The following is a 225,184-nucleotide window of genomic DNA, read 5'->3' as shown; positions in this document are numbered from 1 at the left end:
GGCCGCCACGGCTGTATTCCGTCTTGAGGACGATCATCGGGTCCTTGCCGTGCATGATGACGTTGCCGGCGCGGAGTTCTTGAGCGATTTTCATAGGGATTCCAACGGTTGGGCGCGGAATGGTGCGTGGGATCGAATCCGGCCCGGTTTTCCGCAAAGCCTCGAATTTTATCGCTTTTCCAGTGCGAAACGGACCAGCTGGCTGCACAGGTCGGCCTGGGCCAGCAGGCGTTCGCGCGCCGCCCGGGCGCAGCCGTGCCAGTCGGCCAGGGTGCCGGCATCCGGCCAGACGGCCGCCTGCGGGCCGATGCCGTTCCACGCCAGGTGGAAGGCGCGCAGCGAGGGCGGTGCCTGCAGCCAGTCCAGAAACGCCTCCAGCTTGGCGTGGTGCGCGCCGTCGTGCTGGGGGTAGATGTGCCAGACAAAGGGGCGGCCGGCCCAGAGGGCGCGGGCCAGCGAATCCTCGCCACGCACGAAGTTGAGGTCGCAAGCCCAGAGCAGGTGGTCGAAATCGCGCTGGCTCAGCAGGGGCAGGGCGTGCAGCCGGCAGCCCCGGCCGGGCGGGGGTGTTTGCTGCACGGCCTGCCAGGCCCGCCCCGGTGTGACCAGCCAGTCGCTGGGCGCCGCGTCCTGCCCCGCCTGCCGCAGCACGGCGGGCAGGGCGGCGGGTTCGTAACAGAACAGGCTGACCCGGCGGGCCGCGGGGCGCACCGGCAGCCGCAGATCGGCCAGCCAGGCCTCGGCGTCGAACGCGGCCTGGCGCGCCAGCAGATCGGGTTCGCGCAGCAGGCCGCCCGTGCGCGCGGTGAAGCCCGGATAGAAGAACCATTTGCCGAGCCCGCGCGCCGGCCCGCTCATGACCGGCGAGGGCAGGCGGTGCGAGCGCTCCACGTAGGGCTCGGCGCTGAGGTACTCCAGGTTGATCCACACCGGCGCGCGCGCGCCGGTGGCCACGCGGGCGGCCAGGGCCTTGATGCACTCGGCCGGCGGTTCGCAGCCGAAGGCCTCGATCCACACGTCGGCCGGCGGCTGCGGGTCGGCCTGGCCGGCGGGCAGGGGCGAGGTCCAGGTCCGCACCTCGATGTTCGGCACGCCGCCTTGCTGCGCGCCGGGCGCCATCCAGGTCAGGGCCTGCGGGTCGTCCAGCCACAGGCGCACCTGTTCGCCCCGGCGGGCCAGCTCGGCCGAGAGCCGCCAGCAGACGCCCACGTCGCCGAAGTTGTCGATCACCCTGCAGAAAATGTCCCAGCGCATGGGCGCCATTGTCGGGGCTTGGCGGCGCCCGCTGGCCGGGCTACAGTTTGCGGGCGCTGCAGGCCGGGCCCGCTGGGTCGCTGAAGGCGCGGAGACCCGCACCATGGCCTTGCGACGCTTCACCCCCTGGCTGGCCGCACTGCCCCTGGTGCTCCTGTCTCCCCTGCTGGCCGCGCAGGACCTCATCGCCGACATGAGCGCCGGCCCTCCCACCGGCCGCTATGCCTTCGCCAGCAGCACCCCGCGCAGCCTGCCGGACCTGCTCAAGGGGCCGGGGCAGGGCGAGCCGGCGCAGCCGGTGGGGCACTGGTTCCTGCCCGCCGGCACGGAACGCGGGCCCGCCGTGATCCTGATCCACGGCTCGGGCGGCCTCTACGACGCCATGCTCGACTTCTGGCCCAGGCAGTTCAACGCCGCGGGCATCGCCGTGCTGGCGGTGGATTCCTTCGGGCCTCGGGGCGTCAAGAGCACGGCGGAGGACCAGTCGCAAGTGCCCTTCGCCGCCGACACCGCCGACGCCTTCGCCGCGCTCAAACTCGTGGCCAGCCACCCGCGCGTGGACCCGGCGCGCATCGCCATCATGGGGTTCTCACGCGGGGGCATCACCACCTGGCGCACGGCGGTCGAGCGCATCGCGGCGGCGCAGAAGCTGCCCGACAACCTGCGTTTCGCCGCCCACGTGCCGATGTATTCGGGCGGCTGCGTGGGCGCGTTCCGCCTGATGGTCAAGCCCGGCGTGTTCACCACCAAGGCGCCCATGCTGTGGGTGCACGGCGATGCGGACGACTACACGACCATCGGCGCCTGCCGCGACTACGCGGATCGCATCGGCAAGGCCGGCACGCCGGTGGAGTTCGTCACCCTCGAAGGCGCGATGCACAAGTTCGACCAGGACGACACGCGCCGCCTCAACGTGCGCGGCGCGCAGCGCACGCTGGAAACCTGCCCGCTGGAGCTCGACATCGACACGCTGGCCACCTACGACCGCAACACCGGCCAGCGCGTGAGCGGCGAGGCCTTGCAGGCGCTCACGCGGCAGTCGTGCAGCGCCATTGGCGCCCACGTGCAGGGCGACCGCGCCGCGCGCGACAAGGCCGCGCAGGCCATCCTGGCCTTCTTCCGCAAGACGCTCGGCTCGCGCTGAGGCCCGCACGCCGGCGGGGCTGGCGGGGACGGGCCACAATACGCGCCCATGTCCGACACGCATTCCGAACAACTGCTCAGCGAGGTGGCCGCACTGCCGGGCCTGCCCGGCGTGTACCGCTACTTCGACGCCCAGGGGCAGCTGCTCTACGTGGGCAAGGCGCGCAACCTCAAGAAGCGCGTGTCGAGCTATTTCCAGAAGAACCACGACGGCACGCGCATCGGCCACATGGTCGGCAAGATCGTGCGCATGGAGACCACCGTGGTGCGCTCCGAGGCCGAGGCGCTGCTGCTGGAAAACAACCTCATCAAGACGTTGAACCCCAAGTTCAACATCCTGTTCCGCGACGACAAGAGCTACCCCTACCTCAAGATCACCGGCACGCGCGAGGTGTTCAAGCCCTCGGCCCGCCTGCCCTCGCCCTCGCTCGCGTTTCCGCGCATGGCGTACTACCGGGGCGTGGTCGACCGCCGCCACAGCTACTACGGCCCGTACCCCAGCGCCTGGGCGGTGAAGGAATCCATCACCCTGCTGCAGAAGGTGTTCCGCCTGCGCACCTGCGAGGACACGGTGTTCGCCAACCGCACGCGGCCCTGCCTGCTGTACCAGATCAAGCGCTGCAGCGGCCCCTGCGTGGATCTGATCGACCACGAGGCCTATGCGCAGGACGTGCGCGACGCCGAGCGCTTCCTGCGCGGCGAGACCCAGGCCGTGCTCGACACGCTGGAGCAGCGCATGCTCGCGCACGCCGAGAAGCTGGAGTTCGAACAGGCCGCCGAGATCCGCAACCAGATGAGCGCGCTCTCGCGCGTGCTGCACCAGCAGGCCATGGACACCGTGTCGGACAAGGACGTGGACGTGCTCGCGGTGAAGGTGCACGGCGGGCGGGCCTGCGTGAACCTCGCGATGATCCGCGGCGGCCGCCACCTGGGCGACCGGCCGTATTTCCCCGCCCACGTGGACGACGCCACCGCCATCGACAACGCGCTGGCCGAGGAGGGCGGTGAAGCCCCCAAGCCGGCGGACCCCGCCGAGCGCGTGGCCGTGCAGGTGCTGGAGGCCTTCATCGCGCAGCACTACCTGGGCGTTGGCGATGCCGCACACGCTGGTGACCAGCCACGCGGTGGGCAAGCCGCTGCTGGACGCGCTGACCGAGCAGATCGGCGCCAAGGTGAACGCCGTGCACCACCCGCGCGAGCACCGCCGCATCTGGCTGGAGATGGCGCAGAAGAACGCCGACATCGCGCTCGCGCGCCTGCTGGCCGAAGAAGGCAGCCAGCAGGCCCGCACGCGCGCGCTGGCCGATGCGCTGAACCTGCCCGACGACCAGCTCGACACGCTGCGCATCGAATGCTTCGACATCTCGCACACCGCGGGTGAATCCACCCAGGCGTCCTGCGTGGTGTTCGAAGGCCACAAGATGCAGAACAGCCAGTACCGCCGCTACAAGATCGAGGGCATCACCCCGGGCGACGACTACGCCGCCATGCGCCAGGTGCTGCTGCGCCGCTACGGCCGCATCGCCGAGGCCCTGCGGGCGGAAGAGGGCGCGCCCGCCCTCCCGCCCACCGAGGCCGCGGTGGCCGCCGACGCGCCGGACGAGGCGCTGGCCACCGAGCCCACGGTCGAGTCCGTGGCCGGCCCGCGCATGCCCGACCTGGTGCTGGTCGACGGCGGCAAGGGCCAGGTCAGCATGGCGCGCGAGGTCTTCGAGCAGCTCGGCCTGGACCTGTCGCTCATCGTCGGCGTGGAAAAGGGCGAGGGCCGCAAGGTCGGCCTGGAGGAACTGGTGTTCGTCGACGGCCGCGAGAAGGTCTACCTCGGCCACGACTCCGCCGCGCTCATGCTGGTGGCGCAGATCCGCGACGAGGCCCACCGCTTCGCCATCACCGGCATGCGCGCCCAGCGTGCCAAGGTGCGCACCGGCGGCAGCAGGCTGGAGGACATTCCCGGCGTCGGCCCCAAGAAGCGCGCGCGCCTGCTGCAGCGCTTCGGCGGGGTGCGCGGCGTGGCCTCGGCCAGCGTGGAAGACCTGAGCACGGTGGAAGGCATCTCCCCCGAGCTGGCGGACGCGATCTACCGCGCCTTGCACTGAAGAGCCCGCCTGCTGCGGTTTCCGGGTTGCCAACGCATAATCGGCCCATGTTCTTCAACCTCCCCACCCTGCTCACCTGGGCCCGCATCGTCGCCATCCCGCTGATCGTGGGGGTTTCTATCTGGAGAACCTCAGCCCGGCCCAGCAGAACCTGATCGCCACGGTGCTGTTCATCGTGTTCGCGCTGACCGACTGGGCCGACGGTTACCTGGCCCGCAAACTCAACCAGACCTCGGCCTTCGGCGCCTTCCTCGACCCGGTGGCCGACAAGTTCCTGGTGTGCGCCAGCCTGCTGGTGCTGGTGCACCTGGACCGCGCCGACGTGTTCGTGGCCCTCATCATCATCGGCCGCGAGATCGCCATTTCGTCGCTGCGCGAGTGGATGGCCATCATCGGCGCGACCAAGAGCGTGGCCGTGCACATGATCGGCAAGGTCAAGACCACCGTGCAGATGGTGGCGATTCCCTTCCTGCTGTTCCACGGCACGCTGTTCGGCATGATCGACACGCAGCTGTGGGGCACCTGGCTGATCTGGATATCCGCTGTGCTGACCATCTGGTCCATGGTGTATTACCTGCAGAAGGCCATCCCCGAGATCCGCGCCAAGTCGCGCTGAGGCGCCGCCATGAATTCTCCGGCGCAAGACAACGCATGGCTGCGCGCCATGCCCTGGGTGTTCGTGCTGATCTGGAGCACGGGCTTCATCGTGGCGCGCTACGGCATGCCGCACGCGCCGCCGATGAAGTTCCTCGCCGTGCGTTACGCGCTGTCCATCGCGTGTTTCCTGCCCTGGATCTTCCTGGCCGGTGTGAAGTGGCCGAGCAACCGCACCCAGTGGTTCCACCTCGCGGTCACCGGTGTGCTCATGCACGCGGGCTACCTCGGCGGCGTGTGGGCGGCGGTCAAGGCCGGCATGGGCTCGGGCCTGTCCTCGCTCATCGTCGGCCTGCAGCCGGTGCTCACCGCCATCTGGCTCTCGGGCACCGGCTCCAAGGTGTCCAAACGCCAGTGGCTGGGCCTGGTGCTGGGCTTCGCCGGCCTGGTGCTGGTGGTCTCGCGCAAGTTCGGCGCGGGCGGGCCGGGCGATCAGGCCAACTGGCTCAACCTCTCGTTCGCCGTGATGGCCCTGATCGCCATCACCGTGGGCACGCTGTACCAGAAGCGCTTCGTGGCCGCCTGCGATGTGCGCACCGCCAACGCGGTGCAGCTGCTCGCGGCGCTGCTGGTGACCCTGCCGCTCACGCTGCTGGAAGCCGAGCTGATGGACTGGAACGGCGAACTCATCGGCGCCATGGCCTGGTCGGTGCTGGGCCTCACGCTGGGCGGCAGCTCGCTGCTCTACCTGCTGATCCAGCGCGGCGCGGCGGCCTCGGTCACCAGCCTGATGTACCTGGTGCCGCCGTGCACCGCGCTCATCGCCTGGCTGCTGTTCGCCGAACCCATCACGGCAGTCACCCTGGCCGGCACCGCGCTCACCGCTTTTGGCGTGGCGCTGGTGGTGCGCTCTTCGTCGCGCTGAGGCGTTTTTTCCAGGGCTCCTTGCGGAAGCTCTCCACCAGAAAGTCCACCAGCAGGCGGATGCGGCGCGGCGTCTGCGGCCGGTACGGCGCCAGCCAGTGGATGTCGGCGTCGGGCATGGCGTAACTGGGCAGCACGCGCACCAGCTCACCGCTGGCGATCTGCGGCGCGATGTCCCACAGGCTGCGCAACATGAGGCCGTGGCCCGCCAGGCACCAGTCGCGCACCAGCTCACCCGAGTTGCTCGACAGCGGGCCGCTCACCGGCACGTGCTGCACCTGTGCGTCCGACGCGCGCTGCAGGCGCCAGTGGTCGAAGCGCTGGCCCGGTCCGCCGCCGTTCTCGCGCACCACCAGGCAGGCGTGTTGTTGCAGTTCTTGCAGGCTGCGGGGCGCACCGTGGCGCTCGAGGTAGGCGGGCGAGGCCACCAGCACGCGCTGGTTGGCCGCCAGGCGGCGCGACACCCATTCAGCCGCGCGCTCGGTGGGGGCGTTCCACAGCCAGATGGCGCCGTCGAAGCCTTCCACTGCGAGATCGGGCAACTGCTCGGTCAGCTGCAGCTGCACCTGAATGCCGGCATGGCGCGCCTGGAACTCGGCCAGCGCGGGCCCGAGCCAGAGTCGGCCGAAGCCGAAGGTGGCCGCGAGCCGGATCGGGCCGGCGGGCTCGGCCTGGCGCTCGCGCAACTCGGCCTCCACCTCGTCGAAGGCGCGCAGCAGCTGCACCGCGCGCTCGCACAGCGTGTCGCCTTCGGCGGTGGGGCTCACGCGCCGCGTGGTGCGCTGGAACAGCCGCAGGCCCAGGCGGGCTTCGAGAGCGGCCAGGCGCTTGGTGACCACCGAAGGCGCCACGCGCAGCGCGCGCGCGGCCATCACCAGGCTGCCATGCTGGCGGACGGCGAGCACGAGTTCCAGATCGGGGCGGTCCAATTGTTTCCTTTTGGGAATGAATCAATTGCCGGATTATTGCCGCAATGCGGGCTATGCTGGCGCCCATGTTGAACGGATTCCTCCCCCACACCGTGCACCGCGATGGCGTCGCCGTGCACAGCCGCATCGGCGGGGAAGGGCCGCCCTTGCTGCTGTTGCACGGCCACCCGCAGAGCATGGCCATGTGGCACCGCGTGGCGCCCACCCTGGCCCGGCACTTCACCTTGGTGCTGATGGACCTGCGCGGCTACGGCGATTCCGCGCGGCCCGCCGCCGACGCGGGGCACCTCGCCCACAGCAAGCGCGAGATGGCGTTCGACGCCATCGCCGCCATGGCGCACCACGGTTTCGAGCGCTTCGACGTGCTGGCGCACGACCGGGGCGCGCGCGTGGCGCACCGCCTGGCCGCCGACCACCCCGAGGCGGTGCGGCGCCTGCTGCTGCTGGACATCGCGCCCACCCTGGCCATGTACGAGCAGACCGGCGAAGCCTTCGCGCGTGCCTACTGGCACTGGTTCTTCCTGATCCAGCCGCCGCCGCTGCCCGAGGCTCTCATCAGCGCCGACCCGGCGCGCTATGTGCGCAGCGTCATGGGCAGCCGCCACGCGGGCCTGGCGCCGTTCGACCCGGCCGCGCTGGCCGAGTACGAGCGCTGCGCCGCGCTGCCCGGCACCGCCGAGGCGGTCTGCGAGGACTACCGCGCCAGCGCCACCATCGACCTCGATCACGACCGCGCCGATGTGGCGGCCCGCCGCCGGCTCCTGCAGCCGCTGCGCGTGCTGTGGGGCGAACACGGCACGGTGGCGCGCTGTTTCGATGTGCTGGCGCTGTGGCGCGAGCGCGCGGCCAAGGTCTCGGGCCACGCCCTGCCGTGTGCGCAGCTACATCGCGGAAGAGGCGCCCGAGCGCCTTATCGCCGAAGCCCTGTCCTTTTTTCAATCCCCTTTCGAGGAGCAACCATGAGCAAACACCGCATCGCCGTCATCGCCGGGGACGGCATCGGCACCGAAGTCATGCCCGAAGGCATCCGCGTGCTGGAGGCCGCGGCCTCGAAGTTCGGCATCGACCTGCAGTTCGACCACTTCGATTTTTCCAGCTGCGACTATTACGAGCGCCACGGCAAGATGCTGCCCGACAACTGGAAGGACCAGATCGGCGGCCACGACGCGATCTACTTTGGTGCGGTGGGCTGGCCCGACAAGGTGCCCGACCACGTGTCGCTCTGGGGCTCGCTGCTGATGTTCCGCCGCGAGTTCGACCAGTACGTCAACATCCGTCCGGCAAGACTCATGCCCGGCGTCACCGCGCCCGTGGTGCGGCGCGACGGCAGCCCGCGCGCGCCCGGCGAGATCGACATGGTGATCGTGCGCGAGAACACCGAAGGTGAATATTCCAGCATCGGCGGGCGCATGTTCCCCGGCACCGAGCGCGAGATCGTGGTACAGGAAACCGTGATGTCGCGCATCGGCGTGGACCGCGTGCTGCGCCACGCCTTCGAGGTCGCGCGCTCGCGCCCCAAGAAGCACCTGACCAGCGCCACCAAGTCCAACGGCATCGCCATCACCATGCCCTACTGGGACGAGCGCGTGGTCGAGATCGCCAAGGAATACCCGGACGTGAAGGTCGACAAGTTCCACATCGACATCCTCACCGCGCACTTCGTGCAACGCCCGGACTTCTTCGACGTGGTGGTCGGCAGCAACCTGTTCGGTGACATCCTGAGCGACCTCGGGCCGGCCTGCACCGGCACCATCGGCATCGCGCCCAGCGCCAACCTCAACCCCACGCGCCAGCATCCCTCGCTGTTCGAGCCGGTGCACGGCTCGGCGCCCGACATCGCGGGCAAGGGGATCGCGAACCCGATTGGTCAGATTTGGTGCGGTGCAATGATGCTCGACTTCCTGGGCCATCGTGGTGCACACGACGCGATCATGCAGGCCATCGAGGCCGTGCTGCAGCCCGGCAGCGGTGCCCCGCGCACCGCCGACCTGGGGGGCCAGGCCGGCACGCGCGACGTGGGCCAGGCCATTGCCGGGGTGCTTGCGGCCTCGTGAAGGATGGGTGGAGTTGCGACAGATTGTTGCGCGCGACATCCGGTGGATGAAAGCGTCTAGAATCTCGCCCTCTTGCGCCGACAGGCACCGGGCCCAGGCTCCTCAGTATTGACAGGGGTTGTGCCCAGTGGGTCTAATCACCCAGCGTTTGCCACGGTGTTGGCATCGTCCTGCGGTCTAGAGCGATTGGGGTTTTTTGCCCGCGGCCCGCGCCGTCTTCGGAAAAAACCTGTCCTTACGGAACATTCATTTCACCTTCAAGAGGGGCTATTTGTGAACAAAACAGAACTCGTCGAACACATTGCCAAGCACGCCGACATCTCCAAGGCGGCTGCAACGCGTGCACTGGATTCCACCATCACCGCGATCCGCACCACGCTCAAGAAGGGTGGCACTGTGTCGCTCGTCGGTTTTGGCTCTTTCGCCGTGACCAAACGCCCCGCTCGCAAGGGCCGCAACCCCCGCACCGGCGCTGAGATTAAAATCAAGGCCGCCAAAGTGCCGAAGTTCCGCCCGGGCAAGGCACTCAAGGATGCGCTGAACTGAAGCGCTCACCGGATTTCCGGTGGGGTGCTTAGCTCAGTCGGTAGAGCGGCGCCCTTACAAGGCGTAGGTCGGCGGTTCGACCCCGTCAGCACCCACCACCATCGAAAAGGCGAACCAGGGTTCGCCTTTTTTGTTGTCGGAAACGGCAGCACCACGTAGCAGGATTCAAGGCATGTTCGATTCCATCCGCAATCACAAGAAGTACCTCATGGGCTTCCTGATGATCCTGATCATTCCCTCGTTCGTGCTGTTCGGCATCGAAGGCTACACACGCTTCAACGAGAGCGGCGCACCAGTGGCCGTCGTCGATGGAAAAGACATCACCAAGGCCGAGTGGGACCAGGCGCACCAGCAGGAGTCTCAGCGCCTGCGCGAAGCGATGCCCTCGCTCGACTCGCGCCTGCTCGACAGCGATGGCGCGCGCTACGCGACGCTGGAGCGCCTGGTGCGCCAGCGCCTGCTGGCCGCCGCCGCGACCAAGCTCAACCTGTACACCAGCGACGCGCGCCTGGCGCGCGACCTGCAGCAGAACGAAGCCATCGCCGCGCTGCGCAAGCCCGATGGCGCGCTCGACGTGGAGGCCTACCGCCAGCTCGTTGCCCGCCAGGGCTTGACGCCCGAGATGTTCGAAGCGCGCGTGCGCGCCGACCTCTCGCAGCGCCAGGTGTCGCAAGGCATCCTCGGTTCGAGCTTCGCGCCCACCGCGCTGGCCAACGTCTCGCTCAACGCCTTCTTCGAACGCCGTGAAGTGCGCGTGGCGCGCTTCGCCGCCAGCGACTTCGCTTCGCAGGTCAAGCCGACCGATGCCGACATCGAAGCCTTCTACAGCGCGAACCAGGCATCGTTCCAGGCGCCCGAGCAGGCCGAGATCGAATACCTCGTGCTCGACGCGGCGGCGCTGCAGAACAGCGTGACCTTCAACGAAGCCGACGTGAAGACTTATTACGAACAGAACGCCTCGCGCCTCTCCGGCGCCGAGGAGCGCCGCGCGCGCCACATCCTGCTGACCGTGCCGGCCGGCGCGCCCGCCGCCGACAAGGACGCCGTGCGCAAGCGCGCCGAAGAACTGCTCGCGCAGGTGCGCGCCAAGCCCGCGAGCTTCGCCGACGTCGCCAAGGCCCAGTCGCAAGACCCGGGCTCGGCCGCCAAGGGCGGTGACCTCGACTACTTCGGCCGTGGTGCCATGGTCAAGCCTTTCGAGGACGCGGTGTTCTCGCTGGCCAAGGGCGCGATCTCCGATGTGGTGGAAACCGACTTCGGTTTCCACATCATCCAGCTCACCGACATCAAGGCGCCGCCGGTGCGCAGCTTCGAATCCATGCGCCCCGAGATCGAGGCCGAGTTGAGGAAGCAACAGGCCCAGAAGCAGTACGCCGAAGCCGCCGACACCTTCAGCAACCTCGTCTACGAACAGGCCGATTCCCTGCAACCCGCGGCCGATCGCCTGAAGCTGCAGGTCCGCAAGGCCACGGTGCAACGCCAGCCGCAACCCGGTGCCACCGGCGCGCTGGCCAGCGAGCGCCTGCTCGGCGCGCTGTTCGACACCGAGTCGATCGACAAGAAGCGCAACACCGAAGCGATCGACACGGGTTCGGGCCAACTGGTCTCGGCGCGCGTCGTGAAGCACTCGCCCGCCCACACCCAGCCCCTGGCGGAGGTGCGCGAGCAGGTGCGTGCGCGCCTGGTTGCTCAGCGCACGGCCGAACTGGCGCGCGCCGAAGGCGAGAAGCAGCTGCAGGCCTGGAAGGCGGGCGGCGATGCCAAGGGCCTGGGCAATGCCGTGGTGGTCTCTCGCGAGAACCCGCAAGGCCTCGCGCAGCAAGTGCTGACCGCCGCCCTGAGCGTGGACCCGAAGACCTTGCCCGCCTGGACGGGCGTGAACCTGGCCGACCAGGGCTACGCCATCGTGAAGGTGGAGAAGGTGCTGCCGCGCGACGTGCGCGAGGCGCAAGCCCTGGCCCAGGAAGTGCAGCAATACAACCAGTGGTGGGCCTCGGCCGAAAACGAAGCCTACGTCGAAGGCCTCAAGGAACGCTTCAAGGCCCGCATCCTGGTGCCCGAGCCGGCCACCACGCCGGCACCGGCCCGATGAGAGGGCTTCGGTTCGGGCTATAATGCTTAGCTTGCGGTGGCTGTAGCTCAGTTGGTAGAGTCCAGGATTGTGATTCCTGTTGTCGTGGGTTCGAGTCCCATCAGCCACCCCAGATGATTTCCCCAAAAAGCCCGGCTCCTGCCGGGCTTTTTTGTTGGTGGGTTGGATCGCGCCCTCCACGCTGCGCCATCGCAATCTGACCAAGCGCTTACCCGAGTCGCAGGTCTGAGGTCGGGATTTGTACCCATCCTCAGAGATGGGCAGGCATGCAAAGATGGATGGACGGAGACATTCACTCACCCTGTAACAGGAGGGGCGATGATCAAGGTCATGAGCAAGGGTCACCGGAGCGTGCCCGTTATCTGCTGCGACGTTTGCGGGAGCTGGATCGACGACGCCGACGCGGGTGCTGTGGTCTTTCGCAAGATGACCGGTGACGATGACACCTCCGAGGTGCTGCACGCCCACAAGGGGCGCTGCCACGTGGTCGCGGAGGAGCGGTTCGGAGGACAGGTCAAGACCGGGTGGCATGAGCTGCGCCAGCACCTCCAGCTCCTGACATTCAACACGGGCGTGCCGCCTGCCGCGCTTCAAAAGATGGATGGCGACAGAGAGTTGTAGCGCCGCGCGGCTGCGGTGGCCCGATCAGGGCATTGCAATGGGGCAGGGGAATTTCACGGCTTGTCCTTCTTCATCAGGCCCAGATCGCGCAGCACCGCGAGGCGGCACACGCTGGCCATGGAGCGCTGTTCCCTGTCGGCCCTTTCTTTCACGCGTTCGAGTTCGTCTGGGAGCAAGCGCAGTGCGATGGGGCGCTCGCTGATCGCGCCGTTGGGTGCTCGTTTGCGTCGTGCGGGCAAGGTGGTTTTGACCATGTTTCACCAGAGCGTGACCACATCACTCAGTTAGCATTGAGTAACGGGAAAATACACATCAACCGAATTTTATAACGGAATTCTGTCAGTAAAACTTTATGGTAACAGATATCCGTTCGTCTATCGGCGCCCGACTGCGTGAAGAGCGGGAGAGGCTTGATCTGAGCCAAGTGCAAATGGCAGCGCTTGCCGAGTTCAAGCTGCGGACCTATCAAGATTGGGAGCGCGGCATTGCCGCAGTGAGTTCCGAATTTCTGGCGCTTGCCGCACCGCACGGTCTGGATGTGTTCTATGTCCTCACGGGCGAGCGCATGTCGTCGAAGCTGACCCTCGACCCCATCCAGAGCGCCGTGCTGGGCAGCCTGGCGCAGTGCTCCCCGCAGCGGCAGATGGAAGCGGTCCAGCACATGGCGCTGCTGGCCGCGGGCATGTCGCCCCAGACACCCGCAGGCAGGGGATCCCCTTTGCCTTCGGTGAACAAGCCTGCCGTGAAAAAGCCCGTCCGCGGCGTGGGCGTGGCGAAGGCGCGCAAGGGCAAGTAGCGCACGAGGCGGCCGCCGCCCACCTCACTCCTTGTAGGAAGGGTCGGTTCGGTCGAGCAGGCGCAGCAAGGCTTGCCAATCACGTCCCTGGATGTAGGACGGTGAGCCATCGAATTGCGCGATGGCGTGTCGGCACACGTCTTCAGCGGGGTAGATGAGTTTCTGGGTGCCCGAGGTGGCGGCGATCTGAATCTGGCAGGCGCGCTCCAGGTAGAACATCAGCTCGAACGCCTCCGGCACGGTGCGCCCCATGGTGAGCAGCCCGTGGTTGCGCAGGATCAGGACGTTTCTGTCGCCCACGTCGGCAATCAATCGCTGCTGCTCGTCGTTGTTCAGCGCGATGCCTTCGAAGTCGTGATAACAGAGCTGCCCGTACACGCGCATGGCGTGTTGCGAGATGGGCAGCAGGCCATCCTGCTGTGCCGCCACCGCCACGCCGGCTGCGGTGTGCGTGTGCAGGACACAACCCACATCCGGGCGCGCGCTGTGGATGGCGCCGTGAATGACGAAGGCCGCCGGGTTCACGTCCAGCTGCACGTCCTCGGCCAGGTTGCCGTGCACATCCACCTTGACCAGGTTGGAGGCGGACACCTCTTCGTAGAGCAGGCCGAAGGGGTTGATGAGGTAGTGCTCGTGCGACCCTGGAACCCGCGCGGAGATGTGGTTGTAGATCCAGTCGGTCATGCGGAAATGGGCGATGAGCCGGTAGCAGGCGGCCAGCTCCACCCGGGCAGCCCATTCCTCGGGCGAGACCTGTTCGCGCAGTTGTTTCCGTTCCTTCAGCAAGACGGCGAGTTCGTCGTTGTTCAGCATGTCAATCTTTCATCGTGGGAGCGAGCGGTGCGCAGGAGCGCCGCACTTCGCGGGCCCTGGTGTCACTCGGCGGAGATGCCCTTTTGCTGAATCAGCTTGGGCCAGTAGTCCGCATCCTGTTTCCATTGCAGTGCCATGGCGGCGGTGTCGGTGGGCGTCGGAATCAAGCCGAGCTCCAGCAGGCGGCTGTTGACCGACGGATGGGCCACCGCCTTCTGCAGCTCCGCGCTGAGTTTGGCGATCACGTCCTTGGGCGTGGCGGCGGGAACGACGATGCCTTGCCAGGGCAGCATTTCAATGTCGGCGTAGCCCAGTTCGATGAGCGACGGCACGCTGGGCAGCGAGGCGAGGCGGGCCTTGCCGAAGGTGGCGAGGGGCTTGATCTTGCCGGCCTTGATCATGGGCATGGCCGCGACGGTGTCCACCACGATCAGCGGGATCTGGCCGCCCAGCAGGTCCTGAAGGGCGGGCGCGGCGCCACGGTAGGGGGTGTGGACCACGTCGAGCTTGTTGCGGTCCTTGAGCATTTCCATGGCGAGGTGGTGAGGCCCGCCCACGCCGGGCGATCCGTAGCTGAGCTTGCCGGGGTTGCGCTTGATCTCTTCGATGAGCTGGCGCGCATCGGTGAGGTTGGACATGGCGTTGACGGCCAGCAACAACGGGAAGCGCCCCAGCAGGGCCACGGGAGCAAAGTCCTTGGACGGTTGGTAGCTGAGTTTTTTGAACAAGGCCGTGTTGTAGACCAGGGTGCCACCATCGACGCTCATCATGGTGTAGCCATCGCCTGCGGCCTTCGCGGTGGCATCGGCGGCAATGACCGTGGCGCCACCCGGGCGGTTTTCGATCAGCACCGGCTGCTCCATCTGGATCGCCAGTTGCGCGCCGACCGTGCGGGCCAAGGCGTCGGTTCCGCCGCCCGCCGCATAGCCCACCACCCATTTGATGGGCTTGGTGGGGTAGGGGTCCGCGGCCAGGGCGGTGATCGCCAGCGACGCGACGAGGGCCGCGCCGAGTTGTCTGAAGAGGGGCATGTGTGTCTCCTGGTGGGGCAACGTTGTGGTGTGGCGCAGTCTAGGGACGCCCCATCGCGCCGGACATGCCATGTGGGCCCTGAGGCATACCGAATCGGAATGCTCAAGAACCGGAGCAGACTAAGATCCGATCCCCTTCCTCCAAGGCCGCGGCCATGCCCTCCATGCTGTTGAATCTGCGCGAGCTTCATGCGTTTCAGGCGGTGATCGATGCGGGCTCCCTGAGCAAGGCGGCGGAGAGCCTGCACATCACGCAGCCGGCGCTCAGCCGGATCATTCGGCGGCTGGAGGAACAATTGGGCGTGGCCTTGTTCGAGCGGCACCAGTACGGCGTGGCGCTGACGGACTTCGGCCGGCGGCTGGAGCCTCATGCGAGGCTGATGCTGTCCGAGTCTTCCCGGGCCGTGCAGGAAGTCGATGCCCTGCGCGATCAGCCCGGGGGCGTCGTGCGTTTTGGCGCGGTGGTCAGCGCGCTCGCGAGCTTCGTGCCGGGCGTGGTGGAACGCTTGCTGGCCCGGATGCCGGGTCTGCAGGTGGTCTTGGTCGAAGGGCTCTCGGAAGACCTGCTGCAGCAGCTCGCCCGTGGCGAGATCGACCTGGCCTTGGCGTTTGCCGTGTCCACCTCCGATGACATCACCACCGTTTCCCAGAGCGAATGGCAGGAGGGTTGCCACGTGGTCACCGGGGCCACCCACCGTTTGTGCGGGCGCCAGGATCTGCGCTTGCAGGATTTGCTGGGTGAGGCCTGGGCCCTGGCCCCACGGGGAACGCAGCCGCGTGACGAGTTGAAGCAGATGTACCTGGACCACCACCTGCCGCCGCCGCAGGCCACCGTGGAGTCCCGGTCCATGGCGGCGTTGCGCCAGTTGGTGGCCGGGGGCTCGTTCCTGGGCTGGATGCCACGCCAGCTCGTGACCTCGTTGTCCGGGCCGGGAGAGGGTGCGATCCGCATCCTGCCTCTGCAGGACGTTCGCTCCGTGCGCCGATTTGCGCTCTATCGGCGCCGCGAGGGCACGCTGTCGCCGGCCACGCTGGCGCTTCGCGACGAACTGCTGGCCTACATCCGCACGCTGTAGGCGCCGGCGCACGCCGTTAAGCCAAAATGGCCGGCGAACGGCAAAGCCTGAACCTCAACCACCGGCGTTGAGCCCCATGGTCGCCGAGGGAGAACACAGTGGCGATCCGCGTCAACGCGCCTTATCAGGCGGTCTACATCCATGAGCCGCTGGGGCATGAGGTCCCGGCGCTCAACACACCATGGTCGGTCGCCGGTCTGTTCCGGTTCGAAGCCGACGTCAACCTCAATACCCTGATCGTCGCGCTGTACGGCACCACGAACGCGGCTTCGTGGGTCGGGCTTTACATGAATTCCGACGGCATCACCTGCCAGCTCGAGGGCTACAACGGCGGGTCGCCCACGGTCAGCTCCAGCTACACGCTGGAGGTGGGCCGGGAATACCGCCTGGCCATCGACTACAACGGCGCGGGCACCGTGCGCATGTTGCTCGATGGCGCGGAGGTGCTCTCCATGGCGTTCGTGCCCAATGCGGGCACGGCCGGCGAGCGCTCGCTGCAATGGGGCGGCTATGGCGAGCTGGCGGGCTACACCGACTGCACGATCGCGCGCTGGCGCATGTGGACGGCCGTGCTGACCGAGGCGGAGCACCGCCGCGAGTACCGCTCGACGGTGCCGTTTCGCACGCGCAACCTGATCCACAACTGGCCGATGGATGCCGGCAGCGGGCGGTTCGACGACACGATGCCCGGCGAGCCTCCCCTGGCGGACAATCCCGCCGACCCGTGCGGCGATGGCAGCGATTTCACCTACCTGCCCAGCATTCTCGGTGTGCCTCAGGTCGTGGACCTGGGCACCTCGGCCACGCCCGGCGCGCGCACCGTCAACGTGCCGCAGTGGGCGGAATTCGTGGACGTGCACATCGTGGGCAGCGATGACACGGCTGTGCCTTATACCGATCTGGCCTCCATCGCTTCGGACTTCGCGGCAGCCTTCAGCCACACGGGCAACGGCGCCATCGCCACGGCGGCGGGTGGCTGGGTGTGCACGGCACCGGTGGCGAACTGGGCCGCCGGCCGCAGTGTCACCATCGCGTTCACGCAAGCGAATTCACTGGCTGGCGCACACGCCTTCGTCTGCTTCATCCAGGACACCACGGGTGTCACCGCGCGTGGCTATGGCCAGGCGACGGGCGATGGCACCACGCCGGGCGTGGCGCAGCGCGTCCGGCGTGTCGGGCGGCCTGGCCCTCGCGCTGGACACCCGGCTGAACGCGTCGTCCGGTGCCTTTCCCGGCAACCAGTCGGGCTGGGATTCGGTGCTCACCGGAGAGTCCTCCGGGACCTTCGGCTACTGGGCGAGCTCCCGCCTTCGGTCCAAGCCCATCACGGTCACGGGCACCGAGACCGCCACGACGCAGAACACGTACGCCGGGCCGATCACCCTGGCGACCTGGGCCCCGGCGAGCCTCGCCACGGTTGCGCCAACGGTCGCTTTCCCGGTGGCTGCGGACGTGACCGCCAGCGGCAACAACACCGCGAGCAGCAGCTGGGCGGTCAGCCATCCGGCTGCCGCGGCTGGCGACCTGCTGACCTTCCATCTGGCCTGGGACGACAGCACGGACACCACGTCGGTGAGCGCGCCCACCGGCCCGAACGGTGAAGTCGCCACGTCCATCGCGGGCCCGATCGCATCGAGTGGCACGGAGGTGCGGGCGCAGGCCTGGCGGTACATCGCCACGGGCGCCTGGAGTGCCGGCACGCGCACGTTCACGCCGAGTGCCAGCGAGCAGTGGACCGCCGCCGTCCTCAAGGTGCGCGCGGGCGAGTTCGACGCATCGACACCGGTCGGCGCCACCGCCACGCGCGCGAGCGCGGGGGGCGCTGAAAACCACGGTGCTGTCGCCCGCCTTCAGCGCGGGCTCGACCGATGGGGGCGGGCGCTTGGTGTGCTGGGGCGCCGTGGACGATGACCCGGTGATCGCGAACGCCAGCGCCTGGTCCACGTTGAACAGCGTGGATCGCGGCGCGGTATCCGGCACGCTCGCGGCGCGCAACCTGGAGGCCACCGACAGCGAGGCCTTCACGGCGGGCGGTTGGCGCATTGCCGGCGACAGCTGGGCCACCCTGGCCTATGTGATTCGCAAGCCCTAGGGCTCGGGGGCCGGGCGCGCGACGATTCACGGGTCGCGCATGGCGTCCTTGATGCTGCGGGCCGCCTGGGCCACCAAGGGCCCGACGCGTTTTTCCAGCAGGGTCTTGCTCAATTGCTGCGAAGGGCCCGCGCAGGAAAGCACGAAGATTTCCGAGCCCGTCACGATGGGCACCGCCGCCGCGCTCAACACGCCGCCGCGCACGCGGCGGGACACGACGAACCCCAGCCGCCTGTACTCCGCATGGACGCGCTCCACGTCCGCGCGGTAGCTGGTCCAGTCCACCGAGGCCATGCGCTGGAGGTTTTTCAGGATGGCGGTGCGTTCGTTGGCCGCGGCGGCCACCAGGTAGGCCAGCCCGAGGGAGGTGGTCTCCATCGCCAGCAGGTCGCCCACGGCCTTGTTGATGGTGATGGTGCTGACGGGCGGGCGGACCACCTCCAGCAGCAGCATGTGGGCGTGTTCGCGCGCTGCGCCAGCAGCACGGTGACGTCCAGCGTCTGGGCCAGTTGCCGCATGAGCGGGGCGGCGATGCGTTGGATGCCATGCTTTTGCATGGTGATGGAGCCGAAGTTCAGCGTGCGGCCGCCCACCCGGTATTTGCGGACCTGGTCGTCGAACCGCAGGTAGCCCAGCTTCTCCAGGGTGCCGGTGAAGCGCGACACGGTCGCTTTGGGCATGCCGGTGATCTCCACCAGTTCCTGGTTGCCCAGCACGTCCGACTGCTCGAAGGCGGACAGGATGGACAAGCCCTTGGCCAGCGAGGCGACGAACCCCCGGTCGTTCGGGTGGGGAATGGAGGACATGCGCGGTCGGTGTGCGTGGGGGAGCCAAAGCGGAGGTCGCCAGCCATGGTATCGAAACACTCGCCATCGGCCACGGAACCCTCTTCAGTTCCGGCATGCGGAACTGAAGCGCATATCGGTCGCCCGAATGCGGGCCGCTTCTTAGAGTTGCACCGCATGAACACCTACCGATTTCCTGACTACGAAGTGGCCGGCGATGCCGACACCACGGTTTTCCTGCTCCACGGTGCGTACGGCAGCCGAGCCTACTTCCGCCCGCTCATCGACACCCTGGTCCGGGCCGGCTACCGGGTGGTGGCCTGGGACGCGCCGGGCTACGGCCTGAGCCCCTTGCCGCAAGGAGGCTTGTCGATCGAAGGCCTGGCCGAAGCCGCCGCGCGCCTGATCGAACGCGAAGGCAGCCGGCGCAATGTGGTGGTGGGCCACAGCATGGGCGGCATCGTGGCGCCACTGGCCTCGCTGCTCTCCCTGGGCCGGGTGCACGGCGTGGTGATCTCGGCCACCGTCGCCACCTTCTCGCGCAAGTCGGCGCAGGACAAGGCGACCTTCGCCGAAGAGCGCATCGGCCCCATCCGGCGCGGCCTGCCGTTCAAGGAAGCGGCCTTGCCGGTCATTCGCGGCATGTTGGCGCCGACCTCGTCGGGGCCCCTGGTGGACCTGGTGGTGGACGTGGCCTCCGGCATGCGGGCGGAGACGTTCTGCGCCGCCATCGAAGCCATCGTGGGCTACGACGGCGAGGACAACCTGAAGGCGGTGAGCGTGCCGACGCTGTTGATCGCGGGCGCGCAGGACAAGGTGGGGCGGCCAGAGGGCATGCAGTCGCTCACCGCGCTGATTCCCGATTCGCGCTTCGTCTGCATCGACGGCGCCGCGCACTACGCCTTCGCGGAGCAGGCGCCGGCGTTCAACGCCGCGCTGCTGGGCTTCCTGTCCGAGCTGCCCGCCTTGCGCGCCTGAGACCCACAGAAAGAGGAGCATCGACATGAGCAGCACCGTCGTCAACACCGTTCACAGCACCCTCAAGCCCACCGACAACCCGTTTCTGAACGGCGCCTTCCGGCCCAATTTCAACGAGCATGTCGCGCACGTGGGCAGCCTGAAGGTCATCGGGGAGATTCCCAGGGACCTGGACGGCCTCTACATCCGCAACACGCACAACCAGGTGCACGAGCCCATGGGGATCTACCACCCCTTCGATGGCGACGGCATGCTGCACGCCGTGCATTTCCAGAACGGCCAGGCGTCCTACCGCAGCCGCTTCGTGCGCACCACGGGCTTCCTGGCGGAGCAGGCGGCCCAGGCGTCGCTGTGGACCGGCATTCTCGAACCCGACAAGGGCGCGCGGCGCGGCTGGGGCGCGATGGGGTCGATGAAGGACAACGCGGGCACCGACATCATCTGCCACGCGGGCAGGCTGCTGGCCACGATGTCGCAGGGCAGCGAGCCCTGGCGCCTGGACCCGATCTCGCTGGACACGCAGGGGCCTGACGCCAGCTGGGCCCGGCACGTCATGCCGCACGGCATCGGATCGCACTACAAGGTGGACCCGGAGACCGGGGAGATGATGTTCTTCAACTACCCGGAGGTCTGGCCCTACATGCACTACGGCGTGGTGGACCGCCACAACCAGCTGGTGCACTACGTGCCGGTGGAGCTGCCCGGCGCGCGCTGGCCGCACGACCTGGGCATCACGAAGAACTACACCATCCTGCACGACACGCCGCAGTTCTTCGATCCGGCGCTGTTGAAGAAGGGGGTGAGAAAGCTGGCGTTCCACCCGGAGGTGCCGGCGCGCTTCGGGGTGATCCCGCGCCGGGGCAGTGGGGCCGACGTGAAGTGGTTCGAGGCCACGTCCTGCCACATCCTGCACCTGTCCAACTGCTATGAGGACGGCGACGAGATCGTCATGGACGGCTGCATCATGCCCAGGCCCGTGATGCACCCTGTGGGCAAGACCGAAGGCGGTGATGTGTATGCGCGCATGAAGGCGCGCCTGGACAAGCACAACAACCCGACCATGATGCACCGCTGGCGCTTCAACCTGCGCACGGGGCAGACGACGGAGCAGTACCTGGACGACGAGATCACCGAGTTCCCGGTGGTGAGCAACGACTACGTGGGCCGTCCGTACCGCTACAGCTACAACATCCTCTACCAGCCGGGCGAGTGGCTGTTCTGCGGCTTGAAGAAGTTCGACCTGCAGACCGGCGCCACGCAGCGTTTCGAGTACGGGCCCGGCCGTTATGGCAGCGAGCCCCAGATGGCGCGCCGCCTGGGCGCGACGGGCGAAGACGACGGCTACCTGCTGGTCTACGTCACCGACATGGTGCAGGACCGCTCCGAGGCCCTGGTGTTCGACGCGACCGACATCGCCCGAGGGCCCCTGGCCACGGTGATCCTGCCCGAGCGGATTTCGGTGGGTGTGCATGCCTGCTGGGTCGAAGGCGATCGCATCCACGGCGAGCACCGCGACAGCCGCATGCTGCCCTGAGGAAAAAAGCCATGGACATCGTCTTCATCCCCGGTCTGAACAACACCGGCGACGTCTTTCGCGACGTGAGCGCCGCATTGCCGACCCACCTGCGCAGCCATTGCCCGGACCTGCCACCGCTGGAGCACATCGAGGCCCTGGCCGATGCGGTGCTGGCCGAGGTACCGGAGCGCTTCTATCTGGCCGGGTATTCCTTCGGCGGCTATGTGGCCCTGGGCGTGCTCGAAAAAGCGCGCGAGCGGGTGCGGGGCCTGTGCCTCATGGGGTCGAGCGCCCGCGCCGACTCCGACGCGCAGAAGCTCAAACGGCAGCAGGCGATCCAGTCGCTCGACGCCGCGACCTACGTGGACACCGCTTCGTCGTCGGTGGCCCCGTTCCATCCGGACAACCGCCAGCGGCCCGACCTCGTGGCCCGTCGCCGTGAGCTGGCATCGGCCTACGGCGCCCAGCGCTACCTGGCCCATGTGCGCGCCACCCTGCAGCGCCAGGACCGCTCGCACCTGCTGGATGGGTCCGTGCCCATGCTGTGGCTCGCGGGTTCGCACGATGCGGTCGTGCCCGTCCAGCAGCAGGCCGAAGAGGCCGCCCAGGCCCGGCACTGCCGGTACGTGGAGATCCCGGGCGCGGGGCACCTTCTGCCATTGGAGCAACCGCAGGCGGTGGCCGATGCCCTGTCCCACTGGATCGTGCGCACCCCATGAGCCACAACACCACACCACTGGCCATGGACGGCATCCGCGTGCTGGACCTGACCCAGGGCATCGCGGGCCCCTACGCCACCATGCTGATGGCGGCGCACGGGGCCGAGGTGATCAAGGTCGAGCCGCCGGGCGGGGACTGGATCCGAAACGCGCGCAACCAGATCCGGGGGCACGCGCCGGCCGCGATCGCCGTCAACGTGGGCAAACACAGCATCCAGCTCGATCTCAAGAACCCGGGCGAACTCGCCCTCGCGCAGCGCATCGCGCAGACCTGCGATGTGGTGGTCGAGAGCTACCGGCCCGGCGTGGTCGAGCGCCTGGGACTCGGTGCCGAACAGCTGTGCCAGGACCGGCCCACGCTGGTCTATTGCTCGGTCACCGGTTTCGGTCGCGACAGCGAGCTCCGGGACCGGCCGGTCATCGACCACGTCGCGCAGGCCTACTCGGGCTGGATGCACGTCAACGCGGACGAGAGCGGCATGCCGCAACGCACGCGCAACGTGGTGCTGGCGGACCAGATCACAGGGCTGTACGCCTACCAGGCCATCGCCAGTGCTGTGCTTCGCCGCTTCCGTTTTGGCACGGGGCAGCAACTGGAGGTGACGCTCGCGGGCGCCATGGCCGCGTTCCTGGCGCCGCGCATCATCTCGAGCGCGCTCAGCGACGGCAAGGTGGGCAACGCGGAATTCACCGCGCCCACCGGGGACTACCCGACCCGGCAAGGCACCCTGGTCGTGGCGGTGCAGAAACCGGCCGACGTGGAGAAGCTGTTCGCGCTGCTGGGGCGGGCGGAGCTGCTGCAGGACGCGCGTTTCTCGACGCCGGCCTCCCGCCTGCAGAACGCCGAGGCCCTGCGGCGCGAACTCGCGGTGGTTCTGCAGGCGCGGACCGCGGCGCAGTGGGAGCAACTGCTCGCGCCCCAGGGTGTGATGGCCTGCGAGGCCCGCGACATTCCCCACTTCCTCGCATCGCAGCACAGCGACGGGCTCGATCTGATCGAAACCCTGGCGCTGCCCGATGCCGGGCCATGCCCCCTGGTCAGGGTGCCCGGCGCGGCGCCCTGGCATGGGCGCCGCGCGCCGCCGCGCTTCCCTCGGGTGGGCGAGGACCTTCAACACATCCTGGACGGGCTGGACGCGATCGACCCTCCGCCGTCCACCGCCATCGATCAACGCATCGCATGATGAAAACAGACCCCGTCACGTCCTTCTTCAACCGCACGCCGCTGCGCCTGCCCGTGGTGGCCGCGCCGATGTTCCTCGTGTCAGGCCCTGAGCTGGTGCTCGAAGCCTGCAAGGCCGGCATCGTGGGGGCGTTCCCCACGCCGAACGCGCGCCCCATCGAAACGCTGGAGTCGTGGCTGCTCACCATCACCGAAGGGCTGCGGGCGCACCGGCAGGCCCACCCCGATGCCATCGTGGGGCCGTGGGCCGCCAACGTCGTCACGCACTCGTCCAACGCGCGCCTCTCGCAGGACCTGGCCTTGATCGAGAAGCACCAGCCACCGATCGTCATCACGGCGCTGGGCAGCCCCAAGCCCGCGCTGGAGGTGGTGCACGGCTACGGCGGCATCGTGCTGGCCGATGTCGTCAACCTGCGCCTGGCCAAGAAGGCGGCCGACGCGGGCGTGGACGGCCTGGCCTGTGTCAGTGCGGGCGCGGGCGGGCACACCGGCTGGATGTCGCCGTTCGCCTTCGTTCGCGCGCTGCGCGAATTCTTCGACGGCATCGTCGTCATCGGTGGCGGCATCGCCGACGGCTACAGCGTGGCGGGCGCCACCATGGCCGGCGCCGACCTGGTCTACATGGGCACGCGCTTCATTCCGACGCAGGAGAGCATGGCCTCACCCGCCTACAAACAGATGCTGATCGATTCGACGGCGGAAGACCTCGTCATCAGCAGCGGCATCACCGGCACCCCGGCGAGCTGGCTCAAGCCTTCGCTGCGCGCCGCGGGCCTGGACCCGGACGACCTGCCGCCCACACCGCCCCGGAATTACGACAGCAACCGCTCGTTCACCCAGCGCAAGTGGGTCGATACCTGGACCGCCGGCCAGGGCGTGGGCGCCATCAAGCGCATCAGCCCGGTGGCGGCGGTGGTGGACGAGCTGGAGCGCGAGTACGGGGAAGCGACCCGGCAATGGCGCCGGTTCGGTCAGCGGGCGGCCGAGACCGCGTTGTGATGTTTTGATATGCACCAAGGAGACAAGACGTGAAATTCTGGAAAAACTGGCTGGCGGTGGTGGCACTGGCGGTGTCGGGTTCGGCTATGGCCGCCTGGCCCGAGCGGCCCATCACCCTGATCGTTCCCTTCCCCGCGGGGGGCCTGGCCGATGCGGTCAGCCGCTCGCTCTCCGAGGAGGTCAGCCGCATCCTGGGCCAACCGCTGATCCTGGAGAACCGGCCCGGCGCCAACGGCCGCATCGGCCTGGAGCAGCTGTCGCGCGCGCCGAAGGACGGTTACACCCTCGCCGCGACGGTGCCGGGCATGATGATCTTCCAGCCCCTGACGGAGAAGACCTACAAGTTCGACCCCCTGAAGGACTTCGAGCCCATCACGATCGCGGTGGACACGTACAACGTGCTGGTCACGCACCCGCGCGTCTCGGCCACGGGGGACCTGCGCGAACTCGTCGGCCAAGGCCAAGGCCCACCCCGGGCAGATGAACTACGGCACACCCGGCAGCGGCAGCAGCTTCCACTTCAACACCGTGGTGCTGACGGACAAGCTGGGCATCCAGGCCACGCACGTGTCCTACCGTGGGGAGGCGCCGGCGCTGATCGATCTGGCCGGCGGTTCCATCGAGTTCATGCTGGCCGGGCAGTCGGCGCGGCCCTACATCCAGGACGGCAAGATCAAGCCCATCGCCGTGACGTCCCGCCAGCGCGTGGGCATCCTGCCCAACGTGCCGACCTTCGCCGAACTCGGCGTCGATTTCCGGACGGACGGGTGGGTGGGCTATGTGGCGCCCGCCGGTGTGCCCAAGGAGATCCTCGATCGCGTGAGCGAGGCCTTCCGCGCGGCCATCAAGCTGCCCAAGGTGCGCGAGCAGATCGCCGCGATGGGCTACGAGCCCGTGGGCAACTCCCGCGAGGAATTCCGCAGCCTGATCAAGGACCGGCTGGAGCACTACCGGGGGCTGATCCGCTCGGGCGCCGTGAAGATCGACTGAGCCCTAGCGGCCGCCGGGCACGAACTGGTTGGTGTAGAGCTCTTTTACCGGGGTCTCGCGCGGCACCACGCCATTGGTGACGTAGAACTTCTGCAGCTCGGCCAGGCGGGCCTCGTCCATCGTGCCGGGCACCTTCTGCGCGGCGTAGACGTACTTGTTGAAGAGTTCGAAGGCCTTCTGGATGCTGGCTTCCTTGCCCTTGTGCACCGGCACGTGCGCCACGTAGGCAGCGGTGGCGGCCTTGGGGTCGGCCATGATGTCCTTCATGCCCTTGAGCGTGGCGCGCACCAGCTTCTGGATCAGCTGGGGGTTCTTGGCGATGGTCTCGTCGGAGGCGAGGATGGCCTGGGCCATGCTCTTGAAGTAGATGTCGGCCGGCAGGATGTCGACCTGCGCGCCGGCCTCCATCGCGCTCACCGTCCAGTCGGGCACCGTGGCCATGGCGGACGCGCGTTTCGCCGCGAACTGCTGCCACACACCGCCCGGGCCGGCGGCCTGGATGTTGACGTCGTTCTTGGTCAGGCCGACCTTGCTGAGCATGCCCAGCAGGGCGTAGTAGGTGGTGTCGGTGTAGGCCAGGACGGTGACGGTCTTGCCCTTGAGTTCGCGCGGGCTCTCGATCTTCTCGTCCTTGTGGCTCACGAGCTGGGTGAGCGAGCCGGCGCCGAGCACGGCCACGGCCTTGACGGGGATGCCCTGGGCGCGGGCGATGATGGGGGTGTCGCCGATGGCGCCGCCGATGACGGCGTTGCCGGCACCGATCTGCTTGGCCACGTCCACGCCGCCGCGCGCGGTGACGAAGTTGACCTTGAGGCCTTCCTGTTCGTAGTAGCCCTTGGCCTGGGCCAGCATCCAGGGGCCGAAGGCCGGCAGCGTGGCCGGCGCGGGCAGCAGGTAGGTGACTTCCTGCGCTTGCGCGTGGGTCAGCAGCGGGAACGCGGTGCCGCTGGCCATGAGCAGTGCCAGCACGCTGCGGCGGCTCGTGCGGGCCAGGGGACGGAACAGTCGGGGCATGGGAAGTCCTTTCAATGGCTGAGGGTGTGAAGCTGGCGGTAGAAGTCGTCCACGTGGGCCTGGGCGCTGGCGGGCAGGGCCTGCAGGGCCTGGGCATGGCGCGCCGGGTCCTGTTCGGCGCCGGCGCGGCCCACGCGGTGCGAGGCCTCCTGCACGAAGCGGCACACGGGCGCGCGGCGCTCGCCGAAGCGGGCCAGGACCGCCGGCACCGGCGCGCCGTCTTCGAGCAGGCGGGCGAGCACCACGGCGTCCTGCACCGCGAGGGCGCCGCCTTGCCCCATGAAGGGGGTCGAGGCGTGGGCGGCGTCGCCGATCAGCACCACGCGGCCCTGGTGCCAGGGCAGGGGCATCACCACCTCTTCCACCGCGGTGTAGAGCACCTCGGTGTCGGGCGAGATCTCGTCGAGGAAGGGGCGCACCGGCCCGCCGAATTCGGTGAAGCTCGCGCGCATGGTCTCGGGCCAGTGGGCGGGCTCGAACCAGGTGTCCTTCGGCTGCGCCACGGTGCCGAAGATGTAGAGGCGCTCCGGCGAAATCGGCATGATGCCCAGCCGCTTGCCCAGGCCCATCATCATGATCTTGTCCACCAGCGCGGGCGGGCGCCGGTGCACGCTGCGCCAGACACCGAAGCCCGAGTAGGTGGGCTGCACCTCGGGCCAGAGCAGGGCGCGCAGGCCCGAGCGGATGCCGTCGGCGCCCACCACGAGGTCGAAGGACGCCTCACCGCCATCGGAGAAGCGCACGTGCGCGCCGCCCTCGTCCTGCCGCAGGGACAACACCGTGGTGCCCAGGCGCACCGGCACCCCCAGCGCGTCGAGCCGGCCGGACAGCACGCGGTGCATCTCGGCCCGCTTGATGCCCAGGATGGCGGGCGCGGGCGGTGAGCCCAGGCTGGGGTAGACCACGTCCACCAGGTGCCGCCCGTCCTGGTCCAGGTACACGTTGCGGCCGGAGGCGATGGGAAAACCCGCCTCGACCAGGTCCTGCATCGCGCCGATCTGGCGGAAGTGGTCCAGGCCGTTGCTGTAGACGAAGATGCCCGAACTCTGGAAGCGCCATTGCGGCTGCTTTTCAATCACCTCGACCTGCCAGCCGCGCTGCGCGAGCGCCAGGGCGGCGGAACAGCCGGCAATGCCGGCACCAACGATCAGAACTTTTTTCATGGGGGAACCAGAAGAGCAACGCGGACGCGGTCGATTCTTGGTCAGGCCCCGCCCGTGTTCAACCTTCGGGGCGCCGGATCTGGGCACCGATCGTCCGCGACTTGATGCACTGGCTGGGCGTCTGCCCGGCCCAGCGCTCGAACGCGCGGGAAAACGCCTTCTCCGAGCCGTAACCCACGCCCTGCGCCACGCGCCAGACGTCGTCCGCTCCTTTGAGGAACTGCTGGCGCGCGATGCCCATGCGCACCGAGGTGAGGTAGCGCAGCGGGGTGGTGCCCATGAGTTCCACGAAGCGCTCGCTGAACACCGAGCGCGACTGGTGGCTCACGCGGGCCAGGCTCTCCACCGACCACGGCAGTTCCGGGTGGGCATGCATCTGCGCCAGGGCCTTGCCGATGGCCTTGTCGCGCACGCCGTTGAGCCAGCCCTGGGCGCCGGCGGGGCCATGGTGCAGGTGCTCGCGCAGCACGTGCACCAGCAGCAGGTCGGCCATGCGCGCGGTGGACAGCTGCCAGCCGGGGCGCTGCTCGATGGTCTCGTCCACCATGGCCTGGGTTGCGCAGCGCCAGGGTGCGCGTGGTGGCGATCTCGGCCGCGCGCAGCACGATCAGCGGCGGCAGCCAGGACAGCAATGAGACGCCCTGGTGCTGCGGCATCCACAGGTGCAGCGAGAAGAGCTCGGTGGCCGCGCCGCCACCGCCGTGGGCGAAGGTGATGGGGTGGTCGCCGTGCGCGCCGCGCATGTGCCGCTGCAGCAGCGAGCGGAACGGCACGGTGTCCAGGCCGATCTCGGAGGCGGCGACGTGGGGGCCGCCCTGCGGCAGCATCACGATGTCGCCGGGCTGCACGTGCACCGCGTCCAGCCCGTCCATCTGGATCCAGTAGGGCTCGCCGGTGCACACGCGCATCAGCAGGCCTTCCACGCCTTCGGAGCGCAGCGCCCACGGCGCCGTGAGCGAGAAGCGCGCCGTCACGGCGCGGTCCGTGCGCAGGGTGCCCAGGACCAGGCTGATCAGATCGCCGGACGAGGTGCCCATGAAGGTCCGGGAGGCGGGGCCGTCAGGCCGACGGCGCCTCTTCCAGTTGCGCCCGCAACGTCGCCACCTGCTCGCGCAGCGCGGTGTTCTCCGCCTGCAGCGCCGCGACCTTCTGGCGCAGGGCCGTGAGTTCATCGGTGCCTGGCTCGGCCGCTTCGCCGGCCGCGTCCGCATCGGCCTCGGGCGGCTTGCGGCGGGCCTCGCGCACGCGCTTGGCCGCGAGCTTGAGCTCGTCCTTGCCGGCCAGGGCGGCGGCCTTCTGTTCTTCCGGCGGCAGGCTGGCCACGGCCGCGGCGGCGTTGAGCGACACGGCCCCTGCCTTGAGCGCGTCCACGAGCTCGGGCGCGGCCTGCTTCTGGATCTTCTCGATCATCACCACCTGGCTGCTGCTCAGGCGCGCGGCCTTGGCGATGTCTTCGCGGCTGTGCAGCGGCCGGGGTTCGAGCGCGGCGACGGCCGGGTTTTGCGCGGCCACGGGCGCGGGGGCTTCCTCATCGGGCGGCAGGTCCTCCGGCGAGGGCGAGGTCGCCAGGATGCGGGTGCGCCGCTCGGCCAGGATCTCGCGCTTGCGCAGGGCCAGCACGCCGCGCTGGAAGTCCGACACGCTGCGCCGGCCCAGGTGCTGGTCGATCATCCACAGGTGCACGTCCTCCAGGGTCTGGAAGCGCGGGTTCTGCACGGTCTGGAAGGGCAGGCCGTGTTTCTGGCAGATGCCGTAGCGGTTGTGGCCGTCCACCAGCACGTCGCCCCACAGCACCAGCGCATCGCGGCAGCCTTCGGCGAGGATGCTGCGCTCCAGCGCATCGTGCTCGTCGGGCGTGAGGGGGTCGATGTAGGCTTTGAGTTCCGGGTTGACGGTGAGGTGCATGGGTCAGGCTGAGGGAGAGGCTTGGGGGCGCGAATTGTAGATGCCCCGCCCCACGCCCGGACCGGGGCGCGGGCGCCTCAGATGGCCGGTGACCGGCCGATGGCCTGCATGACCTCGGCGTCGCTGGTGTGCGTGGGCACCCACAGCACCAGCGCGTCCTCGGGGCTGACCGAGATGCACAGGTGGCCCATGCGGGCGTCGAAGTAGGCGCTGTCGCCGACGTTGAGCACCGTGGGTTCGTAGAACTCGGTGTGCAGCTCGACGGCGCCTTCCAGGACGATCATGAAGTCGTCGCCGTCATGGCGCACCCAGTCGGGGAAATCCTTGGTCGAGCGCGCGTGCACGCGGGCCTTGGAGGGCACCACGTTCTTGTGCGTGAGGTCGGTGCAGAGGAATTCGTGCGTGTAGTTGGTGGCCGTGTGCTGGCGGCCCTGGCCGGCGCGGGTGATGCTGCGCCGGCCCGAGGGCGGCGGCATGGTCCGGGGGGCCAGCAGCTCGTCCATGGGCACGCCCAGGCCGGTGGCCAGCTTGAGCAGCACCTCGAAGGTCGGCGAGGTCTGCTCGTTCTCGATCTTGGACAGCGTGGAGCGCGCCAGTTCGCCGCGCCGGGCCACTTCTTCCAGGGTGAGTTCCTTGTCCGCCCGGATGCGGCGGACGTGTTCGCCCAGCCGGAAGGAGCGGGCGGTCGGCGCACCCCTCGCCGCGGGCGGGGGAGGGGGGGCGGTCTTGGTGGGGGCGGGGGGCTTCTTGGGCATCGGGCTTGGGTCAGTGCCAGACATTATCGAACGAGAAGCCCCCCGGTTCCGCTGGCGCAGGTCAACCCGCGCTTTGCATGGTCTGGGCGCGCGCGCTCAGGGTCGCCGCGTCGAAGCCCGCCACCTTCTGGTAGCCCTGGGTGATCGCGGCGATTTCCTCGGGTGTGATCAGGTCGCTGACCACGTCGTCGGGCCCCTTGATGCGTTCGCGCGCCAGTTGCAGCACCGCTTCCGGGCCCAGCGTGCGGTTGCTCGCGACGACCTTCGCGGTGGCCGGCAGCCGGCGGCTTTCGTACAGCTTGAGCGCGGCGTGCACGTCCAGGTCCGCCTCGCTGAAGGCGGTGCCCAGCGCGTCCGCGTCCAGAATGGCCTGGGACGCGCCGTTGGCGCCGATGGGGTACATCGGGTGCGCGGCATCGCCCAGCAGCGAGACGCCCCCCTGGCTCCAGAAGGGCAGCGCCTCGCGGTCGGCCATCGGGTACACGAAGATCCGCTCGGTGGCGCGGAACAGCGCCGGCACGTCGAGGAAGTCGAAGTGCCAGTCGGCGAAGGCCGGCAGGAACTCCTCCACCGTGGCGGCGCGGTTCCAGTCCTCGCGCTGGTACTTGGCGTCGCGGCCGATGTTGATCTCGGCCACCCAGTTGATCAGCGAACGGCCGCGCTGGGCCGCCTCGCGCGAGATCGGGTAGATCACGGCCTTGCTGTCGTGGTGGCCGCAGATCACCATGGTCTCGGTGTCGAGGAAGGGCTCGCGCTCCACGGCGCCGCGCCACATCATCGTGCCGGAGAAGACCAGCGGCGATGCGTCGGGGTGCAGTTGCGCGCAGGTCGCCGAGTGGATGCCGTCGGCGCCGATGAGGGCGTCGAAGCGTTCGCTGGTCACCTCCCCGGTGCTGCCCTGGCGCATGTGCACCCGCACCCCGCTGCCTTCGTGCTCGAAGTGGTCCATGCGGTGGTCGGTGCGCACGGCGCCGATCTCGCGCTGCACGGCGCGGTGCAGCAGCATCTGCAGCTGGCCGCGGTGGATGGAGTACTGCGGCCAGGGCGAGCCGGCGTGCAGGCCGCGCGGGTCGCGCTGGATCAGCTGGCCGTACTGCGTGCGGTACTCGATGGCCCGGGTCTGGATGCCCGTGGCCTTGAGCTCGTCACCCAGCCCCAGGCCGTAGAGCACGCCCGCGCCGTGGGGCAGCAGGTTGATGCCCACGCCCAGCGGCTGCAGCTCGCGCGCGGCGTCGATGAGGCTGACCTTGACGCCCAGGCGGTGCAGCTTGAGGGCCGCGGTCAGTCCACCGATCCCCGCGCCGGCGATGAGGACGGACGGCTTCATTGCAGGTCCTCGGGAATGATGCGGCCGCTGTCGGCGATCAGTTCGTCGTCGAGGTAGAACTGGTGGTGGCGCAGCGCGAAGTCCTGGTGGCAGCCCGTGGTGTGCTTGCCGCCGAAGGTGGCGTTCTCGCCCAGCGCGAACAGCGTCGTGCCCCAGGCGGTGCGCCCGTCCTGGCCGATCACGTCCAGCGGATTCTGGAAGTTCAGCGAGTTCCACAGCGCGCGGCGGTGCGAGCCCCAGCCGGTGTGCGAGATCGCGAAGCCTTCGGGGTCCTGCCAGCCCTGGATGTAGTCGCGGATCAGGAAGGCGTCGAGCCCGCCTTCGATGGAGGTCACCGCGCCGTTCTCGAAGCGCATGGTCACCGGGGTGGTGATGTAGCGCTTGGCGGGGTACCAGATGTCGCCCGGGTCCAGCACGATGACGCCGTCGCCCTTGCCTTCGGACGGGATGGTGTACTGGAAGGCGCCGGGCCAGTGGTCCCAGCGGCCCGGCTCGTCGGTGTAGCCGTACTGCGCAATGATGGGGCGCCCGCCGATGTCGAACCAGACGTCCGAGCCGTTCTCCGAGGTGATGCGGATGCGCTTGGCGGCCTTCAGGCGGGCGATGCCGCGCTCCACGCGGGCCTTGTCCTCGATCGTGGGGAACATGCGCTCGAGCGCTTCGACCGGGTCATGGACCATCAGCATGCGCGTGCCGCTCTCCAGGATCAGGCGCTGTTCCTTGGAGTGCAGCAGCCCGCCCGTGGAGAGGTCGATCACCAGATCGGCCTGCTTGAGCGTCTCGATGGCCAGCGTGCCGCCGCTCAGGATGGCGGAGGACACGTTGCCGGTGCGGATCACCGGCACCTGCTCGGGGGGCGCGGAGGGGACCATGAGGATCAGCGTCTCGGCCCCGATGTCGCGCGCGGCACCGTACAGCGCGGCTGCGTAGTCCTGGTTGGCATCCGGCTCGGTCAGCACGATGAGCGATTCGGTGGCCTTGAGCTTGCACAGCTCCAGCATGCGCCTGAACAGCGGAACCAGTTCCGTGGTCTTGAAGGCCGTGGCGGTGGTAACAGACATAAAGCAAAGCTCCTGGTGGTTGAGGGAAAAAAGATTCTAAAAGGAAACTTAGTTTCCGATCAAGAACTTCTTGCCTTTTGCCCTGGCTTGCATATTGCTCACGCGGTCTCCACTGGCGTTGCGACAGCCTTTTCAGGGGCTCTCAGGCGCGGATTCGGGCATGCGAGGCAGCGATTTGCGCTTCAAAAGCACCGTTGATGTGCATGAAAACCCTAATAAGGTGCATAAATTTCCTATTGTCATGTTTTGTTCTTTATAGGAAACTTTCGAGTCCAACGCTTGGTTTTTCGTCCGATCCCTCCCCACCACCCTTCAAAAGGAACTCCCCATGTCGACGATTCAACGATGGCTGGCTGCCACCTCCCTGGTTCTGGCTGGCGCCCTGCAGCCGGCCCTGGCCCAGTCCACGGTCACGCTCAAGGTCCATCACTACCTGCCGCCGTACTCGCTGGCCCAGAAGCAATTGATCGAGCCCTGGTGCGAGCGCATCTCGGCGCAGTCGGCCGGCCGGCTGAAGTGCCAGATCTTTCCGGCCATGCAGATGGGTGGCACGCCGCCGCAGCTGTTCGATCAGGCCAAGGACGGCGTGGCCGACGTGGTCTGGACGCTGCCGGGCTACCAGGCCGGCCGCTTCCCGTTGACCGAGGTCTTCGAGCTGCCCTTCATCACCAGCAACGCCGAACGCAGCAGCCGCGCGCTGTGGCGCTATGTGGCCCAGCACTCCAGCGCCGAATTCGCCGGCGTGCGCCCGCTGGTGCTGCACGTCAACGACGGCTTCCTGGTGCACACCACCGGGCGCCAGATCAAGGCGCTGGAAGACTTCCGGGGCCTGAAGCTGCGCGCGGCCACGCGCCTCAACGCCAAGCTGATCACCGCCCTGGGCGCCGCGCCCATCTCCATGCCCATGCCACCGGTGCCGGAGGCGCTGTCCAAGAAGGTCATCGACGGCGCGATCCTGCCGTGGGAGGTGATTCCCGCGCTCAAGCTGCAGGACATCGTGAAGTTCCACACCGACATCGACGCGTCGCTGCCGCGCCTGTCCAACACCGTGTTCGCGATGGTGATGAACAACGCGCGCTACGACTCGCTGCCGGCCGACCTGAAGAAGGTCATCGACGCCAACAGCGGCGAGGAGGCCTCGGCCCTGGCGGGCAAGGCGTTCGATGCGGCCAGCGTGCCCGCGCGCAAGACGGCCGAAGACCGCAACAACGTCTTCCACACCGTGCCCGTCGAGGAGGCGCGCCGCTGGATGGCGGTTGCCCAGCCGATCACCGACGAGTGGATCAAGGAGGTGACGGCCCGTGGCCAGGATGGCAGGAAGCTGCTGGACGCCGCGCGAGCCGCCGAGTAAGCGCATGGCCGCTCTGATTCACAAGACCAGCACGGTCTTCGCCGTGGCCGCGGGCGTGATCGCCTCGGCCGCCGCGCTGTTGACCACGCTGAGCATTCTGGGGCGCTGGTTCTGGTCGGCGCCGATTCCCGGCGACGTGGAACTCACGCAGTTCGGCATCGCCATCAGCATCTCGATGTGCCTGCCATGGTGCCAACTGCAACGCGGCAACATCATCGTGGACTTCTTCACTTCGCGCAGTTCGTCGCGCACGGTGCGGGTGCTTGACGCCATCGGCGCCGTGGCACTGGCCGCGATGATGGGCGTGCTCGCCTGGCAGACCGCCGTGGGCGCGGCCGCCTCGCGCGCCGTGGGGGAGACCACCATGATCCTGGGTCTGCCGATGTGGCTGGTCTACGCGGTGCTCGCACCCGGGCTGGCCATGACGATGCTGATCGCGCTGCTGCAGGCGGCCGGCGTCATCGCCGACCAGGACGAGGCCGCGTGCGAGCCGTTGCTGGGGGTGGCGCCATGAGCATGATGACCATTGCCCTGCTGATGTTCGCCGGCATGCTGCTCCTGATGGCGGTGCGCATCCCGATCGCGGTCGCCATGTTCGTGGCCGGCGCGCTGGGTTACCTCGCGGTCTCCGGGCCGCTGCCGCTGCTCGCCCTGCTCAAGGGCGCCGCCGTCGGGCGGCTGTCGGTGTACGACCTCACGGTGGTGCCGCTGTTCCTGCTGATGGGCCAGTTCGCCACCCAGGGGGGCCTGTCGCGCGCGCTGTTCCAGGCGGCCTCGTCGCTGGTGGGCCACGTGCGCGGCGGCCTGGCCATGGCGTCCATCCTGGCCGCGGGCGGCTTCGGCGCGGTCTGCGGGTCCTCGGTGCGCACCTCGGCCACGATCACCCAGGTGGCCTATCCCGAGATGAAGCGCCACGGCTACAGCGGCCGGCTGTCCACCGCCGCGCTGGCCACCGGCGGCACCATGGGCATCCTGATTCCGCCCTCGGTGCCGCTGGTGATCTACGCGCTGCTGACCGAGCAGAACATGGCCAAGCTGTTCGCGGCCTCGCTGATCCCCGGTCTCATCGCGATGTTCGGCTACCTGGGCGTGGTCTGGCTCTACTGCCGCCTGCGCCCCGATCTGGCCCCGCCGGCCGCGGCGATCGGCTGGCGCGAGCGGCGCCAGGCGCTGGCGAAGATCTGGCCCATCGCGCTGATCTTCCTCTCGGTCTTCGGCGGCATCTACGGCGGCGTGTTCACACCGACCGAGGGCGCGGCCGTGGGCGCCGTGGGCACCTTCGTGGCGGGCGTGGCCTTCGGCGAGCTGCGCAAGCGCGAGATCGCGCGCTCCTTCGTGGGCGCGGCGGAGACGTCGGCGATGGTGTTCATGATCTTCATGGGCGCCGACCTGATGAACGCCGCGCTGGCGCTCACCCGCATGCCGCACGAACTCTCCGAGTGGATCGGCCAGCTCGGCGTGTCGCCCGTGACCATCGTGGCCTGCGTGATGCTGCTCTACATCCTGCTGGGCTGCGTCATGGACGAGCTGTCGATGCTGATGCTCACCATCCCGGTGATCTTCCCGACCATCATGTCGCTCGACCTCTGGGGCCTGGGCGCGGAGGACAAGGCCATCTGGTTCGGCGTGCTGGTGCTGATGACCGTGGGCATCGGGCTGATCGCGCCGCCGATCGGGCTGAACGTCTGCGTCGTCAACGGCATCGTCAAGGACGTGCCCATCGTCGAGACCTACAAGGGCGTGCTGCCCTTCGTGCTCAGCGACATCGTGCGCCTGGCGCTCACGGTGATGTTCCCCAGCATCGCGCTGGTCACCGTCTGGTGGTTGTTCTGATGGGAGCCGACATGCCATGGCCTGTGAATGAAGGCTTCTTCGAACTGGGCGACCACCCGCTGGCCGCGGGTTGCGCAGCTGCCACGCGCGCGCCTGGCCTGGAAGACCCACGGCACGCTCTCGCCCTCCGGCGACAACGTGATCCTCTACCCGACCAGCTTTGCCGTGCGCCACGGCGACATCGAATGGCTGATCTCGCCCGAGGGCATCCTGGACCCGACGCGCTGGTTCATCGTGATCGTGGACATGTTCGGCAACGGGCTGTCCTCCAGCCCGTCCAACACGCCGGACTACCCGGCGCTGGTGAGCGCCGCCGACAACGTGAGCGCCCAGCGCCGGCTGCTGCGCGAGCACCTGGGCGTGCAGCGGCTGGCCTGTGTCTACGGCTGGTCCATGGGGGCGCAGCAGGCCTACCACTGGGCCGCGCTGTACCCGGACGAGGTGGAGCGGGTCGTCGTCAACTGCGGCAGCGCCCGCACGGCGGTGCACAACCAGGTCTTTCTGGATTCGCTCATCGCCACGCTGGAGGCCGCGCCCGAGCACCTGGGGCAGGGGCGCTTCTCGGCGCCACCGGCCGCCGCGTTGCGCGCCTTCGGCCGCATCTACGCGGCCTGGGCCCTGAGCCAGGACTTCTTCCGCGCGGACCTGCACCGCTCGGCCTTTGGCGCGCCGGACCTGGAGACCTTCCTGCGGGCCAACTGGGACGGGCGTTTCGCCGCGCGCCATGCGCAAGACCTGCTGGCCCATTTGCGCGGCTGGCACGCCAGCGACATCAGCGCCAACGCGCGGCATGGCGGTGATCTCACGGCGGCGCTGCGCGCCATCACGGCGCGCGTGCTGCTGATGCCGGGCGCCACCGACCTCTATTTCCGCGTCGCCGACAACGAACTGGAGCTGCCCCACCTGCGCCACGCGCGCCTGCTGCCCATCCCCAGCGTGTGGGGGCACCTGGCCGGCAACCCGCAGCGCAGCCCCGAAGACGCCGCCTTCGTGCGCGCCGCGGTGCGCGAATGGCTGGCATCCTGACCGAGAGCCCGATGACATGAACCCCCAAGACTATGCGCGCCTCGGCGCGCTCGAACTGCGCAAAGCCATCGCCTCGGGCCGCACCTCGGTGCAGGCCGTGGTGGAGGCCGCGTTCGCGCACATCCACGCGCGCGAACCGGCCATCCACGCCTGGCGGCACCTGGACGAGGCCGGCGCGCTGGCCCGCGCCCGCGCGCTCGACCACCAGGGCGCCCCCGGCCTGCTGGGCGGGGTGCCGCTGGCGGTCAAGGACGTGCTCGACACCGCCGACATGCCCACGCGCTACGGTTCCCCCATCTACGCGAACCACCAGCCCACGAAGGACGCGGCCTGCGTGGCGCTGGCGCGCGGCGCCGGTGCCGTGCCCCTGGGCAAGACGGTGACCACCGAGTTCGCCTACTTCTCCCCCGGGCCGACCGCCAACCCGCGCAACACCCGCCATACCCCGGGCGGCTCCTCCAGCGGCTCGGCCGCCGCCGTGGCCGACGGCATGGTGCCGCTGGCCTTCGGCACGCAGACCGCCGGCTCGCTCATCCGGCCCGCGTCCTATTGCGGCGTGTTCGCGCTCAAGCCGACCTTCGGCAGCGTGGACGGGGCCGGCGCCAAGCGCTTCGCGCCCTCGCTGGACACCCTGGGCTGGCTGGCGCGCAACGCCGACGACCTGGAGCTCATGCGCTGCCTGCTCACGGGCCAGGCCCACCGCGAACTCGGTGTGCGGCCGGCCGCCACGCTGCGCCTGGGCCTGTGCCGCACGCACGAATGGGCGCAGGCCGACGCGGGCGGCCAGGCCGCCTTCGCAGAGGCTGCCGAGCGCGCGCAGGCGGCGGGCATCACCGTGGTGCCGGTGCCCATGCCGGACACCCTGGTGGGCCTGCTGCAGGCGCAGAAGACCGTGATGGCCTACGAGGCGGCGATCGAGCTGGCGGCCGAGGCCGAGCGCCATGCCGATCAGCTGAGCCCGGCCATGCGCGCGCTGCTGGAGACCGGCCGCGCCACGTCGCGTGCCGACCACGAGAGTGCGCAGGCCCTGGCGCACGCCGGCCGGGCGGCACTGTCCGGCCTGGTGCGCGAGGTGGACGCCTGGCTGGTGCCCGCCGCACCCGGCGAAGCGCCCGAAGGCCTGGCGGCCACCGGCGACCCGGTGTTTTCCCGCGTGTGGACGCTGCTGGGCTGGCCCTGCGTGAACGTGCCCGGGCTCGTGGGACCGGGCGGCCTGCCCATCGGCATGCAGCTGGTCGGGCCGCCGGGCAGCGACCGCGCGCTGCTGGAGGCGGCCGCCTGCCTGCACCGCGTGCTGGCGCCCGCGGGCTGAGTCAGGCCTCGAGCAAGGCGGCGCGCAGCCGCTCCAGCTCGCGTGGGCCCAGGCCCATGGCGCTTTCCAGGTAACGGGGCAGGCCGCCGAACTCCTGCTCGATGGTGGTGAAGGCCGCGTCGAGAAAAGCGGGCTGCACGCTCCAGAGCACGTCCATCACATGCGCCGGGCCGCGCGCTTCCACCAGCGGGCTGCGCACGTAGAGGTGGTTGGTGAGCAGGTAGTCCTGCACGATGTCGTTGCGCGAAACGCCCAGCGCGCTGAGCAGCAGCGCGGCCGCGAAGCCGGTGCGGTCCTTGCCGGCGGTGCAGTGGAACACCAGCGGCGTGGGCTGGTCGAGCAGGTGGCGGAAGAAGCGCGCGTACACCGGCGCGCCTTCGCGCGCGAAGCCCCGGTAGGTCTGGCACATCAGCGCCACGGTCTCGGCCTCGGTGGGCACCTGCTGGGCCGCGAGCAGTTCCTGCACGCGGTGCACCACGGTGGGTTCGATCGACAGCGCCAGCGTGGTCAGGCCCTCGACCTCGGAGGGAAGGGTGGCGCTTTCGGCCACGCCACGGAAGTCGATGCGGTGCGTGACGCCCAGGCTTTGCAGCGTGGCCCGGTCTTCGGGCGTGAGGCCCGCGAGGTGGTCGGAGCGGTAGACGCGGCGCTGGCGCACGCGCCGCCCGTCCAGGCCGGCGTCGCGACCGAGGTCGCGGAAATTGGAGGCGCTGTTCAGCAGGCGCGCGGGAATGGGGTTGGACTGGGTCGACATCCGGCCATTGTGCCCCCGGCATGTGTCAGGGTTTTTTGGCCGGTGCGGGCGCGGTGGCCACCAGCACGCAGGGGTCGCCCCCGGTCTTGTCGCCCTGCTCAATCAAGGGGATCACCGCTGCCGCCGGGCCCGCCGCCGCGCCCAGCGCGAGGGCACCGAGCACCCGGCCCGCCAGGCGCCGGCCCTCGATGCCCACATCGGGGTTGCCCAGCGTGCCGGTGACGGTGATGGGCGTGCGCAGCGAGAGCGGCGACCAGTCCTTGGGCTTGGCGACCAGGCGCAGGGCCATCGACTCGTCGCGCAGGTTGACGTGGCCGTCGATGCGCACGGTGCTGTCGCGGTTGTCGATCACCGCCAGCCGGGGTTCGAGCACGCCGTTGCGCGCCACCATGTCGAAGCGCGCGCAGTTCAGGGGCAGCGGGTGGTCGCCCCGGATCAGCACGCCCAGGGCCTGCGCCAGGTCCAGGCCCATGGCCTCGGTGGCCAGGTGGGAGATGGTGCCGTCGCGCAGCGTCAGATCGACCGGGCCGTTCAGCGAGCCCAGGATGTCGGCCGTGGAGTTGCCCGCGCCGCGCACGTCCAGCTTGGCGGAGAGCACGCCGGTGACATAGGAACGCACCGCCTGTTCACCGCCCTGGCGCGCCTGTTCACGTTCCTTCTTCAGGGCCTTGGTGGCGTTGGCCGAGGGGGCGGGGGGCGCGGCGTCCTTGCGCATCCCGCGCATCCAGCCGGCGATGTCCACGCCGGCGACGTCCAGCCGCGCCTGCCATTTCGCGGGTTGCGCGTTGGCGTCGAGCTGGGTCATGCCCTTGAACTGGCCGCCCGACACCGAGGCCTGCAAGTCGTCCAGGCGCAACACGCCCGCGTCGAGGTGGATGCGGGTCTTGAGTCCCTTCAAGGGCGCCATGGCGTCGGTGCCGAAGTCCACTTCATCGATCGCCACGTTCACGTCGGCGTCCATCACTTTCAGCGAGGGCAGGTCGAAGCGGCGCTGCGGCAGCACGCGGCCCTGGGCTTGCTGCTGCGGTGGCGCCTTGGCGGTGCCGCCTTCGCCACCGATGGCCGGCCCCAGGTCGGCGAACGCGAGCTTGGGGCCGGTGAGCTCGCCCGTGAGGCGGCGCGGGCTGGTGAGCTGGTGAAAGCGCAGGTCGCCCGCGAGGCGGCTGCTGCCGATGGTGGCGCGCGAGGCCTGCAGGCGCCACACGCCGTCGGCTTGCGAGAGCCGGCCGCGCAGGTCGAAGGGCGGGGTCTGCGGCAGGGTGATGCCCAGCGGGCGGCCCACCTCGGCCAGCGAGCGGCCCTGGAACGACAGCGCGCCATCGAGCCGGGGTGTGCCCAGCAAGGCGGCGGCCTGGCCGTCGAACAGCAGCTTGGCCGAGGCCACCGTGCCCGCCACGCGCACCGGCACCCACTGCGCATCGGGCGCGGCCTCGGGGTCCTGCAGCAAGGGCAGGGTGCTGCCCGCGCGCACCTGCAGGTCCATGGGCATGGTGCGGTAGCGGCCCTTGAAGGTGGCCTCATAACCCGAGGCGGCGCCGGTCACGGCCTCGCCTTCGCTGCCTTTCACGCCGATGGCCAGATCGACGTCCTGCACCGCATCCTTCCAGGCGACCTGGCCCTGGCCGATCACGAGCGAACCGAAGCGCGGCAGGCCACCCAGCGGATCGCTGTTCTCTTCGGCGCGAGGCTTGTCGTCCTTATTGCCCAGCTGCCAGTTGGCGTCGCCACCGGCGATGCGCATCAGGTGCGCGTCGAGCTGATCCGCCTGCAGCCGCTGCAGCAGCAGGCGATCCCCGCGCTGCCAGCGCCAGATGTCGCCCCAGTGCCAGACCAGGGTGATGTGGCGCGCATCGAGCAGATGGGGGGCGCCGAAGCGCGCGTCCGAGGCGATGCGCAGGTGCTCCACCTCCAGTCGGGGCCGCCACAGCAGGTGCGTGCGCACCTGGCCCTGCATCTGCACCGGCACGCCGACGCCGCGCGTGGCGGCGTTCTCGATGGGTTGGCGCAGCACGGGCCAGCCGCTGTATTCGCCCCATGCCACGCCCAGAACGAGCACGGTGAGCACGCCACCGGCGATCCAGAGGGTTCGAGGGCGTCGCCTCTTCGATGGGGGAGGGTTGGTCTGAGCGTCCACGCTTCATTGGAACGCAGCATGGGCCGGATCGTTCGGTTTCGGCCCGATGACGCGGCCTTGTCCTACAGGGCGGCGGCGGCCAGCCCGCAGGCCGGTCGATAGAATCCAGATTCCGAATCTGAATGGGTTCTTCCATGCGCGATGCCCCGAGCGGAGATGCCGTGTCGGACACGATGGAGGTGAATGACGAGACGCATGCCCCGGATGCACGCTGGCTCTCACAAGGCGACGACTGGGTGTTGGAACTCAGCGGCGCCTGGCGCGAACACAGCGCCCCTCTCCCCGAGCTTCCGGCCACCGAGGTCGTGGGCGCCGTGCGCGTCCACGCGGACGGCCTGCGCTCGTGGGACGCGCCCCTGGCTTCCGCGCTGTGGCATCAGATCGAACCCTTCGCGCGTCGCGGTGCGGATGTCGATCTGCAGGCCCTGCCCGAAGGCCTCCAGCAGATTCTGGCGCTCGCGCTGGACACCCCGCCCCCCGCCACGGCGGCCCCGGCCGCCACACGCGGCCGCGTGGCCCGCCTGGGTGCGCGCGTCACGGCCTGGTGGGCCCTGCGCCGCAAGACGCTGACCTTCTTCGGCGAGGTGCTGCTGTCCCTGGGGCGGTGGCTGCGCGGGCGCAGCGACATGCGCGCCTCCGACCTCGCGTGGCAGATCGAACAGACGGGGCCGCGCAGCCTGCCCATCGTGGCGCTGGTGTGTTTCCTGGTCGGTCTCATCGTGGCCTACATGGGCGCGGCCCAGCTGCAGCGCTTCGGTGCGCAGAACTACATCGCCGACCTCGTGACGGTGGGCGTGGTGCGCGAGGTCGCGGCCCTGCTGGTGGGCATCGTGCTGGCCGGTCGCGTGGGCGCGGCCTTCGCGGCGCAGATCGGCAGCATGCGCGCCAACGAAGAGGTGGATGCGCTGGCCACCATGGGCGTGAACCCGGTGGACTTCCTGGTGCTGCCCCGCGTGCTGGCGCTGCTCATCGTCGGGCCCATGCTGACCGCCTTCGGCGCGCTGGTGGGCATGGCCGTGGGCTGGCTGGTGGCGGTGGGCATCTATGGCGTCACACCGCTGGAGTACGTGTACGCCAGCGCCCAGGCCATCACGCTGCCGCACGTGGTGGTGGGGCTGATCAAGGGCACCACGTACTCGGTGCTGGTGGCGCTCGCGGGTTGCCTGCAGGGCATGGCGGCGGGGCGCAGCGCGCAGGCCGTGGGCGACGCGACGACGGCCTCGGTGGTGCAGGCCATCGTGTGGATCGTGGTGGTCGCTTCCGCGCTCACTGTGGTGTTTCAACGCCTGGACTTCTAGATGAACGAACACCTGCACGCCCATCCCGCCCCGCCCGAGCCCGGTGCGGAACCGCTGGTGCGCGTGGAGAACCTGACCATGGCGTTCGGCAGCAACGTGATCCAGCGCGACCTGAATTTCGAGATCCTGCCTGGCGAGGTGCTGGCCCTGGCCGGCGGCAGCGGCTGCGGCAAGAGCACGCTGCTGCGCCACCTCATCGGCTTGCAGGTGCCGGCCAAGGGCCGGGTGCTCTACGGTGCGCAGGACCTGTACGCGGCCGACGACAAGGAGAAGGCCGCGCTGCTGCGCTCCTTCGGCGTGATGTTCCAGGCCGGCGCGCTGTGGAGCAGCATGACGGTGGGCGAGAACGTGATGCTGCCCATGCAGGTGCTGACCGACATGGAGCCCGAACGCCGCGAACAGGAGGCCCGCTTCAAGCTCGCGCTCGTGGGGCTGGCGGGCAGTTTCGAGGCCGAACCCGCCACGCTGAGCGGCGGCATGCGCAAGCGCGCGGCCATCGCGCGCGCCCTGGCGCTGAATCCGCAACTGCTGTTCCTGGACGAGCCCTCCGCTGGCCTGGACCCGCTGACCTCCGCCCACCTGGACGAACTGATCATGCACCTGCGGGACGACCTGGGCACCACGGTGGTGATGGTCAGCCACGAACTCGAGAGCATCTTCGCGCTGGCCGATCGCCTGCTGTTCCTGGACGCCCAAAGCAAGACCATGACGGCGCTCGGCCCGCCCAAGGCATTGCGGCAGGACGGCCCGGAGGAGGTCCAGCGCTTCCTGCGCCGCGGTGCCGCCGCCCCCGTCAAAGAGGAAACCCCATCATGAAGCGCAAGGCCAATCCCACCCTCATCGGCACCTTCGTGGTGGCCGGCCTCGCACTCATCGCGGTGGCCATCATCACGCTGGCCGGCAGCAGCTACTTCACGCGCAAGGAGCGCACCGTGATGTACTTCAGCGGCTCCGTCTACGGCCTGCAGGTCGGCGCGCCGGTGGTGTTCCGTGGCGTGCGCGTGGGCAGCGTGGAGTCCATCGAGGTCTCCTACAACCGCGAGACCGACGCCTTCTCCATCCCGGTGGTGGCCTCGCTTGACAGCGATGCCCTGCGTGGGCTCGATGGCAAGCACGGCGATGCGGCTTCCGATTCCGAACTGGCGCTGCCCGCGCTGGTGGAGCGGGGCATGAGCGCGCAGCTCTCCATGCAAAGCCTGCTCACTGGCCTGCTCTATGTGGACCTGGATCTGCGCCCCAAGCGCGCGGCCAGCACGCATGGCACGCGGCGCGGCCTGACCGAAATCCCGACCGCGCCCACGGCGATCCAGACCTTCCGCGACCAGCTCGAAGGCATCGACCTGCGCAAGATCACCGACGACCTGGCGGCGATCGCGGCTTCGGCCCGCGCCGTGATCTCGGGGCCTCAGCTCAACCAGGCCCTGAGCGACCTGGCCGAGATCACCGCGACCTTCAAGCGCGTGTCCGAGCGGCTCGACAAGCGCCTGGACCCGCTGGCCAACGAATTGCAGCGCTCGCTCGTGTCCACCCGCACCGCGATGGACGGCATGGAGAAGGCGGCCAAATCGGTGAACGAGAGCGCCGTCGGTTTTGGCCGCACGTCCGAGCGCGTGTCCGACCTGCTGGCGCCCGACGCGCCCCTGGTGCAGAACCTGCAGCGCGCGGCCAACGAGGTGAGCCGCACCGCGGGCGCGCTGCGCGAGGCCACCGCGGGCGATTCGCAGCTGATGGTGGGGGCCGACCGCGCGCTGGACGACCTCTCGCGCGCCGCCCGCGCGCTGCGCGACCTGGCCGAGGCCCTGGAACAACAACCCGATGCGCTCCTGCGGGGCAGAAAGGTCAACGAATGAACCGCCCAGCCATGAACCGACGCGGCCTGCTCGCCGCCCTGGGCCTGGCGCCCGTGGTGTTCGCCGCCGGTTGCGCCGGCACCGATGCGCCGCCCACGCGCTGGTACGAGCTGCGCGCCGAGCCTCCGGAACCCCGGCCGGCGCCCCGCCCGGGCAATGGCGCGGTGTGGGAGGTCTCCGGCCTGGTGCGCCTGCCCGGCTCCCTGGACCGGGACGTGCTGATGGTCTCCAGCGGCGCGTCGTCCCTGCTGCCGCTGCCCGGGCACCGCTGGGCCGAGCCGCTGCGCGAGAGCGTGCCACGCCGCCTGGTGGCCGACCTGGCCCTGCTGCGGGGGGAGGGCCTGGTCTGGCGCGCGCCCGCGCCCTCGGGGGCGAACGTGACGCGGCAGCTGCGCGTCGAGATCGATTCGCTGATGGCCGACAGCGGCCGGCGCACCCTGCGCCTGCAGGCCCGCTGGTGGCTCACCGACCTGCGCGGCGGCGCCACGCCGCCCACGCTGGGTCAGGCCGACATCGAGGTCCCGCTGACCGACGGCTCGCCCGACGCCCTGGCGGCCGGCCACCGCCTGGCCGTCTGGCGCCTGGCGCAGCGCATCGCGGGCGGCTGAACGGGGCCTCGAGAGGGCCGGTCCCGAGGGGGACAGCGCGTTCGTCGGCTGGATTTCAGTGCCGGCGGTTCATGTCGATAGGCCGGAGGTGACCCGATCCTTTTGCCTGAACCTCCCAACATGAACCTCTTTCGCCACATGACCGTGAACGCCAAACTCTGGACCGGCGTTCTTGCCATCGTGCTCGCCCTGGGCGCGATGTTGTCCTTCACCGGCACCCGCTCCAGTGCCTTGACCAAGGAAGCCGACGAAGTGCTCGGCCGGATGTCCGACAAGACCGTGATCGCCACGGAATGGGCCGGCCTGACCGAAACCAACGTGACGCGCGTGCAGGCCTCGATCCTGAGCACCGACCCGTCCATCGACCAGCTCTACAAGGACGTCATTCCCGTGGGCGTGGCCTCGATCTCCGCGCTGCAGAAGCGGCTGGACGCGATGCCGATGAACGACGCCGAGAAGGCCCAGCTCGCGAAGATCGCCGGGCTGCGCCAGGCCGTGCTGGGCTCGCTGGCCAAGGCCAACGAGATGAAGAAGAACGGTGACACCGCCGGGGCCGTGGCCGAAATCACGTCCCGCTTCAACGCGGCCGTGCCCCCCTACGTGGCGGCGCTGCGCGAGTTCGCGCAGATGCAGGTGAGCATGCAGGCCGAGGCCCAGGTGAAGTTCGCCGCCGATCGCGCCAGCAACCTGACCATGGCAAGCGCGCAGATCGGCCTGCTGATCCTGGGCATCATCGCGGGCGCCTTCTTCCTCATCCGCAACATCCGCACGCCGCTGCGCGAAGTGGTGGCGTTTGCCGAACGCGTGGCCGGCGGCGACCTGACCGCGCGCATCCGCAACGACCGCCGCGACGAGTTCGGCGCGATGACCAAATCCCTCTCCGACATGCGCGATCGCTTGGTGCACGTGGTGGCCGACGTGAAGCGTGGCACCGAGAACATCACCGTGGCGGCGCGCGAGATCGCTTCGGGCAACAACGACCTCTCGGCCCGCACCGAACAGACCGCCGCCAACCTGCAGCAGACCGCCGCCAGCATCGAGCAGATGTCGGGCGCGATCCGCCAGTCGGCCGACTCGGCGCGCGTGGCCGACCAGCTGGCCGACGTGGCCGGCCAGAGCGCCCAGAAGGGCGGCCAGGTGGTCAACGAAGTGGTGTCCACCATGGAGGAGATCAACCAGGCCTCGCGCAAGATCAGCGACATCATCGGCGTGATCGATGGCATCGCCTTCCAGACCAACATCCTGGCGCTGAACGCGGCGGTGGAAGCCGCGCGGGCCGGCGAACAGGGCCGGGGCTTCGCCGTGGTGGCTGGTGAGGTGCGCAACCTGGCGCAGCGCAGCGCCCAGGCGGCCAAGGAAATCAAGGTGCTGATCGGCGCCAGCGTCGACAAGGTGACCGCCGGCACCGAGCTGGTGGGCCAGGCCGGCCAGACCATGGGCGAGATCGTGGAGAACGTGGTGCGCGTGCGCGACATCATCGGCGAGATCGCCTCGTCGTCGAGCGAGCAGGCCGAAGGCGTCAACCAGATCAACGCCTCCGTCTCCAACCTGGACCAGATGACGCAGCAGAACGCGGCGCTGGTCGAGGAAAGCGCGGCCGCCGCATCGAGCATGAACGACCAGGCGCTGCGCCTGTCCGAGGTGGTGCGCATCTTCCGCGTGGACGCGGCCGATGCGGCCAGCTCGATCGCTCAACTGAACGTCAACGACCTGCACAAGCGCGGCAACGCCGTGGCCGCCAAGCCGGTGGCCGCAGCGGCAGCCGCGCCGAAAGCGGTACCTGCTTCCGTGAAGGCCGTGGCCAAGGCACCGGCGGCAAAGCCCGCCGCGGCCCCTGTCGCGGTGGCGAAGAGCCTCAAGCCCGCGCCGGTGGCCGCTCCCGTGCCCGCGACGGCGGGTGGCGCGGACGACTGGGAATCGTTCTGAACGAAGAAGGCTTCGCGGCCTTCTTCAGTTCACCATCACCAGCTTGCCCTTGACCGAACGCGATCCCATGATCGCGTAGGCCTTGTGCAGCTCGCTCATGGGCAGGGTCTGGTCGATCACCGGCTTGACCTGGCCCTTGGCGTACATGCCCGCCAGCGCCTGCATCATCTCGGCGTTGGCCTTGGGTTCGCGGCGCGCGAAATCGCCCCAGAACACGCCCACCAGGCTGGCGCCCTTGAGCAGGGTGAGGTTCAGCGGCAGGGCGGGAATCGGGCCGCTGGCAAAACCCACCACCAGATAACGGCCGCGCCAGGCGATCGAGCGGAACGCGGGCTCGGCGAAGTCCCCACCCACCGGGTCGTAGATCACGTCCGGGCCCTTGCCGTCGGTGAGCTGCTTGATCGCATCGCGCAGGCCCTCCTTGGGGGTGTGCACGCTGTAGTTGATGGTGGCGTCCGCCCCCAGCTGCTGGCACAGCTCGCACTTCTCGTCGCTCGAGGCGGCCGCGATCACGCGCGCCCCGGCGGCCTTGGCGATCTGGATCGCCGCCGTGCCCACGCCGCCGGCAGCGCCCAGCACCAGCACGGTCTCGCCGGCCTTGAGCGCGCCCCGGTCCATCAGCGCGTGCCACGAGGTGGCGTAGATCATGATGAAGGCGGCCGCGTCCACCGCCGGAAAGCCGGGCGGCAGCGGCATGCACAGCGCGGCCGGTGCGATGGTGTGGGTGCCGAAGCCACCCGTGCCGCTCAGGCAGGCCACGCTCTGGCCCACCTGCAGGTGCTTCACACCTTCGCCCACGGCGCGCACCACGCCGGCGTACTCCGAGCCCGGCACGAAGGGCAGGGCGGGCTTCATCTGGTACTTGTTCTGCACGATGAGCAGGTCGGGGAAGTTCAGGCTCGCGGCCTGGATCTCGATCAGCACCTCGCCCGCCTTGGGCGCTGGCGTGGGCAGTTCCTTCCAGGTCAGGGCGTCGACGCCCACGGGGTTTTCGCAGAGCCAGGCATGCATGGTGTGTCCTCGTTCAAATGGTCATGAAACCGTTCCATGATAGGCAGCGGGGGCCGTCTTCCGCAGCGGGTAAGCCCCTTGCGTGTCCCGGGCGTGACCGGGGCGATCCACCTAAAATCGCGGCAATGAAAATACTCATCTCCAACGACGACGGTTACCAGGCGCCCGGCATCGTGGCGCTCTACGAGGCCCTCAAGGGGCTGGCCGAGGTGGAGGTGGTGGCCCCGGAGCACAACAACAGCGCCAAGTCCAACGCGCTCTCGCTGCATTCGCCGCTTTACGTGCACACGGCCTACAACGGTTTTCGCTATGTGAATGGCACGCCGGCCGACTGCGTGCACATCGCGCTCACCGGCCTGCTGGGCTACCGGCCCGATCTGGTGGTCTCCGGCATCAACAACGGCGCCAACATGGGCGACGACACCATCTATTCCGGCACTGTGGGCGCGGCCATGGAGGGCTACCTGTTCGGCGTGCCCGCCATCGCCTTTTCACAGACCGAAAAGGGTTGGGGCCACCTGGAAGACGCGGGGCAGATGGCCGCGCGCCTGGTCTCGCAGCTGCTGCCCTCGCTGGAAAACGGCCCGCCCGCCGAGCCCTGGCTGCTCAACGTCAACATCCCCAACCGGCCGCTGGCCGAGCTGCGCGGCTTCAAGGTGGCGCGCCTGGGCCGCCGGCACGCGGCCGAGCAGGTGATCTCGCAGACCAACCCGCGCGGCGACACCATGTACTGGATCGGCAGCGCGGGCAAGGCCAAGGACGACGCCGAAGGCACGGATTTCCACGCCTCGCTGCAGGGCTATGCCACCATCACGCCCCTGCAGGTGGACCTGACCGACCACGACCGCCTCGCCTACTGGGCGCCCACGGCCGCGAGCCTGTCCACGGGTGGTGCCGGCTCGTGAAGCGCGGTCTGCCGGTTCCACCGTCACCGTCTTCCGCCCCCGCGGCGGGCGCGAAGCCCAGGCCGGGTTTTCCGGCGCGCCTGCCCGCCGCCGCGCCCGCACCGGTGCCGCGCAACCAGCTGCAGCCCCGGCCGGCGGCGCGCGCCGTGGCACCGCCGGCCCTGCCGCAGCCCAAGGCCGCGCCCCGGGTGCCGGTACACCCGGTGGCGCCCACCGGCGTGGGCATGGAATCGCAGGCGGTGCGCGCCGCCATGGTGCGCAAGATCCAGGGGCAGGGCGTCACGCACCCGGGCGTGCTGGCGGCCCTGCAGGCGGTGGAACGCCACCGCTTCGTCGATTCGGCGCTGGTCAACCAGGCCTATGAAGACACCAGCCTGCCCATCGGCCTGGGGCAGACCATTTCCAAGCCCGGCGTGGTGGCGCGCATGCTGGAGCTGCTCTGCCAGGGCCGCGGCGAGAAGATGGGCCGGGTGCTGGAGATCGGCACCGGTTGTGGTTACCAGGCCGCCTTGCTCAGCCACCTGGCGCGCGAGGTCTACAGCATCGAGCGGCTCAAGGGGCTGCACGAAAAATCGCGCGAGAACCTTCGCTGGTTCCGCCTCTCCAACCTGCACCTGCTGTTTGGCGATGGCATGCTGGGCTACCCCAAAGGGGCACCCTATGCGGCCATCATCGCGGCGGCGGGTGGCAACGACATTCCGCAGGCGTGGATCGACCAGTTGGCCGTGGGTGGCCGGCTGGTGGCGCCCGCGGTCACGGCGGCCGGTCGGCAGAACCTGGTGGTGGTGGACAAAACCGCCACCGGCATCGTCCGCACCGAGCTGGAGGCCGTGCTCTTTGTGCCTCTAAAATCGGGTGTCGCATGATGTTGCACCGCCTCCCGGGCGGTGCAACGTGTCTTTTTCAGGGCCCTGACCGCGCAGGCGGCCAGGGTTCCTTGCAATTCGTGGGAGTTTTCATGAACAAGCGTGTTTTCCAATGCTCGGGGCGTCCCCAGGAGTCGGGTCGTCCTGCATGGCGAGGCGTCGCGGTCATGTCCATGCTGGCGGCGCTGATGGTCGCCGCCGGTTGTTCCTCCACCCGCCTGGACCGCCCGGCGCCCGTGGAAGACCGAGGCGGTTCCGCCGGCCCCCGCCCGGCCGAGGTGGTGCCCATGCCGGGCGCCGAGAACGCCGGCAAGCCGGGCTACTACACCGTCAAGGCGGGCGATACCCTGTTCCGCATCGCGCTGGACAACGGCCAGAACTGGCGCGACATCCAGGCCTGGAACAACCTCACCAACCCGAACGCGCTGGAAGTGGGCCAGGTGCTGCGCGTGCAGCCGCCGGGCGCCACCACCACGGCCACGGCACCGACAGGCCCCACCACGAGCCCGGTGACCAGCTCGGGCGTGGCCTCGCGGCCCCTGTCGGAAACCGCGCCCCCCGCGGCCTCCACCTCGCCCACCACCCCGCCGGCCCCGGCACCCGCCCCGGCCGCGGGCGGCGCCGACGAGATCAGCTTCATCTGGCCGGCCCAGGGCACCGTCATCACGCCGTTCGACGAGGCCAACAACAAGGGCGTGTCCATCGCCGGCAAGATCGGCGACCCGGTGGTCGCGGCGGCCGATGGCCGTGTGGTCTACGCCGGTGCCGGCCTGCGCGGCTATGGCAACCTGATCATCCTCAAGCACAACAACACCTACCTCACCGCCTACGCCCACAACCAGGCGCTGCTGGTGCGTGAGGACCAGGCCGTGCGCCAGGGCCAGAAGATCGCCGAGATGGGCAGCAGCGACACCGATCGCGTGAAGCTGCACTTCGAGGTGCGCCGCCTGGGCAAGCCGGTCGACCCGATGGGCCACCTGCCCAAGCGCTGAACACCGGCGCGGCATGGCCTGGCCGGTTCTCGTCTTCGACATCGAGTCCATTCCCGATGTGGCCGGGCTGCGCGCCCTGCGCGGCGCGGCGCCCGAGTTGACCGACGAGCAGGTCCACGCTGCCTGGCTGGCCGAGCGCAAGGAAAAGGGCCAGAGCGACTTCGTGCCGCTGCACCTGCAGCGCGTGCTGGTCATCAGCTGCGTCTTCCGCAACGCCGAAGGCCTGCGCATCCACTCCTTCGTGGACCGCGACGGGCAGAGCGAAGGCAAGGTGGTGCAGGCCTTCTTCCATTCCATCGAGAAGCACACGCCCCATCTGGTGAGCTGGAACGGGGGCGGCTTCGACCTGCCGGTGTTGCACTACCGCGGCCTGCGCCATGGCGTGGAGGCCAGCAAGTACTGGGACCTGGGCGAGGACGACCGCGAGTTCAAGTGGAACAACTACATCAGCCGGTACCACATGCGGCACCTGGACCTGATGGACCTGCTGGCCATGTACTCGCCCAAGAACAACGCGCCACTGGACGCCATGGCCAAGCTCTGCGGCTTTCCAGGCAAGCTGGGCATGGACGGCTCGCAGGTGTACGCGCAGTACCTGGCGGGGCAGACCGAAGAGATCCGCCGCTATTGCGAGACCGACGTGATGAACACCTACCTGGTGTACTGCCGTTTCCAGAAGATGCGCGGCGGGTTGACCGAGGCCGAATACGAGCAGGAAATCGCCATGGTCAAGGAGACGCTGGGCAACCTGGCCCCGGCCGAGCCGCACTGGGACGAGTACCTGCGGGCCTGGGCCTGAGACAATCGGGGGATGACAGCGTCCTCCCTCCACGAAAACAGCCTTCTCACCACCGCCAGCACCGAGGCGGCCCACGAAACAGCGGCCAGCACCCTGCCTGAGGGCTGGCTCGCGATCGAATCTCTCGACATCGATGCCCAGGGCATCGCCCGCCGGCCCGACGGCAAGGTGGTGTTCATCGAAGGTGCGCTGCCCTTCGAGCAGGTCAGCGTGAACGTGCATCGCAAGAAGAACAACTGGGAAGCCGGCACGGTGACGGCGATCCACCGCGAATCCTCGCAGCGCGTGCGGCCCGGCTGCCCGCACTTCGGCCTGCACGCCGGCGCGTGCGGCGGCTGCAAGATGCAGCACCTGCACGAGGCCGCCCAGGTGGCCGTCAAGCAGCGCGTGCTGGAAGACAACCTCTGGCACCTGGGCAAGGTCAGGGCCGAGACCATGATGCGCCCCATCGAAGGCCCGGCCTGGGGCTACCGCCACCGCGCGCGCCTCTCGGTGCGCCACGTGCACAAGAAGGGCGAGGTGCTGATCGGCTTCCACGAGCGCAAGAGCCGCTATGTGGCCGACATGAAGGTCTGCCCGGTGCTGCCCGCGCACGTGAGCGACATGCTCATGCCCTTGCGCGAACTCATCTTCGGCATGGACGCGCGCGACACCTGCCCGCAGATCGAACTGGCCAGCGGCGACGACGTGACGGCGCTGGTGCTGCGCCACCTGGAGCCGCTGAGCGAGGACGACCGCGCCCGCCTGCGGGCCTTCGGCCTCCAGCATGGCGTGCAATGGTGGCTGCAGGCCAAGGGGCCGGACACGGTCAAGCTGCTCGACGAGGGTGGGGCGGTGCTCTCGTACTCGCTGCCCGAGTTCGGCATCACCATGCCGTTCAAGCCGACCGACTTCACCCAGGTCAACCCGTACATCAACCGTGTGCTGGTGGTGCGCGCCCTGCGCCTGCTGGATGCGCAGGCGCACGAGCGCGTGATCGACTGGTTCTGCGGCCTGGGCAACTTCACCCTGCCGATCGCCACGACGGCGGGCGAGGTGCTGGGCATCGAAGGCAGCGAGGCCCTGGTGTCGCGCTCCCGCGAAAACCTGGCGGGCAACCAGGCCGGCCGGGACCGCGCGCTCGCGCCCACCACCTTCGCGGCGCGCAACCTGTTCGAAATGACGCCCGAGCAACTGGTGGCCGATGGCGTGGCGCAGAAGTGGCTGGTGGACCCGCCGCGCGAGGGCGCGTTCGCGCTGGCCAAGGCCATGGCCGACCTGCACCAGAACCCGGCCCTGCGCGGTGACTGGACGCCGCCGCAGCGCATCGTCTACGTGAGCTGCAACCCGGCCACGCTCGCGCGCGACGCGGGGCTGCTGGTGCACCAGGCGGGTTACCGCTGCGTGGCGGCGGGGGTGGTCAACATGTTTGCCCACACGGCGCACGTCGAGAGCATGGCGGTGTTCGAGCTGGACCCGTCGAAGGTGCCGGGCGCCGATGCGGCGCCGGCGGTGGCCGACGAGGGCTGAATCAGGACTTCTGCGATTCGGCGCCGGGCTTGGCGCCGTCGGCTGCGGCAGGCGCGGCGCCGGACTCGGTTTCGGAGGGCATGCCCACCACCGAGTTCTCGCGCATGTACTGGTCCATCTCGCGCCAGCCGGCGAACACGGCGGCCTTGCCGGCGCGCGGGTAGTTGCTGAAGCAGCTTTCGATGCTGCGCACCGCATGCCGGCAGGCGCTGCCGATGGCCTTGCCCTCGGCTTCCTTCTTGGCCGCGACCTGCGTGGCGGTCTCGATGCCCAGCGCTTCGCAGCCGGTCAGCAGGCTGACGGCGGCCAGGAGGCAGAGGGTGAGGGCGGTGTGTCGCATGGCTGTGCAGTGGGTTTCAGCCTTGTTTCGGCGCCTGGGGCCCGAACTTGACGCCCCAGGCGGCAAAAATGTCACATTGCCCGTGCGACAGGCCAAGAAAAAGGACCCGAAGGTCCTTTTTCGATGGGCGAGGGCCCGTTTACTCGCGGTCGCCGCCGAACATGCCCAGCAGCATCAGCAGGCTCTGGAAGATGTTGAACAGGCTCAGGTACAGGCCCAGGGTGGCGGTGATGTAGTTGGTTTCGCCGCCGTCCACGATGCGCTTGAGGTCGTACAGCAGGTACAGGCTGAACACCACGATCGCCAGGGTGGCGATCACGGCCATGCCGGCCGGGCTGCCCACGAACACGTTGATGATCGCGCCGATCATGATGGCCAGGGCGCCCACGAAGAGCCACTTGCCCAGACCGGAGAGGTCGCGCTTGATCACGGCCGAGAGGTTGGCCATGATGAAGAACACGCCGGCCGTGCCGCCAAAGGCGGTCATGATCAGGCTGGAGCCGTTGGAGAAGCCCAGCACCGCCGCCAGCAGGCGCGAGAGCATCAGGCCCATGAAGAAGGTGAAGGCCAGCAGCACGGGCACGCCGGCGGCGGAGTTCTTGGTCTTCTCGATCGCGAACATGAAGGCGAAGGCGCCGCCCAGGAAGACGATCAGGCCCAGGCCGCCCGTGAGCGCGGCGGTGATGCCGGTCTGCACGCCGATCCAGGCGCCCAGCACGGTGGGCAGCATGGACAGGGCCAGCAGCCAGTAGGTGTTGCGCATGACTTTGTTGCGCAGCGCATCGGAAGAGACGGCGGTGCCGAAGCGGCCGCTGGTCTGTGCTTGGTCGGTCATGGTGGTGATCTCCTTCATCATCTGACGCCCTAGGCCGGTCGCTGCGCGTCGGAATGACGCGCAACCGGCGAAATTGCATTGTAGGAGGCTGGTCCGCCGTGAGCACCCGGCGCGGGACAACGCATTTTTGGTATGGTCACTTGTGACCTCTGGTGTGCCAATGCACGCGTTATCGTTCGCACTTTGCGCCCGGGCGGTAAGCTCCCGCTCTGCAATTCCTTCTCTGATCCCCCATTTAGGACCAAGTTCATGAAAAACAAGGCAATGCTCGAAATCGCCGACGTCAAACTCATCGCCGCCGCGGCCGAAGCCGAGGCCGTGAAGAACAACTGGGCCGTGACCATCGCCATCGTGGACGACGGCGGGCACCTGCTCTGGCTGCAGCGGCTGGACGGCGCGGCCGCGATCTCGGCCCACATCGCCCCCGCCAAGGCCCACACGGCCGCGATGGGCCGTCGCGAGAGCAAGATCTACGAAGACGTGATCAACCAGGGCCGCATGTCCTTCCTGAGCGCGCCCACGCTCTCGGGCATGCTCGAAGGCGGTGTGCCCATCCTCAAGGATCGCCAGTGCCTGGGCGCGGTGGGTGTGAGCGGTGTGAAGTCGACCGAAGACGCGCAGATCGCGCGCGCGGGCATTGCTGCGATAAACTTGTGAGCTTTGCCGGGTGGCACACCCGAAAAAAGTGCCTGGCTAACGGGACCTTCGGCCCCTTGGCTGGCTAAAAACGACGCGCGGGGATGGTGATGTCCCCGGGTCGCCCCACGATGAAAAAACGGTGCGAGGCGGGCTTGCGCTGCCGCCTGGTTACTTGGTGAGGATCAGCTTGCCCTGCCGCGTCGCGTGCAGCCGATAGAGCGATCCGTTGTGATGAATCGCCGACCACCTTCTGGCCGCGAAGCAGTTCGGCGCTGGGCAGCACCGGCACGGGATGGCCTTCGTGCAGGAGCTGCAGCGTCGTCGGCGCATCGGATGCGGTTGCGTTGGCGGGCGCGGGGGTGGTGTCCGGGTTCGGGTTCATGGCGTGCCGGGTTCCGTGATGAAGCCGATCTTGCGCACGCCGCTGCGCTGCGCGCTGGCCGATGGCTTGCGCCACGCGCTCATAGCGCACCGCCTTGTCGCCACGGATGTGCAGCTCGGGCTGGGGATCTTGCGCGGCCGCCGCCGCGAGGCGGTTGGCGAAGTCGGCGTCTTCCACGCGCTGGTCGTTCCAGTAATAGACACCGTCCGCATCCACCGACAGGCGGATGTTCTCGGGCTTGTCCAGCACCTTCTCCATGCTCGCCTGGGGCAGCTCGATGTTGACCGAGTGCTTGATCACGGGCACGGTGATGATGAAGATGATCAGCAGGACCAGCATGACGTCGATGAACGGGATCATGTTGATCTCGCTCATCACCTCGTCGCTGTCCGATTGGGTTCCGATGGCCGATGGCGGGTCCTTACGAGGCCTTCTTCATCGGCAGCACCTTGCCGTCGGCCGCGCCGGCGGTGACGCGGGCGCCGGTGACGAAGTAGGCATGCAGGTCGTGTGCGAAGCGGTTGAGCTGGTGGCTGATGCCCTTGTTGCCGCGCACCAGGGCGTTGTAGCCCAGCACGGCGGGAATGGCGACCAGCAGGCCGAGCGCGGTCATGATCAGCGCCTCGCCGATCGGGCCGGCCACGCGGTCGATGCTGACCTGGCCGGCCGCGCCGATGCTCAGCAGGGCGTGGTAGATGCCCCAGACGGTGCCGAACAGGCCCACGAAAGGCGCGGTGGAGGCCACCGAGGCGAGCACCGACAGGCCGCTCTGGGCGCGGGCGGTGTGGTCGTCCACGCTCTTGCGCAGCGAACGCTCGACCCAGTCGCTGACGTCCAGGCTGTCGTGCAGCTGGCGCTGCGGCGGCGTGCCGTTGTGGCCGTCCTTGTGCAGGATGTGGCGGGTGGCTTCGCGGCCTTCCAGGGCCACGCTGCGGAAGGGGTTGCCTTCGGACGAGCCCAGCTTGTCCAGGCCTTCGGCGAAATCGGCGCTGTGCCAGAAGCCTTCGATGCCCTTGGCCTGGGCGCGCTGGGCGCGCTGGTCCAGGGCCTTCCACAGGATGATGACCCAGGTGGTCAGGGACATCGCCAGCAGCACGATCGCCACCGAGCGGGTGACCCAGTCACCTTGTGTCCAGACGTGGGCCAAGCCCGTCGAAGCGATTTGCGGATCCATGATTCTCTGACTCCAGGGGAAGAGGTTTATTCCAAAACGAAATTGATCGGGATGTTGAACCACATGGCTTCAGCCACCCCGTTGCGCTTGCCCGGCACATAGCGCCAGCGCAGCACGGTCTGTACGGCGGTCTGGTCCAGCCGGTCGAAGCCGCTGGAGGTGCGGACCTCGGCCTTGCTGGCCGTGCCGTTGGTCTCGATGAACACGCGCACCACGACCTTGCCCTGTTCGCCCATGCGCTTGGACAAGGCGGGGTAGGGCGGGCGCGGGTTGTTCAGGTAATCGGCGCTGCTGGAGGGCAGCTCCACGCGCGGCGGTGCGGGTGGCGCTGGCGGCGCGGGCGGGGCCGGTGGCGCGGGCTCGGCGGCCACGACGGGCGGCGCGGGTTCCGGGGGCGCCACCACGGGCGCCATGGGCGAGGGCTCCTGCTGCAACACCGGTTGCGGCGTGGGCTCGGGGCGCGCGATGGGCTTTGGCTTGGGCTGGGGCTTTTGCACCGCAGGCGCAGGCGGTGGCGGCTCGGGAATGATCTGCGGCTTCGCCGGCTCGATGATCTCGGCCAGCACTTCGACCGGGATCACCATCTCCACGGCGCGGCGCAGCAGACCGCTCTGCAGAGCCCAGACGGCCAGCACATGAAAGCCCACCACCGCGCCCACCACCAGGATGCGGCGGTTCATGCGGCGCGGTGGGGCGTCAGGCGAGGGGGAGATGGGAGGCGCCATGGTGGCGCTGGCGGTCGGCATGGTGAAGTCGGAAGAGGCTCGGCAGGACGGTGGCGTGGGGCCGTGGTGAAGGCCTCGTTATGAACTATCTGTGTCGAAAAATCCACCACGCGGCGATCAGCATGAGCATGAGGCTGGCGCCGAGGACAGCGAGGCCGGTGGTCATGGAAATCCCTTTCGCGTGGGTCGACAGTGCGACGTGTGACAGGAAACTGCTATCGATTCTAAACGAGAATGTTTCGCATTCTCATGATTGTGCCAAAAAAGAGCGGTTTTTTTAGCGGCCGGTGGGCGCCAGCACCGTGGAGGCCTCTGCCAGCGTGCGGCAACCGGTGAGCGCCATCGCGATTTCCAGCTCGTCGCGCAGCAGGCGCAGCACATGGGCCACGCCGGTCGCGCCCGCGGTGCCAGGCCGTGCAGCACGGGGCGGCCCACCAGCACCGCACTCGCGCCCAGGCCGATGGCCTTGAGCACGTCGGTGCCCCGCCGGATGCCGCCGTCCACCAGCAGGGGCAGATCGCCTTGCACGGCTTGCGCGATGCGGGGCAGGGCGTTGGCTGTGGTGATGGCGGTGTCGAGCGTGCGCCCGCCGTGGTTGGACACGATCAGCCCCGAGGCGCCGCAGGCCACTGCCTGGCGGGCATCGTCGGGATGCAGCACGCCCTTGAGCAGCACGGGCAGGCGCGTGATCGAGCGCAGCCAGGCCACGTCGTCCCAGCTGGGCGCGTGGGTGAGCAGGTCGTCGAACAGGGCGCTCTGGCCCGCGGCCAGTGTGTGGGGCGGCGGGTGGCGCAGGCCAGTGAGGTTGACCGCACCGATGCCGGCCGGCAGCCGAAAGCCGCTGCGCCGTTCGCTGTCGCGAGCGCCTTGCACCGACGCGTCCACCGTGAGCACCAGCGCTTCGAAGCCGGCGGCTTCGGCGCGCTGCACGAGTTCGGCCGTGAAGCCCCGGTCGGGCTGCAGGTAGAGCTGGAACCACAAGGGACCGCGCCCAGGCTCCGGCAGGAAGCGGGCCGCGATCTCGTCCAGCGGTGCCGATGCCTGGGTGCTGAACACCAGGCCCGCGCCCAGTGCGGCGGCGGCCAGGGCGGTGGCGTGTTCGCCATCGGGGTGCGCCAGGCGCTGGTGCGCCATGGGCGCGACCAGGATGGGGTGGGCGAGGGTTCGGCCGAGCAGCTCGACGCGGGTGTGGCCCCCGGCCAGAGGCTTGAGCACGCGGGGCAGCAGCTCCAGCGCGCGCCAGGCCTCGATGTTGCGGGCGAAGGTCAATTCGTCGGCCGCCGCGCCGAACAGGTAGGCCCAGCTGGCCTCGTCCAGCACGCCGCGGGCGTGGCGCTCGTGATCGGCCAGGGTGGTCACGCCCGGGGGCAGGGCTGGGTGCGTGTGTTGGGGCGTCATGGGTTCGTGGGTGGGCGGCGGGCCTGGGAGCGGTGCAGCAAAAACAGGAGCAGAGCCTTTGGGGGATTCAAGCTGCTGTTTATAATGGGAACAATTCTCATTTATCGTTCATTATTGTCCATGCCGGGCCGGTTCGGCCGCTCCGGGCATGTCTCGACGAACCCTGGTCCATGCAAAAACGCTTTCACCCCCTGTTCCTGTCCGCCCTGTTCGTGGGGGCCGCGGCGCTGCCCGGTCTGGCGTCGGCCCACAGCCTGTTGCTGACCTGTAAGCCCGCGGCCGAGAACATGGTGCGCTGCGTCGGGGAGTTCTCCGATGGCAGCGACGCGGTCGGCATGTCGGTGCAGGTGAAGGCCTACGACGAGCGCGTGCTGTTCAAGGGCACGCTGGGCGGCGATTCGGCTTTGCAGTTCAAGCGGCCCGCGGGCGAATTCTTCGTGCGCCTGGAGGACGGCGGCGAGCACTCGGCCGAGGTCGATCACACCGACGTCAAGCCATGACCACGCAAGTGGTGCGCCCCGCCGGCGCGGGACACGAAACCTTGTGGGTGGTGCTGGCCGCGGCCTGCGTGCTGGCGGTGGCCGCGATCCTGATCGGCGCGCGCGCGCAGCCGCTGGCGGCGGCGGCCTTGTCGTCGCACCAGATCGACGCCCGCACGCAGCTCAACGCGGCGGAGCAGGGCGTGCACGCCGACCTGCTGGTGGCGGCCGAGGAAATCACCGCGCTGATCGAGACCGACAAGGCTCTGCCGGCCATCGAGCAGCTGCGTGGCATGGACCTGCCGCCCTTCGTCACCGGTGTCGGTGCCGCCGCGCGCGGTGCGCCACGAATGGCGCACCCAGGTGCAAGGCCACGACGTGGCCTATGTGGGCCGCAGCGCGGCACCGGATGTCGCGGCGTCTTTCCTGTTGCGCCTGCCAGCCAAAGGCGAGGGTGAAGCATCGCCCAAGGCGCATGCGCACGACGACGAGGTCGAGGTCTGGGTGCACCGCGAGGGCCCCAACGCCTGGCCCGAGCAGCTGGACGATGCCTCGCTCACGCGCCAGGGCTGGCGCCAGGTCGTGGTGCGCTACGACGCCGGCGTGACGCGCAAGGACACCGCGCACTGACCTCTCTGTCTTTCGCGCTTCCGTTTTCTTTTCTTTCGGGATCCCTCTCATGTCAGACCACCACCCGCCTTCCGCGCGCCGCCGACACCTGCTGTCCGCGCTGGCCTGGGCCCCCATGGCCCTGGCCGCCACCAGCGTGCCGGCCTGGGCGCAGCAGGCGCGCAAGCTGCGCGTTGGCGTCACGCTGCACCCCTACTACAGCTACGTCGCCAACGTGGTGGGCGATCTGGCCGAGGTGGTGCCCGTCATTCCCGCCGGCTTCAACCCGCACGCCTACGAGCCGCGCACCGAAGACATCAAGCGCATCGGTTCGCTCGATGTGATCGTGCTCAACGGCGTGGGCCACGACGACTTCGCCGGCCGCATGATCGCGGCGAGCGAGAAGCCCGACCTGAAGGTGATCGAAGCCAACGCCCAGGTGCCGCTGCTCGCTGCGGTGGGCACCGGCCGGGGCACCTCGGGCAAGGTGGTGAACCCGCACACCTTCCTGTCGGTCACGGCATCGATCTCGCAGGTGAACACCATCGCCCGCGAACTGGGCAAGCTCGATCCCGCGAACGCCAACGCCTACACCGCGAACGCGCGCGCCTACGCGCAGAAGCTGCGCAAGCTGCGCGCCGACGCGCTGGGCCAGCTGGCCCAGGCGCCCGCCAGCGGCCTGCGCATCGCCACCATCCACGGCGCTTACGACTACCTGTTGCGCGAGTTCGGCCTGGAAGTGGCGGCGGTGGTGGAGCCGGCGCACGGCATCGAACCCAGCCCCTCGCAGCTCAAGGGCACCATCGACCAGATCCGCTCGCTCGACGTGAAGGTGATCTTCTCGGAGATGGACTTCCCGTCCGCCTACGTCGACACCATCCGCCGCGAAACCGGCGTGCGCCTGTACGCGCTGACGCACATCTCGCACGGCCCGTACACGGCCGACAAGTTCGAGAACGAGATCGCCCGCAACCTGGCCACTGTGGTGCGCGCGATCAAGGAGTCCGCGTGAGCGCGATCGCGGGTGGACCCGGCATCGCATTCGAATCCGTCGACCTCACCCTGGGCCACACCGACATCCTGCGGCAGGTGAACCTGCACGTGGCGGCGGGCACCGTGCACGCGCTCGTGGGCCCCAATGGCGGCGGCAAGAGCTCGCTCTTCAAGGCCTTGCTCGGCCAGGTGCCGCACCGGGGGCAGATCAGCCTGACCTGGCCTGGCGAGCTGCCGGGCGTGGTGGGCTACGTGCCGCAGGCCCTGGCTTTCGATGCCGGCCTGCCGATGACGGTGATGGACTTCATGGGCGCCATGTGCCAGCGCCGGCCGGTGTTCCTCGGCCTGTCGCCGCGCTGGCGCGAGCCGGTGGAGCAGGCCTTGCAGCAGGTGGGCATGCTGGAGAAGGCGGGCCGCCGCATGGGCGCGCTCTCCGGCGGTGAGCGCCAGCGCGTGCTGCTGGCGCAGGCGCTGATTCCTTCGCCCGACCTGATCCTGCTCGACGAACCCATGTCCGCGCTGGACGAAGCCGGTGAAGCGATCTTCGAGAAGCTGCTCGCGCACTGGCGCGAGACCCGCGTCACCGTGCTGTGGATCGAGCACGATCTCGATGCCGTCACGCGCCTGGCCGACCACGTCTCCGGCCTGAGCCGGCAGGTGCTGTTCGACGGCCCGGCCGCCGAGACGCTGACCCCGCAGCGCGTGCTCGCGCTGTTCTCCAGCCGGCAGCGGCGCGAAGAAGAAAAAGACAAGGCGGTGGCCTGATGAGCGCATTCGATACCTTCCGCCAGGGCATCCAGCACCTGGCCGAGCAGGGCACGCTGCCCGCGTCGCTGGCCTACGGTTTCGTGGTCAACGCCGTGCTGGCCGGGCTGTTCATCGGCCCCGTGCTCGGTGGCCTGGGCACGCTGGTCGTGGTCAAGCGACTGGCCTTCTTCTCCGAGGCCGTGGGCCACGCCGCGCTTACCGGGGTGCGCATCGGCATCCTGCTGGGCGAGCCCTACACCGGGCCCTACGGCAGCCTGTTCGCGTACTGCCTGCTGTTCGGCATGCTGCTGAACTACCTGCGCAACCGCACCGGCCTCTCGCCCGACACCCTGATCGGCGTGTTCCTCGCGGTCTCGCTGGCCATGGGGGCGAGCCTGCTGCTGATGCTGTCGGGCCGCGTCAACATCCACATCCTGGAGAACGTGCTGTTCGGCTCGGTGCTGACCGTGGACGCCGGGGACCTGCTGGTGCTCGCGGTGGTCGGCTCGCTGGTGGTGGCGCTCACGGTGCCGCTGTACAACCGCTTCATGCTCGCCAGCTTCAACCCGCAGCTGGCCAGCGTGCGCGGCGTGCGCGTGAAGCTGCTGGACTACCTGTTCGTGGTGCTGGTGACCATCGTGACGGTGGCCTCGGTCAAGGTGATCGGCGCGATCCTGGTCGGTGCCTTGCTCATCATTCCCGCGGCCGCTGCGCGCCTGCTGAGCCTGTCGCTGCGGGGCTTTTTCTGGCTGAGCGTGGCGATCGCCACTGTCAGCACGCAGATCGGCATCCTGGTGCCGATCGAACTCGAACTGCCGGTGCCTTCGGGCGCGGCCATCATCCTCACCGCCGGAGCGCTGTTCGCGCTCGCGGCGGTCATCCGGGGCTTCACCCCGTCACTGAAAGGACATGCTGGATGACCTCGCGTCTTCTGTCCCCGCCGGCCTGGTGCCTGGCCGGTCTGCTGGCCCTGTCGGCCGGTGCCGCCACCGCGCAGGCGCCTGCCGCGCCCGTGGCCGCCGCCGCGGCGCCGGCCCGCCTGCTGGTGGCCCATCCCGTGGTGGCCGCGCTCACCACCTCGCTGGTGCGCGACACCGGCATCGTGGTGCTGCGGCCGGTGCCCGAGACGCTGCCGCCGAACCGGCAGCTGGCTTTCTTCTCCGGCCGTGGCGCGGCCGGGCTCGGTGAGGCCGCGCGCCAGGCCGACGCCGTGATCGCCCTGCGCTCCATCTGGCCCGACGACCCGTTGTTTCCGCTGGCGCGCCGGCAGAACATCCGCCTGGTCGAGATCGACGCGGCGCGCCCGCTCGATGCCTCCCTGCCCGGCATGGCGCTGCAGGAGCAGGACGCCGCGGCGAACGCGCTGCCCTGGCTGGACCCGGTGAACCTGGGCCGCATGGCCGACGTGATCGCCAGCGACGTCGGCCGGCTGGTGCCCGCCGCCAAGCCGCGCCTGCAGGCCAATGTGGGCGCGCTGCGCCAGCAGCTGCTGGGCATCACGGCGCAGAGCGAAGCCCGCCTGGCAACGCGAGCAACCTCGCGGTGTTCAGCCTCTCGGACCGGCTCGACTACCTCGTCAACGGTTTCAACCTCGACCTCGCGGGCACCGACGCCCGCGCCGACGAAGCCTGGACGCCGGAGGCGCTCACGCAATTGACGCAACGGCTGCGCAGCGCCTCGGTGTCCGCCGTGCTGCACCACCGCGAGCTGCCGCCGCCCGTGGCGCAGGCCGTGCAACAGGCCGGCGTGCGCGCCATAGTGCTGCTGACCGAGGGCCGCGACCCGGTGGGCGAATTGCGCGAGAACGCCCAGCGCCTGGGCGCCATCGCCGCCCGCTGAAGGCACGGAGGAGAAGGGGCGCGTCCGGCGCGCACGGTGTCGATTCCAGAGGCACCGCGGAACTGGCTTCGCCAGGCCGCTGGTGTCGTCCCCTTGAGGGGAAAGCGGCGCAGCCGCTACAGGGGTGGTTCGAATTTGTAGCCCAGGCCGTAGACCGAGTGGATGAGCTCCTGCTCCGGCAGGTGCTCCTGGATCTTGCGGCGCAGCTTCTTGATGTGGCTGTCGACCGTGCGGTCCGAGACGATGCGCTCGTCCTGGTACATCGAGTCCATCAGCTGTTCGCGCGAGAAGATGCGCCCGGGCCGCGCGCTCAGCACCTTGAGCAGCTGGTACTCCACGGCGGTCAGGCCCAGGTCGTGCCCGGCGATGGTGGCGCGCCAGGCGGCGTCGTCCAGCTGCAGGCCATGGGGCAGGTCGTCGGCCGTGGCCTCCACCGCGTGCGTGCCGCGCCGCAGCACCGCCTTCACGCGCGCCACCACCTCGCGCGGGCTGAAGGGCTTGCAGATGTAGTCGTCGGCCCCGAGTTCGAGCCCGAGCAGGCGGTCGATCTCCTCCACGCGCGCCGTGACCATGATGATGGCTGGCGCCTGTTTGCCCGGCGTGCCGGCGCGCAGGGCCTTGCAGACGTCCAGCCCGCTCTTGCCGGGCAGCATCAGGTCCAGCAGCACCAGGTCCACCGGGTGGTGTTCCAGCCAGTCCTCCACCTCGTCGCCGCGCGTGAGGTGGTGCGTGTCGAAGCCGGACTGCTTCAGGTAGTCCAGCAGCACGCCGGCGATCTTGTTTTCGTCCTCGACGATGAGGATGCGGCTGGCCATCATGCTGCGCTCAGCCATGCGCGGCTTCCGTGTTCAGGGGCAGCCAGATGTCCCAGCGCAGGCCGCCGAGCGCGCTGGCCGAGGCCTGCATGCGCCCGCCGTGGCCGACGATGATGGCGTGCGCGATCGCCAGGCCCAGGCCCGAACCACCGCTGGCGCTGGCGCGCGACTCGTCCACGCGGTAGAGCCGCTCGGTCAGGCGGGGCAGGGCGTCGGGCGGCACGCCCGGCGAGGTGTCTTCCCAGGTCAGCTGGGCCTCGGTGTCTTGGCGGCGCACCTGCACGCTGAGCGTGGCGGGGTCGGCGCTGTAGCGCTGCGTGTTCTGCAGCAGGTTGTTGAGCACCTGGTCGAGCCGATCACCATCGGCGCGGATCTCCACGCCGTCGGCCAGTTCGGTGCGCACCTGCAGGCGCCGGCCGGGCAGGCCCGCGGCGTCGCTGAGGTGGTGGCCGACGAAGCGGCCGAGGTCGAGCGGGGCGAAGCGGTAGTCCAGCGCGCCCAGATCGGACAGGGAGAGCAGCCGCAGGTCTTCCACCAGCCGCGTCAGGCGGCTGACCTCCTGCGCCAGCGAGTCGAGGTTGGCCGTGTCGGGCTGGCGGATGCCGTCCTGCAAGGCCTCGATCTCGGCGCGCAAGGTCGCCAGCGGCGTGCGCAGCTCGTGGGCGATGTCGGCGATCCATTGCTGCCGCGCCTGTTGCGCGGCCTGCAGCGAGGTGCGATGTGGTTGAAGGCATCGGCCAATTGCGCGAGTTCGTCGTGGCCGCGCGCGGGCAGGCGCACGCTGTAGTCACCCCGGGCCACGGCCGCCGTGCCCTCGCCGAGCACGTGCAGGCGCCGGGAGAGCCAGCGCGCGATCAGCGCGGCATTGAGCAGCACGGCCGCGAGCATGCCCAGCGCGATGGCGGCGAAGGTGCGGGTCTGCTGGGCCAGGAACACGCGTTCGAGCGAGGCCACCATCTGCAGGCGCGGCACGTAGCCCAGGTAGCCCACCAGCTGCCCGTTGACCTGGATGGGTTTGAGCACGGCCTGTTCGGTGCGGCCTTCCGGGCCGGCGAGCAGGTTGCGCTCGGGGTCGAGCAGCAGCAGCCGGGGGTCGATGGTGAGGGGCGGCGGCACGCTCGGCGTGCCGGGTGCCGGCTGCGCGGATGGCGGCGGCGGTGGTGGATGCGCATGGGGCTGCACGTCGGCCGGCGTCTGCGCCGGGGGGAGGCCGGGTGAGCTTGCCTGCGGCTCGGCGGGGCGGCGCTGCATGCGGCCGGTGCCCAGCACTTCGCGCGAAAGGTCCTGCCAGCGCTGGCGGTCTTCGGTGATCCAGGCCCAGCTGCCCTGCTGGCGGTACCCCTCGGCGAGCCGCACGATCATGGGCTGCAGCCGGTTTTCGTCGGCCTTGTTCAGGTACTCGACCAGGCCCTTGTCGAAACTCCAGCTGTAGATGAGGTAGGCGGACATGACCAGCACCACGTTGGCGCCCGCGATGGCCAGGAAGAGCTTGACGCGCAGGGTGTCGAAGCGCGAAAGCCAGGCCCGGCGGCTGGACGAGGGGGTGGCACGGTCGGTCTGCATGGTGTGGTCGAGACTAAACCCAAATCTTTCAAACTTTGTGCAAGCCAGGGCGTTCTGCTTGCTCATTCTTTCCATATTTCGCGGGCAATATCCCGCATCATCCCGGCAAGCCCTGCGGGCGCCCTCCATCCAGAACCTCAACGCATTGTCATGAACGAAGTCCAACGTGAAGGGGGCAAGGCCCCCGCCGCCCGCCGCCGCAAGACCTGGAAGCTGGCGCTGATCGCGCTCGTGGGCCTGGCCGTGCTCGGGGGTGGCGGTTTTGCGTACTACCGCTGGGGGCCGGGCGCCAAGACCGAGAGCGCCTACATCACCGCCACGGTGCAGCGCGGCGACATCGAGGACCAGGTCAGCGCCACCGGTTCGCTGCAGCCACGCGACTATGTGGACGTGGGCGCCCAGGTGTCGGGCCAGTTGCGCAAGATCCACGTGGAGGTGGGCAGCGAGGTCAAGGAGGGCGACCTGCTGGCCGAGATCGACGCCGAGACCTCGATGGCGCGCGTGGACGCCAGCCGCGCCCAGCTGCGCTCGCAACAGGCCCAGATGGGCGAGCGCGAACTCACACTGGCCAAGGCCGAGCGCGACCTGCAGCGCCAGAAGAACCTGATGGCCGAAGAGGCGACCACCGCCGAGACGCTGCAGAACGCGGAAACCGCGGTGAAGACGGCGCGTGCGCAGATCCAGTCGCTCAAGGCCTCGATGGAGCAGTTGCAGGCCAGCATGCGGGTGGAAGAGGCCAACCTCAAGTACACCAAGATCTACGCGCCCATGGCCGGCACGGTGGTGAGCATCACCGCGCGCCAGGGCCAGACGCTGAACACCAACCAGCAGGCCCCCACGCTGATGCGCATCGCCGACCTCTCGGTGATGACGGTGCAGACCCAGGTGTCCGAGGCCGACGTGAGCAAGCTGCGCGGCGGCATGCCGGTGTACTTCACCACCCTGGGTGGCCAGGGCCGCCGCTGGTACGGCGAACTCAAGAAGATCGAACCCACGCCCACGGTGACCAACAACGTGGTGCTCTACAACGCGCTGTTCGAGGTGCCCAACAACAACCGCAGCCTGATGACGCAGATGACCGCGCAGGTGTTCTTCGTGGTGGCCGAGGCCAAGGACGTGCTGGTGGTGCCGATGTCGGCGCTGACGATCCAGCGCGGCGCCCAGGGCAACCGCGGCGGGCAGCAAGGCGGGCCGGGCGGGGCGCGCAACAACCCGGGCGCGGGCACTGCGCCCACGCCGGCCGCGCCGTCGGGTGCCACGCCCGCACCCGGCGCGCCGGGCGCCGCCCCGGCGGCGCCGACGCAGCGCGGCACGAGCACGTCCGCCATTCCGTCGGCGTCCTTCAAGACGGTGGCCGACACCGTGGTCGCGCAGGCGGGCGGCGAGCGTCCTCGCATGGACCGTGAGGCCTTCGAGAAAATGACGGACGAGGAGCGCGCACGCTTTCGCGAGCAGCGCCGCAAGGAACGCGAAGCCGCCGGTGGTGCCGCGCCGGGCGGCGCGGGCGCGGGCAACGCGGCGGGTGCGGGCGGCGATCGCCCGCGCATGAGCCCCGAAGCGTTCCAGAACATGAGCGAAGAGGAGCGTGCCCGCTTCCGCGAGCAGCGCCGCAAGGAGCGCGAGCAGGCGCAGGCCAACGGTGGCAGCGCGGCCACGGCACCCGGCGGCGCCAATGGTGCTGCTCCCACGCAGAAGCGGGCCGCCTCGGGCACCGATGCCGGCGGCAAGGACGCCGCGGCCGCCAAGCCCACGGCGCCGAACGTGAGCGGCATGCCCCGCAACGACGGGCCCACCCGCCCGGCGCGCGGCCCCCGCCAGGCCAAGGTCAAGGTCATGGCCGAGGACGGCACGATCGAAGAGCGCGACGTCACCATCGGCATCAGCAACCGGGTGCATGCCGAGGTGCTGTCGGGCCTGAAGGAAGGCGACCGCGTGATCGCCGGCGTGCGCGAACCCGAGCGCCGTCCTGCCAACCCGACACAAGGCACGGGCCTGGGGCAGCCGCAGGGCATGGGTGGTCCTGGTGGCATGCCGGGTGGCGCCGCCGGTGGGGCGCGCCGATCAGCCAGCTGCCGCAGTCGCATGAGGCCGAGGCGCTGCGCGCCGCGCCGCAGAGCGCGGGCGTGCCGCTGATCGACCTGAGCGGCATCACCAAGACCTACCACAACGGTGACCTGTCGGTCGAGGTGCTGCACGGCATCGACCTGAAGATCTACCCCGGTGAGCTGGTTGGCATCATGGGCGCGTCCGGTTCGGGCAAGTCCACCCTGATGAACATCCTGGGCTGCCTGGACAAGCCCACCACCGGCCGCTACCTCTTCATGGGCCGCGATGTCTCCGAACTGGAGCGCGACGAACTCGCCGAGCTGCGCCGCGATGCCTTCGGCTTCGTGTTCCAGAGCTACAACCTCATCGCCACCGGCACCGCGGCCGACAACGTCGAGGTGCCCGCCGTCTACGCGGGCATCCCCCCGGCCGAGCGCCATCAGCGTGCGAGCGAATTGCTCGGCTCGCTGGGCCTGGGCGAGCGCATGCACCACCGGCCGAACCAGCTCTCGGGTGCGCAGCAGCAGCGCGTGTCGATCGCCCGGGCCTTGATGAACGGCGGTCGCGTGATCCTTGCCGACGAACCCACCGGCGCGCTGGACAGCAAGAGCGGCGCCGACGTGATGGTCCTGCTCAAGGAGCTGGCGGCACAGGGGCACACGGTGATCCTCATCACCCACGCCGCCGAGGTCGCCCAACACGCGCAGCGCGTGATCGAGATCAAGGACGGCCACATCCTGGCCGACCCGGGCCCACGTCCGCCCGAAGGCCAGGCCGCGCTGGCGGCGCAGAACTGGACGGCGCGCGCCGGCCGCATCTCGCACCTGAGCGATGTGGTCGAGGCCGCCAAGACCGCGCTGCGCGCCCTGCGCGCCAACGTGTTCCGCGCCATCCTCACGCTGCTGGGCATCGTGATCGGCGTGGCCTCGGTGATCGCCATGCTGGCCATCGGTGACGGCGCCAAGCAGGTGGTGATCGACCGCATCAGCGCCATGGGCTCCAACCTGTTGCTGGTGCGCCCGGGCGCGCCCAACCAGCGGGGCTTCTCCAACACCGCGACGCTGGTGCTCGCCGACGTGAACGCGATCGACAAGGAAGTGCCCAACGTGCTGGCGGCCGTGCCCGAACAGAGCAGCAACGCGACCTTGCGCTATGGCGAGTCCGACTATTCGAGCAGCATCCTGGGCACCTCGTCCAAGTTCCCGCTCGCGCGCCAGTGGAAGGTGCAGCGCGGCACCTTCTTCACCGACGAGGACGAGCAGGAATACGCCACCGTGGCGGTGCTGGGCCAGACCGTGGCCAAGGCCCTGTTCCCGGGTGGCGAGGAGCCGCTGGGCAAGTTCGTGCTGGTGAACAACCTGATCTTCCAGGTGGTGGGCGTGATGAGCACGCGCGGCGCCTCGCCCAACGGGCAGGACCAGGACGACGTGGTGCTGGTGCCCTACGCCACCAGCCAGTTGCGCCTGTCGGGTCAGCGCTTCCTGCGCAACGTGACGGTGGCTGTGTCCGACGTGAGCCGCATCGACGAAACCCAGTCGGCGGTGGAATCCCTGCTGGCCGAGCGCCATGGCGTGATCGACTTCCAGATCCGCAACATGGCGTCGATCATCGACACCGCGACCGAGACGCAGAACACCATGACCATCCTGCTGGGCTCGATCGCGGCGATCTCGCTGCTGGTCGGTGGCATCGGGGTCATGAACATCATGCTGGTGAGCGTGACCGAGCGCACCCGCGAGATCGGCATCCGCATCGCCACGGGCGCGCGCATGCGCAACATCCTCCAGCAGTTCCTGATCGAGGCGCTGGTGGTCTCCGCGCTGGGCGGTTTGATCGGCGTCGTCATCGGCCTGGGCGTGGCCTTCGTGATCGGTGCCACCGGCACGGCGGTGCAGTTCTCCGTCACCCCGGTCGTGCTGGCGTTCGGCTGCGCCTTCGCCACCGGCCTGATCTTTGGCTACCTGCCCGCGCGCAAGGCCGCGCGGCTCGACCCCGTCGTGGCCCTGTCTTCCGAATGAACACCGTGATGAAACCGTCAACGTTCCCCTTGCGCAAACCGCTGCTCCTGGCCGCCGTGCTGGCCTTGCAGGCCTGTGCCAGCACCGAGCCGGCGCGTGGGCCGGTGGTCGAGATGCCCGCCGCCTTCGCGCCCGCGCTGCCCGCGACCGACGCGCCGCAGCTGACCACCGCCTGGTGGCAGTCCTTCGGCTCGCAGCCGCTGGAGCGCCTGATCGAAGAGGCGCAGGCCGGCAGCCCGGACCTGCGCATCGCGATCGAACGCATGCGCCAGGCCGACATCGCCCTGCAGCAGGCGGGCGTCTCGCGCCTGCCGTCGGTCAACGGCAGCCTGGGCAGCACGGCCGGCCGGACCGACGCGCCGGGCACCGCGTCCACCTCCCGCGAGTCGAGCAGTGCCGGGCTGTCCGTCAGCTACGAGGTTGATCTCTGGGGCCGCATCGCGGCCGGCGTGCGCGCGGGCGAGGCCTCGTTCCAGGCCAGCCAGTACGACTGGAAGACCGCGCGCCTGACGCTGCTCACGGCCGTGGCGCAACAACTATTTCCTGTGGCTCAACACCGCCGAGCGCCTGCGCATCGCGCGCGAGAACCTGGCCATCGCCGAGCGCGTGCTGGCGATCGTGGAAGCGCGCCAGCGCAACGGCGTCGCCACGGCGCTGGAAGTGTCGCAACAGCGCACGACGGTGCTGTCGCAGCGCACGGCCTTGTTGCCCATCGAATTGCAGCAGCGCCAGACCGCCACCGCGCTCGCGCTGTTGCTGGGACGCGTGCCGCAAGGCTACGCGCCTGAAGCGGGTGAGTTCACGCAGCTGCGTGTGCCCGCGCTGTCGCCGGGCCTGCCGTCCTCGCTGCTCACGCGCCGCCCCGATCTGGCGTCCGCGGAAGCCCAACTGGCCGCGTCCGATGCCAACGTGGAAGTCGCGCGCAAGGCGCTGCTGCCGAGCCTGTCGCTGTCGGCGTCGGGCAGCCTGGGCACCTCGGCCCTGATCAGCCTGGCCGACCCCACGCGCAGCGTGTCGCTGGGCATTTCGCTGGCGCAATCGATCTTCGATGGCGGGCGCCAGCGCCTGCAGATCCGCAGCACCGAGTCCCAGCGCGTGGTGCTGATCGAGAACTACGGCAAGGCCATCCGCACCGCGCTCAAGGAGGTGGACGACGGCCTGGGCAACGTGGCGCGCAGCGAGCGCCAGGAAGCGCTGCAGCGCGAGGTGGTGGCGCAGGCGCGCCGCTCGCTGCAGCTGGCCGAGCTGCGGTATCGCGAGGGCAGTGGCGATCTGCTCTCGGTGCTGGACGCGCAGCGCACCCTGTTCGCCGCCCTGGACGCCCTGGCGACGCAAAGCCTCTCGCGCCTGACCGCCGCGCTGGACATGTACAAGGCCCTGGGCGGTGACTGGGCCGGTCCGCCGCCGCCGATTTCCTGAAAAACAGAAGCAGGACAGCAACTTTTTGCGGGGCTCCAAGGGCTTTTCTAAATGAGAATAGTTATAATTCTCAGGCTGATGAGCGCAGGCGGTTTCCGCCCTCGCGATGTCCCGCCTTCCGTTGGCTTCCGATCCGTTTCTGCGTTGTCTCTACTCCCGTGAAGAACCCCCCAGCCGCCCAAGCGGCGTCCAACCGTGCCTACTGGCTCAAGACCCTGCACCAGTGGCACTGGATCAGTTCGGCGCTGTGCCTGATCGGCATGCTGCTGTTCGCCTTCACGGGCATCACCCTCAACCACGCGGCCGACATCGCGGCCGCTCCCCAGGTGCAGCAGAAGCTGGTGCAATTGCCCGCCGAACTGCAGACGGCGCTCGCACCCAAGGACGACGAGCCGGACAACGCGGTGCTGCCGCCCGAGGTGCACCGCTGGCTGGCCGAGGCGCTGGACGTGCCCCTGCCCGGCACCACCGCCGAGTGGTCGCCCGAAGAGATCTACCTTTCGCTGCCGCGCCCTGGTGGCGATGCCTGGCTGCGCATCGAGCGCGAGTCGGGCAGCGTGGAGTACGAGCGCACCGACCGGGGCTGGATCTCCTACCTGAACGACCTGCACAAGGGCCGCCACACCGGCCTGGCCTGGAAGTGGTTTCTCGACATCTTCTCGGTGGCCTGCCTGGTGTTCTGCATCACCGGCCTGTTCATCCTCAAGTTCCACGCGACAAGCCGCCCCACGACCTGGCCCATGGTGGGCGCGGGCCTGGTGATTCCCTTGTTGCTCGTGATCCTGTTCATCCATTGACTGCCGAAGGAGCTGCGTTCCCATGTTGATCCGATACGCCACCGCCATTTCCGCGGCTGGGTTTGCCTTCCCCGCCCTGGCCGCCGACATGGCGCTCAAAGTCGAGATTCCGCGCTTGACCGTGGCGGAGTACCACCGCCCCTACGTGGCGATCTGGATCGAGAAGAACGACCAGTCCTTCGCGGGCAACCTCGCGGTCTGGTACGACATCAAGATGCGCAACAACGAGGGCACCAAGTGGCTCAAGGACATGCGCGCCTGGTGGCGCAAGAGCGGCCGCGAGCTCACGATGCCGGTGGACGGCATCAGTGGCGCCACGCGCGCGCCCGGCGAGCAGTCGGTGCAGTTCGCCGACAGCACCGCGCTGGGCAAGCTGGCCCCGGGTGAATACAGCCTCGTGCTCGAAGCCGCGCGCGAAGTGGGTGGCCGTGAAGTGGTGAAGGTGCCCTTCGTGTGGCCCCCCAAGGCCGCCACCACCACACAAGCCCGTGGCGAACACGAACTCGGCGCGATCAGCGTCACCGTCAAACCCTGACCCCGACTGGAGACCCTCATGAAAACCACCACCGTTCGCGCCCGCGTTCTCACCCTGGCCGCCGCGGCCGTGCTGGCCCTGCCGGCCGCCGTGCATGCGCACCGCTCCTGGCTGCTGCCCTCGGGCACCATCTACTCGGGCCAGTTGCCCTGGGTGTCGGTCGATGCCGCCGTCTCCAACGACATCTTCTATTACGAGCACAACGCCGCCGGCCTGGACAACCTGGTGGTGATCGGTCCCGATGGCCAGCCGGTGCAGGCCGAGAACCAGGCCAAGGGCCGCTACCGCAGCATGTTCGACGTGAAGCTCGACAAGCCCGGCACCTACCGCCTCGCGCTGGTGAACGACGCCCTCATCGCCAGCTTCAAGGTGGGTACCGAGAGCAAGCGCCTGCGCGGCACCGCCGAGTCGCTGGCCAAGGAAATCCCTGCCAATGCGGAAGACTTGCGCGTGAGCCAGTCGCAGAACCGCGTGGAGACCTTCGTGACCTCCGGCAAGCCCACCACCGAAGCCCTCAAGCCCACGGGCCGCGGCATCGAGCTGGTGCCGGTGACGCACCCGAACGATCTGGTGGAAGGCGACACCGCCACCTTCCGTTTCATCGACAACGGCAAGCCCGCGGCCGGTTACGCGGCCACCGTCATCCTGGCCGGCCTGCGCTACCGCAGCGAGCTGGGTGAAATCCGCACCACCACCGACGACAAGGGCGAGATCAAGGTCAAGTGGCCGGCGGCCGGCATGTACTGGGTGAACATCGCGCCGCCGCGCGCGCCTGGCATGGGCGGTCCCGGCGGCGCTGGCGGTCCTGGCGCCGGTGGCCCCGCTGCGCCTGCCGCCGCGGGCGCAGCCCCTGTCGCCGACGCACCGCGTCCCGCGCCCACGGGCCCGGCAGGCACGCTGGCCGAGCCGGTCCGCCGCTCGGGCTACAGCCTGACGCTGGAAGTCCTGCCCCGTTGATGCCCCGGCGCAAGCCGGCATGCCCCAGACCATGCAGATGGCTGGGGTTGTTTTTTGGTTTTCTGACCCACGCAACATGAACCGTGTGCTGGTGCCCCTGGAGCTGGATGCTTCGATGCCCATGCTGGGTGCCCAGGCACACTGCCTGGACGGCCAGACCATGGGCACGACCTGGCAGGTGCGGTGGGTGGCGGCCGGTGCCTCGCCCAGCGAGCCGGTGCGCGTCGCCGTGCAGGATGAGCTGAATCTGGTCGTGGCCCAGATGAGCACCTGGCTGGAGAGCGCCGACCTGGAGCGCTTCAACCGCGCTCCGGCCGGCACGTGGCACACCGTGCCCGAGGCCATGGCCGAGGTGCTGGCGGCGGCCCTGTGGCTGGCCGAGATTTCCAGCGGTGCGTTCAACCCCGCTGCGGGCGCGCTGGTGAACCTCTGGGGCTTCGGCCCCAGCCCGCGCTACACCGACCCTGGCTTCGCCCCTCCCACGGAGGGCGCGGTGCAGCACGCCCTGGCGCTCAACGACTGGCGCGCCCTGCAATGGCAGGCGGCCAGCCGCCAGCTTCACCAGCCCGGTGGCGTGCGGCTGGACTTCTCGGCGATTGCCAAGGGCTATGCGGTGGACCGGGTGTCGCGGCGGTTGAGCGGCATGGGCTTGCCCCACAGCCTGGTGGAGGTGGGGGGCGAGCTGCGGGGCCAGGGCCTGCGGCTGGGTCGGCGCAGCCCTGGTGGGTGGACCTCGAATCGCCGCCCACCGCGCCTGGACAAGCACCGCTGCCCACCACACGTGTGGCCCTGCATGGGCTGTGCGTCGCCACCTCGGGCGATTACCGGCGCGTGTACACACACGATGGCGCGCGCTGGCCGCACACCATCGATCCGCGCAACGGCCGGCCGCTGGCGAATGGTCTGGCGTCCGTGAGCGTGCTGCACACCGAATGCCTGTGGGCCGATGCCTGGTCCACCGCGCTGACCGTGCTCGGAAGAGAGCAGGGCCTGGCCCTGGCCACCGCGCACGGCATCGCGGCCTTGTTCGTGCAGCGCGAGCCCGATGGCCGATTGACCGAAACCCTCACACCCGCGATGAAGGAACTCGCCGGATGACCAGCGAAAAATGGCTCTACGCCCTGGCGCACGCTGCTGTGCTACGCGCTGCTGTGCGGCGCCATCGCCTGGCAGCACCGCAACCGGCAGCGCGCCGCGCAGCGCCGGGTGGATGCGCTGCTGCCGGCCACGCCCGGTGTGCCCGTGTGGTGGGTGGCGTACGCGAGCCAGACCGGCCAGGCCGAAGAGCTGGCCTTGCAGACCGCGCAGGCCTTGCACACGGCGGGCGTGCCGGTGCGCCTGGCGCCGCTGAGCCAGATCAGCCTGGCCGACCTGCAGCAGGCCGATCGCCTGCTCTGCATCGCGAGCACCTACGGCGAGGGCGATCCGCCCGACAGCGCCGTGCTGTTCGCCCGGCAGGTGATGGCCAACGCGGGTGTGACGCTGTCGCACCTGCACGTGGGCCTGCTCGCGCTGGGCGACAAGACCTACGCCCACTTCTGCGGCTTCGGCCGCCAGCTGGACCAGTGGCTGATGGACCGCGGCGCGCAGGCCCTGTTCGAGCGCATCGACGTGGACAAGAGCGATCCCGACGCGCTGCAGCGCTGGCGCCAGCACCTCGCGCACCTGGCCGGCACCAGCGACCTGCCGGATTGGGAGGCACCGGCCTTGCAGCCTTGGCGGCTGCGCGCGCGCCAGCACCTCAACCCCGGCAGCGCGGGCGAGGAGGTGCATCACCTGGAACTGGTGCCTGCTGAGGCCGGCGCGGCGTTGCCCGAGTGGCAGGCGGGCGACCTGGTGCAGGTGGAGGTGCCCACCGCGCCGGGCGAACCGCGCGACTACTCCATCGCTTCCGTGCCGCAGGATGGCGCCGTGCACCTGCTGGTGCGCCGAACGCGCCGCGCCGACGGCAGCCCCGGCCTGGCCTCGGGCTGGCTGACGCAAGCTGCGCAGACCGGCGACACCGTCACGCTGCGCGTGCGCTCGCATGGCGGTTTTCGCATTGGTGACAACGCTCAGCGTCCGTTGATCCTGATTGGCAACGGCACGGGCCTGGCGGGTTTGCGCGGGCACATGCGGGCGCGTATTGCGGCGGGGAAGGGGCAGGTGCCCATGTGGTTGTTGTTCGGCGAACGCAACGCGGCGTGCGACGCGCACTACCGCGACGAGATCGACGCCTGGCAGCGCGATGGCTGGCTTCGCCGTGTGGACTGGGTGTTCTCGCGTGACCAGACCGAGCGGCGCTATGTGCAACACGCCTTGGCCGAGGCCGCAGCGGACGTGAAGGAATGGGTCGGGCAGGGTGCTGCGTTGTACGTGTGCGGCAGCCTTGAAGGCATGGCCGGCGAAGTCAACGGCACGCTGCAGACCATCCTGGGCGAAGAGGCGCTGCAGCAGCTCACCGCCGACGGTCGCTACCGCCGCGACGTGTATTGAACCGGGTGGCGCATCCGGCGCGGGGGGATCAAGTCTCTGCCCACTGCTGCAACAGCTTGTGGTAGTGGCCGGTCAGCGCCACCACCTCGGCGGTGTCGCCCAGCTGGTTGCGCAGCTTGAGGATGGTCATGTCCAGATCGAACAGCATCGAGCGCCGCCACGCGTCGCGCACCAGGCTTTGCGTCCAGAGGAACGAGGCCACGCGCACGCCGCTGGTCACCGGCTCCACGCGGTGCAGGCTGGTGGACGGGTAGACGATCGCGTCGCCCGCATCGAGCTTGATCTCGTGCGTGCCGAAGCTGTCCTCGGCGATCAGCTCGCCGCCTTCGTACTCGTCGGGCGCGCTGAGGAACACGGTGGTGGACACGTCGGTGCGCACCTTCTGGCCGCTGAAGCGGTCGGTCTGGATCGTGTTGTCGATGTGGTTGCCATAGTGCCCACCGCCTTGGTAGCGGTTGAACATCGGCGGCAGCATGGTGGCTGGCAGCACGGCAGAGACGAACAGCGGATGGCGTTGCAGCGCCTGCGCGATGCGCTGCGAGAGCGGCGCGAACACGGGGGACGCGGTGTCGAGCTGCAGGTTGCGCTTGACGTTGGCCGCCTGCGGACCGGTGGAGCGCAGACCGTCCACCCAGCCCTGGGTGTCGAGCACCTGGCGGATCTCGGCCACTTCGGCTGGTGTGAGGACCTGGGGAATGTGCAACAGCATGGACAGGGTTCCTGAAACGGGAAAAGGCCCGCCATGGGGCGGGCCTTTTCGATGGTAGCGTTCTGACGGGTGGTCGGGATCAGAACTTGACGTTGGCGGTCAGCGCAGCGGAGCGGGGCAGGCCCAGCGCCAGTCGGCCACCACCGTTGTTCAGGGCCATCAGGTATTCCTTGTCGAACAGGTTGTAGACGTTCAGGCGCAGGCTGACCTTGTCGGTGAGTTGGTAGGCGACCATCGCGTCGGCGACCCAGGACGAGGGGATGTTGGGCACGTTGCCCGTGCCGCCCACGGTGACGACGCGCTTTTGCTCGGAGGTGTAGCGAGCACCCAGGCCCAGCGTCAGCTTGTCCAGTTGGTACGAGCTCCACACGGTGGCGGTCAGGTCGGGCGACCAGCGCACGCCGTCGGTGACCGTGACCACGCCGGTGGTGGCGTTGCGCGAGCGCTGACTGAGCGCCTTCGTGCTGGTCTTGGCCAGGCCGGCCGTGATCTGCCAGAAGTTGGTGATCTGGCCCACGGCCGACAGCTCAAGACCTTGCACACGCGTCTTGCCGTACTGGAACACCTGGCCGGTGATGGGGTCTTGCGACGTCTGACCATCGTTCTCGGTGCGGAACACGGCCGCGGCCACGTTCATGCGCTTGTTCAGCAGTTCCCACTTCGTGCCCAGTTCGATCGTGTCGGTCTTTTGCGGATCCAGCGTCGAATTGGCCTGGTTGCCTGCGGCGTTGCTCAACTGGAAGTTGCTGGTACCGGGCGGGGTGGCCGAGGTGGCGTACGAGGCGTAGACGCTGCCGTTTTCCGCCGGCTTGTAGACGCTGCCGACGCTCCAGCTCACGAGGCTGCGCGAATCGTCCAACAAGGTGCGAACGCCCCCTGAGGTGACGTTGTCGGTGCTCAGCTTGTAGACGTCCACACGCAGACCACCGTTGATCGACCAACGCTCGTTGAGCTTGGCGTTGTCAAACGCATAGGCGCTGATGGTGTTGGTGGTGCCGCCCGTTTCGCCTCCCGTGCGCCCGCCGAAGTTGGCCATGGTCTGGAACGGGTTCGGGTTGTACAGGTTGGCTGATGGCGTCGTGCCCACGGCGGTGCCATGGTCGAAGGAGTTCTGCTTTTCATACAGCAACTCGACACCGGCTGCCAGGGAGTGCTCCATGCCGCCCGCCTTGAACTCGGTGTTCACGCTGGTCTGGTTGGCGAGGATGGTGTTTTCCTGATCGACGCGCTGGCGTGAGCGGGCCACCAGCCAGGTGGCCGGGTTGGCGGCCACCACGGCCGGGTTCACAGCGGTGGCGGCGGTGTTCGTGGCGGTGATGCCAATGATGCCGGTCAGCGTGCGGTCCATGTGGGTCTTGCCGAAACGCGTGATGTTGCGGATCGTCGTGCCTTGGCCCAGGTCGTGCTCGATCTTGGCCGTGATCATGTCGGCATCGACCTTTTCCTGGTCGTTGGGGCTGCCATAGAAGTTCTCGCGGCGCACCTTGGCGCCCAGCGGCGAGGTGAATCCTTCGTAGCCGATGGCGGGAATGCCGCCGTCCGGCACGTTCTTCTGGCGCAGGTGCTGGCTGAAGAGGTGCAGGCGGGTGGGCGTGCCCAGGCCGGTGACGTAGGACAGGCCCACGCCATAACCCTTGTTCTCCACATAGTCGCGGCCATCCACGCCACTGTCCTGCACCATGGCGTTCAGGCGGAAGGCGGAGGTTTCGCTCAGTTGCTTGTTCAGATCGACGGTGGCGCGCTTGCGGCTGGCGGTGCCGACCGTGCCGGAGGCGCTGCTTTCGTCACCCAGATGGGCCTGCTTGGAGATCAGGTTGATGAAGCCCGACGCAGCGCCACGGCCGGTTTCTGCACCGGCGGCGCCCTTGACGATCTCCACCTGTTCCAGGTTGAAGGTGTCGCGCGTGACGGCGCCGAGGTCGCGGATGCCGTCGACGAAGGTGTTCTGCTGCAGCGAGAAGCCGCGCAGCTGGAAGGTGTCGCCGGCCGAGGTGTTGCCGTTCTCACCCATCTGCAGGGTGATGCCGGGGGTGTTGCGCAGGGCTTCCATCAGCGTGACCGCGCCTTGCTCTTCCAGCACTTCCTTCTTGATGATCTGGATGGTCTTGGGCGTGTCCACCAGCGGGGCCGTCATCTTCTCGTTGGCCGATTTGTCGGCCTTGTACGGCACCTCGGGGGCTTCCTTGACGGTCACCGTGGGCAGGGTGGTGGTCTGCTGCGCCATGCCGGCGGCAGGAACGGAGGCGGCCAGGAGGGCCAGGAGGTGGACGGGTTTGCTGTGCTTGCGGCTGCGGATATGGGCCATGGGTGAGTCCTTGCGGTGCGGTGCGATGGTGTGTTGGCTGGCAGGCGTCCACATCGCACCGGCTCGGTGCAAGGGCACGGCAGGTCGTCGGGGGCTTTGGCTGGCTTCGGCCGGGATTATCACAAATAAAAATCATTCCTATTCACAATTTTTCCATTTTGTTGTGAATTGGCGTCAGGAACGACGAAAGGCGCCAGGGCCCTGAGGCCGTGGCGCGGGGTCGCTGAACGGGTCAGCGATTGAGGAAAAGCGCGTCAGAACCGCGCGTTCAGGCTGATCCAGAAATTGCGAGCCTTGGCCTTGACGTTGTAGTCGTCGCGGAAGACCGGCTGCTGGCCCCCCACGCAGGTGTTGCCGCTGGTGCAGCTCGTGAAGCTGGTGCTGTAGCTCGTGAAGTCGTGGTCCAGCAGGTTGTTGATGCGGGCGTTGAGCGTCACGTTCTTGCTGATGCGGTAGCTGCCACCGAGGTGCAGCATGTTGTAGGCCTTGTAGTACATCGCGCTGTTGGTCGGCGCGTCCCAGCCGCGGTAGCGGTCGGACACCGCCTCCAGGTTCAGGAACAGTTCCAGCGAAGGCGTGGCCGACCACGAGAGGGCAGCGTTGGCCATGTGCTTGGCGCTTTCCGACAGGGGGCGGCCGATGGCTGCACCGGTCTTCTGTTCCGAGTCGGTGTAGGTGTAGTTGGCGCGCACCATCCACGTCGGCGAGAGGCGGTAGCGGCCGGCCAGCTCCAGGCCCTTGAGTTCCGCGCGGCTGATGTTCTGCGTCTGGCTGAAGGAAGCGAAGCCCAGGTCGCGCCAGCCCAGTCCGACGTCGGCACAGGGCACGCCAGGCGCCGCGCCTTCGCAGTTGGCGATGGTCGGGCCGCCGCTGTCGATCTTGTCCTTGAAGCGGTTCTGGAACACCGTGGCGTTGAAGCTGTGGCCGTTCGTGCTGTTGAAGTAGGCCGCGAGTTCGCCGTTGACGCTGGTCTCGGGCTTCAGATCCGGATTGCCCACGAAGGGCGAGGTGCCCTGCGCCACCGAAGCCGGTGATGCCTGGGAACAGCTGGCTGGTCTTGGGCGTCTTGTAGCCCGTGCTCACGCCACCCTTGAAGGTCCACGAAGGATTGGCCTCCCAGACACCGTACACGCGCGGGCTGGTCTGTCCGCCGAAGATGTTGTGGTTGTCGTGGCGCAGGCCCGTGGTGAGCGTGAAGCCGGGGCGCAGCTGCCAGTTGCCTTCGGCGAACACCGAGGTCATCTCGTGCTTCTGCACGGTGCCCGGCTGCGGGTTGTTGCCGAACATGCCGAAGGTGCCGTCCTCCATTTCGCCGTCGATGTACTGGCCGCCCACCACGACGAGGTGGTTGCCCAGCGGGATGTCGAGCTTGCCGTCCAGCGTGTACTGGCGGGTCTCCATCACGCGCGCGGGGCGCGGCAGGAAGGACTCCAGCGTGGCGCGTTGCGCGGGCGTCATGTTGTTGAGCTTGGCCGTGGCGTTGGCGCCGGGCACCGCGGCCCACAGGGCCTGCAGGCGCGCCCGCTCCTCGGGGGAGAAGGGCAAGGTGCGGCCCTTGTTGGCCGTGTCCACGTAGGACAGCGAGATCTCGCTGTTGCCGATGTCCCACTTGCCCTTGTGCGTCAGCGACCACTGGTCGCGCGTGAACTTCTGTTCAGGCAGGTAGCCCACCTGGGGTGCTGCGAACGTGGCGTTGTTCGAGCGCCAGATCGTGGCGATGCTGTCCACCGTGCCCAGAGGGAAGCTGCCGTCGGCTTCGGGGCGGTTGTTGTATGTCTGGCGTGACGTGTCGACGTCGAACAGGAATTCGTGGCGGGCGCTGGGCGTGAGCGCCAGGCGCATGCCCAGGCTCTGGTTCTTGTTGTCCACTGTCTTGCCGCCGCCGCCGAAGCCCAGGGCGCGCGGGCGCACGGCGCCGTTGGGATACACCACGTCCGCGTACTCGGGGCGTGATGCGTCCCGGTCGTACAGGCTGCCGCGCAGCTGGAAGCCGAGCACGCCGGGCTTGATCGGGCCCATGAGGTTGAAGTCGGTGGTCTTGTCGTCACCGAAGTCGCTGTTGCCCTGCACGGTGAAGGACTGCGTGACCGAGCCGGTCCATTGGTCGGGGATCTTGCGCGTGATGATGTTGATCACGCCGCCCAGCGCGTCCGCGCCGTACAGCGTGGACATGGGGCCGCGGATGACTTCGATGCGCTCGATCGTCTCGATCGGCGGGATGTGGTTGAACTGGTTGCCGCCGAAGGAGTTGGGGTACAGGTCGCCGTTGTTGTTCTGGCGCTTGCCGTCGATCAGGATCAGCGTGTAGTCGGCGCCCATGCCCCGGATGCTGATGGTGCCCTGACCGGTTTTGTCCGTGGTCTCGCCCACGTCCACGCCCTCGATGTCGCGCACGGCATCCAGCAGGGTGGTGTAGGGGCGCTTCGCGAGCTCTTCGCGCGTCACCACCGAAATGCTGGCGGGCGCATCGGCAATCTTCTGTTCGACGCCGGAAGCGGACACCACGACTTCGGACAGCGAGCCCTCGGCTTGCTGGGCGTGGGCCGCGCCCAGGCTCAGCGCGTACAGGCTGCAGGCCACGGCGGTGGCTTGCAAGGGGAAGCGGTAGCCCGACGAAACGCCGCGCTGGCCAGCCGACGGGGTGGATGCTCTCGACATCAAAAATCCTTACGTATGCATGCGTTGATGGAGTTGGCTGGCATGCATCCACTCGGTATCGCGCGCATCACACAAGGGACGGGGGCTGGGGAGGGGCTGGCTGGCTACTTTTCTTATTATTACAAATGAAAACCATTCTTGTTAAGTTTTTGATAATTTTTTTGTGATAGCTCGTTCGGTGCCTGCCGTAAAGCTTCCGGCGGGAACGCGGTTTGCCCTCTGAAATCTCGCCAAAACGCTGCTGTCGCCGGAATGTGGTAAACACGAACGGCCCTCATCGGGCGAGTTGCTGCACAGCAACAAGAAAAGCTATCGGGTGGATAAACACTATCAATCCCGAAGATTGGTAGTTATTTGCTATCATTCACCCCATGGCGATACGGAAAACCCTTTCTGATCGCCGCCTCTTTCTCAACCCCAACCCAAGGAAAACCATGTCCCTGATCAATACCACCGTCCAGCCTTTCAAGACCACGGCCTTTCTGAACGGCAAGTTCATCGACGTCAGCGACGAGACGCTGAAGGGCAAGTGGTCGGTGCTGATCTTCATGCCCGCTGCCTTCACCTTCAACTGCCCCACCGAAGTGGAAGACGCGGCCGAGAACTACGCCGAATTCCAGAAGGCCGGTGCCGAGGTCTACATCGTCACGACCGACACGCACTTCTCGCACAAGGTGTGGCACGAAACCTCGCCCGCCGTGGGCAAGGCCAAGTTCCCGCTGGTGGGCGACCCGACCCACGTGCTGACCAACGCTTTCGGCGTGCACATCCCTGAAGAAGGCCTGGCGCTGCGCGGCACCTTCATCATCAACCCCGAAGGCACGATCAAGACCGCCGAGATCCACTCCAACGAGATCGCCCGTGACGTGAAGGAAACGCTGCGCAAGCTCAAGGCCGCCCAGTACACCGCCGCCCACCCCGGCGAAGTGTGCCCGGCCAAGTGGAACGAAGGCGCCAAGACCATCGCTCCTTCGCTGGACCTGGTCGGCAAGATCTGATCCTCCGTTCCATCCGCGATGAGGCCCAGCCTCTCCGGTTGCCCATCGAAGAACCCGCGGGCCCAGAAGGCCCGCCGGGTGGACCCCTGGCCGCCTTTCAATCCCTGAGGAGGCCGGTTCTCAAAGTCGCTTAGATAAAGGAAACACAACATGTTGGACGACACCCTCAAGGCTCAACTCGGCGCTTACCTCGAGCGCGTGACACAACCTTTCGAGATCGTCGCCTCCTTGAGCGACTCTGAGAGCTCCCGGGAAATGCTTGATCTGCTGCAGACCATCCAGGCGCTGCGCAGCGACAAGATCACCCTGAAGACCGACGGCCAGGATGCGCGCCGGCCTTCGTTCACCCTGCAGCGCGCGGGCAGCGACACTTCGCTGCGCTTCGCCGGACTGCCGCTGGGCCACGAGTTCACCTCGCTGGTGCTGGCCCTGCTGTGGACCGGCGGCCACCCGCCCAAGGTCGAGCAGGACGTGCTCGAACAGATCCAGGCGCTGGACGGTGACTTCAATTTCGAGGTCTACATGTCCCTGACCTGCCACAACTGCCCGGACGTGGTGCAGGCACTGAGCCTGATGGCGATCCGGAACCCGAAGATCAAGACCACGGTCATCGAAGGCGGTGCCTTCCAGGACGAGGTGACGGCGCGCGAGATCATGGCCGTACCCATCGTGTTCCTCAACGGCCAGGTGTTCGGTTCGGGTCGCATGACGGTGGAAGAGATCGTCGGCAAGCTGGACGTGAACGCCGATGCGCGCGAAGCCGCGAAGCTCAACGCCAAGGACCCGTTCGACGTGCTGATCGTCGGCGGCGGCCCGGCTGGTGCCGCGGCGGCGGTGTACGCCGCCCGCAAGGGCATCCGCGTGGGCGTGGCGGCCGAGCGTTTCGGCGGCCAGGTCAATGACACGATGGCGATCGAGAACTACATCAGCGTGCTCGAAACCGACGGCCCGAAGTTCGCCGCCGCGCTCGAAGCGCAGGTGCGCCACTACGACGTGGACATCATGAACCTGCAGCGCGCCGACAAGCTGATCCCGGCGAGCGAGCCCAACGGCCTGGTGCAGGTGCAGATGGCAAATGGCGCGGTGCTGAGCGCGCGCAGCGTGATCCTGTCCACCGGCGCGCGCTGGCGCAATGTCAACGTGCCCGGCGAGGCCGAGTACCGCAACAAGGGTGTGGCTTACTGCCCGCACTGCGACGGTCCGCTGTTCAAGGGCAAGCGCGTGGCGGTGATCGGTGGTGGCAACTCGGGTGTCGAGGCCGCGATCGACCTGGCCGGCATCGTGCAGCACGTGACGCTGATCGAGTTCGCCGATGCGCTCAAAGCCGATGCCGTGCTGGTGAGCAAGCTCAAGAGCCTGCGCAACGTGGACATCCACGTGAATGCGCAGACGACCGAGATCACCGGCGCCGACGGCAAGGTGAATGGCCTGAGCTACAAGGACCGCGCGAGCGGCGACGTGAAGCACGTCGAGCTCGAAGGCGTGTTCGTGCAGATCGGCCTGGTGCCCAACACCGAGTTCCTCAAGGGCACGGTGGAGCTGAGCCGCTTCGGCGAGATCGTGGTGGACGCCAAGGGCCACACCAACGTGCCCGGCGTGTTCGCGGCGGGTGACTGCACGACGGTGCCGTACAAGCAGATCGTGATTGCCGCCGGTGAGGGTTCGAAGGCCGCGCTCAGCGCCTTCGACCACCTGATCCGCCAGCCGGTGGTGGCACCGGCCGAGGCCGTCGCGGCCTGATGCGACGAAGCCAGAGCCGAGGCGGCGCCTCGGCCTGGCTTCTGCCCCTCAATGCGCGGCGGCCGCCGCAGCGCCGATGCCCGTCTCCGAGCGCACCTGCTGGGCCAGGAAACCGGCGCGGTCCACCCGCGCGCGCTGGCTCTTGTCCAGCACCGAGAACAGCCAGATGCCGACGAAACCGATCGCCATCGAGAACAGCGCCGGCGAGGTGTAGGGGAACAGCGCCGAACCCTTGGGGTTGCCCAGCGTGGCTTCCCACACCGAGGGCGAGACCACGGTGAGGGCCACCGAGGACACCAGACCCAGGAAACCGCCGATGACCGCGCCCTTGGTGGTGCAGTCTTTCCACAGCACGCTCATGAAGAGCACGGGGAAGTTGGCCGAGGCCGCGATGGCGAAAGCCAGCGAGACCATGAAGGCGATGTTCTGCTTTTCAAAGGCAATGCCCAGCACCACCGCGACAACGCCCAGGCAGAGCGTGGTGATCTTGGACACCCGCAGCTCGGCGGCCGAATCGGCCTTGCCCTTTTTCAGCACGGTGGCATAGAGGTCGTGCGACACGGCCGAGGCGCCCGAGAGGGTGAGGCCGGCCACCACGGCCAGGATGGTGGCGAAGGCCACGGCCGAGATGAAGCCCAGGAACACGTTGCCGCCCACGGCGCTGGCCAGGTGCACAGCGGCCATGTTGTTGCCGCCGAGCAGGCCGCCCTTGGCATCGAGGAACTGCGGGTTGGTCAGCACGAAGGTGATGGCGCCGAAGCCGATGATGAAGGTCAGCAGGTAGAAGTAGCCGATCCAGCCGGTGGCCCACATCACGGACTTGCGCGCTTCCTTGGCGCTGGGCACGGTGAAGAAACGCATCAGGATGTGGGGCAGGCCGGCGGTGCCGAACATCAGCGCCATGCCGAAGCTGATGGCCGAAATCGGGTCCTTGACGAAGTTGCCCGGGCCCATGATGGACTGCCCGATGGAGGCCGCCGCCTCGGCCACCTTGCCGTCCTGGACCGCGAGTTCGGTCTTGATCTTCACCGCACCGGCGAACATGGCTTCGGGGCTGAAGCCGAAGTGCAGCAGCACCATGAAGGCCATGAAGGACGCACCGCCGAGCAGCAGGCAGGCCTTGATGATCTGCACCCAGGTGGTGGCGGTCATGCCGCCGAAGAGCACGTAGACCATCATCAGCGCGCCCACGATCACCACGGCGATCCAGTACTCCAGGCCGAACAACAGCTTGATCAGCTGCCCCGCACCCACCATCTGCGCGATCAGGTAGAACGCGACCACCACCAGCGTGCCCGAGGCCGCGAAGATGCGGATGGGCGCCTGCTGGAAGCGGAACGCGGCCACGTCGGCGAAGGTGAACTTGCCCAGGTTGCGCAGACGTTCGGCCATCAGGAAGGTGATGACGGGCCAGCCCACCAGGAAGCCGATGGAGTAGATCAGGCCGTCGAAGCCCGAGGCCATCACCGCCGCGGAGATGCCGAGGAACGAAGCCGCCGACATGTAGTCGCCCGCGATGGCCAGACCGTTCTGGAAGCCCGTGATGCCGCCGCCGGCGGTGTAGAAGTCGGACGCGGAGCGGGTCTTGGCGGCCGCCCATTTGGTGATGTACAGCGTGCCCAGCACGAAGAGGCCGAACATGCCGATGGCGGTCCAGTTGGTGGCCTGTTTGTCGGCCTGGCCGAGGTCGGCGCCGGCGGCCCAGGCCGCGACGGACACGCTGGCCAGGGCCAGCAGGGTGAGCACGCGCCTCATTTCCGCACCGCCTTGGCCACGGCCGCGGAGAGTTCGTCGAACTCGGTGTTGGCTCGCTTGACGTAGACCGCCGTGATGACGATCGTGAAGACGATGACGCCAAAGCCCAGCGGGATGCCGACGGTCATGACGCCATCGCCCGTGAGCCGCGACAGCAAGGCCTTGTCAAAGGCCACCAGCAGGATGAAGCCGTAGTACACGACCATCATCGCCAGCGTCAGCCACCAGCCGTAGCGCGATCGTTTGGCCTTGAGTTGAAGGTAAGCGGGGTTGCTCGCGATCTGTTGAACCAGACTCTCGTCCATGCATGTCTCTCGGGTTGATTTCGGGTGACATGGAGCGTAGGACCTGGCACTTACGGAGCACTGACCCCGGGCTGACGCGGGGCTGACCCGCGCCTTGTTCCTGGCTTACTTCGGCTGTTCGGCCGGCGCGGGTGCGGCGGGGGTGGCAGGTGCCGCTGCCGGTGCAGCAGGAGCGGCCTGTTCGGTGTGCGGCGCATCCATGCCGTGCTTCTCGCCACCCATGTCGATGTCGCCACCCTTCATGAGTGCAAAGAGGGCGACGGCGGCGAAGATGGCGAAGGCGATGAAGATCTTGATCATGTCTCGTGTACTGGTTGGCGTCTGCCGCGAGGGCAGGGGAGGGCGGGAACGGGCAGGGCCCGCCAGCCCATTTTTCGGGCACTGGCTGACGTCTTTCTGACAGCGCCCGAGCCGGGCCCTCAGTACTCCAGGCGCTCGGGCCGGATCTCCTGCAGGATCGTGGTGGCGATTTCCTCGATCGACTTCGTGGTGGTCGAGAGCCAGCGGATGCCTTCGCGGCGCATCATGGCCTCGGCCTCGGCCACTTCCATGCGGCAGTTGTCGAGTTGCGCGTAGCGCGAGTTGGGCCGGCGCTCGTTGCGGATCTCGCTCAGCCGCTCGGGCGCGATCGTCAGACCGAAGATCTTCTTGCGGTGCGGCACCAGGGCCGGGGGCAGCTGGCGGCGCTCGAAGTCTTCCGGGATCAGCGGGTAGTTCGACGCCTTCAGGCCGTACTGCATCGCCAGGTAGAGCGAGGTCGGGGTCTTGCCGCTGCGGCTCACGCCGACCAGGATCACGTCCGAGCCCTCCAGGTCCTTGTGGCTCTGGCCGTCGTCGTGGGCCAGCGAAAAATTGATGGCCTCAATGCGGTCGTGGTAGGCCTGGCTCTTGGAGGCGTCCGAGAAACGGCCCACGCGGTGATTGGACTTGATGCCGAGCTCGTGCTCCAGGGGGGCGACGAAGGTGCCGAACATGTCCAGCAGCACGCCCTTGCACTGGGTTCGGAACACCGACAGCACGTCCATGTCGACCACCGTCGTGAACACCAGCGGTCGCTTGCCTTCGACGTCGGCGACGTGGTTGATCTGGCGCACCGCCTGGTGCGCCTTGTCCACGCTGTCCAGGAAAGGCAGCCGGACCCGGCGCATGGTGGCCTCGAACTGGTTCAGGATGGCGTTGCCGAAGGTTTCGGCCGTGATGCCGGTGCCGTCCGAGATGAAGAAGACCGTTCGATTGGGCATGTGGGCCGCGTCCTTACAATGCTGGGTGTTGTGTCTGCGCCAGCCATTATCCTGCCGCAGGCGCCCCCGTATCTGCTTCCCTGCCCGGCGTCGGACCCACAACAGAACAACAGGTCGCCCCGCTGGCGCTTGGAACCCCGGTTTTTCAACCTTAGGAGCTTTCCCATGTCCCAGCTGTTTGGAGCGACCGATCTGGTCGTGCCGTTCGAAAAACTGCGAATGAGCGATGTCGAGTCCGTCGGCGGCAAAAATGCCAGCCTCGGCGAGATGATTTCGCAACTGCCCACCGGCGTGAAGGTGCCGACCGGCTTTGCCACCACGGCGCACGCCTTCCGCGAATTCCTCAAGCACGACGGCCTGACCGAGCGCATCAACGCCCGGCTGGACCAGCTGGACACCGAAGACGTGCGGGCTCTGGCTCAGGCCGGTGCCGAGATCCGCGCCATGGTCGAAAACCAGCCGTTCCCGGCCGACCTGGAAAAAGCGATCCGCGACGCCTTCGTGACCCTGAGCGCCGGCAACGCCAAGGCCTCGTTCGCGGTGCGCTCCTCGGCCACGGCCGAAGATCTGCCCGACGCCTCGTTCGCCGGCCAGCAGGAAACCTTCCTCAACGTGGTGGGCATCGAAGAGGTGCTGCACAAGATGAAGGAGGTGTTCGCCTCGCTGTACAACGACCGCGCCATCAGCTACCGCGTGCACAAGGGCTTCGCCCATGCCGACGTGGCGCTCTCCGCCGGCGTGCAACGCATGGTGCGCTCCGACACCGGCGCGGCCGGCGTCATGTTCACCATCGACACCGAGAGCGGCTTCGAGGATGTGGTCTTCATCACCTCCAGCTACGGCCTGGGCGAAACGGTGGTGCAGGGCGCGGTGAACCCGGACGAGTTCTACGTGCACAAGCCCATGCTCAAGGCGGGCAAGCGCGCGCTGATCCGCCGCAACCTGGGCTCCAAGCTGATCCAGATGGTGTTCAGCACGCCCGAGGAAAAGGCCGGCAGCGGCAAGCTGGTGAAGACCATCGATGTGCCGGTGGAGCAGCGCAACCGCTACAGCCTGTCCGATGCCGACGTCGAGCAACTGGCGAAGTACGCGCTGGTGATCGAGCAGCACTATGGCCGCCCGATGGACATCGAGTGGGGCAGGGACGGCACCGACGGCCAGATCTACATCCTGCAGGCCCGGCCCGAGACGGTGAAGAGCCAGAGCGCCGGCAAGACCGAGGTGCGCTACAAGCTCAAGGGCAAGGGTGCCGTGCTGGCCAGCGGTCGCGCGATCGGCCAGAAGGTGGGCACCGGCCCCGTGCGCCTGGTGCACAACATCAGCGAGATGGACAAGGTGCAGCCCGGCGACGTGCTGGTGACCGACATGACCGACCCGAACTGGGAACCGGTGATGAAGCGCGCCAGCGCCATCGTGACCAACCGGGGCGGGCGCACCTGCCACGCCGCCATCATCGCGCGCGAGCTGGGCATCCCGGCCGTGGTGGGCTGCGGCGACGCGACCGACCTGCTCAAGGACGGCACGCTGGTCACCGTGAGCTGCGCCGAGGGCGACACCGGCAACATCTACGACGGCCTGCTGGAGACCGAAATCACCGAGGTGCAGCGCGGTGACATGCCGCCGCTGGACGTGAAGATCATGATGAACGTGGGCAACCCCCAGCTGGCCTTCGACTTCGCCCAGATCCCCAACGGCGGGGTGGGCCTGGCGCGGCTGGAGTTCATCATCAACAACAACATCGGCGTGCACCCCAAGGCCATCCTCGACTACCCGAACATCGATGCCGACCTGAAGAAGGCGGTGGAGTCCGTCGCGCGGGGACATGCCTCGCCGCGCGCGTTCTACGTCGACAAGGTGGCCGAAGGCGCTGCGCACGATCGCGGCGGCTTTCTGGCCCAAGCCCGTCATCGTTCGCCTGTCCGACTTCAAGAGCAACGAGTACCGCAAGCTGGTGGGCGGCTCGCGCTACGAACCCGAGGAAGAGAACCCCATGCTGGGTTTCCGGGGTGCGGCGCGCTACGTCAGCCACGAGTTCCGCGAAGCCTTCGCCATGGAGTGCGAGGCGCTCAAGCGCGTGCGCGAGGACATGGGCCTGAGCAACGTGCAGGTGATGGTGCCCTTCGTGCGCACTCTGGCCCAGGCCGAGCGCGTGACCGGGCTGCTGGCCGAAAAGGGCCTGGCGCGCGGCGTGAACGACCTCAAGGTCATCATGATGTGCGAGATCCCTAGCAACGCGGTGCTGGCCAAGCAGTTCCTGCAGTTCTTCGACGGCTTCTCGATCGGCTCCAACGACCTGACGCAGCTCACGCTGGGCCTGGACCGCGATTCGGGCCTGGAGCTGCTGGCGCACGACTTCGACGAGCGCGACCCGGCCGTCAAGGCCATGCTGACCATGGCCATCGGCGCCTGCAAGGCCGAAGGCAAGTACGTGGGCATCTGCGGCCAGGGCCCCAGCGACCACCCCGATTTCGCCGAGTGGCTGCGCGACGAGGGCATCAGCTCGATCTCGCTCAACCCGGACAGCGTGATCGACACCTGGAAGCAGCTGGCCAAGGAGTGATCGCCTCGCTGCTGCGAGCAAATACCTAGGCGGCGCGAGCCGCCCGGGTGCGATGATCCGGTGATGTCCGAGCGCCCCACGACCGACGAACACGACCGCCGCGCCCTGGCGCTCAAGGCGGTGCTGTTGTCGGTCATGGTGCTGGCCTCGTTCGGGGTCTGCTTCTTCGCGCGTGAGCTGAGCGTCGTCGTCATGGGCTGGCCGTTGCACTTCTGGATGGCGGCCCAGGGCGCGGTCCTGGTGTTCATCGTCATCGTGGTGGTCTATGCCAGCGTCATGAGCCGTCTGGAAGCCGAGGAGGCGCGCGGCGAGGCGAGCGAGGCCAGTGATGCCTGACAGCCCGGCCTACGCGGCCTACAAGCGCCGGCTGCACCGCATCCTGGCGTTCTACATCCTCGCCCTGATCGCTTTCCTGCTGCTGATGGCCTGGGCCGAGCAGAGCGGCCTGTCCCGGCGCTGGCTGGGCCCCATCTTCCTGTTCTCCACGGTGATGATGTACGGCGGCATCGGCATCTATGGTCGCACCGCCGACCCCGAGGAGTACTACGTGGCCGGGCGGCGCATTCCGCCGGTCTACAACGGCATGGCCGCCGCCGCCGACTGGATGAGCGCGGCCTCCTTCATCAGCCTCGCGGGAGGGTTGTACCTGCAGGGCTTCGGGGGCACCGAAACGCAGGCCGGCGGGCTGGCCTATGTGCTGGGCTGGACCGGGGGCTTCTGCCTCGTGGCCCTGCTCATCGCGCCCCACCTGCGCAAGCTCAACCTGTACACGGTGCCGGACTACTTCAAGGAGCGTTTCGGCGGGCGCTGGCCCCGGCGCATCGCGGCGTTTTCGGCCGTGCTGTGCTCCTTCACCTACGTGGTCGCGCAGATCTACGGCATCGGTCTGGTGGCCTCGCGGCTGACCGGTGTGCAGTTCGAGATCGGGATCATGCTGGGCCTGGGTGGAGTGGTGCTGTGCTCGTTCCTGGGCGGCATGCGGGCCATCACCTGGACCCAGGTGGCGCAGTACATCATCCTGCTGCTCGCCTTCCTCATCCCTGTGTCCTGGCTGGCCTACAAGCAGCTGGGCAACCCGCTGGCGCCCCTGGTGTACGGCGAGCAACTCGAGAAGATCGCCCAGCTCGAGCACGATCTGATGGCCTCGCCGGCCGAGAAGCAGGTGCAGGACGAGTTCGCGCGGCGCGCGCGCGAGTACGCGGTGTGGCTGCAGGACGTGGAGGGCACGCTCAAGCGCGAGCGCGCCGCCAAGCAGGAGCGCGTCCGCGCGCTCAAGTCCCAGAACGCCGACATGGAGCTGGTGGTCGCGGCCACGCGCGAACTGGCGGCCTTGCCCCCTGACGTGGCGACGGCGCGGGAGCGGTGGACGCGCGCCATGCAGGAAAGCGAGGAGCGGTCCCGGCCGCTGGGTGGGCTCATGCCGCACAGCCAGGCCTTCGCGGGCGATCCGGACGGCACGCCCGCCGAGCGCGAGACCTTCCAGTCCTCGCGCGCGAACTTCCTGGCCCTCATGTTCTGCCTGATGGTGGGCACGGCGGGGTTGCCGCATTTGCTCACGCGCTACTACACCACGCCATCGGTGGCGACCGCACGCTCTTCGGTGGCGTGGTCGCTGTTCTTCATCACCCTGCTGTACCTGAGCGCGCCCGCGCTGGCGGTGCTGGTGAAGTACGAGGTAATGCAGAACGTGGTGGGCAGCAGTTTCGATGCCTTGCCGCCCTGGATCGCGCAGTGGTCGCGCATGGACGGTTCGCTGGTCTCGGTGAGCGACATCAATGGCGACGGCATCCTGCAGTTCAGCGAACTCCGCCTTGGCGCCGACGTGATCATGCTGCGCCACCCCCGAGCTCGGTGGCATGCCCTATGTGGTCTCGGGCCTGGTGGCCGCCGGGGGGCTCGCGGCCGCGCTGTCAACCGCCGATGGCCTGCTGCTGACGATCAGCAATTCGCTGGTGCGCGACACCTACTGCCACGAGGTCAAACGCATCGTCACGCCCGAGCAGCGCGTGATCCTCTCCAAGTTCGCCTTGCTCAGTGTTGCGCACGGTGGCGGCCTTCGTCGCGGCGCTCAAGCCCGCCGAAATCCTGCCCCTGGTGGCGTCCTCGTTTTCGCTGGCCGCCTCCGCCTTCGTGCCCGCCATGATCATGGGCATCTTCTGGTCCCGCACCACGGGCCCGGCCGCGGTGGCCGGCATGTTGATCGGCCTGGGCACCACGGTGCTCTACATGATGATCAACGCCCCCTCCGTGCGCGCCTTTTTCGCCATGCCTGCGGGGCAAGACCTCTGGTTCGGCATCCAACCTCTGTCGGCGGGGGTCTTCGGTGTGCCGGTGGGCTTTGTGGTGATCGGTCTTCTGAGCTTGTTGCAGCGCCGCAAGGGCGCCAGCGCTTAGGGGTTTACACCAGTTCCGAGGGTGCTGGCGTGCCCAGGACACCCTCTGTCAGTTTCTTGTCAGACGCTCCTAAAACACTGCGATGGCATCTTGTGCCAGCCATCTAACTTAGGAGACTTCAACATCATGGCAACTTCGACGGCCAGTGCTTCTGCACCGATGACCAAGGAGGAGAGAAAGGTGATCTTCGCCTCTTCTCTAGGGACGGTTTTCGAGTGGTATGACTTCTATCTCTACGGCTCGCTCGCGGCCATCATCGCGCGCCAGTTCTTCTCCGGCCTGGATCCAACATCCGCCTACATCTTCGCCTTGCTGGCCTTCGCGGCGGGCTTCCTGGTGCGGCCGTTCGGTGCGATCTTCTTCGGCCGCCTGGGCGACATGATCGGGCGCAAGTACACCTTCCTGGTGACCATCCTGATCATGGGCGCGTCCACGTTCATCGTGGGCCTGCTGCCCAGCTACGCGTCCATCGGCCTGGCCGCTCCCGTCATCCTGATCATCCTGCGCATGCTGCAAGGCCTGGCGCTGGGTGGTGAGTACGGCGGTGCCGCGACCTATGTGGCCGAACACGCGCCGCACGGCAAACGGGGCGCCTACACGGCATGGATCCAGACCACGGCCACGCTGGGTCTGTTCCTGTCGCTGCTGGTGATCCTGGGCGTGCGCACCGCGATGGGCGACAAGGAGTTCGGCGAATGGGGCTGGCGCATTCCGTTCCTGGTGTCCATCCTGCTGCTGGGCATTTCGGTCTGGATCCGCTTGAGCCTCAATGAGTCGCCGGCGTTCCAGAAGATGAAGTCCGAAGGCAAGACCTCCAAGGCGCCGCTGACCGAGTCCTTCGGCCAATGGAAGAACCTGAAGGTCGTGATCCTGGCGCTGCTCGGCCTGACCGCCGGCCAGGCCGTGGTCTGGTACACGGGGCAGTTCTACGCGCTGTTCTTCCTGACCACGATCGCCAAGGTGGACGCCACAACCGCCAACCTGTTGATCGCCGCCTCGCTGTTGATCGGTACGCCGTTCTTCATCTTCTTCGGCACGCTGTCCGACAAGATCGGCCGCAAGCCCATCATCATGGGCGGCTGCCTGATCGCTGCGCTGACCTACTTCACCGTCTTCCCGATGTTGCTCAACTACGCCAACCCGGCGCTGGTGGCGGCTCAACAGGCGAACAAGGTCACCGTGACGGCCGATCTGAAGGAGTGCTCGTTCCAGGGCAGCCCGATTGCACGCGACATCGATTTCCGTACCTCGTGCGACATCGCCAAGCGCGCACTCACGCAGGCGTACATCCCGTACACCAGCGTGCAGGGTCCGGCCGGTGCACCCGCGACGGTGACGCTGGGCGACAAGGTGCTGAACTCGCCGGTGGGCGTGCTCAACGAGAAGCGCGATGCCTTTGCGGCTGGCAGCGCGAAGGCCATTGGTGACTTCCGCAAGGCACTGACCGACACCGCCAAGGCCGAAGGCCTGACCACCCCTGCGGATCCCGCCAAGATGAACAAGGGCATGGTCCTGCTGATCCTGGTGTTCCTCGTGATCCTGGTGACCATGGTGTACGGCCCGATCGCCGCGATGCTGGTCGAGATGTTCCCCACGCGCATCCGCTACACGTCGATGAGCCTGCCGTACCACATCGGCAACGGCTGGTTTGGCGGCTTGCTGCCCACCACGGCCTTCGCCATGGTGGCCGCCACCGGCGACATCTTCTACGGTCTCTGGTACCCGGTGATCGTGGCGGCCGGCACGTTCATCATCGGCATGATCTTCATCCGCGAGACCAAGGACGTGGACATCTACGCCAAGGACTGAGCTTGAGCAGGGTCGCGCCCGCCCGCGGGCGGGTGCGACTTTCTTCACAGAGCCCGCCCCGTGCGGGCTTTTTCATGGGCGCTCCGGTATGGATAAACCCCAATTCAAATGCCGCCAGTCGCATGTAAAGCTCGTTTCATCCAACTTCCGCGTTGAGTCATCCCGGTGACCGGTACAAACCACCCCCGGTGGAGCTTCCTCGAGAGAACCCATGAGCATTGTGAAAACCGAAACCGGCCTGCAGGTCATGAAAGACCGATCGGTGCCGCTGACGCCGCGACAACGGTCGGTCTTCATCCTCGTGGATGGCCGGCGTTCCATGGCGGAGCTGCTGGCGGCATCGGCCGCCATGGGGGTGTCCCAGGAAGACGTAGAGCACCTGTTCGCGCTCGGATTGATCACCGATTCGGCACCCAAGCCCTCGGCCGCGGAGCAGGCGGTGGCCGCGGCCCACGACGAAGTGCTCAAGGAGCACAACTCGCGCAGTCCGGTGCAGCGCTATCAGGATGCCTATCCCATCGCCACCCGGCTCACCGCCAGCCTGGGCTTGAGGGGGTTTCGCCTGAATCTGGCGGTGGAGGCCGCCGGCAACTACGAGCAACTGCTCGAGCTGGCTCCCAGGATCCGCGAGGCCGTGGGCCCCGAGAAGTTCGTGCCCCTGGACAAGGCGCTGAACAACCGCTGAAGCAGCTGGGGTACCGAAAAGCCGCGATTTGCTATAATCGTGAGCTTTTCGCCTTGCCACACCGCTTCCAGACGCGGCGGGTGGCTGAATCCCGCCGTGGCTCCCCACGGCTCATCCTCAAGGAGTGTCTATGCGTCACTATGAAATCGTTTTGCTGATCCATCCGGACCAAAGCGAACAGGTTCCGGCCATGCTGGAGCGTTACAAGGGCATGATCACCACCGGTGGTGGCAAGATCCACCGTGTTGAAGACTGGGGCCGCCGCCAGATGGCTTACCAGATCAACAAGCTGTCCAAGGCCCACTACCTGTGCGTCAACATCGAGGCCGATCAGGCCGTGATGTCCGAACTGGAACACGCGTTCAAGTTCAACGACGCCGTGCTGCGCCACCTCACCGTGCTGCGCAAGAAGGCCGACACCGGTCCGTCGGCCATGATGAAGTCGGTCGAGCGCGAAGAAGCCCGCAAGCTTCAACAGCCGGCCACGCACCAGTCGCAGGAGCAGGCCGCCGCCTAAGTCTGTGGCGCCAATCGTCATCGGGTGAACCGTCTTCAATTGTCCGCCGTGGTGGTGCAGGTGCAGAGCCTGCGTTACACACCGGCAGGCATCCCGGCCGTCAACCTCGTGCTTGAACACGAGTCCCAGGTCGTCGAGATGGACACCCCCAGACAGGTGAAATTGCAGCTGAGGGCCGTGGCCTTCGGTGCCCAGGCCGAAATCCTCTCCCGACAGGGCCTGGATGCGGCTTGTGAGTTTCACGGTTTCATGACGAATGCGCGCAATGGCAAAGGCGTGGTGTTCCACATCCAAGATTTCAGCAAAACATAGGAAGGCCCATCATGGCTGCACCCAAACGTTTCAACAAAGACAAGCGCCCGAAGCGCAACACCCAGTCGCTGCTCTTCAAGCGCAAGCGCTTCTGCCGCTTCACCGTGGCCAACGTCGAAGAAGTCGACTACAAGGACGTGGACGTTCTGCGTGACTTCATCGCCGAAAACGGCAAGATCATTCCCGCGCGCCTGACCGGCACCCGTGCGTTCTACCAACGCCAGGTCAACACCGCCATCAAGCGCGCGCGCTTCCTGGCGATGCTGCCCTACAGCGACCAGCACCGCGTCTGAAAGAGAGCCTGACATGCAAATCATCCTGCTCGACAAAGTGATCAACCTCGGCGCCCTCGGCGATGTGGTCAAGGTCAAAGAGGGCTATGCCCGCAACTTCCTGATCCCCACCGGCCGTGCCCGCCGTGCCACCCAGAGCGCCATCGCTGAATTCGAAGCCCGCCGTGCGGAACTCGAAAAGGTGGCGGCGGCCAAGCTGGCCGAAGCCCAGGCCCTGGGCGAGAAGCTCGCTGCCGTGACGGTCAAGCTGTCGCAAAAGGCCGGCGTGGACGGCCGCCTGTTCGGCTCCGTGACCAACCACGACGTGTCCGAAGAGCTGAACAAGCAAGGCTTCGCTGTGGCCAAGTCGCAAGTGCGCATGCCCAACGGCCCCCTCAAGAACGTGGGCGACTACACCGTCAGCGTCAACCTGCACACCGACGTGACGGTCGACGTCAACGTCTCGGTGCTCGGCGAAACCGCCTGAGTTCCGCGCAGCGTTCTGCAAAAAGCCGCTGCCTTCGGGCAGCGGCTTTTTTTTGCGCGGCGCGGGCGGGTTATCCCGCCTTCTGCACGCGATTCACACCGGATTTCCACAGGGTTGTCCACCCCTGATCCATCCCCTGGGGCGTACCATCGCTCTTTAGCTGCGATACCTCCATGTCCACTGCCTTTTCCAGTCCCTTCCCCGACTTTGATGCGGGCTTTGAAGACCCTGTGGGTGATCGTCAGGTCGCCCAGTTGCGCGTGCCCCCGCATTCCATCGAAGCCGAATCCAGTGTGCTGGGCGGCCTGCTGCTCGACAACGGCGCGTGGGACCGTGTGGCCGACCTGATCAACGACTCCGATTTCTATCGGCACGAGCACCGGCTGACCTATTCTGCGATCGCGACCCTGGTCAACGGGAGCAAGCCTGCCGACGTGGTGACGGTGTTCGAGCACTTGCAGAACCTGGGCAAGGCCGAAGAGGCGGGTGGGTTGGCGTACCTCAACTCGCTCGCGCAGTACGTGCCGAGTGCGGCGAACATCCGCCGCTATGCCGAGATCGTGCGCGAGCGCGCGATCCTGCGCAAACTCGTGACCGCCAGTGATGAGATCGCGACCGCCGCCTTCAATCCGCAAGGACGGCCGGTCGCCAAGATCCTGGACGAGGCCGAGCAGAAGGTCTTCAAGATCGGCGAGGAAGGCTCCCGGATGAAGGAGGGCTTCCAGAGCATGGACAAGCTCGTGGTGGACCTCCTGGACCGTGTGCAGGAGATGGCCGACAACCCGGCGGACGTGACGGGTGTTCCCACCGGGTTCATCGATCTGGACCGCATGACCTCGGGCCTGCAGGCGGGTGACCTCGTGGTGCTGGCGGCGCGTCCCTCCATGGGCAAGACCGCGTTCGCGATCAACATCGCCGAGCACGTGGCCCTGAACGAAGGGCTGCCTGTGGCCGTGTTCTCCATGGAAATGGGCGCATCGCAGCTGGCGGTGCGTGTGGTCGGCTCCATCGGCCGGATCAACCAGGGGCATCTGCGCACCGGCAAGCTCACCGACGACGAGTGGCCCCGCCTGACGGAGGCGATCGAAAAGCTGCGCACCGTGTCGCTGCACATCGACGAGACGCCGGGTCTCACGCCCAGCGAGCTGCGCGCCAATGCCCGCCGATTGGCCAGGCAGTGCGGCAAGCTGGGTCTGATCGTGGTCGACTACCTGCAGCTCATGAGTGGCTCCGGCGCGTCCGGGGGCGACAACCGCGCCACCGAGCTGGGCGAAATCTCGCGGGGGTTGAAGATGTTGGCCAAGGAGCTGCAATGCCCGGTGATCGCGCTCTCCCAGCTCAACCGGTCGGTCGAGCAGCGCACCGACAAGCGCCCCATGATGTCGGACTTGCGTGAGTCCGGTGCCATCGAGCAGGATGCGGACATCATCATGTTCATCTACCGCGACGAGTACTACAACCGCGAGAACTGCAAGGAGCCGGGTGTGGCCGAGATCATCATCGGCAAGCAGCGCAACGGCCCCACCGGCGTGGTGAAGCTGGCCTTCCTGAACATGCTCACCCGTTTCGAAAGCCTGGCAGGCGGTGGCATGGGCGGTGGCAGCGATTACTGACGACAGGTGACGCGCATGAAAAAACCCGGCCAAGGCCGGGTTTTTTCATGGCGAAAAGCCTTCAGGTCAGAGCACTTCGCTGGCGAAATCGGCCAGGCGCGAACGCTCGCCGCGCGCCAGCGTGATGTGTCCGCCATGCGGCCAGCCCTTGAAACGATCGACCGCGTAGGTCAGGCCCGACGAACCCTCGGTCAGGTAGGGCGTGTCGATCTGTGCGAGGTTGCCCATGCAGATGATCTTCGTGCCCGGGCCGGCGCGGGTGATCAGCGTCTTCATCTGCTTGGGCGTCAGGTTCTGCGCCTCGTCGATGATCACGTAGCGGTTCATGAAGGTGCGGCCGCGCATGAAGTTCATGCTCTTGACCTTGATGCGGCTGCGGATGAGCTCATTGGTGGCAGCGCGCCCCCACTCGCCGGCATTGCCGCCGTCGCCCTTGGCCAGGAATTCGAGGTTGTCGTCGAGCGCACCCATCCAGGGGCCCATCTTTTCCTCTTCGGTGCCCGGCAGGAAGCCGATGTCCTCACCCACGCTCACGGTGGCGCGCGTCATGATGATCTCGGTGTAGCGGCGGTCGTCAAGCACCTGGGTCAGGCCGCTGGCCAGCGCCATCAGCGTCTTGCCCGTGCCCGCGGTGCCGGCCAGCGTGACGAAGTCAATCTCCGGATCCATCAGCAGGTTGAGCGCGAAGTTCTGCTCGCGGTTGCGGCTGGTCACACCCCATACCGCATTTTTCAAATGGGTGTAGTCCTTCAGCGTCTTGAGCACCGCGGTCTTGTCGCGGATTTCGGTCACACGGGCGTACAGCGAGGGCTCGCCGGGCGCCTCGAAATACACGAACTGGTTGATGTAGAACTGGCCCACGGCAGGGCCGCTCACGCGGTAGAACGTGTGGCTGCCGCTCTGCCAGCTCTCGATGGTCTTGCTCTGGCGCGTCCAGAAGTCCTGGGGCAGGGCCAGGGCGCCGGCGTAGAGCAGTTCCCCGTCGTCCAGGGTCTTGTCGTTCTGGTAGTCCTCGGCGGCCAGGCCCAGCGCGCGCGCTTTCACCCGCATGTTGATGTCTTTCGACACCAGGATGACTTCGCGTTGCGGATGCCGTTCGCGCAGGGCATGCACCACGCCCAGGATCTGGTTGTCGGCCTTGCCCTGGGGCAGGCTGGAAGGCAGGGCGTTGTCCAGCGGCTCGGTCTGGAAAAACAGCAGGCCACGGGCCGACTGATGGCCGGTGGCCGAGAGCTTGAGGCCCTTGGCCATGTCGCCACCTTGCTGGGCCACCAGGGCGTCGAGCGTGCGGCTGGTCTGGCGGCCGTTGCGGGCCACCTCGGTCATGCCCTTTTGCTGCGCATCGAGTTCTTCGAGCACGATCATGGGCAGGAAGATGTCGTGTTCCTCGAAGCGGAACAGGCTCATGGGATCGTGCAGCAGGACGTTGGTGTCCAGCACGAACAGCCGCGCCGGCCCGTTGCCGGCCTTGCCTGCGGTGCGCCGGCGGTTGCTGCGCAGCTGGTGCCACGGGGGCCCGGGGTTCGGCGGGCGCCTCGGGGACGGGCTGGCGCACCTCGGGGGCTTTGCGCACCACCGGCGCGGGCGGGCGCACGGGTGCCTTCGGCACTTCGGCACGTGCAACGGCAGCTGTCGTCGAGGGTTTTCGACCCCGCCCATTGCCCTTCGGCGCCGAGCCCGCCGGGGTGGCGGGTGCAACCGGTGCGGACGGTTCCAGAACAGGGTTCAAGTCCAGTGGCTCTTCGGCGGCTCGAAGGGAGTAGGCGTCGGGGGCTAGCAGGGCTGCGCGTTTGGAGGGTGCGGGAGGCAGTGGCATGGAGGACTTGTGGTGTCAGCGCGGGGCCGGAAAACAAAAAGCCGCCGGGAAAACCGGGCGGCTTTGAGAGCTGCGGAGCTTGTCGAAAGAGGGTGGGGCTGAAAAGCTTCCCGTTGTCATGAATTCATTATGCACGAGTCGTGTGACCCGGAAATCTCTGCATCAGCGTGGTCCCACTCCCTCGATTCAGGGGGTCAGGGCGCCTTCTTGAGCGCCTTGACCGCCTTGAGCACGTCTTCCACGTGACCAGGCACTTTCAGGCCGCGCCATTCCTGCTTGAGCACGCCATCCGGGCCGATCAGGAAGGTGCTGCGCTCAATGCCCTTGACCTTCTTGCCGTACATGATCTTGTTCTTCACCACACCGAACATGTGGCACATCTTCTCTTCGGTGTCCGCGATCAGCTCGAAGGGCAGTTCGAGCTTGGTCTTGAAGTCGTCGTGCGACTTCATGTTGTCGCGCGACACGCCGAACACCTGCGCGCCGGCCTTGACGAAATCCTTGTATTTGTCGCGGAACTGCATGGCCTCGGTCGTGCAACCGGGGGTGTTGTCCTTGGGGTAAAAATACAGAACGATGGTCTGGCCAAGGTGGGTCTGGTTGCTGACCTTCACGCCACCGGTGGCCTGCGATTCAAATTCGGGAATGGGTTTGTTGACAACGACTGCCATACTGCGTGGACCCCTGACGTAAGTTGGTGGTGATTCGTTGGCTTCCCGGGTGCTTCACGGCATGCCCTGCACTGGACATGCAAAAGGGGGCCGTGGCAGGAAACAATCCGCTATTTTACCCTGATTGCGCCATTCCGTCACGGTTTGGCTGGAGAGGGGAACGAGGGCGTTTCAGGTTTCGATCAAAAGCGCCGCCACGACGCGGCGGCCTTCGCCAGCCAGGATGTTGTAGGTGCGGCAGGCCGCGGCGGTGTCCATGGTTTCCACGCCGATGCGGCGCTCCATCAAACCCTGCAGCAGCGCGGGCCGCACGAAGCGCAACCGGGAGCCACTGCCGAACACCACCAGTTCAGGTGCTTCGGGCATGACGCTGGCCAACTGCTCGAAGTGCGTGGCGGTGAGGTCTTCGAAGCGCTGGCATTCCCAGGGAATCAGCTGGCCCCCCGAGGCGAGCACAAGGCTGCCGGCATGGCGCTGGCCGTTCACGGCGATCCACCCCTCGCCGTAGGAGGTGATGGACTGTGTGTCCAGCTTGTCGGCGTGAAGTTTCATGGGAAGGCAGTGGATCAGAAGGGCTGGGGATCTGTGGTCAAATTGCAGGTTTTCCCTGCTGAAGAGACCGAATATAACGCCCGGTGCACCTCGGCGGGGCATGTTGGTCATGACCCCACAACCCCCTCCGGAGGGCCTTTGAAAAGCATCCAGAAATCCGCCAAGCTTGCCAACGTCTGCTACGACATCCGCGGGCCCATCATGGACGCGGCGCGTCAGATGGAAGAGGAAGGCCACAAGATCATCAAGCTCAACATCGGCAACCTGGCGGTGTTCGGCTTCGATGCGCCGGAGGAGATTCAACAGGACATGATCCGCAACCTGCCGAACTCGGCGGGTTACTCCGACAGCAAGGGCATTTTCGCGGCGCGCAAGGCGGTGATGCACGAAACGCAGAAGCAGGGCATCAAAGGCGTGGCCCTGGAAGACATCTACCTCGGCAACGGCGCGAGCGAGCTCATCGTGATGGCGACCAACGCGCTGCTGGACAACGGCGACGAGCTGCTGCTGCCGGCACCGGACTACCCGCTGTGGACGGCCGCGGCCAGTCTGTCGGGCGGCACGCCGGTGCACTACATGTGCGAAGAGTCCAACGGCTGGATGCCGGACATCGACGACATCCGCCGCAAGATCACGCCAGCGACCAAGGGCATCGTGGTGATCAACCCGAACAACCCCACGGGTGCGCTGTACTCCGACGATCTGCTCAAGGCCATCGTGGAACTCGCGCGCGAGCACGGGCTGGTGATCTTCGCCGACGAGGTGTACGACAAGGTGCTGTACGACGGTGCCAAACACACGGCCATCGCCAGCCTGTCGGACGACGTGCTCACGCTGACCTTCAATTCACTGTCCAAGAGCTACCGGTCGTGCGGCTACCGCGCGGGCTGGCTCGTGGTCTCGGGCAACAAGAAGCCCGCCAAGGACTACATCGAGGGCCTGAACATGCTCTCGAACATGCGCCTGTGCGCCAACGTGCCGGGCCAGTGGGCGATCCAGACCGCGCTGGGCGGGTACCAGAGCATCAACGACCTCGTGTGCGAAGGCGGTCGCCTGCGCCGCCAGCGCGACCTTGCCTACGAACTCATCACCGCCATTCCGGGCGTGAGCTGCGTCAAGCCCTCGGCCGCGCTCTACATGTTCCCCAAGCTCGACCCGAAGATGTACCCGGTCGAGGACGATCAGCAGATGTTCCTGGAACTGCTGCAGGAAACGCGCGTGATGCTGGTGCAGGGCACCGGGTTCAACTACCCGGACAACCAGCATTTCCGCATCGTGTTCCTGCCGCACGAGGACGACCTGCGCGAGGCCATCCACCGCGTGGCCGAGTTTTTCGAGGGCTGGCGAAAACGCCACGGCACCTGATTTTTCCGCTTCCCAACCATGACCGACATGAAACCGATCCAAGTAGGCCTCCTGGGCATAGGCACCGTAGGCAGTGGCACGTTCAACGTGCTTCAGCGCAACCAGGAGGAGATTCGCCGGCGCGCCGGTCGTGGCATTGAAATCACCATGGTGGCCGACCTGGACGTGGCCCGCGCGCAGTCCATCGTGGGTCCGGACGTGAAGGTCGTGAACGACGCGCGCGCCGTGATCGCCAACCCCGAGATCGACATCGTGATCGAGCTCATCGGCGGCTACGGCATCGCCAAGGCCCTGGTGATGGAAGCCATCGCCGCTGGCAAGCACGTGGTCACCGCGAACAAGGCCCTGCTGGCCGTGCATGGCACCGAGATCTTCGCGGCCGCTTCGGCCAAGGGCGTGATGGTGGCCTTCGAGGCGGCCGTGGCCGGTGGCATTCCCATCATCAAGGCGCTGCGCGAAGGCCTCACCGCCAACAGCATCCAGTGGATCGCCGGCATCATCAACGGCACGACCAACTTCATCCTTTCCGAGATGCGCGACAAGGGCCTGGACTTCGCCGTCGTGCTCCAGGAGGCGCAGCGCCTGGGTTACGCCGAGGCCGACCCGACCTTCGACATCGAAGGCGTGGACGCGGCGCACAAGGTCACGCTCATGAGCGCGATCGCCTTCGGCATTCCCGTGCAGTTCGACAAGGCCTATGTGGAAGGCATCACCCAGCTGGGCGCCACCGACATCAAGTACGCCGAACAGCTCGGCTACCGCATCAAGCTGCTGGGCATCACCAAGCGCACGGCGCAAGGCATCGAGCTGCGTGTGCACCCGAGCCTGGTGCCGAGCAAACGCCTGATCGCCAACGTGGAAGGCGCGATGAACGCCGTGGTGGTCAACGGCGACGCCGTGGGCACCACGCTCTACTACGGCAAGGGCGCGGGCAGCGAGCCCACCGCCAGCGCCGTCATCGCCGACCTGGTGGACATCACCCGCCTGCACACGGCCGACCCGCACCACCGCGTGCCGCACCTGGCCTTCCAGCCCGACGCCTTGAGCGATCTCACCGTGCTGCCCATGAGCGAGGTGGTGACGAGCTACTACCTGCGCCTGCGCGTGGCCGACCAGGCCGGCGTGCTGGCCAAGGTCACCGGTTTGCTGGCCGGCGCCGGCATCAGCATCGACGCGGTGCTGCAGCGCGAGGCCGACGAGGTGAGCGGCGAAGGTGGCACCTCCACCGACCTCATCATCCTCACGCACGACACGCGCGAGGGCACCATGAACGACGCCCTGGCGCAACTGCAGACGCTGCCCACCGTGCTGGCGCCCATCGTGCGCATCCGCAAGGAAGAGCTCAACTGATGCGTTACCTCTCGACCCGCGGCCATGCCGACCGCAAGCGCTTCTGTGAAATCCTGCTGGAAGGCCTGGCGCCCGACGGCGGCCTCTACCTGCCCGAGCGTTACCCGCAGGTCGATGCCATTGCGCTGCAGCGCCTGCGCGAGTCGTTCAACGGCGGCCGGCCCGGGGGCTACGCCGCGCTGGCGTTCGAGATCCTGTCGCTCTACATCGACGACATCCCCGCCGCCGACCTGCGCGCGTTGTGCGAGAAGACCTACACCGAGGCGGTCTTCGGCACGCCGCAGATCGTGCCGCTGAAGAAGCTCGAAGACGGCTTCTACCTCGAAGCCTTGTCCAACGGCCCCACGCTGGCCTTCAAGGACATGGCGATGCAGTTGCTCGGCAACCTGTTCGAGTACGAGCTGGCGCGCCGCGGTGAAGAACTCAACATCCTGGGAGCGACCTCCGGCGACACCGGCAGCGCGGCCGAGTACGCCATGCGCGGCAAGCACGGCGTGCGCGTGTTCATGCTCAGCCCGCACGGGCGCATGAGCCCGTTCCAGCAGGCGCAGATGTTCAGCCTGATGGACGAGAACATTCACAACATCGCGATCGAAGGCGTGTTCGACGATTGCCAGGACATCGTCAAGGACGTCAGCAACGACCTCGCGTTCAAGCGCGCCCACAAGATCGGCACCGTCAACTCGATCAACTGGGCCCGCCTGCTGGCCCAGGTGGTCTACTACTTCGCTGGCTATTTCCAGGCCACCACGAAGGACACCGAGCAGGTCTCGTTCACCGTGCCCAGCGGCAACTTCGGCAACGTGTGCGCGGGCCATGTGGCGCGCCAGATGGGCTTGCCGATCCGCACGCTGGTGGTCGCCACCAACGAAAACGACGTGCTCGACGAGTTCTTCCGCACCGGCGTGTACCGCGTGCGCGGCAGCGCCGACACGCACGAGACCTCCAGCCCGTCGATGGATATTTCCAAGGCCAGCAACTTCGAGCGCTTCGTGTTCGACCTGCTCGGGCGCGACGGCGATCGCGTCAAGGCCTTCTTCGGTGAAGGCCTGTCGCGCGAGGGCCGCTTCGACCTGAGCACCGACCCGGTGTTCGCCGAGGCCGCGAGCCACTATGGTTTTCGCAGCGGCAAGAGCACGCATGCCAACCGGCTCGACACGATTCGCGACGTGTACCAGCGCCACCGCCTGATGATCGACACCCACACCGCCGACGGTGTGAAGGTGGCGCGCGAACACCGTGAAGCCGGCACCCCCATGGTGGTGCTGGAGACCGCGTTGCCCATCAAGTTCGCCGAAACCATTGTCGAAGCCCTGGGCCGCCAGCCCGATCGCCCGGCGCAGTTCCAGGGCATCGAAGACCTGCCCAAGCGGGTGAAGGTCATGCCGGCCCGCACCGCCGACGTGCAGGCCTTCATCGCCGAGCACTGCGCCCGCGCATGAAGGTGGTCGGATTCGCGGGCTACTCCGGATCCGGCAAGACCACGCTGGTCGAACAACTGATTCCCGCGCTGCAGCTGCGCGGGCAGCGCGTCTCGGTGGTCAAGCACGCCCACCATGACTTCGATATTGACCACCCGGGCAAGGACACCTGGCGCCACCGCGAGGCCGGCGCCTTCGAGGTGCTGGCCGCCTCGCCCCGGCGGCTGGTGATCATGCGCGAGCTGCAGGATCGCGTGGAGCACTCGGTGCACAGCCTCATCGCCGAGCTGCACCCCGCGGTGGACTGGGTGCTGGTCGAGGGTTTCAAGGACAGCGACCTCGCCAAGGTCGAGGTCTGGCGCCAGGCCCATGGCAAGCCGGTGCGTTACCCCGCCGACGATCGCATCGTTGCCGTCGTGACCGACAGCCCGCAGGCCTTGCCCGCACCCACCCCACGCACGGTGCTGGATTTGAACCACCCCGATGACGTGGCGCTCTGGTTGCTCGACAATGCAGACCGCTTCGCCTACCAGGCCCATCCGCCTTCCACGACGCCATGAACGCCTCCCAACCTCCCGCACGCGCACCGCTGATGTCGCTGGCCGACGCCATGACCGACCTGCTGGGCCGTGTCGAGGCGCTGAGCGCGACCGAGACCGTCGCCACGTTCGACGCCGACCGCCGCGTGCTCGCGCAAGACCTGGTCTCGGCCCTGCAGGTGCCGCCGAACGACAACTCGTCCATGGACGGCTACGCGGTGCGCGTGGCCGATGTGACCGAGCCGGGCCAGGTGCTGCGCGTGAGTCAGCGCATCGCCGCCGGCCACGCGGGCCAGCCTCTGGAGCCGGGCACCTGCGCGCGCATCTTCACCGGCGCACCCATGCCCGCCGGGGCCGATGCCGTGGTGATGCAGGAAGACACCATCGAGGTGGGGGGTGACATCCACGCCGTGCACATCCAGGCGGTGCCCGAGGCGGGCCAATGGGTGCGCCGCGCGGGCGAAGACGTGACGCGCGGCGCCGTGGTGCTCGCCCGGGGCGAGCAGCTCTCGCCCGCGAGCCTGGGCCTGGCCGCGAGCCTGGGTCTGGCACACCTGCTGGTGAACGCGCGGCCGCGCGTGGCGCTGTTCTCCACCGGCGACGAACTCGTGATGCCGGGCGAGGTGCCGCCCGAAGCCATGAAACCTGGCGCGATCTACAACTCCAACCGGTTCTTCCTGCGCACGCTGCTCCAGCGCATGGGCTGCGAGGTGAGCGACCTCGGCATCGTGCCCGACCGTCGCGAAGCCACGCTGGCCGCACTCAAGACCGCGGCCGACCACCACGACCTGATCCTCACCAGCGGCGGTGTGTCGGTGGGCGAGGAAGACCACATCAAGCCCTCGGTGCAACAGCTCGGCAGCCTGGACCTGTGGCAGATCGGCATGAAGCCGGGCAAGCCCTTCGCGTACGGCACGGTGCGGCGCGATGGTGGCGCGGGTGCGGCGGCGGGCGTTGCCTGCCATTTCATCGGCCTGCCGGGCAACCCGGTGTCCAGCTTCGTCACCTTCCTGCTGCTGGTGCGGCCCTTCCTGCTCAAGCTGCAAGGTGTGCCCGCGAACCGCTTCCAGGCGCTGCCGCCGGCCACCACGCTGCCCGCTCATTTCACCGTGGCGCGGGCCGACAAGCGCCGCGAGTTCCTGCGCGTTCGCCGCAACGCCGCGGGCGGGCTGGACCTGTTCCCCAACCAGAGTTCGGGTGTGCTCACCTCCGCCGTCTGGGGCGATGGCCTGGTCGACAACCCGGCCGGTACCACCATCGCCCACGGCGACCCCGTGTCCTACATCTCCTTTGCGGACCTGCTCGCATGAAAGTTCAGTTGCGCTACTTCGCCGCCATCCGCGAGGCCCTGGGCATGGGCAGCGAAGCGGTGGACACCCAGGCCACCACGCTCTCGGCCTTGCGCGCCGAGCTCGTGGCGCGCGGGGGCGCGTACGCGGACGTGCTGGCGCCGGGCCGGGCGGTGCGCGTGGCCCTGAACCAGGCCATGAGCGAGGAGTCCGCCCCACTCACCGAGGGCGCCGAGGTCGGGTTCTTTCCTCCCGTCACGGGTGGTTGAAATGGCGCCCCGCGTCCGCATCCAGACGGAAGACTTCGACCTCAGCACCGAGGTCGCTCAACTGCGCCTGCAGGACGCGCGCGTGGGCGCCGTCTGCAGCTTCATCGGCACCGTGCGGGACCGCAACGACGGCCAGAGCGTGAGCACGATGGAGCTGGAGCACTACCCAGGCATGACCGAAAAATCGATCGAGGCCATGATCGATGAGGCCTTCCAGCGTTTCGATCTGTACGGCGCGCGCGTGATCCACCGCGTGGGCCTGCTGCAGCCGCTGGACCAGATCGTGCTGGTGACCGTGACCTCCGCGCACCGGGGCGAAAGCTTCCAGGCCTGCGAGTTCCTCATGGACTACCTCAAGACCCAGGCGCCGTTCTGGAAGAAGGAACAGACGCCCGAGGGCGCGCGCTGGGTCGACGCCCGCGTGAGCGACGACGCGGCGCTCGCGCGCTGGGGCATCGAGGCGCGCAACGGTTGACATGACCCGCGCCGCCGACGTCGAAGCCATCGAACGCGCCACGCTGCAGGCGGTGGCGCCGGAGGTGGTGGAGGCCTTGCCCGGCTGGTTGTTGCCCATGGACAGCGGCACCGTGGGCCGCGCGCGCAGCGCCGTGCCCCTGCACCATGCAGCGCCCGACCTTGGCTTGCTGGCCTCGATCCTGGCGCGGTACGAGGCCCGTGGCTTCACCCCCGCGCTCCGCCTGCCGGACCTGCCCGCGTTCGAGCCTTTCCAGCAGGCCTTGCGGCAGCAGGGTTTCGTGCGCCGGCAGCCCACGCTGACGCAGACCGCCCCGATCGAGGCGCTGCTGAACGTCGAGGCCGATCCGGCCGCTGTCCTGGCCGATGTGCCCGACGCGGCCTGGATGGCCATGTTCCTGGGCGAGGGCCTGGACCCGGTGGATGGGGCCAGCCGTGCCCGCTCGCTGAGCCGCGCCACGGGCACGCGGTATGCCAGCCTGCGCGAGAACGGCCACACGCTGGCCTGTGGCGCGGCCTCGTTCGGCCACGGCTGGCTGGGGGTGCACGGCATGCGCACCGCGGCCGCGCAGCGCGGCCGCGGCCTGGCTGGGCGCTTGCTGCGCGCGATGGCGCAGGAGGCCGCGCAACGCGGCATTCCGCAAGCCTTCCTGCAGGTCGACGCCAGCAACGCACCGGCGCTCGCGCTCTACCAGAGGCTGGGCTTTTCCACGGCCTGGGCTTACGCTTACTGGCGACGGCCCGACCCTGCGTCGGTTTGATCGGCGTCAACCCGGGTGGCGGCAGCGGGTGCCGCGCCTTGAAAACCCGGGGATCAGCGCCATGTGTGATGCAGTTCTGAATTCACGGAGAGCCTTTTCATGCGTCTCGACAAACTCACCACCAAGTTCCAGGAAGCCCTCGGCGAAGCGCAAACCCTGGCCCTGGGCGCCGACAACGCCTACATCGAACCCGCCCACCTGTTGCTGGCCTTGCTGCGCCAGGCCGACGGCCCGCAGTCGCTGTTGCAGCGCGCGGGCGTGAACGTGCCGGGCCTGGCCAAGGCCGCGGAAGCGGCGGTCCAGCGCCTGCCCGAAGTGCAGGGGCAGGACCAGGTGCAGGTCGGCCCCGAGCTGGCCAAGCTGCTGCAGGCCACCGAAAAGGAGGCAATCAAGCGCGGTGACCAGTTCATCGCCAGCGAGCTCTTCCTGCTCGCCGTGGCCGACAGCAAAGGCGAACTCGCCCGCATCGCCAATGAAAACGGCCTGAACCGCAAGAGCCTGGAAGCGGCCATCACCGCCGTGCGCGGCGGGCAGAAGATGGACAGCCCCGAGGCCGAAGGCCAGCGCGAAGCCCTCAAGAAATACACGCTGGACCTCACCGAGCGCGCCCGCCTGGGCAAGCTCGACCCGGTGATCGGCCGCGACGACGAGATCCGCCGCGCCATCCAGGTGCTGCAGCGCCGCACCAAGAACAACCCCGTGCTCATCGGCGAACCCGGCGTGGGCAAGACCGCCATCGTCGAAGGCCTGGCGCAGCGCATCGTGGCCGGTGAAGTGCCCGACTCGCTCAAGGGCAAGCGCGTGCTGAGCCTGGACATGGCCGCGCTGCTGGCCGGCGCCAAGTTCCGCGGCGAGTTCGAGGAGCGCCTCAAGACCGTGCTCAACGAACTGGCCAAGGACGAGGGCCAGACCATCGTCTTCATCGACGAGCTGCACACCATGGTGGGCGCGGGCAAGGCCGAAGGCGCGATGGACGCGGGCAACATGCTCAAGCCGGCCCTGGCGCGTGGCGAACTGCATTGCGTGGGCGCCACCACGCTTGATGAATACCGCAAATACATCGAGAAGGACGCCGCGCTGGAGCGCCGCTTCCAGAAGATCCTCGTGGGCGAGCCCAGCGTGGAGGCGACCATCGCCATCCTGCGCGGCCTGCAGGAGAAGTACGAAGTGCACCACGGCGTGCAGATCACCGACCCGGCCATCGTGGCCGCGGCCGAACTCAGCCACCGCTACATCACCGACCGTTTCCTGCCCGACAAGGCGATCGACCTGATCGATGAGGCCGCGTCCAAGATCAAGATCGAACTCGACTCCAAGCCCGAGGTGATGGACCGGCTCGACCGCCGCCTGATCCAGCTGCAGATCGAGCGCGAAGCCGTGCGCCGCGAGAAGGACGAGGCCTCGCAGAAGCGCTTTGGCCTGATCGAGGAAGAGATCGCGCGGCTGGAAAAGAGATCTCCGACTACGACGAGATCTGGAAGGCCGAGAAGGCCGCCGCGCTCGGCTCCAAGGACGTGATGGAAGAGATGGATCGCATCCGCTCGCAGATCAAGACCTTCACCGACAAGGGCGATTTCAACAAGGTCGCCGAGCTGCAGTACGGCAAGCTGCCCGAGCTGGAAAAGCGCCTGAAGGACGCGCAGGCCGTCGAGTCGGGCAAGGCGCTGAACAAGGACGGCAAGGGTCGCCCACAGCTGCTGCGCACGCAGGTCGGCGCCGAAGAGATCGCCGAGGTCGTGGCGCGCGCCACCGGCATTCCGGTGTCCAAGCTCATGCAGGGCGAGCGCGACAAGCTGTTGCTGATGGAAGGCAAGCTGCACGAGCGCGTGGTCGGCCAGGACGAGGCCATCGGTGCCGTCGCCAACGCCATCCGCCGTTCGCGCTCGGGCCTGTCCGACCCGAACCGCCCGACCGGCTCCTTCCTGTTCCTCGGCCCCACGGGCGTGGGCAAGACCGAGCTGTGCAAGGCGCTGGCCGGTTTCCTGTTTGACAGCGAAGACCACCTCATCCGCATCGACATGAGCGAGTTCATGGAGAAGCACTCGGTCGCGCGCCTGATCGGCGCGCCACCCGGCTACGTGGGTTACGAGGAGGGCGGTTACCTCACCGAAGCCGTGCGCCGCAAGCCTTACAGCGTGGTGCTGCTCGACGAGGTCGAGAAGGCCCACCCCGACGTGTTCAACGTGCTGCTGCAGGTGCTCGACGACGGCCGCCTGACCGATCGCCAGGGCCGCACCGTGGACTTCAAGAACACCGTGATCGTCATGACGAGCAACATCGGCTCGCACATGATCCAGGCCATGGTCGGCGCGCCGTACGACGAGGTGAAGGAAGCGGTCTGGGACGAACTCAAGAACCACTTCCGGCCCGAGTTCCTCAACCGCATCGACGAGACGGTGGTGTTCCATGCGCTCGACGCGAAGCACATCGAATCGATCGCCGCGATCCAGCTCAAGGTGCTCGAAGCGCGCCTGGCCAGGATGGACCTGCACCTGGATGTCTCGCCGGCGGCCCTGGCCGAGCTGGCCAAGGTCGGCTTCGATCCGGTCTTCGGCGCGCGCCCGCTCAAGCGCGCGATCCAGCAGCGCATCGAGAACCCGCTCTCGAAGTTCCTGCTCGAAGGGCGCTACCCACCGAAGTCGTCCATTCCGGTGGACGTGGACCCGGTGCAGAACCCCGGCGTGTTCGAGTTCGGCGACGGCGTCGTGCAGGCCTGAGGCAGGGGGCTCCTCCGTCCGTCGTGGATGGGGGAGGGGCTCTACCCTTGACGGGAGGGGCGGCCTATCATGAAACCCATGACCCAGATCCCTCCCTCCCTGCCTCTGCGGGCGCTGTTCGACGCGCAGTACAACGCCAGCCGCGCCCAGGTGGACGTGCCACTGGCATTGCGGCGCGACCGGCTGGCCCGACTGCGTGCCCTGATCGACAGCCACGCGCCGGCCCTGGCCGAGGCAGTGGAGGCCGACTTCGGCGTGCGCTCGCCGCAGCTCACCGAGGCGGCGGACCTGTTCGTGCTGCGCGCGGGCATGGCCCAGCTGCACAAGCACCTGCCCGGCTGGATGAAGCCGCAGCGCGCTGCGCACGCCGCTGTACCTGCAGCCCGCGCGGGCCCACATCCAGCGCCAGCCCCTGGGCGTGGTCGGCGTCATCGGTCCCTGGAACTACCCGCTGCAACTCACGTTCGGCCCGGCCGCCACGGCGCTGGCGGCCGGCAACCGCGTGATGCTCAAGCCCAGCGAACTCACGCCCCACACCTCGGCCCTCATCGCCACGCTGGTGCAGCAGGCTTTCGCGGCCGACGAGTTCAGCGTGGTGCTGGGCGGGCCGGACGTGGCGCAGGACTTCTCCCGCCTGCCGTTCGACCACCTGTTCTTCACCGGCTCCACCCAGGTCGGCCGCCAGGTGGCGGCGGCCGCGGCGGCCAACCTCACGCCCACCACGCTGGAGCTGGGCGGCAAGTCACCCTGCGTGATCGATGCCTCGTGCGACCTGAACGATGCGGCCGTCAAGATCGCGCACGGCAAGCTGCTCAACGCCGGCCAGACCTGCATCGCGCCCGACTACGTGCTGCTGCCGCGCGACCGGGAGGCCGAGTTCGAACGCGCCTACACCGCCGCCGTGGCGCGCCTGTTCCCCAGCATCGCGGGCAACCCCGACTACGCCGCCATCGTGAGCGAGCGGCACCAGGCGCGCCTGGTCGCGCTGCTGGACGAAGCCCAGGCAGGCGGCGCGCGCGTGGTGAATGTGGCGCCACCCGGTGGCACCAGCGGCGGTGCGCGCCAGATGAACCCCGTGCTGGTGTTCGATGCGGCGCCGGGCCTGCGCCTGATGGGCGAAGAAATCTTCGGCCCCATCCTGCCGGTGGTGGCCTACGACGGCATCGACGACGCCATCGCCTTCATCAACCTGCGACCCCGACCGCTGGCGCTGTACTGGTTCGGCAGCGACACCGCCGCGCGAGACAGGTTGCTGAACCGCACGGTCAGCGGTGGTGTGACCGTGAACGACACGCTGATGCACATCGCGCACGAAGGCCTGCCTTTTGGTGGCGTGGGCGAAAGCGGCTGGGGCTCGTACCACGGCGAGGCCGGCTTCCTGCGCTTCACGCAGCAGAAGCCGGTGCTGGTGCAGTCGCGTTGGGCGATGGGCTGGCTGTTCTACCCGCCGTATGGGGCGCGGTTCCAGCGTGTGATGGGGTTGCTCAAGCGCTGGCTCTGAGTCAGGCGCCCGCCACCGCGTCGTCGTCGGTCTCCGCCGTGGCCCCGGTCGTGGCGCACTGCAGCAAACCTTCTTGCTGCAAACGCTGCAGAAGTTCTTTCACATCGTTGCCCAGCAGGCCCACCAGTTCCTGCTCGCTGCGCCTGCCGTTGGCCAGCAACAGGACGGTGTGTGTCTGGCGGCCCAGTCGGTCGGGCCAAGTGAGGGCATCCCAGGCGCGGGATGTCTTCACGTAGCGTTGGTTGTTGCATTCCATCTTTTTACTCCCCGAATCTCGGCACCATTCTGGCCCGAGCATGTCCCATGCTGCCTGTCAGATATGACAGCTCCTTGAAGGGCGGAAAGACGGCCGCGCCGAGTCTCCTTCAGCGTTGCTGGCCGTCGGCCCGCAAGCCCCAGCGCGTTGGCGGATGGCCCATGGCCGCCTTGAACATCGCGCTGAACGCACTGTCGCTGGCGTAACCCGTGGCCGCCGCCACCTGACCGATGGGCATGCCCCGGGCGAGCATAGGCAAGGCGTGTGCCAGCACCGCCTGCTGCCGCCACTGCTGGTAGGTGGTGCCCAGTTCTTCGCGGAACAGCCGCGCCACGGTGCGTTCGCTCGCGCCGGTGTCGGCCGCCCACTCGGCCAGCGTGGCGCGTTCGCCGGGCGCGCGCAGCACCGCCTCGCACAGGGCGCGCAGCCGCTTGTCGCGCGGCAGCGGCACGCCCAGGGTCTGGGTGTCGGCGTGCGCCAGCTCGTCGAGCACCAGATCGGTCAGCAGGCGGTCGCGCGCCGGTTCGGCCGCTCGCCGCGTGGCCGCGTCCATGGCCTGGATCAGCTCGCGCAACAGGGGGGAGACGACGATCATGCGGCAGGCCGTCCAGCCGGCGGGCGCGGCGCCCGCGTGGATGTAGAGCGTGCGCAGCTCGGCGGCCTCGCGCACCGTGACGGCGTGGCGCATGCCGGGCGGAATCCACACCGCGCGCGAGGGCGGCACGATGTAGGTCACCGCCTGCAGGCTCGGGTCGTCGGGAGAGGCCATCGCCTGCACGATGCCCGTGGCGCAGTAGGCCAACTGCCCCCAGGGGTGGCGGTGCGGTTCGAAGTGGGTGTCCGCGCTCAGGTCGCGGGCGCGCACGCGCACCGGGCGGGCCGCGTCGGGCGTGAAGGGATCGGTGTCTCCGAGGAGCGTGGGGCCGGGGCGAGGGCGCTGAGGCATCGTTTTGGTGCGTTGGCGGACTTTCAACGAATTCTGACAGATCGTCGCGATTCGGCGAAGTCGGGCCGATCTACGATCACGCCATGTCTTCCTCCAGCACCACCTCATCCCTGCCGCCGCCCGTGGCCCTGCGGCAGGACGCCAGCCTCATCGGGCTGGTGGGCCTGGCCCACATGGTCAGCCATTTCAGCCAGCTGCTGCTCGCGCCGCTGTTCCCCTGGCTCAAGGACGCGTTCAACGCCAGTTACGCGGAACTGGGTTTCCTGATGACCATCTTCTTCGTCACCTCGTGCGCGGTGCAGACCGCCTCGGGTTTCGTGGTGGACCGCCTCGGTCCCCGCCCGGTGCTGTTCGCCGGCCTGGCGCTGCTGGGCGTGGCGGCTTTCGGGTTCGCGGCCAGCACCGGCTACTGGATGATGGCCTTCTTCGCCATCGTGGCCGGCATCGGCAACGGGGTGTTCCACCCGGTGGACTACACCCTGCTCAACCGCAAGGTGAGCGCGCCCCGCCTGGGGCACGCCTACAGCGTGCACGGCATCACCGGCAGCCTGGGCTGGGCGCTGGCGCCGGCCATGATGGTGCCGATCGCGCTGGCCTTCTCCTGGCGCGCGGCCCTGGCCAGCGCGGGTGTGCTGGCCTTCGCGGTGCTGGCCGTGCTGTGGTTCAACCGCGAGCGCCTCAGCCTGCCGGCCGCGCCCAAGCCGGTTCAGGGACCGGCCCACGCGGCCACGGAAAGCTCCACGGCTTTCCTGCGCATTCCGGCGGTGTGGATGTGTTTCGGTTTCTTCTTTTTCTATGCCATGGCGCTCAGCGTGGTGCAGGCTTTCGCGCCCGAAGCCGCGCGCCAGCTGCACGGCGTGCCGCTCGCGCTGGTGGCGGTGTGCCTGACGATCTACATGGTCTGCGCGGCCGGCGGCATGGTGCTGGGTGGCTTCCTCGCGTCCGATCCGGCGCGCTGCGAGCGCGTGGTGGGCGTGGGCTTTGGCCTGGCGGCGGTCATCGCGCTGGTGCTGGCCTTTGCCCATGTGCCGGCGGCGGTGGTGCCGGTGCTGTTCGGCGCCATGGGCTTCTCGGCCGGCATCGCGGGCCCTTCGCGCGACCTGCTGGTGAAGAAGTCCACGCCCGACAACGCCACCGGCCGTGTGTACGGCGTGGTGTATTCCGGGCTGGACATCGGCCAGGCCATCTCGCCGCTGATCTTCGGCGTGCTCATGGACCACGGCCAGTTCCAGGGCGTGCTGATCGGCCTGGCGGTGGTGCAGGCGGTGCTCATCGCGAGCGCTTTCAACGTGCGCCGGGTGCGGCGCACCGTTTTGGCGCCGGCCTGAAGCCGGCCGGCCACCCGGGCGCCGCCGATGCTGGTGTTGCGCCCGGCTGCCGAATATTTGCCGCCCTTCACGCGGTGGGCCTTGCCAGCGGGTATAAAAGCATCTTGATACATATACCCACCCGGCCGATTCCCGCACACCGCCCATGACGGCGCCCTCCCGTTTGCTGCAGCAGTGCTTTCAGGAAGCACTCTCTGGCGCGCCCGACATGCTGGCGCGCTGCGCCGACTCGGCCATCGCCAGCCTGCAGGCCGCGGAAAAAGCCTCCAAGGAAGTCGCCCAGCGCGACCGCCTCGCTCTGGCCTGGTGGGGTCTGTTGCAGAACAAGATCCAGTGGGGACGCAGCTTCTCGCAGCACCTGCGCGATGCCCTGATGGCCTCGCCCGAGATGAACAGCTCGCGCCCGGCCCTGCTGTCCGAGTCCTCCCTGCTGTCGCTGGTGGAGGACGACGCGGTCAACGAGTCGCTCGAATCGGCCCGGCTGGTGCACAGCCTCATGCCGGTGGTGGAGCAGCAACTCGGCGTGCTCGATGCCCTGATGAGTTCGGTGATCGGCCTGCAGACGGTGCAGGCCGAGCGCAACCCCATGCGGCCCTCGGTCTTCGTGCGGGCGCTGCGCGAGCTCATGGCCTCGGCCGAGTCCGAGCCCGAGGTGCGCGCCCTGTGGTTGCGGCACATGGGCGACGCGCTGGCCCGCGAGCTGCAGAAACTCTACGAGCGCGTGGCGCTGATCCTGCAGCGCGCCAACGTGCAGGAAGCCGGCTACCGCGTGCGGCTGGTGGAAGAGTCGGGCGCGTCCACCCGATCCGGCGGCCTGTCCACCCGCTCGGGCAACCTGGGCACGTCGTCCCGCGCGGCCGGGCTGGGCGTCCCGCCCAGCAGCCAGTGGCAGGACGCCGGCGACACCGGGGGCAGCGGCCACCACGCGCCGGGCTGGGCCAGTGCCGATCCACTGCCGTCCATGCAGACGCTGGCGCGCATGCAGCCGGGTGAAGACCACCAGGTCTTCCATGACTTCCTGAAGCAGGGCGGCAAACACTTCGACCGCCACCTGACCCCGGACTACTACGAGCAGGTGAGCGAAGAGCTCGCCGCCATCGAGGCGTTTGCCGCGATCCCGGTGCTCGACGAGTCCATGATCCTGGAGCAGCAGACGCAGTACCGCGACCTGCCGGTGGTGGACCGGCCGGCGCGCGAGATCGGCATCTCCAGCCAGCTCAGCCACAAGGCCTGGGGCACCTACGCCGCCGCGCACGAGCGCTCGCGCGTGCTCATGCACCTCAAGCAGAAAGCGCAGCGCGTCAGCCAGGCCGTGGGCCTGGACCTGGTGCGCACGCTGGTCAGCCAGGTGGCGAGCGATCCCTTGCTTCTGGGGCCGGTGCGCGAATCGGTGGTGGCGCTGGAGCCGGCGCTGTTGCGCCTGGCCATGGCAGACCCGCGCTTCTTCAACGAAGACGAACACCCCGCGCGGCGCCTGATCGAGAGCGTGGCGCAGCGCAGCTTCAAGTTCAACGACGAGTTCGCGCCCGAATTCGACAGCTTCTTCCAGCCGGTGCAGAGCGCGTTCAACGAGCTCAATGCCACCGCCACCCGCGACCCCCAGCCGTTCGCCGACGTGCTCACCGAGCTGCGGCAGGGCTGGGAAGCGCAGGACCAGAAGGAACTCGCGCTGCAGGACAACAGCCTGCAGTCCATCCGCTATGCCGAAGAGCGGCAGGCCATGGCGGACCAGATCGCCTGGGACCTGAGCCAGCGGCCCGACGTGGACAACGCGCCCGGCGTGATCCTCGATTTCCTCTACGGCCCCTGGTCGTTGGTGATCGCCTCGGCCAAGCTCAACGAGCCGGACGAGGCCGACCCCGGCGGCTACCGCAAGGTGGTGTCCAACCTGCTGTGGAGCGTGAAGAAGGAGGTCACGCTCAAGCGGCCCAAGGAGTTGTTCGCCATGGTGCCGGGCATGCTCGCCACGCTGCACGCGGGGCTGGACATGCTGGGCAAGACGCGCGAGGAAACCAAGCCCTTTTTCGATGCGCTGATGCGCCTGCACCAGCCGGTGCTGGGCCTGCGCCGCGCGCGCATCCGCGCCGACGCGAGCCACTCCGGCCTGCCGCCGATGGAGAACTCCGGCGCGATGCCCCTGGAGGAGGTGCCTTCCTCCATGTCCATGGACCTCGACGAAACCCTGCCCGCCACGCCCGAGCAGCGCAAGCCGAAGCCGCGCGCGCAGCCCTGGCTGGGCAAGCGCGAGCTGGAGGCCGCCGGTTTCGAGGACACCATGCCGACCGATTACGGCGACCTCATCGAAACCCAGGTGCAGGCCCGCGCCAGCGAGGACGATTCGCAGGCCGCGGCCCTGGCCGAAGAGGGCGAACTGGAAGACATCAACGCCGCCGCTACGCTGGTGGGCCTGCACGAAGGCGACTGGGTGGACCTGTATTCCCACCGCGAGTGGCTGCGCGCCCAACTCATCTGGGCCAGCAGCAAGGGCACGCTGTTCATGTTCGTGAGCCGGGGAGGCCGGCCGCATTCGATGACCAAGCGCAGCTGCGAACGCCTGATCGCCAGCCGCCTGTTGCGCCCGGTCAATACGCAGCAGGGTGTGGTGCAGAAGGCGCTGCAGGCCATGAAAAAGGCCGACCCCGCCGCCTCATCGAGGTCGGCGGAGTCGGCCGCGGCCTGACGGCCGTCGCCGTTCACGGCCCCGCGTTCCAGCGGCGCACCACGATCTGCGTGCCGGTGGCGGAGAAGAGCTGCGCCCATCCGAGCACCGCGTGGCCTTGCCCGTTCATGGCCAGGGCCGGGGTGTACGACGGGTCGGTGTAGGTTTCCACCACCTCCGCCGTGGACCAGCCGCTGCCCGGCGTCAGGCGCGACACCGTGACGTTGCTGCCCACGGGATCGACCCAGGCGACCATCGCGCGGTCCGCGCTGTCCACGCCCACCACCGGCAGGCTGTCCCAGGTGCCACCGTTGGCGCTGCGCAGCGTGGTCGGGCCGCTGAAGGCCACCGCCTGCGGGGCGGCCGCCGCCGCGTTCAGCGATTGGTCGGCATCGCCCCAGACCACCACCGCCGTGCCCGCCGCGTTCATGCGCAGCACCGGCGTGCTGACGAAGCCTTGCGTGTTGGGCACGGCTGGTGCCACGGTGCCCACCGCCGGTTGCCAGGCGCCGGCATTGAAGCGTTTGAACCAGATGGCGTTGTTGCCGGTGCCGCCCGCGATGTCGAGCTGGCCCCAGGCCAGCAGGCCGTTGCCACCGGCATCGAGCGCGAGGTCGTGCCGGCCCAGGGTCTGGAAGGCGCCCGCGTCGGTCACGATGGCGGCAGCGGTTCCCCAGCCCGCGCCCACGGTGAAGCGGTTGCCCCAGAGGTCACCGCCGCCGCCGGAGCGCTTCCACACGGTCAGTGCGTCGCCGGCGGGCGTCACCGCCACCACGGGGTCACCGTCCACGCTGCCGACCACCTCGTTGGTCTCGATCAGCTGCGGCGAACCCCAGCCGCCGCCGGGCGTGTAGCGGTTGGCGTGGATGCTGAAGCGCGTCGCCGGGCCGATCTGCGACCAGACCGCCACCGCGTTGCCGCTGTGGTCCGTGCCCACGCTGCTCACGCCGACCATGCCCGCGCCACTGTCCACCACCGCGGCGGCGCCCCAGCCGGTGGTGGGGTCCAGCGGCCTCGCATGCAGGTCCACCGTGGGGCCGGCCTGGATCCACAGCAGCATGCCGCGCCCCGTGGCCGCGTCCACCGACAAGCGCAGTTCGCTCACGTTGCCGGTGTTGCTCTCCAGCCGCTCGGGCGTGGACCAGGTGCCTCCCGAGACCGAGCGGCTGCTCCAGACGTGGTGCTCGGTGGTGCCCGGGTTCAGCTGGCGCCACACGGCGGTGGCCCGGCCCGCGTCGTCGATCGCCACCACCGGCGTCGCCGCGCCCGCGCCCGCCAGGTTCACCAGCTCACCCCAGCCCGCCTGGCTGGGCGCTGCCTTGAAGGCGGCCGCCACGGCTCGCGCCGCGCTCATCGTCACGTCGCAGCTCAGGGCCTGGTTGCGGCAGGCGCCGCTCCAGCCATCGAACACCTGGCCCGACGCGGGGCTGGCCGTCAGCGTGACCAGGGTGCCGGCGTTGAACTGGGCCTCGCAGCTGCTGCCGCAGCTGATGCCCGCCGGTGACGAAGTCACATCGCCGCTGCCGGTGCGCGTGACCGACAGGTCGAAGCGCGTGGCCGTGGTCGGCGACGAAGGTGGCCGTGGCCGAGCGCGCCTGGTCCATCGACACGGTGCAGGTCAGCGCCGCGCCGCTGCAGGCGCCGCTCCAGCTGGCCAGTTGCTGCCCCGCCGCCGGTGTGGCCGTCAGCGTCACCGCGCTGCCGGTCGCAAAGGGTGCGCCGCAGGCGTCGTTGCAGTCCAGCCCGGTGGGCAGTGAGCTGATGTTGCCGCTGCCCACCACGGTCACCTCCAGCCTGCTGGTGTCCGGAGCGGGAGCGGGGCTGTTGCCACCACTTCCACTGCTGTTGTTCGAGCCTCCACAGGCGCCCAGCACGGCGGCCACCGCCGCCAGCACGGACAGCCGTGCGATCGTTCCTTGCCATTTCATTCATGTGCTCCATGGTTGTACATGGGGCGGATGCTAGGAACGAAGGGCGCGCGGCTCCATAACACCATCGGGCAGGGCGATGCGCGCGCGCATCACCTGCCCGAAGGTGCTGTTCCCCGCCGGGGAGGTCCTGCCTAGCATGGGTTCGCGGCAGACCTTGCCGTCACCACCTCACTCTTTCAGGACAGGAGAACCCATGCACTCACCCAGACTCTGGGTACCCACCCTTGCCGCGCTGCTGCTCACCGCCGGTTGCGCATCGATGGCCGTGACCGACGAGGCCATCGTCGACCGCACCGCCTTTGCGCTCGGCCTGGAGCGAAACGCGTTCACCGTGAGCAACCGCGTCGACGAGGGCACCACCACCCGCTACGCCGTGCGCACCAAGAGCGGCCAGGAATACGGCTGCTTCGTCGGCGGGTCCTTCAACGTGCTGGGGCGCTCGGTGTCCGAGGCGGTGTGCAGCCGCAAGGGCGCGCCGCCCGCGCGCAACCCCCTGTTGCGCTGAGCCCTTCCTCAGTCGGGCTGCGGCGCCTGCTCCCTGGCGAACACCAGGCCCAGGAACGCGCGCAGCTGCACCGGCCGCACCGGCTTGACCATCACCGTCAGGCCGACGTCCTGAGCCCGCCGCATGTGGGGGCTTCCGGCGTCGCCCGTCACCATCACGGCGGGCACCTCGTCACCCAGCAGCGCGCGCACGTCGCGCAAGGCGTCGATGCCGCTGGCACCGTCGGGCAGGCGCAGGTCCACCACCAGGGCATCGGGCCGGAACCCCGTCCGAATGTGGCTCAGGCTGGTGGCCGCATCCGCCGCCGAACGCACGTCGCAACCCCACGAGCGCAACAGGCCCGTGAGCGCGGCGCGCGCATCGGCGTCGTCCTCGATCACCAGCACGCGGTGGCCGGGCAGCAAAGCCTCTTGGGCGCCCGGCTCGGGATGGGCCGTGGCGCTCATCGTGACTTCGTCCATGGCCACGCGCCGCAGCTTCAGGGAAAACACGCTGCCCTGGCCGGGCGCCGAGCGCAGCACCGACACATCCAGCGACAGCAGGTCGCTCAGGCGCTTCACGGTGGCCAGGCCCAGTCCCAGGCCCAGGTGGCGGTCGCGGGCCGGGTTGCCCACCTGGTAGAACTCCTCGAAGATGCGCGGCAGGTCCTCTTCATCGATGCCGATGCCGGTGTCTTCCACATCGAGCCAGACGTGGCTTTCGTCGCTTGTCAGGGCGCAGGCCACCCGCACGGCGCCGCGCTCGGTGTAGCGGATGGCGTTGGAGACCAGGTTGCTCAGCACGCGGGCCAGCAGGGCGCGGTCGCTGTGCACTGCGAGTCGGCCCACATCGATGTCCAGCCGCAGGCCCTTGGCCAGCGCCAGCGGTTCGTGGGGCCGGCAGCACTCCCGCACCAGATCGTCCAGCGGAAAACTCGACCAGTGCGGCGCCATGTGGCCCACGTCGAGCCGCGTGATCTCCAGCAGGTCGTCGATCACCTCCGCCATGCCCTCCACGCACTCGACCAGGTGGGTGGACACCGCTGCCACGTCCACCTTGTGGCCCTGTTCCAGCAGCGTCTGCGACAGCAGGCGCATGGCGTGCAGGGGCTGGCGCAGGTCGTGGTTGGCGGCCGCGAAGAAACGGGTGCGCGCCGCGTTCGCCTCTTCGGCCACGCCGCGCGCGGTTTCGCTGCGTTCGTTCTCTCTTTGCAATGCGACGATCAGTTCCTCGTTGCGCTGGCGCTGGACGTGAATCTCGCGCAGGGCCAGCGACTGGTTGCGACCGCTGACCAGGGCGTACACCCCGATCAGGAACACCAGGAACGCCAGCACCGCGTGGTACGGGTTGGCCGTCCACAGGTCGCGCAGGATCAGTGGGCCGAGCACCAGGCCCACATGGGCGATCAGCGTGAGGCGGAAGCCGGGCAGGCGCACCGAGCCGCCCATGGCGATTGCCACCAGTGTGATGTGCAGGATGGACTCCGCCTGGGGCGGCCCCGGGGTCAGCAGGACCACGCTCAGCAGGCCCCACAGCGCGGCATGCACCAGCGTGCTGCTCAGCCACCAGCGGATCAGGCGGACCGAGCGCGGCACGCGGTACACGAACAGGGACGCCACCAGCCTCTGCGTGCTCACCGCGCAGAAGGCAGCCAGCCACCAGTCAAGGCGCGAATCGGTCTGCGAGTCGGCGAACTGCAGGTAGCAGATCAACGCGCCCAGCGTGCTCAGGAACCACACCGCAGGAGTGGTGCGCACCAGCCGGTTGATCTGGTCCACCTCCAGCGCGGTCGGGCCCGGGGCGCTGGTGGGGAGGTCCATTCAGATGAGGCCCGAGTCGCGTGCCAGCACCAGCAGGTGCGTGCGGTTGCGCGCGCCCAGCGCATCCAGCAGCGCGGTGACGTGCAGCTTCACGGTGCGCTCGGCAATGCCCAGTTCGTGCGCAATCTGCTTGTTCTGCTGGCCCCGCGCGATCAGCAGCAGCACCTCGAGCTGGCGTGCCGTCGGCCCTGGGGTGGTGGTGGTATTCGCGGGCACCTGGCTGGTGGATGCCGTCGGGAGAAAATGTTCGCCACCGCCGACGATCTTCTCCAGCGCGGCGAGGATCTCGGCGATCGGCAACGACTTGCCCAGAAAGCCCGCGGCGCCGGCCGTGCGCGCCTGCGCCAGCAGGTGCCGGTCTTCCTGGCCCGAGATCAGCACGCGCGCGACCAGCGGGTGTTGCGTGCCGAAGCGCCGCAAGCCGGCCAGCCCATCGTCGCCCGCCAGCCGGTAGTCGATCAGCACCACGTTCAGCCCGGGCCATTGCCGGGCCAGCGCCAGCCCGTGTTCCAGGTGCAGCACCGCCCGGGCGTCGATGCCTGGGCGCAGGTGGGTGAGGGCGTGAACGAACCCGACGCCGAACATCGGGTGGTCATCGATGAGAAGCAGGTTCATGGGCGTGTCGATTCTGGGCCCGCCATGCACTTTTGGGCACTGCCCTAAGGGGCAGGTCACCGCCTTTAGGGAATATCGCCACGGATTCTTGACATACTCGAGAACCCCTCAATCGAATGCGGAAGAACCCGGATGCGCGCCAGAAAGGAAGCCGACTCGCCCTTCAAGGACTGGATCGCCACCGCCTCGGTGCGCGCCAAGTCCTCATTGACCGACTTCGATCTGTCCGGCAGCGCGGGCGAGTTCAGCAGCGTGCAGTGGTTCGTCTTCGGTCAGACCGACGAACTCATGTCGCACCCGGCGCTGCGCCACCTCGACATGGCCCGGCGCAACCGCCTGTGCGCCGCGCGGCTGGTGCATTTCCTGGACGACATGGCGCTCACCGAGCACCGCATCGTCAACGTGGCGGCTCAGGTCATCGCGGAAAACCGCCTGCGCGCCTTCGTGCCCGAAGCGCTCGCGCTCGACGCGTTGAAGCTGTACACCGATGAGGGCTACCACGCCTACTTCACGGCCCACGCGAGCCGCGCCATCCGCGAGGTGTTCGCGCTGGAGGCGCGCGACGAACCCAGCCTGAAGATCTCGGCCATCGAGGCGCTGGCGGCCCAGGTGCCGGCGCAGCGGCGCGACCTGGCCTGGTTCATGGTCGGCTTCGTCGGCGAGACCATGATCACCAAGGCCATCGTCGACGTCATGCGCGGCACGGCGCACACGGCGGTGCAGGGCATGCTGCTCGCGCACCTGGAAGACGAGTGGGTGCATGCGAAGTACTTCGCCCACCTGTTCGAGCGGATCTGGCCCCGGCTGGACGGCAACAGCCAGGCCTTCTTCGGCCGCCTGCTGCCCGACGTCATCGCGGCCTTCCACACCTGGGACGACGGCTTCCATCGCCGCCTGCTGGGCGATGCCGGCCTGGATGCCGCCGCCACCGAACGCGTGCTGAGCAAGGTGAGTGGCAAGGGCCTGCGCCACGCGCACATGCGCAGCCGCTGCGGCAACACGCTCCAGGTGCTGGAGCGCTGCGGTGTCTTCAAACACGACGCGCTGCGCGCGCTCTTCGTCCAGCGCGGCCTGCTGGACCGCGACCGCGCCTACTGAATCAGCGCCGGCGGTGGCGCAGCAGCCGCAGGCCGTTGAACACCACGAGCAGGCTGCCGCCCATGTCGGCGAACACCGCCATCCACAGCGTGGCCTCACCCACCACCGCGAGGCTCAGGAACACCACCTTGATGCCCAGGGCGAGGGTGATGTTCTGCCACAGCACGGCCTTGGTGGCGCGGGACAGGTCGATGAACTCGGCGAGCTTGCGCGGGTCGTCGTCCATCAGGGCCACGTCGGCCGTCTCGATCGCGGTGTCGGTCCCCGCGGCGCCCATGGCAAAGCCGATGTGGGCCTGGGCGAGCGCCGGTGCGTCGTTGATGCCGTCGCCCACCATGCCCACCACCGTGTCGCCGGCCGAGAGTTCCTGAATCGCCTTGAGCTTGTCTTGCGGCAGCAGCTCGCTGCGCACGTCCTCGATGCCGACCTGCCGCGCGATCGCCTCGGCCGTGTGCCGGTTGTCGCCGGTCAACATCACCGGGCGAACGCCCAGTTGCTTCAGCTGCGCGACGGCCTCCACGCTTTCCGGGCGCACCTGGTCGGCGATCGCGAAGATGGCGATGGGCACCTTGCCGCGCACCAGCACCACCGCCGTCTTGCCCTGCGCCTCCAGCGCGTCCAGCTTCGCCTCCAGCTCGGGCGAACACGCTGCCGATTCTTCGACCAGGCGGTGGTTGCCCAGGCGGTAGCGCTCGTTCGCGATGCTGCCTTCGATGCCGCGTCCCTGCAGCGCCTGGAAACCGGTGACCTCCCGCAGGGTGCCGGTGCCGCGCGCGGCAATCGCCTTGGACACCGGGTGGTCGCTGCGCCCGGACAGCGACACCGCCAGCGCCAGCACCTCGTCTTCGCTGCCCTGCAGCGCCTGCACGTCGATCACCACCGGTCGGCCCTGCGTCAGCGTGCCGGTCTTGTCCAGGGCCAGCACCTTCAGCCGGTGGCCTTGCTCCAGGTACAGGCCGCCCTTGACCAGGATGCCGCGCCGGGCGGCGGCGGTCAGCCCGGACACGACGGAGATCGGCGTGGACAGCACCAGCGCGCAGGGGCAGGCGATGACCAGCAGCACCAGCGCCCGGTAGACCCAGGTGAGCCAGTCCGCGCCCGTCAGCAGCGGCGGTAGCACCGCGATGGCGATCGCCACCGCGAACACGGCCGGCGTGTAATAGCGCGCGAAGGTGTCCACGAAACGCTGGGTCGGCGCGCGGCTGGCCTGGGCCTCCTGCACCGCGCGGATGATGCGGGCCAACGTCGAGTCGTCGGCCTTGGCCGTCACCTGGTAGAGCAACTCGCCGTTCTGGTTGATGGTGCCGGCGAACAGCTTGTCGCCGGCCTGCTTGTCCACCGGCACGCTCTCGCCCGTGATGGCGGCCTGGTCCACCGCCGAGGAGCCGGAGGTGACGGTGCCGTCGAGCGCGATGCGTTCCCCCGGGCGCACGCGAACGGTCGCCCCCAGCGCCACCGTGGCCGCCGGCACCTCCTGCCAGGCCGAGCCCTGCTGCACCGTGCGCAGTCTCGGGCGCCATCGCCATCAGGCCTTCGATGGCGCGGCGCGCGCGGTCCAGCGATTTCTCTTCGATCATTTCCGCGATGGCGAACAGCACCATGACCATCGCCGCTTCGGGCCACTGGCCCAGGATGGCGGCGCCCGTGACCGCCACCGTCATCAGGGCGTTGATGTTCAGGTTGAAGCGGCGCAGGGCGACGAGGCCCTTGCGGTAGGTGTCCAGACCAGCCAGGGCAATGGCGCCCAGCGCGAAGGCTACCGCCCCGAACGAGGCATCGCCATAGGCCAGCGCCACCACCTCCGCCGCCAGCGCCAGCACGCCACCCACGGCGAGCTTCCAGGGCGAGGTGTCGTTGGCGTGCGTGTGGCCAGGCCCTTCCTCGTGGTCATGGCCGTCCTTGTGGTCGTGTTCATGGTCGTGGTCATGCGCCGCATGGCTGGTGGGCGCGGGGGGCGCCGCATCCACCGTGCGGATGCCGATCGACGCCAGGCCCTTGCCCTGGGGCGCCGCTCGGCCCGGGCGCACCTCGAAGCCCGAGCGGGCTGCCGCCGCCAGCAGCTCGGGCTCGGGAATCGCGTTGTGCTGGATGCGCACCGATCGGCGGATGAAGTCGGGCGCCACGTCGTGCACGCCGTCCACGCGCCGCAGTTCCTTTTCCACCAGGTTGAACTCGGCCGCGCAACACATGCTGGGCACGTGCAGCACGGTGGATTCGGCGGGGCTCGGTGTCAGGGTTTTGTCGCTCATGGGCTGATTTGAAACCCTGGAGCCGCTTGAGGGTCAAGCCTGCCCTTGTCGGCTGGCTCCTACAGCGGGCGGCGGGTTGTGCCGACAGGCCGGGCTGGCCGCCGCTGGGATCATGCGTTCAAGCCAACAACGCATCGAGGAGACTTCCATGAACCGCAACGCCGCCTACCTGCCCGGCAACCGTGACGACTCCTGGTTCGGTTTCTTCTCCAACGCGCTGATCTGGCTGCTGTTTGCGGCCGCCGGCTTGTTGCTCATGTGGTTTGTCTCGGTGTTGAACGACGTCACGCAGCGTGGCGAACAGCGCCGCCTGCAACAGCGCACCACAGGCTCGCTGATCCTGGCCGACGAGGCCGAGCGTCGGAGCCGGCCCGTGGCCGCCGTGCTGACGGCAAGCACCGAGGCCTCCACCCTGCGCTGAAACCTCGCCGTCCAAAAAACAAGGGCCGACATGCGGGCCCTTGTTTCGTCACACCGCGCTGCGGTGCCTCTCGATGCAGGTCTTCAAGACCTCGTCGTGATCGCGCTTCCACCAGTTGCCGGTGGAGAAGATCTCCACCTCGCTGAAGCCGGCGAAGCCCTGCGCTTCCACCCAGCCCCGGATGCGCGGGATGTCGATCACGCCGTCGCCCATCATGCCCCGGTCGTTGAGCAGGTCGGTGGTGGGCGTGAGCCAGTCGCACACGTGGAAAGCCAGCAGGCGGTTCTTGCCCGCGCGTTCGATCTGCGCCTGCAGCTTGGGGTCCCACCACACGTGGTACACGTCCACCGCCACGCCGATCGCGCCGGTCTGGCCCGGGTCGAGCGCGTCGCACACGTCCAGCGCCTGCTCCATGGTGTTGATGCAGGCGCGGTCGGCCGCGTACATGGGGTGCAGGGGCTCGATGGCCAGCGGCATGCCGTTGGCCTTGGCGTACTCGAGCAGCTCGGCAATGCCTTCGCTCACCTGTTGGCGCGAGCGGCCGATGTCCTTGTGCGCGGCTTGACCAGCCAGCGCGCCGGGCAAGGCGCCGACCACCAGCACCAGGCAAGGTGCGTTCAGTTCACAGGCCTCGTCCACCGCGCGGCGGTTGTCGTCGCGCGCAGCCTGCAGCCCGGCGGCGTCCACCGCCGGGAACATGCCGCCCCGGCAGTAGCCCGAGAGCTTCAGGCCGAGCGACTTCACCTGGGCCGAGATGGTTTTCAGCCCGACGGCGGCGACCTGGTCCCGCCACGGTGAGATGGCCGGGATGCCGTGGCGCGCGCAGGCGTCCAGGATCTGATCGAGCGGCAGGTCCTGCCCCCGGCTCTTGCGCACCGTGGCGGTGTTGAGCGAGAGCCAGCGGTGGTCATGGGAGAAGTCGCGCATCGATCAGGCCTCCACGCCATGCAGGGCCAGCAGCGTGCCCATGCGGCGCACGGCCAGCTCGGGCTGCTCCAGCAGGTTGGCCGCATCGGCCAGGCGGAACAGCTCGGCGAAGTGCTGCAGCGAGCGCGTGCTCTGCTGGCCACCGACCATGGTGAAGTGCGACTGGTGGCCGTTGAGCCAGGCCATGAAGACCACACCGGTCTTGTAGAAGCGCGTGGGCGCGGCGAAGATGTGGCGCGACAGCGGCACCGTGGGGCCGAGGATGTCGTGGAACTTCTGCAGGTTGCCTTGCGCGAGTTCGCCCAGCGCGGCGCTGGCGGCGGGGGCGATGGCGTCGAAGATGCCCAGCAGCGCGTCGCTCTGGCCGTGCGTCTTCTCGGCGCCGAAGCCGTCACCGGCGATGAGCTCGGCGTAGTTGAAGTCGTCGCCGGTGTACATGCGCACGCCCGGGGGCAGGCGGCGGCGCATCGCGACTTCCTTGTCCTTGTCGAGCAGGGAGATCTTGATGCCGTCCACCTTGTCCGGGTGCGCGGCGATCACGGCCAGCGCGGTGTCCATGGCCTTGTCGGGGTCGTTGTCGCCCCAGTAGCCCTTGAGCGCGGGGTCGAACATGTCGCCCAGCCAGTGCAGCACCACGGGCTGCTTGGCCTGGCTCAGGATGCGGTCGTACACGCGCTCGTAGTCGGCCGGGCTTTTGGCGACGCGCGCCAGGGCGCGGCTGGCCATCACGATCAGCTTGCCGCCGAGCTTCTCGATGGCGGCCATCTGCTCTTCGTAGCCGGCGATGACTTCATCGACCGTCTTCACGTTCTCCAGCACGAGGTGGTCGGTGCCGCAGCCCGAGGCCACCAGCGCGCCGGGCACGTCCTTGGCGGCGTCGAGCGAGCGGCGGATCAGCTCCAGCGAGGTGGGCCAGTCCAGGCCCATGCCGCGCTGCGCGGTGTCCATGGCCTCGGCCACGCCCAGGCCGAGCGACCAGAGACGCTGGCGGTAGGCGATGGTCGCGTCCCAGTCCACCGCGCACTGCAGCCAGGGATCGATGGCGGCGAGCGGGTCGGCCACCACGTGGGCGGCGGAGTAGGCGATGCGGTTGAACTTCACGCCCGGCGCGGGCTTCACCGGGGTGGTGCCGCGCAGGGTGTAGGCCTCGACCTTGCCCGAGGCGTCGGGCAGTTGCAGAGAGAGTGCCATGGCCTCAGACCTTCAACGCGGGGACATCCACCCAGCGGCGCTGTTCCCAGCTGTCCAGCGCGGCTTCCACCAGCTGCACGCCCTTGGCGCCTTCGGGCAGCGTCCACTTGTAGGGCTCGTTCTCCACCACGTGGCGGATGAAGTGTTCCCACTGGATCTTGAAGCCGTTGTCGTACACCTGCGTGTCCGGCACGTCCTGCCATTGCTCGGAGAAGTTCATGGTCTGCTTCACATCCGGGTTCCACACCGGGCGCGGCGTGTTCACGCGGCTTTGCGCCTTGCAGCCGGTCAGCGTGGCGACGGCGGAGCCGTGCGTGCCGTCGACGTGGAAGGTCACGAGGTCGTCGCGGTTCACGCGGGTGGCCCAGCTCATGTTGAGCTGCGCGATCACGTTTTCGCCGTTGTGGCCGGTGAGTTCGGCGGTGGCGTAGGCCGCGTCGTCGGCGGTGCACTCGTAGGGTTTGCCGGCTTCGTCCCAGCGCGTGGGGATGTGCGTGGTGCCGATGCACGAGACCGATTTCACTTCACCGAACAGGTTGTCCAGCACGTAGCGCCAGTGGCACATCATGTCCAGGATCATGCCGCCGCCGTCTTCCTTGCGGTAGTTCCAGCTCGGGCGCTGGATGGGCTGCAGGTCGCCTTCGAACACCCAGTAGCCGAACTCCAGGCGCACGCTGAGCATGCGGCCGAAGAAGCCGGCGCGGCGCAGCATGTCGAGCTTGCGCAGCCCGGGCAGGAACAGCTTGTCCTGCACGGCGCCGTGCTTGAGGCCCGAGCTCTGCGCCAGGCGCGCGATCTCCACCGCCTCGTTGAGGTTGGTGGCGATCGGCTTCTCGCAGTACACGTGCTTGCCGGCGCGGATGGCCTTGGCCAGCAGGGTGGGGCGCATCTGCGTGGTACCGGCGTCGAAGAAGATGGTGTCGCTCTTGTTGGCCAGCGCGGCATCGAGGTCGGTGCCCCAGCGCGGGATGTTGTGGGCCTTGGCCAGCGCTTCCATCTTCTCGGCGTTGCGGCCGACCAGGATGGGGTCGGGCATGACCCGGTCGCCGTTGGAGAGCGTCACACCGCCTTGCGCGCGGATCGCGCAGATGGAGCGGATCAGATGCTGGTTCATGCCCATGCGTCCGGTCACGCCGTGCATGATGATCCCGAGTTGTTGAACGGCCATTGTCGAGTTCCTTCTCTTCGCTTTGAAAACCCCGGGGCCGGGGTCAGTTGGTCACTTGCAGGCCGGCGGCTTTCACCAGCACGGCGTTGCTCTTGATTTCTTCCTTGATGTAGGCATCGAACTGCTCGGGCTTGAGCGTCCAGGCATCGGCGCCCAGCTTGAGGAAACGTTCCTTCACTTCGGGCGTGCGCCAGGGCCTTGACGACTTCGTCGTGCAAGCGGTTGACGACGTCGCGCGGCGTCTTGGCCGGGGCCATCATCCCGATCCAGAAGTTGAATTCGGAGCCGGGCACGCCGGCTTCGGCGGTGGTGGGCACATCGGGCAGGGCGCTGGCGCGGCGCGGCGAGCCCACGGCCAGGGCCAGCAGCTGGCCTTCCTTGATCTGGCCGATCACCGGGGCGATGGGCGAGAAGTAGTAGTCCACGCGGCCGGCGAGCACTTCGGTGACGGCCTCGGCGGAGCCCTTGAAGGGGATGTTCACCGCATCGATCTGCGCGGCCATCTTGAACTTCTCGGCGTTGAGGTGGGTGGCGCTGCCCTGGCCGGCGGAGGCGAAGTTCATCTTGCCGGGGTTGGCCTTGGCGTTGGCCACCAGCTGCGGCAGCGTCTTGAGGTTTCGGCTTGGCGCGATCACCAGCACGTTGGGGGTGGAGGAGATCGGGGTGACGCCAGCGAAATCGTTCACCGTGTCGAAGGACAGCTTGGCGAAGGTGGAGGGGCTCACCGTGTGCGAAGACGAGTGGATCATGATGGTGTAGCCATCGGGCGCGGCCGTGGCCACCGCCGCCTGGCCGATGGTGCCGCTGGCGCCGCCGCGGTTGTCCACCACGATGGGCTGGCCCATGCTCTGGCTCATCTTGTCCGTGATCGCGCGCGCAATGATGTCCGTGGTGCTGCCCGCGGCGAACGGCACGATCACGCGGATGGCCTTGTTCGGGTAGGCCTGCTGCGCGGCGGCGGGCAGGCTGGTGGCGAGAGCGAACGCGGCCAGGGCGGTGGCGTGAATCAGTTTCATGCTTGTCTCCAGTGAAAAAGGGCTGGTTGTCGGTTTAATTCACCAATCAGTGAATAGCGGAAATTATAGAAGCGGTCGCGAAAGATGCGCAAGCGAAGATTGTGGGCATCGCATTCAGGGTTTTCCCTTGGTTCTACGGGCGTCGGCGCGCCCGGCCGCGGCTCGGCCCCCACAGCCACGGCGGTCTGCGGTGAGCCGCAGACCGTTTTCAATTAACCATTCAGTGAAATTTCAGGCGATGGCCTGCAGGCTGCGCCATTGCGGCGTCGCCGCGGTCGCGAAGCCCGGCGCGTGCAGGGCGTGCAGGTCGAGCTGGCCCTGGCGCACCGCCAGGTGGGGGCGGCCCGCCGTGATTTCGTAGAAGCCGGGGTGGGCGCGGGCGAAGGCCAACGCTTCGTCGGCGGGCGCGGTGCCGAAGCCGTCCACGTAGTGGTGGCCGTTGCGCTCGATGTGGCGCACGCCCAGGCTGGCCGCGAGCAGGGTGTCCTGCTGCACCGCCAGGCCGGCCTGGCAGGTGAGGTCTTCGCCCGAGAGCAGCAGGCGCGGGTCCTGCGCGATGCGGTGCGCGTTGCGCAGCGAGCGGTAGATGCCCTTGCAGGCCTTGCTGGAGATGCCGTGGTAACCCAGCGCCAGGCCCTCGTCGAGCGCGGCCGCGTGGTCGTCGGACTCGTCCAGGATCACCGGCACGCCGATGCCCAGCGAGGCGATCGATTCGCGCAGCGCCACCGCGCGCGCCAGGGGCTGCTCCAGCAGCAGGGTGCGGCGCAGCAGATCGGCCAGCGCGGGCGTGGTGCGCAGCGCCTGCCAGAACTTGCCCAGGCTGGTGGCGTCGGTGAAGGTTTCGTTGCCGTCGAGCGTGACGCGGTAGTCCCCGCCCACGCGCTGCAGCACCTCGGCGATGCGGGTGAGGCGCTCCACGTCGGCGCCGATCTGGCCGCAGAGCTTGAGTTTGAAGTGGTGCAGGCCGTGGCGCCGGATCGCCGCCTCCAGCGTGGCGGGCAGGCCGTCCTGCGGGTCGGCGCCTTCGTCGCCCTCCACCAGCCGATCGGCCAGGCCCACGGTGTGGCGCAGCACCACGTGCGTGGGGCGCACCAGGTCGAGCCGCGGGCCCCAGGGGTCGCCGAGCACGCCGGCGTGCACGCCATCGACCCACGAGCGGCCGGCCGCGCGCAGCGCCGCGTCGGCCACGGCCTTGTCGAGCAGGGCGGGGCCGAACTGCGCGGCCAGGCGCGGCAGCCGCCGCACCACCGAGGTGGCGATGGCCGCCTCACCCGCCTCGTGCGACAGCGCATGGGGGCTGAGCGCCTCGCGGGTCGCCTGCACGGCCTCGCGCGCGTTGCGCAGCGATTCGCGCAGCTGTTCGAAATTCTGTTCGTGGGTGAGCGTGGGCGATTTGTCGAACCACTTGGGCACCATCAGTTCGGCGCTCGCGCCTTCCACGCGCCGGCCATTCACCTCGGCGAGCACGCGCACGAAGGCCTGCGGGCATTGCGTGACGGTGGCGGCGCCGAAACGGAAGGGCAGGCGCAGCGTGACGTGGCGCTCGTACAGCTGCACCTCGTGCACGCGCAAGGTCACAGCGCTCATGACAGGGTCCTCCAGATCTCACGCACATGCTGTGCCGACGCTTGGGCGCAACCCAGGCCATCGGGCACGTATTCAAAGGGTTCCACCGCCACCCAGCCGGCGTAGCGCCCGTCTTTGAGCGCCTGCAGCACGGGGCGCTGGTCGGTCTCGCCCTGGCCGGGGCCGCGGCGGTTCCTGTCGTTCAGCTGCACGTGCGCGATGTGGCCGCTGGCGAGAAAGCGGCGCAGCACCTCGTGCACGGGCTCGGTTTCGTTGTGCGAGGCGGCGCTCACGTCGAGCATGGTGCGGATGGCGGGCGAGCCGATGCGGTCGACCATCGCGGCGGCCTGGGCCACGGTGTTGATCACCGGGGTTTCGAAGCGGCCCAGCGGTTCGATGCAATACACCACGCCCGCGTCCGCGGCGTGTGGCGCGAGTTCGGCCATGGCGGCCTCGAAGCGCGCGGCAGCGTCCGCCACGCTCTGGCCGGGGCCGGGCGAGCGCTGTTTGGGCGAGCCGTGCACGAGCGCGCGCGCGCCGCAGGCGGCGGTGAAGTCGATCAGGCGGCGCAGCAGGTCCAGCGTGCGGCGGTGCAAGGCTTTGTCGTCGCTCACCAGCGAAAGGCCGGCGGGCTTGACCAGCAGCCAGTGCAGGCTGGAGACGGCCAGGCCGTGGCTGTGCGCGGTGGACCGCACGCGGTGGGCGGCGGTACTGTCGAGCGCCTCGGGTTCGTCGGTCAGCGTGAAGGGCGCGATTTCCAGCGCGTCGTAGCCCATGCGCTCGGCGGCCTCGCACTGGGCCGCCAGCGGCAGGGGCTGCAGCACCTCGTTGCACAGGGCCAGTTTCATGCCGTTGCCTTGGGCCGGGCCTGGCGGCCGTACAGCGTCCACAGCTTCCAGGCGATGGTGGCGAAGATCATGGCGGCGACGGTGCCGGCGATGGGGCGCGTGAAGAAGGGCGAGAGGTCGCCGTCGGACAGGATCAGCGCGCGGCGCAGGTTCTTCTCCATCAGGTCGCCCAGCACGATGCCCAGCACCAGCGGCGCCATGGGGTAGCCGTAGTGGCGCAGGAAGAAACCGATCAGGCCGAAAGCCAGCATCACGTAGACGTCGAACAGGCGCCCGGCGATGGCGAAACTGCCCACGGTGCACAGCACGAAGACGATGGGCACGATCAGGTGCTGGGGCACGCGCAGCACCTGCACCAGCGCCTTGGTGAGCACCAGGCCGAAGATCAGGATGCCGATGGTGGCGAACAGCATCATGGTCACCACGTCGTACACGAACTCGGGGTTCTCCACCATGATCAGCGGCCCCGGCTTGACGCCGTGGATGATCATCGCGGCCATCAGCACGGCGGCCGGCGCCGAGCCGGGAATGGCCAGGGTGAGCACGGGGATCACCGCGCCGGGCACGCAGGCGTTGTCGCCGGTCTCGGCGGCCATCAGGCCTTCGATCGAGCCCTTGCCGAACTTCTCCTTTTCCTTGCTCGCGCGCTTGGCGGCGGCGTAGGACGACCAGGCCGCCACGTCCTCGCCCACGCCGGGCACGATGCCCACGCCGGTGCCGATCAGGCCCGAGCGCAGGATGGTGCGCCAGTACTGCAGCACGTCGCGCACCTTGGGGATCACGGTGTCGAAGGGGCTGATCTTCACGGGTGCCTGCCGTTCGCGCATGGCCGTCAGCAACTCGGCGAAGCCGAAGGCGCCGACCAGCGCGGGCACCAGCTGGATGCCGCCGGCGAGGTCGCGCAGGCCCCAGGCGAAGCGCTCGTAGCCGTACTGCGGCTCCTGGCCGACGGTGGCGATGAACAGGCCCGCGATGCCGGCGATCCAGCCCTTGAGCGGGTCGTCGCCGGTGAGCGTGCCGGCGATGATGACGCCGAAGAACGCCAGCCAGAAGAACTCGTAGGCGCCGAACTTCAGCGCCAGGCCGCCGAGCACGGGCGTGAGCGTTGCGCAAGAAGAACATGCCGATCAGCGTGCCCATGACCGAGCCAGTGGTGGCGATGCCCATGGCGCGGCCGGCCATGCCCTGGCGCGCGAGCGCGTAGCCATCGAGGCAGGACGCGGCCGAGGCCGGCGTGCCCGGGATGTTGAGCAGGATGGCCGAGCGCGAGCCGCCGTAGATGCAGCCCACGTAAGTGCAGATCAGGATCAGCAGCGCCTGGCTGGGCGGCAGCTTGAGCGTGAGCGTGGTCATCAGCGCCAGCGACATGGTGGCGGTGAGGCCGGGCAGGGCGCCCATGACCACACCGACCAGCGAGGCCAGCAGGGCGTAGGCAATCGTCTCGGGCCCGCTGAAGCGCGCGATCGACTGCCCGAACATGATCAGTCCGTCAAACATGGTGGGTCCCTAAGGCAGACGGACGAGGAAGACCTGCTCGAACACCAGGGTGACGACGGCCGAGGTGAGCACGCCGGCCAGCAGCGCCACCGTGGCGCGGCGCGTGGGGGTCGTGTCGGTGGGGGTGAACACGGCCACGAAGGCCGCGACGAACAGGGCCGTGACCAGCCAGAACGGTGCGCGCCCGATCAGCAGGCCGGCGTACACCAGCGTGAGCGCCATGGTGATGCCGATGCGCCGGTTGAGCAGCGGTTCGACCGGTGTCGCCGCGTCCGTGGCGGCCTCATGGGCCCGGCGCGTCCAGCCGCGCAGCATCAGCACGAGGCCGAGCAGGGCCACCACGCCGCCGATCATGCCGGGCACGAAGCCGGGCATGGTGTAGAGCTGTGCGCCCATGGACTCGAAGCGCTCCATGCGAATGGAGCCGATCACGATCACCAAACCGAACACCACCCAGCCCGCACCGCCCCAGAGGTCGGAGCGGGCGGTTTTTCCACCCTCGCTCATGTTGTGTTCCGTGTGGGGGATCAGGGCTTGGGTATGCCGACGGTGTCGGGCGACACCTTGGCCTTGCCGGCGGCCTGCTGCGTCCAGGCGTAGGACTGGATGGCCGGGAACACGGCCTTCTGCGCCTCTTCACCCGCCATCGGCGCGAACATGGCGCCGCGCGCCTGCGCGTACTTGCGCAGGGCTTCGCTCTTGACCATCTCGGTGGCCCAGATCTTGTCCAGCGTCTGAGCCACCACCGGCGGCGCGGCCTTGGGCACGAAGATGCCGAAGTAGTTGATCGGGTCCTTGAAGCCCGGGATGAATTGCGACAGCGGCGGGATGGTGCCGAAGCCCTCGATCTCGATCGACTTGTCGCCCACCACCGCCAGCGGGCGGATCTTCTTGGCGCGGATCATGTCGGTCTGCTCGGCCGCGAGCTGCGTGGTCACTTCGGTTTCGCCCGAGGCGGCGGCCACGGCGGCCGGTGCGCCCCCGTCGTAGGTGACGTGCTTGTAGGTGACGCCGGCGGCGCGCGCGATGGCTTCGATGGCCGAGTGGCCGCTGGAGTTCACGCCCGCCGTGGCGACCGAGACCGCACCGGGCTTGGCCTTCATGGCGGCCAGCAGCTCGGTCATGGTCTTGTAGGGCGCATCGGCGTTGACGCCGACCACCGCGATGTGCGCCACGTTGAGGTACAGGTTCCAGTCGGTGGCGGAGGTGTCGAGCATGCCCAGCACCTTGTAGGTGCCCAGGTCCTTGGCGCCGCCGGCCGTCCAGGTGTAGCCGTCGGCCGGCGCGGCCATGGCGTTCTTGGTGCCCACCGAACCCGAGGCGCCGGGCTGGTTCATGACCACGATCTTCTGGCCCAGGTGTTTTTCCAGCTCGGCGGCGGTGACGCGCGTGACCTGGTCGGTGGAGCCACCGGGCGCCCAGGGCACGATCAGGGTGATCGGTCGGTCGGGTTTCCACTGGGCCATGGCGCTGGCCGAGACAACGGCCAGCAGGGAGGTGATCAACAGGTGGCGAAGGGGCAGGGCGGTCTTCATCGTTGTCTCCAGGGGTTTAATTCACCGAGCAGTTAATACTAGAAACCGCCCCCTGCGACGTCAAGCCGCCAGCCGCCTCAGCTCATCAGGACATACCCTAGGATCACGTCGCACATGTGGGAGAGCCGCTCGCTGTGCGCCTTGGGCGTCATGAGGTCTCGCCCGAAGATCGCCGAGAGCGTGTGGTTGTTCGAGAGGTAGAAGTAGGACAGGCCGGCGATCGACACGTAGAGCTGCAGCGGATCGACACCGCCGCGGAAGGTGCCGTCGGCGCGGCCGCGCTCGATGACTTCGGTGAGCGTGGCGATCAGCGGCGAGTTGAGCTGGCGCGCTCGCTCGGACTGCGCGAGGTGCCGCGCGCGGTGCAGGTTGGCGCTGTTGAGCAGCGTGAGGAACTCGGGGTGCTCCAGGTAATAGTTCCAGGTGAACTCCACCAGCCGGCGCAGCGCGGTCTCGGGCTTGAGGTGCAGCAGGTTGAGCTGGCGTTCCTCTTCGCGGATGTCGCGGTAGGCCTGCTCCAGCACGGCCTGGAACAGGCGCTCCTTGTCCTCGAAGTAGTAGTAGATCAGGCGCTTGTTGAGGCCGGCGCGCTCGGCGATGCGGTCCATGCGCGCACCGCCCAGCCCGTGCTCGGAGAACTCGTCTCGCGCCGCGTTCAGAATGGTATTCTGCGATCGGTCCGCGTCTCTCAGACGCTCTTCCGCGACCGGTGTGGGTGGGATGCTCATGCCCAGATAATTCTCTAATTGGTTAATAAAGTCAAATGACCCGGATTGCTGGCCATCTGCTCGTGGAATGCCTCATTGTCCAGGGTGTGACCCATGCCTTCGGTGTGCCGGGCGAAAGTTATCTCGCGGTGCTCGATGGTTTTCACGCCCACGCCGATCGCATCCGCTTCATCACCAACCGGCAGGAAGGCGGCGCGGCCTTCATGGCCGAGGCCCACGGCAAGCTCAGCGGTCGGCCCGGCGTGTGTTTCGTGACGCGCGGGCCCGGCGCCACCAACGCCTCCATCGGCTTGCACACCGCGTTCCAGGATTCCACGCCCATGGTGCTGTTCGTGGGCGACGTGGCGAGCGAGGCGCGCGACCGCGAGGCCTTTCAGGAGGTGGACTACGCGGCCTTCTTCGGCCCGTCCACCAAGGGCATGGCCAAGCGGGTGGAGCGCATCGACGATCCGCGCCGCATCCCCGAGTACGTGGCGCGCGCCTTCGCCACCGCCATGAACGGCCGTCCCGGCCCGGTGGTGCTGGTGCTGCCCGAGGACATGCTCACGCAGGCGGTGGACGCCGAACCGCTGCCGCGCGTGGAGCCGGTGCAGGCCTGGAGCGACCCGGGCGCGCTGCGCGAGTTGCGCACGCTGCTGCTGGCGAGCGAACGGCCGCTGGTGATCGCCGGCGGCGGCGGCTGGACGCCGCAGTCCGCCGCCGCGCTGCAGCGTTTCGCCGAGAACTGGCAGCTGCCGGTGGCGCAACGCCTTCCGCTTCCAGGACACCTTCGACAACCACCACGCGCTGTACGCGGGCGACGTGGGGCTGGGCATCAACCCCGCGCTGGCGCGCCGCGTGCGCGAGAGCGACCTGCTGATCGCCCTGGGTCCGCGCTTGGGCGAGGCCACCACCGGCGGCTACACGCTGGTCGAAGCGCCGGTGCCGGCGCAGAAGCTGGTGCACATCCACGCCAGCGCCGAGGAGCTGGGCCGGGTGTACCAGCCCACGCTCGCCATCCACGCCACCATGAACGCCGCCGCGCGCAGCCTGGAGGTGCTCACCGCGCCGCCCTGCGTGCCCTGGAGCGCCTGGGCGCAGGCCTGCCATGCCGACTACCTCGCCAACATCGACGTGGCCAACGGCGGCATCACGCTGCCCGGCACCATCGACATGCCGGCGATCATCCACACCCTGCAGCGGCACCTGCCGGCCGAAGCCGTGCTCACCAACGGCGCGGGCAACTTCGCGAGCTGGCTGCACCGCTTCTTCCGCCACCACGGCCTGGCCAAGGGCCACAAGACGCAGCTGGCGCCCACCAATGGCGCCATGGGTTATGGCGTGCCGGCCGGCATCGGCGCGGCCATCGTCAGCGGGCGCACCGCGTTCACCATCGCGGGCGACGGCGACTTCCTCATGAACGGGCAGGAGCTGGCCACCGCCACGCAGCATGGCGCCAAGAGCATCGTGCTGCTGCTCAACAACGGCAGCTTCGGGACCATCCGCATGCATCAGGAGCGCGAGTACCCGGCGCACGTGAGCGGATCCGGCCTGGCGAACCCCGATTTCTGCGCGCTCGCCCGGGCCTATGGCTACGCGGCCGAGCGCATCACCCACACCGCCGAGTTCGAGCCCGCGCTGCAGCGCGCCCTGGCCGCGCCGGTGGGCACGGTGATCGAGGTGCTGCTGGACGTGGATGTGATCACCACGCGCGGCACGCTCGGCGCGATCCGCCAGGCCGCCCAGCGCACGGCCATGTGAATACGTCACAAAGTCCGGGGCAGCTTCACACACCCCGTCGGTAGCGCCCCTGCCTAGACTGGCCCATCCATCAACGGGGGTTGGTCATGTGGCAAGCAACGGACACGGTTTGGAATGGCGGCGCGGATGTCGCCGGCGGCATGGGCCTGCGTTCGGGCCTGGGCGCGCAGCACCTCATGCGGGTGTTCGACGAGATCGACTACGGCATGCTGATCATCGATGCGCAAGGGCACATCCTGCACGCCAACCACCTGGCGCGGCACGAGCTGGCCAATGGGCGGGTCATCATGTCGTACGGCAACAGCCTGCTGGGCAGCAGCGCCGAATTCACCTCGCAGATCCAGCTGGCCGTGGAGTCCTCGTTCCGCGGTCAGCGCAAGCTGCTCATGCTGGTCTCGGGCGAGAAAGAGCTTTCGCTGGCGTTCACGCCGCTGAGCCACCCACTGGAGGCCGACGCGCCCTCGGTGCTGGTGCTGCTGTCGCGCCAGAACACCTGCGACAACCTTGCGGTGCGCATGTTCGCCCGCTCGCTCAACCTGAGCCCGAGCGAGGAGTCGGTGCTCATGGGCCTGTGCCGGGGCCTGCAGATCACCGAGATCGCCACGCAGCACGGCGTGGCCGAGTCCACCGTGCGCAGCCAGATCAAGACGCTGCGCGAGAAAGCCGGCGCCCCCAGCATCCGCCGCCTGCTGCACCGGGTCAACAGCCTGCCGCCGGTGGTCCCTGCCTTGCGCATCATCACGCCCATGCCTCACAATGCCACGGAGTTTTCCCACCCGTGACGTGAGCCTGGATGCCTGCCCCTGCCGTTTCCTTCGTAACCCCTCCCAACTCCCCCCACATTGAAGCGCTCGCGACCCTCGGGGTCGCGCGGCGCTATCGGCGTGGCGCGCTGCTGATCCAGGAAGGCGAAACCGGCGACACGCTGTACATCGTCCTGCAGGGGCGGTTGCGGGCCTTTGTGGCCGACAACCAGGGACGCGAGCTCACGCTGGGCATGTACGGCCCGCTCGAGTACGTGGGCGAGATGTCGCTCGACGGCGGGCCGCGCTCCGCGAACGTGGAGGCCGCCGAGGCCAGCACCTGCGCGGTGGTGTCGCGCGCCACCTTGCTCGAGTACATCGCGGCCCACCCCGAGTTCGCGCTGGAGCTCATGGCCCGCCTGATCCGGCGCGCGCGCCTGGCGACGGACAGCGCGCGCAGCGTGGCGCTGATCGACGTCTACGGCCGCCTGGTGCGCCTGCTCAACGAGCTGGCCAGCAGCAAGCCCGACGGGAACGGCGAGCGCCCCCTGAAGGAGCGCCTGACCCACCAGCAGATGTCGCAGCACCTCGCCTGCTCGCGCGAGATGGTGAGCCGCCTGCTCAAGGACCTGGAGACCGGTGGCTACATCGCGGTGCGCGAGCGCTGGATCGTGCTGCGCAAACCCTTGCCCGCGCGCTGGTAAACCGCCTCAGAGGCCGTTGACCATGTCCCTCGCCTGCAGGGGCGTGGCCGAGCTGGTGCCCGCCAACCGCACCACGCTGCCGCTGCGGCTGCCCGCGCCGAGCACACCCCAGAGGGCCGGGTTGTCGTCGCAGGGCTTCAGCGTTTCGGGCACCTTCTTCACGCCCGGGCGTTGCGGTCGGCCCGCGTCGGGGTCGGGCTTGCGCGGGGAATACAGCGCGAAATGCCCACCCGCCGAGGACTGCGCGCGCAGACCCCCCACGCTCACCGTGTTCTGGCCGGTCGAGAGACTGTTGAAGGTGCCGCTGCGGCGCACGGGCGTCGGGTTGTCGGCATGGTCCACGAAAGAGCCCAGGTTGCCGCTGGTGTCGTAGAACACGTCTTCCAGGTAGGACTGGCGCGCACCCGTGTTCTGGCCGATGGCCACGTCGTCGCGTTCGATGTAGGCGTCGAACAGGGTCTCCGTCAGGCCGGTGTTGCTCAACACCACCTTCCAGGTGCCGAAAGGCCCGGTGACCACCGATCGCCGGCGGCTGAACGTGGGCGCCAGCGCCAGCAGGGCGCATGTGCCGTGGCTGCCCAGGGCCGAGGTGGTGGGGTAGATCAGGCCGCACAGCGGTGCGCCCTGCGCGTCCACCCAGGTGCCACCGTGGCCCATGGCCATGGGCGGCAGGGGCTGGGTGTGGCCCGGTGGCGTCACGCTGATGCGCACGTTCTGCGCGCCCGCGGGCAGCCAGATTTCCAGGTAGCTCTCGGTGCGGTCGTCGGGTTGCACGCGCCAGTGCAGCGCCACCGAACCGCCTGGGGGCAGTGTGGCGTTGGCATGGGTGCGGCTCTGGTAGGCGTTGCCGGCGGGCACGGCGATCTGCAGGCGGCCGCCGAGCAGCGCGACCAGTTGGTCCATCGCCGCTTCCAGCACCGAAGTGCCGTCGTGCGGACCGGCCAGCGTGCCCCAGCTGATGTTGACCACCAGCTGGGCGCTGGGCGCGCAACGCGCGAGGATGTACATGAGCCCGTCGAGCACGCTCACGTTCATCGCGCCGCCCGAGGTGTCGAGCACGTTCGACCAGTCGAGCTGCACCGCGACCAGGTCGCAGCGGCTGGCCTCGTCGTCCATCGGATGCAGCAGGTTGCCTTTGCCGCAGGCCAGGCTCATCACGTGCGTGCCGTGGTTGACCGGGCGGGTCAGGTCCCAGAGCTGCAGGTGGGCGTAGAGCGCGTCCTCGTCCAGCTGGCCGTGGCGCGTGTAAGTGGCGATGGCCGCGTCGATGTCCGCGCCCGAGAGTTCGTGGCCGTAGCCCATGTCATCTGGTGTCGGGCCGGCGCGGGCCGGGTCCAGCGGCACGCAGTGGTGCGGCTGGTTGCCGGGCCAGTTGCCATTCACCGTGTCGTCCTGGCGCCAGAAGTGCTTCACGCGCGTGTGGCCGAGGGCGTCGAGGAACTGGTCGTTGGCGAAAGCCAGGCCGCCGTCGATCAAGCCCAGCACCTTGCCGTCGAGCAGGCCGGGCGCGGAGACCGGTTGGCTCTCGGGCGTGCAGGGGTCGATCAGGGGATGCGTGTGGTGGCCCACCGGCAACCCGAGCTCGAAGCGCAGGATGAGACTGCGCAGGTGCGGGTTGCTGCGTAACTGGTCGAAGAAGCGCTTCTTCACCCGCGCGGTGCAGAAGCGCAGTCCGGACACATTGAGGTACACGCGCGGAATCTGCAGCCAGGCGGTGGAGGAGGCCGCCACCAGCGCCGGCACATCGGCCTCGCTGGTGAGCTCGATCACGATCGGCAACCACTTGGGTGGCCTCTTGCCGCGGCCGAGGTGGTAGCCCGCGAACTGGTCGGCTTCCGCCCAGATCAGGTAGGGGTCTTCACCGTCGATGGCGCCCGGCGCGTTCCAGTCGATGCCGGTGAACTCACCGGTGGGCAGCGGTTGCCAAGTGGGGCCGCTCATGCCCACTCCTTGAGCGCTTCCCCCCAAAGCCAGGCCAGCAGTGGCGCGTTGCCCACGGCGGTGGACGTGGCCGAGCGCGTGTAGGCGTTGCCGCTGGTGTGGTCCATCGACTGGTTCAGGCTGAAGTCCAGCGGCTCGCCGTTGGGGCCTTCGAACAGGCGGCCGTCAAAACCGCGTTCGTGCACACGCGTGCCGGTGGCGCGCGCCACCAGGAACTCGGCCAGCGCCGTGCCGAGCAGGCGCCCGCCCGCGCTGTCCACGGGGTAGTGCACGCCGGCCACCACGCGGTTGGTCGCGATGCGCGCGGCCAGCCGCTGCATCTGCTCGCGGTTCAGCGTGCCGTTGGGCGGCGAACCTGTACCCGGTACAGCATCCAACAAGGCCTCAAGAAGCGCGGCCACGGCAAAAGCCTCCGTGGCATGGCCGCTGGGCCAGCTGCCATGCCCCGGCGTCTCGATCATGGGCTGGATCTGCGGCGAAAACGCCACCGGCCGGATGCTGGCGAAGATCTGCTTGAAGCGCATCTCGACCAGCACGGCCAGGGAGAACACCAGGTCGATCAGCTGCAGGGTTTTCTTGTGGCGGTGTGCCGTGAGCCCGACCACGGACGACCAGAACAGGATCGGCGGGGTGCGCTGGTCCACGATCTCGATCGCGCGGTCGGCCCGCAGGTCCGCGTACGAGGCCACCAGATCGAGCTGCTTCTTGAACTGCGCCTTGGTGGGTGCGCGCATGCGCACGAGCGGCTTGCGCTGGATGGTGCTCGCCTGGAGGTTGGCGAACTCGAGCGTGGCGTCCTTGGGGCCGCTTCGGGTCTTGAACAGCAAGCCCTCGACGAGCTGGGAGAAGACGGCCTCGTGGCGCGGGCCTTCGGCCCACAGCGCGAGGTTGGGCGGGCTGTCGAACGCCGGCTCGTTGACGTGCAGCACCGCCCCGTTGAAGGGGCCCACGATGGCGGCGCGGCTGAGGATCAGGGCGTCGGCCGACACCATGGCGCCACCGCTGATACCTCCGCTGATGCCGCCGCTGATTCCCCCACTGATACCGCCGCTGATACCGCCGCTGATACCTCCGCTCATATGTATTCCCCTTGTTGGTTGGTTAATGCAATCGAAGACCGAGATGGGTGAGTGCTTTGGCGACACGCTGTCGAAGCGGGCTTTCGCCGCCAGCAGCCAAATACTGCTGCACCGTCAAATGCGGTTGCAGCTGCATCAACAGAGAGAAGGTTTCCTTTGCCTCGTTCTCGAAACCCAATTCATGTTGAGCGATCAGAAGCGTGCGTATGGTCGGTAGGTGGTAACGGTTTTTCTGGAGCGAAGAGCGACAGAGTTCGATGGCTCTTTCCCATTGCTCCAGGGACGCGCAACTCGTCGCCAGCATCATCTCAAAATAGTATTTCTGAGGATCCAGCGGAGACAGGTGCAATGCCTTCTCCGCCTCTGTCATCGAATCCTCGGGCGTGCCCCACATCGTTGACCACACGCTGTTGTACAGCCAGGCCATGGGATCGTTCGGGTTGCTCTGCGTGGCCTCCTGCAGCAGCCGGTGCGAGGCGTCCACGTCTTCGCCGAGGTGGCACAGCGCATGGCCCTTGATCGCCATCGCCAGCGAGCTGCTGGGTTCGAGGTCGAGCGCGCGGTCGGCGGTGTCGATGGCGCGCTGGAAGTCGCGCGCCGGCTCACTCGAGAGGCCTTGCACCACCTGCATGATGTGCCACTTGGCCAGCCAGGCCCAGGGCGTGGCGACGCGTTTGTGGCGCTCCACCACGGCCTCGATCAGCTGCAGGCTGCGCTGCAGGTCGCGCGGCGTGGAGCGGTGCATGAGCGTGATGCCGCCGAGCATCAGGGCATTGCTGTCGAGCTGTGGCACGGGCAGCACCAGCGTGCGCTGCACCACGTCGTTGAGCAAGGCCTTGGCGCAGGCGGCGCACAGGGCGTCGAGCAACTGGCTCTGGGCTTCGAGCAGGTCGCGCGTATCGCCGGTGAGCCGGTCGGCCCAGATCACTTCGCCGCGCTTGCGGTCGGAGAGCTCGGCCATGATGACAACCTTGTCGCCGTAGGTCACGTAGCTGCCGCCGAGCACGAAGGCCGCGTCCAGGCGCTGGCCGATCTCGTCCGTGCTGCTCTGGCGGCCACGGAAGGCGGTGGTGGACATGCGGGAGATCACGCGCAGGTTCTGGCTGCGCGCGAGTTGCGCGATCACGCCGTCGGCGATCAGCTCGCCGATCACGAACTGCTCGGCCGCGTGGCTGCGCGTCTCGAAGGGCACGACGGCGATGGAGGGGCGGAAGTCGGTGGCGGCGCCTTCGGGCACGCGCGGGCGCACGGCCGCCGACGTGCTGGAGACCGGGTACAGCTGCCAGGTGCGCACCGGCTCGGGCCAGTGCTTGAGGTAACTCTCCCCGCGGTCTTCGACCTCGGCGTCCACGCCGACCACGATGCCGTCGAACACGCTGGTGGTCACCAGGGTTTCACCGGGCGAGGCGAGGTCGGCCACGCGCGCGGCCAGGTTCACGCCGTGGCCGTACACGTCGTTCTCGTCCACATACAGATTGGTGGCGTTGAGGCCGGCGCGCAGGTGCAGTTGTTGGGCGGGCGGCAGCGTCTGGTTCAGTGGCGCGAAGTATTGGTGCAGGGCGAGGGCTGCCCGCACGCCGTCGGTGGGTTGGTCGAACTCGACCAGCATGCCGTCGCCCAGGCTCTTGACCAGGCGACCCCGGCACGCGGGCAGCACCTGAGAGGTGGCGTGGTGCATGAACCCGCGCCATTGGTTCACCACCGCGGCTTCGTTGGCCGCCATGAGCCGCACCGACTCCACCAGGTCGATCACCAGCACGACCTTGTGCCGTTGCTGTGGCAACGGAGGCATGGTCGTCGATGGTGGGTCCTGGCCTTCTTGAAATTTCGAAGCGGTCACGGGCTGGCGGGCGGTCATGCCTGAGGGATTGTCAAAATTTTGTTGCAGTTTCTCACATGTCGCGCGCGATGCTGAGACGCGAAGGCGCAAAAACAGCAAAGCCGGCTTGCGCCGGCTTTGCTGATCTTCATTGCACCCGTGAAGGTGAAGAAGGAAGGCTTACTTCAGGTGGTCGTTGACCAGCTTGGTCATTTCGAACATGGACGCCTGGGCCTTCTTGAAGATTTCCTTCAGCTTGGCGTCGGCGTTGATCATGCGGCGGTTGACCGAGTCCTGCAGCTTGTTCTTCTTGATGTAGTCCCAGATCTTCTTGGTGACTTCGGTGCGCGGCAGGGGCGAGCTGCCCACGATGGCGGCCAGAGCGGCGCTGGGGGTCAGCGCTTTCATGAACGCGGCGTTGGGGGTGCGCTTCTTGGCCGGAGCGGCCTTCTTCGCAGGAGCTGCCTTCTTGGCCGGAGCGGCCTTCTTCGCAGGGGCTGCCTTCTTGGCCGGAGCGGCCTTCTTCGCAGGGGCTGCCTTCTTGGCCGGAGCGGCCTTCTTCGCAGGAGCGGCCTTCTTGGCCGGTGCCGCCTTTTTAGCGGGCGCTTTTTTCGCAGTTGCCATGATTGAATTTCCTTCTAGAAGTTGACGATTCGCCAGCGGAAAACGCGCTTTCTCACTGGTGTCTCGGATGCTAATGGAGATGCACCCGCAATCCAAGGTGGAGAACGCGCTTTTTTCAAGCTTTGCGCAGGGGAGACGCGGGTTTTTGGCGGGGAAAACAACACTTCCTCGCGAGGAGGCCGCTCAGTGCCTTGGCGGGAGGGCGTTTTTGCACGGCTCCACGGCGGCTGGCTTCGTGTCTCGATCAGGCGGTGATGCCCTTGTAGAGCATGTAGGTGGCGAGCATGTACAGCAGGCCGGCGAACACGCGCTTGAGCGATTTCACCGGCAGCGCATGCGCCGCCTTCACGCCCACCGGCGCCATCAACACGCTGAAGAGCGCGATCACCACCAGCGCGGGCAGGTAGATGTAGCCGAACGAGCCGGCCGGCAGATCCTTCAGGCCCTGGCCCGCGATCACGTAGCCGACGGCGTTCGCCAGCGCGATGGGAAAACCGAGCGCCGCGCTGGTTGCGCACGGCGTTGTGGATGCTCACGTTGCACCAGGTCATGAAGGGCACGCTGACAAAACCGCCGCCCGCGCCGACCAGCCCGGAGAGCATGCCGATGACGCCGCCGGCACCCACCAGGCCCGGGGTGCCGGGCAGGGTGCGCGTGGGCTTGGGTTTCTTGTCGAGCAGCATCTGCGTGGCTGAGAAGCCGACGAAGGCCGCGAAGAACAGCGCGAGCCACGAGCCCTTGAGCAAGGCGAAGATGCCCAGGCTGGCAATGGCGGAGCCCAGCACGATGCCGGGGGCGAGGCCCTTGACGATGTCCCAGCGCACGGCGCCGCGTTTGTGGTGCGCACGCACGCTGGAGATGGACGTGAAGATGATGGTGGCGCATGGAGGTGGCGATGGCGATCTTGACCGCGAGATCCGCTTCCACACCGCGCCCCGCGAGGATGAAGGTGATGAAGGGCACCATCAGCATGCCTCCACCGATGCCCAACAAGCCGGCCAGGAAACCGGTGCCCAGGCCGAGCGCGGCCAACTCGAGAATCAGGAGGGGGTCTAAAGGCATGAAAGGTGTCTGCAAGTGCCGCCGGACCGGCATCCTGAACCGGGGTTCAGGTGGGCGAGGGCAGCGGGGCTTCGGGTTCGTCTGACGCGAGACGCTCGCACCAGCCACGCAATGTACCAAGCCCGGGCTCTATGAGCATTGGTTCAAGGAAATATAAAGCCCGACGCGCACTGCAGACGGTTCAAATTGTAGGCGCTGCATGCGGCCCACGAGGACCATCGGTCGATAAATTCTCGCGCAGTGACCAGCGGCGCGTCAGAGCAGGCGCCCGTCCTTGTCGAGCGTCTGGTCCAGGCGGCGCATCAGCTCTTCCACGCGGGCCTGCGTCTGGGGGTCGAGCGGCTCGCTGTCGAAGCCACCACCGGCTTCGGCGAACGCGCTCTGCTCGGGCTGGCCGAACGACGAGGCCTGGAAGCTCTCGGCTTCCTTCTGCGAGAGTTCGAACGCGAGGTTGAGCGAGGCCAGCACCGCGATGCGGTCGCGCGCCTTCACCTTGCCCGCATCGCGGATGCGGCACATGGCGGTGTCCACGCGCTCCACCGCGTCGAGCAGCGAGGCCTCGCCACCCGGTGGGCACGAGAGCAGGTAGCTCTGGCCCATGATCTGCACTTCAATCTGTTTGCTGCCGGGTTTGCTCATTGGAATACCTCCGTGCTTCGCACTGCGGTGCGAGCTGGCTTGGGGCGGCCCGACGCGGCGCTCATGACCGTTCCTTGCGGGTGTCGGGGGTGACATCGGTCATGCCGGGGGGCAGGCGATCGAGCAAGGCATCAATGCGGGCGCGGGCGGCCATCAGCCGGGACTTGAGCGAGTCGCGCTCGGCCTGCAGCGCATGCACCTGTTCCACCAGCAGGCTGTTGGTGCGCTGCAGTTCTTCGTGTCGCAGCAACAGGCGCTCGACACGTTCGGTGATCTGATCAAAGTGCTTGGGATCGGCCATGGTGGGACTCGAAGTTTTCACATTGTAGGGTTGCCCCGGGTGTGCGCGCCGTAGAATGCCGGTTGTTGGTGCTCGCGGTGTGGTTCACATGCCGCAGTTCAACGGGAAGCAGGAGGGTCACACCCCAGGGATGGGACCTAACCTGCGCTGCCCCCGCAACGGTAAGCAGACGAGTGCGATGAGCGCATGCGCGAACGGTCTCTCAGCCTCCATCCGACAGCCACTGGACGACACGCCGTGTCATCTGGGAAGGCGATGGAGGTCGGTCTGTCAGCCCGGATACCGGCCAACAAGGTGGTGGTGCGTCTGGCGACAGACGCTCCACCGTGATGCCCATGCGCCGTCGGGGAAGATGGCGAGGGTCTCCTGTCTGTTTCTTCATCATGAAAAATCGCACCCTGCGCGCGCCCCTGGCCGCGCTACCGCTGGCGTTGCTGGCGGGCTTTGGCACGTCGGTCGCCCACGCTCAGTCCTCCTCTTCTTCCTCCGCTGACACCACCCTGAGGGAAACGGTGGTCACGGCCACCCGGGTCGAAACCCGCACCGATGCCGTGCTCAGCGACGTCGTCGTGATCGACGCCGACGTGATCCAGCAGTCCGCGGGCCGCTCGCTGTCCGAAGTGCTGTCGCGCAACGCGGGCCTGCAGATGTCGTCCAACGGCGGCCTGGGCAAGCAGTCGGGCCTGTTCATCCGCGGCACCGAAACCCGCCACGTGCTGCTGCTGATCGACGGCGTGCGCTACGGCTCCAGCACCTCCGGTGCGGCCGTGCTGGACAACATTCCGCTGAGCGCGATCGATCGCATCGAAGTGCTCAAGGGCCCGGCCTCGGGCCTCTATGGCAGCGATGCGGTGGGCGGCGTGGTGCAGGTTTTCACCAAGCGCGGCGTGAAGGGTTTCCATCCGCAGGCCAGCGTCACGCTCGGCAGCTTCGGGCACCGTGAAATCACCGCCGGCATCAGCGGTGGCAACGACACGATCACCTACAACCTCAGCCTGGGTTCCTTGCGCGAGGACGGCTTCTCGTCGACCAACCGAAACGTGGCCTTCGGCAACCACAACCCCGACAAGGACGGCTTCGACCAGGACAGCCTGTCAGCCTCGCTGCGCTGGGCCATCGCGCCGGGCTGGACGACCGATGTCAACTTCACCCAGGCCGACGGCGTCAGCCAGTTCGACCAGGGGCCGGGCACCTTCAACGTGCGCTCGGAAACCACCACCCGCGTGACGGGCTGGGGCCTGGAGCGCAAGTGGTCGGCCGATTCGCGCACCCAGCTGCGCCTCTCGCGCAGCGAGGACCGGTCCGACAGTTTCGAGACTTCGCCCACGCCCTCGGTGTTCAACACCGCGCAGACTCAGGCCACGCTGCAGCACGACTGGAACACCGCGCTGGGCAACCTGCTGGTGGGCCTGGAGTCGATCAAGGAAGAGGTGTCGGGCACGCAGGCCTACGCGGTGAACTCGCGCACCACGGACGCGGCCTTCGTGGGCCTGACCGGCCAGGCCGGCCAGCACCTCTGGCAGGCCAACCTGCGGCGCGACGACAACTCGCAGTTCGGCGGCGCCACCACCGGTTTCGCCAGCTACGGCTTCCAGCTCACGCCGAACTGGCGCCCGCACGTGGCCTACGGCACCTCGTTCAAGATGCCGTCGTTCAACACGCTGTACTACGTCTCAGCGTTCTTCAACGGCAATCCCACCACGCAACCCGAGCGGGGCAAGAACCGCGAAGCAGGGCTGACCTACACCCAGGGATTGCACGAAGTGAAGCTCATCCGCTTCGACAACCGGGTGCGCGGCTTCATCACGCTGCAGCCGGCGGTGGCGAACGTGCCTCGCGCGCGCCTCGAAGGCTGGTCGCTGGCCTACACCGGCTCGGCCGGTGCCTGGAGCTGGTTCACCAACCTGGAGTTGCTGGACGCGCGCAACGAGATCAACCAACGCAAGCTGCAACGCCGCGCCGACGAGGTGCTGACCGCCAGCCTGGACCACCGCATCGGTGCCTGGAACTGGGGTGCGTCGATGCAGCTCGTGGCGGAGCGTTTCGACGACGCCGCCAACACGCGCCGCCTGCCGGGCTTCGGCACGCTGGACCTGCACGCCCGCTACGCCGTGAACAAGGACTGGTCCGTCGCCCTGCGCCTGAACAACGTGGGTGACAAGTTCTATGAGACCGCGTACGGCTACAACCAGCCGGGCCGCGCGGCCTTCGTCACCCTCAACTGGGCGCCGCAGCGGTGACGCGGCATTGCCCGGCCATCCTGGTGGCTGCCCCGGCTTCAGGCCAGGGCAAGACCACCGTGGCCGCGGCACTGGCGCGCCTGCACACGCGCGCCGGTCGGCGTGTGCGGGCCTTCAAATGCGGGCCCGATTTCTTGGACCCGCACTGGCTCGCGCTGGCCACCGGGCACCCGGTGCACAACCTCGATCTGTGGATGACGGGCGAAGACGATGCCCGCGCCCGCCTGCACGAAGCCGCCGGGCAGGCCGACCTGATCGTGGTCGAAGGGGTGATGGGCCTGTTCGACGGCGAACCCAGCGCGGCCGACCTGGCGCAGCGCTTCGGCCTGCCGGTGCTCGCGGTGATCGATGCCTCGGCCATGGCGGGCACCTTCGGTGCGCTGGCATTTGGCCTGCGCCATTTCCGCCCCGGCCTGCCCTGGGCCGGCGTGCTGGCCAACCGCGTGGGCAGCGAGCGCCATGCGCAGATGCTGCGCGAGGCGCTGGCCGGTGACGAGGCCCAGTTCCTGGGTGCGGTCATGCGCGACGCGGCGTTCTCGCTGCCCGAGCGCCACCTGGGCCTGACCGTGGCCGCCGAGCTGCCCGACGCGCTGGCCCGGCTCGACGCCGCCGCCGACGCGCTGTCGCGCACGCCGCTGGGCCGGATGGAGGGTGACGCGCTGGGGCGCTGGTCGGTGGCGTTCGACGTGCCCGCCGAGGTGCCGGTCGACGCGCATTTGCTCACGGGCAAGACCATCGCCATCGCGCGCGACGCGGCTTTCTGTTTCATCTACCCGGCCAACCTGGATGTGCTGTGCGCGCTCGGCGCCGAGCTGGTTTTCTTCTCGCCGCTGGCGAACGAGCCGCTGCCGCCGTGCGACGCGGTCTGGTTGCCCGGCGGTTATCCCGAACTGCACACCGACGCACTGGCGGCGGCCACCCGCACCCGAGACGGCCTGCGCGCGCATGCCCAGGCCGGGCGGCCGGTGTGGGCAGAATGCGGCGGCATGATGCCGCTGTTCGATCAAATGATGTCCAGCGACGGCCATGCCGCCGCCACCTGGGGCCTCTTGCCGGGCCAGGTGCTCATGCAGAAGCGGCTGGCGGCCCTGGGGCCGCAGCAACTGCCGCTGCCCGCGGGCACCTTGCGCGGCCACACCTTTCACTACTCGCGCTGCGAGACCCCGCTGCAGCCGGTGCGCCACGCCGAACGGGCGCGCGGTGGTGCCGGCGAAGCCGTGTACCGCGTGGGCCCGGTGCAGGCGAGTTACTTCCACGCCTGGTTCCCGTCCAGCCCGGCGGCGGCGGCCTCGCTGTTCCTTGCAGGAGGTGCCGCATGAACCCGCCGACCCTTGGCCCGCAGCGCATCGTCTGCCTGACCGAAGAAACCACCGAGTGGCTGTACCTGCTCGGGCAGGAGCACCGCATCGTCGGCATTTCCGGCTACACCGTGCGGCCGCGCCGGGCGCGCGACGAGAAGCCCAAGGTCAGCGCCTTCCTGAACGCGAAGATCGACAAGATCCTCGCGCTGCAACCCGACTGCGTGTTCGGCTTCTCCGACCTGCAGGCCGACATCGCCGCCGAACTCATCCGCGCGGGCGTGCAGGTGACGGTGTTCAACCAGCGCAGCGTGGAAGAGATTTTGTCCATGCTGTACCAGGTGGCGGCGATCGTGGGCTGTGCCGACGAAGGCCTGGCCTGGATCGAGGCCACGCGGGCCCGGCTCGATGGCATCCGCGCCGCCGTGCAGGCCCTGCAGGCCGGCGGCAAGCGCCGCCCGCGCGTGTTCTTCGAGGAATGGGACGAGCCGCACATCAGCGGCATCCGCTGGGTCTCCGAGCTGATGGGCATCGCGGGGGGCGACGACGTGTTCCCCGAACTCGCGCGCATGCCGCTGGGCAAGGACCGCATCATTGCCGACGGCGCCGAGATCGTGCGCCGCAACCCCGACATTGTGATCGGCTCCTGGTGCGGCAAGAAATTCCGACCCGAGAAGGTGGCCGCGCGCGCCGGCTGGCAGGACGTGAACGCGGTGAAGCACGGCCAGCTGTTCGAGATCAAGTCGGCCGACATCCTGCAGCCCGGGCCCGCCGCGCTCACCGATGGGGTGGCGCAGCTGCACCGCATCGTCACCCAATGGATGGCGCAGCATGGCTGAGATCGCGCGCAGCGAATTCATCCTCGGCGGCCAGCGCAGCGGCAAGTCGCGCCGCGCGGAGTTGCTCGCGCGCCAGTGGCTGGCGACGGACACCGCCCACCGCGCGGTGATGATCGCCACCGGCCAGCCCTGGGACGAGGAAATGCGCGAGCGCATCGTGCGCCACCAGCGCGACCGCGCCGAGCGCGTGCCCGGCATGGTCACCGTGGAAGAACCGCTGGCCCTGCCCGAGGCCCTGCGCGAACACAGCGCGCCGCACACCCTGGTGGTGGTGGACTGCCTCACGCTGTGGCTGACCAACCTGCTGATGCCCGCCGAGGGCGCGGCGGCCGATGCCGCCGGGCCCACGCGCCAGCTGTGCCAGGCCATCCGTGCCGCGCGCGGTCCGGTGGTGCTGGTGGGCAACGAGATCGGCCTGGGCGTGATCCCCATGGGCCGCGAGGTGCGCGCCTTCGTGGACGCGCTCGGTGGCCTGAACCAGGCCGTGGCCGCCGCCTGCGAGCGCGTCACGCTGATGGCGGCGGGCCTGCCCCTGACCCTGAAATGAAAGCCCGATCCATGACCCGCTTCTGGCGCCTTCTCTCACTCGGCCTGCTGATCGGCGGCGCGGCGCACGCCGCCGGGGTGGAAGTGACCGACGACCGCGGCGTGACCGTGACGCTGGCGCAATCGCCGCAGCGCATCGTCTCCCTGCTGCCTTCGTTGACCGAAACCGTGTGCGAGCTGGGCCAGTGCGAACGGCTGGTCGGCGTGGACCGGTACTCCAACCACCCGGCCTTCGTGCGCACCCTGCCGCAGACCGGCGGCGGCATCGACCCCAACATCGAGGCCATCGTGGCCCTGAAACCCGACGTGGTGCTCATGGCCACCTCGTCGCGCGGCGTGCAGCGGCTGGAGTCGCTGGGCGTGAAGGTGCTGGCGATGGAGCCCAAGAGCTCGGCCGACGCGCAGCGCGTCATGGGCAAGCTCGGCCAGCTGCTGGAGGTGCCCGATGCGCAGCGCATCTGGCGCGCGATCGACGCCAGCGTGTCGGCGGTGGCGCAGTCGCTGCCGCCGGGCGCGCGCCAGCTGCGCGTGTACTACGAGGTGAGCACCGGGGGCTATGCCGCCGGCACCGGCTCCTTCATCGGCGAGCTGATGGCGCGCCTGGGCGTGCAGAACATCGTCGCGCCCTCGCTGGGGCCTTTCCCGCGCGTCAACCCCGAGTACGTGGTGCGCGCCAACCCCGACCTCATCATGATCGGCGCGCGCAACGTGCAGGGCCTGGAAACCCGGCCGGGCTGGCGCGGCATCCGCGCCCTGCGCGAGCGCCGCCTCTGCGTCTTCACGGCCGAGGAGTCCGACGTGCTGGTGCGCCCGGGCCCGCGCATGGCCGAGGCCGCGCGCCTCATGGCGCGCTGCATCACCGAAAAGGGCTTGAAGTGAGCGGCGCCCGCCACAGCCTCTGGCTCGGCAGCGCGCTGCTGATCGCGGCGGCGGCCGTGCTGCTGCTGGGCGCGGGCGTGGGCAGCACCGGCTTCGACAGCGTGCTCAACGCCCGGCACGACCCGGTGGCCTGGCAGATCCTGTGGGACATCCGCCTGCCGCGCACGCTCGGCGCCTGGGTGGCCGGCGGCCTGCTCGGCCTGGCCGGCGCGGTGGCGCAAGGCCTGTTCCGCAACCCATTGGCCGACCCCTATCTGCTGGGCAGCGCCTCGGGCGCGGCGCTCGGCGTGGCCCTGGCGCTGGCCCTGTTCGGCACCACGCCGTTCGCCACGCAATGGGCCGTGCGCCTGGGCCTGACCGGCGCGGCCTTCACCGGCGCGGTGATCGGCGTGGTGCTCACGCTGGCGCTGGCCAAGGGCGTGCAGCACACCCTGCGCCTGCTGCTGGCTGGTGTGATCGTGGGCGTGGTGCTGGGCGCCGCGCGCGACCTCGTCACCATCGCCTCGCCCGACACCTTGCAGGCCATGCAGGGTTTCATGCTGGGCAGCACCGGCTTCGTGGGCTGGGCCGCCTGCGGCGTGATGGCCGCCATGGGGCTCGCCGCGCTGCTGGTGGCCGCCTCGCTCGGCCGCGTGCTCGACGGCCTGGCACTGGGTGAGGCCACCGCGATCAGCCTGGGCCTGCCGCTGGTGGCCGTGCGCGCCGTGCTGGTGGCGGTGCTGGCGCTGGCCACCGGCGCGGCCGTGGCACAGACTGGCCTGATCGCCTTCGTGGGCCTGGCCTCGCCGCACCTGGTGCGCTCCATCGTGAAGACCACGCACGGCCGCCTGATCGTGCTGAGCGCCTTGATGGGCGGCCTGCTGTTGATGGCCGCCGATGTGCTCGCGCGCTGGATCATCGCGCCGCAGGAACTGCCGGTGGGCGTGCTCACCGCCGTGTTGGGCGGCAGCTACCTGCTGTGGCTGATGCATCGGCGGCGCCGACCGGGGAGTGGCTTGTGACGGCCGCGCTGCAGGCCCAGGGCATCGGCGTGGCGCTGGGCGGCACGCCGGTGCTGCACGGCATCGACGTGGCCTTGCCTGCCGCGCGCTGGACCAGCGTCGTCGGTCCCAACGGCGCGGGCAAGTCCACCCTGTTGAAAACCCTGGCCGGCCTGCTGCCGCACAGCGGCCAGGTGCAGCTGCTGAACCGCCCGCTCGCGCAATGGCGCGGCCGCGAGCGCGCGCGCCGACTGGCCTGGCTGGGGCAGGGCGAGCAGGGCGCGGACGACCTCAGCGTGTGGGACGTGGCGATGCTCGGCCGCCTGCCGCACCAGCCCTGGCTGGCCCCACCGTCCGAGGCCGACCGCGCCGCGGTCGAGCAGGCCCTGCGCGCCACCCAGGCCTGGGACTGGCGCGAGCGCCCGCTGGGTGCGCTCTCCGGCGGCGAACGCCAGCGCGTGCTGCTGGCGCGCCTGCTGGCGGTGCAGGCCGAGGTGATGCTGATGGACGAGCCGCTCGCCAACCTCGACCCGCCGCACCAGGCCGACTGGCTGCTGCTGGTGCGCGAGCTGGTGGCCCGGGGCAAGACCGTCGTCAGTGTGCTGCACGAAATCGGCATGGCGCTGCACGCCGACCAGATGGTGGTGATGGCCCAGGGCCGCGTGCACCACCAGGGCGCCTGCGACGACGCGGCCACCCACCAGGCCCTCGAACAGGTCTTTGACCACCGCATCGCGATCCATCCGCTGGGCGACCAGTGGGTCGCCTTGCCCCGCTGACCCTCTTTTCACGGAGCCCGAACCATGCAGATCGAAGCCCCTCCCGTCCTGCGAGACACCCCCAAACCCCAAGGCGAACGGCGCGGCCTGGTGCTGGTGCACACCGGCACCGGCAAAGGCAAGAGCACGGCCGCCTTCGGCCTGGCGCTGCGCGCCCATGGCCGGGGCAAGTCGGTCAAGGTCTACCAATTCATGAAGGTGCCCTCGGCGCGCTTCGGCGAGCACCGGCTGTTCGAACAATTGGGCATTCCCATCGAAGGCCTGGGCGACGGCTTCAGCTGGAAGAGCCGCGACCTGGACCACTCCGCCGAGCTGGCGCGCGAGGGCTGGGCCAAGGCCGAGGCCACCATCCGCGCCGGTGAACACTTCATGGTGGTGCTGGACGAAATCATGTACCCGCTGCGCTACGGCTGGGTGCCGCTGGAGGCCGTGCTGACCTGCCTGCGCGAGCGCCCGCCGCACGTTCACGTGGTGCTCACCGGGCGCGGTGCGCCGGCCGAACTCATCGAGCTGGCCGACACGGTGACCGAGATGACGCTGATCAAGCACCATTTCAAGGCCGGCGTTCCCGCACAGCGAGGCATTGAAGACTGATGGGCGCGATGCCGCCCGTGCCGACGCTGGCGATGCTGGGGCTGCTCGGCGGCATGGCCGTGCCCGCGCTCGCCCAGCACCGCATCGTCACGCTCTCGCCGTCGCTCACCGAGGCCGTGTGCGCGCTCGGCCACTGCACCGAGCTGGTCGGCACCGACCGCTATTCGAGCTGGCCGGGCACGGTGGCGAAGCTGCCCAAGGTCGGCGGCCTGGCCGACGCGCAGATCGAGCACATCGTGGCACTGCGGCCCGACATGGTGCTGCTCGGGCCGCGCAGCCGCGCCGGTGAGCGCCTGACCGAACTCGGCGTGCCGGTGCAGACCTTCGACGCGCGCACCCACGCCGACCTCAAACGCATGCTGCTCGCGCTCGGCCAGTCGCTGGGCGAGACGGCGCGCGCCCACGAACTCGTGCGGCGCATCGACCAGGAACTCGAGGCCGCCGCGCGCCGCGTGCCGGCTTCCCTGCGCGGTCGCACGGTGTACGTGGAGGTCGGCATCGGCCCCACCGCCGCCAGCGCCAAGAGCTTCATCGGCGAAACCGTCGCTCGGCTCGGCCTGGTCAACATCGTGAGCGGCGACGCCGGCCTGTTCCCGCGCGTGAACCCCGAGATGGTGGTGCGCCGCTCGCCCGATCTGATCATCGGCCCCCAGTCCACGCTCTCGGGCATGACCGACCGCCCCGGCTGGGCCGGCCTGCAGGCGCTGCGCCGCCAGCAGGTCTGCCAGCTCGACGCCGACCGCATGGACCTGCTCTCGCGCCCCGGACCCCGCCTGGGTGAGGCTGCGCAGATGCTGGTCGACTGCCTGCTCGCCTTGCCCACCCTTCGCCCCTGAATAGGAGACCTCTGATGCAAACCCGCAAGATCCCCGCCACCATCGTCACCGGCTTCCTCGGCGCCGGCAAGACCACGCTGCTGCGCCACCTGCTCACGAACGCGCAGGGCCGGCGCATCGCCGTCATCGTCAACGAGTTCGGTGAACTCGGCATCGACGGCGAGCTGCTGCGCGGCTGCGGCATCGGCTGCGACGAGAACGGCGAAGAGAATGGCCAGCTGTTCGAGCTCGCCAACGGCTGCCTGTGTTGCACGGTGCAGGAAGAGTTCGCTCCCGTGATGGAGCAGCTCGCCGCGCGCCGCGACCAGATCGACCACCTCGTCATCGAAACCTCCGGCCTGGCCCTGCCCAAGCCGCTGGTGCAGGCCTTCCAGTGGCCCGCGCTGCGCAACGCCTTCACGGTGGACGCCGTGGTGACCGTGGTGGACGCCCCGGCCGTGGCCGCCGGCCGCTTCGCCGAAGACCCGGTGGCGGTGGACGCGCAACGCCGTGCCGACGAGAACCTGGACCACGACTCGCCGCTGGCCGAGCTGTTCGAGGACCAGCTCGCCACCGCCGACCTGGTGGTGGTGCACAAGACCGACGGCCTGGACGCCGCCACGCTGGCCGAGGTGGAGGCCATCATCCGCGCCGAAACCCCCGCCGGTGTGAAGCTGGTGCACGCGCAGCACGGCAAGCTGGACCTGGGCGTGCTGCTCGGTCTGGAGCGCGCGGTGGAAGACGTGATCGACCAGCGCAAGACCCACCACGACGAGGAAGAGGACCACGACCACGACGAGTTCGATTCGGTCTCGCTCACGCTGGACGTGCCCGACCGCCAGCGCCTGCTGGACGCGCTCGTGGCCCTGGTGCAGCGCCACGAGATCTACCGCGTCAAGGGCTTCGTGGCCTTGCCCGGTGCGGCCATGCGCCTGGTGGTGCAGGGCGTGGGCCAGCGTTTCGACAGCCACTTCGACCGCCCCTGGCGCGCCGACGAAGCGCGCGCGACGCGGCTGGTGTTCATCGGCGACCACCTCGACCGCGACACGCTGCAGAGCGAACTCCAGTCGGCCCTGAGCGCCGACACCAGCCTGGCCTGACATGCACCTGTTGTCCACGCGCCCGGGCGGCCATGTCGAAGACGGCGGGCAGGGCATCGTGCGCGTGGAACAGACCCCCGGCGACATCGTGGTGCTCAGCGCGGCCGACACCACGCTCTCGCTGCTGGCCGACGCGGCCGCCGGCCTGGGCGACGACTTCCCCAGCGTGCGGCTCTGCAACCTGATGTGGCTGCGCCAGCCCGCGTCCACCGACATGTACGTGGACGACGTGCTGCGCCACGCGCGCGTGGTCGTCATCGACCACCTGGGCGCACCGAGCGACTGGGCCTACGTGGTGGAGCAGGCGGTCTCGCTGGCGGCGAAACACGGCCAGTGGCTGGCCCTGTTCTCGGGCGACAACGCGCAGGACCCGCAACTGCTGATGCGCAGCACCGCCGCGCCCGAGGACTGCGACCGGCTCTGGCGCTGCCTGCGCGAAGGCGGGCGCGACAACGCGTTGGCCTTCTTCTCGCTCATCGGCCACGCGGCCTTCGGCCGGGGTCCCCGGCCGCCACCACCCCGGCCCCTGCCGCCGGTGATGCCCTACACCCCGCAGGCCGCCGTACCCTGGCGCGCGGGCGCGCCGGTGGCGCTGCTGGTGTTCTACCGCGCGCACCTGCAGGCCGGCAACACGGCCGTGTTCGACGCCGTGCTCGCCGCCCTGGCCGAGGAAGGGCTCAACGCCCTCGCGGTGGCCGTGGACTCGCTGAAGAACCCGGACAGCCTGGCGCGCTGCAGGCCCTGGCCGCCGAGCGCGGCGTGGGTGTGGTGCTCAACGCCACCAGTTTCGCGGTGGCCTCGCTCGACGGTGAGAGCACCGAGGCGGTGGCGCTGGCCGGCGACGCCCCGGTGCTGCAGCTCATCACCGCCGGTTGCTCGCAGGAACAATGGCAGGCCGACCCGCACGGCCTGGCGCCACGCGACCTCGCCATGCAGGTGGTGCTGCCCGAGGTGGACGGCCGCATCGGCACGCGCGCCATCAGCTTCAAGGGCCTGGCCTGGCGCTGCGAGCGCACCGAGGTGGACGTGGTGCGCTACCAGCCCGAGCCCGAGCGCATCCGCTTCGTGGCCGAACTCGCGCGCCGCTGGTGCGCGCTGCGCGACAAGCCCCATGCCGACAAGCGCCTCGCGCTCATCCTCGCCAACTACCCCAACGACGACGCGCGGCTGGCGAACGGCGTGGGCCTGGACACGCCGGCTTCCACCGCGCTCATCCTGCGCGCCCTGCGCGACGCGGGGTACGCCACCGGCGAACTGCCCGAGGACGGCGACGCGCTCATGGCGCGGCTGGTGCAGGGCGTCACCAACGACACCGACGCCAACCACCACCGGCCGGCCGGCCAGAGCCTGGCGATGGCCGACTACCTGCGCGACTTCCAGACCTTGCCGCCCGAAAGCCAGGCCGCGGTGAACGCGCTCTGGGGCGCGCCCGAGCAGGACCCGATGCAACGCGGCGGCCGCTTCATGGTGCCCGGCCTGCGCCTGGGTCAGGTCTTCGTGGGCATCCAGCCCGCGCGCGGGCGCGACCTCGATCTCGTCGCCAGCTACCACGACGCCGACCTCGTGCCCACGCACGGCTACCTCGCCTTCTATTTCTGGCTGCGGCGCGCCTTCGCGGTGGACGCCGTGGTGCACGTGGGCAAACACGGCAACCTCGAGTGGCTGCCCGGCAAGAGCGTGGCCCTGGGCGCGGCCTGCTGGCCCGATGCCCTGCTGGGGCCGCTGCCGCACCTGTACCCCTTCATCGTCAACGACCCGGGCGAGGGCAGCCAGGCCAAGCGCCGCACGCAGGCGGTCATCATCGACCACCTCATGCCCGCGCTCACGCGCGCCGAGACCTACGGACCGCTGCAGGAACTCGAGCGCCAGATGGACGAGTTCTACGAGGCGCTCTCGCTCGACCCGCGCCGCGCCAGGCTGCTGCGCGAGGGCATCCTGGCGCAGGTGCTGAAGCACCAGCTGCACCGCGAGCTGGGCTTCCAGCCGCCGGCCGACGAGGCGCAGCGCGAACAGCTGCTCGCGAAGCTCGACGCCTACCTGTGCGAGATCAAGGAATCGCAGATCCGCGACGGCCTGCACATCCTCGGCCAGTCGCCGCAGGGCCGCCAGCGCACCGACACCCTGGTGGCGCTCGCGCGTTTCCCCGGCGGCCAGGCGGCAGGGCAGGGCAGCCTGCTGGTGGCGCTGGCGAACGACCTGGGCCTGGACGGCTTCGACCCGCTCAGCCCTGAATGGGCCGAGGCATGGGCCGGCCCCCGCCCCGAGGCGCTGCAAAGCCTGAGCGACGAGCCCTGGCGGCACGCCGGCCACACGCGCGAGCGGCTGGAGCTGCTGGCCGCCGCGCTGGTGGACCAGCACCTGGGTGCGGACGAAGCCCCACTCGATGCGCAGGCCTGGCCCCACACCGCCCCGGTGATCCAGCGCCTGAGGCAGACGCTCGCGCCCCGGCTCGACGCCTGCGGCCCGAACGAGATCGGCCAGCTGATGCGCGGCCTCGCGGGCCGGTTCGTGCCCGCCGGCCCGAGCGGCGCGCCCTCGCGCGGCCGGCCCGACGTGCTGCCCACCGGGCGCAACTTCTATTCGGTGGACACGCGCGCCGTGCCCACGCCCACGGCCTACGCCATGGGCGCGCTCGCGGCCGACCGCGTGATCGAGCGCCACCTGCAGGACCACGGCAGCTTCCCCACGGCGGTCGGCCTGTCGGTGTGGGGCACCAGCACCATGCGCACCGGCGGCGAGGACATCGGCCAGGCCTTCGCGCTGCTCGGTGTGCGGCCCAAGTGGGCGCCCGGCAGCAACCGGGTGGTGGACATCGAGGTGCTGCCCATCGCCGTCAAGAACCGGCCGCGCATCGACGTGACGCTGCGCGTCTCCGGCTTCTTCCGCGACGCTTTTCCCAACGTGATCGACCTGTTCGACACGGCGGTGCGCGCCGTTGCCGCGATCCCGGAAGACGACGAGCCGGACGAGGTGAACCCCATCCGCGCGCGGGTGCGGCGCGAGGCCGCCGAAGCGGTGGCGGCCGGCGCGGCGGACGAGGACGCGCAGCGTCGGGCCACCTGGCGCGTGTTCGGCCCGCGCCCCGGCGGCTACGGCGCCGGGCTGCAGGAGCTGATCGACAGCCGGCGCTGGAGCGACAACGCCGACCTCGCGCAGGCCTACCTGCGCGCCGGCGCCTTCGCCTACGGGCAGGACGGGCACGGCACGGCCGCGCGCGACGCCTTCGAGCAGCGCCTGGCGCGCGTGGACGCGGTACTGCACAACCAGGACAACCGCGAGCACGACATCCTCGACTCGGACGACTACTACCAGTTCCAGGGCGGCATGGCCTCGGCCGTGCAGCACCTGGCCGGCGCCCCCGCCGCGCTGTACCACGGCGACTTCAGCACGCCCGGCGCGCCGCGCGTGCGCACGCTCGGCGAGGAAGTGGCCCGCGTGGTGCGCGCGCGCGCCGTCAACCCCAAGTGGATCGACGGCGTGAAGCGCCACGGCTACAAGGGCGCGTTCGAGATCGCCGCCACCGTGGACTACCTGTTCGCCTTCGACGCCACCACCGGCGTGGTCGGCGACCACCAGTACGCGCTGGTGGCCGAGGCCTACCTGCACGACGACGCCACGCGCGCCTTCCTGCAGCAACACAACCCGCTGGCCCTGCGCGGCATCGGCGAGCGCCTGCTCGAAGCCATGCAGCGCGGCCTGTGGGCCGAGCCGGGCGAGCACCGCGAACGCATCGAACAGCACCTGCTGGCGCTGGAACAGACGCTGGAAGACCAAGGACCCTGAGCATGATGAACACCGCCGTTCCCGAACTGCAGGCCGCGTCCCCGGCGGCCTTTCCCTTCACCGCCCTGGTGGGGCATGGCGACCTGCAGCGCGCGCTGCTGCTCGCCGCCATCGACCCCGGCATGGGCGGGGTGCTCATCAGCGGCCCGCGCGGCACGGCCAAGTCCACCTCGGCGCGCGCGCTGGCCGCGCTGCTGCCGCAGGCGCCCTTCGTCACGCTGCCGCTGGCCGCCAGCCTGGAACAGCTGGTGGGCACGCTCAACCTCGAAGACGTGCTGCGCGACGGCCAGGTGCGCCTGGCGCCCGGCCTGGTGGCGCGCGCGCACGGCGGCGTGCTGTACGTCGATGAAGTCAACCTGCTGCCCGATGCGCTGGTGGACGCGCTGCTCGACGTGGCCGCCAGCGGCGTGAACACCGTCGAGCGCGACGGCGTCTCGCGCCAGCACGCCGCGCAATTCGTGCTGGTGGGCACCATGAACCCGGAAGAGGGCGAGCTGCGCCCGCAACTGCTGGACCGCTTCGGCCTCTCGGTGTCGCTCACCAACCCGGACGATGCCGCGCAGCGCCAGGCCATCGTGCGCGCGCGCCTGGCCTTCGATGCCGACCCGCAGGCGCTGCTGGCGCGGCACGCCGAGGCACAGGCGGCACTCGTGGCGCGCCTGGCCAGCGCGCGCGCCGCCCTGAACGGGTTGCCGTGGACCGACGCCGTGGTGCAGCACGCCGCGAACCTCGCGCTGGCCGCCGGTGTCGACGGCATTCGCGCCGACCTCGTCATGCTGCGCGCCGCGCGCGCCCTGGCCGCGCTGGAGCAGCGCGATGCGGTCAGCGTGGACGACGTGGACGCCGTGGCCGAACTCGCACTGGCGCACCGCCGCTCGCCCGACAGCGCCGCCCCGCCGGCCCCTCGCGCATCCAGCCCGCCAGCGGGTGGGCAGGGTGCTGCTCCGTCGAACGGGAGCGCCCCCGAAGGCGACTGGGGCGCGTTGCCACCGCAGCCCGAGGCCATGGCGCGGGTGAAACACACGGGGGCCTGGCCCCCAAAAAAAGCATGAGCCACCCCGGCCCGCGCGCGCCCACGGCGCCCGACGGTCGGCGGTGGCCCACCCCGAACCTCTCCCCGAAACCGAGCTTGGCCCGGCACGCGGCGCGTCCTGCCGAAACGGTGGGCGCCGGCATTCACTGGTTGCGCACGCTGGTGGCCAAGGGCCCGCAGCGCCTGGTGCCCGCGCACCTGCGCCACCAGACCGTGAGCCAGCGCGTGCCCCCGCTGCACCTGATCGCGCTCGACACCTCGGGCTCGATGCGCCGGGGCGGGCGGCTGGCCTGGGCCAAGGGTTTTGCCGCGCGCCTGATCGAGCAGGCCGCGCGCGCGGGCGATCACGTGGCGCTGCTGTGTTTCGGCGGCCAGGGCGTGCAGCTGCTGCTGCCACCCGGCCCGGCCCGTGCGGCCGGCAGCGCGCGCGTGCGGCCGGTGGGCGGGGGCGGCGGCACGCCGCTGTCGGCCTGCCTGCAGGAGGCCGATCGCCTGCTGCGCAAGGCCCAGCGGCAGCGCGGCGCGGCGGGCGGTGATTGCCTGTGGCTACTCACCGACGGCCGCACGCTCGAACAACCCACGGCCCCGCGCTCGGCGGGCCACATCGTCGTCGTGGATTTCGACGACCCCCTGCGGCCCCTGGGCCGGTGCGCGGCCTGGGCCGGGCGCTGGCACGCCGAACACCGCCTGCCGGCCTGACCACGCTGTCCACACCATGTCCCTGACACCCCTCACCGAAGTGATCGTCTGCACCACCTGCCGCCCACCCGGCGCCTCGCGCGACGAGCCCGCGGCCGGCGCGCTGCTGTTCGAGGCCGTGCTGGCCGCGCAAGGGCGCGACGCCGAACCCCTGGTGCGCGTGCGCGGCATGGCCTGCCTCAGCAGCTGCTCGCGCGCCTGCTCGGTGGCCTTTCAGGCGCCGGGCAAACACACCTACCTGTTCGGCGATCTGGTGCCCGATGCCGAGACGGCCGAGCACGTGCTCGTCTGCGCCGGCATGCACGCGGCCGCGAGCGACGGCAACCTGCTGCGCAACGAGCGGCCCGCGCGCCTGCGCAGCGGCATCCTCGCGCGCCTGCCGCCCAACCTCATGGTGTCCGACGCATGAGCCCTCGTTTCCTGCCGGAGCGCCGAAAGGCGCGGCGCCCCGGCTTCCTTGTTCGCACGCCTCAACCCTTCTTGAAATGGAGCACCACATGAATGGAACCAGCACCACGGCGCCCTCGGGCGTCACGTCCGCCGTGCGCAGCCTGCTGCTGCAACTGGCCGCCGCCGCCGCCCTCGGGCTGGTGGTTCTCTACGGCGTGGCGTTCGCCGAGAGCCCGGTCGCGCACAACGCGGCGCACGACGTGCGCCACGTGACGGTCAAACCCTGCCACTGAAGGAGCCGCCATCATGATTTTTCAAAGACTGATCTGGGCCAGCCTGGCTGTGGCTTTGGCCGTGGGCATCGTACAGACCGGTGTGCAGCAGCTCCAGGCCGTGCCCATCATCCTGGCCGCCGAGGTCTATGAAGACCAGAAGATCGAAGCGCCGGCCACCACCACCGAGGCCGCACCGGCCGGCCACGCCGGTCATGAGGGCCATGCCATGGCCGAGGAAGCCGAGGAATGGGCCCCGGCCGACGGCTTCGAGCGCACCGCCTGGACCTTCGCCGCCAACGTGCTGCACGCCTTCAGCATGGCGCTGCTGGTGTTCGCCGTGATGGGCGTGGCCCTGTGGCGCGGCACCACGCTGCGCGCGCTGCCGCTGGCCCTGGTGACCGCCGCCGCCGGCTGGCTGGTGTTCCACTTCTGGCCCTCGATCGGCCTGCACGCCGAGATCCCCGGCATGGACGCCGCCCGCCTGGGTTCGCGCCAGGGCTGGTGGATCCTGGCCGCCGTGAGCGCGGCACTGGCCTGTGCCTCCGTGGCGGGCCTCAAGAGCCCTCTGCGCTGGCTGCTGGCGGCTGCGCTGCTGGCCTTGCCCTACGTGGTCGGTGCGCCGCACATCACCGCCGACCCGCTGGCCGGTTTCCAGGGCGAAGCCCAGGCCGTGCTGCGCGACCTCGGCACCCAGTTCGTCTGGGCGACCACCTGGGTCTCGCTGACGTTCTGGCTCTGCATGGGCCTGGCCACCGGCCTGGCGTTCCAGCGCTGGGTGCAACCGATCCTGCGCGCCACCTTCGGCGAAGCCGGCAAGCTGCCGCAAGCGGCCTGACAGGGCGGTGGTCTGCCTGCCCGCGAGGACAGGCAGAATACCGCTCCCCTAAGTCGAAAGGACTATGAACATGACGACCATCACCGACACCGCCCCGCCGCAGGCCGCCAGCGCCGCGCAGCCCCTGCATTTCCACGCCAAACCCGCGCCCCAGCCCGCCACCGACGCCGGCACGGACGCCTGGCGCGTGGAAGACGTGCAGGCGCTGTTCGACCTGCCGTTCTCCGATCTGCTGCACCGCGCGCAGACCGTGCACCGCGAACACTTCGACCCCGCCGAGGTCGAGCTCGCGACGCTGCTGTCGGTGAAGACCGGCGGCTGTCCGGAAGACTGCGGTTACTGCCCGCAGTCGGTGCATTTCGACACCGGCCTCACCGCCGGCAAGCTCATGGGCTTGGACGCCGTGCGCGAGGCCGCGCAGCGCGCCAAGCAGGCCGGCGCCACGCGCTTCTGCATGGGCGCGGCCTGGCGCGCGCCGAAAGACCGCGACGTCGATGCCGTGGCCGAACTCGTGCGCACCGTCAAGGCCGAGGGCCTGGAGGCCTGTGCCACGCTGGGCATGCTGTCCGACGGCCATGCCGAGATCCTGCGCGACGCGGGCTTGGACTACTACAACCACAACCTCGACAGCGCGCCCGACTTCTACGGCGAGATCATCACCACGCGCGACTACCAGGACCGCCTGGACACGCTGGCGCGCGTGCGCGGCGCGGGCGTGAAGGTCTGCTGCGGCGGCATCGTGGGCATGGGCGAGTCGCGCCTGCAGCGCGCCGCGCTGGTGGCCCAGCTCGCCAACCTCGCGCCCGACTACCCCGAGTCGGTGCCGATCAACCACCTCGTGAAAGTGCAGGGCACGCCGCTGGCCGATCAGCCCGACCTGGACCCGCTGGAATTCGTACGCACCATCGCGGTGGCGCGCATCACCATGCCGCGCGCGCGGGTGCGCCTGTCGGCCGGGCGCCAGCAGATGAGCGAGGCGGTGCAGGCCCTGTGTTTCCTGGCCGGCGCCAACTCCATCTTCTACGGCGAGAAGCTGCTCACCACCGGCAACCCCGACGTGGCGGCCGACATGGGCCTGCTGGCCAAGCTGGGCCTGCGGCCGCGCCACGTGTCGGCCGACTGAAGCCACCGCGCATGCCCTCGCTCAACGAGACCTGGCGCCAACGCAGCCTCGCGGCGGTGTGGCACCCCTGCACCCAGATGAAGCTGCACGCGCCCGAGGGCGCGGCCTTGCCGCTGGTGCCGGTGGCGCGGGCCGAAGGGGTCTGGCTGCACGACCACGAGGGCCGGCGCTACCTGGACGCGATCAGCTCCTGGTGGGTCAACCTGTTCGGGCACAACCACCCGGCCATCCGCGCGGCGCTGGTGGATCAGTTGAATCGGCTGGACCATGTGATGCTGGCCGGCTTCACCCACGCGCCGGTGGTGGAGCTGTCCGAGCGCCTGTCCTCGGCCACCGGGCTGGGCCACGCCTTCTACGGCAGCGACGGCGCCAGCGCCACCGAGATCGCGCTCAAGATGAGCGCGCACCACTGGCGCAACGCGGGGCGGCCCGGCAAGAGCCGCTTCGTCGGGCTGGCGGGCGGTTACCACGGCGAGACCGTGGGCGCGCTGGCCGTGACCGACATCGCGCTCTTTCGCGAGGCCTATGCGCCGCTGGTGCGCCTGGCGGCCACGGTGCCCAGCCCCGATGCCCGCGCGGCGGCACCCGGCGAGTCCGCCGCCGAGGTGGCCGAGCGCGCCGCCAAGGCGCTGGCCGACTGGCTGGCCGAACACCATGAGGACACGGCGGCGCTGATCGTCGAGCCGCTGATCCAGTGCGCCGCCGGCATGGCGATGCACGATCCCCACTACCTGCGGCGCGCGCGCGAGCTGTGCGACCGCTACGAGGTGCACCTGGTGCTGGACGAGATCGCCGTCGGCTTCGGCCGCACCGGCACGCTGTTCGCGCACCAGCAGGCCGGCATCCGGGCCGACTTCCTGTGCCTCTCCAAAGGACTGACCGGGGGCACGCTGCCGCTGTCGGTGGTGCTCACCACCGACGAGGTCTACGCCGCCTTCTACGACGACCAGGTCGCGCGCGGTTTCCTGCACTCGCACAGCTACACCGGCAACCCGCTGGCCTGCCGCGCCGCGCTGGCCACGCTCGACCTGTTCGAACAGACCGACGCGCTGCGGCGCAACGTGACCACCGCCGAGCGGCTGGCCGCGCAGTTCGCGCCCCTCTCGGCGCACCCGCGCGTGCGCCACGCGCGCCGCCAGGGCATGGTCTTCGCGTGGGACGTGGCGCAGCAGCCTGCCCGACTTCGGCCGCCGCTACGCCCGCCACGCGCTGGACCGGGGGCTGGTGCTGCGGCCCATCGGCTCCACGCTGTACGCCATGCCGCCCTACGTGATCGACGAAGCCGAAGGCGACTGGCTGGCGCGGGGCGCGCTGGCCGCGTTGGAAGCCACGCTGGCGGAAGAGGCAACCGGCGCAAGCCTCGCTGGCATCGCGGAGGTGCGCGATGGCGTTTGACGGCTGCTTCGTCACCGGCACCGACACCGGCGTGGGCAAGACCCTGGTCAGCGCGGCCCTGCTGCACACGCTCGCGCGGCACCACCGCCGCGTGGTCGGCATGAAGCCGGTGGCGGCGGGCCTGATCGAGCACCAGGGGCAATGGGTCAGTGAAGACGTGCTGGCCTTGCGCGCGGCGTCCACGGTGGTGGTGCCAGCCGAACTCGACAACCCGGTGGCCCTGCCCGATGCCATCGCGCCCCACCTCGCGGCCGAGCGCGCGGGCCGCACCGTGACCGTGGCCGAACTGCTGGCCGCGCACCGCGCGCTGCGTGCGCAGGCCGACGTGGTGGTGGTCGAAGGCGCGGGCGGCTGGCGCGTGCCGGTCAACGACGACGAAACCCTGGCCGACCTCGCGCGCGCGATCGGCGCGCCGGTGGTGCTCGTGGTGGGCCTGCGCCTGGGCTGCCTGAACCACGCGCTGCTCACGGCCGAGGCGATCCGCGCCGACGGCCTCACGCTGGCAGGCTGGGTGCGCAACGCCATCGACCCCGACATGCCTTGCCGCGAAGAGAACATCGACACGCTGCGCCGCTGGCTGCCGGCACCGCTGCTGGGCCGCGTGCCCTGGCAGGCCGCCGCCCCGAAGGCCCATGACATTGCGCTGGAGCTGCCCCATGACCTGGTTGGATGAATTCGATGAGCGCCTGGCCGCGCTGGACGCGCAGTCGCTGCGCCGCCGCCGCCGCGAGGTGGTGCCGGCGCAGGGCGCGCGGTTGTGTGTCGACGGGGAGTCGCTGCTGGCCTTCTGCAGCAACGACTACCTCGGCCTGGCGCAGGACCCGCTGTTGCGCGAAGCGGTGCACGCCGCCGTGGACCGCTACGGCGTGGGGTCCGGCGCCTCGCCCATGGTCAGCGGCCACAGCGCGGCCAACGCGGCGCTGGAGCGCGAGCTCGCCCAGGCCGTGGGCCTGCCGCGCGCGCTCTATTTCTACGCGGGCTACGCCACCAACGCCAGCATCGTGCCGGCCCTGGTGGGCGAGGGCGATGCGCTGTTCTCCGACGCGCTGAACCACGCCTGCCTGATCGACGGCGCGCGCCTCTCGCGCGCCACGGTGCACCGCTACCCCCATGCCGACCTGGCGCGGCTCGACGCGCTGCTGGCGGCCAGCCCGGCGCGGCGCAAGCTGGTGATCAGCGACGCGGTGTTCAGCATGGACGGCGACGTCGCCGACATCGCGGCGCTGCACGCGCTGTGCGAACGGCACGACGCCTTGCTGCTGCTGGACGACGCGCACGGCTTCGGCGTGCTCGGGCCGCAGGGGCGCGGCGCCCTGGCCGCCGCCGGCCTGACCGGCCCGCAGGCCTCGCCGCGCGTGCTCTACATGCGCACGCTGGGCAAGGCCCTGGGCGTGGCCGGCGCCTTCGTGGCCGGCCCCGATCGCCTGGTGGAGTGGCTGCTGCAGAAAACCCGCAGCTACACCTACGCCACGGCCGCGCCCGCGCTGCTGGCCGAGGCGGTGCGCGCCGGCCTGCGCTGCGTGCTCGGCCCCGATGGCGACCGCCGCCGGCGGCATCTGCAGGCGCGCATCGCGCAACTGCGCGAAGGCCTGGCACCGGGGTCCGATGCCGCGCTCGACGCGGCCGGCTGGACCCTGATGCCCTCGGCCACCGCGATCCAGCCGCTGGTGATCGGCGACAACGCCGCCGCGCTGGCCGTGATGGCCGTGCTGCGCGAACAAGGGCTGTGGGTGCCCGCGATCCGCCCGCCCACCGTGCCGGCGGGCACCGCGAGGTTGCGCATCGCGCTCTCGGCCGCGCACCAGCCGGCGGACATTGACGCGCTGCTGCGCGCCCTGCGGATCGCCGCCGCCACCACGGTGGCGCTGCCGGCATGAGCTTCCCGATGGACCTCCCTCCTTGTCTGGCCCCGGCGTCCATTCTGGTGGCCCTGCTGGTGGACCGTTGCTGGGGCGAGCCGCCCGCGCGCTGGCACCCGGTGGTGGGGATGGGGCGCTACCTCGGGGCGCTGGGCCCGCGCATCGCGCCGGCCTGGGGCGCGCCCGCCGGCACGGTGCGGCCATTCGTGCTCGGGGCCTTGGCCTGGATGGCCGGAGCGCTGCTGGTGGTCGCCATCGCCTTCGCGCTGATGCGGTTGGTGAGCGGTGGGCCGGTGTGGTTGCAAGTCCTCGTCACGGGTCTGCTGCTCAAGCCCCTGCTGGCGTGGCGCATGCTGCGTCAGGAAGTGGTCGCGGTCGAGGCGGCGCTGGGCGAGTCCCTGGTGGCCGGGCGCGAGCGCCTGGGCTGGCTGGTGAGCCGCGACGTGGCCGCGCTGGACGAGGCGCAGGTGCGCGAGAGCGCCATCGAATCGCTGGCTGAAAACCTCAACGACTCGGTGGTGGCGCCGCTGTTCTGGTTCGCCATCGCCGGCCTGCCGGGCGCGGCGCTCTACCGCTTCGCCAACACCGCCGACGCCATGTGGGGCTACCGGGGTGAGCGCCAGGGCCGCGACTGGACCTGGGCCGGCAAATGGGCGGCGCGCGCCGACGACGTGCTCTCGTGGTTGCCCGCGCGCCTCACCGGGGTCCTGCTGGGCTTTCTGGGCGCTTTCCGGGGCTGGCGCGCGCTGCCGGCGCAGGCGCGACGCACACCGTCGCCCAACAGCGGCTGGCCCATGGCCGCGATGGCGCTCGCGCTGAATGTGCGCCTGGGCAAACCGGGTGTCTATGCGTTGAACGCCGAGGGTCGCAGCCCTGAGGCCACCGATACCGCGCGGGCCCTGCAACTGGCGGGCGGGGTGGTACAAGCCTTGGCGGGCGGGGCCGTGTTGTGGGCCGCGTTCGCCTGGGGGAACACCGCATGACGCACGCACAGTCGACTTTCCACGGAGGCCCCGACGCGCTGGGCGTGCCGACCTGGGACTTCTCCACCAACGCCAACGCCTGCGGGCCCTGTCCTCCCGCGCAGGCCAAGGTGCTGCGGGCCGATGCGCGGCACTACCCCGACCCGGCCTACACCGCCTTGCGCGCATCGCTCGCGGCCTTCCACGCGGTGGCGGTCGAGCGCATCGTGATCGCCGGCAGCGCCAGCGAATTCATCGGCCGCATCACCGCCTGGGCGGCGCGCGAAGGCGGCCGGCGCGTCTGGCTGCCCGCGCTGGCCTACGGCGATTACGCCCGCGCGGCCAGTGCCTGGCGGCTGGAGCGCACGCCGGACCCGGCCCAGGCCGATCTGGCCTGGCTGTGCGAGCCGGCCAGCCCGCTGGGCCAGGCCGAGCCCCGGGCGCGCGCCGTGGCCGCGTCGGGCGCTGCCACGGTCGTGCTGGACCGCGCCTACGAACCCCTGCGCCTGAGCGGGCAGGGCAGCCTCGACCCGGAGGTCCTGGACCGGGTCTGGCAGCTCTGGACCCCCAACAAGGCGCTGGGCCTCACGGGCGTGCGCGGCAGCTACGCCATCGCCCCGGTGGGCGGGGAAAGCAGGGCGCGCGCGCTCGATCGGCTCGCGCCTTCGTGGCCGCTCGGCGCGCACGCCGTGGCCCTGCTCGAGGCCTGGACATCGCCCGACGCGCAGGCCTGGGTGGCGCAGACCCGGCCCACGCTGGCCCGTTGGACGGGCGACCTGCGGGCCTTGCTGGCCGGCCTGGGGTGGGCCGTGCAAGCCAGCGACGCACCTTATTTCTGTGCCACGCCACCGCAGGCACTGGACGCACCGGCCCTGCGCTCGCAAGGCATCAAGCTGCGCGACGCCAGCTCGTTCGGCCTGCCCGGCCAATGGCGCCTGAGTGCCCAGCCACCCGAGGCGCAGGCGGCCTTGCGCGCGGCCCTGGCGGCGCAAGAGGAGCGCGTGGCATGACGGCGCGTTGCGTGATGGTGCTGGGCACGACCAGCGGCGCGGGTAAGAGCTGGCTCACCACGGCGCTGTGCCGGCACTACGCGCGTATGGGGCTCAAGGTCGCTCCGTTCAAGGCGCAGAACATGAGCAACAACGCCCGGGTGGTTGAAGGCGGGGAGATCGGTTCAGCGCAGTACTTCCAGTCGCTCGCCGCGCGCGCCGAGCCCGAGGTGCGCATGAACCCGCTGCTGCTCAAGCCCGAAGCCGACACGCGCAGCCAGGTGGTGCTGATGGGGCAGGTGAACGAAGCCCTGTCCGGCATGCCCTGGCGCGGGCGCAGCCTGCACGTGTGGCCGCAGATCGCCGCCGCGCTCGATGAGCTGCGCGAGGAGAACGACGTGGTGGTGATCGAAGGCGCGGGCTCGCCGGCCGAGATCAACCTGCACGCCAGCGACATCGTGAACATGCGCGTGGCCCTGCACGCGCAGGCGCGCTGCCTGCTCGTGACCGACATCGACCGGGGCGGCGCCTTCGCCCACCTCTACGGCACCTGGGCCTTGCTGCCGCCCGAGGAGCGCGCGCTCATCCACGGCTTCGTGCTCAACAAGTTCCGCGGCGACGCCAGCCTGCTCGCTCCCGCGCCGCAACAGCTGCAGGAGCTCACCGGCGTGCCCACGGTGGCGGTGCTGCCCATGTGGTGGCAGCACGGCCTGCCGGAGGAAGACGGTGTGTTCGACGACCGCACGCGCGCCTCGGGCGCCGTGAGCCGGACCGTGGCGGTGATCGCCTACCCGCGCATCAGCAACCTCGACGAATTCCAGCCGCTCAAGAACGTGCCCGGCGTGCGGCTGGTGTGGGCGCGCGCGCCGGCCGATTGCGCCGGGGCCGACTGGATCGTGCTGCCGGGCAGCAAGGCCACCGCATCCGATCTCGCGTGGCTGCGGTCGCAGGGGCTGGACCGCGCCATTGCCGCGCATGCCGCGCAGGGCGGGGCGGTGCTGGGCGTGTGCGGCGGTTTGCAGATGCTGGGCGAGGCGCTGATCGACACGCACGGCATCGACGGCAACGCACCCGGCCTGGGCCTGCTGCCGCTGGTGACGCAGTTCGAGCCGCAGAAGACCGTGCGCCACACCCGGACCCGCTTCGGCCGCCTCACCGGCGCGTGGGCCGCGCTCTCGGGCGTGGACGCGGCGGGTTACGAGATCCACCACGGCCAGACGCTGCCGCACGCGGCCATGGCCGCCGCCGGCGACCTGGCGCGCGAAGCGCTGCCCGCTGGCCTGGGCTGGCAGAACGCGCAGGGCAACGTGCTCGGCGTCTACCTGCACGGCCTGTTCGAAGACCCGCGCGTGCTGCACGCGCTGTTTGGCGCCACCGCGCCCACGCTGGAGACCGTGTTCGACGGCCTAGCCGATTTCCTTGCCACCCACATCGAGCCTCGCGTGCTCGACCAACTCATCGGGAACTGACATGAACCCCCTCACCGACATCACCCAACCCGACCTCGCCCTAGCGCTGCAGCGCGCGCTGGACAACAAGACCAAGCCCATGGGCTCGCTGGGCCGCCTCGAAGCCCTGGCGCAGCGCATCGGCCTGATCCTCGGCACCGAGCGGCCCGAGCTGCGCGCGCCGCAGATGCTGGTGTGCGCGGCCGACCACGGCCTGGCCGCGCGCGGCGTCTCGGCTTTTCCGAGCGACGTGACCTGGCAGATGGTGGAGAACTTCCTGGCCGGTGGCGCGGCGGTGAGCGTGCTCGCGCGCCAGCACGGCATCGGCCTGAACGTGGTGGACTGCGGCGTGCGGCACGACTTCGCGGCGCGCGAGGGTCTGTTCATCCGCAAGGTCGCGCCCGGCACGGCCGACGCGCTCGAAGGCCCGGCCATGAGCGCGGCCCAATGCGCGCAAGCCATCGAGAACGGGCGCGAGGTGCTGCGCGGCCTGCCGGGCAACGCGCTGCTGCTCGGCGAGATGGGCATCGGCAACACCTCGGCGGCGTCGATGCTGCTCGCGCGCCTGGCCAGGCTGGACGTGGCCGACGTCACCGGCGCGGGCACCGGCCTGGACGCGGCGGCGGTGCAGCGCAAGATCGGCATCCTGCGCGAGGTGCTGGCGCGCCATGCCGAGGCCACCGCGCCGCTGGACGCGCTGGCCGCCTTCGGCGGTTTCGAGATCGCCACGCTCACCGGCGCGGTGCTGCAGGCGGCCGAAGAACGGCGCGTGATCCTGGTCGACGGTTTCATCGCCACCGCCGCCGTGCTGGTGGCCGCGCACCTGCAGCCGAACGTGCTGCAGCGCTGCGTGTTCGCGCACTGCTCGGGCGAGCGCGGCCACGCGCTGATGCTCGCGCACCTCAAGGCCGTGCCGCTGCTCGACCTGGGCCTGCGCCTGGGCGAAGGCTCGGGCGCCGCGCTGGCCTGGCCGCTGCTCGTGAGCGCCTGCGCGCTGCTGCGCGAGATGGCCAGCTTCGAATCGGCCGGCGTCTCGCGCCAGGACGAAACCACGCCCGCGCGCCATTGACATGACCGCTTTCGCGCGCCACTTCCTGCTCGCCTTGCAGTTCTTCACCCGCATCCCGGTCACGGGGCGGCTGGCCGCCTGGGTGGGCTTCAGCCCGGCCATGTTGCGCGCCAGCGCGGCGCATTTCCCCGGCGTGGGCTGGGTGGTGGGCGGGCTCACGGCGGGGGTGCTCTGGGGCCTGCTCGCGCTGCTGCCGCCGGTGCCTGCCGCGCTGTGGGTGGCGGTGGTGCTCAGCACCGTGTTCAGCGTGATGCTCACCGGCGCCTTCCACGAGGACGGCCTGGCGGACCTGGCCGACGGCCTGGGCGGCAGCGCGCAGCGCGAACGCGCGCTGGAGATCATGAAAGACTCGCGCATCGGCAGCTACGGCGCCATCGCGCTGGTGCTGGTGCTGCTCACCAAGGTGGCGCTGCTCGCGCTGCTGGCCCAAGGCAGCGGCTGGCTGGCGGTGGTGGCGCTGTTCGCGGCGCACGTCACCTCGCGCACCATGCCCTTGCTGGTCATCCGAACGCTGCCGCACGTGGGGGACACGCCGCAGTCCAAGAGCAAGCCGCTGGCCGAGAGCCTGTCCAACGCCGGCCTGTTCGCCGGCCTGCTCTGGTGGGCGCTGGCGATGGCGCTGGCGGGGTGGCTGCTGCCGGGCGCGCCCTGGGGGCCTGCCGTGCTGGGGGCCTTGGTCGGCCTGGCCTGGATGTGGCGCCTGCTGCAGCGCCGCCTGCAGGGGTTCACCGGCGACGGCCTGGGCGCCACGCAGCAGGTGTGCGAGCTGCTGTTCTACCTGGGGCTGGCTTTGGCGCTGCCGGTGCTCGCATGAAGCTCTGGCTGCTGCGGCACGCCCCGGTGATGCTGGGCCCGGGCTTGTGCTACGGGTCGAGCGACGTGCCGGCCCATGCCGCGCTCACGCGCGAAGCGGCCATGGCGGTCTCGCCCCTGCTGCCGCCGGGCACGCCGGTGTGGGTGTCGGGCCTGTTGCGCGCGCAACAGCTCGCGGCCGCGCTGCAGGCCGAGCGCAGCGACCTGGGCGCCGCGCGCATCGACACACGGCTCAACGAAATGGACTTCGGTGTCTGGGAGCTGCAGCGCTGGGACGCCGTGCCACCCGAGGCCTTCGACGCCTGGATGGCCGACTTCGCGCACCACCGCTTCGGCGGTGTCGAGAGCACGCAGATGCTGCTCTACCGCGTGGCCGCCGCGCTGGGCGAACTGCGACCCGCCACCAGCACCGACGTGCTCTGGATCACGCACGCCGGCGTGATCCGCGCGGTGCGGCACATCCTCGACAGTGGCGGTGTGCACATCCGCGAAGCGGCCGAGTGGCCCAAGGACGCGCCCGAGCCGGGCGGGTGGGTGACGGTCGAGCTCTGAGCGTCCCCGTGTGCCGTTCTCGGTGTTTGAATGTGTTGCGTCCTTCTGACGCCGCAGCCCCGTCTGCAGAGACTCCCACGACGCATGCCCATTCACGCGTTGCTGCAGGTTGATGTTTTTTGGCGTCGAGTTTCTGGTTTGAAGGAACGGGTTGCGCATTCCGCGAGAGATACGACTGCGCTGTGGATGTCAATCCAGTGAAGTCCGACCTTGGATGAATCGTTGAGGGTGGCCGAGCATGCGTCGCCATCTCAACGAGAACATTCAGGAGGACTGCCATGACCCCATCGACCCCCCGGCGTGGGCTGACGATCCGAAGCGCGGCGATTCCCGAGGTGAACGGTGTTCCCTTGCTGGAGCCCCTGAAGCTCGAAGGCGAGGAGGGCCTCAACACGCTGTTCGAGTACCGGCTGGTGCTGCAGAGCGCGGAAGGCGGTGGTGGGAATCATCTCGACCTCAACCGCTTCATCGGCCGAGAGCTGACCTGCTGCCTCGAACTCGAAGGCCAGGGCAGCTTCGTGCCCGGGGTGCCCGGGGGCGCCGGGGCCAACCAGGGCGCGGGGGTGCGGGAGATCTCGGGCCTGATCACCGAAGCCCGGTACATCGGCGAGTCCGGGCGCCACGCCTTGGTGGAGTTCACCCTTCGGCCCTGGCTGCACCTGGCCACGCTGAGCACCGACTGCAAGGTCTTCCAGGACCAGAGCCCGGTGGAGATCATCGAGGCGGTGCTGGGGGAGTACCCGTTCGCGGCGGACAAGCGCCTGATCGAGCGCTACCCCCGGCGCGACTACACGGTGCAGTACAACGAGAGCGACTACGAATTCGTCAGCCGCCTGATGCAGGAATGGGGCATCAACCACCACTTCGAGCACAGTGGCGGGGTGCACCGGCTGATCTGGAGCGACCACAACGGCGCGTTCCAGGCGGTGCAGCCCGGGCTGGAGCCCGGAGCCAGTGCGCCACCTGCCGCCCCTGCGCAGCGTTCACGACCACGAGGGCACCACCACCTTGCCCGGGCCACGGGCCTTCGTGTACGCCCAGGGCTGGTACACCGAGCAGGACCGTCAGCCCCACGCGGGGAGGCCTCATCGCCATGCGCGCCAGGTGCAGGGCGACTATTACAAGGTGGGCCTCTCGCTCATGGTGGACATGGCCGAGCGGCACACCACCACGCAGTACCCGGACAAGCTCAAAACCGACATGCAGGCGCACACCCCCGAGGTGGCCCAGGTGCAGCAACAGCTGCGCGCTTTCACCAAAGACAACGCCTTTGTGCCGTGCAAGCCGGCGCAGCAGAGCTGGGGGCTGGAGGCGAACCTGGGTACCGAGCAGGCCAGGGCCTTCCGGCGCCGGTATCTACACCTCTCGTTCAGCGACCGCATCGGCATGGCGCCTCGCTACACCAACGGCAACGAACTGGAGCGCCGCCATGTCTTCGGTTGATCCCTCGCCCGTTCTCTCGCTCGCCCTCACTCGCCGACGCTGGCTGACCCAGGCCGGCGCGCTCGGCGTGGGCCTGACCACCGGCTCCGCTCAAGCCCAATTCTTCAAAGTGCTCTTCATGCGAAACGCTACCCCCGAGACCGCCACCATGAAATGGGATATCTCGTTTTGCCGCTATGGCATTGACATCGCTCCCAGGGAGAGTGGAACCATCAGGACGCTATGGAACGACAACTGGATGAAGGATGCGGAGGGGCAGTTGGTGGCCGAGTTCTACAGCGGTTTTGGCGCGGCCTGGGGGGCTGGGGGTACCGGCATGGGGGGCACCAACTCTGAGGGCGCACGCCTGCCCAAGACCCTGCGGCTCAAGTACTACGACTACCTGGATGACCGCTTCTATCAGCTGGATGCCGAGCTGCCGTTGCGCCGCCTGTTCGATTTGTTCGTCCAGGCACCTCAGATCATCGACAAAGACGTCACCTATGGCAAGGTCCGGCCGCGCTACGACGACGTGCGCATTGGCATCGCCCCAGACGGCCATGTGATGCTCTGGGCCGCTGGCCTGGGCAGTCAGGTGGAGCTAGCGCAGTACCGGGCCGTGGTGTTGCCGGACATGACCCGTCAGAGCTACAACAACAGCTTGCCGGGCGGCACTTTCACACTGGCCGAAGACCGCTGGATCGGCCTGGGCCGCATGAGCGCGAAAACGCACGAGCGCGTGAAGGCCGGCTGGCGGCCCGATGCCATGTGGTACATGCGGCACATCCGCGTGAAGTTCCCGTGGCGGCACGTGATGACGGGCAATGTGTCGCGCGTGACCGAGCTGGAGAGTTACCAGGGCAATGCCGAGGCCGAGACGGTGGGCCAATGGGAGATCGCACCTACACCCAGATCAACCGTATGCGCGGCATTCCTGACACGGCCAAGTTCTGGTTTCACGATCTGCAGGGCAAGCGGCACCATTTGTGGTTGAGCTTCTCCCTGCGCGAGCGGGCGGTGAGCGAATCCGACCTGAGCGAAGTGCGAGCGGCGTTCGACGAGCTGTTCCCGAAGCGCACGCTGGAGGACAACGACTACCTGCCGGGCGAAGCCGACATGGCGCGGGTGGAGGTGCACGTGAGTGACGATTTCCGGCGGTTCACGGCAACCCTGGTCAAGGGCGACGTGCGCCTGCCGCTGCCGGTGGGCAAGACGCAGCACTTCGAGTTGGAGCCGTTCACCCACTGGCCGGGCAACAAGACCGAGGAGATTACGCCCGAGGAGCGGCGCCTGTTCCAGTACGGGCCGCAGGTGTGAATGGTGGGCTTCCCGCTTACAACCCCAGCCAGCCCAGCAGCTCGCGCAGCTTCTTCTCGGCGCTGGTGTCGAAGGCCTGGATGCCCACGCTCTTGAGCACGGCCTGGCCGGCCTCGGAGTCGGGCAGGGCGCGCAGGGCCTTCTGCATGGCATCGATCTGGGCCGGGGTGAACTCGCGGTCCACGATCAGCGGAAAGTAGGGCTGCGACACGCTGGTGTGCAGCACGCGGTGGCCCGTCTTGTCCAGCGACTTGGCCACGCCCGAGTACGAGGCCACGCCGCCCACGTCGGCGAACTTGTTGGTGAGGTAGAACGGCACCGCGCCCTGTTCGCGCACGCGCTGCACGTTCTCCTTGGCGATGTCGATACCCGCGTCGCGCAGGGCCGAGGCGCAGAACTTGGCCATGTAGGCCGCCGGCTCGGGCAGCACCAAGCGCTTGCCCTTGATGTCCGCCACCGTCTTGTAGGCCGACTCCTTGGGCACGACGATCAGGCACTGCCCATCGGGCTTGGCCGAGGCCACGTACTGGTAGCCGTAGTCGCGCATGCCACGCGCCGGGAAATCGCTCGGGCGCGCCATCGCCAGGGCGAAGCGCCGCTCCTTCATGCCTTCCTCGAGCGAGGAGAACTCGCGGATGAACACCACGTTCACCTTCTGGTTGATGCTCTTGCCGATGACATCGGCCAGGCCCTGGTACTTGGCGATCACGCGCGCGTGGTCGGTGCCGCCGGACGTGCCTTCGCTGATGGCCAGGATCAGGTCTTTGGCATGGGCCGCTGTGCCCACGCAAAACGACAGGGCCAGCGCGGTGCGCACAAACAATGCTTTCATTCTGATATTCCCCCGGATGGAAGGTTGCCATCCTAGATGCACCAAAGGCGTGCGTCCCGGTGCGGCGACGAACGTGGCTTTCCAAGCGCCTGGAGGTGGCGCCCGGGGCGGCTCAGAGCGACGTGGTTTTGTCCTTGAAATCGCAACAGGCGATCACCGCGCAGCGCGGGCACAGCGGCTTGCGCGCCTGGCACACGTAGCGCCCGTGAAGGATCAGCCAGTGGTGCGAGTCCACCGCGTAGGCGGGCGGCACGCGCTTCATCAGCTGCAGTTCCACCGCCAGCGGCGTCTTGCCCGGCGCCAGGCCGGTGCGGTTGCTCACGCGGAAGATGTGCGTGTCCACCGCCATGGTGGGTTCGCCGAAGGCCACGTTGAGCACCACGTTGGCCGTCTTGCGGCCCACGCCGGGCAGGGCCTCGAGCGCCTCGCGCGTGCCGGGCACCTCGCCGCCGTGCTGTTCCACCAGCATGCGGCAGGTTTGCATCAGGTGTTTGGCCTTGCTGCGGTACAGGCCGATGGTCTTGATGTAGCCCTCCAGCCCTTCCAGCCCCAGGTCGAGGATGGCCTGCGGCGTGTTCGCCACCGGAAACAGCTTGCGCGTGGCCTTGTTGACGCCCACGTCGGTCGCCTGCGCCGAGAGCAGCACGGCGGCGAGCAGCTCGAACACGCTGGTGTACTCCAGCTCGGTCTGCGGGGTGGGGTTGGCGGCCTGGAGCGTGGCGAAAAAAGCTTCGATCTGGGTGGGCGTCATGGGCTGGGATTCTCGCTCAGCTCAGCCGCGCTCGGCCTCGGCGCGCAGCCAGTTCGCGAAGTCCAGCGCGTCGGGGTTGTCGTGCGCGTGCTCCGCCACTTCCACGTAATACCCCCGGCGCGTGGCCGCGCCGCCGCTGCGGAAGGGCGCGACCAGTTGCTTCTTGTCCAGCAGCGACTGCAGCAGCGGCAACCGGCCGATCACCACCCCTTGGCCGGCCACGGCGGCGGCCACCGCGTCGGCGTACTGGGTGAAGTGCATGGCGTTCTTCATGCGCATGTCCTGCAGGCCCATCACCTGGAACCAGGGGTCCCAGTCCGAGGTGATGGCGTGGCCGGCGGGTCTTTCCACGGTCAGCAGCGTGTGGTGGGCCAGGTCGGCGGGCTGGCGCAGCGGCGCGCCCGGCTGGCGCAGCAGGGCCGGCGCGCACAGGGGCTGCACCACTTCTTCGAACAGCGCCCGCCCGCGGCCAGCGCTGGACGGCACGAAGCGCACCGCCACATCCAGCCGATGGCGCTCCAGGTCCATCATGTCCATCGTGGCGGAGATGCGCACGTCCACCAGGGGATGGTCGGCGGCGAAGCGGGCCAGGCGGGGAATCAGCCAGAGCGAAGCGAAACCCTGTGTGCAGGTCATGGCGACCTGGCGCAGGCGCGGGCCGGGGCGCACGCGCGCCGAGGCGTCGCGCAGCCGCTCCAGCGCATCGCGCGTGGCCCGTTGCATCACCTCGCCGGCTTCGGTCAAGACCAGCGCGCGGTGCCGCCGCTCGAACAGCGGCGTGCCCAGGCTGTCTTCCAGCAGCTGGATCTGCCGGCTCACGGCCGACTGCGTGAGGTTGAGCTCCTGCGCGGCCAGCGTGAAGCTCAGCGTGCGCGCCGCCGCGTCGAAGCAGGGCAGCAGGTCCAGCCGCAGCATCTGCGAGCGCGGCAGCGGGAGCAGTTCGGCGCCGGTTTTCACATTCTTGAATGGCATGCGAAGCATTCGAAATGAACGTTTGTCCAGTATAGGACGGCTCCGTACAGTCATGCACATCCCTGATGCGAAAGGAGTGTTCCATGACAACCGACACCTTGACCGTGGACCTGAACATGCCCCACCGGGCCGTGAAGGCCATCCCCTCGGGCGCCTTGCGCCTGGTCTGCCGCGAAGGCAGCGTCTGGATCACGCTGGACCACGACCAGCAGGACGTGATCCTCAACGCGGGCGAGCATTTCGTCGCCCAACCGCACCACCGCGTGATCGCCTACGCCCTGCAGACCGCCGTGCTGCGGCTGGAGCCGCTGCCCTGCGCGCGGCGCGCCACCGCCTCGCGCTGGAACTGGCTGCCCCGGCGCCGCGCGCGCGGGTCTGCGCACCGCCTGAGGGCGCCCCACGCCGGTGCGCGAGAATGGAGGCCGTTGTCCATCACGACCTCACGGAAACCGCCACCATGCCCTTCACCATCCCCTTCGCCGACCGCCTCAACAACGTCGAAACCTCCGCCATCCGCGAACTCTTCAAGCTGCTGGGCAAGCCCGGCATCATCAGTTTTGCCGGCGGCTTTCCCGACAGCGCGATGTTCGACGTGGACGGGATCCGTGAAGCGGTGAACGCCGCGCTGACCGAAGAGGCCGGAGGCGCGCTGCAATACGGCGCCACCGAGGGCTACCAGCCCCTGCGCGAACAGCTGGCCGCCTTCATGGCCAGCAAGGGCGCGAAGGACGTGGGCGCGAACGACCTCATCGTCACCACCGGCAGCCAGCAGGGCCTGGACCTGCTGGGCAAGACCCTGGTCTCGCCCGGTGACAAGGTCATCGTCGAAGGCCCGACCTTCCTCGCCACCATCCAGTGTTTCCGCCTCTACGGCGCCGAGCTGATCAGCGCGCCGGTGGACGGCGACGGCGTGAAGACCGACGAGCTGGAAAAGCTCATCGCCGAACACAAGCCCAAGTTCGTCTACCTCATCCCCACCTTCGGCAACCCCAGCGGCGGCCTGCTCAGCCTGGAGCGGCGCAAGCGGGTGCTGGAGATGGCGGTGAAGCACGACACGCTGATCGTCGAAGACGATCCATACGGCGACCTCTACTTCGGCGCGGCCCCGCCGCCCAGCCTGCTCGCGCTCAGCCCCAGCGTGCCCGGCAGCCGCGAGCGCCTGGTGCACTGCGGATCCTTGAGCAAGGTGCTCAGCCCCGGTCTGCGCGTGGGCTGGATGGTGGGCCCGGCCGAGCTGCTGGCCAAGGCCACCATGTGCAAGCAGTTCAGCGACGCCCACACCAGCACCTTCGCCCAGGCCACCGCCGCGCAGTACCTCAAGGCCGGCCGCATGCCCGCTACGCTGGACAAGGTGCGCAAGGTCTACGCCGAGCGCGCCACCACCATGGGCAACGCCCTGCGCCGCGAGCTGGGCGACGCGATCGACTTCGTGCAACCCCAGGGCGGCCTGTTCGTCTGGGCCAGCCTCACGGGTGCTGGTGGCAAGGTGAAGGACGGCGGTGAGCTGGCCAAGCGCGCGATCGAAAAAGGCGTGGCCTTCGTGCCTGGCGCGCCGTTCTTCGCGCGCAACCCCGACCACGCGACGCTGCGCCTGTCCTTCGCCACCGTGGGGCTGGAGAAGATCGAGGAAGGGATCGGGCGCCTGGGCCAGGCGGTCTGAGCGGCGTCGTCAGCCAGAGCGCTTCTTGGTGCGGCTCTCGGCCTTGCGGGATTCCAGCCGCTCCGCCTCGGCCACGGCCAGCACTTCTTCCAGTGCCGTGATGGCCAAGGCCATTTCCTGGCGAAAGAGCGGCGCTGCTTGCCTGGCGTTGTGCAGCACGTGCCTGGCGCGCTCCGGGTCGATCTCGCTGCCGTAGCGCCTGCGGCCCACGTGGCGAAAGCCGCGCAGATCATCCAGCAGTTGCTGCAGCGCTTCGCTGATCAAGGCATCGCGTGTCCCGGTGGCGGCCGCGGCGGTCTTGATCAACCTGGCGTGGTAGGCCGGGTCTTGCGCCATGGGCGGGTCCGTCCGCTTGAGGATCGCTTCCAGAATGGTCTCCATGCCGGTATAGACGCTGTTGACCGTGGCGCCGGCCAGCTTGCCGTAAGCCCAGTCCCCTGCGGCGGGGTTCTGAGCTTCCCAGCGCCCGAACTCCTCCAGCTCTTTGTCGAGCTTGGCCATCTCGGCCTCGAAGTCTCTTCTATGCATTCAGGCTGTCCTGTATGCGGGCAAAGGCGTCGGGTCCGATGGTCTCTTCGGCCACGACATCCACCGGGATGGTGAGGCGCTCGGCCAGCGTTTCGGAGACCGCGCGCATGGCCCCCAGCGGCCCGGGGTCGGTGATCAGCAGATCGATGTCGGAGTGGGGCGTGGTCTGGCCTGTTTTCATCGAGCCGAAGAGCCGGACCGTCACGCCTTTTTTCTTCATGGCCGCGATGATTGCGCGCGCCTCTTGCCGACCCAGGCGCAGACGCGCTTCGGCCTGCCGCTGTGTGCCGGCATCAGGTTGGTGGAGCGAGAGCCTGGGGTGGGCCCGCGTCTGCACGTGCATTGGGGGTTCAGGTGCCCTTGGTTTGGCGGGCCTGCCCCGGGGCAGCCTCGGGTCGGCCACATCCGAGGGGATGAGCCACAGGGTCAGCGGCCCCAGGCTGTGCTGGGCGGCGCCCGGGATTCGACCGGTGCGGCACAACTGCCGCACCCGTTCCGCGCTGATCCCATAGGCCTTGGCGTATTCCGCAGGCGAAAGCAGGGAGACGGGCGCACCCGATCCCCCGGAAGAAGGCCGGGCAGAGCGTCGAGCGGAGTGAACGGGAACCATGGCGCATTCTACAAAAAACGTAGACCCCCACAATATTTAATGAACCGCCGCTTGCCCTTCAGATGGACAGGACTTGGGCTTTCATATACTGTACGGAGATACAGTATTTTGAAGCTGCCCATTTTCCCCGCGCATCCATCCCGCCATGCTGCCCGCCGTTTTCTGGCAGGAGGACGATCCGTCCCCGGCCCCCACACCCGTTCGCCCGGTGCCGCCGCCCGCTGGTGGCCTGTCGGCGGCCGTGGCCGCGGCGCTGTGGCGGGGTGACCAGCTCGGCGCGCCGGTCTCGGCGGTGTGGCCCAGCGGCTTCGCCGCGCTGGACGCGCAGTTGCCTGGCGGTGGCTGGCCCGGCCACGGGCTGACCGAAATCCTCACCCCGCACAGCGGCACGCTGGAATGGCGCCTGCTCGGGCCGGCGCTGCGCCAAGTCTGTGCCGCCGGGCAGGCGGTGGTGGTGATCGGCCCGCCGCTGTCGCCGCACCTGCCCGGCCTGCGCTTCGAAGGCCTCGACGAGCGCCAGCTGGTCTGGGTGCAGGCCGACACGGCGGCCGAGCGCCTGTGGTCGGCCGAGCAGCTCATCAAGGCCCAGGCCGGCGGCGCGATCGTCGCCTGGCTGCCGCGGGCGAGGGCAGCGCAGATCCGCCGGCTGCAGGTGCTCGCCACCGGCTTCGAGTCGCCGGTGTTCGTGTGCCGGCCCATGCACGCCCTGGGCGAGTCGTCGGCCGCGCCGCTGCGCGTGCAGGCCTGCGTGGGGGTGGACTGGGAGCTGCAGTTGCGCATCGCCAAGCGCAAGGGCCCGCCGCTGGAGGCCACCCTGCACCTGCCCTCGGTGCCGGGTGGCCTGGCCACCATCCTCCCACCCCGGCTGCGTGAGCCCAGCCGGTGGATGCCCCGAACCGAAGAGAACGAGCATGTTGTGGTCCGCCCTGCTGCCCAGCCCGAGCGCCGGCACAGCCCCGCCCACTGAGGCCGCGCCGCAGCGCGCGCTGGCGACCTGGGCCTTGCAGTTCACGCCCCGCGTAGCCCTGGCCGACGAAGCCGTGCTCATGGAGGTGGCGGCCAGCGCGCGCCTGTTCGGTGGCCGCCGTGCCTTGCGCGAGCGCGTGTGGGGCGAAGCCCGCGAACTCGGCGTGGCGCAGCTGGCCTGGGCGCCCAACGGCCTGGCCGCGCTCGCGCTGGCGCGCGCCGGCATCGAGAACGGTTTCCAACGCCCGCTGGCCGCGCTGCTCGACACCCTGCCCATGGACACGCTGAGCGCCGTGCGGCCGCACCGGCTCACGCTCGAACACATCGGCTGCCGCACGCTGGGCGACGTGCGCGCGCTGCCGCGCAGCGGCCTGGGCCGCCGCTTCGACCAGCTCCTGTTGCAGGCGCTCGACCAGGCCTACGGGACCGCGCCCGAGGCGCACGACTGGGTGGCGCTGCCCGAGCATTTTGAAGAGCGGCTCGAACTCATGGCCCGCGTGGAGCAGGCGCCGGCCCTGCTGTTCGGCGCGCGGCGCCTGCTGCGCGTGCTCAGCGGCTGGCTGGCCGCGCGGCGCGCGGGCGTCACCGCCTTCACGCTGCGCTGGGCACACGACGCGATGCGCGCGCGCGCGGGCGGGCGAGGGCGGCGAGATCACCATCCGCACCGCCGAGCCCACGCGCGACATCGAACACCTCTGCCGCCTGCTGGGTGAGCACCTGGCGCGCGTGAAACTGCTCGCGCCCGTGGGCGACCTGGTGATGGTGCGCACCGAGGTGCGGCCGCTGCATGACGTGAGCGCCTCGCTGTTGCCCGACACCGTGCGCCAGGGCGAGCAACTGGGCCTGGTGCTGGAGCGGCTCTCCGCCCGCCTGGGGCCGCAGCGCGTGCTGCGCCCGGTGCTGTGCGAAGACCACCGCCCCGAATGGATGTGCCGCTGGCAGCCGGCCACGCTGCCCCTGCCGCGCCAGGGCGCGCCCGGCACCGAACTGCCACAGCCCGGCTTCGTGCTGCCCATGCCCTTGCGGTTGGCCGTGCGCGACCACCGGCCGGTCCACCACGACAGCGAACTGGTCATGCTGCTCGGGCCGCAGCGCGTGGAGGGCGGCTGGTGGGACCGCGTCGAAGGCGCCGAGCGCATGCGCAACGTGGTGCGCGACTACTGGGTGGCCCTGTCCCCGCAGGCCGGCGTGCTGTGGGTGTTCCAGACCCGGCTGGACGGCGCGCCCGCCTGGTACCTGCATGGGCACTTCGCCTGAAGGCACCGCCATGAACGCCGATGCCCTTCCCGATTACGCCGAGCTGCGCTGCCTCTCGAACTTCAGCTTCCTGCGCGGCGCCAGCCACCCCGAGGAACTGGTCGAGCGCGCGCAAGCCCTGGGCTACCGCGCCCTGGCCCTGGTGGACGAGTGTTCCCTGGCCGGCGTGGTGCGCGCCCACGTCGCCGCGAAAAAGCACGGCTTCAAGCTGCTGATCGGCAGCCAGTTCCAGGTGCGGTGCGACGCGCCCTTCACCCTGGTCGTGCTGGCCTGCAACCTCAACGGCTACGGCAACCTGTGCGAATTCATCACCCGCCTGCGCCGCAGCGCCCCCAAGGGCACCTACCGGTTGACGGTCGGCGACATCGATGCCGCGGCCCTGGCCGACTGCGTGGTGATCGCCGTGCCCGACCGCCACAGCGACCAGGATCCGATGGACACCATCGCGCGTTGGCTGCTGCAGCACTTCATGGGCCGCTGCTGGCTCGGCGTGGAACAGCTCTGCCGTTTCGACGACGAAATGCGCCTGCACCAGCTGCGCCAGAGCAGCGCGCTCACCGCCGTGCCGCTGGTGGCCGTGGGCGACGTGCGCATGCACGTGCGCTCGCGCAAACCCCTGCACGACGTGCTCACCGCCACGCGCATCGGCAAGCCGCTCACCGAATGCGGCTTCGCGCTGGAGCCCAGCGCCGAGCAGCGCCTGCGCGCGCGCCTCACGCTGGGTCAGCTCTACCCCGCCGACCTGCTGGCCGAAACCCTGGCGGTGGCCGCGCGCTGCGATTTTTCGCTGGACGAACTGCGCTACCAGTACCCGAGCGAGGTGATTCCCGAGGGAGAAACGCCGCAGAGCCACCTGCGCCAGCTGACCGAAGAAGGTGCCCGCAGGCGGTGGCCGCAGGGCACGCCCGAGGCGTTTGCGAAACAGATCGAGCACGAGCTGGAACTCATCGCCTACAAGCGGTACGAGCATTACTTTCTGACGGTGCACGACATCGTGGCCTTCGCCCGCTCGAAAGCCATCCTGTGCCAGGGCCGGGGCTCGGCGGCCAACAGCGTGGTGTGTTACTGCCTGGGCATCACCGAAGTGGACCCGGGGCGCACGGGCCTGCTGTTCGAGCGCTTCATCTCGCGCGAACGCGACGAACCGCCCGACATCGACGTGGACTTCGAGCACGAGCGGCGCGAGGAAGTCATCCAGTACCTGTACGGGAAATACGGCCGCGAGCGCGCCGCGCTCACCGCCACCGTCATCAGCTACCGCCCGCGCAGCGCGCTGCGCGACGTGGGCAAGGCCCTGGGCTTTGCGGAAGGCTCGCTCGATGTGCTGGCCAAACAGTCGCGCTGGTGGGACGGGCACGCGATCGCGCCCGAACGGCTCCAGGAGGCCGGCCTCGACACCGGGCAGCTGAAGGTGCGCCAGCTGCTGGAACTCACCTCCACCCTCATGGGCTTTCCGCGCCACCTCTCGCAGCACACCGGCGGCTTCGTGCTCACGCAGTTGCCGCTCTCGCGCCTGGTGCCGATCGAGAACGCCACCATGAAAGACCGCACCGTGATCGAGTGGGACAAGGACGACCTCGACGCCGTCGGCCTGCTCAAGGTGGACGTGCTCGCGCTGGGCATGCTCACCGCGCTGCGCAAGGCGATGGCCCTGCTCGGTGACAAAGACGGGCGGGCGTTCTGCATGCAGGACATCCCGGACAACGACGGCCCGACCTACGACATGATTTGCGCCGCCGACACCGTGGGCGTGTTCCAGATCGAGAGCCGCGCGCAGATGAGCATGCTGCCGCGCTTGAGGCCACGTTCTTATTACGACCTCGTGATCGAGGTCGCGCTGGTGCGGCCCGGGCCCATCCAGGGTGGGGCGGTGCATCCTTATCTGAACCGGCGGCAGGGCAAGGTACCGGTGAGCTTTCCCGGGCCGGAGGGCGGAAGGGCCTTGAGGGCGGCGTTGGGCCGCACGATGGGCGTGCCCATCTTTCAGGAGCAGTGCATGCAGATCGCCGTGCTCGCGGCCGGCTTCACACCCGGCGAGGCCGACGAATTGCGCCGCGCCATGGCCGCCTGGAAACGCCACGGCAACGTGCAGAAATACGAGCAGCGGCTGATCAAGGGCATGACCGATCGTGACTACGAGCCCGAGTTCGCCAAAAGCATCTTCGAGCAGATCAAAGGTTTCTCCAGCTACGGCTTTCCCGAAAGCCACGCCGCCAGCTTCGCGCTGCTGGTCTATGTGAGCGCGTGGATCAAATGCCACCACCCGGCCGAGTTCCTCACCGCGCTGCTCAACAGCCAGCCGCTGGGTTTCTACACGCCCAGCCAGCTGGTGCAGGACGCGAAACGCCACGGCGTGGTCGTGCGGCCGGTGGACGTGCTGCACAGCGACCGCGACAGCATCCTCGACGCCGATGGCGCGGTGCGCCTGGGCATGCGCCTGGTCAGTGGCATCGGCCAGGAAGCGGCCGAGCGCATCGTGCAGGCGCGCGCGCAACAAGCCTTCCGCAACGCGCAAGACCTCGCGCGCCGCGCCGGCCTGGACCAGCCGCAGATGAAAGCGCTCGCCGCCGCCGACGCCCTCATGGGCCTGAGCGGCCACCGCCGCCAGCAGGTGTGGGACGCCGCCGCGCTGCGCCCGCCACCGGCCTTGCTCAAGGGCGCGCCGGTGGACGAAGCCCCGCTGGCCCTGCCGCCCGCACCCGAAGGCGAAGCCATCGTGTGGGACTACGCCAGCCTGGGCCTCACCCTGCGCCGCCACCCGCTCGCCCTGCTGCGCGAAGAACTCGCGCAACGCCGGCTCATGACCGCCGAACAACTCAAGGACGCGCCCAACGGCCGCCTCGTGCGCCACTGCGGCATCGTCACCCTGCGCCAGCAGCCCGGCACCTCCTCGGGCGTGGTGTTCGTGAGCCTGGAAGACGAAACCGGCGTGGTGCAGGTCATCGTGTGGCAACGCATCCGCGAACGCCAGCGCGCCGTGCTCACCGGCGCGCGCCTGCTGGCCGTGCGTGGCGTGTGGCAGCGCGAGGGCGAGGCGCGCAACCTCATCGCCGGCCACCTCGAAGACCTCACGCCCCTGCTCAACGGCCTGTCCACCGTGAGTCGGGATTTCCATTGAGGCCCATCGGCGCTAGCATCGCCCCCATGAACCTCGACACCTGGCTCATCTACCTGCTGGCCGCCGCCGGCCTGTCCCTCTCGCCCGGCCCCAACGGACTGCTCGCGCTCACGCATGGGGTGCTGCACGGCCAGCGCAAGACGCTGTTCACCATCTTCGGCGGCACGCTGGGCTTCGTGGCGGTCATCGCGCTGTCCATGTTCGGCATCGGCGCGCTGCTGCAGACCTCGCTGGTGTGGCTCACCGCGCTGAAGTGGCTCGGCGGCGCCTACCTCGTGTGGCTGGGCATTCAGGTCTGGCGCTCGCCGCCCGTGGGCGTGCAGCTCACCGAAGGCGACCGGGCCGGGCCGGCGCGCTCAGGCGGCTCGCTGTTCCGGCAGGGGGCCCTGTCCGCCGTCACCAACCCCAAGGGCATCCTGTTCTTCGCGGCCTTCCTGCCGCAGTTCATCGACCCGCACCGCAGCCTGCTGCTGCAGTTCCTGATCATGGCCGGCACCTTCGCTCTGGTCGAGGCCATCACCGAGCTGTTCATCGCCGGCATGGCCGCGCGCATCAGCCCCTGGCTGCGCCGCGTGGGCAAGCGCTTCAACCAGGTCTGCGGCGGCATCTTCGTGGCGATTGGCCTGGCGCTGCCACTGCGCGGCTGAGGGGGCGGCTCAAAAAAACCGCCCCGAAGGGCGGTTCGCGCGATGGGAGAAGCTGTTTAAGCCTTTTCCTTGGCGGCCTTCACAGCACGGTCGTGAACCGCCTTGGCGTCCGCCTTGCACACCTTCTGGGCGTCACCGGCCTGGTCTTCGCATTTTTCCTTGGCGAGGTCGTAGGTGGTGTCCGCCTTGACTTCCTCGAGCTTGCGGGCGTTGCCCAGCGTGGCCTTGTACTTGTGCTCCAGCTCGGCCTTCTCGACCTTTTCCTTGCCCTTGGCTTCGACTTCGCAAATGTCCTTGGCGTTGTCCTTGAGGGCATCGCAGGACTTCTTGGCGGTCTTGTAGTTCATCTCGACGCGGTCTTTAGCCGCGTCGTATTCGGCCTTGGTCATGGCCTGGGCCGATGCGATGGCAGAGGCGGCGCACAGGGTGATGGCGGTGAGTGTCTTGATGTACATGGTTTTAATCTCCTGAGGGTTTCGAGAAACTTCATCTTCGCCCTGCGGCTGCATGCCCTCCGTAGGAAAAGCGCGCCGAGCCATGTAGGAGAAGCAGCAACGCTGGCCCGGCGCGGTCTTTCCATCCTTCGTGATTTTTGCCCTGATATGCCGCTGGCCATCCAGGAAGCGCGGCGAAGGCACCGCACAATGCCACGGCCCGACCGCGTTCCACAGGAGATTCGATGTACCAGGTATTCGACACGGACATGGAGATGTCTTCCATGATCGACAAGGTGTCCTTCCAGTTCAAACAGAAACTGTTCGAACACCCCGCGTTGAACCTGGAAAACATCCAGCGCGCCATCCCCGAAATCAACAAGGATCTCATCTATTTTTCGGGCCACAAGATGAGCAAGGACGAGGACTTCGAGACGGCCATCACCGAGGGGCGCAAAGCCTTGCCGATCGAAAAGATCGTCGAGAACCTCCCGACGTCGAACTCGTACATCATGATCCGGGAGCCGGAAAGCCACCCCGCCTTCCGCGGGCTTCACGACGACCTGGTGAAGGACATCGCCCGGACCGTGAAAGCGCGCGGCCATGGCGTGCCCATCGAGCCCCGCTCCTACATCTTTCTCTCGTCGCCCCACAGCATCACGCCCTTCCATTTCGATCGGGCATCGAATTTCCTGCTGCAGATCGCGGGCTCGAAAGAGGTCACCGTTTTTCCGCCCTTGGACAAGCGCGTCATCACGCAGCCCGAGTACGAGTCGCACATGGAGCGCGAGGTGGGCGCCCTCAAATGGAAGCCCGATTGCGAGGGCCTGGGGGTGTCGTACCACTGCGCACCGGGGGACGCGCTTCATATCCCTTTCCTGGCCGGGCATCACGTGAAAAATGGTCCCGAGGTGTCGGTGACCTTGTCAATTTTCTTCAACGACACCCGAACGCTCAAGCAGCTCAACGCGATGAGGTTCAACCACCGGGTGCGGAAGAAATGGGGGACCTCGCCCATGGCGGTGGGCCAGAGCCATCGCATGGATTCCTTGAAGGCCTTGGCATTTCGAGGGTACGCGCGCTTGACCGCGTAAACGACGATGGGTCCCAGAGGCGCTGCTGTGTTCACCTGGGCATCGCTGGCCCTGGTGGCGCTTCTCGCGGCGTGCGCCACACCGCGCACCACCACCGTCGATTCCCTCGGCATTTCGTTCGTTCGAGTGCCGGCGGGCGAGTTCCTGATGGGCAGCGACGAATCGGTGCAGGCGCTGGCGGCGGCCTATCCCGCCTTGGAGCGGTCCCGCTTCGAGGGCTTGTCGGACGAAGCCCCGGTGCACCGCGTGCGCATCACCAAGCCCTTCGAGATGAGCCGGCACGAGATCACGGTGGGTCAGTTCCGGGCGTTCCTGCGGCGCTCGGGCCATGTGCCCGAATCGATCGCGGACGGCACCGGGGGCTATGGCTACAACCCGGCCTACGACCCCGCCACCAGCCCCCGGCGCGATGCGTTCGAGGGGCGGTCCCCGCGCTACTCCTGGCAGAACCCCGGCTTCGCGCAGGGCGAAGACCACCCGGTGGTGAACGTCACCTGGAACGACGCGGTCGCGCTGGCCCGCTGGCTGTCACAGCAGGAGGGCCGCGCCTACCGCCTGCCGACGGAGGCCGAGTGGGAGTACGCGTGCCGTGCCGGCGGCACGGGCCGCTACCAGCATGGCGACGACCCGGCGGGGCTGATCGGGGTGGGCAACACGTTCGACGAAGACGCTGCCGCGAACTGGCCGGCCTGGCGCGATCGGGCGGTGCCCGGTCGCGATGGCCATGCGTTCACGGCGCCCGTGGGCTCTTACACCGCGAACGCCTTTGGCTTGCACGACATGCATGGCAATGTGTGGGAGTGGGTGTCGGACTGGCACGGGGACGACTACTACGCGCAGTCGCCCGTGGACGACCCGACGGGCCCGGCCGATGGTGTGGTGAAAGTGCGCCGGGGCGGCTCCTGGCACACCTGGCCCTTGTACACGCGGTGCGCGTTCCGCAACTGGAACACGGTGCAGACGCGCTACACGCTGGTGGGCATCCGGCTGGTGCGCGAAGCCGCTCGTTGAGCGGCGCTACTTTCGATCGCCGGCCAGCTGGTCGGTGATGAGCCTCCAGTGCTCAACGCTCACCGGTGTGATCGAGAGCCGGTTGCCGCGCTTGAGCACCACCATGTCGGCCAGTTCGGGCGTGTCGCGCAATTCGGGCAGTCCGATCAGCCGCGTCTTGCGCAGGGCCTGCACGTCCAGCAGCAGCCAGCGCGGCGCGTCGGGTTTCGACGCGGCGTCGAAATAGGGCGACTTCGCGTCGAACTGCGTGGGATCCGGCCGCGTGGTGGAGGCCACGCGCGCGATGCCGACGATGCCCGGTTCGGGGCAGCTGGAGTGGTAGAACAGCACGCCATCGCCGACCTGCATGCCGTCGCGCATGAAGTTGCGGGCCTGGTAGTTGCGCACACCGGTCCAGGGCACGGTGGCTTTCGGGGCGGCGAGCGCGTCGTCGATCGAGCACTCGTCGGGCTCGGATTTCATCAGCCAGTATTGGGTCATGGTGGTGTCCTTTCTCTGCCTCAATGCAGCTTCACCAGCGGTGTCGCCCGCTTCACCAGGAAACGCGCCACCGCCAGCACGCCGGTGCGCAGTGTGCCGAGCACGGCCTGGTGGTGCATCAGGTGCAGGCTCACGTACATCATGCGGGCGAACATGCCTTGCACGTACCAGGTGGAGCGGAACAGGTTGCCCATGAGGTTGCCGACCGAGGTCTGCGTGCCCAGCGAAACCAGCGAGCCGTGGTCCTTGTAGACGTAGGGCCGGGTGCTCGCGGGCCGGTCGTTGGCGCGGCGCAGCAGCGCGTCAACGAGGTAGCTGGCCTGCTGGTGCGCGGCCTGCGCGCGTGGGGGCACGAAGCCGCCATCGGCCGTGGGGCAGGCGGCGCAGTCGCCCAGCGCGTAGAGGTCGGTCTGGCCTTTCACCAGCAGGTTGCCTTCCACCTCCAGCAGGCCGGCGCGGGTGGTGGGCAGGCCGAGCGTGCCCAGCACGTCGGGGGCCTTGATGCCGGCGGCCCAGACCACGATGTCGGCCGCGAACACGCGGCCGGTGGCGTCTTCCACCTGCTCGGGCGTGATGCGCGCGACGCGGCAGTTGGTTTCGATGGTGACGTGGCGTTCGCGCAGCAGCTGCGCGGCGGCGGTGGACACTTTTTCGGGCAGCGGCGCGAGGATGCGGGCCGCGCCTTCGAGCAGGGTGATCTGCACGTCGCGGTGCGGGTCGAGCCGGCGAAAGCCGTAGCGCGAGTGCACCACGCTGGCTTCGCGCAGCTCGGCCGCGAGTTCCACGCCGGTGGCGCCGCCGCCGATGATGACCACGCGCACCTGGGCTTGCGAGCCCGCGCTCTTGCGCAGTTCGGCCGCGGTGAGCAGCTTGAGCATGCGCAGGCGGAAGTGTTCGGCGTCGGCCGGGCGGTTGAGCGAGAGCGTGTGTTCGGCCGCGCCGGGCACGTTGAAGTGGTTGGCCGTGCTGCCGACCGCGATCACCAGCTGGTCGAAGGGCAGGGTGCGCTCGGGGATGAGTTCATCGCCGGTTTCGTCGGTGATGGGCGCCACGGTGAGGGTCTTGCCGGTGGCATCGAGCGCGGTCATGGCGCCGAAGCAGAAGGTGAAGCGGTTGTCGTGCGCGAGCATTTCGTACGACAGGCCTTCCTGGTGGATGTCCAGCGTGCCGGCGGCGACTTCGTGCAGCGAGGGTTTCCAGATGTGGAAGAGCTGCTGGTCGACCAGGGTGACCTGCTCCGCGCCGAGCTTGCGCCCGAGTTTGCAGGCCAGTTCCAGGCCGCCCGCGCCGCCGCCCACGATCACGATTCTTGTGTGCATTCTTTTCGTCCCAGTGGAAGATCGGCTTCCACTGTAGACGACGCGGCCCTCCCTCAGCTTCGCTCGGGCTTGTGGCCGGTCACGAGCACGAACTCGGCCGGCACCGCGTAGCCGGCGCCGCTGCGCCAGGGCGCGAGCGCGTCGAGGTAGCGGGCGCAGGCCCGCGCGCGCGCCTCGTCGCCAAAGCGCGACCAGGCGAGTGCCACCGGGCCGCCGGCGAAGGCGGCGCGGCAGGCTTCGTCGCCGCTGGCGTAGTGAAGGCTGGTGTTCAGGCGTTCGGTCCGCAGCCCGGTCGCGCCAGCCTGGCCGCACAGCCGCGCCAGCGCGTCGCCCTGGCCGAGGCGGAAGAACAGCGGGCAGACTTCGGTGGTCACTTCGGCATCGACGATGGGAAACAGCGCCGACCAGCCGCAGCGCGCTCGCTCGCCCCACACCGCCAATCCCAGGCGGCCCCCCGGGCGCAGCACGCGCACCAGTTCTTTCAGGGCCTGCTCGGGTTCGGGCAGGTACATGAGTCCGAAGGCGCACAGCGCGGCGTCGAGGCTGGCATCGGCCAGCGCCAGCTGTTCGGCGTCCATGCGCTCCCAGCGCATGTGGCGCTGCCCGCTGGCCCGCGCGCGGCGCTCGGCGGCCTGCACCATGCGTTCCGAGAGGTCGACCCCGATCGCCTGGCCCTGCGGCCCCACGCTGTGCGCGGCGCGCAGGGTGACCAGGCCGGTGCCGCAGGCCACATCGAGCACGTGTTCACCGGTTTGCAGCGCCATGCGCTCCAGCAGGCGGGCCTGGGCGGGCGCCAACTGGGCCTGCCACAGCGCCTCGTAGTCGTCCGCGGCCAGGTCCCAGCCGTAGCGCTGCACGCGGCGTTGAAGGCGCGCGTCCATGGTGGGCCCTTTCGTCAGCGGCGGGTGATGACGATTTCGAGGTACTCGCTGGGCACCACCAGCGCGGTGGGCCCGCCCCGGTTGAGGCGGTTGAGCAGTTCGGTGAGGTCGCTCTCCAGCGCCTGGGCCTTGTCGGGTGGCAGCGCGGCGAAGGCCTTGTGCACCGGGCCGTACCAGGTGCGGAACACGTCGATGAAGTGCGCGGCCGAGCGGTAACGGAAATTGAACAGCCGGGGCGTGGCGTCGATCTTCGCGGCGGTGGACCCGAAGAGCTCGCGCAGATGTGCCTCCGTGCCCCAGAGCGAGGGCGGCTGCACGCCGGCCGGTGGTGGCAGCTGGCGCCCCAGGGTCTTGAACAGCTGGCCGATGAAGCCTTCGGGCGTCCAGTTGGCCAGGCCGATGCGCCCGCCGGGGCGGCAGACGCGCGCCATCTCGGCCGCGCTGCGGGCGTGGTCGGGCGCGAACATCACGCCGAAGGTGGAGAGCACCACGTCGAAGCTGGCATCGTCGAAGGGTAGTTCTTCCACGTCGGCGACCTGGAATTGCACGTCCAGCCGCTCGGCCTGCGCGCGTTCGGCGCCGCGTTCGAGCAGGGTGGGCACGTAGTCGGTGGAGGTGACGCGTGCGCCCCGGCGCGCCGCGGCCAGGGTGGCGTTGCCGTTGCCGGCGGCCACGTCGAGCACGCGCTCGTCCCAGCGCAGGTCGCAGGCCTCGGCGAGCGATTCGCCGACGAGCTGCAGGGTGGTGCCGATGACGGCGTAGTCGCCGCTGGCCCAGGCGGCCTGCTGGCGGGTTTTCAGGGCAAGGAAGTCGGTCGGTGCGTTCATGGTGTTTGTCTCGCTGAAGGGTGGCTGGCGTGCGGGCCGCGGTGATCGATGGCCCGGCATGCAGTGGAACGCGAGGGGGGTGCGGTGTCCTGCCCGAGGCGCGCTCAGGGCTGCCCGATCGTCCGGATCTGGCCCGGGGCGCTGGCGCGGCTGACCGCGCGTCCGGAAATGCTGTCCCAGCGTCCGGCCCGGGTGCATGAGCCGACGTGCTGCCTTGGTGCCTGGGGGGAGGGCGCCCATAATGCCTCGGCTCGGAGGTGCACCGTGACGCAACAACACATCGCAGAGGCCCTGCAGCGCGTGCAAGCCGTGCTGCAGCGCCGGCCCGAGACCGGCTTGCACGAGGACGGCCCGGCCACCGCGCGCTGGACCGGTGGCACGCGCGTGGTGGCGCAGCCACGCCAACGGCACGCAGGTGCCTTCCGACATGCCGAACGAACTCGGCGGCACCGGCGATCTGGTGACGCCGGGCTGGCTGTTCCGCGCGGGGCTGGCGTCCTGCGCGACCACCTCCATCGTGATGGCGGCGGCGGCCGAGGGTGTCGAACTCACCAGCCTGGAGGTGAAAGCGACCAGCCGCTCCGACACGCGCGGCCTGCTCGGCATGCGCGATGCCGACGGGCAGGCGGTGAACGCCGGGCCAGGGGATGTGCAGTTGGCCGTGCGCGTGCAGGCGAACGGCGTGCCGCCCGAACGCCTGCGCGCGCTGGTGCAGTCGGCGGTGGGCCGCTCGCCGATTCCCAACGCGTTGCAGGCCGCGACGCCGCTGGCCTTGCGCATCGATGCTGGCTGAGAAGGCATGGACGCCCTGTCCGAAACCCTGCGCGTGGTGCAACTGGTGGGCGCCATCTTTCTCCAGGGCCGCTTCACTGCGCCCTGGTGTTACCAGTCGCCGCGCGCCGACGCGGCCGCGCCGCTGCTGGAGCCGGACGCCGAACGGGTGGTGATCTTTCACCTGGTCACCGAGGGCGAGTGTTTCGTGGAGCTGGACCACCAGCCGCCGGTGCGGCTGGGTGCGGGGGATGTGATCGTGTTCTCGCAGGGCGATGCGCACCGCATGGGATCGGCCCCCGGCCTCACGCCCGCGCCCGCCACGCCGTTGAAGGAGTTGCTGCAGCGCCGGCCCCGGCAGCTGATGTACGGCGGGGGCGGTGCGCCGACCCGGCTGCTGTGCGGCTATCTGGCCTGCGACGCGGGGCTGGCCCGCCTGCTGCTGGCCGGGCTGCCGCCGCTGGTGCGGGTGAACGTGCGCGGATCGAACGCGGGCACCTGGCTGGAAGCCTCGGTGCGCTACGCGCTGGCCGAGGCGCGCTCGCCCCGGCCGGGCGGTGCGGGCGTGTTGTCCAAGCTGGCCGAGGTGCTGTTCATCGAGGTGCTGCGGCTCTACATCAACGAGCAGAGCGCGGGCCGCACCGGCTGGCTCGCGGGCCTGGGCGACCGCGTGGTGGGCGCCGCGCTCAACGCGCTGCACCAGCGCCCGGCGCACGCCTGGACGCTGGAGGAACTCGCGCGCGAGGCGGGCACTTCGCGCTCGGTGCTGGCCGAACGCTTCCAGCACCTGGTGGGCAGCTCGCCCATGCAGTACCTGATCCAGTGGCGCATGATGCTCGCGGCCAACCTGCTGTGCCGCAGCAAGGCACCGCTCTCGCGCATCGCCGAGGACGTGGGCTACCAGACCGACACGGCGTTCATCCGCGCGTTCCGGCGCGAGTACGGCGTGCCACCGGCCACCTGGCGGCGCCGGCGCGCGGCGCAGGAGGAGTTGACCGAACCGACCTGATCGGCGCGGTTTTCCGCCGGGCGCGGTTCTGGCTACGATGGGCCATGAACATGGTTGACTGGCTCCCCGAAGGTTTCCCCCCGTTTCTCGCCGCCTGGCTGCCCACCCTGGTGCTCGTGCTGCCGCTGTGCCTGCTGGCCGAGCTACTGTTCCGGGTCGGCCGCCGCGTGGTGCGGCGCGCCGCGCAGCGCGCCCCCATGGTGGCCAGCGTGGGGCGCGCCATCGAGGCGCCGGCGCACCTGGCGCTGCAGCTGCTGGCCCTCAATCTGGCCTGGCAGCAGGGCCCTGAAGGCCTGCCGGGGGTGGATCGCCTGCTCACGCTGCTGCTCATCGGCGTGTTCACCTGGCTGCTGGCGCGCGTGGTGCAGGGCGTGGCGCGGGGCGTGAACGAGGCCAACCCGCTGGCGGTGTCGGACAACCTCTCGGCGCGCCGCATCCAGACCCAGACCATGGTGCTCTCGCGCACCGTGCAGGGGCTGGTGGTGCTGATCGGCGTGTCGCTGATGCTCATGACCTTCCCGGCCGTGCGCCAGATCGGCACCAGCCTGCTGGCTTCGGCGGGCGTGGTGGGCATCGTGGCGGGTTTCGCGGCGCGGCCGGTGCTGGGCAACCTGATCGCGGGCCTGCAGATCGGCCTGAGCCAGCCGATCCGCATCGACGACGTGGTGATCGTGGAGAACGAGTGGGGCGTGATCGAGGAGATCACCGGCACCTACGTGGTGGTGCGCATCTGGGATCAGCGGCGCCTGGTGGTGCCGCTGCAGTACTGGATCGAAAAACCGTTCCAGAACTGGACGCGCCGCACCTCGGAGCTCATCGGCACGGTGTTTCTCTGGGTGGACTACCGCATGCCGCTGGCGCCTCTGCGCGAGGCCTTGCAGGCGGCCTGCGAGAAGTCGCCCCACTGGGACAGGCGCTTCGCGCTGCTGCAGGTGACCGAAGCGGGCGAGAAGGCGATGCAGCTGCGCTGCCTCGTCACGGCCGCCTCGGCCCCCGCGGCGTGGGACCTGCGCTGCCATGTGCGCGAGCACCTGATCGACTTCATCCAGCGCGAGTACCCGGGCTATCTGCCGCGCCACCGGGCCGAGCTCGACCCGCCCGAGCCGGCGGCATCGGGCCCCGTGGTCAACGGACCGCCGCCGGTGGAGGGTGGCGCGGCCGAAATGGAGACGCCCAGCACGCCCAGCCCGCCACCGGGCCGTGGCTGAACACGATTTTTTTGAAAGGAAACCCCATGGACCCGTTCATGCAAGCCGCCATCGACGAAGCCCGGCTGGGCCGCGAGGAAGGGGGCATCCCGATCGGCTCGGTGCTCGTGCACCAGGGCCGCATCATCGGACGCGGCCACAACCGGCGGGTGCAGCAGGGCAGCGCCATCCTGCACGGCGAGATGGACGCGCTGGAAAACGCAGGCCGGCAGCCCGCGCGGGTCTACCAGGAATCGGTGATCTACACCACGCTCTCGCCGTGCCCGATGTGCAGCGGCGCGATCGCGCTCTACGGCATCCCGAAGGTGGTGGTGGGCGAGAACCAGACCTTCCTGGGCGAGGAAGACTGGCTGCGCGGCCGGGGCGTGGAGGTGCAGGTGCTGCAGGAACCGAGCTGCGTGCACCTGATGCGGGACTTCATCGCCGCCGAGCCCGGGCTCTGGAACGAGGACATCGGCGAGCCCTGAGGCGGCGCGGGGTCAGGGGCTGGCCGTGGCCTCTCCGGTGCCGCGCGGCCTGACCACTTCGCAGTGCCAGCGGTCGTGCCGCAGGATGTGGCCGGCCGCCTCCAGCTGGCGCAGCGAACGCGCGATGGTCTCGCGCGTGGTGGAGAGCAGGGCGGCCAGCGCCACGTGGCTGGGCAGGCGGATCGCCTGACTGCGCTGCTCGCGCGCGTACAGCTGCAGCGTGGCGAGCAGTTTCTGCTGCAAGCCCTTGATGCGCATGACGCGCGACCAGTCGGCCAGCTGGCCGTGCGCGTCCACGATGTGCGCCTGGATGCAGGCGTGGAACTGGCGGTCCACCACGCCCAGGCGGTAGAAGTCGGGCACGTCCACGCTGCAGACCCGCCCGGTGGAGAGGGCCTGGGCGCCGATCTGCTCCTGGTGCCCATAGACCGCGTAGCCCCCGAGGGTCTTGCCCCGGCCGAGCAGGGCCACCGGGTGCGGCTGCCCGTCCTCGCCCTGTCGGGTGCGCATCACGGCGCCGATCTTGATGATGGAGATGCGCTGCGCCACCACGCCTTCGAGCTGGAGCGCATCGCCCTTGCCGAAGGCCGATTCCTCGATGCACGAGGCCAGCAGCTCGCGCGAGGCGTCCGGCAGACCGCCCATGAGGCAGACCTGCAGCGTGGCGCAATGGCCGCAACGCGTCCGGCAGCGGGGCGGCGGGACAGGCGTGGCATCGGTGGGCGCGGTCGGCTGTTTCATAGGGGCCCCGGGATTTAAACAAGGGTTCCTCCCCAGTAGACGCGAAACAGGGGCCTGGAAACGCGTGCTGCGTCACATCCGTTGCAGATTCCCGGTTTTCTGCTGCGTTTTTTGAGATGCCTCAAGGCGCTTGTGTGCCGAAATGGGGTCACATGCGGTCCTCTGCGGACCGTGGTGCGAGACCCCCACCTCATTGAGAGCGAGACACTTGCCCATGCGAAACAACCAGCCCGTGACGCAGCAGGAATACGAGTTCGATGAACGCAGCACCCTGCTGTCGACCACGGACACGCAGAGCCACATCGTTCATGCCAACGCGGCGTTCGTGGAGGTCAGCGGCTTCACCGCCGAAGAGCTCATCGGCCAGCCCCACAACCTGGTGCGCCACCCCGACATGCCGGCCCAGGCCTTTGCCGACATGTGGGCCACGCTGCGCCAGGGCATGCCCTGGTCGGCCCTGGTGAAGAACCGGCGCAAGAACGGCGACCACTACTGGGTGCGCGCCAACGCCGCGCCGGTGATGCGCAACGGCGTGCTCACGGGTTACCTCTCGGTGCGCACCAAGCCGGGCCGCGAGGAGGTGCAGGGCGCCGAGGCGCTGTACCGGCGCTTTCGCGAAGGCCGGGCGCAGGGCTGGCGCTTCTTTCGCGGGCTGGTGGTGCGCAGCGGCCCGCTGGCCTGGCTGTCCTGGAACGGCTGGCTGGGCGTGAGCGGGCGCATCCGCCTGGCGCTGCTGCTGCCCGGCCTGGGCATGGCCGCCGCCCTGGCGTTCTCGGGCCTGCCGGCCGGGCGCGCCGCGTGGACCGTGGGCCTGCTGGTGCTGCTGCTGGCGGGGAGCGCGCTGTGGTTGCAGCGGCAACTGGCCGCGCCGCTCAAGCTGGTGCTGCGGCAGGCCCAGCGCGTGGCCAGCGGGCACGCTGGCGGGCTGGCCAGCCTGAACCGGGTGGACGAGATCGGCATGCTGTTGTTGACCGTGAACCAGTCGGCGCTGAACCTGCGCTCGCTGCTGGCCGACATGTCGACCCAGGCCACCGGGGTCTCGGTTGCGCAGCGGCGAGATCGCCCACGGCAACGACGACCTGAGCAGCCGCACCGAACAGACCGCCGCCAACCTGCAGCAGACCGCGTCGTCCATGGAGCAGCTGGTGGCGACCATGCGGCAGAACGCGAGCGCGGCCCAGGACGCGGCCACGCTGGCGCGCCAGACCAGCGAGGTGGCGAGTTCGGGCGGCGAGGCCATGCGGGCGATGGCGCGCACCATGGAGCAGATCACGCGCTCGAGCCACCGCATCGCCGAGTTCGTGGACATCGTGGACGGCATCGCCTTCCAGACCAACATCCTGGCGCTCAACGCCGCCGTGGAGGCCGCGCGCGCGGGCGAGCAGGGGCGGGGTTTCGCGGTGGTCTCCACCGAGGTGCGCACGCTGGCGCAGCGCAGCGCGAACGCGGCCAGGGAGATCCGCGAACTGATCGACGGCAGCCTGGCCGGCATCCGCGAGGGCGCCACCCAGGTCGAGGCCACGGGGGCGCGCATGAACGAGATCGTGGCGCAGGTGAGCGACCTCACGCGGCTGATCACCACCGTCAACGCGGCCTCGGTGCAGCAGACCCGCGAGATGGAGCAGCTCAACACCGCCGTGGGGCGGCTCGACGAAATGACACAGCAGAACGCGGCGCTGGTGGAGCAGAGCGCCGCCGCGGCCAACGCCCTGAACCACCAGTCGCAGAGCATGAAGAGCGCGGTGGGCATCTTTGCCTGAGGAGCAGACCATGTCCCCGACGCCCATGCCCGCCGCCGAAGATGTGATGCGGCGCTTCCAGATGCTGGAGATGATCGTGGAGAACACCTCCAACATGGTGGTGGTGACCGACGAGGAGCGCCGCATCACCTGGGTCAACGCCGCGTATTCGCGCATCACCGGTTGGCGGTTGGACGAATGCGTGGGCCGCCGCCCGGCCGAACTGCTGCACGGGCCGCAGACCAGCGCCCTGTCGCTCTCCCGCCTGGGTGCGATGGTGCGGCAGGGGCAGGCGGTGCGGGACTTCGAGTTGCTGAACTACAAGCGCTCGGGCGAGCCGTACTGGGTGTCGCTCAACATCGAGCCGATCCGGGACGCGGCGGGCCGGCTGACGAGCTACGTGTCGATCCAGACCGACATCACCGAGCGCAAGAAGCGCGAGCTGCTCACCGCCGACCTGCAGCACCGGCTGGAGCTGGCGCAGCGGCTGGCGCGGCTGGGCCGCATCGAACACGACGAGGACACCGGCCGCTCGCGCTGGACCTCCGAGATCTACCGCATCCTCGGTTGCGAACGCGACGAGGAGGCGCGCGGCGTGCAGGCGTTCATGGCGCACGCCCACGAGCAGGACCGGCCGATGCTGCAGGCCGCGCTGGACGCGGCCCTGCGTTCGGGCGACGAGATCGACGTGGAGTTCCGCGTGGTCACCGCCACCGGCGCCTGCCGCTGGGTGCGCTGCCGGGGCGTGCCGCACGTGGGGTCGAACGCGGTCGAGCTGCCGCTCACGTTCTCGGTGCAGGACGTCACGCTGTACAAGAACCTGATCGAGCAGCGCCACCGCCGCAACGAAGACCTGAACCAGCAGGTGCTGATGCGCACGCGCCAGCTGGAGGAGGCCTACGGCTCGCTGGAGGAGTTCTCGTACGCGCTTTCGCACGACCTGCGCACGCCGCTGCGCCACATCGCCGGGTTCGCCGAGCTGCTCAAGGAAGAGGTGAGCGCGGGCGACGTGCAGGGCGGCCTGCCGTACTGCGACAAGATCATCCGCGCCGCGGTGCAGATGAGGCACCTCATCGACGGCATGCTGTCGTTCGCGCGCCTGGGTCGCAAGGGCATGAAAGTGGGGACGGTCGACATGGCCGCGCTGGTGGACGAGACCGTGGCGGCGCTGGCGATCGACGCCGGCATGAAGAAACTGCGCTGGCGCATCCAGCCCGGCCTGCCCACGGTGCAGGGCGACCCGGTGCTGCTGCGCGAGGTGTGGGTCAACCTGCTGGACAACGCGGTGAAGTACGCGTCCCACCGCGAGGTGATCGAGATCGAGGTGGGCTGGCGCGCGCTGCCCGATGGCACCGAGTTCCACGTAAGCGACAACGGCGTGGGTTTCGAGCCGGGGCAGGCGGAGCGGCTGTTCGGCATGTTCCAGCGCCTGCACAGCGACCCGCGCTTCGAGGGCGCGGGCATCGGGCTGGCGCTGGTGCGCCGCATCGTGGAGTACCACGGCGGGCGCATCTGGGCCGACGCCTGCCCCGACCAGGGGGCCAGTTTCCATGTGTTCCTGCCCTTGACGGTGGCGCCGGACGCCCCCGACGAGGCCCACGGGCGGCCCGAGGACGCGCCGCCCGTGGGCCGCAGCGCCTGAAAAGCGCCTGAACAGGCCTACATCCAGAGCGCTCGCCAGGCCAGCCGGGGCAGGTCGCTCTTGTGCAGCGTCACGCGGGTCTGCCAGCTGCGGTGGTGCTGGGCGGCAATGCCGTCGAGGATGCGCAGGCCGCCTTGCACCACCAGGCGCAGCTCCCAGCCGGCGCGGCCCGGCACGCGGTGCACCAGGGGCGCGCCCTGCTGCATGAGGCCACGCGCGTAGGCGCAGAGCTCGGCCACCACGGCCTGCATGGCCTGTTCCTTGCTGCCATGGTTCGATTCGAAGTCGGCCACGGCCACGCCCTGGCGCCGCAAGGTGTCGGCCGGCAGGTAGCAGCGCCCGCGCGGCAGGTCCACGCTGATGTCCTGCCAGAAGTTGATGAGTTGCAAGGCGCTGCAGATCTGGTCGCTCTGGCGCAGCGAAGCCTCGTCGCGCACCCCATACAGGTGCAGCAGCAGGCGGCCCACCGGGTTGGCCGACAGCCGGCAGTAGGCCAGCAGCTCGGGGGTGTCGGCGTAGCGGTGACCGCTCGCGGTGTGGCGCACGTCTTGCTCGAAGGCGCTGAGCAGGTCGTGCAGGCACGGGGCGGGCAGGGCATGGCGGCGCGCGGCCTTGCCCAGCGCGCGGAAGATGCCGGGCCAGCGCGCTTCGGGCATGTCCAGCGTGGAGCGCGAGGTGGGTTGCAGGCAGCGGTGCAGTTCGGCGCGGTAGGCGGCCAGGTCGGCCAGGCGCTGCGCCGCTTGGGCATCGCCTTCGTCGGCAATGTCGTCGGCCGTGCGGGCGAAGTGGTAGATGGCGCCCACGGCCGGACGCAGCGCCGGCGGGCACAGCCAGGAGGCGACGGGGAAGTTCTCGTAGTGCCCGACACCCGAGCCCAGCGGCGTCGCGTCAGCCCCGTTGGATGACGTTTTTGTCATGAAGAAGGTTCATGGATTTGATCTACAATTTTGATTACTAACCGGTCAGTCATTAGTGTAGGGCGCCATGAGCGCTCTTTCACGCTCTCTGTGTTTCCACCCCCGCACCCGCCTGCAACACCATGAAAACACCGCATTTTGTCCTGATCGTGACCGCCGCCCTGGTGCTGTCCGCCTGCTCCCGCCCGCCCGCGCCGCAGGAGCCGATCCGCTCGGTCAAGCTGCTCACCGTGGGCACGGGCAATGTGGTGGCGCGCAGCGAGTACGCCGGTGAGGTCAGGGCGCGCACCGAGTCGCGCCTGGGCTTCCGGGTGGGGGGCAAGCTGGTGCAGCGCCCGGCCGAGGTGGGGCAGCGGGTGAAGCCGGGCCAGTTGCTGGCGCAACTGGACGCGCAGGACCTCGCGCTCTCCAGCCAGGCCGCGCAGGCCCAGGTGAGCGCCGCGCAGACCCAGCGCGACCTCGCCGCCGCCGACCTCAAGCGTTACCAGGACCTGCAGGCCCAGGGCTTCGTGAGCGGCGCCGAGATCGAGCGCCGCCAGGCCACGCTGCAGTCGGCCGAGGCCACGCTGCGCCAGGCCAAGGCCCAGGGCGCGGTGCAGGGCAACCAGGCCGGCTACGCGCGCCTGCTGGCCGATGGCGCGGGTGTGGTGCTGTCGGTGGACGCCGAAGTGGGGCAGGTGGTGGCCGCCGGCACGCCGGTGGTGCGGGTGGCGCGCGATGGCGCGCGCGACGTGGTCATTGCCGTGCCCGAAGACCGGGTGGCCCAGATGCGGCCCGGTGCCACGGCGCAGGTGCGGCTGTGGGCCGGCGCGGGCGCGGCCCCCGGTGCCGCGGCGCCGCTGGAGGCGACGGTGCGCGAAGTGGCGGCCAGTGCCGACGTTGCGCACGCGCACCTACCAGGTCAAGCTCTCGCTGCCCGATGGAGCGGCCGTGCCGCTGGGCGCCACGGCCTATGTGACGCTGGGCGGCGCGAGCGACGCGCCCGCCGTGATCAAGCTGCCCACCAGCGCGTTGGCGCGTTCCGACCAGGGCGACCGCCAGGGCTCGGCCGTGTGGGTGTTCGACGCCGCCGCCAGCACGGTGCAGCCGCGCCCGGTGCAAGTGGCTGGCGCCGATGGCAACGAGATGGTCATCGTGGCCGGGCTCAAGCCCGGTGAGGAAGTGGTGCGCACCGGGGTGCATGTGCTCTCGCCGGGGCAGAAGGTCACGCGTTTCACCGCCGCCGCCACGCAGTGAGGCCCGGCATGAACGACGCCTCACCGACGACGAACAACGCCGGCGAACCCGCCGGCTCCTGGGTCTCGCGCTTCAACCTGTCGCAATGGGCGCTGGACCACCAGGCCTTCACCCGCTACCTGATGATCGTGCTGATGGTGCTGGGCGTGGCGGCCTACTTCCAGCTCGGCCAGGACGAGGACCCGCCGTTCACCTTCCGCGCCATGGTGGTGCGCGCCTACTGGCCTGGCGCCACCGCCGAGCAGGTCGCCGAGCAAGTTGCCGACCGCATCGAGAAGACGCTGCAGGAAGTGCCCTACGCGGACAAGATCCGCAGCTACTCCAAGCCGGGCGAGACGCTGATCATCTTCCAGCTCAAGGACTCCTCGCCGCCGCAGGAGGTGCCGCAGATCTGGTACACGGCGCGCAAGAAGGTGGGCGACATGCGCGCCACCTTGCCACAGGGTGTGGTGGGCCCGTTCTTCAACGACGAATTCGGCGACGTGTACGGCGTGATCTACGCGCTGCAGGGCGAAGGTTTTTCGCCGGCCGACAAGAAGCAGGTGGCCGACGACGTGCGCCAGCGCCTGCTGCGCGTGAAAGACGTGAGCAAGGTCGAGCTGTTCGGCGTGCAGGACGAGAAGCTCTACATCGAGATCTCGCAGAAGCGCCTGGCCACGCTGGGCCTGAACCTGCAGCAGGTGCTGGACGCGCTGGGGCAGCAGAACGCGGTGGAATCGGCCGGCACGGTGCAGACGCCGCAGGACGTGGTGCAGGTGCGCGTGGCCGGTGCCTTCAACTCGGTGGAGCAGTTGCGCGCCATGCCGATCCGCGCGGCCAACGGCACGCAGATCCGCCTGGGCGACATCGCCAAGATCGGCCTGGGTTACGTGGACCCGCCGCAGGTGCTGGTGCGCCACGAAGGGCAGGACAGCATCGCGCTGGGCATCTCCATGGCCAAGGGTGGCGACATCATCGCCCTGGGCAGGGCGCTCAAGACCACCGTGGCCGGCATCGAGGCCACGCTGCCCGCGGGCATGACGCTGGCCCAGGTGCAGGACCAGCCCAGCGCGGTGACCAATTCGGTCAACGAGTTCGTGAAGGTGCTGATCGAGGCGGTGGTGATCGTGCTCGCGGTGAGTTTCCTGGCGCTGGGCCTGCACCGGCGCCCGGGCGGCCGGGGGCTCAAGCGCTACGTGCTGGACATGCGGCCCGGCCTGGTGGTGTTCATCACCATCCCGCTGGTGCTGGCCATCACCTTCCTGGCCATGAACTACTGGGGCATCGGCCTGCACAAGATTTCGCTGGGCTCGCTCATCATCGCGCTGGGCCTGCTGGTGGACGACGCCATCATCGCGGTGGAGATGATGGTGCGAAAGCTCGAAGAGGGCTACGACATGATGCGCGCGGCCACCTTCACCTGGGACGCCACGGCCATGCCCATGCTGACGGGCACGCTGATCACGGCCGCGGGCTTTCTGCCGATCGGCCTCGCAGATTCCACCACCGGTGAGTACACCTTCGCGATCTTCGCGGTGACGGTGCTGGCGCTGGTGATCTCCTGGGTGGTGGCGGTGCTGTTCGTGCCCTACCTGGGCGTGGTGCTGCTCAAGGTGAAGCCGCACGCCGAGGGCGAGCCGCACGAGGTCTTCGACGGACCGTTCTACGTGCGTTTCCGCGCCGTGGTGGACTGGTGCGTGCAGCACCGCTGGCTGACCATTGGCGCGACCATCCTGACCTTCGTGCTCGGCATCGTCGGCATGGGCTCGGTGCAGCAGCAGTTCTTCCCCGATTCGAGCCGGCCCGAGATCCTGGTGGACATCTGGCTGCCCGAGGGCAGCAGCATGCCCGCCATGGACGAGGTGACGCGCCGCGTGGAAGGCCGGTTCGCCAAGGAAGAGGGCGTGCGCAGCGTGACCACCTGGGTGGGCTCGGGCGTGCCACGCTTCTACCTGCCGCTGGACCAGATCTTCCCGCAGACCAACGTGTCGCAGATGATCGTGCTGCCCCAGGACCTGAAGACGCGCGAGCACCTGCGCAAGGCCTTGCCGGCCTTGCTGGCGACCGAATTCCCCGAGGTGCGCGGCCGCGTGAAGCTGCTGCCCAACGGCCCGCCCGTGCCGTACCCGGTGCAGTTCCGCGTGGTGGGCACCGACCCGCAGGTGCTGCGCGGCCTGGCCGACGAGGTGAAGCAGGCGATGCGCGAGAACCCGAACATGCGCGGCGTGAACGACAACTGGAACGAGTCGGTGAAGAAGCTGCGGCTGGAGGTGGACCAGGCCAAGGCGCGCGCGCTGGGCGTGTCGAGCCAGTCGATCGCGCAGGCCTCGCGCACCTTGCTTTCGGGCACCACGGTGGGCCAGTACCGCGAGGGCGACAAGCTGATCGACATCGTGCTTCGCCAGCCGCTGGACGAGCGCGACGCGATCACCAGCCTGGCCAATGCGTATCTGCCCACGGCGAGTGGCCAGGCGATTCCGCTGTTGCAGATCGCCAAGCCGGTGTTCGACTGGGAGCCGGGTGTGTTGTGGCGCGAGAACCGCGACTATGCGATCACGGTGCAGGGTGACGTGGTCGAGGGCTTGCAGGGCGCGACGGTGACGGCCGAGCTGCAGCCGAAGCTCAAGGCGATCAGCGACGGCTGGGCCGCGCGGGGTCTGAGCGCGTACCACATCGAGGTGGCGGGCGCGGTGGAGGAGAGCAGCAAGGGCTCGGCTTCGATCGTGGTGGGCGTGCCTTTGATGTTGTTCATCGTGTTCACGTTGCTGATGCTGCAGTTGCAGAGTTTCAGCCGGTCGATGCTGGTGTTCCTGACCGGGCCGTTGGGCATGGCGGGGGTGGCGGGGGCTTTGCTGTTGCTGAACCGGCCGTTTGGTTTCGTGGCTTTGCTGGGGGTGATTGCCTTGATGGGGATGATCCAGCGCAACTCGGTGATCCTGATCGATCAGATCGAGCAGGATAGGGCGCGCGGTGTGCCGGCCTGGGACGCGATCGTGGAAGCGGCTGTTCGGCGGATGCGGCCCATCGTGTTGACGGCGGCGGCGGCGGTGCTGGCGATGATTCCGCTGTCTCGCAGTGTGTTCTGGGGACCGATGGCTGTCGCGATCATGGGGGGGCTGATTGTGGCGACGGTGCTGACCTTGCTGGCTTTGCCGGCGATGTACGCGGCCTGGTTCCGGGTTCGACGGCCTGTCTGAGTTTCGTTTCTCTCTCTCTGAGACCTCGCGGGCTCGGAGGCGGGCGGCGCTCTGCTCCGCGGGTGTCCCCCGGCGGCTGGTGCCGCCTCCTCCTTTACCCCGCTGCGCAGAACGCCACCCACCTCCGGGCTACAAGAGGTCATGGCACACCAACGCTTCGCATGCCCATAGGTCATCGGCGAGGGCGGGGTGAGGGCGCAGCGAAGTAAAGGAGGAGGGGCGGCGAAGCCGACCCGGGGGACATGAGCGGAGCCCTCAACCCGCCCTCGCCGATGACCGCTCCAGCCGGAGAAAAACATCGACAACAATAGGCCGCATGCGCCTAAGACACATCGAAGTTTTCAACGCGGTGATGCTCACCGGCAGCGTGAGCGCCGCCGCCCGCATGATCAACGTCACGCAACCCGCCGTGAGCCGCACGCTGCAGCACGCCGAGATCCAGCTCGGTTTCCAGCTGTTCCAGCGCGTCGGCGGGCGCCTGCGGCCCACCGCCGAAGCGCAAACCCTGTACCCCCACATCGAACGCCTGTTCGCCCAGCTCGACGAAGTGCAACGCCTCTCCGCCAGCCTCAAGGCCGGCCGCGGCAAAGGCGAGCTGCGCGTGCTCACCGTGCTCGCCCTGAGCTACGAAGTCTTCCCGCGCGCCATGCGCCTGTTCCGCGAAAAACACCCCTCCGTGCGCGTGCACCACGAAGCGCTGCATTCGCCCCAGATCATCTCCTCCCTCGTGCTGCAGGAAGCCGACGTGGGCTACGTCTTCAGCGCCGTGTCGCACCCCGCGCTCGTGCAGGAACAACTGGCCGACCGCCACGTCGTGTGCGTGGTGCCCAAGGGCCTGCTGACCGCGCGCCAGGTCAAGGCCGGCACCATCACGCTGACGCAACTCTCCAGGCTGCCCGTGATCGCCCTCGACGGCCAGGACCCGCTGGGCCTGCTGCTGGCCCACACCGTGCGCGACAGCGGCGCCGGGCTCAAGGAAGTGATGACCGTGCAGACCTACCACGTGGCGCTGGCGCTCGCGCACCACGGCGTGGGCGTGGCGATGGTGGAGAGCTGCACCGCCGCCTCGGCCGATCTCACCAAGGTCGACGTGCTCAAGCTCGAACCCACCGTGCCCACCACGGTGCGCATGCTGCGGCCCACCGCGCGGCCGAATTCGCTGACCACGCGCGCCTTCACGCGCTGCATGCAACAGGCGCTGCTGGAGACGGCGGGCTGAGTTTCAGAGGCCGCTCTGGCGCAGTTGCGCCGCGAGCCGCTGCGCGCTGCCGAAGGCCAGGGTGAAGCCCAGGGCACCGTGTCCGGTGTTGAACCACAGGTTGTCGGGCCCGCCGCGCAGCCGCCCCCAGCACCGGCAGGCCGGTGGGCGTGGCCGGTCGCAGGCCGGCCCAGGGCCGCAGATCGTCGCTGCAGCGCGCGTCGGGGAACAGGGCCTGGGCGCTGGCCACCAGCGAGTCGATGCGGTCGACGGGGATGTGCGTGTTCTCACCCACCAGTTCGGCCATGCCGGCCACGCGCAGGCGCGAACCCAGGCGCGCGAACACCACCTTGCGCGCGGCATCGGTCACGTTCACACGCGGCGCCGCGCCAGGTGCCTCGCTCACGTCCAGCGTGAGGCTGTAGCCCTTGAGCGGGTATACCGGCACGCGCAGGCCCAGCGTGCGCGCCAGCGGGTGCGAGGCGGTGCCGAGCGCGACCACGAAGGCGTCGGCCTCGATCGGGCCGCGCGGGGTGTCGGCCGCCACGATGCGATCGGCCGAGCGGGTGAGCCGGGTGACCGGCGTGTCGAACGCGAAGCGCACGCCCTGCGCGAGCAACAGGCGCAGCAGCTCCAGGCAGACCTGGTGGCAGTCGGCCGCGCACTCGCTGGGTGTGTGGATGGCGCCCGCGAAGCGCGGCGCGTAGCCCGCCAGCGCGGGTTCGATCGCCACGCATTCGGCGGGCGAGAGCGCGTGCTGCGTTGGGCTGCCGAGTTCGCGCTGCAAGGCCATCTGGCGGCGCGCGGCGGCGAAGCTGGCCTCGTCGGCGCACAGCACCAGCTTGCCGGTGGCGGAGAAGTCGCAGGCGATGCGTTCCTCGGCCATCAGGCGTTCGAAGCCGGCGCGGCTCTCGGCCGCCAGGGCCAGCAGGCTGGCCGTGGTGCGCCGAGACACGCCAGCGCGGCAGGCGGCCAGGAACTGCAGGCCCCAGGCCCATTGGTGCGGGTCGGGCTGCAGGCGCAGCTTCAGCGGTGAATCGGCCGCGAACAGCAGCTTGGGCAACTGGCGCCAGATGCCCGGGTCGGCCAGCGGTTGCACGTAGGCGTAGCTCAGCTGCGCGCCGTTGGCCGCGCTCGCGCCGGTGCCGGCCTGCGCCCGGTCGACCACGGTGACCTCGAAGCCCTCGCGCCGCAACTGCCAGGCCGCCGCCAGCCCGACGATGCCGGCACCGAGCACGCACACGTGGGGGCGCCGTTGGGAGGAAGCGTTCATGGGGCGAACTGTAGGCAAGCCGCGCCAGAGCGAAAAATGCCAATCGCGACAAGGCCCATGCCGCGAACTCATGGACAGGCCATAACCGAAAGGCATGGAACGGGGTGAAAAAGGCATTTTTCCCAGGGCGCCGACGCTGCCTACACTGCGCCTGAATTGCTGTCCCCACCCCGTCCTTCCTGCATGAGTTCCACCCGCGTCTTCCACCGCCAGTTGCACCGCCCCATGCCCTTTGCCGTGAGCGGCCAGGGCATCACCCTGACCGACCAGGCCGGCAAGACCTACCTCGACGCCTCGGGCGGCGCGGCCGTGTCCTGCCTGGGCCATGGGCACCCGGATGTGCTGGCCGCGATGCACGCGCAGATCGACCAGCTGGCCTACGCGCACACCAGTTTCTTCACCACCGAGGTGGCCGAGGAACTGGCGAACGTGCTGATCGATTCGGCGCCGGCGGGCATGAGCCACGTGTATTTCGTGAGCGGCGGTTCCGAGGCGGTGGAGGCCGCGCTGAAGATGGCGCGCCAGTATTTCGTGGAGATCGGCCAGCCGCAGCGGCGGCACTTCATCGCCCGCCACCAGAGTTACCACGGCAACACGCTGGGAGCGCTGGCCGTGGGCGGCAACGCCTGGCGGCGCGAGCAGTTCAAGCCGCTGCTGATCGACGTGACGCACGTCTCGCCGTGCTACGAGTACCGCGACCGCCGGGCCGACGAAACCGCCGAGCAGTACGGCCAGCGGCTGGTGGCCGAGCTGTCCGAGGCCATCGACCGCCTGGGTGGCGAGAACGTGATGGCCTTCGTGGCCGAGACGGTGGGCGGCGCCACGGCGGGTGTGCTCACCGCCGTGCCCGGCTACTTCAAGGGCGTGCGCGAGCTGTGCGACCGCCACGGCATCCTGCTGATCCTGGACGAGGTGATGTGCGGCATGGGGCGCACCGGCACCCTGCATGCCTGCGAGCAGGAGGGTGTAGTGCCGGATCTGATGACGGTGGCCAAGGGCCTGGGCGGTGGCTACCAGCCCATCGGCGCGGTGCTGGCGCAGGGCAGGGTGGTGGACGCCTTCCGGCAGGGCAGCGGCCTGTTCCAGCACGGCCACACCTACCTGGGCCATGCGATCGCCTGCGCGGCCGCGCTCGCGGTGCAGCGCGTGATCCAGCGCGATGGCCTGCTGGCGCAGGTGCGCGAGCGCGGGCAATTGCTGCACGCGCTGTTGCAACAGGCCTTCGGTGAGCACCCGCGCGTGGGCGACATCCGGGGGCGCGGGCTGTTCTGGGGGCTCGAGCTGGTGGCCGACCGCGGCAGCCGGCAGTGGTTCGATCCCGCGCGCAAGCTGCACGCCCGCATCAAGAGCGAGGCCATGGCCGGCGGCCTGATGGTCTACCCCATGGGGGGCACGGTGGATGGGCGCTGCGGCGACCACGTGTTGCTCGCGCCGCCCTTCATCAGCACGCCCGCCGAGCTCGAGCAGATCGTGGCGCGGCTCGCCGGCGCCATCGACCGCGCGGTGGCCGCCTGATGGGGGAAAACCCCGTCGCCGTCGCAGCGGGTCTGCACGAAGCTTGCTTGCTCGTGAAAAGCCTTCGTGCCCGCACCCAGTTTGTTCCACCCCGTCGAAACCTTCAGGAGCCATCCGCATGAAAAAGATCCCCCTCAGCCTGAGCACCCTGGCCGCCGCAGCCGCCCTGATGACGCCCATGGCACCGGCCCAGGCGCAGCAGAAGTTCATGACCATCGGCACCGGCGGCGTGACGGGGGTGTATTACGCGGCGGGCGGCGCGATCTGCCGGCTGGTGAACAAGGACCGCGCCAAGCATGGCATCCGCTGCTCGGTGGAGTCCACCGGCGGCTCGGTGTTCAACGTCAACACCATCAAGGCCGGTGAGTTGGACCTGGGCTTCACCCAGTCCGACGTGCAGTTCAATGCGCTCAAGGGCGTGGGCCAGTTCAAGGACGCGGGCGCCTACGGCGACCTGCGAGCGGTGTTCGCCGTGCACCCCGAGCCCTTCACGGTGGTGGCCCGCAAGGAAGCCAACATCACCAAGTTCGAGGACTTCAAGGGCAAGCGCTTCAACGTCGGCAACCCGGGCTCGGGCACGCGCTCCTCCATGGAAGAGCTGCTGGCCGGCATGGGCTGGAAGCTGAGCGACTTCTCGCTGGCCTCCGAACTCAAGGCCGACGAACACGGCCCGGCGCTGTGCGACGGCAAGATCGACGGCTTCTATTACGCCGTGGGCCACCCGAGCGCCAACATCCAGGATCCCACCACCTCGTGCGGTGCCAAGCTGGTGTCCATCACCGGCCCGGCCGTGGACAAGCTGGTGGCCGAGAAGCCGTATTACGCCAAGGTCACGCTGCCCGGTGGCCTCTACCCGAACAACCCGCAGCCTACCCAGACCTATGGCGTGTCCGCCACCGTGGTGGCCTCGAGCAAGACCTCGCCCGAGACCGTGTACCAGGTGGTCAAGGCGGTGTTCGACAACTTCGACGAGTTCAAGAAGCTGCACCCCGCGCTGGCCAACCTGACGCCCGAGGGCATGGTCAAGGACGGCCTGAGCGCGCCGCTGCACGAAGGCGCGCTGAAGTTCTACAAGGAAAAGGGCTGGGTCAAGTGAGGTGACGCGCCGGGCCGCGTGAGCGGCCCGCCTTGCCATGAAGGGCGAAGGTGCTTCGCCGTTTCTTTTGACCCTCCCCACCGCCGTCCAGGCCCGGAGCGCCCATGAGCACCGACATCGAAAAAGCCCCCGAAGCCCTGCAGCAACTTGTGGCGGACAGCGACACCGGCGGACGCAAGCCCACCGGGTGGACGGCCGGTGTGGTGTTCACCGTGTGCCTGCTCTGGGCGCTGTTCCAGTACTGGTACGCCTCGCCCCTGCCGTTCGAATTCGGCATCGGCATCCTCAACGACACCGAGGCGCGCGCCATCCACCTCGCGTTCGCGCTGTTCCTGGCGTTCCTCGCCTGGCCGGCGTTCAAGCGCTCGCCGCGCAACCGGGTCCCGTGGGTGGACTGGCTGCTGGCCGGCGTGGCGGCCTTTGCCGGTGCCTACGTGATGCTCTTCTATGCCGAGCTCGCCACCCGGCCCGGCACGCCCACCACGGTGGATGTGGCGGTGTCGGTGGTGGGCCTGCTGCTGTTGCTGGAGGCCACGCGTCGCGCGGTGGGCTGGCCCATGGCCGTGCTGGCCGTGATCTTCCTGGCCTACTGCATGCTCGGCCCTTGGCTGCCCGAGGTGATCGCCCACCGGGGCGCCTCGCTCAACCGCCTGATCTCGCACATGTGGCTCACCACCGAAGGCGTGTACGGCATCGCGCTGGGGGTGTCGGCCGGCACCATCTTCGTCTACGTGCTGTTCGGCGCGCTGCTCGACCGGGGCGGCGGCGGCAACTACATGATGCAGGTGAGCTTCGCGGCGCTGGGGCACCTGCGCGGCGGCCCGGCCAAGGTGGCGGTGGTGTCGTCGGCGCTCAACGGCACCATCTCGGGTTCGTCGGTGGCGAACGTGGTCTCCGGCGGCATCTTCACCATCCCGCTCATGAAGAAGGCGGGTTATGGCGGCGTCAAGGCCGGCGCGATCGAAACCATGTCCTCGGTGGACGGCCAGATCATGCCGCCCGTGATGGGCGCCGCGGCCTTCCTGATGGTGGAGTACGTGGGCATCCCGTACTCGGACATCGTCAAGCACGCCTTCCTGCCGGCCATCCTCTCGTACATCGGCCTGTTCTACATCGTGCACCTGGAGGCGCTCAAGCTGGGCATGCAGCCCATCGTCAAGCGCACGCCCACGCCGTTGCGCGACCGCGTCATGCGCAACGCACTCGGTGTGACCGGTACCGTGGTGCTGGTCTGCGCGCTGTACTACCTGATCCTCGGCTTCAAGGCCGTGCTGGGCCCGGCGGCCCCGTATGCCGTGGGTGCGCTGGTGCTGGCGCTCTACCTCGTGGCCGTGTGGCAGGCGGCCAGCTGCCCGGACCTGGCGACCGACATCGACATCGACAACCCCAAACCGCTGCAGACCTGGCCCACGGTGCGCGCCGGCCTGCACTTCATCATGCCCATCGGCATCCTGATCTGGTGCCTGATGGTGGAGGAGATGTCGCCCGCGCTCGCGGCCTTCTGGGCCGTCACCTCGCTGGCGGTGCTCATGGCCACGCAGCACCCGCTGATCGCGCTGTTCCGCCGCCTGCCCATGGGCAACGCCTGGCAGGAGAGCTGGCGCTCGGTGCTCGACGGTTTCCACAACGGCGCGCGCAACATGATCGGCATCGGCGTCGCCACCGCCACGGCGGGCATCGTGGTCGGCGGCATCACGCTCACCGGCCTGGGCCTGCGCATGACCGAGTTCGTTGAGCTGGTCTCGCAGGGCAGCGTGATCCTGATGCTGCTGTTCGTCGCGATCTCCTGCCTCGTCATCGGCCTGGGCGTGCCGACCACGGCCAACTACGTGCTGGTGCGCACGCTGATGGCGCCGGTGGTGGTGGAACTGGGCGCGCAGTCGGGCCTGATCATTCCGCTGATCGCGGTGCACATGTTCGTCTTCTATTACGGGATCATGGCGGACATCACGCCGCCGGTGGGGCTGGCGACCTTCGCGGCCTCGGCGATCTCGGGCGAGGATTCGCTGCAGACCGGCATCCAGGGGTTCATCTACGCCGCCCGCACGCTGATCCTGCCCTTCATCTGGATCTTCAACCCGCAGCTGCTGCTGATCAACGTGGAGGACCTGGCGGAGACGCTGCGCGTGATCGCCGCCAGCATCGTCGCGATGCTGCTGTTCGCGGCGATCACCATGAACTGGTTCCGCATCAAGAGCCGCTGGTGGGAGAACGTGCTGCTCGGCATCGCCGTGGTGCTGCTGTTCCGCCCGGACGTGTTCATGGACCGCCTCGCACCCCCGTACCGCGACGCGCCGCCGGCCGAAGTGTTCGACATCGCGCGCGACAAACCCGAGGATGGCCGCATGGTCTTCGTGCTGCAGGGCACCACGCTGGAAGGGCGCGACCTGACCAAGACCGTGGCCGTGCAGCTGGGCGCCAAGGGCGAGGACGGGCGCAAGCGCCTGGACGAAGCCGGACTGCGCCTGGTCGGGCTGGGCGACCAGTTGCAGGTGGCGCAGGTCAAGTTCGGTTCGCGCGCGGCCAAGTCGGGCTTCGAGCAGGGCTGGGACGTGGTGGCGGTGAAGATGCCCTCGGGCCGGGCCACGCCGCACTGGTTCTACCTGCCCGCGCTGCTGCTGGTGGCGCTGGTCTGGTGGAGCCAGGGCCGGCGCATGGCCGTGCCACGCACCTTGAAGGTGGCCTGACATGCGCATCGCCCTGATCCATGCGCTGGCCCACTCGGTCGCGCCCATCAACGAGGAGCTCGCCCGCGCCTGGCCCGAGGCCGAGCGCATGAACCTGCTCGACGACAGCCTGTCGGCCGACCTGGCGCGCGATGGCAAGGGACTGGACGCGGCCATGCACCAGCGCTTCGAGTCGCTGGCGGCCTACGCCGAAGGCACGGGGGCCAATGCCATCCTGTTCACCTGCTCGGCATTCGGTTCGTGCATCGAGGCGGTGGCGGCGCGGCGCCCGCACATGCCGGTGCTCAAGCCCAACGAAGCCATGGTGGCCGAAGCCGTGGCCGTGGCGCGCGGCGGCCGCATCGGGCTGGTGGCGTCCTTCGCGCCCACCCTGACTTCCATGCCGCCGGAGTTCCCGGCCGGCACCGAACTGGTCACCTGCCTGGCCGAAGGCGCCATGGACGCCCTCAACCGGGGCGACGACGCCGGCCACGACGCGCGCGTCGTCGAGGCCGCGCGCTGGCTGGTGGGGCAGGGCTGCGACGTGATCGCGCTGTCCCAATTCAGCATGGCGCGCGCGCAGCTGGCCGTGCACAAGGCGGTGGGCATGCCGGTGCTCACCACGCCCGGCAGCGCGGTCCGGGCCCTGCGGCACCGCCTGGGGGCCTGAGGCCGTCCGGCCAGGGTGGGCGCTGCAGCTACAATCTAAGGTTGCCGTGAAGTGGACAACCGGCCGTCCAGCGCTGCTTTTGCGCTGCACCGGAAAACCCCCTACGAGGCGCGCGGGTGGCGAAATTGGTAGACGCACCAGGTTTAGGTCCTGACGCCAGCAATGGTGTGGGGGTTCGAGTCCCCCCCCGCGCACCACACCACAGACGAACAGACAGACCCCCCGGGTCGGCCAGACAGGCTGGTTGACCGACACCCTTTTGGAGAAAGCCATGACCGTGAACGTTGAAACCCTGGAAAAGCTCGAGCGCAAGATCACGCTGACGCTGCCGGCCGATGTGATCCAGAAAGAAGTGTCCAACCGCCTCAAGCGCATCGCGCGCGACGTGAAGATGGACGGTTTCCGTCCCGGCAAGGTGCCGATGAACGTCGTGGCCCAGCGCTATGGCTATTCGGTGCACTACGAGGTCATGAACGACAAGGTCGGTGAAGCCTTCGCCACCGCCGCCAACGAAGCCCAGCTGCGCGTGGCCGGCCAGCCCAAGATCACCGAGAAGGAAGGCGCCCCCGAGGGCCAGCTGACCTTCGACGCCGTCTTCGAGGTGTATCCGCAAGTCAAGATCGACGACCTGACCACCGCCGCCGTGGAAAAAGTGGCTGCCGAAGTGGACGACGCCGCCATCGACCGCACGCTCGAGATCCTGCGCAAGCAGCGCCGCACCTTCGCGCAGCGCGCGCAGGACCAGGCCGCCCAGGACGGCGACCGCGTCACCATCGACTTCGCCGGCAAGATCGACGGTGAGCCCTTCGAGGGCGGCAAGGCCGAGGCCTTCCAGTTCATCGTCGGCGACGGCCAGATGCTCAAGGAATTCGAAGACGCCGTGCGTGGCATGAAGACGGGCGAGTCCAAGACCTTCCCGCTGGCCTTCCCCGCCGACTACCACGGCAAGGACGTGGCCGGCAAGACCGCCGACTTCCTGGTCACGGTCAACAAGATCGAAGCCGCCAACCTGCCGGCCGTGGATGAAGCCTTCGCCAAGTCCCTGGGCATCGCCGACGGCACGGTGGAAGGCCTGCGCGCCGACATCCGCAAGAACCTGGAGCGCGAAGTCAAGTTCCGCCTGCAGGCCCGCAACAAGCAGGCCGTGATGGACGCCCTGGTCGGCCAAGGCCGAGCTGGACCTGCCCAACGCGGTCGTGCAGTCCGAGCTGGAGCGCCTGGTGGAAGGCGCCCGCGCCGACCTGAAGCAGCGCGGCGTGAAAGATGCCGACAAGGCACCGATCCCCGAAGAGCTGTTCCGCCCGCAGGCCGAGCGCCGCGTGCGCCTGGGTCTGGTGGTGGCCGAGCTGGTGCGCGCCAACGAGCTGCACGCCAAGCCCGAGCAGATCAAGGCCCACATCGAAGAGCTGGCGGCCTCCTACGAGAAGCCGGCCGACGTGGTGCGCTGGTACCAGGGCGACAACCAGCGCATGGCCGAGGTGGAAGCCATCGTGATCGAGAACAACGTCACGGAGTTCGTGCTGTCCAAGGCACAGATCACCGAAAAGTCGGTCAGCTTCGACGAACTGATGGCCCAGGCCTGATTTCCTTCGCGGCGGGATGCTGGAACAGGGCGGAGCGATCCGCCCTTTCTTTTTCGGGTTTGCCCCCCATCTGGAGGTACCTCCCTCCGCCTGTCCTGCGGTCGTCCCGGTCAAGCCACCGGTCGCCGTGGGGCCACATGGGGTTGGTTACAGTAGTGATATGGCAAGCATCAACACACGGAGTAACGCATGAGCGCAATGGACATTCAAGGTTTGGGCATGGTGCCCATGGTCATCGAGCAGTCGGGCCGCGGCGAGCGTGCGTACGACATCTATTCGCGCCTGCTCAAGGAGCGCGTGATCTTCCTGGTGGGCCCGGTCAATGACCAGTCGGCCAACCTGGTGGTGGCGCAGCTGCTGTTCCTGGAAAGCGAAAACCCCGACAAGGACATCTCGTTCTACATCAACTCCCCGGGCGGCTCGGTGAGCGCGGGCATGGCGATCTTCGACACCATGAATTTCATCAAGTCCGACGTGTCCACGCTGTGCATCGGCATGGCCGCGAGCATGGGCGCGTTCCTGCTGGCCGCCGGCGCCAAGGGCAAACGCTTCGCGCTGCCGAACTCCAAGGTCATGATCCACCAGCCGCTGGGCGGCACCCAGGGCCAGGCCACGGAAATCGAGATCCACGCCCGCGAAATCCTCAAGACGCGCGAGCAGCTCAACAAGATCCTCGCGGAGCGCACCGGCCAGCCGCTGGAGAAGATCGAACGCGACACCGAGCGCGATTACTACCTCTCGGCCGCCGAATCGGCCGAGTACGGCCTGATCGACAAGGTCATCGACAAGCGCCCCGGCGCGGTCTGACCCCGTCCAGGCCATGCGCACCCATGGGCCGCCAAACCCGGGAGACGGTGCCAAAACCGGCGCTTTTTCCCCCGTTTGGCCCCTATGGGGCTTGAACTATCATTGTTGTTACCGCTTCATCCGAGCCCCCAGACCTATGGCCGACAAAAAAGCCGCCTCCAGTGAAAAAGCGCTCTACTGCTCGTTCTGCGGCAAGAGCCAGCACGAGGTCAAGAAGCTGATCGCCGGCCCCTCGGTGTTCATCTGCGACGAATGCATCGACCTGTGCAACGACATCATCCGTGACGAGTTGCCCGGCCTCGAATCCGTCAAGGCCTCGGGCGACGACGTGCCCACGCCGGCCCAGCTCAAGGCCAACCTGGACAACTACGTCATCGGGCAGCAGAACGCCAAGCGCGCGCTGGCCGTGGCCGTCTACAACCACTACAAGCGCCTGCGCCACAAGGTCGCCGCCCGCAAGGACGACGTCGAGCTGGCCAAGAGCAACATTCTCCTGATCGGACCCACCGGCTCGGGCAAGACGCTGCTGGCCCAGACCATGGCGCGCATGCTCAACGTGCCGTTCGTGATGGCCGACGCCACCACGCTGACCGAAGCCGGTTACGTGGGCGAAGACGTGGAAAACATCGTCGCCAAGCTGCTGCAGAGCTGCAACTACGACGTCGAGCGCGCCCAGCAGGGCATCGTCTACATCGACGAGATCGACAAGATCACGCGCAAGTCCGACAACCCCTCCATCACCCGCGACGTATCGGGTGAGGGTGTGCAGCAGGCCTTGCTCAAGCTGATCGAAGGCACGATGGCCTCGGTGCCGCCGCAGGGCGGGCGCAAGCACCCCAACCAGGACTTCCTGCAGGTCGACACCACCAACATCCTGTTCATCTGCGGCGGCGCGTTTGCCGGCCTGGAGAAGATCATCGAGAACCGCACCGAGGCCTCCGGCATCGGCTTCGGCGCCGTGGTCAAGAGCAAGAAGCAGCGCAGCATCACGGAATCCTTCAAGGAAATCGAGCCGGAAGACCTGATCAAGTTCGGCCTCATCCCCGAGCTGGTGGGCCGTGTGCCGGTGATCGCCGCGCTGTCGGAACTCAGTGAAGACGCGCTGGTCGAAATTCTCACCGAGCCCAAGAACGCGGTCGTCAAGCAGTTCTCCCGCCTGCTGGCGATGGAAGGTGCCGAGCTCGAAGTGCGGCCCGCCGCGCTCAAGGCGATCGCCCGCAAGGCCCTGGCCCGCAAGACGGGCGCGCGCGGCCTGCGCTCGATCCTGGAAAACGCGCTGATCGACACCATGTTCGATCTGCCTGGCATGAGCAATGTGGAGAAGGTGGTGGTCGACGAGTCGACCATCGAGGAAAACAAGCCGCCCTTGCTGGTGTACCGCGAGGCGGCCAAGCAGGCTTGACGCGCCGGCTTCGACCAACCCCGTCACGGATGCGTCCGGTTGAGATCGCTCGCACCGACCCCATTTACCCGTTTTAGTCGAGGTTGAAATGTCCGGACAGACCCCCCTTCCCAGCACGCCGGTCGAACTGCCACTCCTGCCTTTGCGCGATGTGGTGGTGTTCCCGCACATGGTCATCCCGCTGTTCGTGGGCCGGCCCAAGAGCATCAAGGCGCTGGAGTCCGCGATGGAGGCCGAGCGCCGCATCATGCTCGTGGCCCAGAAGGCCGCCGCCAAGGACGAGCCGTCGACCGACGACATGTTCGAAATGGGCTGCGTCGCCACCATCCTGCAGATGCTCAAGCTGCCTGACGGCACCGTCAAGGTGCTGGTCGAAGGTGTGCAGCGCGCCAAGGTGCTGACCATCCGCGATGGAGAAAGCCATTTCATCGCCAGCGTGAGCCCGGTCGACCCGGCCGTGGAGCGGGCCGACACCCAGTCCAACGAACTCGAAGCACTGCGCCGCGCCGTGATGCAGCAGTTCGACCAGTACGTCAAGCTCAACAAGAAGATCCCTTCGGAGATCCTCACCTCGATCTCCAGCATCGACGACCCGGGCCGCCTGGCCGACACGATCGCCGCGCACCTGCCGCTCAAGCTCGAGTCCAAGCAGGTGGTGCTGGACCTCGATCCGGTCAACAAGCGGCTGGAGAACCTGTTCGAACAGCTCGAGCGCGAGGTCGACATCCTCAACGTCGACAAGAAGATCCGCGGGCGCGTGAAGCGCCAGATGGAAAAGAACCAGCGCGACTTTTACCTGAACGAGCAGGTCAAGGCGATCCAGAAGGAACTCGGCGAAGGCGAAGAGGGCGCCGACATCGAAGAGATCGAGAAGAAGATCAAGGCCGCCAAGATGCCCGCGGAAGCGCGCAAGAAGGCCGATGCCGAGTTCAAGAAGCTCAAGCTGATGTCGCCCATGTCGGCCGAGGCCACCGTGGTGCGCAACTACATCGATGCGCTGGTCGGCCTGCCCTGGAGCAAGAAGACCAAGATCAAGCACGACCTCGCGCATGCCGAGGCGGTGCTGAACGAAGACCACTACGGCCTGGAGAAGGTCAAGGACCGCATCCTCGAGTACCTCGCGGTGCAACAGCGCGTGGACAAGGTCAAGGCGCCCATCCTGTGCCTGGTCGGCCCACCCGGTGTCGGCAAGACCTCGCTGGGGCAGTCGGTGGCCAAGGCCACGGGCCGCAAGTACGTGCGCATGGCGCTGGGCGGCATGCGCGACGAAGCCGAGATCCGCGGCCACCGTCGCACCTACATCGGTGCCATGCCGGGCAAGGTGCTGCAGAGCCTGAACAAGGTCGGCACGCGCAACCCGCTGTTCCTGCTCGACGAGATCGACAAGCTGGGCACGGACTTCCGCGGCGATCCTTCGAGCGCGCTGCTGGAGGTGCTGGACCCCGAGCAGAACCACACCTTCGGTGACCACTACATCGAAGTCGACTTCGACCTGTCCGACGTAATGTTCGTCGCCACATCGAACTCGATGAACATTCCCCCGGCCCTGCTGGACCGCATGGAGGTGATCCGCCTCTCGGGCTACACGGAAGACGAGAAGACCAACATCGCGATCCGCTACCTGTTGCCCAAGCAACTCAAGAACAACGGCATCCGCGAAGGCGAGCTGGACGTGCGCGACGACGCCGTGCGCGACATCGTGCGCTACTACACCCGCGAAGCCGGTGTGCGTTCGCTCGAACGCGAGCTCTCCAAGATCTGCCGCAAGGTGGTCAAGGGCCTGCTGCTCAAGAAGTACACGCCCACCGTGGTGGTGAGCGCCGACAACCTCAGCGAATTCCTGGGCGTGCGCAAGTACAGCTACGGCCGTGCCGAGGCGCAGAACCAAGTGGGCCAGGTGGTCGGTCTGGCGTGGACGGAAGTGGGCGGCGATCTGCTGACCATCGAAGTGGCGATCATGCCGGGCAAGGGCGTGATCACGCGCACGGGTTCGCTCGGCGATGTGATGAAGGAATCGGTGGAAGCGGCCCGCACCGTGGTGCGCAGCCGCGCCCGCATGCTGGGCATCAAGGACGAGCAGTTCGACAAGCGCGACATCCACATCCACGTGCCCGATGGCGCCACGCCCAAGGACGGCCCGAGCGCCGGTGCGGCCATGACGACCGCGCTGGTCTCGTCGCTCACGGGCATTCCCGTGCGCGCCGATGTGGCGATGACGGGTGAGATCACGCTGCGCGGTGAAGTCACGGCGATCGGTGGCCTGAAGGAAAAGCTGCTGGCCGCTTTGCGTGGCGGCATCAAGACCGTGATCATCCCGGAAGAGAACGTGAAGGACCTCGCCGAGATTCCCGACAACGTGAAGCAGGGCCTGGAGATCGTGCCGGTGAAATGGATCGACAAGGTCCTCGCCATCGCGCTCGAACGCCAGCCCGTGCCACTCACCGAAGAAGAGGTCGCGGCCCAGATCGCGGCGGCCAGCGTGAGCAAGCCGACGGCGTCTCCCGACGCGGTGAAACATTGATCAAAAAATTTCGGGGGACTTGAAAGAGCCCCTTTTTTCGGGTTAGAATCATGGCTTACCGAAATGCAGCGGCAAACGCAATAGCAGATGCAGCAGCAGGTGGTAAGAAATGCGGGAATAGCTCAGTTGGTAGAGCGCAACCTTGCCAAGGTTGAGGTCGCGAGTTCGAATCTCGTTTCCCGCTCCAAATTCAAAAGGGAAGCTCTGCTTCCCTTTTTTGTCGGAGTTTGAGATCGGTGTCTTTGATGCCGGTCCTGACGGCGCGATAGCAAAGCGGTTATGCCCCGGATTGCAAATCCGGTTAGTCCGGTTCGACTCCGGATCGCGCCTCCAAAAATACCTGATCGAAACATCCAGCTCGCCCATGGCGAGCTTTTTTTCGTCTGCTCGCCGCGGCTCAGCCCTGGAAGTCCAGGGCGTTGGGTTCGAGCGGCAGGTTCTGCGCACCTCGCAGCAGGCCGATCACTTCCGCGAAGGCATGCACCTCGTCACCCAGGCCTTCGGCGCGGAAGCTCGGCCGTTCCTGCCCCACCGCCGCGACGTGCGGCTTGATGGTCTGGGCGGACTTGCCGTCAAAGCTGGTGAAGGCCGCCCGCACGGGCGTTTGCACGACGCAGCGGCGCAGATCGAAGCCGGTCTCGCAGCCGATGAGGTAGATGCGGTCCTTCTGCATCGAGGCCGGCTCCATCGGCACGAACACCGCCAGGATGCAGTCGCCGGCCCTCACGCCGAAGCCCATGTCCCTGCGGGCGCGGTAATAGCAAAGCTCGGCATCCTGGGTGGCGCGCCCACCGGCCATGTCTTCGGGCAGGCAGATGGCCAGGTCCTCGCCCGGGCCGATGGCCGGGACGACCCGGGTGCCCTGGGGCAGCGCGTCGGCGCTGGGGTCGAGGAAGTAGCCGGGTGGCTGCTGGGTCAGCGCGCAAAGGGTGAGCAGGGCCTCGTAGTCCGGGAGCACATCGCCTGTGAGGAAGGCCGAGGCCAGGCTTTCGTCCACCCCGAGCCTGAAGGCCAGTTCGCGACTTTTTTCACGCATGGCGCCCGGAAAGCCCAGGCGATCCAGGCTCATTCTCAATCGAGCCCTAAAGCGCGCGGAAAGATCGCCGATAGACAGAGGTTCAAGACTTGGCATGAGGGCTGGGCGTTGGGGTGTGGGCGTCGCAAATGGCCTGGTGCCATGGTAGACGCCAACCGGCTGGCTGGGAGTAACACAATGCGCCTTTCGGGCGCGTTGGCGACGCAGCTCGAGAACAGACAGGGGAATGTACACAGATGATGACAGCGCTGATGGACTCGCGGATTCAAGGCAATCTGCACCTGCCCACCTATGAAAGGGCCATTCGCGCCGAAAACCTCAAGGCGCTGGCCCGGCGTTGGCACATCGCGCGCAGTTCCGAGCTGGTCGACCCACGTGTCATCGCACGCTGGTTCCCGGGGCAGCGCAACCTGCTGGAGCTGCTGGCCCTGCTGAGCGAGGATGAAGTCATCAAGCTGGCGGACTGCTCGCATCCGCTGTTTTCCATGATGATCCACACGGGGCTGCTGCCCACGACATCGGCGTCGCTGGTGCAGCCGGGTGAATTCGAGGCCGCCAATCGCCAGGAGGCCTTCATGGCGCTGGCGGTGCGCGTCGACAGCATCAAGACTTCGTTCGACGAGGCCTGCGTGCTGTTCGATCTTTCGATGAGCGAAGCCGTGCACGTCCGCCGCTTCGGACCGCACGAACTCTGGGACATCTCGGCCAACCCGGGCCTGGTGATGTTTCCGGTCGCCAGTGACCACTACTTCGAGGCCGCCGCCACGCGCGACCTGACCTCTTCGCAGAAAACGCAGTTCATGGTCATGAGCCGGCGTTCGAAGAACCGCATTCACTGAAACCAGGGACATCACCATGATCAACACCGCAGGCCGAGCCCTTGCTTCTTCTGGACACAAACGCGTCCTCTTCGAGGACCAGGTATCGGACGAGCGATTCGAGGCCCTGATCGAGTTGACCTCGCGCACCAAGCTGATCGTCAAGCTGCTGGGCACCGACGTGAGCGAGCAGCGGATCAAAGAGGAGATGGACCGCCGCCTTGGGCAGTACGGTATCAAGGTCAAGCGGCCCAGAGGCCTGGGACAAACCACTACGGCCAAGACCTTCCTCGACAGCGCGGCGGAGCGCTTCGAGGCCTCGTACCTGATGGCCCTGCATTTCGGATCGCGCGGCATTGGCGAGTACGCCGTGGTCGAGACGAATTTCGGCAAGGCGCTGGACAAGATGATCGAGGTCTACAACAAGTACCGCCGGACGGTGCCGCCCGTGGGCGACAGCCAGCGCATCACGTTCGAGACCTATGCGTTGCTGGTCGAGGGACTGCAAAGCCGCGAGATCGAAGTCCGGCAGTGCGGCGCCTGCAACACCAAGCACCCGGTGGTCAAGCAGCACCAGGGCCCCGCGCATTGCCCCGCCTGCGCCACGCAGGACCTTCGCATGGACGAAGCGCGCGCCGAGGTGCAGGCCCGCATCGCCGCGTACCGCCAATCGCGCAACCAGATGCCGAAGTTTGGCTGACACCTTCCCTCTACGGGGCAAAACGGCACCGTAGACCGGGCGGTCGCCGAGGCATTGGGTAGAAAAATACCCGGATGCTTGAAACGTGGCTCTCATCCCTCCCGTCGCGGTCCTGGCCGATCCGCTCAGCGCATGACG

Annotated in this window: 195 protein-coding genes, 5 tRNA genes, 1 other RNA gene, 29 pseudogenes and 1 riboswitch (1 of these 231 only partly in view); of the genes and pseudogenes, 148 read left to right on the top strand and 82 right to left on the bottom strand. The window is 68.8% G+C overall.

Translation table 11 applies throughout. From position 1 onward, the window contains the following. Both efp and earP read right to left on the bottom strand, forming a co-directional pair. On the bottom strand, positions 1-94 hold the 5' portion of the coding sequence (gene efp, locus ACFJI0_RS14075; protein WP_382320550.1) for an elongation factor P. Its footprint begins 461 nt before the window's first position; 94 of the gene's 555 nt are visible here — the first part of the coding sequence; its start codon is at positions 92-94; its stop codon lies beyond the left edge, outside the window. A 74-nt stretch (positions 95-168) separates the two neighbouring features. Then, complete coding sequence (gene earP, locus ACFJI0_RS14070) at positions 169-1,254, bottom strand: elongation factor P maturation arginine rhamnosyltransferase EarP (RefSeq protein WP_382320548.1); 1,086 nt, start codon at positions 1,252-1,254, stop codon at positions 169-171. A 103-nt stretch (positions 1,255-1,357) separates the two neighbouring features. On the opposite strand from earP, the gene ACFJI0_RS14065 reads away from it, so the two are divergent. The 5 genes and pseudogenes from ACFJI0_RS14065 (at position 1,358) to ACFJI0_RS14045 (ending at position 6,012) form a co-directional block, all read left to right on the top strand. Next, positions 1,358-2,398, top strand: a complete 1,041-nt coding sequence (locus ACFJI0_RS14065; RefSeq protein WP_382320546.1) for a dienelactone hydrolase family protein — start codon at positions 1,358-1,360, stop codon at positions 2,396-2,398. 48 nt (positions 2,399-2,446) lie between these two features. Then, positions 2,447-3,424, top strand: a pseudogene (gene uvrC, locus ACFJI0_RS14060) (excinuclease ABC subunit UvrC); the annotation flags it as partial. Between the two features lie 67 nt (positions 3,425-3,491). Continuing rightward, a complete protein-coding gene (locus ACFJI0_RS14055) occupies positions 3,492-4,493 on the top strand; it encodes a helix-hairpin-helix domain-containing protein (protein ID WP_382320544.1) in 1,002 nt (333 codons plus the stop codon). A gap of 47 nt (positions 4,494-4,540) precedes the next feature. Next, positions 4,541-5,109 (top strand): annotated as a pseudogene (pgsA, locus tag ACFJI0_RS14050) (CDP-diacylglycerol--glycerol-3-phosphate 3-phosphatidyltransferase). A gap of 9 nt (positions 5,110-5,118) precedes the next feature. Then, complete coding sequence (locus ACFJI0_RS14045; protein WP_382320542.1) at positions 5,119-6,012, top strand: DMT family transporter; 894 nt, start codon at positions 5,119-5,121, stop codon at positions 6,010-6,012. Here ACFJI0_RS14045 and ACFJI0_RS14040 read toward each other — a convergent pair. Next, positions 5,966-6,940, bottom strand: a complete 975-nt coding sequence (locus tag ACFJI0_RS14040; RefSeq protein WP_382320540.1) for a LysR family transcriptional regulator — start codon at positions 6,938-6,940, stop codon at positions 5,966-5,968. The two genes, ACFJI0_RS14045 and ACFJI0_RS14040, sit on opposite strands and share 47 nt — an antisense overlap. 44 nt (positions 6,941-6,984) lie before the next feature. On the opposite strand from ACFJI0_RS14040, the pseudogene ACFJI0_RS14035 reads away from it, so the two are divergent. The 7 genes and pseudogenes from ACFJI0_RS14035 to ACFJI0_RS14005 form a co-directional block, all read left to right on the top strand. Next, positions 6,985-7,671 (top strand): annotated as a pseudogene (locus ACFJI0_RS14035) (alpha/beta fold hydrolase); the annotation flags it as partial. A gap of 228 nt (positions 7,672-7,899) precedes the next feature. Next, on the top strand, positions 7,900-8,994 hold the full coding sequence (locus ACFJI0_RS14030; protein WP_382325647.1) for a tartrate dehydrogenase: 1,095 nt from the start codon (positions 7,900-7,902) through the stop codon (positions 8,992-8,994). A 273-nt stretch (positions 8,995-9,267) separates the two neighbouring features. Then, the gene (locus ACFJI0_RS14025; RefSeq protein ID WP_066158910.1) at positions 9,268-9,540 is read left to right on the top strand and encodes an HU family DNA-binding protein; all 273 of its coding nucleotides are present in this window, start codon (positions 9,268-9,270) and stop codon (positions 9,538-9,540) included. 22 nt (positions 9,541-9,562) lie between these two features. Then, a tRNA-Val gene (locus tag ACFJI0_RS14020) sits at positions 9,563-9,638 on the top strand. Positions 9,639-9,712: 74 nt separating this feature from the next. Then, entirely contained in the window at positions 9,713-11,632 is a 1,920-nt protein-coding gene (locus tag ACFJI0_RS14015) for a SurA N-terminal domain-containing protein (RefSeq protein ID WP_382320538.1), read from the top strand. 36 nt (positions 11,633-11,668) lie between these two features. After that, positions 11,669-11,744 (top strand) — tRNA-His (locus tag ACFJI0_RS14010). A gap of 206 nt (positions 11,745-11,950) precedes the next feature. Next, a complete protein-coding gene (locus tag ACFJI0_RS14005; protein ID WP_382320536.1) occupies positions 11,951-12,253 on the top strand; it encodes a hypothetical protein in 303 nt (100 codons plus the stop codon). A gap of 53 nt (positions 12,254-12,306) precedes the next feature. On the opposite strand, the gene ACFJI0_RS14000 is transcribed toward ACFJI0_RS14005, so the two are convergent. Then, complete coding sequence (locus tag ACFJI0_RS14000) at positions 12,307-12,507, bottom strand: hypothetical protein (RefSeq protein ID WP_382320533.1); 201 nt, start codon at positions 12,505-12,507, stop codon at positions 12,307-12,309. Between the two features lie 98 nt (positions 12,508-12,605). Between ACFJI0_RS14000 and ACFJI0_RS13995 the strand changes: the two genes are divergently transcribed. Next, positions 12,606-13,049 carry a helix-turn-helix domain-containing protein gene (locus tag ACFJI0_RS13995; protein WP_382320531.1) on the top strand — a complete coding sequence of 148 codons (444 nt, stop codon included), beginning with the start codon at positions 12,606-12,608 and terminating at the stop codon, positions 13,047-13,049. Between the two features lie 24 nt (positions 13,050-13,073). On the opposite strand, the gene ACFJI0_RS13990 is transcribed toward ACFJI0_RS13995, so the two are convergent. Beyond that, positions 13,074-13,862 carry a class II aldolase/adducin family protein gene (locus tag ACFJI0_RS13990; protein WP_382320529.1) on the bottom strand — a complete coding sequence of 263 codons (789 nt, stop codon included), beginning with the start codon at positions 13,860-13,862 and terminating at the stop codon, positions 13,074-13,076. Positions 13,863-13,924: 62 nt separating this feature from the next. Further along, positions 13,925-14,893: a Bug family tripartite tricarboxylate transporter substrate binding protein gene (locus ACFJI0_RS13985; protein ID WP_382320527.1), complete on the bottom strand. Its 969-nt coding sequence runs from the start codon at positions 14,891-14,893 to the stop codon at positions 13,925-13,927. Positions 14,894-15,048: 155 nt separating this feature from the next. Between ACFJI0_RS13985 and ACFJI0_RS13980 the strand changes: the two genes are divergently transcribed. From ACFJI0_RS13980 to ACFJI0_RS13965, 4 genes are all read left to right on the top strand, one after another. Continuing rightward, the gene (locus ACFJI0_RS13980; RefSeq protein WP_382320525.1) at positions 15,049-15,969 is read left to right on the top strand and encodes a LysR family transcriptional regulator; all 921 of its coding nucleotides are present in this window, start codon (positions 15,049-15,051) and stop codon (positions 15,967-15,969) included. Between the two features lie 98 nt (positions 15,970-16,067). Further along, positions 16,068-17,570: a LamG-like jellyroll fold domain-containing protein gene (locus ACFJI0_RS13975; protein WP_382320523.1), complete on the top strand. Its 1,503-nt coding sequence runs from the start codon at positions 16,068-16,070 to the stop codon at positions 17,568-17,570. Beyond that, positions 17,542-17,880 carry a hypothetical protein gene (locus ACFJI0_RS13970; RefSeq protein WP_382320520.1) on the top strand — a complete coding sequence of 113 codons (339 nt, stop codon included), beginning with the start codon at positions 17,542-17,544 and terminating at the stop codon, positions 17,878-17,880. The genes ACFJI0_RS13975 and ACFJI0_RS13970 overlap by 29 nt, the downstream gene beginning before the upstream one ends. After that, on the top strand, positions 17,870-18,061 hold the full coding sequence (locus ACFJI0_RS13965) for a hypothetical protein (protein ID WP_382320518.1): 192 nt from the start codon (positions 17,870-17,872) through the stop codon (positions 18,059-18,061). Before ACFJI0_RS13970 ends, ACFJI0_RS13965 begins: the two co-directional genes overlap by 11 nt. Positions 18,062-18,087: 26 nt before the next feature. Here the strand turns inward: ACFJI0_RS13965 and ACFJI0_RS13960 are convergent, their stop codons facing one another. Further along, complete coding sequence (locus tag ACFJI0_RS13960; protein ID WP_382320515.1) at positions 18,088-18,438, bottom strand: hypothetical protein; 351 nt, start codon at positions 18,436-18,438, stop codon at positions 18,088-18,090. Next, positions 18,369-18,866: an IclR family transcriptional regulator gene (locus ACFJI0_RS13955; RefSeq protein ID WP_382320513.1), complete on the bottom strand. Its 498-nt coding sequence runs from the start codon at positions 18,864-18,866 to the stop codon at positions 18,369-18,371. The genes ACFJI0_RS13960 and ACFJI0_RS13955 overlap by 70 nt, the downstream gene beginning before the upstream one ends. Positions 18,867-19,022: 156 nt before the next feature. Here ACFJI0_RS13955 and ACFJI0_RS13950 point away from each other — a divergent pair, with 156 nt between their 5' ends. The 7 genes and pseudogenes from ACFJI0_RS13950 to ACFJI0_RS13920 form a co-directional block, all read left to right on the top strand. Continuing rightward, positions 19,023-19,823: an alpha/beta fold hydrolase gene (locus ACFJI0_RS13950; protein ID WP_382320511.1), complete on the top strand. Its 801-nt coding sequence runs from the start codon at positions 19,023-19,025 to the stop codon at positions 19,821-19,823. Positions 19,824-19,848: 25 nt separating this feature from the next. Then, the gene (locus ACFJI0_RS13945) at positions 19,849-21,357 is read left to right on the top strand and encodes a carotenoid oxygenase family protein (RefSeq protein ID WP_382156849.1); all 1,509 of its coding nucleotides are present in this window, start codon (positions 19,849-19,851) and stop codon (positions 21,355-21,357) included. A gap of 11 nt (positions 21,358-21,368) precedes the next feature. Continuing rightward, positions 21,369-22,058 (top strand): alpha/beta fold hydrolase, encoded by a 690-nt coding sequence (locus ACFJI0_RS13940; protein ID WP_382320509.1) that lies wholly within the window; start codon positions 21,369-21,371, stop codon positions 22,056-22,058. Continuing rightward, entirely contained in the window at positions 22,055-23,242 is a 1,188-nt protein-coding gene (locus ACFJI0_RS13935) for a CaiB/BaiF CoA transferase family protein (protein ID WP_382320507.1), read from the top strand. Before ACFJI0_RS13940 ends, ACFJI0_RS13935 begins: the two co-directional genes overlap by 4 nt. Next, on the top strand, positions 23,242-24,240 hold the full coding sequence (locus ACFJI0_RS13930; protein WP_382320505.1) for an NAD(P)H-dependent flavin oxidoreductase: 999 nt from the start codon (positions 23,242-23,244) through the stop codon (positions 24,238-24,240). Before ACFJI0_RS13935 ends, ACFJI0_RS13930 begins: the two co-directional genes overlap by 1 nt. An 86-nt stretch (positions 24,241-24,326) precedes the next feature. Further along, a pseudogene (locus tag ACFJI0_RS13925) lies at positions 24,327-24,680 on the top strand (Bug family tripartite tricarboxylate transporter substrate binding protein); the annotation flags it as partial. Positions 24,681-24,705: 25 nt separating this feature from the next. After that, a pseudogene (locus ACFJI0_RS13920) lies at positions 24,706-25,230 on the top strand (Bug family tripartite tricarboxylate transporter substrate binding protein); the annotation flags it as partial. Positions 25,231-25,233: 3 nt separating this feature from the next. Here ACFJI0_RS13920 and ACFJI0_RS13915 read toward each other — a convergent pair. From ACFJI0_RS13915 to ACFJI0_RS13875, 9 genes and pseudogenes are all read right to left on the bottom strand, one after another. Next, entirely contained in the window at positions 25,234-26,244 is a 1,011-nt protein-coding gene (locus ACFJI0_RS13915) for an ABC transporter substrate-binding protein (RefSeq protein WP_382320503.1), read from the bottom strand. An 11-nt stretch (positions 26,245-26,255) separates the two neighbouring features. Beyond that, positions 26,256-27,407: an FAD-dependent oxidoreductase gene (locus ACFJI0_RS13910; protein WP_382320501.1), complete on the bottom strand. Its 1,152-nt coding sequence runs from the start codon at positions 27,405-27,407 to the stop codon at positions 26,256-26,258. 58 nt (positions 27,408-27,465) lie between these two features. After that, positions 27,466-27,876: a helix-turn-helix domain-containing protein gene (locus ACFJI0_RS13905; RefSeq protein ID WP_382325645.1), complete on the bottom strand. Its 411-nt coding sequence runs from the start codon at positions 27,874-27,876 to the stop codon at positions 27,466-27,468. After that, positions 27,868-27,969 (bottom strand): annotated as a pseudogene (locus ACFJI0_RS13900) (cupin domain-containing protein); the annotation flags it as partial. The gene ACFJI0_RS13905 and the pseudogene ACFJI0_RS13900, both read right to left, overlap by 9 nt. Before the next feature lie 31 nt (positions 27,970-28,000). Beyond that, positions 28,001-28,444: pseudogene (locus ACFJI0_RS13895) on the bottom strand (cupin domain-containing protein); the annotation flags it as partial. Between the two features lie 22 nt (positions 28,445-28,466). Then, a complete protein-coding gene (locus ACFJI0_RS13890) occupies positions 28,467-29,312 on the bottom strand; it encodes a plasmid replication/partition related protein (RefSeq protein WP_382156864.1) in 846 nt (281 codons plus the stop codon). A gap of 77 nt (positions 29,313-29,389) precedes the next feature. Next, positions 29,390-30,067, bottom strand: a complete 678-nt coding sequence (locus tag ACFJI0_RS13885) for a helix-turn-helix domain-containing protein (protein ID WP_382320500.1) — start codon at positions 30,065-30,067, stop codon at positions 29,390-29,392. A 61-nt stretch (positions 30,068-30,128) separates the two neighbouring features. Then, complete coding sequence (locus ACFJI0_RS13880) at positions 30,129-31,394, bottom strand: flavin-dependent oxidoreductase (RefSeq protein WP_382320498.1); 1,266 nt, start codon at positions 31,392-31,394, stop codon at positions 30,129-30,131. Beyond that, positions 31,391-32,455: a 2,5-dihydroxypyridine 5,6-dioxygenase gene (locus ACFJI0_RS13875; protein WP_382320496.1), complete on the bottom strand. Its 1,065-nt coding sequence runs from the start codon at positions 32,453-32,455 to the stop codon at positions 31,391-31,393. The genes ACFJI0_RS13880 and ACFJI0_RS13875 overlap by 4 nt, the downstream gene beginning before the upstream one ends. Before the next feature lie 328 nt (positions 32,456-32,783). Here ACFJI0_RS13875 and ACFJI0_RS13870 point away from each other — a divergent pair, with 328 nt between their 5' ends. The 5 genes from ACFJI0_RS13870 to ACFJI0_RS13850 are packed head-to-tail and all read left to right on the top strand — an operon-like array spanning position 32,784 to position 37,977. Continuing rightward, positions 32,784-33,806, top strand: coding sequence for a TRAP transporter substrate-binding protein (locus ACFJI0_RS13870; protein ID WP_382320494.1), 1,023 nt, complete (start codon positions 32,784-32,786; stop codon positions 33,804-33,806). Positions 33,807-33,810: 4 nt separating this feature from the next. Then, on the top strand, positions 33,811-34,320 hold the full coding sequence (locus ACFJI0_RS13865) for a TRAP transporter small permease (protein WP_382320492.1): 510 nt from the start codon (positions 33,811-33,813) through the stop codon (positions 34,318-34,320). Next, positions 34,317-35,639 (top strand): TRAP transporter large permease, encoded by a 1,323-nt coding sequence (locus tag ACFJI0_RS13860; protein WP_382320490.1) that lies wholly within the window; start codon positions 34,317-34,319, stop codon positions 35,637-35,639. Before ACFJI0_RS13865 ends, ACFJI0_RS13860 begins: the two co-directional genes overlap by 4 nt. 27 nt (positions 35,640-35,666) lie before the next feature. Continuing rightward, positions 35,667-36,665: an alpha/beta fold hydrolase gene (locus ACFJI0_RS13855; RefSeq protein WP_382320488.1), complete on the top strand. Its 999-nt coding sequence runs from the start codon at positions 35,667-35,669 to the stop codon at positions 36,663-36,665. Positions 36,666-36,681: 16 nt separating this feature from the next. Further along, on the top strand, positions 36,682-37,977 hold the full coding sequence (locus ACFJI0_RS13850) for an amidase (protein ID WP_382320486.1): 1,296 nt from the start codon (positions 36,682-36,684) through the stop codon (positions 37,975-37,977). 1 nt (position 37,978) lies between these two features. Here the strand turns inward: ACFJI0_RS13850 and ACFJI0_RS13845 are convergent, their stop codons facing one another. Beyond that, the gene (locus tag ACFJI0_RS13845) at positions 37,979-38,731 is read right to left on the bottom strand and encodes a tyrosine-protein phosphatase (protein WP_382320484.1); all 753 of its coding nucleotides are present in this window, start codon (positions 38,729-38,731) and stop codon (positions 37,979-37,981) included. A gap of 25 nt (positions 38,732-38,756) precedes the next feature. After that, positions 38,757-40,796 carry an AsmA family protein gene (locus ACFJI0_RS13840; protein WP_382320482.1) on the bottom strand — a complete coding sequence of 680 codons (2,040 nt, stop codon included), beginning with the start codon at positions 40,794-40,796 and terminating at the stop codon, positions 38,757-38,759. A 230-nt stretch (positions 40,797-41,026) separates the two neighbouring features. On the opposite strand from ACFJI0_RS13840, the gene ACFJI0_RS13835 reads away from it, so the two are divergent. From ACFJI0_RS13835 to ACFJI0_RS13815, 5 genes are all read left to right on the top strand, one after another. Further along, positions 41,027-42,163, top strand: a complete 1,137-nt coding sequence (locus ACFJI0_RS13835) for an MlaE family ABC transporter permease (RefSeq protein ID WP_382320480.1) — start codon at positions 41,027-41,029, stop codon at positions 42,161-42,163. Further along, entirely contained in the window at positions 42,164-42,979 is an 816-nt protein-coding gene (locus ACFJI0_RS13830; protein WP_382320477.1) for an ABC transporter ATP-binding protein, read from the top strand. It begins immediately after the preceding gene. Beyond that, entirely contained in the window at positions 42,976-44,013 is a 1,038-nt protein-coding gene (locus ACFJI0_RS13825; protein WP_382320475.1) for an MlaD family protein, read from the top strand. Before ACFJI0_RS13830 ends, ACFJI0_RS13825 begins: the two co-directional genes overlap by 4 nt. An 11-nt stretch (positions 44,014-44,024) precedes the next feature. Continuing rightward, entirely contained in the window at positions 44,025-44,621 is a 597-nt protein-coding gene (locus ACFJI0_RS13820; protein ID WP_382320473.1) for a membrane integrity-associated transporter subunit PqiC, read from the top strand. 120 nt (positions 44,622-44,741) lie between these two features. Beyond that, positions 44,742-46,547 (top strand): methyl-accepting chemotaxis protein, encoded by a 1,806-nt coding sequence (locus ACFJI0_RS13815; protein ID WP_382320471.1) that lies wholly within the window; start codon positions 44,742-44,744, stop codon positions 46,545-46,547. Positions 46,548-46,571: 24 nt separating this feature from the next. On the opposite strand, the gene ACFJI0_RS13810 is transcribed toward ACFJI0_RS13815, so the two are convergent. Continuing rightward, positions 46,572-47,558 carry an NADPH:quinone oxidoreductase family protein gene (locus ACFJI0_RS13810; RefSeq protein WP_382156886.1) on the bottom strand — a complete coding sequence of 329 codons (987 nt, stop codon included), beginning with the start codon at positions 47,556-47,558 and terminating at the stop codon, positions 46,572-46,574. 125 nt (positions 47,559-47,683) lie between these two features. Here ACFJI0_RS13810 and surE point away from each other — a divergent pair, with 125 nt between their 5' ends. The 5 genes from surE (at position 47,684) to rlmD (ending at position 52,629) form a co-directional block, all read left to right on the top strand. Then, on the top strand, positions 47,684-48,463 hold the full coding sequence (gene surE, locus ACFJI0_RS13805) for a 5'/3'-nucleotidase SurE (protein ID WP_291116305.1): 780 nt from the start codon (positions 47,684-47,686) through the stop codon (positions 48,461-48,463). Next, positions 48,460-49,329 (top strand): protein-L-isoaspartate(D-aspartate) O-methyltransferase, encoded by an 870-nt coding sequence (locus ACFJI0_RS13800; RefSeq protein WP_382320469.1) that lies wholly within the window; start codon positions 48,460-48,462, stop codon positions 49,327-49,329. The genes surE and ACFJI0_RS13800 overlap by 4 nt, the downstream gene beginning before the upstream one ends. Positions 49,330-49,496: 167 nt before the next feature. Then, positions 49,497-50,321 (top strand): peptidoglycan DD-metalloendopeptidase family protein, encoded by an 825-nt coding sequence (locus ACFJI0_RS13795; protein ID WP_382320467.1) that lies wholly within the window; start codon positions 49,497-49,499, stop codon positions 50,319-50,321. 13 nt (positions 50,322-50,334) lie between these two features. Then, positions 50,335-51,120: a 3'-5' exonuclease gene (locus tag ACFJI0_RS13790; RefSeq protein ID WP_382320465.1), complete on the top strand. Its 786-nt coding sequence runs from the start codon at positions 50,335-50,337 to the stop codon at positions 51,118-51,120. Between the two features lie 12 nt (positions 51,121-51,132). Then, positions 51,133-52,629 carry a 23S rRNA (uracil(1939)-C(5))-methyltransferase RlmD gene (rlmD, locus tag ACFJI0_RS13785; RefSeq protein ID WP_382320463.1) on the top strand — a complete coding sequence of 499 codons (1,497 nt, stop codon included), beginning with the start codon at positions 51,133-51,135 and terminating at the stop codon, positions 52,627-52,629. Position 52,630: 1 nt separating this feature from the next. Here rlmD and ACFJI0_RS13780 read toward each other — a convergent pair whose 3' ends face one another. Together ACFJI0_RS13780 and ACFJI0_RS13775 are read right to left on the bottom strand one after the other, a co-directional pair. Then, a complete protein-coding gene (locus ACFJI0_RS13780; protein ID WP_382320461.1) occupies positions 52,631-52,969 on the bottom strand; it encodes a hypothetical protein in 339 nt (112 codons plus the stop codon). Positions 52,970-53,108: 139 nt separating this feature from the next. Further along, positions 53,109-53,804 carry a Bax inhibitor-1 family protein gene (locus tag ACFJI0_RS13775; protein ID WP_382156898.1) on the bottom strand — a complete coding sequence of 232 codons (696 nt, stop codon included), beginning with the start codon at positions 53,802-53,804 and terminating at the stop codon, positions 53,109-53,111. Positions 53,805-54,053: 249 nt separating this feature from the next. Between ACFJI0_RS13775 and ACFJI0_RS13770 the strand changes: the two genes are divergently transcribed. After that, positions 54,054-54,461: a heme-binding protein gene (locus ACFJI0_RS13770; RefSeq protein WP_382320459.1), complete on the top strand. Its 408-nt coding sequence runs from the start codon at positions 54,054-54,056 to the stop codon at positions 54,459-54,461. 150 nt (positions 54,462-54,611) lie between these two features. On the opposite strand, the gene hemP is transcribed toward ACFJI0_RS13770, so the two are convergent. The 5 genes and pseudogenes from hemP to ACFJI0_RS13745 all read right to left on the bottom strand — a co-directional run bounded on the left by hemP (position 54,612) and on the right by ACFJI0_RS13745 (position 58,122). Next, positions 54,612-54,773 (bottom strand): hemin uptake protein HemP, encoded by a 162-nt coding sequence (gene hemP / locus ACFJI0_RS13765; protein WP_382320456.1) that lies wholly within the window; start codon positions 54,771-54,773, stop codon positions 54,612-54,614. Between the two features lie 48 nt (positions 54,774-54,821). After that, a pseudogene (locus tag ACFJI0_RS13760) lies at positions 54,822-55,200 on the bottom strand (ExbD/TolR family protein). Between the two features lie 46 nt (positions 55,201-55,246). Further along, positions 55,247-55,999, bottom strand: coding sequence for a MotA/TolQ/ExbB proton channel family protein (locus ACFJI0_RS13755; RefSeq protein WP_382156906.1), 753 nt, complete (start codon positions 55,997-55,999; stop codon positions 55,247-55,249). Positions 56,000-56,025: 26 nt separating this feature from the next. Further along, complete coding sequence (locus ACFJI0_RS13750; RefSeq protein WP_382320454.1) at positions 56,026-56,679, bottom strand: energy transducer TonB; 654 nt, start codon at positions 56,677-56,679, stop codon at positions 56,026-56,028. A gap of 322 nt (positions 56,680-57,001) precedes the next feature. Beyond that, a pseudogene (locus tag ACFJI0_RS13745) lies at positions 57,002-58,122 on the bottom strand (alpha-hydroxy acid oxidase). A 170-nt stretch (positions 58,123-58,292) separates the two neighbouring features. Here ACFJI0_RS13745 and ACFJI0_RS13740 point away from each other — a divergent pair. Genes ACFJI0_RS13740 through ACFJI0_RS13705 form a run of 8 tightly spaced genes read left to right on the top strand, consistent with a single transcriptional unit; the run spans position 58,293 to position 62,789 of the window. Then, complete coding sequence (locus ACFJI0_RS13740) at positions 58,293-58,622, top strand: hypothetical protein (protein ID WP_382156912.1); 330 nt, start codon at positions 58,293-58,295, stop codon at positions 58,620-58,622. Next, a complete protein-coding gene (locus tag ACFJI0_RS13735; RefSeq protein WP_382320452.1) occupies positions 58,619-59,059 on the top strand; it encodes a DUF6162 family protein in 441 nt (146 codons plus the stop codon). Before ACFJI0_RS13740 ends, ACFJI0_RS13735 begins: the two co-directional genes overlap by 4 nt. Then, complete coding sequence (locus ACFJI0_RS13730) at positions 59,031-59,231, top strand: hypothetical protein (protein ID WP_382320450.1); 201 nt, start codon at positions 59,031-59,033, stop codon at positions 59,229-59,231. The genes ACFJI0_RS13735 and ACFJI0_RS13730 overlap by 29 nt, the downstream gene beginning before the upstream one ends. Positions 59,232-59,280: 49 nt before the next feature. Continuing rightward, positions 59,281-60,222 (top strand): metal ABC transporter solute-binding protein, Zn/Mn family, encoded by a 942-nt coding sequence (locus tag ACFJI0_RS13725; protein ID WP_382156916.1) that lies wholly within the window; start codon positions 59,281-59,283, stop codon positions 60,220-60,222. After that, positions 60,219-60,968, top strand: a complete 750-nt coding sequence (locus ACFJI0_RS13720) for a metal ABC transporter ATP-binding protein (RefSeq protein WP_382320447.1) — start codon at positions 60,219-60,221, stop codon at positions 60,966-60,968. Before ACFJI0_RS13725 ends, ACFJI0_RS13720 begins: the two co-directional genes overlap by 4 nt. After that, positions 60,968-61,870 carry a metal ABC transporter permease gene (locus ACFJI0_RS13715; RefSeq protein WP_382320445.1) on the top strand — a complete coding sequence of 301 codons (903 nt, stop codon included), beginning with the start codon at positions 60,968-60,970 and terminating at the stop codon, positions 61,868-61,870. The genes ACFJI0_RS13720 and ACFJI0_RS13715 overlap by 1 nt, the downstream gene beginning before the upstream one ends. Continuing rightward, positions 61,867-62,607 carry a hypothetical protein gene (locus ACFJI0_RS13710; protein WP_382320443.1) on the top strand — a complete coding sequence of 247 codons (741 nt, stop codon included), beginning with the start codon at positions 61,867-61,869 and terminating at the stop codon, positions 62,605-62,607. The genes ACFJI0_RS13715 and ACFJI0_RS13710 overlap by 4 nt, the downstream gene beginning before the upstream one ends. Beyond that, a complete protein-coding gene (locus ACFJI0_RS13705; protein WP_382320441.1) occupies positions 62,604-62,789 on the top strand; it encodes a hypothetical protein in 186 nt (61 codons plus the stop codon). Before ACFJI0_RS13710 ends, ACFJI0_RS13705 begins: the two co-directional genes overlap by 4 nt. A 116-nt stretch (positions 62,790-62,905) precedes the next feature. Here ACFJI0_RS13705 and ACFJI0_RS13700 read toward each other — a convergent pair whose 3' ends face one another. The 3 genes from ACFJI0_RS13700 to ACFJI0_RS13690 are packed head-to-tail and all read right to left on the bottom strand — an operon-like array spanning position 62,906 to position 65,167. Next, positions 62,906-63,622 carry a response regulator gene (locus tag ACFJI0_RS13700; protein WP_382320439.1) on the bottom strand — a complete coding sequence of 239 codons (717 nt, stop codon included), beginning with the start codon at positions 63,620-63,622 and terminating at the stop codon, positions 62,906-62,908. Further along, positions 63,615-64,238 (bottom strand): ATP-binding protein, encoded by a 624-nt coding sequence (locus ACFJI0_RS13695; protein ID WP_382320437.1) that lies wholly within the window; start codon positions 64,236-64,238, stop codon positions 63,615-63,617. The genes ACFJI0_RS13700 and ACFJI0_RS13695 overlap by 8 nt, the downstream gene beginning before the upstream one ends. Then, a complete protein-coding gene (locus ACFJI0_RS13690; RefSeq protein ID WP_382320435.1) occupies positions 64,148-65,167 on the bottom strand; it encodes a HAMP domain-containing protein in 1,020 nt (339 codons plus the stop codon). Before ACFJI0_RS13690 ends, ACFJI0_RS13695 begins: the two co-directional genes overlap by 91 nt. A gap of 150 nt (positions 65,168-65,317) precedes the next feature. Between ACFJI0_RS13690 and ACFJI0_RS13685 the strand changes: the two genes are divergently transcribed. The 9 genes and pseudogenes from ACFJI0_RS13685 (at position 65,318) to ACFJI0_RS13645 (ending at position 75,414) form a co-directional block, all read left to right on the top strand. Next, positions 65,318-67,300 carry an efflux RND transporter periplasmic adaptor subunit gene (locus ACFJI0_RS13685; protein ID WP_382320433.1) on the top strand — a complete coding sequence of 661 codons (1,983 nt, stop codon included), beginning with the start codon at positions 65,318-65,320 and terminating at the stop codon, positions 67,298-67,300. Beyond that, a complete protein-coding gene (locus ACFJI0_RS13680; RefSeq protein WP_382320431.1) occupies positions 67,291-69,231 on the top strand; it encodes a MacB family efflux pump subunit in 1,941 nt (646 codons plus the stop codon). Before ACFJI0_RS13685 ends, ACFJI0_RS13680 begins: the two co-directional genes overlap by 10 nt. After that, positions 69,228-69,722 (top strand): annotated as a pseudogene (locus ACFJI0_RS13675) (TolC family protein); the annotation flags it as partial. The gene ACFJI0_RS13680 and the pseudogene ACFJI0_RS13675, both read left to right, overlap by 4 nt. A gap of 115 nt (positions 69,723-69,837) precedes the next feature. Beyond that, complete coding sequence (locus tag ACFJI0_RS13670) at positions 69,838-70,650, top strand: TolC family protein (protein ID WP_382320428.1); 813 nt, start codon at positions 69,838-69,840, stop codon at positions 70,648-70,650. A 158-nt stretch (positions 70,651-70,808) separates the two neighbouring features. Next, on the top strand, positions 70,809-71,447 hold the full coding sequence (locus ACFJI0_RS13665; protein ID WP_382320426.1) for a PepSY-associated TM helix domain-containing protein: 639 nt from the start codon (positions 70,809-70,811) through the stop codon (positions 71,445-71,447). 22 nt (positions 71,448-71,469) lie between these two features. Next, entirely contained in the window at positions 71,470-71,982 is a 513-nt protein-coding gene (locus tag ACFJI0_RS13660) for a DUF2271 domain-containing protein (protein WP_291118744.1), read from the top strand. 18 nt (positions 71,983-72,000) lie between these two features. Continuing rightward, positions 72,001-72,939: a DUF4198 domain-containing protein gene (locus tag ACFJI0_RS13655; protein WP_382320424.1), complete on the top strand. Its 939-nt coding sequence runs from the start codon at positions 72,001-72,003 to the stop codon at positions 72,937-72,939. 19 nt (positions 72,940-72,958) lie between these two features. Next, positions 72,959-74,037: pseudogene (locus tag ACFJI0_RS13650) on the top strand (FAD:protein FMN transferase). Between the two features lie 33 nt (positions 74,038-74,070). Continuing rightward, the gene (locus ACFJI0_RS13645; RefSeq protein ID WP_382325644.1) at positions 74,071-75,414 is read left to right on the top strand and encodes a sulfite reductase subunit alpha; all 1,344 of its coding nucleotides are present in this window, start codon (positions 74,071-74,073) and stop codon (positions 75,412-75,414) included. 28 nt (positions 75,415-75,442) lie between these two features. Here ACFJI0_RS13645 and ACFJI0_RS13640 read toward each other — a convergent pair whose 3' ends face one another. From ACFJI0_RS13640 to ACFJI0_RS13625, 4 genes and pseudogenes are all read right to left on the bottom strand, one after another. After that, positions 75,443-76,123, bottom strand: coding sequence for a Fe2+-dependent dioxygenase (locus ACFJI0_RS13640; RefSeq protein WP_382320421.1), 681 nt, complete (start codon positions 76,121-76,123; stop codon positions 75,443-75,445). A 79-nt stretch (positions 76,124-76,202) separates the two neighbouring features. After that, positions 76,203-78,428: a catecholate siderophore receptor Fiu gene (locus ACFJI0_RS13635; protein ID WP_382320419.1), complete on the bottom strand. Its 2,226-nt coding sequence runs from the start codon at positions 78,426-78,428 to the stop codon at positions 76,203-76,205. A 254-nt stretch (positions 78,429-78,682) separates the two neighbouring features. Continuing rightward, positions 78,683-79,426, bottom strand: coding sequence for a TonB-dependent receptor domain-containing protein (locus ACFJI0_RS13630; RefSeq protein ID WP_382325642.1), 744 nt, complete (start codon positions 79,424-79,426; stop codon positions 78,683-78,685). Positions 79,427-79,490: 64 nt separating this feature from the next. Next, positions 79,491-81,086, bottom strand: a pseudogene (locus ACFJI0_RS13625) (TonB-dependent receptor domain-containing protein); the annotation flags it as partial. A 434-nt stretch (positions 81,087-81,520) separates the two neighbouring features. Between ACFJI0_RS13625 and ahpC the strand changes: the two are divergent. Both ahpC and ahpF read left to right on the top strand, forming a co-directional pair. Next, positions 81,521-82,084, top strand: coding sequence for an alkyl hydroperoxide reductase subunit C (gene ahpC, locus ACFJI0_RS13620; protein WP_291111412.1), 564 nt, complete (start codon positions 81,521-81,523; stop codon positions 82,082-82,084). A gap of 150 nt (positions 82,085-82,234) precedes the next feature. Next, on the top strand, positions 82,235-83,824 hold the full coding sequence (ahpF, locus tag ACFJI0_RS13615) for an alkyl hydroperoxide reductase subunit F (RefSeq protein ID WP_382320416.1): 1,590 nt from the start codon (positions 82,235-82,237) through the stop codon (positions 83,822-83,824). A 48-nt stretch (positions 83,825-83,872) separates the two neighbouring features. Here ahpF and ACFJI0_RS13610 read toward each other — a convergent pair whose 3' ends face one another. The 4 genes from ACFJI0_RS13610 to ACFJI0_RS13595 form a co-directional block, all read right to left on the bottom strand. Next, positions 83,873-85,579: a cation acetate symporter gene (locus ACFJI0_RS13610; protein ID WP_382320414.1), complete on the bottom strand. Its 1,707-nt coding sequence runs from the start codon at positions 85,577-85,579 to the stop codon at positions 83,873-83,875. Beyond that, the gene (locus ACFJI0_RS13605; protein WP_382320412.1) at positions 85,576-85,884 is read right to left on the bottom strand and encodes a DUF485 domain-containing protein; all 309 of its coding nucleotides are present in this window, start codon (positions 85,882-85,884) and stop codon (positions 85,576-85,578) included. Before ACFJI0_RS13605 ends, ACFJI0_RS13610 begins: the two co-directional genes overlap by 4 nt. Positions 85,885-85,989: 105 nt before the next feature. Then, positions 85,990-86,184 (bottom strand): hypothetical protein, encoded by a 195-nt coding sequence (locus ACFJI0_RS13600; RefSeq protein ID WP_382320410.1) that lies wholly within the window; start codon positions 86,182-86,184, stop codon positions 85,990-85,992. 119 nt (positions 86,185-86,303) lie between these two features. Further along, positions 86,304-87,125, bottom strand: coding sequence for a pyruvate, water dikinase regulatory protein (locus ACFJI0_RS13595; RefSeq protein ID WP_291111404.1), 822 nt, complete (start codon positions 87,123-87,125; stop codon positions 86,304-86,306). 165 nt (positions 87,126-87,290) lie between these two features. Here ACFJI0_RS13595 and ppsA point away from each other — a divergent pair. The 10 genes and pseudogenes from ppsA (at position 87,291) to dnaB (ending at position 97,774) form a co-directional block, all read left to right on the top strand. Then, positions 87,291-89,685 (top strand): annotated as a pseudogene (gene ppsA, locus ACFJI0_RS13590) (phosphoenolpyruvate synthase). Between the two features lie 63 nt (positions 89,686-89,748). Beyond that, on the top strand, positions 89,749-90,021 hold the full coding sequence (locus ACFJI0_RS13585; RefSeq protein ID WP_382320408.1) for a DUF4212 domain-containing protein: 273 nt from the start codon (positions 89,749-89,751) through the stop codon (positions 90,019-90,021). Next, a pseudogene (locus tag ACFJI0_RS13580) lies at positions 90,014-92,079 on the top strand (VC_2705 family sodium/solute symporter). The gene ACFJI0_RS13585 and the pseudogene ACFJI0_RS13580 overlap by 8 nt, the downstream one beginning before the upstream one ends. Positions 92,080-92,205: 126 nt before the next feature. Further along, positions 92,206-93,888 (top strand): MFS transporter, encoded by a 1,683-nt coding sequence (locus ACFJI0_RS13575; RefSeq protein WP_382320406.1) that lies wholly within the window; start codon positions 92,206-92,208, stop codon positions 93,886-93,888. A gap of 211 nt (positions 93,889-94,099) precedes the next feature. Continuing rightward, positions 94,100-94,573: a hypothetical protein gene (locus ACFJI0_RS13570; protein WP_382156960.1), complete on the top strand. Its 474-nt coding sequence runs from the start codon at positions 94,100-94,102 to the stop codon at positions 94,571-94,573. Between the two features lie 130 nt (positions 94,574-94,703). Then, on the top strand, positions 94,704-95,090 hold the full coding sequence (gene rpsF, locus ACFJI0_RS13565) for a 30S ribosomal protein S6 (protein WP_291111398.1): 387 nt from the start codon (positions 94,704-94,706) through the stop codon (positions 95,088-95,090). 39 nt (positions 95,091-95,129) lie between these two features. Next, positions 95,130-95,402 carry a primosomal replication protein N gene (priB, locus tag ACFJI0_RS13560; RefSeq protein ID WP_382320404.1) on the top strand — a complete coding sequence of 91 codons (273 nt, stop codon included), beginning with the start codon at positions 95,130-95,132 and terminating at the stop codon, positions 95,400-95,402. An 11-nt stretch (positions 95,403-95,413) separates the two neighbouring features. After that, a complete protein-coding gene (rpsR, locus tag ACFJI0_RS13555) occupies positions 95,414-95,695 on the top strand; it encodes a 30S ribosomal protein S18 (protein ID WP_068166407.1) in 282 nt (93 codons plus the stop codon). A gap of 13 nt (positions 95,696-95,708) precedes the next feature. After that, positions 95,709-96,161, top strand: a complete 453-nt coding sequence (gene rplI, locus ACFJI0_RS13550) for a 50S ribosomal protein L9 (RefSeq protein ID WP_382156962.1) — start codon at positions 95,709-95,711, stop codon at positions 96,159-96,161. Between the two features lie 173 nt (positions 96,162-96,334). After that, entirely contained in the window at positions 96,335-97,774 is a 1,440-nt protein-coding gene (gene dnaB, locus ACFJI0_RS13545) for a replicative DNA helicase (RefSeq protein WP_291111389.1), read from the top strand. Between the two features lie 66 nt (positions 97,775-97,840). Here the strand turns inward: dnaB and ACFJI0_RS13540 are convergent. The 3 genes and pseudogenes from ACFJI0_RS13540 to ACFJI0_RS13530 form a co-directional block, all read right to left on the bottom strand. Then, positions 97,841-99,590: pseudogene (locus ACFJI0_RS13540) on the bottom strand (PhoH family protein). A gap of 194 nt (positions 99,591-99,784) precedes the next feature. Beyond that, positions 99,785-100,261: a peroxiredoxin gene (locus tag ACFJI0_RS13535; RefSeq protein WP_291111385.1), complete on the bottom strand. Its 477-nt coding sequence runs from the start codon at positions 100,259-100,261 to the stop codon at positions 99,785-99,787. Positions 100,262-100,432: 171 nt separating this feature from the next. Then, on the bottom strand, positions 100,433-100,813 hold the full coding sequence (locus tag ACFJI0_RS13530; protein WP_382320402.1) for an Mth938-like domain-containing protein: 381 nt from the start codon (positions 100,811-100,813) through the stop codon (positions 100,433-100,435). A 138-nt stretch (positions 100,814-100,951) separates the two neighbouring features. Between ACFJI0_RS13530 and ACFJI0_RS13525 the strand changes: the two genes are divergently transcribed. The 10 genes and pseudogenes from ACFJI0_RS13525 to ACFJI0_RS13480 all read left to right on the top strand — a co-directional run bounded on the left by ACFJI0_RS13525 (position 100,952) and on the right by ACFJI0_RS13480 (position 112,499). Next, entirely contained in the window at positions 100,952-102,178 is a 1,227-nt protein-coding gene (locus tag ACFJI0_RS13525) for a pyridoxal phosphate-dependent aminotransferase (protein WP_382320400.1), read from the top strand. A gap of 27 nt (positions 102,179-102,205) precedes the next feature. Continuing rightward, positions 102,206-103,528, top strand: a complete 1,323-nt coding sequence (locus ACFJI0_RS13520; protein WP_382320398.1) for a homoserine dehydrogenase — start codon at positions 102,206-102,208, stop codon at positions 103,526-103,528. Further along, positions 103,528-104,970 carry a threonine synthase gene (gene thrC / locus ACFJI0_RS13515; protein ID WP_382320397.1) on the top strand — a complete coding sequence of 481 codons (1,443 nt, stop codon included), beginning with the start codon at positions 103,528-103,530 and terminating at the stop codon, positions 104,968-104,970. The genes ACFJI0_RS13520 and thrC overlap by 1 nt, the downstream gene beginning before the upstream one ends. Continuing rightward, positions 104,967-105,509 carry a molybdopterin-guanine dinucleotide biosynthesis protein B gene (gene mobB / locus ACFJI0_RS13510; RefSeq protein ID WP_382320395.1) on the top strand — a complete coding sequence of 181 codons (543 nt, stop codon included), beginning with the start codon at positions 104,967-104,969 and terminating at the stop codon, positions 105,507-105,509. The genes thrC and mobB overlap by 4 nt, the downstream gene beginning before the upstream one ends. Further along, positions 105,506-106,798: a gephyrin-like molybdotransferase Glp gene (glp, locus tag ACFJI0_RS13505; RefSeq protein ID WP_382320393.1), complete on the top strand. Its 1,293-nt coding sequence runs from the start codon at positions 105,506-105,508 to the stop codon at positions 106,796-106,798. The genes mobB and glp overlap by 4 nt, the downstream gene beginning before the upstream one ends. Then, positions 106,795-107,046 (top strand): MoaD/ThiS family protein, encoded by a 252-nt coding sequence (locus tag ACFJI0_RS13500; protein WP_382156978.1) that lies wholly within the window; start codon positions 106,795-106,797, stop codon positions 107,044-107,046. Before glp ends, ACFJI0_RS13500 begins: the two co-directional genes overlap by 4 nt. 1 nt (position 107,047) lies before the next feature. After that, positions 107,048-107,521, top strand: a complete 474-nt coding sequence (locus tag ACFJI0_RS13495) for a molybdenum cofactor biosynthesis protein MoaE (RefSeq protein WP_382320391.1) — start codon at positions 107,048-107,050, stop codon at positions 107,519-107,521. A gap of 1 nt (position 107,522) precedes the next feature. Continuing rightward, the gene (locus ACFJI0_RS13490; RefSeq protein WP_382320389.1) at positions 107,523-108,281 is read left to right on the top strand and encodes a GNAT family N-acetyltransferase; all 759 of its coding nucleotides are present in this window, start codon (positions 107,523-107,525) and stop codon (positions 108,279-108,281) included. Between the two features lie 99 nt (positions 108,282-108,380). Continuing rightward, positions 108,381-110,998: pseudogene (gene clpB, locus ACFJI0_RS13485) on the top strand (ATP-dependent chaperone ClpB). A 69-nt stretch (positions 110,999-111,067) separates the two neighbouring features. Further along, positions 111,068-112,499 (top strand): annotated as a pseudogene (locus tag ACFJI0_RS13480) (coniferyl aldehyde dehydrogenase). A 1-nt stretch (position 112,500) separates the two neighbouring features. Here the strand turns inward: ACFJI0_RS13480 and ACFJI0_RS13475 are convergent. Both ACFJI0_RS13475 and ACFJI0_RS13470 read right to left on the bottom strand, forming a co-directional pair. Next, complete coding sequence (locus ACFJI0_RS13475) at positions 112,501-112,659, bottom strand: hypothetical protein (protein ID WP_382320388.1); 159 nt, start codon at positions 112,657-112,659, stop codon at positions 112,501-112,503. A gap of 205 nt (positions 112,660-112,864) precedes the next feature. Continuing rightward, positions 112,865-113,701, bottom strand: coding sequence for an AraC family transcriptional regulator (locus tag ACFJI0_RS13470; RefSeq protein WP_382156990.1), 837 nt, complete (start codon positions 113,699-113,701; stop codon positions 112,865-112,867). An 83-nt stretch (positions 113,702-113,784) separates the two neighbouring features. Here ACFJI0_RS13470 and ACFJI0_RS13465 point away from each other — a divergent pair, with 83 nt between their 5' ends. Together ACFJI0_RS13465 and ACFJI0_RS13460 are read left to right on the top strand one after the other, a co-directional pair. Then, positions 113,785-115,029, top strand: coding sequence for an MFS transporter (locus ACFJI0_RS13465; protein WP_382320386.1), 1,245 nt, complete (start codon positions 113,785-113,787; stop codon positions 115,027-115,029). A 145-nt stretch (positions 115,030-115,174) separates the two neighbouring features. Continuing rightward, positions 115,175-117,709 carry a DUF1631 family protein gene (locus tag ACFJI0_RS13460; RefSeq protein WP_382320384.1) on the top strand — a complete coding sequence of 845 codons (2,535 nt, stop codon included), beginning with the start codon at positions 115,175-115,177 and terminating at the stop codon, positions 117,707-117,709. Positions 117,710-117,722: 13 nt separating this feature from the next. Here the strand turns inward: ACFJI0_RS13460 and ACFJI0_RS13455 are convergent, their stop codons facing one another. The 3 genes and pseudogenes from ACFJI0_RS13455 to ACFJI0_RS13445 form a co-directional block, all read right to left on the bottom strand. Then, positions 117,723-119,042, bottom strand: coding sequence for a hypothetical protein (locus ACFJI0_RS13455; protein WP_382325900.1), 1,320 nt, complete (start codon positions 119,040-119,042; stop codon positions 117,723-117,725). Between the two features lie 18 nt (positions 119,043-119,060). Further along, positions 119,061-119,201, bottom strand: a pseudogene (locus ACFJI0_RS13450) (hypothetical protein); the annotation flags it as partial. 64 nt (positions 119,202-119,265) lie between these two features. Continuing rightward, positions 119,266-119,616: pseudogene (locus ACFJI0_RS13445) on the bottom strand (hypothetical protein); the annotation flags it as partial. A gap of 196 nt (positions 119,617-119,812) precedes the next feature. Between ACFJI0_RS13445 and ACFJI0_RS13440 the strand changes: the two are divergent. After that, positions 119,813-120,124, top strand: a complete 312-nt coding sequence (locus ACFJI0_RS13440) for a hypothetical protein (protein ID WP_382320382.1) — start codon at positions 119,813-119,815, stop codon at positions 120,122-120,124. A gap of 8 nt (positions 120,125-120,132) precedes the next feature. Here the strand turns inward: ACFJI0_RS13440 and ACFJI0_RS13435 are convergent, their stop codons facing one another. Together ACFJI0_RS13435 and ACFJI0_RS13430 are read right to left on the bottom strand one after the other, a co-directional pair. Beyond that, entirely contained in the window at positions 120,133-121,923 is a 1,791-nt protein-coding gene (locus ACFJI0_RS13435) for a hybrid sensor histidine kinase/response regulator (protein WP_382320380.1), read from the bottom strand. Beyond that, positions 121,924-122,538, bottom strand: coding sequence for a LuxR C-terminal-related transcriptional regulator (locus ACFJI0_RS13430; RefSeq protein WP_382320378.1), 615 nt, complete (start codon positions 122,536-122,538; stop codon positions 121,924-121,926). A gap of 132 nt (positions 122,539-122,670) precedes the next feature. Between ACFJI0_RS13430 and ACFJI0_RS13425 the strand changes: the two genes are divergently transcribed. Further along, on the top strand, positions 122,671-123,636 hold the full coding sequence (locus ACFJI0_RS13425) for a diiron oxygenase (RefSeq protein ID WP_382320376.1): 966 nt from the start codon (positions 122,671-122,673) through the stop codon (positions 123,634-123,636). Between the two features lies 1 nt (position 123,637). Here ACFJI0_RS13425 and ACFJI0_RS13420 read toward each other — a convergent pair whose 3' ends face one another. Further along, positions 123,638-125,134 (bottom strand): heavy metal translocating P-type ATPase, encoded by a 1,497-nt coding sequence (locus ACFJI0_RS13420; protein WP_382320374.1) that lies wholly within the window; start codon positions 125,132-125,134, stop codon positions 123,638-123,640. Here ACFJI0_RS13420 and ACFJI0_RS13415 point away from each other — a divergent pair. Further along, positions 125,094-125,897 (top strand): hypothetical protein, encoded by an 804-nt coding sequence (locus tag ACFJI0_RS13415; RefSeq protein WP_382320371.1) that lies wholly within the window; start codon positions 125,094-125,096, stop codon positions 125,895-125,897. The genes ACFJI0_RS13420 and ACFJI0_RS13415 overlap by 41 nt on opposite strands. A gap of 136 nt (positions 125,898-126,033) precedes the next feature. Next, positions 126,034-126,306: a hypothetical protein gene (locus ACFJI0_RS13410; protein ID WP_382320369.1), complete on the top strand. Its 273-nt coding sequence runs from the start codon at positions 126,034-126,036 to the stop codon at positions 126,304-126,306. Between the two features lie 48 nt (positions 126,307-126,354). Here the strand turns inward: ACFJI0_RS13410 and ACFJI0_RS13405 are convergent, their stop codons facing one another. From ACFJI0_RS13405 to ACFJI0_RS13355, 11 genes and pseudogenes are all read right to left on the bottom strand, one after another. Next, positions 126,355-127,233, bottom strand: coding sequence for a sugar phosphate isomerase/epimerase family protein (locus tag ACFJI0_RS13405; RefSeq protein ID WP_382320367.1), 879 nt, complete (start codon positions 127,231-127,233; stop codon positions 126,355-126,357). A 3-nt stretch (positions 127,234-127,236) separates the two neighbouring features. Next, positions 127,237-128,424 carry a dihydrodipicolinate synthase family protein gene (locus ACFJI0_RS13400; protein ID WP_382320365.1) on the bottom strand — a complete coding sequence of 396 codons (1,188 nt, stop codon included), beginning with the start codon at positions 128,422-128,424 and terminating at the stop codon, positions 127,237-127,239. A gap of 4 nt (positions 128,425-128,428) precedes the next feature. After that, positions 128,429-129,592 (bottom strand): Gfo/Idh/MocA family protein, encoded by a 1,164-nt coding sequence (locus ACFJI0_RS13395; protein WP_382320363.1) that lies wholly within the window; start codon positions 129,590-129,592, stop codon positions 128,429-128,431. A 43-nt stretch (positions 129,593-129,635) separates the two neighbouring features. After that, a pseudogene (locus tag ACFJI0_RS13390) lies at positions 129,636-130,608 on the bottom strand (tripartite tricarboxylate transporter substrate binding protein). Positions 130,609-130,839: 231 nt separating this feature from the next. Beyond that, positions 130,840-132,195 (bottom strand): enolase C-terminal domain-like protein, encoded by a 1,356-nt coding sequence (locus ACFJI0_RS13385; protein WP_382320361.1) that lies wholly within the window; start codon positions 132,193-132,195, stop codon positions 130,840-130,842. After that, positions 132,192-133,022: a sugar phosphate isomerase/epimerase family protein gene (locus tag ACFJI0_RS13380; RefSeq protein WP_382325640.1), complete on the bottom strand. Its 831-nt coding sequence runs from the start codon at positions 133,020-133,022 to the stop codon at positions 132,192-132,194. Before ACFJI0_RS13380 ends, ACFJI0_RS13385 begins: the two co-directional genes overlap by 4 nt. Beyond that, positions 133,019-134,116 (bottom strand): tripartite tricarboxylate transporter permease, encoded by a 1,098-nt coding sequence (locus tag ACFJI0_RS13375; RefSeq protein ID WP_382320359.1) that lies wholly within the window; start codon positions 134,114-134,116, stop codon positions 133,019-133,021. Before ACFJI0_RS13375 ends, ACFJI0_RS13380 begins: the two co-directional genes overlap by 4 nt. Before the next feature lie 76 nt (positions 134,117-134,192). Continuing rightward, positions 134,193-134,420 (bottom strand): annotated as a pseudogene (locus tag ACFJI0_RS13370) (tripartite tricarboxylate transporter permease); the annotation flags it as partial. Positions 134,421-134,528: 108 nt separating this feature from the next. Next, positions 134,529-135,026, bottom strand: a complete 498-nt coding sequence (locus ACFJI0_RS13365; RefSeq protein WP_382320357.1) for a tripartite tricarboxylate transporter TctB family protein — start codon at positions 135,024-135,026, stop codon at positions 134,529-134,531. A 20-nt stretch (positions 135,027-135,046) separates the two neighbouring features. Further along, on the bottom strand, positions 135,047-136,054 hold the full coding sequence (locus ACFJI0_RS13360; protein WP_382320354.1) for a Bug family tripartite tricarboxylate transporter substrate binding protein: 1,008 nt from the start codon (positions 136,052-136,054) through the stop codon (positions 135,047-135,049). A 77-nt stretch (positions 136,055-136,131) separates the two neighbouring features. Continuing rightward, a complete protein-coding gene (locus ACFJI0_RS13355; RefSeq protein ID WP_382157020.1) occupies positions 136,132-136,782 on the bottom strand; it encodes a TetR/AcrR family transcriptional regulator in 651 nt (216 codons plus the stop codon). Positions 136,783-136,817: 35 nt separating this feature from the next. Between ACFJI0_RS13355 and ACFJI0_RS13350 the strand changes: the two are divergent. The 3 genes and pseudogenes from ACFJI0_RS13350 (at position 136,818) to ACFJI0_RS13340 (ending at position 139,969) form a co-directional block, all read left to right on the top strand. Then, positions 136,818-138,522, top strand: a pseudogene (locus ACFJI0_RS13350) (thiamine pyrophosphate-binding protein). A 140-nt stretch (positions 138,523-138,662) separates the two neighbouring features. After that, positions 138,663-139,304, top strand: a complete 642-nt coding sequence (locus ACFJI0_RS13345) for a helix-turn-helix transcriptional regulator (RefSeq protein WP_382325478.1) — start codon at positions 138,663-138,665, stop codon at positions 139,302-139,304. Between the two features lie 11 nt (positions 139,305-139,315). Beyond that, a complete protein-coding gene (locus tag ACFJI0_RS13340; RefSeq protein ID WP_291111322.1) occupies positions 139,316-139,969 on the top strand; it encodes a Crp/Fnr family transcriptional regulator in 654 nt (217 codons plus the stop codon). Positions 139,970-139,975: 6 nt separating this feature from the next. Here the strand turns inward: ACFJI0_RS13340 and ACFJI0_RS13335 are convergent, their stop codons facing one another. The 8 genes and pseudogenes from ACFJI0_RS13335 to ACFJI0_RS13300 form a co-directional block, all read right to left on the bottom strand. Further along, a complete protein-coding gene (locus tag ACFJI0_RS13335; RefSeq protein WP_382325477.1) occupies positions 139,976-141,910 on the bottom strand; it encodes a hypothetical protein in 1,935 nt (644 codons plus the stop codon). Further along, positions 141,907-142,989 carry a phosphatase PAP2 family protein gene (locus tag ACFJI0_RS13330; RefSeq protein ID WP_382325476.1) on the bottom strand — a complete coding sequence of 361 codons (1,083 nt, stop codon included), beginning with the start codon at positions 142,987-142,989 and terminating at the stop codon, positions 141,907-141,909. The genes ACFJI0_RS13335 and ACFJI0_RS13330 overlap by 4 nt, the downstream gene beginning before the upstream one ends. 22 nt (positions 142,990-143,011) lie before the next feature. Beyond that, positions 143,012-144,781 (bottom strand): adenylate/guanylate cyclase domain-containing protein, encoded by a 1,770-nt coding sequence (locus tag ACFJI0_RS13325; RefSeq protein ID WP_382325474.1) that lies wholly within the window; start codon positions 144,779-144,781, stop codon positions 143,012-143,014. Positions 144,782-144,988: 207 nt separating this feature from the next. Continuing rightward, positions 144,989-145,432 carry an SWIB/MDM2 domain-containing protein gene (locus ACFJI0_RS13320; protein ID WP_291111314.1) on the bottom strand — a complete coding sequence of 148 codons (444 nt, stop codon included), beginning with the start codon at positions 145,430-145,432 and terminating at the stop codon, positions 144,989-144,991. A 244-nt stretch (positions 145,433-145,676) separates the two neighbouring features. Continuing rightward, a pseudogene (locus ACFJI0_RS13315) lies at positions 145,677-146,494 on the bottom strand (sulfite exporter TauE/SafE family protein). A gap of 2 nt (positions 146,495-146,496) precedes the next feature. Further along, positions 146,497-146,676: non-coding RNA, 6S RNA (gene ssrS, locus ACFJI0_RS13310), on the bottom strand. A gap of 73 nt (positions 146,677-146,749) precedes the next feature. Then, complete coding sequence (locus ACFJI0_RS13305) at positions 146,750-147,133, bottom strand: cell division protein ZapA (protein WP_297401080.1); 384 nt, start codon at positions 147,131-147,133, stop codon at positions 146,750-146,752. Between the two features lie 61 nt (positions 147,134-147,194). Next, a complete protein-coding gene (locus ACFJI0_RS13300; protein ID WP_382325470.1) occupies positions 147,195-147,434 on the bottom strand; it encodes a DUF904 domain-containing protein in 240 nt (79 codons plus the stop codon). Positions 147,435-147,483: 49 nt separating this feature from the next. Further along, positions 147,484-147,740, top strand: a riboswitch (cobalamin riboswitch). Positions 147,741-147,817: 77 nt separating this feature from the next. Here ACFJI0_RS13300 and ACFJI0_RS13295 point away from each other — a divergent pair. The 29 genes and pseudogenes from ACFJI0_RS13295 (at position 147,818) to ACFJI0_RS13155 (ending at position 177,468) form a co-directional block, all read left to right on the top strand. Continuing rightward, a complete protein-coding gene (locus ACFJI0_RS13295; RefSeq protein WP_382157034.1) occupies positions 147,818-149,674 on the top strand; it encodes a TonB-dependent receptor domain-containing protein in 1,857 nt (618 codons plus the stop codon). Beyond that, positions 149,671-150,993 carry a cobyrinate a,c-diamide synthase gene (locus tag ACFJI0_RS13290; RefSeq protein WP_382325468.1) on the top strand — a complete coding sequence of 441 codons (1,323 nt, stop codon included), beginning with the start codon at positions 149,671-149,673 and terminating at the stop codon, positions 150,991-150,993. The genes ACFJI0_RS13295 and ACFJI0_RS13290 overlap by 4 nt, the downstream gene beginning before the upstream one ends. Continuing rightward, complete coding sequence (locus tag ACFJI0_RS13285) at positions 150,990-151,811, top strand: cobalamin-binding protein (RefSeq protein ID WP_382325466.1); 822 nt, start codon at positions 150,990-150,992, stop codon at positions 151,809-151,811. Before ACFJI0_RS13290 ends, ACFJI0_RS13285 begins: the two co-directional genes overlap by 4 nt. After that, entirely contained in the window at positions 151,804-152,358 is a 555-nt protein-coding gene (locus ACFJI0_RS13280; protein ID WP_382325464.1) for a bifunctional adenosylcobinamide kinase/adenosylcobinamide-phosphate guanylyltransferase, read from the top strand. Before ACFJI0_RS13285 ends, ACFJI0_RS13280 begins: the two co-directional genes overlap by 8 nt. Positions 152,359-152,369: 11 nt before the next feature. Beyond that, complete coding sequence (locus ACFJI0_RS13275) at positions 152,370-153,236, top strand: ABC transporter substrate-binding protein (protein ID WP_382325639.1); 867 nt, start codon at positions 152,370-152,372, stop codon at positions 153,234-153,236. Next, positions 153,233-154,237 carry a FecCD family ABC transporter permease gene (locus tag ACFJI0_RS13270; RefSeq protein ID WP_382325462.1) on the top strand — a complete coding sequence of 335 codons (1,005 nt, stop codon included), beginning with the start codon at positions 153,233-153,235 and terminating at the stop codon, positions 154,235-154,237. The genes ACFJI0_RS13275 and ACFJI0_RS13270 overlap by 4 nt, the downstream gene beginning before the upstream one ends. Next, a complete protein-coding gene (locus ACFJI0_RS13265; protein ID WP_382325460.1) occupies positions 154,234-154,995 on the top strand; it encodes an ABC transporter ATP-binding protein in 762 nt (253 codons plus the stop codon). Before ACFJI0_RS13270 ends, ACFJI0_RS13265 begins: the two co-directional genes overlap by 4 nt. A 24-nt stretch (positions 154,996-155,019) precedes the next feature. Further along, a complete protein-coding gene (gene cobO / locus ACFJI0_RS13260) occupies positions 155,020-155,589 on the top strand; it encodes a cob(I)yrinic acid a,c-diamide adenosyltransferase (RefSeq protein ID WP_382325458.1) in 570 nt (189 codons plus the stop codon). An 8-nt stretch (positions 155,590-155,597) separates the two neighbouring features. Beyond that, the gene (locus ACFJI0_RS13255) at positions 155,598-156,425 is read left to right on the top strand and encodes an ABC transporter substrate-binding protein (protein WP_382325456.1); all 828 of its coding nucleotides are present in this window, start codon (positions 155,598-155,600) and stop codon (positions 156,423-156,425) included. Between the two features lie 14 nt (positions 156,426-156,439). After that, positions 156,440-157,504, top strand: coding sequence for a cobalamin biosynthesis protein CobW (cobW, locus tag ACFJI0_RS13250; protein WP_382157050.1), 1,065 nt, complete (start codon positions 156,440-156,442; stop codon positions 157,502-157,504). A 1-nt stretch (position 157,505) separates the two neighbouring features. Next, a pseudogene (gene cobN, locus ACFJI0_RS13245) lies at positions 157,506-161,287 on the top strand (cobaltochelatase subunit CobN). Between the two features lie 5 nt (positions 161,288-161,292). Continuing rightward, positions 161,293-162,339 carry an ATP-binding protein gene (locus tag ACFJI0_RS13240; RefSeq protein WP_382325637.1) on the top strand — a complete coding sequence of 349 codons (1,047 nt, stop codon included), beginning with the start codon at positions 161,293-161,295 and terminating at the stop codon, positions 162,337-162,339. Between the two features lie 110 nt (positions 162,340-162,449). Further along, positions 162,450-163,019 (top strand): VWA domain-containing protein, encoded by a 570-nt coding sequence (locus tag ACFJI0_RS13235; protein WP_382325454.1) that lies wholly within the window; start codon positions 162,450-162,452, stop codon positions 163,017-163,019. Between the two features lie 16 nt (positions 163,020-163,035). Then, complete coding sequence (locus ACFJI0_RS13230) at positions 163,036-163,428, top strand: DUF1636 domain-containing protein (RefSeq protein WP_382325452.1); 393 nt, start codon at positions 163,036-163,038, stop codon at positions 163,426-163,428. 88 nt (positions 163,429-163,516) lie between these two features. Then, complete coding sequence (locus ACFJI0_RS13225) at positions 163,517-163,702, top strand: CbtB domain-containing protein (RefSeq protein ID WP_382157056.1); 186 nt, start codon at positions 163,517-163,519, stop codon at positions 163,700-163,702. Positions 163,703-163,715: 13 nt separating this feature from the next. Then, entirely contained in the window at positions 163,716-164,519 is an 804-nt protein-coding gene (locus ACFJI0_RS13220; RefSeq protein ID WP_382325450.1) for a CbtA family protein, read from the top strand. Positions 164,520-164,589: 70 nt separating this feature from the next. Further along, entirely contained in the window at positions 164,590-165,642 is a 1,053-nt protein-coding gene (bioB, locus tag ACFJI0_RS13215) for a biotin synthase BioB (RefSeq protein ID WP_382325448.1), read from the top strand. Positions 165,643-165,653: 11 nt separating this feature from the next. Then, positions 165,654-167,037: pseudogene (gene bioA / locus ACFJI0_RS13210) on the top strand (adenosylmethionine--8-amino-7-oxononanoate transaminase). After that, a complete protein-coding gene (gene bioD, locus ACFJI0_RS13205) occupies positions 167,027-167,710 on the top strand; it encodes a dethiobiotin synthase (protein ID WP_382325446.1) in 684 nt (227 codons plus the stop codon). Before bioA ends, bioD begins: the two are co-directional and overlap by 11 nt. Next, positions 167,694-168,914, top strand: a complete 1,221-nt coding sequence (locus ACFJI0_RS13200) for an aminotransferase class I/II-fold pyridoxal phosphate-dependent enzyme (RefSeq protein WP_382325444.1) — start codon at positions 167,694-167,696, stop codon at positions 168,912-168,914. The genes bioD and ACFJI0_RS13200 overlap by 17 nt, the downstream gene beginning before the upstream one ends. Further along, entirely contained in the window at positions 168,911-169,879 is a 969-nt protein-coding gene (gene cbiB / locus ACFJI0_RS13195; protein ID WP_382325442.1) for an adenosylcobinamide-phosphate synthase CbiB, read from the top strand. Before ACFJI0_RS13200 ends, cbiB begins: the two co-directional genes overlap by 4 nt. Then, positions 169,876-170,868 carry an aminotransferase class I/II-fold pyridoxal phosphate-dependent enzyme gene (locus ACFJI0_RS13190; protein WP_382157070.1) on the top strand — a complete coding sequence of 331 codons (993 nt, stop codon included), beginning with the start codon at positions 169,876-169,878 and terminating at the stop codon, positions 170,866-170,868. The genes cbiB and ACFJI0_RS13190 overlap by 4 nt, the downstream gene beginning before the upstream one ends. Beyond that, complete coding sequence (locus tag ACFJI0_RS13185) at positions 170,865-172,316, top strand: cobyric acid synthase (RefSeq protein WP_382325440.1); 1,452 nt, start codon at positions 170,865-170,867, stop codon at positions 172,314-172,316. The genes ACFJI0_RS13190 and ACFJI0_RS13185 overlap by 4 nt, the downstream gene beginning before the upstream one ends. 1 nt (position 172,317) lies before the next feature. Next, entirely contained in the window at positions 172,318-173,364 is a 1,047-nt protein-coding gene (gene cobT, locus ACFJI0_RS13180; RefSeq protein WP_382325438.1) for a nicotinate-nucleotide--dimethylbenzimidazole phosphoribosyltransferase, read from the top strand. A gap of 1 nt (position 173,365) precedes the next feature. Then, positions 173,366-174,178, top strand: a complete 813-nt coding sequence (locus ACFJI0_RS13175) for an adenosylcobinamide-GDP ribazoletransferase (RefSeq protein ID WP_382325436.1) — start codon at positions 173,366-173,368, stop codon at positions 174,176-174,178. Beyond that, on the top strand, positions 174,175-174,729 hold the full coding sequence (locus ACFJI0_RS13170) for a histidine phosphatase family protein (RefSeq protein ID WP_382325434.1): 555 nt from the start codon (positions 174,175-174,177) through the stop codon (positions 174,727-174,729). The genes ACFJI0_RS13175 and ACFJI0_RS13170 overlap by 4 nt, the downstream gene beginning before the upstream one ends. Positions 174,730-175,007: 278 nt before the next feature. Beyond that, the gene (locus ACFJI0_RS13165) at positions 175,008-176,219 is read left to right on the top strand and encodes a contractile injection system protein, VgrG/Pvc8 family (protein ID WP_382325432.1); all 1,212 of its coding nucleotides are present in this window, start codon (positions 175,008-175,010) and stop codon (positions 176,217-176,219) included. Then, on the top strand, positions 176,159-177,145 hold the full coding sequence (locus ACFJI0_RS13160) for a DUF2931 family protein (protein ID WP_382325430.1): 987 nt from the start codon (positions 176,159-176,161) through the stop codon (positions 177,143-177,145). Before ACFJI0_RS13165 ends, ACFJI0_RS13160 begins: the two co-directional genes overlap by 61 nt. Further along, positions 177,142-177,468: a hypothetical protein gene (locus ACFJI0_RS13155; protein ID WP_382325428.1), complete on the top strand. Its 327-nt coding sequence runs from the start codon at positions 177,142-177,144 to the stop codon at positions 177,466-177,468. Before ACFJI0_RS13160 ends, ACFJI0_RS13155 begins: the two co-directional genes overlap by 4 nt. Before the next feature lie 16 nt (positions 177,469-177,484). On the opposite strand, the gene ACFJI0_RS13150 is transcribed toward ACFJI0_RS13155, so the two are convergent. The 3 genes from ACFJI0_RS13150 to ACFJI0_RS13140 all read right to left on the bottom strand — a co-directional run bounded on the left by ACFJI0_RS13150 (position 177,485) and on the right by ACFJI0_RS13140 (position 180,023). Then, on the bottom strand, positions 177,485-178,300 hold the full coding sequence (locus tag ACFJI0_RS13150) for a phosphate/phosphite/phosphonate ABC transporter substrate-binding protein (RefSeq protein WP_382325426.1): 816 nt from the start codon (positions 178,298-178,300) through the stop codon (positions 177,485-177,487). A 112-nt stretch (positions 178,301-178,412) separates the two neighbouring features. Further along, entirely contained in the window at positions 178,413-179,051 is a 639-nt protein-coding gene (gene nth / locus ACFJI0_RS13145; protein WP_382157082.1) for an endonuclease III, read from the bottom strand. 21 nt (positions 179,052-179,072) lie between these two features. Continuing rightward, entirely contained in the window at positions 179,073-180,023 is a 951-nt protein-coding gene (locus tag ACFJI0_RS13140) for a LysR substrate-binding domain-containing protein (protein ID WP_382157084.1), read from the bottom strand. Between the two features lie 65 nt (positions 180,024-180,088). Here ACFJI0_RS13140 and ACFJI0_RS13135 point away from each other — a divergent pair, with 65 nt between their 5' ends. Both ACFJI0_RS13135 and ACFJI0_RS13130 read left to right on the top strand, forming a co-directional pair. Then, a complete protein-coding gene (locus tag ACFJI0_RS13135) occupies positions 180,089-180,640 on the top strand; it encodes a DUF2917 domain-containing protein (protein ID WP_382325425.1) in 552 nt (183 codons plus the stop codon). Next, positions 180,535-181,683, top strand: a complete 1,149-nt coding sequence (locus ACFJI0_RS13130) for a PLP-dependent aminotransferase family protein (RefSeq protein WP_382325635.1) — start codon at positions 180,535-180,537, stop codon at positions 181,681-181,683. Before ACFJI0_RS13135 ends, ACFJI0_RS13130 begins: the two co-directional genes overlap by 106 nt. A 9-nt stretch (positions 181,684-181,692) precedes the next feature. Here the strand turns inward: ACFJI0_RS13130 and ACFJI0_RS13125 are convergent, their stop codons facing one another. Both ACFJI0_RS13125 and ACFJI0_RS13120 read right to left on the bottom strand, forming a co-directional pair. Continuing rightward, on the bottom strand, positions 181,693-182,184 hold the full coding sequence (locus tag ACFJI0_RS13125) for a hypothetical protein (RefSeq protein ID WP_382325423.1): 492 nt from the start codon (positions 182,182-182,184) through the stop codon (positions 181,693-181,695). Positions 182,185-182,203: 19 nt separating this feature from the next. After that, the gene (locus ACFJI0_RS13120) at positions 182,204-182,554 is read right to left on the bottom strand and encodes a nucleotidyltransferase domain-containing protein (RefSeq protein ID WP_382157089.1); all 351 of its coding nucleotides are present in this window, start codon (positions 182,552-182,554) and stop codon (positions 182,204-182,206) included. Between the two features lie 412 nt (positions 182,555-182,966). Here ACFJI0_RS13120 and imuA point away from each other — a divergent pair, with 412 nt between their 5' ends. The 5 genes from imuA to ACFJI0_RS13095 are packed head-to-tail and all read left to right on the top strand — an operon-like array spanning position 182,967 to position 188,809. Next, entirely contained in the window at positions 182,967-183,788 is an 822-nt protein-coding gene (imuA, locus tag ACFJI0_RS13115) for a translesion DNA synthesis-associated protein ImuA (protein WP_382325421.1), read from the top strand. Further along, on the top strand, positions 183,733-184,500 hold the full coding sequence (locus tag ACFJI0_RS13110; protein ID WP_382325419.1) for a Y-family DNA polymerase: 768 nt from the start codon (positions 183,733-183,735) through the stop codon (positions 184,498-184,500). Before imuA ends, ACFJI0_RS13110 begins: the two co-directional genes overlap by 56 nt. 13 nt (positions 184,501-184,513) lie before the next feature. Beyond that, a complete protein-coding gene (locus ACFJI0_RS13105) occupies positions 184,514-185,044 on the top strand; it encodes a hypothetical protein (RefSeq protein WP_382325417.1) in 531 nt (176 codons plus the stop codon). Beyond that, positions 185,028-188,162, top strand: a complete 3,135-nt coding sequence (locus tag ACFJI0_RS13100; protein ID WP_382325415.1) for an error-prone DNA polymerase — start codon at positions 185,028-185,030, stop codon at positions 188,160-188,162. The genes ACFJI0_RS13105 and ACFJI0_RS13100 overlap by 17 nt, the downstream gene beginning before the upstream one ends. A gap of 26 nt (positions 188,163-188,188) precedes the next feature. After that, positions 188,189-188,809, top strand: coding sequence for a LysE family translocator (locus tag ACFJI0_RS13095; RefSeq protein ID WP_382325413.1), 621 nt, complete (start codon positions 188,189-188,191; stop codon positions 188,807-188,809). 56 nt (positions 188,810-188,865) lie between these two features. On the opposite strand, the gene ACFJI0_RS13090 is transcribed toward ACFJI0_RS13095, so the two are convergent. After that, positions 188,866-189,264: a hypothetical protein gene (locus ACFJI0_RS13090; RefSeq protein WP_382157099.1), complete on the bottom strand. Its 399-nt coding sequence runs from the start codon at positions 189,262-189,264 to the stop codon at positions 188,866-188,868. A gap of 224 nt (positions 189,265-189,488) precedes the next feature. Here ACFJI0_RS13090 and ACFJI0_RS13085 point away from each other — a divergent pair, with 224 nt between their 5' ends. Further along, a complete protein-coding gene (locus ACFJI0_RS13085) occupies positions 189,489-190,337 on the top strand; it encodes a cupin-like domain-containing protein (protein WP_382325411.1) in 849 nt (282 codons plus the stop codon). A 27-nt stretch (positions 190,338-190,364) separates the two neighbouring features. Next, positions 190,365-191,348, top strand: coding sequence for a formylglycine-generating enzyme family protein (locus ACFJI0_RS13080; protein WP_382325409.1), 984 nt, complete (start codon positions 190,365-190,367; stop codon positions 191,346-191,348). A 6-nt stretch (positions 191,349-191,354) separates the two neighbouring features. On the opposite strand, the gene ACFJI0_RS13075 is transcribed toward ACFJI0_RS13080, so the two are convergent. Genes ACFJI0_RS13075 through ACFJI0_RS13060 form a run of 4 tightly spaced genes read right to left on the bottom strand, consistent with a single transcriptional unit; the run spans position 191,355 to position 194,855 of the window. Then, complete coding sequence (locus tag ACFJI0_RS13075; protein ID WP_382325407.1) at positions 191,355-191,828, bottom strand: EVE domain-containing protein; 474 nt, start codon at positions 191,826-191,828, stop codon at positions 191,355-191,357. 20 nt (positions 191,829-191,848) lie between these two features. Next, positions 191,849-193,147: an NAD(P)/FAD-dependent oxidoreductase gene (locus ACFJI0_RS13070; protein WP_382325406.1), complete on the bottom strand. Its 1,299-nt coding sequence runs from the start codon at positions 193,145-193,147 to the stop codon at positions 191,849-191,851. A 53-nt stretch (positions 193,148-193,200) separates the two neighbouring features. Further along, positions 193,201-194,028 (bottom strand): class I SAM-dependent methyltransferase, encoded by an 828-nt coding sequence (locus tag ACFJI0_RS13065; RefSeq protein ID WP_382325404.1) that lies wholly within the window; start codon positions 194,026-194,028, stop codon positions 193,201-193,203. 14 nt (positions 194,029-194,042) lie between these two features. Then, entirely contained in the window at positions 194,043-194,855 is an 813-nt protein-coding gene (locus tag ACFJI0_RS13060) for a class I SAM-dependent methyltransferase (RefSeq protein ID WP_382325402.1), read from the bottom strand. 373 nt (positions 194,856-195,228) lie between these two features. Here ACFJI0_RS13060 and ACFJI0_RS13055 point away from each other — a divergent pair, with 373 nt between their 5' ends. From ACFJI0_RS13055 to ACFJI0_RS13040, 4 genes are read left to right on the top strand one after another with little or no spacing between them, the layout of a single operon-like run. Next, on the top strand, positions 195,229-195,648 hold the full coding sequence (locus ACFJI0_RS13055) for an OsmC family protein (protein ID WP_382325400.1): 420 nt from the start codon (positions 195,229-195,231) through the stop codon (positions 195,646-195,648). Between the two features lie 6 nt (positions 195,649-195,654). After that, positions 195,655-196,635, top strand: a complete 981-nt coding sequence (locus ACFJI0_RS13050) for an AraC family transcriptional regulator (protein WP_382325398.1) — start codon at positions 195,655-195,657, stop codon at positions 196,633-196,635. Between the two features lie 44 nt (positions 196,636-196,679). Next, positions 196,680-197,843: a mechanosensitive ion channel family protein gene (locus tag ACFJI0_RS13045; protein WP_382325396.1), complete on the top strand. Its 1,164-nt coding sequence runs from the start codon at positions 196,680-196,682 to the stop codon at positions 197,841-197,843. 26 nt (positions 197,844-197,869) lie between these two features. Continuing rightward, the gene (locus ACFJI0_RS13040; protein ID WP_382325394.1) at positions 197,870-198,310 is read left to right on the top strand and encodes a nucleoside deaminase; all 441 of its coding nucleotides are present in this window, start codon (positions 197,870-197,872) and stop codon (positions 198,308-198,310) included. Positions 198,311-198,322: 12 nt separating this feature from the next. Here ACFJI0_RS13040 and ACFJI0_RS13035 read toward each other — a convergent pair whose 3' ends face one another. After that, on the bottom strand, positions 198,323-198,955 hold the full coding sequence (locus ACFJI0_RS13035) for a Crp/Fnr family transcriptional regulator (protein WP_382325392.1): 633 nt from the start codon (positions 198,953-198,955) through the stop codon (positions 198,323-198,325). Between the two features lie 310 nt (positions 198,956-199,265). Between ACFJI0_RS13035 and ACFJI0_RS13030 the strand changes: the two are divergent. Next, positions 199,266-200,811 (top strand): annotated as a pseudogene (locus tag ACFJI0_RS13030) (methyl-accepting chemotaxis protein). A gap of 10 nt (positions 200,812-200,821) precedes the next feature. Beyond that, on the top strand, positions 200,822-202,432 hold the full coding sequence (locus ACFJI0_RS13025) for an ATP-binding protein (protein ID WP_382325390.1): 1,611 nt from the start codon (positions 200,822-200,824) through the stop codon (positions 202,430-202,432). 17 nt (positions 202,433-202,449) lie between these two features. Here the strand turns inward: ACFJI0_RS13025 and hpnC are convergent, their stop codons facing one another. Beyond that, positions 202,450-203,349 carry a squalene synthase HpnC gene (gene hpnC / locus ACFJI0_RS13020; RefSeq protein WP_382325388.1) on the bottom strand — a complete coding sequence of 300 codons (900 nt, stop codon included), beginning with the start codon at positions 203,347-203,349 and terminating at the stop codon, positions 202,450-202,452. 122 nt (positions 203,350-203,471) lie between these two features. Here hpnC and ACFJI0_RS13015 point away from each other — a divergent pair. The 3 genes and pseudogenes from ACFJI0_RS13015 to ACFJI0_RS13005 all read left to right on the top strand — a co-directional run bounded on the left by ACFJI0_RS13015 (position 203,472) and on the right by ACFJI0_RS13005 (position 208,980). After that, positions 203,472-204,585: pseudogene (locus tag ACFJI0_RS13015) on the top strand (efflux RND transporter periplasmic adaptor subunit). Positions 204,586-204,593: 8 nt separating this feature from the next. Next, positions 204,594-207,761, top strand: a complete 3,168-nt coding sequence (locus tag ACFJI0_RS13010) for an efflux RND transporter permease subunit (RefSeq protein ID WP_382325387.1) — start codon at positions 204,594-204,596, stop codon at positions 207,759-207,761. A gap of 316 nt (positions 207,762-208,077) precedes the next feature. Beyond that, positions 208,078-208,980 carry a LysR family transcriptional regulator gene (locus ACFJI0_RS13005; RefSeq protein WP_382325386.1) on the top strand — a complete coding sequence of 301 codons (903 nt, stop codon included), beginning with the start codon at positions 208,078-208,080 and terminating at the stop codon, positions 208,978-208,980. 3 nt (positions 208,981-208,983) lie between these two features. Here ACFJI0_RS13005 and ACFJI0_RS13000 read toward each other — a convergent pair. Beyond that, positions 208,984-210,232 (bottom strand): annotated as a pseudogene (locus ACFJI0_RS13000) (D-amino acid dehydrogenase). Positions 210,233-210,415: 183 nt separating this feature from the next. Here ACFJI0_RS13000 and ACFJI0_RS12995 point away from each other — a divergent pair. The 11 genes and pseudogenes from ACFJI0_RS12995 to ACFJI0_RS12945 all read left to right on the top strand — a co-directional run bounded on the left by ACFJI0_RS12995 (position 210,416) and on the right by ACFJI0_RS12945 (position 222,825). Continuing rightward, positions 210,416-211,747 (top strand): aspartate aminotransferase family protein, encoded by a 1,332-nt coding sequence (locus tag ACFJI0_RS12995; RefSeq protein ID WP_382325384.1) that lies wholly within the window; start codon positions 210,416-210,418, stop codon positions 211,745-211,747. A 118-nt stretch (positions 211,748-211,865) separates the two neighbouring features. Then, complete coding sequence (locus tag ACFJI0_RS12990) at positions 211,866-212,843, top strand: TAXI family TRAP transporter solute-binding subunit (protein ID WP_382325382.1); 978 nt, start codon at positions 211,866-211,868, stop codon at positions 212,841-212,843. A 104-nt stretch (positions 212,844-212,947) separates the two neighbouring features. Further along, a complete protein-coding gene (locus ACFJI0_RS12985; protein ID WP_382325380.1) occupies positions 212,948-215,530 on the top strand; it encodes a TRAP transporter permease in 2,583 nt (860 codons plus the stop codon). A 1-nt stretch (position 215,531) separates the two neighbouring features. Continuing rightward, on the top strand, positions 215,532-216,179 hold the full coding sequence (locus ACFJI0_RS12980; protein ID WP_382325378.1) for an aspartate/glutamate racemase family protein: 648 nt from the start codon (positions 215,532-215,534) through the stop codon (positions 216,177-216,179). Between the two features lie 110 nt (positions 216,180-216,289). Continuing rightward, positions 216,290-216,376 (top strand) — tRNA-Leu (locus ACFJI0_RS12975). 74 nt (positions 216,377-216,450) lie between these two features. Then, a pseudogene (tig, locus tag ACFJI0_RS12970) lies at positions 216,451-217,762 on the top strand (trigger factor). A gap of 189 nt (positions 217,763-217,951) precedes the next feature. After that, positions 217,952-218,569 (top strand): ATP-dependent Clp endopeptidase proteolytic subunit ClpP, encoded by a 618-nt coding sequence (gene clpP / locus ACFJI0_RS12965; RefSeq protein ID WP_137916933.1) that lies wholly within the window; start codon positions 217,952-217,954, stop codon positions 218,567-218,569. Between the two features lie 136 nt (positions 218,570-218,705). Beyond that, positions 218,706-219,971, top strand: a complete 1,266-nt coding sequence (gene clpX / locus ACFJI0_RS12960; RefSeq protein WP_382157145.1) for an ATP-dependent Clp protease ATP-binding subunit ClpX — start codon at positions 218,706-218,708, stop codon at positions 219,969-219,971. 88 nt (positions 219,972-220,059) lie between these two features. After that, positions 220,060-222,492, top strand: coding sequence for an endopeptidase La (lon, locus tag ACFJI0_RS12955; protein ID WP_382157147.1), 2,433 nt, complete (start codon positions 220,060-220,062; stop codon positions 222,490-222,492). Between the two features lie 111 nt (positions 222,493-222,603). Beyond that, positions 222,604-222,679: transfer RNA gene (locus ACFJI0_RS12950), tRNA-Gly, on the top strand. Positions 222,680-222,751: 72 nt separating this feature from the next. Continuing rightward, positions 222,752-222,825: transfer RNA gene (locus ACFJI0_RS12945), tRNA-Cys, on the top strand. Positions 222,826-222,889: 64 nt separating this feature from the next. Here the strand turns inward: ACFJI0_RS12945 and ACFJI0_RS12940 are convergent. Continuing rightward, positions 222,890-223,561, bottom strand: a complete 672-nt coding sequence (locus ACFJI0_RS12940; RefSeq protein ID WP_382325376.1) for a hypothetical protein — start codon at positions 223,559-223,561, stop codon at positions 222,890-222,892. 218 nt (positions 223,562-223,779) lie between these two features. Between ACFJI0_RS12940 and ACFJI0_RS12935 the strand changes: the two genes are divergently transcribed. Beyond that, complete coding sequence (locus ACFJI0_RS12935) at positions 223,780-224,367, top strand: hypothetical protein (RefSeq protein ID WP_291112465.1); 588 nt, start codon at positions 223,780-223,782, stop codon at positions 224,365-224,367. Between the two features lie 16 nt (positions 224,368-224,383). Next, on the top strand, positions 224,384-225,046 hold the full coding sequence (locus ACFJI0_RS12930) for a hypothetical protein (protein ID WP_382157151.1): 663 nt from the start codon (positions 224,384-224,386) through the stop codon (positions 225,044-225,046). Positions 225,047-225,184: the final 138 nt, after the last annotated feature.

Origin of the sequence: Hydrogenophaga sp. UC242_53 (genome assembly GCF_042696965.1) — a bacterium.
Classification (GTDB): Bacteria; Pseudomonadota; Gammaproteobacteria; order Burkholderiales; family Burkholderiaceae_C; genus Hydrogenophaga.
Note: the sequence above shows the minus strand (reverse complement) of the source record. Positions and strands in the feature narration are given on the sequence as shown.

Coding starts and splice junctions, on each gene's coding strand:
- mobB (WP_382320395.1), top strand. CDS start 104,967: ATGAAGGTGGTCGGATTCGCGGGCTACTCCGGATCCGGCAAGACCACG.
- ACFJI0_RS13755 (WP_382156906.1), bottom strand. CDS start 55,999: ATGGATCCGCAAATCGCTTCGACGGGCTTGGCCCACGTCTGGACACAA.
- ACFJI0_RS13725 (WP_382156916.1), top strand. CDS start 59,281: ATGTCAGACCACCACCCGCCTTCCGCGCGCCGCCGACACCTGCTGTCC.
- ACFJI0_RS13425 (WP_382320376.1), top strand. CDS start 122,671: ATGCGCGCCAGAAAGGAAGCCGACTCGCCCTTCAAGGACTGGATCGCC.
- ACFJI0_RS13150 (WP_382325426.1), bottom strand. CDS start 178,300: ATGAAAGCATTGTTTGTGCGCACCGCGCTGGCCCTGTCGTTTTGCGTG.
- ACFJI0_RS13860 (WP_382320490.1), top strand. CDS start 34,317: ATGAGCATGATGACCATTGCCCTGCTGATGTTCGCCGGCATGCTGCTC.
- ACFJI0_RS13660 (WP_291118744.1), top strand. CDS start 71,470: ATGTTGATCCGATACGCCACCGCCATTTCCGCGGCTGGGTTTGCCTTC.
- ACFJI0_RS13875 (WP_382320496.1), bottom strand. CDS start 32,455: ATGTCTGTTACCACCGCCACGGCCTTCAAGACCACGGAACTGGTTCCG.
- ACFJI0_RS13240 (WP_382325637.1), top strand. CDS start 161,293: ATGAACACCGCCGTTCCCGAACTGCAGGCCGCGTCCCCGGCGGCCTTT.
- ACFJI0_RS12930 (WP_382157151.1), top strand. CDS start 224,384: ATGATCAACACCGCAGGCCGAGCCCTTGCTTCTTCTGGACACAAACGC.
- ACFJI0_RS13795 (WP_382320467.1), top strand. CDS start 49,497: ATGTCCATGCTGGCGGCGCTGATGGTCGCCGCCGGTTGTTCCTCCACC.
- cobT (WP_382325438.1), top strand. CDS start 172,318: ATGAACCCCCTCACCGACATCACCCAACCCGACCTCGCCCTAGCGCTG.
- ACFJI0_RS12980 (WP_382325378.1), top strand. CDS start 215,532: ATGCGCATCGCCCTGATCCATGCGCTGGCCCACTCGGTCGCGCCCATC.
- ACFJI0_RS13750 (WP_382320454.1), bottom strand. CDS start 56,679: ATGAACCGCCGCATCCTGGTGGTGGGCGCGGTGGTGGGCTTTCATGTG.
- ahpF (WP_382320416.1), top strand. CDS start 82,235: ATGTTGGACGACACCCTCAAGGCTCAACTCGGCGCTTACCTCGAGCGC.
- dnaB (WP_291111389.1), top strand. CDS start 96,335: ATGTCCACTGCCTTTTCCAGTCCCTTCCCCGACTTTGATGCGGGCTTT.
- ACFJI0_RS13185 (WP_382325440.1), top strand. CDS start 170,865: ATGACGGCGCGTTGCGTGATGGTGCTGGGCACGACCAGCGGCGCGGGT.
- ACFJI0_RS12940 (WP_382325376.1), bottom strand. CDS start 223,561: ATGAGCCTGGATCGCCTGGGCTTTCCGGGCGCCATGCGTGAAAAAAGT.
- bioD (WP_382325446.1), top strand. CDS start 167,027: ATGGCGTTTGACGGCTGCTTCGTCACCGGCACCGACACCGGCGTGGGC.
- ACFJI0_RS13690 (WP_382320435.1), bottom strand. CDS start 65,167: ATGCAGACCGACCGTGCCACCCCCTCGTCCAGCCGCCGGGCCTGGCTT.
- ACFJI0_RS13365 (WP_382320357.1), bottom strand. CDS start 135,026: ATGAGCGAGGGTGGAAAAACCGCCCGCTCCGACCTCTGGGGCGGTGCG.
- ACFJI0_RS13775 (WP_382156898.1), bottom strand. CDS start 53,804: ATGACCGACCAAGCACAGACCAGCGGCCGCTTCGGCACCGCCGTCTCT.
- ACFJI0_RS13495 (WP_382320391.1), top strand. CDS start 107,048: ATGGCGCCCCGCGTCCGCATCCAGACGGAAGACTTCGACCTCAGCACC.
- ACFJI0_RS13455 (WP_382325900.1), bottom strand. CDS start 119,042: ATGAGCGCGGCGCGAGCCGTGGCGGCCGCCTTCAAGGCAGCGCCCAGC.
- clpP (WP_137916933.1), top strand. CDS start 217,952: ATGAGCGCAATGGACATTCAAGGTTTGGGCATGGTGCCCATGGTCATC.
- ACFJI0_RS13385 (WP_382320361.1), bottom strand. CDS start 132,195: ATGAGCGCTGTGACCTTGCGCGTGCACGAGGTGCAGCTGTACGAGCGC.
- glp (WP_382320393.1), top strand. CDS start 105,506: ATGAACGCCTCCCAACCTCCCGCACGCGCACCGCTGATGTCGCTGGCC.
- ACFJI0_RS13225 (WP_382157056.1), top strand. CDS start 163,517: ATGAATGGAACCAGCACCACGGCGCCCTCGGGCGTCACGTCCGCCGTG.
- ACFJI0_RS13810 (WP_382156886.1), bottom strand. CDS start 47,558: ATGCATGCCTGGCTCTGCGAAAACCCCGTGGGCGTCGACGCCCTGACC.
- ACFJI0_RS13945 (WP_382156849.1), top strand. CDS start 19,849: ATGAGCAGCACCGTCGTCAACACCGTTCACAGCACCCTCAAGCCCACC.
- thrC (WP_382320397.1), top strand. CDS start 103,528: ATGCGTTACCTCTCGACCCGCGGCCATGCCGACCGCAAGCGCTTCTGT.
- ACFJI0_RS13520 (WP_382320398.1), top strand. CDS start 102,206: ATGAAACCGATCCAAGTAGGCCTCCTGGGCATAGGCACCGTAGGCAGT.
- ACFJI0_RS14065 (WP_382320546.1), top strand. CDS start 1,358: ATGGCCTTGCGACGCTTCACCCCCTGGCTGGCCGCACTGCCCCTGGTG.
- ACFJI0_RS13050 (WP_382325398.1), top strand. CDS start 195,655: ATGGACGCCCTGTCCGAAACCCTGCGCGTGGTGCAACTGGTGGGCGCC.
- ACFJI0_RS13220 (WP_382325450.1), top strand. CDS start 163,716: ATGATTTTTCAAAGACTGATCTGGGCCAGCCTGGCTGTGGCTTTGGCC.
- ACFJI0_RS13035 (WP_382325392.1), bottom strand. CDS start 198,955: ATGGGCGGTCTGCCGGACGCCTCGCGCGAGCTGCTGGCCTCGTGCATC.
- ACFJI0_RS13915 (WP_382320503.1), bottom strand. CDS start 26,244: ATGCCCCGACTGTTCCGTCCCCTGGCCCGCACGAGCCGCCGCAGCGTG.
- ACFJI0_RS13095 (WP_382325413.1), top strand. CDS start 188,189: ATGAACCTCGACACCTGGCTCATCTACCTGCTGGCCGCCGCCGGCCTG.
- ACFJI0_RS13995 (WP_382320531.1), top strand. CDS start 12,606: ATGGTAACAGATATCCGTTCGTCTATCGGCGCCCGACTGCGTGAAGAG.
- ACFJI0_RS13600 (WP_382320410.1), bottom strand. CDS start 86,184: ATGATCAAGATCTTCATCGCCTTCGCCATCTTCGCCGCCGTCGCCCTC.
- ACFJI0_RS13465 (WP_382320386.1), top strand. CDS start 113,785: ATGTCTTCCTCCAGCACCACCTCATCCCTGCCGCCGCCCGTGGCCCTG.
- ACFJI0_RS13165 (WP_382325432.1), top strand. CDS start 175,008: ATGACCCCATCGACCCCCCGGCGTGGGCTGACGATCCGAAGCGCGGCG.
- ACFJI0_RS13780 (WP_382320461.1), bottom strand. CDS start 52,969: ATGCGACACACCGCCCTCACCCTCTGCCTCCTGGCCGCCGTCAGCCTG.
- ACFJI0_RS13845 (WP_382320484.1), bottom strand. CDS start 38,731: ATGTCGACCCAGTCCAACCCCATTCCCGCGCGCCTGCTGAACAGCGCC.
- ACFJI0_RS13890 (WP_382156864.1), bottom strand. CDS start 29,312: ATGCACCTCACCGTCAACCCGGAACTCAAAGCCTACATCGACCCCCTC.
- ACFJI0_RS13090 (WP_382157099.1), bottom strand. CDS start 189,264: ATGTACATCAAGACACTCACCGCCATCACCCTGTGCGCCGCCTCTGCC.
- ACFJI0_RS13160 (WP_382325430.1), top strand. CDS start 176,159: ATGTCTTCGGTTGATCCCTCGCCCGTTCTCTCGCTCGCCCTCACTCGC.
- ACFJI0_RS13255 (WP_382325456.1), top strand. CDS start 155,598: ATGCCGCCCGTGCCGACGCTGGCGATGCTGGGGCTGCTCGGCGGCATG.
- ACFJI0_RS13685 (WP_382320433.1), top strand. CDS start 65,318: ATGAACGAAGTCCAACGTGAAGGGGGCAAGGCCCCCGCCGCCCGCCGC.
- ACFJI0_RS13295 (WP_382157034.1), top strand. CDS start 147,818: ATGAAAAATCGCACCCTGCGCGCGCCCCTGGCCGCGCTACCGCTGGCG.
- ACFJI0_RS13830 (WP_382320477.1), top strand. CDS start 42,164: ATGAACGAACACCTGCACGCCCATCCCGCCCCGCCCGAGCCCGGTGCG.
- ACFJI0_RS12995 (WP_382325384.1), top strand. CDS start 210,416: ATGAGTTCCACCCGCGTCTTCCACCGCCAGTTGCACCGCCCCATGCCC.
- ACFJI0_RS13910 (WP_382320501.1), bottom strand. CDS start 27,407: ATGAAAAAAGTTCTGATCGTTGGTGCCGGCATTGCCGGCTGTTCCGCC.
- ACFJI0_RS13070 (WP_382325406.1), bottom strand. CDS start 193,147: ATGCACACAAGAATCGTGATCGTGGGCGGCGGCGCGGGCGGCCTGGAA.
- ACFJI0_RS13955 (WP_382320513.1), bottom strand. CDS start 18,866: ATGTCCTCCATTCCCCACCCGAACGACCGGGGGTTCGTCGCCTCGCTG.
- ACFJI0_RS13500 (WP_382156978.1), top strand. CDS start 106,795: ATGAAAGTTCAGTTGCGCTACTTCGCCGCCATCCGCGAGGCCCTGGGC.
- ACFJI0_RS13410 (WP_382320369.1), top strand. CDS start 126,034: ATGAACCGCAACGCCGCCTACCTGCCCGGCAACCGTGACGACTCCTGG.
- ACFJI0_RS13140 (WP_382157084.1), bottom strand. CDS start 180,023: ATGCCATTCAAGAATGTGAAAACCGGCGCCGAACTGCTCCCGCTGCCG.
- surE (WP_291116305.1), top strand. CDS start 47,684: ATGAAAATACTCATCTCCAACGACGACGGTTACCAGGCGCCCGGCATC.
- ACFJI0_RS13930 (WP_382320505.1), top strand. CDS start 23,242: ATGAAAACAGACCCCGTCACGTCCTTCTTCAACCGCACGCCGCTGCGC.
- ACFJI0_RS13405 (WP_382320367.1), bottom strand. CDS start 127,233: ATGCGCGACTTCTCCCATGACCACCGCTGGCTCTCGCTCAACACCGCC.
- ACFJI0_RS13470 (WP_382156990.1), bottom strand. CDS start 113,701: ATGCCTCAGCGCCCTCGCCCCGGCCCCACGCTCCTCGGAGACACCGAT.
- clpX (WP_382157145.1), top strand. CDS start 218,706: ATGGCCGACAAAAAAGCCGCCTCCAGTGAAAAAGCGCTCTACTGCTCG.
- ACFJI0_RS12990 (WP_382325382.1), top strand. CDS start 211,866: ATGAAAAAGATCCCCCTCAGCCTGAGCACCCTGGCCGCCGCAGCCGCC.
- ACFJI0_RS13440 (WP_382320382.1), top strand. CDS start 119,813: ATGCACTCACCCAGACTCTGGGTACCCACCCTTGCCGCGCTGCTGCTC.
- ACFJI0_RS13985 (WP_382320527.1), bottom strand. CDS start 14,893: ATGCCCCTCTTCAGACAACTCGGCGCGGCCCTCGTCGCGTCGCTGGCG.
- earP (WP_382320548.1), bottom strand. CDS start 1,254: ATGCGCTGGGACATTTTCTGCAGGGTGATCGACAACTTCGGCGACGTG.
- ACFJI0_RS13530 (WP_382320402.1), bottom strand. CDS start 100,813: ATGAAACTTCACGCCGACAAGCTGGACACACAGTCCATCACCTCCTAC.
- ACFJI0_RS13865 (WP_382320492.1), top strand. CDS start 33,811: ATGGCCGCTCTGATTCACAAGACCAGCACGGTCTTCGCCGTGGCCGCG.
- ACFJI0_RS13700 (WP_382320439.1), bottom strand. CDS start 63,622: ATGGCTGAGCGCAGCATGATGGCCAGCCGCATCCTCATCGTCGAGGAC.
- ACFJI0_RS13655 (WP_382320424.1), top strand. CDS start 72,001: ATGAAAACCACCACCGTTCGCGCCCGCGTTCTCACCCTGGCCGCCGCG.
- ACFJI0_RS13340 (WP_291111322.1), top strand. CDS start 139,316: ATGCCTGCCCCTGCCGTTTCCTTCGTAACCCCTCCCAACTCCCCCCAC.
- ACFJI0_RS13435 (WP_382320380.1), bottom strand. CDS start 121,923: ATGGACCTCCCCACCAGCGCCCCGGGCCCGACCGCGCTGGAGGTGGAC.
- ACFJI0_RS13305 (WP_297401080.1), bottom strand. CDS start 147,133: ATGAGCAAACCCGGCAGCAAACAGATTGAAGTGCAGATCATGGGCCAG.
- ACFJI0_RS13605 (WP_382320412.1), bottom strand. CDS start 85,884: ATGGACGAGAGTCTGGTTCAACAGATCGCGAGCAACCCCGCTTACCTT.
- lon (WP_382157147.1), top strand. CDS start 220,060: ATGTCCGGACAGACCCCCCTTCCCAGCACGCCGGTCGAACTGCCACTC.
- ACFJI0_RS13335 (WP_382325477.1), bottom strand. CDS start 141,910: ATGAGCGGCCCCACTTGGCAACCGCTGCCCACCGGTGAGTTCACCGGC.
- ACFJI0_RS13275 (WP_382325639.1), top strand. CDS start 152,370: ATGACCCGCTTCTGGCGCCTTCTCTCACTCGGCCTGCTGATCGGCGGC.
- ACFJI0_RS13595 (WP_291111404.1), bottom strand. CDS start 87,125: ATGCCCAATCGAACGGTCTTCTTCATCTCGGACGGCACCGGCATCACG.
- ACFJI0_RS14005 (WP_382320536.1), top strand. CDS start 11,951: ATGATCAAGGTCATGAGCAAGGGTCACCGGAGCGTGCCCGTTATCTGC.
- ACFJI0_RS13735 (WP_382320452.1), top strand. CDS start 58,619: ATGACCACGCAAGTGGTGCGCCCCGCCGGCGCGGGACACGAAACCTTG.
- ACFJI0_RS13960 (WP_382320515.1), bottom strand. CDS start 18,438: ATGGAGACCACCTCCCTCGGGCTGGCCTACCTGGTGGCCGCCGCGGCC.
- ACFJI0_RS14015 (WP_382320538.1), top strand. CDS start 9,713: ATGTTCGATTCCATCCGCAATCACAAGAAGTACCTCATGGGCTTCCTG.
- ACFJI0_RS13325 (WP_382325474.1), bottom strand. CDS start 144,781: ATGCCTCCGTTGCCACAGCAACGGCACAAGGTCGTGCTGGTGATCGAC.
- ACFJI0_RS13170 (WP_382325434.1), top strand. CDS start 174,175: ATGAAGCTCTGGCTGCTGCGGCACGCCCCGGTGATGCTGGGCCCGGGC.
- ahpC (WP_291111412.1), top strand. CDS start 81,521: ATGTCCCTGATCAATACCACCGTCCAGCCTTTCAAGACCACGGCCTTT.
- ACFJI0_RS13045 (WP_382325396.1), top strand. CDS start 196,680: ATGAACATGGTTGACTGGCTCCCCGAAGGTTTCCCCCCGTTTCTCGCC.
- ACFJI0_RS13610 (WP_382320414.1), bottom strand. CDS start 85,579: ATGAGGCGCGTGCTCACCCTGCTGGCCCTGGCCAGCGTGTCCGTCGCG.
- ACFJI0_RS13870 (WP_382320494.1), top strand. CDS start 32,784: ATGTCGACGATTCAACGATGGCTGGCTGCCACCTCCCTGGTTCTGGCT.
- ACFJI0_RS13575 (WP_382320406.1), top strand. CDS start 92,206: ATGGCAACTTCGACGGCCAGTGCTTCTGCACCGATGACCAAGGAGGAG.
- ACFJI0_RS13585 (WP_382320408.1), top strand. CDS start 89,749: ATGTCCGAGCGCCCCACGACCGACGAACACGACCGCCGCGCCCTGGCG.
- ACFJI0_RS13230 (WP_382325452.1), top strand. CDS start 163,036: ATGTCCCTGACACCCCTCACCGAAGTGATCGTCTGCACCACCTGCCGC.
- ACFJI0_RS13815 (WP_382320471.1), top strand. CDS start 44,742: ATGAACCTCTTTCGCCACATGACCGTGAACGCCAAACTCTGGACCGGC.
- ACFJI0_RS13825 (WP_382320475.1), top strand. CDS start 42,976: ATGAAGCGCAAGGCCAATCCCACCCTCATCGGCACCTTCGTGGTGGCC.
- ACFJI0_RS13885 (WP_382320500.1), bottom strand. CDS start 30,067: ATGCCCAAGAAGCCCCCCGCCCCCACCAAGACCGCCCCCCCTCCCCCG.
- ACFJI0_RS13570 (WP_382156960.1), top strand. CDS start 94,100: ATGAGCATTGTGAAAACCGAAACCGGCCTGCAGGTCATGAAAGACCGA.
- ACFJI0_RS13935 (WP_382320507.1), top strand. CDS start 22,055: ATGAGCCACAACACCACACCACTGGCCATGGACGGCATCCGCGTGCTG.
- rpsR (WP_068166407.1), top strand. CDS start 95,414: ATGGCTGCACCCAAACGTTTCAACAAAGACAAGCGCCCGAAGCGCAAC.
- ACFJI0_RS13710 (WP_382320443.1), top strand. CDS start 61,867: ATGACCTCGCGTCTTCTGTCCCCGCCGGCCTGGTGCCTGGCCGGTCTG.
- ACFJI0_RS13355 (WP_382157020.1), bottom strand. CDS start 136,782: ATGAGCATCCCACCCACACCGGTCGCGGAAGAGCGTCTGAGAGACGCG.
- ACFJI0_RS13280 (WP_382325464.1), top strand. CDS start 151,804: ATGGCTGAGATCGCGCGCAGCGAATTCATCCTCGGCGGCCAGCGCAGC.
- ACFJI0_RS14000 (WP_382320533.1), bottom strand. CDS start 12,507: ATGGTCAAAACCACCTTGCCCGCACGACGCAAACGAGCACCCAACGGC.
- ACFJI0_RS13190 (WP_382157070.1), top strand. CDS start 169,876: ATGACGCACGCACAGTCGACTTTCCACGGAGGCCCCGACGCGCTGGGC.
- ACFJI0_RS14055 (WP_382320544.1), top strand. CDS start 3,492: ATGCCGCACACGCTGGTGACCAGCCACGCGGTGGGCAAGCCGCTGCTG.
- nth (WP_382157082.1), bottom strand. CDS start 179,051: ATGACGCCCACCCAGATCGAAGCTTTTTTCGCCACGCTCCAGGCCGCC.
- ACFJI0_RS13460 (WP_382320384.1), top strand. CDS start 115,175: ATGACGGCGCCCTCCCGTTTGCTGCAGCAGTGCTTTCAGGAAGCACTC.
- ACFJI0_RS13075 (WP_382325407.1), bottom strand. CDS start 191,828: ATGACCCAATACTGGCTGATGAAATCCGAGCCCGACGAGTGCTCGATC.
- ACFJI0_RS13110 (WP_382325419.1), top strand. CDS start 183,733: ATGTTGTGGTCCGCCCTGCTGCCCAGCCCGAGCGCCGGCACAGCCCCG.
- ACFJI0_RS13950 (WP_382320511.1), top strand. CDS start 19,023: ATGAACACCTACCGATTTCCTGACTACGAAGTGGCCGGCGATGCCGAC.
- ACFJI0_RS13430 (WP_382320378.1), bottom strand. CDS start 122,538: ATGAACCTGCTTCTCATCGATGACCACCCGATGTTCGGCGTCGGGTTC.
- ACFJI0_RS13085 (WP_382325411.1), top strand. CDS start 189,489: ATGTACCAGGTATTCGACACGGACATGGAGATGTCTTCCATGATCGAC.
- ACFJI0_RS14045 (WP_382320542.1), top strand. CDS start 5,119: ATGAATTCTCCGGCGCAAGACAACGCATGGCTGCGCGCCATGCCCTGG.
- ACFJI0_RS14030 (WP_382325647.1), top strand. CDS start 7,900: ATGAGCAAACACCGCATCGCCGTCATCGCCGGGGACGGCATCGGCACC.
- ACFJI0_RS13100 (WP_382325415.1), top strand. CDS start 185,028: ATGGGCACTTCGCCTGAAGGCACCGCCATGAACGCCGATGCCCTTCCC.
- cbiB (WP_382325442.1), top strand. CDS start 168,911: ATGAGCTTCCCGATGGACCTCCCTCCTTGTCTGGCCCCGGCGTCCATT.
- ACFJI0_RS13125 (WP_382325423.1), bottom strand. CDS start 182,184: ATGGCCAAGCTCGACAAAGAGCTGGAGGAGTTCGGGCGCTGGGAAGCT.
- ACFJI0_RS13990 (WP_382320529.1), bottom strand. CDS start 13,862: ATGCTGAACAACGACGAACTCGCCGTCTTGCTGAAGGAACGGAAACAA.
- ACFJI0_RS13175 (WP_382325436.1), top strand. CDS start 173,366: ATGACCGCTTTCGCGCGCCACTTCCTGCTCGCCTTGCAGTTCTTCACC.
- rlmD (WP_382320463.1), top strand. CDS start 51,133: ATGACAGCGTCCTCCCTCCACGAAAACAGCCTTCTCACCACCGCCAGC.
- ACFJI0_RS13360 (WP_382320354.1), bottom strand. CDS start 136,054: ATGAAGACCGCCCTGCCCCTTCGCCACCTGTTGATCACCTCCCTGCTG.
- cobW (WP_382157050.1), top strand. CDS start 156,440: ATGCAAACCCGCAAGATCCCCGCCACCATCGTCACCGGCTTCCTCGGC.
- ACFJI0_RS13120 (WP_382157089.1), bottom strand. CDS start 182,554: ATGCACGTGCAGACGCGGGCCCACCCCAGGCTCTCGCTCCACCAACCT.
- ACFJI0_RS13490 (WP_382320389.1), top strand. CDS start 107,523: ATGACCCGCGCCGCCGACGTCGAAGCCATCGAACGCGCCACGCTGCAG.
- ACFJI0_RS13635 (WP_382320419.1), bottom strand. CDS start 78,428: ATGGCCCATATCCGCAGCCGCAAGCACAGCAAACCCGTCCACCTCCTG.
- ACFJI0_RS13285 (WP_382325466.1), top strand. CDS start 150,990: ATGAACCCGCCGACCCTTGGCCCGCAGCGCATCGTCTGCCTGACCGAA.
- ACFJI0_RS13400 (WP_382320365.1), bottom strand. CDS start 128,424: ATGGCACTCTCTCTGCAACTGCCCGACGCCTCGGGCAAGGTCGAGGCC.
- ACFJI0_RS13855 (WP_382320488.1), top strand. CDS start 35,667: ATGAAGGCTTCTTCGAACTGGGCGACCACCCGCTGGCCGCGGGTTGCG.
- ACFJI0_RS12935 (WP_291112465.1), top strand. CDS start 223,780: ATGGACTCGCGGATTCAAGGCAATCTGCACCTGCCCACCTATGAAAGG.
- ACFJI0_RS13025 (WP_382325390.1), top strand. CDS start 200,822: ATGTCCCCGACGCCCATGCCCGCCGCCGAAGATGTGATGCGGCGCTTC.
- hpnC (WP_382325388.1), bottom strand. CDS start 203,349: ATGACAAAAACGTCATCCAACGGGGCTGACGCGACGCCGCTGGGCTCG.
- ACFJI0_RS12985 (WP_382325380.1), top strand. CDS start 212,948: ATGAGCACCGACATCGAAAAAGCCCCCGAAGCCCTGCAGCAACTTGTG.
- ACFJI0_RS13005 (WP_382325386.1), top strand. CDS start 208,078: ATGCGCCTAAGACACATCGAAGTTTTCAACGCGGTGATGCTCACCGGC.
- ACFJI0_RS13300 (WP_382325470.1), bottom strand. CDS start 147,434: ATGGCCGATCCCAAGCACTTTGATCAGATCACCGAACGTGTCGAGCGC.
- ACFJI0_RS13820 (WP_382320473.1), top strand. CDS start 44,025: ATGAACCGACGCGGCCTGCTCGCCGCCCTGGGCCTGGCGCCCGTGGTG.
- ACFJI0_RS13330 (WP_382325476.1), bottom strand. CDS start 142,989: ATGAGCGGAGGTATCAGCGGCGGTATCAGCGGCGGTATCAGTGGGGGA.
- cobO (WP_382325458.1), top strand. CDS start 155,020: ATGCAGATCGAAGCCCCTCCCGTCCTGCGAGACACCCCCAAACCCCAA.
- ACFJI0_RS13040 (WP_382325394.1), top strand. CDS start 197,870: ATGGACCCGTTCATGCAAGCCGCCATCGACGAAGCCCGGCTGGGCCGC.
- bioB (WP_382325448.1), top strand. CDS start 164,590: ATGACGACCATCACCGACACCGCCCCGCCGCAGGCCGCCAGCGCCGCG.
- ACFJI0_RS13770 (WP_382320459.1), top strand. CDS start 54,054: ATGAAAAACAAGGCAATGCTCGAAATCGCCGACGTCAAACTCATCGCC.
- ACFJI0_RS13135 (WP_382325425.1), top strand. CDS start 180,089: ATGCGAAAGGAGTGTTCCATGACAACCGACACCTTGACCGTGGACCTG.
- ACFJI0_RS13980 (WP_382320525.1), top strand. CDS start 15,049: ATGCCCTCCATGCTGTTGAATCTGCGCGAGCTTCATGCGTTTCAGGCG.
- rpsF (WP_291111398.1), top strand. CDS start 94,704: ATGCGTCACTATGAAATCGTTTTGCTGATCCATCCGGACCAAAGCGAA.
- hemP (WP_382320456.1), bottom strand. CDS start 54,773: ATGCGCCGACGACGCTGCAGCTCCTGCACGAAGGCCATCCCGTGCCGG.
- ACFJI0_RS13380 (WP_382325640.1), bottom strand. CDS start 133,022: ATGAAACTGGCCCTGTGCAACGAGGTGCTGCAGCCCCTGCCGCTGGCG.
- ACFJI0_RS13940 (WP_382320509.1), top strand. CDS start 21,369: ATGGACATCGTCTTCATCCCCGGTCTGAACAACACCGGCGACGTCTTT.
- ACFJI0_RS13060 (WP_382325402.1), bottom strand. CDS start 194,855: ATGAACGCACCGACCGACTTCCTTGCCCTGAAAACCCGCCAGCAGGCC.
- rplI (WP_382156962.1), top strand. CDS start 95,709: ATGCAAATCATCCTGCTCGACAAAGTGATCAACCTCGGCGCCCTCGGC.
- ACFJI0_RS13740 (WP_382156912.1), top strand. CDS start 58,293: ATGCAAAAACGCTTTCACCCCCTGTTCCTGTCCGCCCTGTTCGTGGGG.
- ACFJI0_RS13395 (WP_382320363.1), bottom strand. CDS start 129,592: ATGGCCGTTCAACAACTCGGGATCATCATGCACGGCGTGACCGGACGC.
- ACFJI0_RS13320 (WP_291111314.1), bottom strand. CDS start 145,432: ATGGCAACTGCGAAAAAAGCGCCCGCTAAAAAGGCGGCACCGGCCAAG.
- ACFJI0_RS13640 (WP_382320421.1), bottom strand. CDS start 76,123: ATGCTGTTGCACATTCCCCAGGTCCTCACACCAGCCGAAGTGGCCGAG.
- ACFJI0_RS13715 (WP_382320445.1), top strand. CDS start 60,968: ATGAGCGCATTCGATACCTTCCGCCAGGGCATCCAGCACCTGGCCGAG.
- ACFJI0_RS13880 (WP_382320498.1), bottom strand. CDS start 31,394: ATGAAGCCGTCCGTCCTCATCGCCGGCGCGGGGATCGGTGGACTGACC.
- ACFJI0_RS13535 (WP_291111385.1), bottom strand. CDS start 100,261: ATGGCAGTCGTTGTCAACAAACCCATTCCCGAATTTGAATCGCAGGCC.
- ACFJI0_RS13790 (WP_382320465.1), top strand. CDS start 50,335: ATGGCCTGGCCGGTTCTCGTCTTCGACATCGAGTCCATTCCCGATGTG.
- ACFJI0_RS13010 (WP_382325387.1), top strand. CDS start 204,594: ATGAACGACGCCTCACCGACGACGAACAACGCCGGCGAACCCGCCGGC.
- ACFJI0_RS13065 (WP_382325404.1), bottom strand. CDS start 194,028: ATGGACGCGCGCCTTCAACGCCGCGTGCAGCGCTACGGCTGGGACCTG.
- ACFJI0_RS13850 (WP_382320486.1), top strand. CDS start 36,682: ATGAACCCCCAAGACTATGCGCGCCTCGGCGCGCTCGAACTGCGCAAA.
- ACFJI0_RS13345 (WP_382325478.1), top strand. CDS start 138,663: ATGGGCCTGCGTTCGGGCCTGGGCGCGCAGCACCTCATGCGGGTGTTC.
- imuA (WP_382325421.1), top strand. CDS start 182,967: ATGCTGCCCGCCGTTTTCTGGCAGGAGGACGATCCGTCCCCGGCCCCC.
- ACFJI0_RS13200 (WP_382325444.1), top strand. CDS start 167,694: ATGACCTGGTTGGATGAATTCGATGAGCGCCTGGCCGCGCTGGACGCG.